The organism is Henriciella mobilis (assembly GCF_003576285.1).
Lineage (GTDB): Bacteria > Pseudomonadota > Alphaproteobacteria > Caulobacterales > Hyphomonadaceae > Henriciella > Henriciella mobilis.
In genome coordinates this window covers 627984-855189 of record NZ_QWFX01000005.1, presented here as the reverse complement: position 1 = coordinate 855189, position 227206 = coordinate 627984, and the positions used below count along the sequence as shown (strand labels likewise).

The window sequence follows — 227206 nt, the reverse complement described above, 5'->3', positions numbered from 1 at the left end:
CCAAGCGGCCAGGGCGATATCGGCCAGAGCGATCACCGCAACCGACACGATGATCATGGCAATCACATAGATGAAAACGTTCACACCGTCCTGAACGCCGCGCGCAAAGGCGTCCATGGTGGAGTGATAAAGGCGGGGCGGCGGCTTTTCATCCTGGATGACACCGGAGGCCCCGGGTGGCTGGATGACGCGGGCAATCGCAATCGCCGCCGGAGCTGCCATAAACGAGGCGACGATGACATGCGACGGCGCCTCAGGGATCGTTGTCTGCAGAAGGGCGATGTAAAGCGCCATGACCGTCCCCGCGACTGTTGCCATGGCGGCAGTCATGATGAGGAAAATGTCGGCCCTCGACATGCGCATCAGGTAAGGTCGAACAATCATTGGTGCCTCGACCATGCCGAGGAAGATGCTAGCCGCGGTTCCCAGTCCAATCGGGCCCGACAGGCCGAGCGTGCGATTCAGGACATAGCCGATGCCCCGGCACAGCCTCTCCAGGATGCCCCATTTCCAGAGCACCGCTGAAAGCGCGGAGACGACGATCATCAGCGGCAGGACCTGCAGAGCCAGGACGAAATTGTTTGCCGGCTCAACGGTGTCGAAGGGCGCCGGACCGCCGGCGAGATAGCCGAAGACGAACTGAGTCCCCTCACGCGTGGCCTGCAGCAACACGCCAAGTCCTGCAGCGATCGATTGCAACGCTGCCCGCAACGGCGGGACATTGAACATCAGCGCCGCGAAGACAACCTGAAGCGCAATCGCAATGCCGACCGTACGAAAAGGCACCTGCTTGCGCCCACTCGAGAAGAGCCAGGCAAGACCGAGGATCAGGCAGAAACCGAAGAGGCTCCGGAGATTATCAAACGAATACGCCACCGGCCCCTCATCAGTCGAAAAATTCGGACGCTTAACTGCTCCCAGTGAACGCCTGGCCGGTCGAGTGTGACTCGACATATGCGACGGTCTATCGCTGTGCCTTGACCAAAGCTTGGGCAATGCACTGCTATCGTGGATACGAATCCGGCATGCCTGAGGACGGACGCTCAGGGCGGTCTGAATACCAATGCATCCGCTTGGGGATACGTTTAAACGGACGAATAAATAGAGCGGCTATTTCGGGATTCCGACCATGAAGACAGGCAGCATCAATACCGATATCGGCGTCTTTCATGCCGATGAGCTGGACGCCCTTGACGCATTTTTCCGAGAGCATGGATTCGCCATTCTGCGCCGCCTCTACCAACCGGCCGATCTCGAACGCCTTACCAATGAATGCGTCGACGCACAGACCGGTGTCATCGAGGGCAAGCTTGATCCCCGCCATGGCAATTCCGTCCTTCTGGACGATGCCGTCAATGGCGAGAAACGCTTCGCCAATTATGTACAGTACATCACTGAAGTCTCGCCCGCGACGCGCGCGGCAATCCTCCACCCGGCAATCACGGCACTGATGGAGAAATGGGTGCCAGGCGGTCACTTGCGCGAGCATTCAAGGTTCGGGGCTGTTTACCAGGACGCACGCGGGGGCAGCAATTCCGGCTATCGCCGGATCGGCTGGCACTCCGACTGGCAGAGCGGCCCGCATATGGATTGCTGGCCATCTGTGGCTTTCACTATCCATATCGACGCGACCAGCCCTGAAAACGGATTTCTCCGAGTGGTGCCCGGGTCGCATAAATGGGCAACCCCTGCCCCGTTCAGGAATGCCAACAATGTGCCGGTTCCGGCGCAATCGAAGCCAGTGGGCGGCTACACCGATGAGCCACCGCCATATGATATGCCGCTCGCCTTCGAAAAGGCGCCGGGCGAGATCGCCGTCTATTGCGAAGCAGGCGATGTGCTGTTCCATGATGCCTATCTCTGGCACTCGGCGGCTGTCGCCACGAATGACCGAGCCGTCCGCCGGCATGTACGTGGTGGCTGGTTCACCGGGGTGCCGGACGGCCGGAATGACGACTTCGTCGAAGATTTTGTGAAAAATGCGGCGCGGTAGATCCCGTTGCGGGTCAACGCTCTTTCGACCATCCCTTGCTGCGCTGGCGTGCACGATGAGCTGCCTGATGTTGACGGCTGCACCGACCGCATCAGCGGAGGATACCGAGCGCGAGGCCGCAGCGCTTTTTGACCGGATTTCCGACGATCCGGTCCTGCTTCGTGTCTTCCTTCGCGACATGCCGAAAGGTGGAGACCTGCACAACCACGCCTCGGGCACACCCTTCGCGGAAGAGTATCTCTCCTGGGCCGAAGACCGGGCCTTCTGTGTCACCGAAGTCCCTGCCGCTATCAGTCCTCCACCCTGCGAGGATGAGGGAGAGATCACTGCCGTCGGCCTGATGCGCACAGACCCGGCCCTCTATGCCGAAATTGTAGATGCCCTGTCAGTCCGCGAAGTGCTTGCGGATGTCGATATCGACCGATCTGGGCACGAACAGTTTTTCGGCAGTTTCGAGAGGTTCTTCCCCATCGTGAGCGAGGAGCCCGATCGGACATTGGCATCCATCAAGCAGCTCGCCGCTGATGACCGGCTGTCCTATGTCGAACTTATGTTCAATCCAGGCACGATTAATCAGTATACTGTCCAGTCTGAAGATGGCGACTGGGATGAGAGCGACCTCGACGCGGCGTTTTCGCGTTTTGCGCCAGAGATCGACGCGCTTGTCGAGGCGGGCATCCAGCAGCGCGACAAGACTGAACGCGAGGCGGCCGAAATCCTGAGCTGCGGCACGGCGGACGCCGAACCCGGCTGCGATGTCACCGTCTATTACAATTTCTACGGCCTTCGCCTGCTGCCCAACGAGCAACTGTTCCGCCAGCTTGCGCTGGGATTCGCCCTGATCGAGGCCGATCCGCGCTTCCTCGGCGTTTCGCTGGTCCAGCCTGAGGACGACCCGCGGGCGATCGAGAATTACCAGTTGCACATGCGCATGATCGCCTTCCTCAACGAAAAATATCCAAGCGCCAAGGTCTCGCTACATGCAGGCGAACTCACCCTTGGACTCGCACCCGCCTACGCTCTGCGCAGCCACATTCGCGACGCGATCGAGATTGCCGGTTCCAGCCGGATCGGACACGGCATCGACATCGCCTGGGAGCTCGACAGCCGCAAGACACTTGACCGAATGGCCGAGGAGCGCATTGCCGTCGAGATCAACCTGTCGAGCAATGACATTATTCTCGGCGTGAGGGGCAAGGAGCATCCGCTGAATCTCTACCGCGCGTCTGGCGTTCCCATTGTCCTTTCGACCGACGACCAGGGTGTCCTGCGCACGGACATGACCGAGCAGTATGTTCGCGCCGCGCTTGAACACGGTCTCGCCTATCGTGACCTCAAACAGGCGGCTCGAAACAGCCTGGAATTCGCATTCCTGCCCGGCACGAGCATCTGGAAACCCGGACAGCCCGGAACGCCTTCACCGACCTGCCAGTCAGTTGCATCCCGCAGCTGCAGGGCGCTCGCCCTGTTCAGCCCGAAAGCTTTGCTTCAATTGAAGCTGGAAGATGATTTCGAGGCCTTTGAAAAGGACATCGCAGGCTGGACCATCGCCCAGCCTGAATGAGCCCAGCGTCCTACTCGCCAGGCACGTTGTCCTTGTAGGTTTCCCAGTTTCCGGTGATTTCGTCGATGACGGTGCCACCCACCAGATAAAGCGACTCCAGCGAACCAAGCATGCCGGCATAGCCTTCATTCTCACCAAGCAGGTTTTCTGCGGCGGTCTTGCCAGGAGGCTGCATTGTGTAATTGCTGCCAGCGCGGAGCACCATGAAGCGGTCCTTGTCCACTTTTCCGATCCGGTCGAGATACTCGATGGAGGTGTAGGTGCCCGTCTCTTCCATGGCCGATGTGACGAACTCCGAATTGCCATCGGTCCAGTAGTCGACCCAGTCATTCGCCCACTCATTCATGAGCTCGCCATGCCAGAAGGTCATGGCGGCCAGGTGACCGCCCTTCAGGACGAAGGGCGGTTTCTGCGCCATTTCGTAGTTGGTATAGAGCGAGCGCTCCTCGGCAAGGCCCTCCAGGTCTGGCAGTTCGAGGTCCTTGGTCAGCTCATAGGCCCAGTCACGTAGCCCTTCATTGATATGGAACATCTCGCCCGTCGGCTCTGGCCGGTCGGGATCGTAAGGCCCGTTCGTGTACCGTGGGAAATAGCCAGTCGGCCAATCTTCCGGCTTTTCGCGGGCGTCGATCTCGTGAGAGAGATCGCCGTCCACGAGATAGGCCGACCAGACAGCAGAGCCGATGGAGGCGTCCTCCGGATCGATGCCTGCGATACCAGCAACCAGCCAATAGGCTTCGGAAAGGTCGAAGCGCGGATCCAGGCCGAGCGCCATGGTGGCCGCAGCTGACCGCGCCGTCCCGATACCCGTGACCATTGCGAGCACCTGATTTTCTTCATCATAAAAAAGGTCATGATAGGAATGCGGAAACGGGATCTGCATGTCGAACGGACGGCGCTCTTTCCAGAGTTGGAATTCGGCCGGCTTGTCGCCTTCATCCTCTCCGATCTCGAACATGGTGACAAGCACGACGCGTACCGGAAGCGACGTGCTGCAGGGCGCTCCAGGCGCGCAATCCAGCACTGAGGTTTGGTCCGCAGACTCCACGCTCTCCTCCGGCTCTGCGGCAGGTGCTTCCGTGCAGGCGCTAATTGCCAGAGAGGCCGCAAGGCCCAAAGCGCTTGCCGGCATAAAATCGAAAAACCTCATATCAAGAATTCCCTGTCAGCTGATAACCCATCATGTTCACGCACTAGGCTGTAGAGCCGCCCCTATCGTCAACGCTCCCGAACGAGCGGATTTTTAGAACGCTTGAGCTGCCTTCATCTATGTCATGCAAACCGGCCCGCTGCTCGAATGTTGTACGGACAAGTATGACATGCGGCCGAACCCCATGAAGCGCACCTGCCCTGCATACCCAGACATTGACAACAAGTACGCTCAACTGCGTAAACACAGACAGGAAGGCCTCGCCGAACTGGCTGGTGAACACCATCAGCGCACGGCTTGGCCGGGTTGCAATGCCGGAGAGGATTGCCCTCCATGAGTGACAAGGTCCTGCGCGCCAGAGTGCTCACCTTTTTCGAGCGCCCGGACTCTCTGGATGATGAGTCCTGCTATGCGTTCTGGGAGGATGGCGCCGTCGTGACCGACGGTGGAAGGATTGCCTGGCGCGGCAATTTCAGCGACCTCCCGGAGGCGTATCGGACCCTCCCTGTGACCGATCACCGGCCCGGTATTCTCATGCCCGGTTTTATCGACACCCATGCCCACTTTGCCCAGATGGGCGTCATTGCCAGCTACGGCGCCCAGCTCCTGGACTGGCTGCATGGCTACACTTTTGTTCAGGAGGCCCTGTTCGAAGACGAGGCTCACGCCCAGTCGATCGCGGCTTGCTATCTCGACGAAATCCTTAGGCATGGGGTGACCACATCCGTCGTATACGGAACATCTCACAAAACCGCGATGGACGCCTTTTTTGCCGAGGCCGAGGCGCGCGGCCTTTGCATGATTGCCGGCAAGGTCCTGATGGATCGCAATGCGCCGGGCAACCTTCTGGATACCTCCCAGTCCGGCTATGATGACAGCAGGCGCCTGATCGACACCTGGCACGGTCGCGGTCGGCTTCATTATGCCGTGACACCACGTTTTGCGATCACGTGCAGCGAAGCCCAGCTCGACCTGGCAGGAACACTGATGCGCGAAACCCCCGATGTCTTCCTCCAGACCCATCTTTGCGAGAACCGCAGCGAGATTGAGGAAACTGCCCGCCTTTTCCCGGGCGCACGTGACTATCTGGATGTGTACGAATCGAATGGCCTGCTGGGTCCACGCTCGCTATTCGGGCACTGCATCCACCTGGAACCCCGTGAGCGAACGGCCCTCAAGGAAAGCAGATCGGTCGCCGTGTTCTGCCCGACCTCCAACCTGTTCCTTGGCAGCGGCCTGTTTGACTACGAGACCCTGACAGAAAGCGGCGTTCGCGTGGCACTGGCAACCGATGTCGGTGCCGGGACCAGCTACTCCATGCTGGCAACCGCCTCTGAAGCCTACAAGGTCAGCCAGCTTTGCGGCTATAGCCTCAATCCACTTGAGAGCTTCTACCTGCTCACGCTCGGCAATGCGCGCGCGCTATCGATGGAAGACCGGATTGGCGCGCTCGAAGCTGGTTCGGATGCCGATCTCATCGTCGTCGACTCGCAAGCCACATCGGCGATGCGCACACGGATGCAGTCCTCGTCCAGCCTGACGGATGAACTCTTCGTCCTGCAGACGCTCGGCGATGATCGCTGCATCGCGGCGACCTATATCGCAGGTGAGCGTCTGAAATGAGCGTGCGTCTGCCTAGCGCTCTTCAGGCTTCAGCCACTTCTTGACGAGCGGCGGCTCATAGCTTGTGAGCTCTTCGAGGAGCTTGGCCGGATCCTTTCCGACCAGCGTCATGCTGCGATGCACATCCTTCACAAAGCCCTCCTCCACCATCACGTCCAGAAAAGACTCCAGGGCGTCGTAAAAGCCGTTGACATTATAGAGCGCGAGCGGCTTGCGGTGCACACCCAGCTGCGTCCAGGTCCAGACTTCGAACATCTCTTCCATCGTGCCGATACCGCCCGGAAGGCTGACAAAGGAGGAGGAAAGATCATGCATGATCTGCTTGCGCTCGTGCATTGAATTCACCACGCGCAAATCGGTCAGGTTCTCATGCGCCTGTTCGAGCTCGAAGAGCTGGCGTGGCAGCACGCCGATCACCTTGCCGCCCGCTTCAAGCGCGCCATTGGCGACGGCGCCCATGAGTCCATTGCGAGCGCCGCCATAGACGACCTCTAGCCCCCGTTCGGCGATCATCGCACCGAACTCGTATCCAGATTCCATGTAGACTTCGCCGCGGCCGGTATTCGACCCGCAGAATACGCAAATTCTCAACTCATTACTCCTGATGAAAAACGTCTAGTCCAACTGGGCTTCAACGAATGATTCCAGCTCGCCAGCAAACGACGCCCGGATTTTGTCCAGTTCCGGCTTCAGCGCCGCGACGACCGGGCTTTTTAGGTATCCGGCCCCATCGGCATCACAGCTCCAGTCATTACCAGAAAAGCTGACCCATACATCCTGTTCGCTCAACGAAAGGGCTGTGCTGAGACCGCTTACCGTCTCAAGGTCGTCGTGCAATTTGGTCATCGCGCCGCGCTCAAAGCTTCCGCCATCGGTCAGCCCGACCGTAGAGAAGCGGTCCTCGTCGGGGTAGTAAGTGAAACCCAGGTCGAAATTGCCCTCCGCTTGGCCCAGCAGCATACCGAATACAGACCGGACCGTCGTCTCGGACAGGATATTGCTCGAACCGGTTTCAACAAGGTTGAGCGCAGGATGGGTCGTTGCCCCGGCCTCATCACCCGAGCACTGCACCAGGACACTCTCCTGCATGAACGTATAGCCAAGCGCCGCGCCAACCGCCTGGGCCAGTGCACGGTCGTCTGTCGCATCTCCCGGCAGGCGCATGGCCAGGGAGGGACTGGTCTTTCCCTTATAGCCCCCCCAGACCTCAAGCAGTGTTGGCGAAATCTCGCTTCCCTGCTGGCTGGCGGCGAGACTGGCGATCCGTTCCGCGCGAGGAAGCTGTGAATGAAGGAAGGCTGCATGCGCCTCATCGTCCCGAAATGCCGCGCGAACCCTTTCGACGAATTCGTCACCGAGCGCCTTGCCGGCATAGGTCGATGCCACTGAGAAATTGATCTCGCAATAAGCGGCCCGCGGCTGGGCAGCGCCGGCATCGCCATAAGCATCCAGAAAGGAAAGGACGACCGCCGCCGAATTCAGCGCCGCCAGGTGCTGGAAGGCCGTGATCTCGTTCTCATTGGCCTCACCCCCGCCGGCAAGATCGGAAAGACTGCGGAATGCGATGAACGGGACATCATGCGCATGCGCCACCATCGCGACAGCCGCCGTTTCCATTTCCACGACTTGCGCCTCGAAAACCGCATAGAGGTAGTCACGAAAACGGGCATTATCCATGAAGATCGAGCCAGTGACGCCCGATCCACCGACGACCACTTCTGGCTGCTCAGGCAGGCATAGCCCTTCGTCGTCACATCGCCGGAGATTTGCCGTTTCTGCAGCCTTTTCAGCAATGGACAGAAGACGTGGCGTTGCCTCGAACCAGATTTGTGGTTGCGGTGACGGGTCATCCGAGCTGGCAATGCGGACACCGCGCGTGCCAATGAAATCAAATACGGGCAGCTCAGGCTCCACACCGGCATGAGGCTTGAACCCGCCGTCATCCGTCTCGCGCATGTAAACGGACTCATTGTATTGCGCCCAACGGGCCGGCACCGTGACATCACCAATTGTAAGGTCCGGGTCGAGCCCCCCGGCAACGCCGCTAACGACAATGTCGGTAATGTTGAAGTTTTCGAGCAGGCGCTCCGTATTCATCGTCGCGTTGACCAGGCTGACGCCGGTTTCGAACAGGACAACGTCCCGCTCCTGCATGCGGCCAGCCCAGTAGGATACGCCATTGATAATGTACTCGGACGGCGCCTCTAGCTCTGGAATGAGCGCGGCGAATTCGGGCGCGTAGGCGGTCGCAATCGCGATTCGCGGCACCCGGTCTTGCGGGACCGTGTCAATCATCCCGGCATCCGATGGCGCCGACGAAACCGGCTGGGCCGGAACGGCCTCGCACGCCGCTGCCAGGAAAAGCGCACCAGCGCCAAAGAAACATGTGATTTTCGTGATTATACGCCGCCCGAGCATGCTCATAATTCCAAATAGTCCGATGCCATAATTAGATCGCTTATCCGTATGAATAACTGAGTCGTTATTCGACCTTGCCATAAACCGGCACGCATTCCCAACAGGGCCCGCCGAAATGCGAACGGGCTGACTGGTATGAATGCATGCCCCCGAGCATGTGATCGAAAAATGCGCACATTAACGCTTTCTCCGGTACTTGTGCAGCGCAACATCTTCGCGAGCTATGCAAGCCTTCATAGCCTGATCCCAATGAGTGGGTCGGCCACCGCTTGTGCACGGTTCAGATGAACCGCCACGACGGTAAGCATGCGCGGCGACCGCCCCAAATATCTTCGGAAGTAGAATTGCCATCCAGCAGCGAGGGGAAAGCGACATGACGTACAAGCAGAGGGGCGCATCGCCCGGTATCGATGCAGCGGCAAATGCCGGGAAAAGTGAATCGGAAGGCCTGTCGGCCGGAGGTTCGGGTGCATCCATGAAAATGAAGATCATGCTCTCTGCAGCAGGCCTGGCGATCCTCGCCGGCATGCCGTCAGCGGCGTTCGCTCAGGAGGAAGAAGAAGAAGCCCGCCAGGAAACGGTTGTCGTCACCGGCAGCCTGCGGGCTCTGCCAGTTGAAGATGTCGGCTCTGTTTTTGGCTTCGACAAGACGCTGACGGAGATCCCGCGTTCGGCCTCGACGATTTCGTCTGAACAGATCGAACGCTTCGGCATCGATGACATCTACGGCTTGGTCGCCCAGTCGCCCGGTACGTTCACCAACTCCTTCTTCGGCGTCGGCGGCGCACTCGATATTCGCGGCCAGGCGGGCGAAACCTATTTCCGCGGCGTCAAACGTCTCGACAACCCCGGCAACTATGCCACCCCGATCGGCGCGTCGGACCGGATCGATATCGTGCGCGGCCCCGCCTCGCCGATCTACGGCCCATCCAAATCCGGCGGTTACATGAACTTCGTGCCGAAATCGGCCCGGATCGCCGGGGGCAAGTATATGGCGGCGCCGGAAGGCGAAGTGCGGTATACAGGTGGTAGCTGGGACAAGAGCGTCCTCAGCGGATCGATCACCGGTCCCGGCAAGCTGTTTGGCAAGGAGTTCGGCTACAACCTTTACGCCGAACTCGAAGACTCCGGCAGCTACTACAACAACATTTCGACCGAGCAGACCATCCTGCAAGCCGCCTTTGATACGCAACTGACCGACAATCTGCGCGCAGAATTCGGTGCGATGTACCACGACTATGGTGGCGCCCAGAACGGTGGCTGGAACAGGCTTACGCAGGACCTCGTCGACAACGGCACCTACATCACCGGCACCGCGCAGCCGCTTGATACAGACTTTGACGGCCAGCTTTCGCAGGAAGAATTCGATGCCGTCGGCGTTTTCAATCCGTTCGGCTCATTCGCCTGTGGCGGCGGGGTGACGGCCGCCGGCTGGACCGATGCCTGCCTTATGGACGCCTATCCTTACCTTGCCCTGGAAAATGTGGGCACGGCAAAACTATCACGCCAAAACGTCCTGACTGGCAAGGAAGACAAGCTCGAGAACGAAGACCTTGTCCTCTATTTCGACATGATCTGGGACAATGATGCTGGGTTCGAAATCAAGAACCAGATGTTCTACGAGACCTATGAGAACCTGAACCTCAATTCCTACGGTTTCTCGCAATTCCACGATTCCTGGGTATTCGAGGACAAAATCGTCGTCTCGAAGGAGTTCGAGTTCGAAGGGTTGACCCTGAACACTCAGTTCTCACCGTCCATCCGCCATACCGACTTCGAGCATGGTGACGACTTCGACTACGAGTTCTTCCACCGTGTCGACCTGACCCAGGGCTATGATGCACGATCGGACCGCCTCCTTGCGCTCGAATGCGACTGCGGCTGGTCTGACTATAATGTCGGCAACTACACCAATTACGGCATTGCTGGCCTCGTCGACGCCGAATTCGACTTTGGTCTCGGCCTGCTGCTCGGCGTTCGTCACGACACGGTTGACGCCGAGTCCACATCGGGCCGGTTTGGCGAAACAGGCAAAGCCAGCAATAGTGACAGTGGCGTCTCGTGGAATGCCAGTGCGAACTACAAGCTGCCCGGCGGCATCATTCCATATGTGACTGTCGCTGAGCAGACCGTCGTGATCGCTGGTCAGGGCGCCGATATCAGCTTCGATCAGGTTGACACAAAGACCTTCCTGACAGCCACCGAGCTACGCGAAGTTGGCGTCAAGGGTGACTTCCTCGATGGCCGGCTCTACGCAGCCGTCTCCTATTACGAGCAGGAGCGTACCGACCGGAACGTCCAGTCCAGCACCGTCAACCAGGACATCAAGACCGAAGGTCTTGAAGCCGAGATGCGCTGGTCAGTGACAGACAAGTTCCTCGTCACGGCGGCCTATACCAATACGAAGGTTATCAACGAGACCTTCCTTGAAGCCGGAACCGCTTTCAGCTTCTTCGGCATTGAGGACATGGTGAATGTCACGGATCCTTCGCTCCACCTCGGCGGCCAGCCAATCGGGCTCGTTATCATCTCCGACGAGGACGACGCCAAACGCGCAGGTATTCCGGAGAACATTTACTCGCTCACCGGCACCTACGAGTTCGACAATGGCCTGTCCTTCTCGGGCAGCCTTGTGAACGTCGAGGAAGTCTACTCAGGCCAGTCGCAGGTGGTGGAACTGCCGGGTTACACACTGGTCGACCTTTCGGCATCCTACGCGCTGGACGACTGGCTCTTCCGGGTGACCGTCAAGAACGCAACGGACGAAGAATACTTCCGTGCGAACTTCACAGAACTGTTCGGCAGTACGATTGTCCTTCCGGAGAAACCGCGGAGCGTTCAGGCGTCGATCATCTACAAGTTCTAGGAAGCGAGTACACTAAACCTTACTCATCACACGAGACGCCCGGAGCTTGCTCCGGGCGTTTTCTGTTGGCTGTAAGAAGAAAAGCAAGAACGCACCCTGACCGTTCAGGCCATGAGGCGCCGCAGGGACCGGTCGGCGCGTGCCCGGATATCGCCTGCGTCTGTCAGCGCAAGCTGGCGGCCGCGAACGATTGCCTGGCCATCGACGAATACATCTCTGGCCGATACCGGCGCGCACAGGATGAGGGCCGCGACCGGGTCCCAGGCCCCCGCAGCGGAGAGACCATCGATATCCCAGATCACGAAATCGGCCCGTCGGCCGGCTTCGAGCACGCCGCAATCTCGGCGTCCGAGCATGTCGGCGCCGCCGCGCGTGGCCAGCCGGAGCACCTGGCGGGGATCAAGCGCATCGGCGCCCATGGCAACACGCTGCAACAGCATGGCCTGGCGTGCCTCAAGCAAGAGATGCCCTGAATCGTTCGAGGCAGAGCCATCAACACCAAGCCCGACGGGCACCCCTGCCGCCAGCATATCCCGAATGGGCGCGATACCCGATCCGAGACGGCAGTTGGAACAGGGGCAATGGGCAACACCCGTTCGGGTTTTGGCGAACAGGCCGATCTCGCCGGCGTCCAGCTTTACACAATGGGCGTGCCAGACATCGTCACCGACCCAGCCCAGTTCCTCGGCATACTGGCCGGGCCGGCAGCCGAACCGCTCGAGCGAATAGGCAGTGTCCTCATCGTTCTCGGCAAGATGGGTGTGCATCATCACGCCCTTGTCGCGCGCCAGCAGGGCTGAATCCCGCATCAGCTCGCGGCTGACCGAAAATGGCGAACAGGGCGCGACGCCGACACGCACCATGGCACCGTCGGAAGGATCATGAAACGCATCGATCACGCGGATACAGTCTTCAAGGATCGCTTTTTCGTCCTCGACGAGACCATCCGGCGGCAAACCGCCCTGCCCTTCACCGATGCTCATTGAGCCGCGCGTGGCGTGAAAGCGGATACCGACGCTGCGCGCTGCCTCAATGGTGTCTTCCAGCCGAACGCCGTCCGGATAGAGATACAGATGATCGCTGCTAAGCGTGCATCCTGACAAGGCGAGTTCGGCAAGCCCCAGCTGGGCGGAGACGAACATGTCCTCGGGCCGGTAGCGCGCCCAAACCGGATAATGCGCCTTCAGCCAGTCGAAAAGCAGCGCGTTCTGGCCGGCTGGCACAGCGCGTGTCAGCGTCTGAAACAGGTGGTGATGGGTATTTACCAGGCCAGGCGTGACGACACATCCACGCGCGTCGATAATGTTTTCGGCCGCCCCAGCCCAGTGCGCCAGTTCCGCGCTTGTCCCGGTCGCGGCGATCTTTCCATCTTCAATCACCAGCGCGCCGTCCGGGATTTCTGTACCGGCATCATCCATCGTAACCAGCATGTCTGCATGCCGGATGAGGGTTGTGCTCATGCCACGTCTTCTTCCAGTTCGGGCAGGACAAGGTTCAGCAATACGGCGAGGAATGTCGCTGGTAGAAGACCCGATGTCAAAAACATGCGGACGTCCTCCGGCACGTGCTGAAGCGCCTGCGGCTCGAGTTGCAACCCGAAACCGAGCGACAGCGAGAGGGCAAAGATCAGCATGTTTCGCTGCGACCACTGAACATTCGACAGGATGGAAATGGCCGCGGATGCCACCATGCCGAACATGATGATCACGCCGCCGCCCAGAACTTCGATCGGAATGGTAATGATGAAGGCGCCGACCTTTGGCAGCAGCCCGCAGATGATCAGGAAGACGGCGCCGAGACTGACAATATGACGGCTCATGATCCCGGTCATGGCAATCAGACCGACATTCTGGCTGAAGGAGGTATTCGGTAGCCCGCCGAATACGGCAGCCAGTGATGTGCCGACCCCGTCAGCGAGCGTAGCCCCGGACAGTTCTTCATCCTTGGCCTCACGCCCGGCCCCACCTTCGGCAATCGCGCTGACATCGCCGACTGTTTCGATGGCCGAGACGATACCCATCAGGCAGAAACCGATGACCGCCGACACCGAAAACGAAAACCCAAAATGGAACGGGAACGGGACCGATACCCAGCCGGCTGCGGACACGTCCTGAAGGTCGACACGCCCCATCGCGAAGGCCACGCCATAGCCGACCAGCAGGCCAAGCAGCACCGACGCCGAAGACCACATGCCCTTCGTGAAGAATTTGAACCCGAAGGTCGCCACAATGACGATGCTCGCGAGCAACCAGCTCTGCCAGCTGCCATAGTCGTCACTGCCACGCAGCGGTACGCCACCCGCCGCATACTGAATCCCTACCTGAAGCAGCGACAGGGCGATCATCGCGACGACAAGCCCGGTCACGAGCGGCGGGAAGGCGCAACGCAGCTGCTTGACGAAGACGCTGAGACCAGCATGGAAAAGGCCGCCGAACAGGGCACCCGTGGTCAGCACGGCCATGGCCTCGACGCCCTGCCCGGCGACCAACGGAATCATGATTGGCAGGAAGGCAAAGCTCGTTCCCTGGACAATGGGCAATCTTGAACCGACTGGACCCATTCCGATAGTCTGCAGCAGCGTCGCCAGCCCGGCGAACAGCATCGACATCTGGATCATGTAAAGCAGCGCCGAGACGTCGGGCGATCCAAAACCGAATCCGGCCGCCCCGGCAACAATGATGGCCGGCGTTACATTGGAGATGAACATGGCCAGTATGTGCTGAATACTCAGCGGGATGGCGGCCGCGAAGCCGGGAAAATAGTCTGGGTCCTGACGCTGCTCCCGGGTCATCAGGATCGAGCCCGAAGGCTTTGCGGCCCGGCCGGCCGAATCGGCGCTCATCACCCGCCATCCAGGAAAATGAATTTGAGCAGGAACAGCACTGCCAGAACCATCACGCCGGGGCTGAGCTTTTTCCAGTGACCCGAACCAAGCTTGATGGCGACATAGGCAATGAAACCGAGACCAAGCCCGGTCGCGATGGAGTATGTCAGCGGCATGGAAACCGCGGTGATGACAGCCGGGACGAAACAGGTCGCATCATCCCAATCGACCTCAGCAAGTCCCCCCACCATCACACATCCGACAAAGATCAGGGCCGGGCCAGTTGCATAGGACTGTATGGCGCCGGCAAGAGGCGCGAAGAACAGCGCAATCAGGAACAGCAGGCCGACCACCACCGCCGTCAGGCCAGTGCGGCCACCCGCCTTCACGCCAGCGATACTCTCGACATAGCTCGTCGCCGACGAGGTCCCGAGCGCCGCGCCGATCATGGTCGACGTACTGTCGGCGAGAAGGGCCTTTCGGAGATTCTTCACATGGCCGTTCTCGTCAAGCAGCCCGGCCTTGTGGGCGACCGAAACCAGCGTGCCGGCCGTGTCGAACATGTCGACGAAGAGGAAGGATATCACCACCGTGATCAGGGCAACTTCCAATGCCTTTGACCAGTCAAGTTGCAGAAAGGTCGGCTCAAGGGATGGCGGCAGCGATGCAATGCCGCTCGGCTCCGCGACGCCAAGCACCATGCCGGCGATGGTGATACCAAGCATGCCGATCAGGATTCCCCCGGGGACCTGACGCGTCTCGAGGATCGCGATGGCAACGAAGCAGAAAATGGCCAGCAATGTCGGCGTGGCGGACAGATCCCCTAGCCCCACCAGCGTTGCAGGGTTGTCGACCACGATTCCGACACTGGTCAGGCCGATTATGATCAGAAAGAAGCCGATACCGGCGGCGATGGAGAGCTTCAGCTCCATCGGTATCGAATTGATGATCCATTCGCGAACCGGCAGGAGGCTGAGGATCACGAACAGTGTGCCGGACATGAACACCGCCATCAGCGCGGTTTGCCAGGCCACGCCCATTCCGATGACCACGCCGTATGTGAAGAACGCATTCAATCCCATGCCGGGTGCAATCGCGATCGGGTAGTTCGCATAAGCCCCCATGATGAAGGAACCGACTGCCGCCGCGAGGCATGTCGCCACGAATACGGCGCCCGGATCCATCCCGGCCTGAGCCAGAATATCCGGATTGACGAAGATGATGTACGACATCGACAGGAACGTCGTGATACCAGCGATAATTTCCGTTCGCACATTCGAACCGCGAGCCTGCAGCTCGAAGACCCTGTTTAGCATATTGCCCGACCTCTGCTCTGCTGCTTCAGGCGTCGAAACAGGTTCCGGCACCCCTTCCCATCATTGGAGCGGAGACTGCCGCTCAAAGAGCAGGAGGCACAACATCCCGGCACAAAATTGAGAGGACTTGGCTGTAACTGTTTGATTTTCCGGCAAACGACCCCTGCGGATTGGTGAAATCCGGGCAAATCTGGTGCAGAAGCGCTCTTCCCGTCCCCCAGTTAGCTAGCAATCGTCCGCAAAAAGGCATCACACCCACAAGGACGATTCGTTCCAGCCTTGCAGAAATCATTGCCCCAAAAGTCAGTCTGCCCGAGAAACACGATGAAGTTCTATCGCCTGCACTGCTGCCAAAATGAGCGCTCTCGAACAACACAGCAGCATTTGACGATAGATGGCGGGCGAGGCGCATCCCGCCCCTGACAAGGCACCGTGAGGCGGTCATAATGACCTTTATCGAATGAAGGCGCAGCGCATGATCAGCTTTGTAATGAACGGACGCATCAGGACGCTTGAACGCGTTGATCCTGCGCAAACGGTTCTTGAATGGCTCCGCGAGGAGGAACGCCTGACCGGCACCAAGGAGGGCTGCGCAGAGGGCGATTGCGGCGCTTGCACGGTCGCGCTGGGTGAACTGGCAGGCGATACGGTCCGCTATCGGGCGATCAATGCCTGCATCTTCTTCCTGCCCATGTTGCATGGTTGTGAGCTGGTGACGGTTGAATCCATTGGCACGTCAAAGGCAATGCACCCCGTCCAGAAGACGCTGGCCGACTGTAACGGATCGCAATGCGGCTTTTGCACGCCCGGGTTCGTGATGTCGCTCTTCGCCCGGTACCAGGAGACCGACCCCGCCCTTCCCCACTCGGTAAATTCGGTTCTTGCCGGCAATCTGTGCCGCTGCACCGGCTATGGACCGATCATCGAGGCGGCGCAGGCGCTAACGCCCGAAACGGAGACCAAGTCTCGTTTCGGAAACTCCGAGACCGTGGCGCTCCTTAAATCCATCCAAGACGCGCCGGTGGGCAAGATCAGCTTTCCAGATCCCGTCCATAAAACTGACCGCGCCGGCTTTGTGCCAACTAGCGAAACCGAGCTTGAAGAGCTTCTGGCAAAACACCCTGATGCCGTCATGGTCGGCGGCGCAACGGATGTCGGCCTCTGGGTGACCAAGGGCATGCAGAACTTGCCGGCCATGATATTCCTCGGAAACATACCGAGCCTTCGCACGATCGAGCAGACAGAGGCGGGCCTCTGCATCGGCGCGGGCGTGAAATACAGCGATGCACTCACGCATCTGACAGCGCTTCATCATGACCTCGGAAACCTGCTTACCCGACTCGGATCGGTGCAGGTGCGCAATAGCGGGACGATCGGCGGCAATATCGCAAACGGCTCCCCGATTGGCGACACGCCGCCTTTCCTGATTGCCCTTGATGCGCAGCTGACCCTGGCATCCACCCATGGGGAGCGAACCATCCCGATTGAGAGTTTTTTCATCGAGTATGGACAGCAGGACCTTCATCCGGGCGAATATGTGAAGTCGGTGACCATCCCACCCATCAGGGACGATCTGGTCTTCCGGACCTACAAGATCTCCAAACGCTTCGACCAGGACATTTCGGCAGTATGCGGCGCGTTTGCCATTGGTCTGGACGGCGGCAAGGTAAAGACTGCGCGTATTGCGTTTGGCGGCATGGCAGGCACGCCCAAACGCGCTACCGCCTGCGAAGCGGCACTTGCCGGTCAGGCATGGACCGAAGAAACCATAAACGCTGCATGCCTCGCCCTGACAGAGGATTATTCTCCGCTGACCGACATGCGTGCCTCTGCGGACTATCGCCTCAAGGTCGCGCAGAACCTTCTGCGTAAGGCTTTTATCGAAACAACGGCCAGCAACCGGACAAGGATCCTGGAGGCACAAGATACAAATGCCTGAAGACGCAGGAACCGGTTTCGAGACGAGCCGCCTCAAGGGTGGCGTTCGTAGCGCGCTGAAACATGATAGCGCCGACCTGCACGTCACCGGTGAAGCCCGCTATGTCGATGACCTTCCCGAGCCGGCTGACTGCCTGCACCTCTACATCGCCACCAGCGAGCAGGCGCACGCGCAAATCAAGGACATGGACCTGTCAGACGTCAGGCACGCGCCCGGCGTTGTCGCGGTGCTGACGGCCAAGGATATTCCGGGCACGAACGATATTGGCCCAGTCATTCCCGATGATCCGCTCTTTGTCGAAGACAAGGTGATGTATCATGGCCAGAGCCTGTTCGCCGTGGCAGCCGAAAGCCGGAAAGCTGCCAGGTATGCGGCGCAGAAAGCCCGGATCAACTATGAAGCTCTTTCACCACTTGTCACGATTGAGGACGCCAGAACGGCTGGGTCGCTAATCGAGGCTGAACAGGTGATGGTGCTCGGCGATGCCGAAGCGGCCATCAACCAAGCGCCTCATTCGCTGAGCGGGCGGCTGACTGAAGGCGGACAGGACCACTTTTACCTCGAAGGCCAGGTAGCGATGGCCATTCCCGGTGAAAATGGCGAGATCCTCGTCCACTCCTCGACGCAGAATCCCACCGAGGCCCAGCACCTGATCGCCAAGGTTCTCGGCGTTCCGGACAATCTGATAACGGTCGTTGTGCGGCGCATGGGCGGCGGATTCGGCGGCAAGGAAACCCAATCTACCCTGCTCGCCGCGGCAGCAGCCCTCTGCGCCTCGAAGACCGGCCGGGCGGTCAAGTTTCGCCTCGACAGGGACGACGACATGATCGTCACCGGCAAGAGGCATGACTTCGAGGTCGGCTGGAAAGCCGGTTTTGACGACAATGGCCGCCTGCACGGCGCGCAATTCGACCTGGCGTCCAGATGCGGTTTCTCCACTGATCTCTCGCTGGCGATCAATGACCGCGCCATGTTCCATGCTGACAATTGCTATTTCCTCGGCGCGGCCCGGATCGTATCGAACCGCATGCGGACGAACACCGTGTCCAATACGGCGTTTCGGGGTTTTGGCGGACCGCAAGGGATGATTGCTGTCGAGCATATGATGGACGCGATTGCCTTCAAGGTCGGCCGCGACCCGCTGGATGTACGCCTCGACAATCTCTACGCGGCACCGGACCGCAATCTCACACCCTACCACCAGACCGTGGAGGACTTCGTTGCGCGCGAACTGATGGAAGACCTCGCTTCGTCGTCTGACTATCGCATGCGGCGCAAGCAGATCGAGGACGCCAACAAGGATACGGGCACCATCAAACGCGGTATCGCGCTGACGCCGGTGAAGTTCGGCATCTCCTTCACCACAACCCACCTCAACCAGGCCGGCGCCCTGATCCACATTTACACCGATGGCAGCATCCAGCTGAACCATGGCGGCACCGAGATGGGCCAGGGACTGATGGTCAAGGTCGCGCAGGTCGTCGCGCATGAATTCCAGGTCGATATCGACCGCGTACGGATCATGGCAACGTCGACGGAGAAGGTCCCCAACACGTCCGCCACCGCGGCCTCGTCCGGCTCTGACCTCAATGGCATGGCCGCGAAAGACGCAGCGGAGAAAATCAAGAAGCGGCTGGTGGATTTCCTGTCAGAACGGGAAGGTGTACCGGCCGATGATATCGTCTTCTCCAACAACAGGATCATTGCGGGGCGGCATGAATTCACCTTCAACGAGGTGATCAAGCAGGCCTATCTCGCGCGAATTTCCCTTTCCGCCACAGGGTATTATCGCACGCCCAAGATCCACTATGACAGGGCGACCCATCGCGGCCGGCCATTCTATTATTTCGCCTACGGCGCCGCCGTGTCCGAGGTCGAGATCGATACGCTCACAGGCGAAAACCGGGTCGTGCGGACAGATATCCTCCACGAAGTTGGCCAGTCGCTGAACCCCGCCGTCGACATGGGGCAGATTGAAGGCGGCTTCGTCCAGGGCATGGGCTGGCTGACAACCGAAGAGCTTGTCTATGACAGCAATGGGCGCCTGCGCACGCACGCGCCGTCCACTTACAAGATCCCGACAGCGTCCGACCGGCCGGCAAGCATGAATATCAAAATCTGGGACAAGGGCCGCAATCAGGAGCGCACGATCCACCGTTCCAAGGCGGTCGGCGAGCCACCTTTCATGCTGGCCATTTCGGTCTTTTCCGCGCTGACCCACGCCGTTTCCGGAGCGACGGGGCACCGGGTCTTTCCCCAACTGGACGCGCCCGCCACCCCCGAACGGATTCTCATGGCCGTCGACGCAGCGCGAGCAGAAGCGGAGAAGCTGGCATGACCGACCGTCTCGACTGGGCAAGCGACGCGATACGATTGATCGAACAGGATGGCGCTGCGGTGCTGGTGACACAGTGCATCGTCGACGGCTCGGCCCCGCGGGAGGCGGGCACGAAAATACTGGTCAGCAAGAGCAAAATCCTCGGCACGATCGGCGGTGGAAACCTGGAACACCAGGCGACAATGCAGGCGCGTCGCATGCTTGAACGCGACGACGTTACCCATCTGCTTCAGGACTATCCGCTTGGCCCCCTGCTGCGTCAGTGCTGCGGCGGTCATGTGCGCCTGTTGCTGGAAAGGCTGGACGCGCGCGATACGGGCTGGCTGGAACACATCGCCTCAATGGCTGAGCAACCCGGCGAGCACGTGCTGGAAACACGCCTCGATGGAACCGGCCAGCGCAAGACACTGTATCGCCGCAAAGATTGGCCGCACGTACTGAAGACCGGCTTTCTCGGCCATGACGCTTCCCTGCTTCCGGACAACCGGCCGGCTCGCGATGTGTGCGCCGTGTTTTTCGAGCAGGTCAGCGCACTGCCGCCAGCCGTCATGCTGTTTGGCGCTGGGCATGTCGGCCAGGCGATTGCGCACGTCCTGTCGATCTCGCCCCTGCCGATTCGCTGGTTCGACAGCCGCCCAGACTACCTCGGAACCCGCAGCGGGATCGAGATCAGCCACCTGACCGATCCGGAAGAAGCAGTCTCCAGTGCGCCGCCCGCGGCCATCCATCTTGTGCTCACGCATGATCATGAGCTCGATTATCGGCTGACCCGCGCCATTCTCCAGCGAGGTGATTTCGCCTTTTGCGGACTGATCGGATCGGCCACCAAGCGCGCCCGCTTCATCCGGCGGCTGCGCGAAGACAGTGTCCCGCAGGCGGCTATTTCGCGGCTCACCAGCCCCATCGGGCTGCCCGAGATTTCGGGCAAGGCACCCGCGACCATTGCCGTTGCGGTTGCCGGACAGATCCTGCAAATCACCGGCGATGCGGTATCGGCCGACACGCCGCGTCAGGCTTCCAACGCTTCGGTTTTGCGCGCATAGCGTTGCGCCATCACCGCGCAGGCCATCAACTGAAGCTGGTGGTAGAGCATCAGCGGCAGCATGATCAGGCCCATATTCGGATTTCCCGCAAACAGGATCTGCGCGATCGGAGCCCCGTTGGCGAGACTTTTGGTCGAGCCGCAGAAAACCGTCGCCGACTCATCATCGAGCGGCAGCGACAGGCGTCTTGAAGCGAAGATTGTGTACGAGAAGGCAAGCCCAAGGAAGACCAGAACCAGCGAGATGGTCACCGCGAACTGCAATACCGAAAACTGCGCCCAGACGCCGCCAGCGGTCGACTCGGCAAATGAACTGAAAACGATCAGCAGGATGACCGTGCGGTCGATCTTCGAGACGAAGGATTTGTACTTCGCCAGCAGGGATTTAAGCAGCGGGCGGGCAAGCTGCCCGAGGATGAAGGGCAGGAGCAGCGTGATCGTAATGTCGATCATCGCGTCCACTACTGAAAACTGGGATTCCCCGGTGGCTGTCACAATCGACATCAGGGCTGGCGTGATCACCATGCCGAGCAACCCGGACAGCGTCGCATTGAAGACAGCGACTGGCACATTGCCGCGCGCCAGCGCCGTCATCGCCACCGAGGAGGACACGGTCGAAGGCAATGCTGCCAGGAAGAAAAATCCCAGCAGCAGGAAGTCAGGCAGGTAAGCCTTCAGTCCGAAATAGAGGACCAGCCCGACGATCGGAAACACAATGAACGTCGTCGTCTGGATGAGAAGGTGAACGCGCCAGTTTTTCAGCCCTGTCACCAGCTTCTGGCGCTCAAGATTCGCGCCATGCAGGAAGAAGACGAGCGCAATACCGAACTCCGTCACGAGGCCGAGCTTCAGCGGTCCATCCGCGGTGCCGAGCTGCGGGAAGATCAGGGCCAGGATGACGGCGAGCACCATTAGCATGACGAAGCGGTCGGGAAGTATACGCATGGCGTTCAATCGTTCGATGAGGGAAAAGAGACCGGATGGCCCCCGCGAAACTGAGCTATACATCCGGGCAGGCCGGCGAATGAAATTGTCACGTAGCGCCCCCTCTTTGCCAGCAAGCCCCTAAGGCTGGACAAGAACAAAATCTAGTGCAAAGCACTCTAATAAAAGCATCATGCGGCAGGCGTTATCCTTGGGACACGGCGCGAATGACGATTATCAAGACCGGACTTCTCTACTTCGACAAGGCCATAAAGGATGGCTCAATCCGTAAGGCGGCCGAGAATCTCAACATTGCTTCCTCGGCCGTAAACCGCCAACTCCTGCAACTCGAGGAAGAGCTCGGTGTCGAATTATTCGAGCGCTTGCCACGGGGCATCCGACCGACGGCGGCGGGCGAGGCGTTGCTCAATTATGTCCGCCAGTGGAACCGCGATGCCTCGCAGCTGCGCCACGAAATCGGCCGGCTCAAGGGCGGGGTACGTGGTACGATCCGCATTGCCGCCGCCGAAAGCATAACGGTCGACATCCTGCCCCGCGCCATGACACGCCTGCAGAGCCGCTTTCCGCTGATCGACTTCACGCTGATCTCTGGCGACAACTACTCGATTAAATCCGCATTGCTGGCCAAGGATGCCGATGTCGTATGCGCTTTCGACGTTTCGGGGGGATCGCGAACAGAGACCATTTTTTCGGGCCAGTCCAAGGTCGGCGTCATCACGCAGCCGGGCCATCCGCTTGCCAAGCTCGACGAAGTCACGCTCAGCGATTGCGTGCCCTATCCGATAATCGCACCGACTGAGGAGTGGCTGAACCACAGCATCATCCGTGAGCTGATCCAGGAAACCGATGCGCCCCTGCAGATCGCCGCGCGGGTCGAAAGGATTGGGATGCTGAAAAACCTGGTCCAGGCGGGCCTTGGCGTTGCCTTCATTTCGCGCACCGGTTTCGAAGACGAGCTGACCCAGGGCAAGCTCGCCTGGACACCTTTTGCCGATGGCGTGATCCGGCCCACCACTATCTCGCTTCTGGCGCCGAAAGGACGGGTCCTGATGCCTTATATCCGCAGCTTCATCGACCTGATGAAGGAGGAGCTTGAGGCTCACGCGGCGTCCGGGCTTTGACAACGACACGCTTTGTGGCTCAGACGGACACACCTGAACTCAAAATTCGCTCACTGAAGCGGCGAACTCGACATGGCCGCGCCTTGATGACATGCGAAAATCGCTACAGGTGCGCAGTTTGCGGTCGCTAGCGGACCAACCGCCCTGTTTCGCCGCACCCGGATTGATCCGGCTTGCGAGCGATGCCAAATATAGAGCAATCGACATAGACATCCTCGACTCGGCCTCGCTGCGCTCCAGAACAGACGATCATGACACCTTCAAAGACGTCAGAACCATCCATCGCCACGAAGGAAACCCTGTTAGGCGGCGCATCCCCGGATGAGAGCGCAGAATCGCTTGGCATTGAACTGACAGATGAAATGCGCGCCGGCGTCGATCAGAATCTGGAGCTGCTCCTGACGCAATATCACACTGTCCTGAAGGTCCTGACACGGAGATGAACCCTTTCGCGTCAGCCCAAAAGATCAGCAGCGCCGTCCGCAGTGGGGCTGTCACTGCGAGCGAAATCATCAAGGCGACACTGGACCGGATCGAGTTGCTGAACCCGAAGCTTGTCTGCTTCACGCGGGTTCTGGACGAGGCCGCCATGCAGGCAGCCACCGAAATCGACCGCCTCATCGCTGAGGGCAAGGATCCTGGACCGCTTGCCGGCGTCCCGTTCGGAGTGAAGGACTTGTTCGACGTCGAGGGGCTGACCACCACAGCTGGCTCGGCGATCCTGCAGGATGCACCGCCCGCAACCAGCGACGCCATTGTTGTCGACCGTCTCAGGAAGGCTGGCGCCATCCCGGTCGGCACGCTCAACATGGATGAGTTCGCTTACGGCTTCGCGACGGTCAACCAGCACACCGGAACCACACATAATCCGCACGACCTCGCCCGGCTGGCCGGTGGCTCGTCTGGCGGATCGGCGGCAGCCGTCGCAGCGGGTCTTGTTCCTCTGGCACTGGGCTCCGACACCAATGGGTCCGTCCGCGTCCCAGCCAGCCTATGCGGCATTTTTGGCCTGCGCCCAACTCATGGCGTGCTGCCTGTCGAAGGCACGTTCGCCTTCGTCGACCGGCTCGATACGGTCGGCCCATTTTCCCGGTCCGTTGCAGACACGCGTCTCGCCTTCGAAGTCATGAGCGGCGCTTCTACCGATCACCCGGCACCCGCTCAGATCAGGGCTGGACTGCTCAGCGGATGGTTCCAGAAGAAGGGGCAAGCGGCAGCATTCGACGCCGCCCGCACAGTGTTCGATACGCTCGATGGAACCGAAGAGGTCGATCTGCCGCTGGCGGAAGCTGGCCGGTCTGCGGCCTTCCTGCTCACCGCGTCAGAAGGCGGGCACCGCCACCTGGAGAACCTGCAGAAACGGCCGATGGATTTCGACGCAGCGACGCGCGACCGGCTGGTCGCTGGTGCGCTGCTGTCTGAGAAGGTGATCGCCGATGCGGAAACCATGGCGGATCGATCGGTCAACGAACTGATCGGCCTGCTCGACACGTTCGACGTGCTCATTGCGCCGTCGACGCCGAGCGTGGCGCCAGAAATCGCGGCAGGCCTGATCGAACTGGATGGAGAGTTCGTTTCCGCACGCGCCAATCTCGGCCTCTACACCCAGCCACTCAGCCTTGCCGGCGTGCCCATTCTGTCAGTACCCGTGAAGCGGCCCGGCCAGTTACCGATAGGCGTCCAGCTCGTCGCGGCGCGCGGCCGGGAAGCGCTTCTCTTTGACGTGGCCGAACGCCTCAGCGAGGCTGGCGTAGTCAGCGCAGACCCGCCAGCACAATTTGCCGAGGTCGCCTGATGCTGCAGACACCGCGCGCATACAGGGGCATGGTCACTAGCCCGCATCATCTGGCCAGCCAGGCCGGACTCAGCGTGTTGCAAGATGGCGGAAATTCGGTCGAGGCCTGTGTCGCCGTCGCGGCGACACTCGCGGTTGTCTACCCCCACATGACCGGGATTGGCGGAGACGGTTTCTGGCTCGTCCGCGAGCCGGATGACTCGGTCTACAGCATAAATGCTTGCGGGGCAGCGGGCGAAAACGTTTCGACAGCGCTCTATCGCGACCAGCAGCTGGAGGCCATTCCCTGGCGTGGACCACTGGCGGCGATTACACCTGCCGGGACGATTTCGGGCTGGCAAGCGGCGCTGGCAAGATCCGGTTCGACGCTACCGCTATCCAGGCTGCTGCGGGACGCGGTTCACTATGCTCGAGCAGGCGTCTCCGTCACAAAAGGCGGGGCGGAGGTCGCGGCCAGCAAGGATGCAGAGCTTCGTGAGGTTCCGGGTTATTCGGACGTGTTCCGTCCGGGCGGCGCGCCCCTGAAGGATGGTCAGCAGCTCATGCAGCCCGCTCTAGCGCGCACGCTCGAACGGCTTTGTGCCGACGGTCTCGAAAGCTTCTATGACGGCCCGCTCGCCGCCGACATCGCCGCAGACCTTTCTGAAGCTGGCAGCCCGATCACCGCGGCAGACTTGAAAAATCACAGCGCTGACCAGCCAGAACCGCTATCGCTACGGATCAAGGGAGCCGAACTCTTCAACACGGCGCCACCCACGCAGGGACTGACCTCGCTGATGATCCTGGCCCTGTTTGACCGGCTTGGAGCAGATGGCGTCGACGAATTCGACCATGTTCACGGCCTTGTCGAAGCGACCAAGCAGGCATTCATCCGCTACCGCGAAATTGGTCTCGGCGACCCGGCCTTCATGTCGCAAGATGCCCAGTCGCAGCTCGATGACAGCGAGCAGCTGGATAAGCTGGCCCAGACTATCGATCGCCAGAACGCTCTGCCCTGGCCTCACAGGACCGCGGCCGGAGACACCACATGGTTCGGCGCCGTCGATCATGAGGGGCGGGTGGTGAGCTCGATCCAGTCGATCTATTTCGAATTCGGCTCCGGTGTCGTTCTGCCAAGGACAGGTATTGTCTGGCAGAACCGGGGCGCGAGCTTCCGCCTGAAGCCCGACGGCTGGAATAGCCTGAAGCCTGGCCGCAAGCCATTCCACACGCTGAACCCGGCGCTCGCCAAATTCGATGATGGCCGCATCATGGCCTACGGCACGATGGGCGGCGAAGGACAGCCGCAGACGCAGGCGGCGATCTTCTCACGCTACGCCCGGTTCGGCGTCCCGCTGCAGCAAGCGATATCAGCGCCGCGCTGGCTGCTCGGCCGAACATGGGGCGAGCAGAGCGTGTCGCTAAAACTGGAGAACCGCTTCCCGGCGCGCCTGATCGAACAACTGAAAGAGGCCGGACATGACGTAGAAGTCCTGGGCAGCTTCGAAACGGTCATGGGCCATGCCGGCGCGGTCTGCCGTCACGCGGACGGATTGATCGAGGGCGCGACAGACCCGCGCAGCGATGGAGCGGTGGCAGCATGGTGAATGCATCCGGCACACGCGCTGTTGCACGATGCGAAGAGCTTGGCGTCGCGCCCTACAGCGTGACCGACGATTTCCTCTATCGCGGCTATCTGAGCGCGGCTCACGCGGCCGCCGTCAACCGCACCGCCGAATGGATGCGCGAGGCGGGAATGTCGGTGCGGATGGATACGGCTGGAAACCTGATCGGCCGGTATGAAGCGTCTCAGGCAGGCCGCAAGGCATTGCTGATCGGCTCACACATCGACACCGTGCGAAATGGCGGACGGTATGATGGCGTGCTCGGCGTCATGCTCGCCATCGAGTGCGTTGCGTATCTCAACGAAACAGGCCGGCGCCTGCCATTTGCCATCGAGGTCATCGCCTTTGGCGACGAGGAAGGGTCACGTTTCCCGGTCGCCATGCTGTGCTCGCGTGCGGTCATCGGGCAGGACGTCACGGGGACGCCGGATCTGGTGGACGGCGATGACATCTCGCTCGCTGAAGCGCTCGACACGTTCGAACATTCGATCACCATACCGATGCCGGAAGGGCGCTTGTCAGCATCAAGACGCCATCCCGGCGACATTCTCGGCTATCTTGAAGCACATATCGAGCAGGGTCCGGTCCTGGAGGCCGAAAACCTCTCGGTCGGTGCGGTGTCCGGGATCGCAGCGCAACTTCGCTTCGAATACACGCTGAAGGGCGAAGCCGGGCACGCGGGCACCAATGCGATGCATCTGAGGCGCGACGCGCTCGCTGGGGCGGCCGAAATCATGGTCGAGATTGAAAAGCTAGCAAGAAGTGGAGCGCCCGACGAAGTCGCCACGGTCGGCAGTATCCAGGCCCTTCCCGGCGCGGCAAACGTCGTTCCGGGCGAGGTAAAATTCATGCTGGATGTGCGCGCGGGCGACGATGAGCGCCGTAACCTGCTGAGTGACCGGATCCGAACTGTCGCGAGGGATATTTGCGAGCAGAGGCGGCTATCGCTCTCGATCAGAAAGCTGCAGGATCTCGCCGCGTCGCCCAGCGACCCCGGTTTCGTCCAGATGATGGAAGATGCCCTTGAAGCGACGGGTCACCCCCGGAAGACCCTGGTCAGCGGGGCTGGCCATGACGCGATGATCCTGTCGGAGCTTTGCCCTTCAGTGATGCTTTTCATCCGGTGCGCAGGCGGCGTCAGCCACAACCCGGCGGAGAAGGTCGACCCAGCCGATGCCGATGAAGCGCTAGAGGTAATGTTGAAATTTCTAGATTTGATGGAGGCCCGAGCGGATGCCCAGTTCGTTCAGACAGATTGATCCACCGCAAAGGCTGCTGATGGGCCCTGGCCCGGTTAACGCCCATCCGAGGGTGCTCCGCGCCATGTCGGCTGACCTGCTCGGCCAGTTCGACCCGGAGTTCACCGCCTACATGAATGAGGTGATGGGCCTCTACCGCCCGATCTTCGGGACTGAGAACAAATGGACCTTCCTCATCGATGGCACCGCGCGTTCGGCGATCGAGGCATCGCTCATTTCGCTCGCCAGTCCGGGCGACCGGGTTCTGGTGGTGAATTTCGGTCGCTTCGGCCTGCTTCTTACGGAAATTCTCGCCCGGATTGGTGCTGAGGTGCGCACCGTCGATGCCGAATGGGGCAAGACGGTTCCCATGGACGAGATCGCCGCAGCGATTGCCGATTTCGAACCCAAGGTCGTAGCCACCGTCCATGGCGACACGTCGACGACCATGGCCCAGCCGCTTGAGGGGCTGGGAGAGCTTTGCCGGCAGGCAGGCGCCTACTCTTATGTGGATGCGACGGCCACGGTTGGCGGCATGGAAATCGCGGCCGACCGATGGGGTGTCGACATCGTCACAGGCGGCCTTCAGAAATGCCTTGGCGGACCATCCGGTTCAGCGCCAATCACGATATCTGACCGCGCGGCCGAGCACATCTTCGCCCGCCGCCACACAGAGCTCGGCATCAAGCGCGATGATCTCGAACAGGGCAGCGGCCAGCGCATCGGATCCAACTATTTCGATCTTGCCATGGTCATGGACTACTGGTCGGAGAAACGCCTCAACCATCATACCGAAGCGACCAGCATGCTGTATGCGGCGCGAGAATGCGCCTGCGTCAGCCTTGAAGAAGGGCTCGCTGAGCGCTTTGAGCGCCACCGTCTCGCAGGCAAGGCCATGACGGCAGGTCTGAGAGCGATGGGACTGACTGTCTTTGGGGACGACGCCCACCGCATGACCAATGTTACCGGCGTCTACATCCCTGAAACTGTCGAAGGTGAGCGCGTCCGCCAGCGTATGCGCGATGATTTCGAGATCGAGATCGGAACGAGCTTCGGCCCGCTCCAAGGCAAGATCTGGCGGATCGGCGCGATGGGCTACAACGCAGCCAAGAACAAGGTGCTGATTACGCTTGGCGCGCTGGAAGCGGTGCTGCGGACGGAGGGGCACAGCGTACCGTCGGGCGCAGCCGTTGATGCCGCACTGGAGGCCTACACCTCATGACGCGGGACCTGGTCGGATATGGTGCAAGCCCGCCGCCCGCCAATTGGCCGGGCGGCGCGAGGACCGCGGTACAGTTCGTCGTGAACTATGAGGAAGGCGCGGAGAATTGCGTTCTCAATGGTGATGCAGGATCCGAGGCCTTCCTGTCGGAAATGGTCGGCGCGCAGCCCCATCAGGGCACACGGTCCATGGCCATGGAAAGCCTGTATGAATACGGCGCCAGGGCCGGCTTCTGGCGGCTCCACAGGCTGTTCACTTCACGCGGCGTGCCGGTCACGGTGTTCGGGGTCGCGAAGGCGATGGAGATGAACCCGGCGGCCGTCGAAGCGATGCTCAAGGCGGACTGGGAAGTCGCGAGCCACGGTCTTAAGTGGATCGATTACCAGTACGTCCCCGAAGACACCGAACGCGCCCATATCGCGGAGGCGATAGAGATCCATACGCGTCTCACTGGGGAGCGTCCCCTCGGATGGTATCAGGGGCGAACCAGCCCAAACACGGCCCGCCTCATCGTCGAGGAAGGCGGCTTTGTCTATGACGCCGATAGCTATGCCGATGACCTGCCCTATTACGATACCCGACATGGCAAGCCGCAACTGATCGTTCCGTACACGCTGGATGTGAACGACATGAAGATCGTCGCCTATAACGGCTTTGCCGAAGGCGAACAGTTCTTCCGCTACCTGCGCGATACGTTCGACATGCTCCACGCGGAAGGCGGACGCATGATGTCCGTCGGCCTGCACGGACGCATTGCCGGGCGGCCGGGACGCACGCTCGCTGTCTCGAAGTTCCTCGACCATCTCCTGGCACAAGACGATGTCTGGGTTGCCCGCAGGATCGATATCGCCCGGCACTGGCTGGAGGCACATCCGGCATGAAGATCAACGCCCCCGGTACCGTCGCAGACGTACGGGCCGCTTTCGACCGCTATGAGGCGGCGCTGATGGCGGACGATGTCACCGCCATGGATGATCTCTTCCGGCAGGCCCCGGAAACGGTGCGTTATGGCGTCGGGGAAGTGCTTTACGGCTATGATGAGATTGCCGCCTTCAGGCGCGCGCGCGGCGGCTCGCCTCAGCGCACGCTCGGCCGGGTCGAAATAACGACCTATGGTGACAGCTTCGCCACGACCAATGCCGAATTCTTCCGCGAAGGCACTGACAAACGCGGCCGGCAAAGCCAGGCCTGGGTGAAGTTCGAGGATGGCTGGAAAGTCGTTTCGGCCCACGTCTCCATCGAGGGAGCCGGCTCATGACAATTGAAGACGTAAACGCCATGGACCGGGCAGCGTTCATCGAGACGTTCGGTGAGCTCTATGAACACAGCCCATGGATCGTCGAGGAAACGGCAGGGCTTGGTCCTTTCCGGGATCGCGAACACCTGCAGACTGTCATGACGGATGTCGTCTCAAATGCCGGCGAGGCGCGGCAGCTTGCCCTGCTTCGTGCTCACCCTGAGCTGGCGGGAAAGGCAGCGATGGACAAGACGCTCACGGATGCGTCCACCGCAGAACAGGCCTCGGCCGGGCTCGACCGGATGACGCCCGAGGAGTACGAGACGTTTCATGCGCTCAACGCGGCCTATCGTGAGCGTTTCGACTTCCCTTTCATTATCTGCGTCCGGCTGACCGACAAGCCGGGCATCCTGAAAGCGATGCGCGAGCGGCTGGAAAATGATCGCGCAACTGAATTCCGAACGGCGCTGGGTGAGGTGTCGAAGATCGTGGGCATCCGACTTGAGGAGATAATGTCATGACCGCACTGGACGCACACAATGAGAGGGTCAGGTATGATCTTGAGGCGCTCGGCCTGAATGAGCCGACCTGGGTCGAACCAACGGAGGGGGTCTATGACGTCGTCATCATCGGCGGCGGCCAAAGCGGTATGGGCGCGGCTTTTGCGCTTCGCAAGGAGCGGGTGACCAACGTCCTGATCATCGACGAGAACCCGGAAGGGCTGGAGGGCCCATGGGTAACTTATGCCCGGATGATCACACTTCGCACGCCAAAGGAGCTCCTCTCCATCGATTGCGGCGTGCCGTCGCTCACCTTCCGGGAATGGTGGGTCGCCCAGCATGGCGAACAAAGCTGGGAGGCGATCGAGAAAATCCCGCGCGAGGACTGGATGGAATACCTGCGATGGTATCGCAGCATCCTTGCGCTGCCCGTCCGCAATAGAACGAAAGTTGAGCGGATCGTCCCTTCCGGCGACGGTATCCATACGATTGACCTGTCCACGCCAGATGGCCAGCAGGCCATCAAGGCGCGAAAGGTCATCCTGGCAACAGGCATCCAGGGCGGCGGTGAATGGCACACGCCGGACTTTATCGAAAAAGCCCTGCCCAAGTCGCGCTATGCCCACACCTCCGAAGACATCGACTATGAAGCGCTAAAGGGTAAGCGAGTCGGGATCCTCGGCGGCGGCGCATCTGCCTTCGATAATGCCCAGTACGCGCTTCACCTGGGCGTCGCCAAGGTTGACGTGTTCATGCGCCGCAAGGAAATGCCCCGGACCAACCCCATCCGGTTCATGGAGAAGACGGGCGTTGTGCCGCGCTTCTCAGCCCTCGACGATGCGACGAAGTACCAGGTCATCTCCCATTTCGTGAGACTCAACCAGCCGCCCACAAACGACACATACCAACGCGCGGCCGCCTGGCCCGGCTTCGAGCTGCACCTCGGTTCACCGTGGCTGTCGGTGAAGGATACGGAAGATGGCGTTGTCGTCGAGACGCCGAAGGGCCGTTTCACCTATGACTTCGTTGTGCTGTCGACCGGCATGCTGAGCGATATCGCCCTGCGTCCCGAACTGGACGAAGTTGCCGATCACATCGCGCTCTGGTCGGACAGGTACACGCCACCTGAAGATCAGCAAATGCCGCTTCTGGATATTCACCCCTACCTCGGCGACAGCTTCGAATACCTGCCGCGCACCGACGAGGGCGCATCCCTGATTCACGGGCTCTTCGCCTTCAACTACTCCGCCCTGATGACCCATGGCCTTTCGGCATCGGCGCTGACCGGCCTGCCCTATGCCCTGCCGAGGCTGGCCAAGGGCGTTGCCGACCAGCTGTTCCTGGACGATCAGGCTCGCTGGCTAAAAGCCTATCTGAATTACGATGAGCCGGAGTTCGTCAGCGAAGTGCCAGCTGAAAGCAAGGTGGACGCGTAATGGGACTATCGACACACATACTGGACCTGGTGACCGGAATGCCCGCGAAGGGGGTGAAGGTCTCGCTGTCCATCGATGGCGAGCCCGCCGGCGAAAGCGTTACCAATGATGACGGACGCTGTACCGATCTGCTGGGCGCCAGGCCGCTCAAGGCCGGTGTCTACCGCCTCGTCTTTCATGCCGGCGACTATCTGGGCAGATCGGATGAGCCCCCCTTCTTCGATGTGATCCCCATCGATTTCACTGTAACCGATACAGAGCGTCATTATCACGTGCCGCTTCTGCTCTCACCCTTTGGGTACTCCACCTATCGCGGTAGCTGACAAGGCAGAGGAAACGCCCCGGGTTTGCCGGGGCGGCTGCCTTTCTAGTCCGCGCAGATGATATTGCCATTTCCATCAACGTCGATGGTCTCGCAATCGCTGAAGTCTCCAGCGTCATCGTCAACTGGGTCGTCATCGACAGGCGGTGACGAAACTGATCCGGCGACCGGGACTAGCTGGTAACGCGCCGGGCCAAGCGTCCCTCTCACGGCAACATCCAGCGCACCATTCTCCATCACGCTCATCGTTGCCGGGCCCATGAGCGGCAGGTCCTGACCGGTATACTGGCCGGACCCGGTCTTCTGGATATCGCGAATGACGACCATGCCGGGCCGGACTTTCAGCGTGAACCCGTGAAGCCACGGATCGACGGCATAGGCGCGACCACCTTCGAACCGGATGCGTTTGCCAATGGTCGAGATCGTATAGTCGCCATCGATTGCCATTGGCTCACCCGCCGCTACGGCCTCGCGGGCCGGCAGGAAAGCGTCCATTTGCGGAATACCCGCGGCGGTCGCGAAAGCGCTGCCCATGTCGCCCGCCGCTGCCGCGCACCCTCCAGCGCTCACCAACCCGAGCAGGGATGCACCGCCGAGGCCCACCTTCAGCATCTGAATCGTCTGGTTCATTGTCTTTTCCCTTCCTTGACGGATCATTGATGATGACCGTCTGGGTACGGAACGGACCGGTGGTGCGGTATGGGTACGATTACCCATTCTGGCTGCGCTGGGAGCCTGCTAGACGATTTGGGCACCGAGACGATTGGAACAGTCACGATGGCGAAGCCCGCCCGACAACATGCGCGACGATCCTGGGCGGCCATCCTGTTGCTGTTGCCGTTCATTGGAGGGTGCGTGACGCAGGCCAGTCTCGACGCCCCAGCCTACTCGCCCTGGGGCATCGCCTTCTACAGCATGTTTGTTGCGACAATCATCGCCTTTGTGGTGATCAACCTGGCGCTCAACAATCTCATCGGCCTTTTCTATTCCGGCCTCTTCGCCGGTTTCCTGGCAACGCTCTGGGCGCTGGAAGGTGGGCTGACGGCCTTCGGCTTCAGCGGCGCCGTCGACACCTCGGCTTCCTATTCGCTTGCGATCGTGTCCATCGCTTTCGGATTCTACACCGCGGAACGTTCGATCGATCCCAGACAGGAAATGAAACGGGCGCGCACGGCGATGACGCTGCTGGCGGGCCTGTCGCTCCTCGTCCTGCTTCCCGTCTGGATGGTGCCGGGCCAATGGCTGAGTTACATCACGCTCGGTCTGGCCCTGCTGATGGCCGCAGCCCACTTCGTCGCGACCCGAACCTGGGCGATGCATGACGACAGCCCCCAACAGGTTCCGAGGGTCGCTGTTATCCTTTTCGGGGTCGCGATGGTCGTTATGGTGGTGCTGGCCGTCTCGCGCGGTGCAGGCGATGCCGCCATTGCGTCGTTGGTCCAGCGGCTTCTCTATGCGGTCGTCACTGCTTCTGCCATGACGGCCGTCCTTATGGCGCTGATCGATGTACGGAAGGCACGGGATGCCGCCATGCAGGAAAGTCTTAGAGCGGCGAGACGCGACGCCGAGACCAATGCCAGCCTGCTTGAGATGGAACGCAACTATGCCCGTGCGCGCGATATCGCCGCCCGGCATTCGCGCGCCCTGTCCGAGGCCTCGCACGACATCCGCCAGCCAATCGCCTCCATGCGCGCCGAACTTGACGCTCTGCGCAAGCAAGCCCCACGCGATGTGCTTACCCGGCTGGGCCAGGTTCTCGATCATATGGACAGCCTCACCGGTGAACTGTCGCGCTCAGCCTCGCGCCCCGGCGAGACCGGTCTGCACGGCGAGATGGAGCAGGAAGTCCTGCCCATATCGCTCCTCTTCGATACACTCGACCGCATGTTTTCAGCCGAAGCCGCCGCGGCCGGGATCAAGCTTCGGTTTGTCCCCAGCAGTGTGTCTGTCGTCGCTCCTCCCTTGGCCCTGATCCGGCTCACCGGCAATCTGATTTCGAACGCCATCACCCATGCTGAACCCTCCGCCGTACTTGTCGGGCTCAGGCGACGCGGGCGGCGCGTCCGGCTCGACATCATCGACAATGGAGGCGGTTTCGAGGATGGAGACGCCGAGCGGGCCTTCCAGTCCGGTGTGAAGCGTGAGGCGTCACCCGGCGCGGGCCTGGGTCTGTCAATCGTCAAGGACTTGTCCGGCACCTATGATATTCCCGTCGATGTGTGGTCAGAGCCCGGCGCTGGCACCTGTTTTTCAATCTGGTTGAGACCCGCCTGAGAAAAACCCGCTCGCGAGGCAATTCGCATTTTCTGAAAACCCCTCTAGACCATTGGGTCGAGGGGAACGCGAATGGCACTGCCGAGCCGGGACAAGTATACAGTCATCATCGCGGACGATCATGAAATCGTCCGCAGTGGCCTGCGTGCGGCGCTTCAGACAACCGGGCTGGTGGAAGAAAACGGCCTCGATATTGTCGCTGAAACGAAGAATGGCTTCGAGACGCTTGCCGCCGTCAAACAACACCGGCCCGATCTGCTCATGCTGGACCTGACCATGCCGCAGTCCGGCGGGGCGGAGGTGCTGACCGATGTGCGCCGGTGGAGCCCGGATACCAAAATTGTTGTCTATTCCTCAGTAGAGACGCCGGGCATTCTCAGCGTGCTGATCGACAGCGGCGTCGATGGCATGTTCGCCAAGGGTGGCGCAACACAGATCCTCTACGACAAGCTGCCGCTCATCCTGCGCGGGGGCCGTTACATCGCTCCTGAATGCCTTGCCCTCATCGAAGGCCAGCCGGGCGTTGTCTCGCTCACCGCAAGGGAGCAGCAGGCCCTGCATATGATACTCTCCGGGCGCACGACGAAGGAAATCGCCGAGCTGCAGGGCATCAGCCCCCGAACAGCCGAGAAACACCGCGCGAGCCTGATGAGCAAGCTGCAAGTCAAATCCGTGGCCGAGCTGATGGCCAAGGCACTGAAGGAAGGCCTGATCGACCGCTAGAGTTCGACAGACAATGCGATTGGGTAGAGCTACCCATACAGCTGATCCTCCCGGTCTGAAATCATGGGCACCGTGGTGGTCTCCTACAGGAGCTGCCCTTTGACCAACCATCGACCCGGGAGGGGACAATGAGCATCCTGCAGACGAAGATCATCTTCCTGCTGAAATTCGCGGCGCTGGCCATCATTGCCAGTGTCATCTTCAGCGGAACCGCCGCAGCGGCCTGCGGCGGCAAGAACCAGGATGCCTGCGCCGGCTGGAAGCCGGGGCCGACCTGCAATGACGGGCTGACGCGCTATCAGGGCAAATGCCGCGACTGGGGACAGCCCAACAGGAAACCCTGGCCCGACAAGCGGATCGGCTTCCAGTGCTCGAAGAATTACGCCCCGCAGGGCAATCGCTGCAAGCCATGCGGCAAGGGCGACGGCCAGCCGGCCTGCGAATTCGGACGCATCCCGTCCGGCTGCGGCAATGGCTACATCAACGATAACGGCACCTGTCGGGCCTGCGGGCGCGATGGACAGAAGGCCTGCCCGAAAATCGAGTTCGGCTATCCCTGCTTCAGCAATACCTCGGCGCCAGACGAGAACGGCATCTGCCGGCCTTGCGGCAAGGAAGGCCAGAAGGCCTGCCGCGCCATGAAGGAAGGCCGTCAATGCGAACTCTGGACCACGAATACAAACGGCTATTGCCGCCCCTGCGGCGGTGAGGGCCAGCAGGCCTGCCGCATCACCGACAGGGGCGATACCTGCAAGGAGGGCCTGAAGCGGACCCTGTCTGGCCAGTGCGTCCTGTCTGTCGAGGAAGCAACGCGCCGCGCCGCGCTCGCCAAGTTCGACGAGCTGGGCACTGACCTCATCATGAGCGTGGTCAACCTGAACAGCGACATCGGCGAGAATGAAAGCCTGCAGGCCGACATCGCCGATGAGGACGGCTCGGCCTCCGGTGTCCCGGACAACCAGGCCTGCGCGGGCGACGAGCATCGCTCCTGGACGATCGGCCTGGCCGCGGGCGCACAGGTCGGCGTTGGCGTCGATGGCGAGGCGGGCATGGCCTTCCGCTGCTCCGAGCATGGTCCGGGCAAGGACTCCAAATGGTATTCCAGCGGCGCCCTGTCCTTCGGGCCGAGCATCGGCGTCGATGGCGGCGTGACGATCGGCATGTGGATGGCGGATTTCAACAACCTTCGCGGCCGTTCGCACGGCTATGTCTTCGACCTGTTCGACCTTGCCAGCAAGATACCGGCCCTGAAGGAGGCGCTCGGCAAGGTGAAGATCAAGGTGAAGGGCGTGCCGGTCCAGCCATCCATCGCGATCGGCTTCTGGTTCGAGAAGAAGGATGACAACCAGAACGGCCTCGATGAGTGGCTCGGCCCCTATCAGGGCTTCACGATCACGGTGGGCGGCTCTGTCTCCGAAGGTATCGGCGCAAAATATGTGAGCGCCAAGACCAACCAGATCTGCGACTATGACATGGACTGCGCCCTGTTCGAATGGCGCCAGGTCGACGATGAAGGCGCCAACAAGGACGAATATGTCTCGGGTGGCCTTCGCATCCTGGTGAAGGAACGCGACGAGGACGGCATCAGGGTGGACATTCGCGAGAATGGCTCATGGCGCCGCAACTTGTATTTCGACCGCGATACATGGAGCGACTGGCGCGACTACAAGCTGCTGGGCGACGATGACGATGTACTCGAGCGGATCTGCTTCCGCCGGAATTTCGACGAGATCAGATACATGGACAGGGACCGCAATTGCGACCGCGGCATCCGGCTGAAGAATTACGGCCCCCTGCCCGCGCAAACCGCCTCAGGCGGCGGCTCGGCCACGCGCTCTGTAGCGGAGACGGCGAAGAGCCAGGCTGTGACCAGCGCCGGCGCTTCCATCGATGGCGAATGGATCATGGAGGCGGGCGGCGCCGAGGTCCGCATGGCGCTGCGCCTGCAGGACGGCTTCCTGGTGACGACAGCCCTGCCGGGCGGGACGCCGCTGGTCTACCGCCCGAAAGGCAATGGCCGGTTCGAGGCCGATGAAGGCAGCCGGATCGAGATCCTCGCCCCCGGTATCGCCGCCTGGCGCAGCCGCGACCTGTCGACGACCTACCGGATGCGCAAGGCCGGTTAGTCCCAGCACCGCAGCCCGCAAACCCGAGCGGGCTGCGGCGGCTTGTCTGTCTTGATCCCGTATCGGCGCTAGCGCGCCTCACATGGATCGGGCTCAGGGAGACTTTGGTTTGATCCCCGCTTCGCGATGGATCGCGCTCAGGGCTGTCTTTGGTTTTGATCCCCGCTTCGCGATGGATCGGGCTCAGGGCTGCTTGTTTCGATCCCCGCTCCACTTCGTTCCGCGATGGATCGGGCTCAGGGCTGTTTGAAACATCAGTCCGCATGGTGAGCGAAGTCGGACCACGCGGACGGGAGGTCAGCTCGAATCCAGAAAGGCCGGTCCAGCGACGGTACAATTCGGGTCCGATTCCGGTACGAGAACAGTCCAATTCCGGTATGATTCCAGTCTGGCGTCCAAAGCTGCCAGAAACCCGCCCGGCGCAAGCCGCACCCACGGCGCACGCGGTGCGAAATTGGTCCAGTCATCGGGGTCCGGCCGGTCGCCGGCCACTTGCAGCGTGATCACCAGCCGCCCGTTTGGCAGCACGGCAACACCCAGCATGCCGACCGGGTTCGCCGCCCGGTAAGCGCGATAGTACCGCTCGAACCGCCAGACTTCGAGGAAGAAAACTGGCCAATAATAGAGCGGCAGCAGGGCCAGCGTTTCAAGAATCCAGGCGCGGGTCAGCATGGCCCGAATTGGAGCATGGGTTTTGTGGGGGTGGGAAACTTTTCTGAGCTTCCCGGGGAAATCCGCCGCCCTCTCATCGCAGCCCAGCAGATGTTTCCGCTTGCGTCGCGCGCCAAAACAGCCGATGGAGGGGGCCTCGACCCTTTCGCCGGACTATCAGGCCTTGTTTGCGGTTGCCCTTTCCAAGGGGTTTGCTGCGCTCTCGACTTAGACGACTCCCAAGAAGTTTCGACCCCCCGACGCGCAATGTCGCGCGTTGTAACGCTTTGCAGGAGTTATTCTATGACCCAAGGCACCGTTAAATTCTTCAACGACCAAAAAGGTTTTGGTTTCATTGCCCCCGACAATGGCGGCGACGACGTGTTCGTGCACGCAAGCGCCCTTGAGCGCTGCGGCATGCGCTCGCTGTCCGATGGCCAGAAGGTGAAATTCACCACCGCCATCGACCCGCGCAAGGGCAAATCGGCTGTCGACCAGATCGAACTGGTCTAGTCTGATACCAGGCCGGGTCCGCCCGGTCCCAACAGATTGAAAGACGCCAGCAGGTGACCTGCTGGCGTTTTTTTGTGGGGATTTGGCGGCAATCTCCGTCTTCTCCCTTCTCCCTGGGGAGAAGGGGCGGGGATGAGGGGGGAACCACATTTCGGCAGGGTGTAGCGTTTCAGCGATACCTGCTCGGCGCATCACGGCAGGCGGCGCATGTGATATCAGGCGCCGCGCCCCCTCACCCCTGCCCCTCTCCCGAGGGAGAGGGGAAAGCGCGCTTAAAGTCCAAGCAGTTCCGTCATCCGACCCCACAAAGTATCCGCACTCATCGCCTCTTCCGAGCTGAACCGGACCACACGCCACCCCATCGCCTCGATCTCACGCTGACGCATGGCATCATGCTGCGCGACCGCTTCACGGTCATGAATCCCCCCATCAACTTCGATGACCAGCTTCGCGCGGAAGATCGCAAAGTCCACGATGTAGGGACCGATGGCGTACTGCCGTTTCACGGGAAAGCCATACGCCCGCAATGCGCGCAAGGTCTGCCACGCCACCTGTTCGGGCGCATTGGCCTGCTGGCGGAGCTTGCGCGCACGATAGGTCTTCGGTTGCCTCGGCATGCAAAACATCATTGGCAGAAGCGCAAGGAAGGCAACTCATTCTTCTCCCTTCTCCCTGGGGAGAAGGGCCGGGGATGAGGGGTAACCATGCTCGTTGTTCGCGGGAAGTTCGCGATAGCACGATGGTCTCGCACACCGAAAACGGCAGACGCTTCCAGCGCCTTGTCGGCAAAACGTCCCCGCCCTCACCCCAACCATAGCCCGACCCCGCCGAGCACCGCAATCAGGGTCCAGGGATAAGGCGCGGGGGTGTGCCAGAGGGCCTTGTTTCCGAAGCTGGCGAGCGTGATGCCGAGCACGGCAAAGCCTGCGCTCGTCAGGGTCGCGATGATGGCGAAGATGTCGCCCGCCGGATGCCAGATGGCGAGCAGGAATTGCGCGGCCATGGCCAGCACGGCCACGGTGCCGACATGCCAGGAGAAATGATGAAGCCAGATCACGTCCTTCGGAAGCCCCGAGCCTTCGAGCGGCTTCAGGACTTTCGGCGCGCCCGCCACTTCATGCGCCAGCGCGCCCAGGACAGAGAGGCCCGCAGCGATCAGGAAGAGGATGTCTGAAAGGCTCATCTGGTGCCCCCTCGCCTTCGTGGTTCGACTTCGCTCACCATGAAGGCGTGAAAGGCTGCGAAGCTAGAGCGGAATATTGTCGTGCTTCTTCCAGGGATTTTCGAGCTTCTTGGTTTTCAGCGTGCGCAGCGCCTTGCAGATGCGCCGGCGGGTTGAGTGGGGCATGATGATGTCATCGATATAGCCCTTTTTCGCCGCCACATAGGGGTTGGCGAAATTGTCCTCATACATCTTGGTGTGCGCGGCAATCTTGTCCGGGTCGCCGATATCCTTGCGGAAGATGATTTCCACCGCGCCCTTCGCGCCCATCACGGCGATCTCGGCAGTCGGCCAGGCATAGTTCATGTCACCGCGCAGGTGCTTGGAGCTCATCACGTCATACGCCCCGCCATAGGCCTTGCGGGTGATCACGGTCACCTTCGGCACGGTCGCCTCGGCATAGGCGAAGAGCAGCTTGGCGCCATGCTTGATGAGGCCGCCATATTCCTGCTTGGTGCCCGGCATGAAGCCCGGCACGTCGACAAAGGTGACGATCGGGATGTTGAAGCAGTCGCAGAAGCGCACGAAACGCGCGGCCTTCCGCGAGCTGTCAATGTCGAGCACGCCCGCCAGCGTCATCGGCTGGTTGGCGACGAAGCCGACCGTGGTGCCTTCCATGCGCCCGAAGCCGCACAGGATGTTGGCGCCGAAATCCGGGCTGATCTCGAAGAAGTCGCCCTCATCGGCGGTCTTCTCGATCAGCTCCTTCATGTCATAGGGCGTGTTCGGATTGGACGGGATGAGCGTGTCGAGGCTCGGTTCCACGCGCTCCGGATCATCGAAGCTCGGCCGCGCGGGCGGCTGCTCGCGGTTCGACAGGGGCAGGAAGTCGACCAGGCGGCGGATCTGGATCAGCGCCTCGATATCGTTCTCGAAGGCGCCGTCGACGACGCCTGACTTCTTGGCATGCACCGACGCGCCGCCGAGGGTCTCGTGGGTGACTTCCTCATTGGTGACCGTCTTCACCACGTCCGGGCCGGTCACATACATGTAGGAGGTGTCCTTCACCATGAAGATGAAGTCGGTCATGGCCGGGGAGTAGACGTCGCCGCCTGCGCACGGGCCCATGATGACGGAAATCTGCGGGATGACGCCGGAGGAGAGCACGTTCTCCATGAAGATGTCGGCATAGCCCGCAAGGCTGTCGACGCCTTCCTGGATGCGCGCGCCGCCCGCATCGAAGATGCCGACCACCGGCGCGCCATTCTTCGCCGCGGCCTTCTGCACCTTCACGATCTTTTCCGACTGCGCCATGGAGAGCGAACCGCCGAAGACGGTGAAGTCCTTGGAGAAGACGTAGACCAGGCGCCCATTAACCGTGCCGTAGCCCGTCACCACACCGTCGCCGGGGATGCGCTGCTCTTCCATGCCGAAATCGTGCGAGCGGTGCTCGACGAACATGTCGGTTTCCTCGAAGCTGCCCTCGTCGAGCAGCATCGTGATGCGTTCGCGCGCGGTCAGCTTGCCCTTGGCATGCTGCTTCTCGATCCGGTCCTTGCCGCCGCCGAGGCGCGCTTCCTCGCGCTTGGCCTCAAGCGCTTCGATGACTTCCTTCATGGCATGGCTCCCATCAGACACGTCTGTACTGGCGAACTTGAAGCGCAGCGGGGCTTCAGACGCAAGAAAAAGGACGGGTTGCCGTTAAGACAACCCGCCCTTCCCTTTCCGTTTTTCCAAAGGCTGTGAAGGCCTAGCTTCCGGCGCGGCGCCCGCCCCTCAACTCGCCGTCATAGTCGCGGACACCGCCGGGGCCGGTGCGCCGGCCGCGATCATCATCGCGGTCGTGGCGGTCCCACCGGTCATGACCACCGCGGTCCCAGTCGCGGCCACGGTTCCAGTCATGATCGTAGCGCCCGCCATGACGGTAGCCGCGATGGCCGGGCTGCGGCAGGCCGCTGATGTCCACGACATTACCGCGGCGGACCGTGCAGCTCACATCGCGCTCGAACTCGCGCCGGCGGCCTTCGAACTCGACATCGTCGAAGCGGATGCGGAAGCCGCGCGGGCCGAGCTGACGGATGCGGAAGTCGTCGTCGATGTCGACGTCGCGAAACCCGGCCCGGTAGCCCTGGCGCTGGATGGCACCAGCGCAACGCTGCAAGGCATCCCGTTTCAGCTGGCGCACTTCCCAGGGCCGCTGGCCCCACTGGTTGGAGCGGTAATAGCGTCCGTTCCGGCCACGCCAGTTGTCATGGCCGACTGATACATAGAAGGACGCGTCACCAACGCTGAGCGACAGGTCGCTCACCGCAGGCCGGTGTCCACGATCCGGGCCATCTGCGAAGGCCGGAGCAGCAAGGAGTGGAGTTGCCGCCAAAGCCAGCGCCGCCACTCGGGGGGTCATGATGCGTTTCATCATGGCTGCAGGAAAACACGGGGCGACGGAACCCGGCATGACCGGCGCGTTCGGCTGGCGTTCACCAAATTTTTCTTTTTGATTCAACGCAGAATGACAAGGATGCCGTTCGAGCACGGATCAATCCGGTGTATGGGACAGCGCCGTCAGCCGATCGAATCATCAAGCCGCGCATAGAACGTCCGCCACGTATAACCGGTCGCGACATGCCGATCGATGCACATCACTTCCCAGGTCTTGTGGGCGACAAAGGAGCAATTGAAGCGAAAGGCGCCGATCGAGACCTCGCGGTACTCGTCGTCCGACAGACAGCAAGCCCCGTCCGTCTGCTCATAAGCCTCATCGAAATAGTCTTCCGACGAGCCGTATTCGACATCGTTCGGCGAGATTGCCGGATCGTCATTCAGGGACAGCCAGACGCGTGACAGGTCTGGCTCATCGTCGAATTCGTCGGCGGATATCTCGAAGCCAAAACTCCGGCTCGAAGGCTGCCAGACCATGGTCATCTCCGATGGCAAACCTTTTGTCTTGGCAAATGGCGCGTCGCCGTCGCGCAGCAGGTTCTCGGCGACCCCCAGGACTGACCAGGTCGAGGAAAAATGGGTCCCGTCTTCCTCTTCATACCAGTCAACGCTGATCAAGGTATCGCGGCGCGTAATCTGAAGCTCATCCATGAAAGCGAGATAGTTGCCGGGCCGGAAATAGGCCTGGAAATCTTCCAGAGACATCACCCCGTATTTGGGCCATTCGCGTTCAGCAGAGACAGTCAGCGGTGTCAGCAGGGCCACAAATACCACAAGGGACAGTCCGCGCCTGATCATTTCCTGTCGCCTCCGCCAGCCAGTTCATCCTTTTCGCAGAGCGTCGAACCAGGCCCCCAGCGCCAGCGCATCGCGCCTGCGCGCGAGCGTAACAGCGGCGGCCTCTTCGTCTTCGCCCCACTGTTCAATCTGCCAGTCTTCATCAATACGCGAAAGGTCAAAAGCAGAGGTTGCATCAATCTCGCCCTGCTCGACCGCCAGCGCGAGGATGGCCGAACCGTAAAGCGCGGTCGACCAGACGAGTGCCGTCAGCCTGAAATCGTCGAGCGACAGCGCATGGTCGCGGGCCGCCTGCATCGACGCCTCGGGCTGCGGCATGGCGATGACGCCTTCGACAGGCAGCAGCATCACCCCAAGCGCACGCCCCGCCCAGTCGCGCAGCGGGCGCCAGTGCTGTTCCTGGCGTTCGCGCAGCTCGCTCGGCCCGTCAGCGAGGTGGCAGACAAGATCGGTGCCGGTGTATTTCGCGACTTCATCGGCGAGTTCGGCCCGCGTGTCCGGCGTGCGGTCGATGGCGACATTGGCAAGCCGGGTCAGCGGCATGGCCGCCGGGTTGATGACCTCGTCCTGTGCGTCCCACTCACTGGCGACGAGCGCTGCAAGCGCTTCGCTCGGCAGGACAAGCGCGGCCTTGGCCGGCGTCTTGACCGGCCGGCCATCAAGCTCAATCCGCCAGCCGCCATCCTGCGCAGACGTGGAGACGGCCTTGTAGAAGCGTTTCGGGAGATCGGGTCTGTTGGGCGGTGTGGCTGGCATGGCCGCTAGTTGCCACGTCATCCGCCCCAAGGAAACGGAAAAGCTGCGTCAGCCTGCGAGGCTGTTCTGCTCGCTGACCGCCTGCACGGTTTCGCCCAAACGGATCATGTCGGTCACCACGCCAGTCTCGCGGTCGACCAGGGCGACCGTCTGGCCGATGCGGATGGTCTTCAGGTGATCGGCCTTCTGGGGCATGGCGAGGGCGGCACGCCATTCCAGGGCCAGGGGATACATGTCATTCGGAAAGGGCTCACCCTTCACGATCCGGCTTTCCAGGGGCGAGGATTCAAAACACAGATCCCTCTGGGAATAACCGACCTCGCACAGCCCGTCTGCGGTGTGGAACCCATGGGTAAAGACGGCCCGGTCCTGCGCGGTGAACTGCTTGGCGAGGGTGGCGCCCGGTGTCGGATTGGAGTGCGCAGCCAGCGCCATCGCGCCCGCGCCAAGGGTTGCCGCGGTCAGCCCCGCGAAGACGTGGTGTATACTCGGTTTCATACATTGCCCCGTTGAGAAAATAGATTGCCGGAACAACGCAGGCGAGTATCTTTCGATCCCTGGAAACTGAAATTTATTTCATAAAAACAACGCAAAAGGCCAGCCCGGTCGGGCTGGCCCATCACACTGCCAGCTGGCAGTGAATCGTGTGTCGCCGTGCTTAGTCGACTTCGTCTTCAACTTCATCAACGGCTTCATCGACTTCTTCGCCGGCCTCTTCGACCGGACCGTCATTGGCGTCACCGCAGGCAGCCAGCGTACCGGTGCCGGCAGCGCCGATGGCGAAAAGAAGGGCGAGCATGGATTTCTTCATGAGGTTTCCCCTTGTTTGAACAAGACTCGCCCAACAAACGTCACGCCGCCGGTTCGGTTCCATGACGGCCGAGGATTTCCTCCGCGAAACGATCCAGGCCCGTATTGAGGCTCGCATAGTCATGGTGGACTTCGTGCGCGCCGGCCGCTTCCAGTTCGTGGGTTTCGCCGAAGCCCCAGCTGACGCCCATGGTGTGAATGCCGGCATTGCGGCCCATGGTGATGTCATGGATCGCATCGCCGATGATCAGCGACTGGTGCGGCTCGCAGCCGAGCACACCCATACACTGTTCGACCATGAAGGGATGCGGCTTGCCGGGGCCGTCATCGGCGCACCAGATGGTATCGAAATACTGTTCCAGCGGATGCATCTCGAAGATGGCGCGGATGCCGCGATGCGACTTGCCGGTCGCCATGGCGATGAGCCAGTTGTCATTGGCAAGGCGTTCGAGCGTCTCCATGGCGCCGTCATAGAGCGGCTCGCGGAAGGTCTCTTCCGCGCGGCGCGCGACAAAGGCCTGCCTGTAGGCTTCGGTGAGCCCCGGCACATCATGATAGTCCGGCGCGAGCGTTCGGACGGCCTCCTCAAGGCCAAGCCCGACAACCTTGCGCGTCGCCTCATAATCCGGCTCGGGCAGGTCACACATGCCGAAGGCCCGGCACATGGCGGTCTGGATCACCTCGCGGCTATCGACGATCGTGCCGTCCATGTCCCAGATGGCGAGTTTGAGAGTCATACCGGTCCCATCCGTCGATTCCCGGCCTAGAGGAACAGCTCCAGCGGGTCCTTGCCTGCCTCTTCCTCGAGGAAGCCGAGCACCTTGAACGTCTCTTTCATGTGGCCCGACAGCGGCGCCTGCAGCAGGAGCGGCTTCTTGTTCGGGCGCGGGATGAGCAGGGCGCGGGCATGCAGGTGCAGGCCAGACGCGACGCCCTGGGGCACTTCGCGGCGGGTGACATACTTGTCGTCGCCGAGGATGGAAGTGCCGAGCTCATGCATGTGGAAGCGCAGCTGGTGCATCCGTCCGGTCTGCGGGCGCAGCGCCACCCAGGCGGCCTTCTGGCCAGCCTGCGAGACGGTGACATAGTCGGTGATGGCGTGGCGGGCGCCCTCGTCATTCTGGGCGGCGTGGACCATGCGTTCGCGCCCTTCCGGCCCCTCGCCCTTGGCCATCCAGCAGCGCACCTGCCCGGCAGGCGGCTTCGGCGCGCCGACCGTGACGGCCCAGTAGACCTTCTCCATGTCGCGGGAGCGGAACAGCTCGCCAAGGCGCGCGGCAGCGGCCGGATGGCGGGCGATGAGCAAGAGGCCCGAGGTCTCCTTGTCCAGCCGGTGGACGAGTTTCGGGCGGTATTCACCGTCCGAGAGGATGTCGAGCATGCCATCGATGTGGCGCCCGCCCTGCTTGGTGCCGCCCTGGACGGCGATACCGGCCGGCTTGTTCAGGGCGAACATGTCGTCATCCTGGTAGATGACCATCTCGCGCATGAACTGCTCGTCCCGGGAGGAGGCCTTGCCGGGCTTGTAGGCTTTCTTCTCTTCGGCGGTCTGCTGATGGATCGGCGGCAGGCGCACCACCATGCCGGCCTCAAGCCGCGTATTCGCCTTGGCGCGCGAGCCGTCGACGCGGATCTGGCCGGAGCGCAGCAGCTTTTCGAGCTGGCCCTGCGTCACCGGCAGGCGGCGCTTGACCCAGCGGTCGAGGCGCACGCCCTCTTCCTTGGGGCTGACGGTTTCGTTGATGACTTGCTGGTTCATGCGAGTACCTTGCGCATGATGATCATGCCTGCAAGGACCAGCGCGAGGCCTAGCAGGACCGACAGACCCGCATAGGCGATGGCGCGTGTCCACTCATCCTTCTGGACGAATTGCGCGATCTCCAGCGAGAAGGCCGAAAAGGTGGTGAAGCCGCCGAGCAGGCCGGTCGCCAGGAAGAGGCGCGTACCCTGCCCGCCGCCAAGCGCCTCACCGCGAAAGGCCAGGAAGCCGATCAGCAGGCCCATCAGCAGGCTGCCGAGCAGGTTGACGAAGAAGGTCGCCCATGGCCAGCCCGACAGGCCAAGGCGCACAGCCGCGAGCCCCGCGCCATGCCGCAGGCTCGCGCCGATCGCGCCGCCAAGGGCCACATAGAGAAAACCGTTCATGGCCGGGCTTTTACGGCGATTGGGCATGAAATGACAGATCGGGCGCACAGCTTTTCAGGCATGAGAGTTTGTTGTGCTTAGAAACTGCGGCCAATCACGGCACATAGACCAACCCCGGCGCGACATAATAGACGGCGGACCGCTCGCGAACCTTGAGATGGAACACTAGGTCGCTCGTCTCGCCTTCGGCTGTCGACAGGTCAACGAGAAGGTCCCAGTGCCCACCTTGCCAAACGTAAACCGACGAAAGCCAAGCCCGTGCGTTTAGCGCGCCAATAGTGTCTGGGTACGCCGCGATGCTTTTGCGATTGAAATCGAGGTCAGCGGTATCAATCGGATCCAGCACCATTTGCTGGCACACGCCTGCGAGCTCAGATTGGAAGACCAAAGCGTCTGCCAACCGCTTCAAGTCCGGGCGCCACGCTTCGGGAACGGGCAATTCGCGGCCCTCGGTCTTCTCGATCGGAAAACGGCTCATGATATCGCTGTAAGTCCTTGAACTGAGTCAGATCAAGCCCAAGCGATTTAAGCGTGCGAAGAAACGCTGACGCGGCGTCGCGTCTTGCCAGATCGGGCGGCGCGGGTAGGCTTTGCGGGTCAGTGCCCATGAAGAGGCATGGCGGGAGGAAAGCATGGCCTATGACCTGATCATTGTGGGCGGCGGCATTGGCGGCTCAGCGTTGGCAGCCACCATGGCGAAGGCGGGACAATCGGTCCTGCTGCTCGAGAAATCCACCGAATATGAAGACCGCGTGCGCGGGGAATGGATCGCGCCCTGGGGCGTCGCAGAGACGAAACGCCTCGGCCTCTATGACCTGCTGAAAGGCGCGGGCGGGCATCACATCACCAGCCATGTCACCTATGATGAGAGCTATGATCCGGATCTCGCCGAACAGACCGCCCTGCCGCTCGGCATCTTCGCAGAGGGCGTGCCGGGGCCGCTGACCATCGGCCATCCGCATCACTGCCAGACCCTGTTCGACGAGGCTGTTCGTGCCGGCGCGACGGCGCTGCGCGGCGTGACCGTCACCGATGTGAACCTCGGCGCGTCGCCGTCAGTGACCTATGAGGTGGATGGCGAGGCTCACACCGCGTCCGCGCCGCTGGTTGTCGGCGCGGAGGGCCGCCAGTCTCTCGTTCGCAAGGAGGCCGGCATCCCGCTGCACCAGGACAAGCCGCATCACTGGTTTGCCGGGCTGCTGGTCGAGGGCGTCGATGGCTGGGAAGATACCCGCCAGGCCATCGGGACCGAGGGCAATTTCGGCTTTCTCGCCTTCCCGCAGGGCGGCGACAGGGTGCGCGTCTATGGCGGCTATGCCCTCGACGAGAAAGGCCGGTTTGCCGGTGAGGATGGCGCGCGCAAATTCCTCGACGCCTTCCGCATGCGCTCGGCCCCCGCCAATGAGGCGCTGGCCGCCGGCAAGCCCGCAGGCCCCCTCTTCTCCTATTTCAACAATGACAGCTGGACAGATGAGCCCTTCGCCGAAGGCTGCGTGCTGATCGGCGATGCGGCAGGCTGGAACGATCCGATCAACGGGCTTGGCCTGTCCATCACCTATCGCGATGTGCGCATCGTCTCCGACATCCTGAAGGCGACAGCTGGGGGCGCCGCGCCGGACTTCTCTTCCTATGCCGAGGAACGCACTGAGCGGATGCGCCGGCTTCGCTTTGCCGGCCAGCTTCAGGCCGCGCTCGACATGGAATTCAGCGAGGACGCCCGCGCGCGCCGGCGCTCCTATCATGAACGCCGGGCCGCCGACCCGGCGCTTGGCCTGCACGGCTTTGCCATCATGGGCGGACCGGAAAGCGTGCCCGCCGAAATCTTCACAGAGGCCCACAGGGAAAAGGTGCTGAACGGATGAGCCCGATGGATATCGAACGCTTCAATGCGGACTGGCTGCAGGCCTGGACGGACAAGGATGTCGACCGCCTCGTCGCCTTCTACAGCCCGAACACGGTCTACAAGGACCCGCAGACTGCGCATGGCCTGACGGGCCGGGAGGCGCTGCGCGGCTATCTGGAGACGCTGTTCGGATCGACACCGCCCATGGTCTACACGCCGGATACGACCTGGCACATCGATGGCGGCTTCTGCGGGCGCTGGACCTGCGATATCGGCGAGGGCGGCAAGGAGGGCCGGATCCGCGGCTTCGACCTTGTCCTGCTGGAGCACGGCCTCATCGCCCACAATGAAGTCTACGTCCACTCGCTGACGGACGCTTCATGATGCCCGACATACGTGACTGGAAGGCGATCGACGCAGACTGGCTGACAGGGGCGCTGGCCGCTGGCGGCATCGATGCGAAAGTGCGCGCTTTCGAGGCCGGCAAGGTCGGTACCGGACAGATTGGCGACTGCGTGCGCTTCAAGCTCGACTATGAGCACGCCGCCCCCGGCGCGCCCAGGACCCTTGTCGGCAAGTTTCCCGCCGAAGGACAGGAGAGCCGCGCCGCCGGTATCCAGCTCGGCAACTACCACCGCGAGGTGAAATTCTACCAGCTGCTCCAGCCGGATGCCCGCATCACCACACCGCCCTGCTACTTCACCGATGTGAATGAGGAGACCCACGACTTCGTGCTGCTGATGGGGGACCTCGCCCCAGCTGAACAGGGCGACCAGCTGGCTGGTGTCACGCTGGACCAGGCAAGGCTGGTCGTGAAGGAAGCGGCAAAGCTCCACTCGGCCTTCTGGAATGATGACAGGCTGGACGACTATGCCTGGGTGATGAACACGAAGAACGCGCCCAATCCGCTCGATCCCGACATGATCGCCGCGCTCTGGCAGGGCTTCAAGGCACGCTATGGCGACCGTGTCAGCCCGGAAGCGGCAAGGATCGGCGATGCGATGAGCCGCAACCTCGATGCGCAGACCACCTTCCGCGATGGCTCACGCAGCCTGATCCATTCAGATTTCCGACCGGACAACATGCTGTTCAACCCGGCAAGCGAAGACCGGCCCGTGACGGTGGTGGACTGGCAGAGCTTCGGCTACGGGCCGGCGGGTGCCGATGTCGGCTACTTCATTTCCGGCGCAATCGACCCCGAGACGCGGCGAAGGAATGAGGCCGCCCTGATCGACCTCTACCTGGCGGAAATGGACCGGCTCGGCGCATCGGATTATGCCCGCGAAGAATTCACCCGCCACTACATCGCGGGCGCCTTCCAGCACTTCTTCACCGCCTTCTTCGCGGCCATGCTGGTCACCCAGACAGCGCGCGGCGACGACATGTTCTTCCGCATGCTCAACGGGGCGGTCGATCTGATCTCCGATCACGACGCGCTCGACTGGTACGATTAGGTTTTCGGGAAACCAGGCTTTCCATCTGGCGTTGGTGACATAGCTGCAAGGCTAGCCCCAACCCATGCCAGAAAGGTAAAGCCCATGACGGACCACCTCTTCCGCTCCGCCCTCCTCTCAACCTCCATTGTCGCCATGACGGCCTGCGCCACTGCGCAGCAACAGGACCCGGCCAATGAGACCATGCCGGTCACCGGAACCGAAGGCACGGCGCTGACCGCCGAGGTGCTTGAAACCTTCGACGGCGCCTGGGCCATGGCCTTCCTGCCGGATGGCCGCGCGCTGGTGACGGAGCAGGATGGCGATCTCTGGCTGCTCGGCACCGACGGCGCGAAACTTGGCGAGATTTCCAATGTCCCCGCGGTCGAGATGCGCGGACAGGGCGGCCTTGGCGACATTATCGTCCACCCGGACTTTGCCACCAACAGCACCGTCTTCATTTCCTATGTCGAGCGCGACGCGCAGGACGACACGCTGAGCGGCGCTGTCGTCGACAAGGCCACCCTCTCGCTCACAGCCGATGGCGGAAGCCTGTCGGACATCACCCGTATCTGGGAACAGTCCAACAAGGTGACCGGCAATGGCCATTACAGCCACCGCCTCGCCATCGCGCCGGATGGCAATCTCATCATCACCTCGGGCGAGCGCCAGCACTTCAGCCCGGCGCAGAACATGGACATGAACCTCGGCAAGATCATCCGCGTCACAACCGATGGCGCACCGCTGGAGGACAACCCGTTCTATGGCAATGGCGGCGTCGCCGACACGATCTGGTCGCTTGGCCACCGCAACATGCTGGGCGTCGCCTTCGATGCTGATGGCCAGCTCTGGGCGCATGAGATGGGCCCGAAGAATGGCGACGAGCTCAATCGCATCGTCCGGGGCGAGAATTACGGCTACCCCATCGTCTCGGAAGGTGAGCACTATAATGGCAAGCAGTTCTTCGGCAGCCATGAAGACTATCCGATCTATGAGAACCCGGCCCTGTCCTGGACGCCGGTGATCAGCCCGGCGGGCCTGATCATCTATGATGGCGAGATGTTTGCCGACTGGCAGGGCGACGCCTTCATCGGCGGGCTGTCCTCAAGAGCGCTGGTGCGGGTCGAGTTCCAGCAGACCCCGCTCGACAATATGGGCTCCGGCGGCACCTCTTCCACCATGGAGACCACCGCGACCGAGGCCGAGCGCTATGAATGGGGCAAGCGGATCCGCGAGGTCGAGCAGGGCCCGGACGGCGCGATCTATGTACTTGAGGATGATCCGGGCGGCCGGCTCATCAAGCTGACGCCCGCCGCGGCAAGCGACAGCTAGAAAGCGAGCCCGAGTGCCGCCGCCTGCTGGAGAAAATCCTCAGGCGGCGGCGCTTCCAGCACCATCGGCTCGCCATCCGGATGGGTGATTTCCAGCCGGTTGGCGTGCAGCATCAGGCGCGGGGCGGAGAGCTTGCCGCTGCCGTAGATGCGGTCGCCGAGGATCGGGCAGCCAAGCGCGGCAAGATGCGCGCGGATCTGGTGCATGCGGCCCGTGACGGGACTTGCCTCGATGAGCGCATGCACACCCGCCCGCGCGCGAATGCGCCAGCCGGTCTCAGCCTCGAGCGCGCCTTTCTGGCCAGCCTCAGCCGGGACCATCTTCTCGCGCCCGCCTCGGTCGGAGGGGACCTTGCGCAGCGGGGTATCGATGGTTCCCTCATCAGCGTCCGGCAGCTGGCCGGAGACCAGCGCCAGATAGGTCTTCTTCGCGCGGCGTTTCGCAAACTGCTCTGACAGGTGTGCGGCGGCCGGCTGGGTCCGCGCGACGACCAGCACGCCCGAGGTGCCGCTATCGATGCGGTGAACCAGGCGCGGGCGCTTGCCATTGGACTTGGCGAATGCCCAGAGCAGGAAGTCGACCGACTGGCCGCGCCCGCCCGCCGTCTGCACCGCAAGGCCCGGCGGCTTGTTGAAGACGAGCACCTTGTCATCCTCGTGCATCAGCAGCGAGCGGATGAAGGCAGCGTCTTCGGGCTTGATGTTGGGGACAGGCCGGTTGCGGGTCATCGCCCGCGCTCTTAGCGGCTCGGCCTGCGCTCGGCAATGCGCCCGTCGCGGCACAGAAAAAGGGCGGCCCGAAAGCCGCCCTTCCCCGATTTGCTTTTCAAGGCGGGTTGCAGACTAGAAGTCCACCGTCGCGCCGAGGAAGATGTAACGGCCCATCGCGTCATAGACTTGCGGATAGGTGTTGCCGTTGCCCGGCGCCGTACCGACGACGGAGGACAGCGGCGGATCTTCGTCGGTGACGTTGTTCACACCAGCGCGCAGCGAGACGTTTTCAAGCGCCTGATAACGACCTGCGAGGTCGAAATAGTTCTGCGCATCCAGCGTGCCGTTGATGCCGCCACCATTGGTGCCGTCCAGCGTCACCTCGTCATAGTAGCGCCACGTGCCGGTCAGCGACCAGACTTGCTGACCCCAGGTCACGCTCGCCTTGTGACGCCATTCCGGGTTGGCACCCGAACCGAAGTTGGACTGGCAGCGGCCGCCATAGAAGCCGGCACAGTCGAACACACCGCCGACGCTCGCATCCGGAAGCGGCTGCACTTCCAGGCTTTCGAGCCATGTCCCGACAAAGTCGAAGTCGAAGACGCCGATTTCGCCAGCGTCATAGACATAGTTGGCGAGGACATCGACACCGCTGGTCGAGATCTGACCGGTGTTGATGTTCGTGGCCGTGATGAAGCCGGTGGGGTTCGCCCAGAGCGTGCCGCCATTGCCGCGATTGACCAGCGAGCAGAAGAAGGCATCACCCGACAGGGCACACGTATCGAGCGCGAGCTCCTGCGGCACCGTGTTGATGTAGTCCTCGACCGTGATGTCGAAATAGTCGACTGAAACGGTCAGCCCGTCGATCATCGTCGGCGTGGCGACGAAGCCGAACGTGTAGGTGTCCGAGGATTCCGGCTCGAGATCCGGATTACCGCCCGTCAGCGTGTTGAACTGGCCAGCCGGGTTGTCGGCAATGCTGCCATACTGGTCAGCCGTCACACCCGTATTGGCACATTGCGCCTGGGTGTATTCCGGGCTGGTGCCAGCACAGGGATCGTAGATGCCGGCATCATTGGCCGTCAGGTCGAACAGGCCGATGCCCTGCGGGTCGAACAGCTCGAAGACGTTCGCGGCGCGAACGGCCCGCTGATAGGAGGCGCGGAACCGGATGTCCGAAGTCGGCGCATAGTCGAGGCCAACCTTGTAGGAATCGCTGTCCACCTCGTCATAGAACGACTTGCGGTAGGCCAGGTCGAAACCGAGCGTCTCGATGCCCGGACGGTCCTGGATGAGCGGCACGTTGAGCTCGCCGAACACGTCGACGACATTCTGGGCGCCGCTGATCGGATTGGTCGGGCCGCCCTGGCCGGCACCGTCGCCGGACTGGAAGGCCACGTCCGGATTGGAGTCCAGCGTATCGCGGCGATACTCGGCACCAAGCGCGAAGCCAGGCGCGTCCATGGCCATCGGGCTCTGGATACCCCAGTCACCCATGGAGCCGAACAGACGGGCATTGATGATCGTCTGCGTCGTCTCGCCATCGCGGTTCAGCGGGCTGACAATGTAGTTCACAGCCGCCGGATCCGGAGCGTTGCCGGAGAAGATGTCGTACGGCACGCATGCAGCGTCATCGTTCGTCGGATCGTCGTCGGCATTGACCGAGCAGACGATGTCGCCGGCATCGTTCTCGACCGCGAACAGGGCCTTCTGGATGCGCGAGATGGAGAGGTCGTTATTGTAGACCTCGGACCGGTGGACGTTGGCGAAGCTCGCGGAGACGTCGTAGCCGATGCTCGTGCCTTCCAGGTCACCCCGGATGCCCATGACGCCGCGCCACGTGGTGTGACGGATGTCATTGTTACGCGGACCGCCTTCGACATTGCGGCGCAGGTTTAGGATCGGCGCGATGCCGTCCGGCCCGAGCGCCATCTGGTCCGGCAGGTTGTCCTGGTCCGGATAGAAGGTGTCGTCATCCTCGGCGAGGACATTGCCGCTCATGTCGATCAGCTCGCCATCGGCATTGCGGCGGCGATTGATGGTGTCATCCGCGATCTCGCCGCACAGATACTGGACCTGCTGGGCCGACAGAAACGGATTGTTGCAGTTCACACCGCCACTGGAGCCATTCACACCAAGGCCGAACACACCGGATGGGGCGATCTGCGAATTGGTGCGGTTATCCATGAACATCAGCTCGGTATAGGCCTCGATGTTCTCGGTGATGTCATACCGGCCGAACGCGCCGAAATTGTAACGCTCGTTCGGACGCTGATAGTGGTTGAACGGGTTGAAGTTGAACGTGTCGCTCGTGAAGTTCCGCGGGATGAACTGGCCCGAACCGTCCGGATCGACACGGCCCCAGATCGCCGGGGCGGTATATTCCTCGCCCAGCGTGTTGGCCGCTACCGCGCCCGGAATGGCGTAGGAGCCATCGGTGTCCAGCAGGTTCGTGAACTGGTTGGTGGACGAACCGGAACAGGTGAACTCGGTGCCCTCATTGCGGGTGCCGAGCGCGCATTGTGCGTAGTCGCGGTCGCCCTGCAGGACTTCATTGGTATTCTGATAGCCGGCGAAGGCCATGAGGTGGCCACGGCCATTGTCGAACTCGCCGCCCATCATGGCGGTGATGTCAACGGCTTCGCCGTCAATCGTGCTGCCCGACGGAACCCGGTATTGCGACGGGTTGATGGCCGCGAATTCCTTCAGCAGGCCCTGCAGCTCGCCATCATTATTGTGCTGGTAGAACGAGTAATTGGAATCGATCCGCACGCCCTCGAATTCGTCGTTGAGGACGAAGTTCACAACGCCCGATACGGCGTCAGACCCGTATGTAGCCGACGCGCCGCCGGTGAGAATGTCGACGCGCTTGACCAGCTGCGAGGGAATGAAATTGATATCGGCGGCCGGCGTGTTCAGCGAGCCATATGGCAGGCGGCGGCCATTCATCAGGACCAGCGTCCGCTCAGAGCCGAGCCCGCGCAGGTTCACCGATGCGGTGCCGGTCGCGCCATTGGCCAGGTTCGACCCCTGAGCGCCGAATGCCTGCGGCAATGTGTTGATGATGTCCTCGGCGCGAAGGGCGCCGCGAATGTCGAAATCCTCGGCGCCGATTTCCGTCACCGGGCTGGTTTCAACGAGGTTCCCCGTCTGGGGAATGAGCGAGCCGGTAACGACAATCGTTTCCTGGCGGGAGACGGCTTCTTCGGCTTGGCCCGCACCGTCATCAACCCGCTCGACATCGTCCTGCGCCACGGCCGTGGCGGGAAGAAGAAAGCCTGCTGCGCCGGCAATAATTGCCGTCGAAAGCAGTCTATTTCTGAATTTTCCTGTCTGCAATTTTTTGCTCCAAATGTAAGATTGTCCGATCCCCCCTTTCGGCGCCCGCAATCTTAGCGAGTGTTCACGAAGCTATGGAAAGGGCCATCTGGCGGTCAATGAAGATTGTTGCCAGGCGAACAATCGGAATAGTGGTGTTGCACGATAGTCGCACAATCGGATGTGACTTCCGTAATAACTATTGGAGATCTGAAGGCTTTAGCATCCTCATTGAGGGCCAGTTGGGGCAGAATTTCTTGAGGGATTCCATCATTCTATGCGGCAGCATCGCTTTTGCGCCACAAATGTAGAATTCGCAAAAAATCTACCTTAACGCGGGTTAATCTTTGCGAAGAGGGCGCAGGAGAAAGTATCCCCGATTTCCAGGAAATCGGGGAATTATATTCCTCATGCTTTTTCTGAATTAGACAGACAGCGCGCTCGCGATGACGACGCCGACGCTGAGAATGGACACGGCAAACAGCCAGAAGATGCTGAGGACAAGCATCCGCAGGAAACTCGTGACGATGCCCGTCCGGTAGGCCCCACGCAGGCTGAGCGTCACATAGACCGGCACGGCGATCGTGAACAGGACACCGGCCAGCCCGGGATTGGCGAGCCAGCCGATGAGGATGGCGAAGGTCGCGGCAAGATACATCCAGGAATGCAGGTTCAGGGCGTGAATGGCGTGGTCGTAGACGAACACCTTCCGCCGCCAGAAATACATCAGGGACATGGCCAGCATGGTGAACGGGACCAGCAGCAGGCTGAGCCGCGGCAGCCAGGTCTCGATGGCCGAGACGAACAGGCGCGGATTGTCGATGATCCGCTGGACGCGTTCCTCGATTTCGGGATTTTCACCGACCGTGTCAGGCATCTCGGGCGGCGTTGCCGCCTCATCCGGCGACGGGGTATCGGGGCCGGGCGCGGTATCCTCAACGGCGGGGTCAGCATCAACGATCTCGTCTTCCGCGCCGACCCTCTCAAGGAATTCGCGCATGCGCGCTTCGTCGAATTCCCCATCGGGCCCGACGAAGGCTTCCCGCAACTCCTGCATCTCTTCGGCGTTGAGCTGCTGGCCGTCGACATTCACATCGGAGAAATTCAGCCAGTTGGCACTTCCGACAAAGGCAAAGACAACGAAGTAGAAGATCAGGCTGGACAGGAGGAACAGCCTGAAGGGCGGCATGTACCGGGCGCGCTTGCCCTCGGTGTAGCGGCGCGTCAGCACGCCGGGCCGGAAGAGCAGCAAGGGCAAGGTCCGCGCGATCCGCCCGTCGAGGGCGAAACTGTCGGAAATGCTCTCGGTCACGAGCGAGAAGAAGGGGCGGTGATAACTGGCCGCGAGCTGGCCGCAGCGCGAGCAATACCGCTCCTCGACCATCTCGCCGCAATTGCGACAGGGCTGACCGGACAGGTCGGCCTTGCCGCCTGTCCTGACCGCCCCCAGCGATGCGGCGCCTGCCGCCTCCAGTTCTGTACTCATCGCCCTCTCCCCTCGATGAGCCAGCGAGCGCCCTAGCCGGCGTCGCTGTCTTCTTCTGTCGTGCTCACTTCCTCGTTCGCGCCGCGGCAAAGATATTGCGACAGGTGATCATCCTGCGCATTCTCCGCCCAGCCCGTCAGGCTCGGGTCGACCAGGTTCTTGGTAACCTGCACCCACATCGGCGTGATCGGATAGTCTTCCAGCATCAGCTTTTCGGCTTCCGCGAAGATTTCCGCGCGTTCCTTGAGGTCGCGGGTCCGGCTGGCTTCCTCGAGCAGCGCGTCGTATTCCGGATTGTCGTAGCGGCCGTAATTCTGCTGGCCGGTCGTGGAATCGAGCAGGTAGAGGAAATTGATCGGATCGTCGAAATCGGCGACCCAGGCGCCGTCCGCCACTTCGAAGTCGCTCTGGCGCAGGCGGGCATAGAGCACCTTGGTATCCTGGCGCAGGATCTGGGCGTTTACCCACGGAGCAATCTCGTTCCAGTTCGCCTGCGCGACCGGTGCCACTTTCGGATTGTCGTCCGTCGAGCGGTGGATGAATTCGAAGGTGAGCGGATTGTCAGGCCCGTAGCCGGCATCCTCGAGCAGGCTGCGCGCCTCGGCGAGACGGTCCTCGCGGCTCATATCCTTGAAGCTCACTTCCGGGCGCTCGACGTCATAATTGCTCATCTTCGGTGGCACGAAGCTGTAGGCCGGCACATAGCCGGGCGTGAGCACCTTGTTGACGATGAACTCGCGGTCGAGCGCCAGGGCCAGCGCCTTGCGCACGCGCACATCGTCGAAGGGCGGCTGGCTGGAGTTGAACGACCAGTAGGTCGTGATCAGGCCCGGCGTCGTGCGCACCCAGCCGGGGAATTTCTTTTCCAGCTCTTCGGTCCGCCCGCCATCGAAGGCGTTGTTGATATCGAGGTCGCCAGCTTCGATCTTGCGCTCGACAGCAGCGGCGTCTTCAAGCTCGAAATAGGCCACACGGTCAAAGCAGAGATCCTCAGCGCCTTCCCAGAGCGGGTTCTTCTCCGAGACGAGTTGGTCGCCCGTACGCCAGTAAGCGAGCTTGTAGGGCCCGTTGACGACGATGTTTTCCGGCTGGATCCAGGCTTCGCCATACTGCTCCACCGCGTGCTTGGGCACCGGATAGGTCGTGTAGTGCGTCAGCAGGCCGAGCAGGTAAGGCGCCGGCTCTTCCAGCGTGATCTCGAAGGTGTAGTCGTCGATGGCGCGCACGCCGAGCTCTTCAGGCGGCAATTCGCCGGCATTCACCTCGGCGGCGTTCTTCACGATGTAGAGCAGCGAGGAATATTGCGACGCGATCACAGGGTCCTGGATGCGGCGGAAGGCGTAGACGAAGTCCTCGGCGGTGAGCGGTTCGCCATCCGACCAGACCGTCTCCTTCAGCTTGAACGTCCAGGTAAGGCCGTCCTCGCTCGTCTCCCAGCTTTCAGCGACGCCGGGGATAACGGTGCGGTCCGGCGTGATGGTCATAAGACCGGTGATCATGTCGGAGATGACGATATTCTCCCACTTCGCCGAAGAGCGGTGCGGGTCGAGCGTGTCGACCTTGGCCGAGATGCCGCGGCGCAGGACCGTCGCTTCATCCTCGCCGCCACCGCCGCCACCACAGGCTGCGAGCGACACCACCATGGCCGCAGCAGCAGCCCCCATAAACGCCATCTTCCTGAATTTCATCATGTGTTCCCGTGATTTCCTGACCGTCATAGTGTTTCATGCAAGTGCGCGCTTGGGAAGATAGCGCGGCACACTTGAGCAGTAGATGAATGCGAATGCGACATAAAATACCCCTCACCCTCCTTCTGGCGAGCACGGTCTTGCCCGCCACCGCGCAGGATCGCCCCGCCTCGACAGACAGCGTCTATGCTTGCGCCGCCATCGAGGCCGATGATGCGCGCCTTGACTGCTATGACGAGGCTGTCGGTGCGCTGAAACAGGCAGAGGATGCCGGCGAGGTGGTCGCCGTCACGCGTGAGGATGTGGAGAAGGTGAGGAAGGAATCCTTCGGCTTCTCCATCCCCAGCCTGCCGGGACTGGCGGCCTCTGCCTTTGGCGATGCAGGCGAGACTGAAAGCCTCACCGTGCCTGTGGCCGAGGTCGACCAGGTGCGCGGCCAGTTCGTCGTGACGCTGGAGAACGGCCAGGTCTGGCGCCAGACCGACAGCAAGGATGTTTTCTATTCCGCCAAGCGCGGCGTCAATGAAGCCACCATCAAGTCCGCCGCCCTTGGCAGCTATATGATGAAGTTCGACCGCGGCGTGCTGTTCCGCGTCGAACGGGTAAAGTAGCAACAAAAAAGCCGCCGGCGGGCGCCAGCGGCTTTCATGGTTCCAGGCGGGAAATCCTAGTATTTCACAGAGCAGCCATAGGGCGTCGAGGTGGCCACTTCGACTGGCTCGCCGGCTGCAACGGAATCGAGCGCCGCGCGGACATAATTGTCTGCCGTTGCGATGTCTTCCACGCGCGCCGAGCGGATCGAGTCGATCGCGCCGGCATAGGCGACCTGCTGGTCGGCCTTGATGACGAACATGTGCGGCGTGGTCTTGGCGTCATAGAGCCGGCCGATATCGCCCGACGGGTCCAGGATGACGTGATCGGGCGCGGCCCCGCGGCCCTCATTGATCGCATCGGCCTCTGCGCCCGACACATGGCCCTGCTTGCCAGGGGCAGACGAGATGATCTGCAGCCAGACAATGTCGTCCGGCGCGGCATCCTCGGTCTGCAGGGTCTGCATGTTCTCCGGCGGTTCGGCATAGTGCTTCTTCACGAAGGGGCAGCCATCATTGGTCCATTCCAGGATGACGGTCTTGCCCTCGAAATCGGAGAGGGACACCGTCTCGCCCTTGCTGGTCGTGCCGGTAAAGCCCGGCGCCGTCGTGCCCGGCTCGATGGCCGGTGAGGCGTCAGCGGAAAAGGCGATCAGCGCCGCAGCGCTCAGCGCGACCGCAGCGGCCATTCCGGAAGCCAGGCCAAGATTTCTACGCGTGAAGGTTGGCATGGTCATAAGCTCCTGAAAGGTTGGCTCTATGGCGTTTCGTTGACATCCGCGGATGCGGTTTCAAAGGCACCGAGCTTCCGCTTCATCATGGCAGGGCTGAGCAGGGTCGGCAGAACTTCCGGCTCGCGCTCGCCCGGCGCGTATAGAAGATACATCGGAACGCCCGGACTTCCATGTTTTTTCAGTTCTGCCGAAATCGCCTCGTCCGGGCGAGTGAAATCGGCGACAAGGAAGCTCACATTTGCTTGAGCCATCGCGTCCAGCACATCCGGCTTGGTCAGCGTGGTGCGCTTGTTGACCTGACAGGTCGCACACCAGCTTGCCGTGAAATCGACGAAGACGCCCTTGCCCTCGGCCAGCAGCTCATCGACCCGCTCGGGCGACCATGGCTCGGTCGTCACGCTGGCATAGGTTGTCACACTGCCCTCTTTCGGCCCTTCCTGCAGCCCGGTCACCACCGGCCAGCCAATGGCGAAAACGGTGAGCGCCGCACCCGCGGCCAGCACCGGCACGCGCAGCTTCCCGCCCGAGACACTCATCAGCCACACACCGAAGGCGAGGATGACCGCGCCGAAGGCCGTTGCGCCCGCCGCGGGATGGTTGCCGAGCACAGTGATCAGCCAGGCCGCCGTCAGGAACATCGGGAAGGCAAAAGCCTGCTTGAGCCGCTCCATCCACGCGCCGGGCTTCGGCAGCGAGCGGTGGAGGCCCGGTACGAAGCTTAGCACCAGGAATGGCAGGGCAAGACCGAAGCCGAGCGTCAGGAAGACGGCCATCACCGTGACCGCGGACTTGTCGAGGACAGCACCGAGCGCGCCGACAACGAATGGGCCGACACAGGGCGCACCGACAACAGCGGCGAGCACGCCCGTGAAGAACGCCCCCGCATTGCCCTGCTTCGCCGCAAGGCCAGAGCCGACATTCTGCATCGAGGTGCCAAGGTTGAAGACACCGAGCAGCCACAGGCCGATCAGCACCATGATCAGCGCCAGCGCGGCGACAACGGCAGGATATTGCAGCTGGAAGCCGAGACTGACGAACTGGCCGGCCGCGCGCAGGGACAGGAAGACAATGCCTGTCGCCGCAAAGGACAGGACCACGCCGATCGTGTACCAGATGCCGTGCTCGCGCAGGTGCGCCTTCTCACCCTTCGAGGCAGCCTGCACCATGCCGATCGCCTTGATCGACAGGACCGGCAGGACACAGGGCATGAGGTTTAGGATCAGCCCGCCAAGCAGCGCGGCCGAGAGCAGCAGGACAAGGCCCGCGCCACCGCCAGCGCCTTCGCCTGATCGTGAGGCCGGTCCGGCAATGCCGGTCGTGCCTTCCAGCGCCTCGCCCGGTTCGGCCGAAACCCGCGCGGCGACGCGCTCGCCGTCGCCGACAGAGATCGCGACCACGCCCGTCAGCACGTCTGGCATCTCTTCGGCCAGCGGCGTCAGCGTCAGGCGCAGCCCCTCTTCGCCGAACTCGGATGGCTGGGGCGAGGCATGGCGGATATCATGGGTGTCGGGAAAGAACCGTGTTTCCCCGACCTGGCCGGCCAGCTGTCCACCGCTAAGCGACAGGATCCACTTTTCGCCATCGGGCGTCAGCCGTGCTGTGCCCTCGAATTGCGGGGGGACCTTTGCGAGGCCGGATGCGACCAGCTCGGCGCCGCGCATGTCCGGCACCTGGCGATCACCGACGTCCATGAACAGCTCAAGCTCGACCGATTCCGGGATGCAGATATCCTCGCAGATCAGGTAGTCGAGCGTGCCGCCGAAGCGGATCGCATCGTCCTGGTCTTCAGGGATGGTCACGGGAAAGGCGAGGACGATGCGGTCGTCATAGCCATAGTCCATGATCTCGTCTTCGACGACTTCTATCTCGTGCGGGACAGGCCACTCGATCTCACCGATCCGGTCGGTGGCGATGGTGGTGTCATCGTCCCAGTACATCTGCGGCGGGATGCCGGCGTCCCCGGCATTCTTCCAGTAGATGTGCCAGTTCTCGTCCATCTCGAAGCTGAAGCCCAGCCAGACGGTTTCGCCGGGCGTTGCGACCTCGCGCTCGCTGACCAGTTCGACCCGCGCATGCCCGCCATCAACCGGCTGGGCCTGGCCCGCAAGGCCCCCGGCCAGTGCGGCAAGCGCGAGCACAAAAGTTCTCAGAAGTGCTGTCATCAATGTGTTCTTCGATTTCGCCCGGAAACAATGTCCTAGCCATATGGCGGTTTTCGTAGCGTTGTGAACCACCTCGCCAAAACGTGAGCGCCAGATATGGCAGCCCCCCTTGCCGGCGAAGAAAAACGGCCAGGCTTGGAGCCCGGCCGTCTGTGATTTTCCGAATGGGCCGTATGCCTAGATCTGCAGGTTCGGGCCTTCCGAGCCACCCTGCGGCTGCGGCGGGGTCTGCGGCGACTGCTGGCGCATGGCGCGGTTGACGACGCGCGACCAGTTGAGAAGCGAGATGACGTGGGCATAGCAGGCGCCGAGAATGCCTTCGCGGTGCAGCTGGCCGAGCTGGTCGTCCGGCAGGGCGTTCAGCTTTTCCTCGTCGATGGCCCAGTACTCGGCTACGCGCTGCTGTTCGCCGGACGGATTGCCCTGCGCATCGCGCGGCTGGAAGTTCGCCGACTTCTGCGTGAACAGGCCGAGCTGGTCGAGGCGCTTTACGAATTCCGTCGTGGCGCGGCGCTGGCGCTCGAATTCCTGGCAGAACTGCATGGCGTTGTTGGTGTACTCGGTCGGCTGGCCGTTCTCGAAGAAGGGCACGTCCGGCTGGTTGGACACCATCGGCGCGTCACGGTCGACGCAGAGCAGCAGGCGCTCCTGCGACTGGTCGTTCGCGAAAACGAACGGATAGCGGCGCGCGAATGCCGGGATGTAGAAGTCGCTGTCGACATTGCCGTCGGCGGTGACGAAAAGGTTTTCGTCCTGGCGGATACCCATGGCGCCGATCGGCGTCTTTTCGTTACCGACAAAGATGATCGGGTAAGAGGTCGAGGCGAGACCGAACTCGTTGACCGTCAGAGGCACCGCATGTGCCTTGCCAAGAAATGCGAATGGCTTTTCGATCTGCTTCAGGCCGAGTCCACCGTGCTGTTCGGAGGAAAGCGGCTGAGGATTGGAATAGAAAAGAACTTGTCCGGTGAGCGCCGACCCTTGCGCAGGCTGCGTATTTTCCACGGGGAACTCCTGTAGTTGACCGGCGGGGTTTACCGGATAAGCCATGGAGCGACAACCGGCCAACAGCCCATAAACTGCGACTGTGAAGAAGGTGTCATGAAAGAAGACACGCCCGCATGAGAGAATTCATGAAGTCGATCGCGCAATCACTTGTAACAACTGGTCTTTTTTCGCTCGCCCTCCTGACGGCGTGCGCACCGGCCGTAAACGAGGATGGCATCGCCCGCCGCACGGTCCAGGAGATCAACCGCGCCTTCCGCGACACGGCCAATACCGAATTCGCCCTCTCGCCGGAAACCGCGACCCGCCTCGGCATGGAAGAGGCGCGGCTGGGGTTCAGTTTCCAGGACCGGCTCGACGACCGCTCGCAGGCGCGCTTCGAGCGCACAAGGCTTTTGCGGCTCGAACTCCTCTCGCGGCTCGGCACCCTGCCCGCCATTCCCGGCGACAGCACGCTTGCCCGCCACCTGGAAATCGTCAGGGACGAATATGAGGAACTCACCGCGCTCGAATCCTATGGCTATGGGCGCTACGAGCCGGGCATGGCGCGCCCCTATGCTGTCGATCAGCTGACGGGCGCCTGGGTGGATGTGCCTGACCTGCTTTTGTCCAGTCAGCCGCTCGCCACGCATGCCGACGCCGAAGCCTATCTCGACCGGCTGGCTGCCCTGCCCGGCGCGCTGGACGATGAGCGCCGGCGGCTGCTGTCGGACGCGGCCAATGGCGTCGTCCCGCCCGGCTTCGTGCTCGACCTGCTGGAATCGCGCCTGCGCCAGTTTGCCTCCCAACCCGTGGACGCCCACCCGCTGCTGCAGACGTTCGGCAATGTCGTGGCCACCCTACCCCCGCGTGACGAGCGGTCCGCCAATGACTACCGGGCTGCAGCGGCGCGTATCCTGATCCAGGACGTGATCCCGGCCTATGAGGCGTTCGCTGGCGATGTCGCCGCCCTCAAGGCCGAAGCGTCCCAGTCGCCGGGGGTCTGGCGGCTGCCGGGCGGTGAAGCCTATTACCGCGACGTCCTCGCCTATTATACCGAACCGGATCCGGATCCCGACTTCCTGTACCGGGAGGGGCTGTCGGCCGTCGAGGCGGTCACCGCTGAACTGGATATCGCCCTCGCCGCCATCGGCCTCGAAGACGGAAGCGTTGCCGAGCGGCTGCAGCTGCTGGCCGCGTCGCCGGGCCAGGTCCACCCCGCCACACCCGAAGGCCGCGCCGCCGTGCTCGCAAGGCTCGAGGCCAGCCTTTCCGATGCCCGGGTCCTGCTGCCCGACATGGTGAAACTTCCGCCGGACGCGCCCTTGGTCATCACGCGCATGCCCGCCTTCCGCGAGGCGGCCTTTTCCGGCGCGAGCTATGTACCGGCCACCGCCAATGGCTCGAGCCCGGGTCTTGTGCAGGTCAATCTGGAGGACATGGATGCCTGGCCGGACTTTTCCCTGCCGACGCTGATCGTGCATGAAGGCGTGCCGGGCCACCATATCGAAAGCGCGCTCGTCGCGACAGCCGGGCGCATTCCACTCCTACGGCAGATGATCTGGGACAGCGCATTCGGCGAAGGCTGGGCCGTCTATGCCGAGGACCTGGCCGACACGCATGGCATGTACGCGACTGACCCGCTCGGCCGGATCGGCTATCTCCAGTCGATCCTGTTCCGGGCCGCACGTCTTGTCGTCGATACCGGTATCCATTCGCGCAAGTGGAGCAAGGACCAGGCGGTCGACTACCTTGTCAGCACAACCGGCCTGCCGCGGGCGGCGATGGAGCAAGAAGTCGCCCGCTATGCCGTCTGGCCAGGCCAGGCTGCGTCCTACTTCTACGGCCGCCAGAGGCTGCTCGACATGCGTGAGCGGGCCGAAGCGGTGCTGGGCGGACGGTTCGACCCGGCCGCTTTCAATGCGGTGGTCCTCGATGGTGGCCCACGCCCGCTCGACATGGTCGAGGCGGACGTGGAAGCCTGGTATGGCGGGCTGCTTAAGCGCTAGGCCGCCATCTGGATGGGTGCGGGCTGAGCGCCGGGAAAAACTGGCAAAACCGGACTCAGACCCGCTTCGAGATCGGCCAAAACAGCACGGCGCGTCTCGAAATCCTTTTCATCGTGCACGAAGATCGCGCTCGCTCCGTAGCGGGTAGCATCGAGCTGCGCCCAGACCGGCTGGACATCGTGCAGGCGCCCCGTCATCTCGACCATGCGGATGATCCGCCAGCCATAGGTGTCCGGGGCGGCGAACAGGGCAACACCCGACCGGCGTGCCCAGTCGCTGTCTACGTCCATCTGCGTGAAGACGCGCGTGCGGCCAGAGCGACCGCGAAAACTGACCTTCGTCATGATGTTCTCCTTCCGTTCCTTGGCGCCTTCATATTCCCCCTTTGTTCTCATGGCGAGTCATTTTTGGTAAACGAAATCTTAATTTCGAAACAAGGCTCTGACTCTATTTGGAATCTTTTTTGATGCGCTCGGAACAGAGCCGCGCAAGGCCCTGCCGATGACGTGGTTTGTCACAATTCCGACACCGGCCTTGCCAAACCCTGTGCGCAGGTATACATGGCTTTTGCTCACCCGGCCTATAAGGGTGAGGTGTCGCGTCGGATTCTCCTTTTCCAGCCGGGAAAGACTTGAATTCGGAGCTTTGCACACCCAAGTAATGCTCATATTGAGCAAAAGTGTGGAGGTACACTATGGCCAGACTGATTGATTCCGGACCGGGTTGCCCGACGCCGACCCCGTTGCGCGCCAAGAGCGCCGCCGAGGCCCGCGGGCTGGCCTATGATGATGCCGTGAAGGCTGAAACCGATGACCTCTACCCGCTGGTCTCCGATTTCGTGACCCCGATGGAGTGGCCGTCAATCGCGCCGCTCGTGGCCGAGATCAACCGCCTGAAGAAGGCGAAGAATGCGGTCATCCTGGCCCACAATTACATGACGCCGGACATCTTCCGGCTGGTTGGCGACTTTCGCGGCGACAGCCTGCAGCTTGCCCGCGAGGCCGCTGAGGTCGATGCTGACATCATCGTCCAGGCTGGCGTGCACTTCATGGCCGAGACGTCCAAGATCCTCGCGCCGGAGAAGACCGTACTGATCCCGAGCCTCGAAGCCGGCTGCTCGCTGGCCGCCTCGATCACGGGCGCCGATGTACGCCTGATCAAGCAGCGCTATCCGGACTATCCGGTCGTCACCTATGTGAACACGACCGCAGACGTGAAGGCCGAGTGCCACATCACCTGCACCAGCTCGAATGCCGCACAGGTCGTCGAGGCGATCGCGAAGGAATGGAACACCGACACGGTTATCCTCGTGCCGGACCAGTACCTTGCCAAGAACGTTGCCGCCCAGACCGACATCCGTATCATCACCTGGCCGGGCGCCTGCGAGGTGCACGAGCTGTTCAATGCCGACGACGTGCACCAGCTGCGCGAAGCGCATCCGGGCGTCGTCATCCTCGCCCACCCGGAATGCCCGCCAGACGTGCTCGAAGCGGCTGACTTTGCCGGCTCGACCTCGGCGCTCGCCAATTACGTGAAGGAAGAAAGCCCGAACAAGGTCGTCCTGCTGACCGAATGCTCGATGAGCGACAATGTCGCTGCCGAGAACCCCGGCGTGAACTTCGTGCGCCCGTGCAATCTCTGCCCGCACATGAAGCGCATCACGCTCGAGAACATTCTCGACTGCCTCACGGAGATGAAGCATGAGGTGGCGATCGAGGAAGATGTCCGCGTGCGGGCCAAGGCTGCGATCGATGCGATGCTGGCCCTGCCCAAGACGGACAAGCCCCTCGCTTTCCAGACCGGGCTGAAGCCGATGGAAATCGAAGTCTTTTCGGCGGCAGAATAACGCCTTGATCTTGCCGTGATGAAGCGGTCTTCTGGACTTTCAGGACAGAAGACCGTTTGTCCGCCAGCCCGTTTGCCGGAGGCCACAGGATGCGCCCAGCCCTTCTCGCCAGCCTAGCCCTGCTTCTGACCGCACTTGCGCCGGGGGCCCTGGCGACCGAGGGCAAGGACTCGGCTGACATTCTCGGCAACTGGACCTTCCAGACCAAGCCCTACCGGGACGGACAATGCGTCATGACCGGCACCATGCGGCTGACCCCATCGCCGGAATCCGGCCTCTATGAGTGCGAATTGACGGCCGTCGAGGTCTGCTCGATGTGGGGCCGCTCGGTCGTGCTGCAGCAATGCCAGGCCCGGCGCATCGACAACCAGCTGACGATCCGCTCTGAAATCGACCAGTTCCTGGAATCGAAGCTGGAGGGCCTCGTCTATGTGCCGGACAATTTCGCCCTCACAATCCAGAGCGCCAAGCGGATGTACGGGTCGCTGATTTCGGCGGCAACCGCCCCGGCCATCTTCGTGCGGGCCGAGGAAGGCATTTCGTGATTGCCCGCCCAGCCCTTGCCGCTTCGCTCCTTATGCTGACCGGGCTGGCATCGCCAGCCACGGCGCAATCCTCCGTTCCCCTTCCGCCCAATCTCGCCGGCCTGTGGTCGTTCGAGGCCGACCTGGAGGCGATCTGCAAGTTCAACGGGCATGCCCGGCTCATGCCAACCAGCGACCCGGCACGGTTCGACTGCGAGCTGACGGCCGAACAGGACTGCCCGGCCGCCGATGTCCATTATATCGTCCAGCAAAGCTGCTCGGTCGATATCGTGGACGGTGTCGCGACGGTCCGCTCGACCATCGAGACCTTTCTCGTCGGGGAACCGACCAACGGATACCTGCCGGACAATTTCCAGCTCGTGATCCACGACGAATCCCACCTTGAAGGTGTCCTGCTTGGCAGCGGCGCCTATCCGGCGGAGTGGCGCCGGGCGGAGGGGGCAATCTCCTGATGCTGGCGCGGGGCTGACACCATGGCTGACATGACCCGGATCAAATCTGCGCCGCCCGCAGATGATGAAGACATACTGATTGTCGGCGCGGGCCTGGCTGGCCTGTTCCTCGCGCTGAAACTGGCGCCGCGCCCGGTCACCGTGATCGCACCGGCTCCGCTGGGCGAGGCAGCATCCTCAGCCTGGGCGCAGGGCGGGCTCGCCGCCGCACTCGATCCGCTGGACAGCCCGGAAACCCATGCCGCGGACACCGTCTCCGCAGGGGCCGGCCTGGTCGACCCGGTCATTGCCCGCCTCATCGCCGAGGAAGGCCCGGCCCGCGTGCTGGACCTGATTTCGCTCGGCGTGCCCTTCGACCGCACGCCCGAAGGCGCGCTTGCCCTGTCACTGGAGGCCGCACACTCGCATCCCCGCGTCGCCCGTGTCGCCGGGGACCTGGCCGGCAAGGCGATCATGGGCGCGCTGACCGCCGCCGTGCAGGACGCCGGGCACATTAAGCTGAAATGGCCTTACCGCGCGGTCAGCCTGCTGCAGGACGCCAATGGCCGGGTTGCCGGCATCGTGACGCGCGACCCGAAGGGCAGGCTCGCGCCTCTGACTGCCCGCCAGACCATACTGTGCACGGGCGGGTCCGGCGGCCTGTTCCGGGTCACGACCAATCCGCCACAGTCGCGCGGCGAAGCGCTGGCCATGGCCTACCAGGCCGGCGCGCTGATCGCCGATCCCGAATTTGTCCAGTTCCACCCGACCGCCATGGATGTGGGCCTCGACCCGGCTCCGCTTGCCACCGAAGCCCTGCGCGGCGAGGGCGCAATCCTGCGCAACGGCTCGGGCGAGCCTTTCATGGGCCGCTATCATGAGAAGGCCGAACTGGCTCCGCGGGACGAAGTGGCGCGCGCCATCCATTCGGAAATCAGCGCTGGCAATGGCGCCTTCCTCGACGCTACGGTCGCCGTCGGCAAGGACTTCCCGGCCCATTTCCCGACGGTCTTTGCGGCCTGCATGGCAGCCGGTATCGACCCGCGCCTGAAAGCCATACCGGTCGCCCCGGCCGCGCACTATCACATGGGTGGCGTGGTCGCCGATTTCTGGGGACGCTCGACCCTGGACGGGCTGTCGGTCTGCGGCGAGTGCGCGTCGACAGGCGCACACGGCGCCAACAGGCTGGCCTCCAATTCGCTGCTCGAAGCCGTCGTCTTTGCCGCGCGCATCGGGGAGAGGCTGCAAGGCTCCGGGCTCACCCAGCCCGGCCCCTCCGAGGGCAGCGTTGCCGCTGACCTGCCCGCCGACGAGCTGATGTCGCTGCGCGTGTCCATGGCGGAAAATTGCGGCGTCGTGCGCAATGCCGAGGGCCTGAAACGGCTGGCCGGAGAGATCGAGGACCTTGAAGCTGCCAACGGGCCGGCGCGCGCCCTGCTCACGGCCCGGCTGATGACCGAGGCAGCCCTGGCCCGCGAGGAAAGCCGCGGCGGACACTTCCGGTCCGATTTCCCCGAAAGCGCCGCAACGCCCCGGCGCACCTTTGTCAGCAAGCCCGTCAGCCGGGCCTACAGCGAGGCCGCCGAATGATTGCCCCACCGCCCCTGCCCGACCTTGTCCTCGAACCGATTGTGCGCCTCGCGCTGACCGAAGACCTAGGCCGCGCCGGCGACCTGACCACCGACGCGACCATCCTGCCGGGCACGAAGATCGAAGCCCAGATCCGCGCCCGCAAGCCCGGCCGGCTGGCCGGCATGGACGCAGCGGCCCTGGCCCTGAAGCTGGTCGACCCGTCGGTGAAGCTGAACCAGTCCCTGACCGATGGCAGCACGCTCGCGCCCGGCGAGGTGATCGCGACCCTGTCTGGCGAGGCGCGCTCCATCCTGATTGCCGAACGCACCATGCTGAACTTTCTCGGCCGGCTCTCGGGCATCGCGACGCTGACGGCGACCTTTGTCGAGGCGGTGAAAGGCAGCGGGGCTGAGATCGTCTGCACCCGCAAGACCACGCCCGGCCACCGGGCCGTCGAAAAGCGCGCGGTGCGCTGCGGCGGCGGCACGTCCCATCGCTACGGCCTGGATGATGCGGTGCTGATCAAGGACAATCATATCGCCGCCTGCGGCTCGGTCGCCGAAGCCCTCAAGCGGGCGCACGCCTATGCCGGCCATCTGCGCATGATCGAGATCGAGGTCGACACGCTGGAACAGCTTGAAGAGGCCCTGCCGCACAAGCCGCATGCGGTCCTGCTCGACAATATGGACACAACGACGCTGCGCAAGGCGGTGGCCAGGATTGGCGGGGCCTGCAAGGCCGAGGCGTCGGGCGGTGTGACCCTAGACACCGTGGCCGCCATCGCCGAAACCGGGGTCGACTATATCTCCGTCGGCGCGCTCACTCATTCAGCGACCAACCTTGACGTCGGTCTCGACCTGCCCTGAACCTGTTTGCCGAAAGTGATGCTGCATGGCAAAAGGCGGCAAACGGGAGGAGCAGGAATCGACATGGGAAAGTGTAGCGGACGGAAGAGCATATTCATCACGGGTGCCGCGTCGGGCATCGGCAAGGCGACCGCGAAGCTCTTCGCCGACCGCAGCTGGTTCGTCGGCCTCTACGATGTGAACGAGGCGGGCCTCGCCGAGGTCGAACAGGAAATCGGCGCGGAAAACTGCGTCAAGGCAAAGCTGGACGTGCGCTCGCGCGAGGACTGGAAAGCGGCAGTCGATGCTTTCGGCCAGGAAACCGATGGGCGCATGACAGTGCTGTTCAACAATGCCGGTGTCGGACGCCATGGCTGGTTCGAGGACATCTCCGGCGAGGACAATGACTGGGTCGTCGACGTCAATGTGAAGGGCGTCATCAATGGCGTCGAAGCCGCCTTGCCCCTGCTGAAGCAGACGCCGGGCGCGCGCATCGTCAATACGGCCTCGACCGCCGGGGTTGTCGGATCCCCGAAGCTGGCCGTCTATTCGGCGACAAAGTTCGCGGTGCGCGGCCTGACCGAGGCCCTCGACGTCGAATTCTCAAATCTCGGCATTCGCGTCACCTCGCTGATGCCCTGGTTCATCGACACGCCCATCCTCGACATGGGCAAGGCCGACGGTGCGAACGAGAAGATGTCCGACATGATTCGGGAGTCCGGCCAGGACGTCTATCCGGTCGAACTTGCCGCCGAGAAGGCCTGGGATGCGGCCCACGGCAACGAAACCCATTACATGGCTGGCAAGATGGCCGAGCGGACACGCTTCATCCAGCGCTTCATGCCGGGCATGCTGAAGAAGCAGCTGGTGAAAAATCTCGGGCCGCGGGAGTAAGGCGGAACCGGAGGGGGACACATGACGGATAAAGGCAGGATCGCCAGGCTGGCGGACGAATATACGGCAGCCTGGAATTCAGGGTCGGCCGAAGCGGTCGCCTCATTCTATGCCGAGGACGGCGAAATCATCATCAATCGCGGCGAGCCGTGGCAAGGGCGGGCCGGCGTCGCAGAAATGGCCGCTGGCTTCTTTGCCGATGTCCCCGACCTGAAGCTCACCTGCGACGAGGTCCGCACGGCTGGCGACCATGTCGTCTATATGTGGACCTTCACCGGACATGATGCGGCAAGCGGAAACCCGCTGACCGTCCAGGGCTGGGAAGAATGGGACCTTGATGGCGCGCTCAAGGTCAAAGCCTCGCGCGGCTGGTTCGATTCTGAGGATTATGCCCGCCAGGCTGCTGGCAAATAAGGCTCAGTCCTTCACGCGCGCAATGGCGAGGCCGTCATGGCCCTTGATGCCGACCTGCTGCAAAACAATGGCCTCGAGTTGAGGGTGGCTGGCCAGTGCCTGATTGAAGGCGGCCGCGCCGATGGCGTTCGGATCAACCTTGGACGGCTCGAGCACGGCACCCTCGCGCACGACATTGTCCGCCACAATCAGCCCGCCCGGGCGGACCAGCCGGATCGCCTGCTTGAGATAAGCCGGATAGCCATCCTTGTTGGCATCGAGGAAAACCATGTCGAAGTCGCCTGTCAGCGTGCTCATCACGTCGAGGCCCTTGCCCTCAATCACCTGACAGGTCCCTTCAAGCCCGGCATCGGCCAGGGTTTCGCGGGCGACGGCAACGTGGTCGGGATCGAGCTCAACACTGATCAGCTCACCGCCCTCGGGCAGCGCGCGACCGAGCCAGACCGTGGAATAGCCGCCGAGCGTGCCGACTTCGAGGATACGTTTCGCGCCGATCAGCTTGGCCAGCAGGTAGACCAGCTTGCCCTGGCCCGGCGAAAGCTGGATCTCCGGCAGGCCTGCGGCCTTCGTGCGTTCGATCGCACGGCTCAGCACACCGTCTTCGACGGCGAACAGGCTGTTGATATAGGTATCGACGTCTTCGAATAGCCGTCCGTCGTCCGCCATGAAGACCCCTTACGGTGCCGGGCTCAGCACGCTCAGCGAGCGGGCATTGAGATCGTCCGTGGTTTCAGGCGTGTCGATCGTCACGATGGTCGATTTCGAATTGCTGCCGCCACCGGATGCATCGCGCTGGATACGGGCGCGCTGGGCCGCCTTGGCGCTCGCCCATTCGGCGCCGCGCGGGAAGCGGTAGAAGATGTGCGTGCCAATCCGCGAGGTCTGAATCAGGCCGGCATTCCAGACCGGGTTCACATAGGTCGCGTGATAGTGCGTCGCACCGCCCGTGCGCGGCTCTTCAAGATCGAGCATGACATGCGCGGCAATCGACTGCGCCTTGTCCCAGCGCCAGCCGCGCGGGGCCCGGTCGAGCGCTCCGTCGCAGGTGAAGGTAAACTGGCAGCCCGTGGTGCGGGTCGCACCCTGGTAGACGACCTCGCAGGCCGTGTTCGGATAACGGTGGTCGCGCACACGGTTCATGATGACTTCGGCGACGGCCAGCTGGCCGGAGGTCGATTCGCTGCGTGCTTCGTAATAGACCGCCTCAGCAAGGCAACGCGTCTGACGGCTGAGATCCTCGGCGCGGGCCAGGTGGACCGGATCGAAGCTCTTCATGCCGGCCAGCACGGCGGCATCGCGCTCAAGCCCGGCATAGCGGCTCAGCGCCCCGTCGGGGTCGCGCTCGAGCGAGTATTCGACATTGCGCAGCCACTCATGCTGCATCAGGCTTGGTGCCTTGGGATCTGCCCGGACAGCCTCGCCGGCATCCTGGATTTCGGCGAAACGCTGCGTCTGCGCGCGCGCTTCGGCCTCGGCCTGCTTCTGGATGTTGAAGGACGAAATGGTCGGCAGGGCAACGACGAGGCCTGCCGCGCACACGGATGCAAGCCCGGCGCGAGCAACATAAGCACCTTGCTCCTTGCCCGGTTTTGCTAGCCACCAACGCGCAATTCTGCCGCGAAGGGACCTGTCCGCGAAAATTCGCGACCCCTGTGTGGTCTTCTTCAGTGACATCACCTGCCCCTTAATTTCCACCAGTGTTGCTTCACAGCAAGCATGAACCGGGCCATGTGACCCCGTTCACCTGCCGTTCAAGCCCTGGCGTTGATCAGACTGGATAGTGAACAAGACCGCCACATAGCAACGAAAAGCGGTCTTTGAAGACTTACATTTCTGTGAGCACCCAATCTGTTAACCTGAACGCTTTTGCAGCGCAGCATTTTCTCTTTCCAAAAAATACAGCAGATTCAGGCTTAGATTGGGTTAAGATGGCGCCGGATTTGTTTCGGCAACAAAATACACTGTTGCCGGAAAGCAACGCCCAAAAAGCACGTTCGAGCGGGGTGACTTGCCCACCCCGCTCTATTTTAGCGTGATCATTTCTCGTCTTCTGCCAGCGCTGCGTGCGCCGCAGCAAGCCGTGCAATCGGCACCCGATAGGGCGAGCATGAGACATAATCGAGTCCCAGCCTGTGACAGAAAGCCACCGAGGCCGGGTCACCGCCATGCTCGCCGCAGATGCCGAGCTTGATGCCCGGCTTCGTCTTGCGGCCGCGCTCGGCGGCGATCTTCACCAGCTCGCCGACGCCGACCTGGTCGAGCGTGACAAACGGGTCCTTCTCGTAGATGCCCTGCTCCTCATAGGCCTTGAGGAAGCGCGCGGCGTCATCGCGCGAGATGCCGAGCGTGGTCTGCGTCAGGTCGTTGGTCCCGAAGGAGAAGAAGGCGGCCGTTTCGGCAATGACACCGGCCTGCAGCGCGGCGCGCGGCAGCTCGATCATCGTGCCGACCATGTATTCCAGCGTCGTGCCGGTCTCCTGGAAGACGGCCTTGGCGGTCGCATCGACCTTCTCTTTCAGGATGTCGAGCTCCTTGCGGGTCGCCACCAGCGGGATCATCACTTCCGGGATCGGGCTGTAGCCGGTCTCCTTGGCGACCTGTACGGCCGCCTCGAAGATGGCGCGCGCCTGCATCTCGTAGATTTCCGGATAGGTGATGCCGAGCCGGCAGCCGCGGTGGCCAAGCATCGGGTTGCTTTCGTGCAGCTCGTCAGCCTGGCGCTTCAGCGCCTCGACACTGACGCCGGCCGATTGGGCAACCTCAGCCATTTCCTCTTCGGAATGCGGCAGGAACTCGTGCAGCGGCGGGTCGAGCAGGCGGATCGTGCAGGGCCGGTCTTCCATGATGCGGAAGATCTCGGCGAAGTCGCCGCGCTGCATCGGCAGCAGCTTGGCGAGCGCCGCCTCACGGCCCTTCTTGTCCCCGGCGAGGATCATCGAGCGTACGACCGGGATGCGGTCGGACTCGAAGAACATGTGCTCGGTGCGGCAGAGGCCGATGCCTTCGGCGCCGAAATTCTTGGCGGTATCGACGTCATGCGGCGTCTCGGCATTGGTGCGGACCTTGAGCTTGCGGACCTTGTCGGCCCAGGCCATCAGCTTGCCGAAGTCACCCGAGAGGTCCGGCTTGACCATCTCCACGGCGCCAGCGAGCACTTCGCCCTCGGCCCCGTCGATCGTGACGACATCGCCCTTCTTGAACTCGCGTCCACCCGCGCGGAACGTCCCGGCTGCCGGATCGATCATCAGGCCGCCAGCGCCGCAGACACAGGGCCGGCCCATGCCGCGCGCAACAACAGCGGCGTGCGAGGTCATGCCGCCGCGAGCGGTCACGATGGCGCGGGCCGCGTGCATGCCGTGAATGTCCTCAGGCGAAGTCTCGACGCGCATCAGGATGACGTCCTCGCCCTTTTCAGCAAGCGATGCGGCTTCGTCGGAATCGAAGACCACCTTGCCAACCGCGGCGCCGGGACTGGCCGGCAGGCCCTTGACGATGAGGTCACGCGTTGCATCCGGCGCAATGGTCGGGTGGAGCAGCTGGTCGAGCTGGCCCGGCATCAGGCGCAGGACGGCTTCTTCCTCGCTGATGAGGCCCTCTTCGGCCATGTCGACAGCGATCTTCAGCGCAGCCGCGGCGGTGCGTTTGCCGTTGCGGGTCTGCAGCATGTAGAGCTTGTTGTCCTCGACCGTGAACTCGATGTCCTGCATGTCGCGATAGTGGCTCTCGAGCTTGTTCGCGACGGCCACCAGCTCCTCATAGACTTTCGGCATCGCGTCTTCGAGCGGGGCTTCATCGGAGCCGATCGCCTCAGCGCGTGAATGCGAGATCGGCGCTGGCGTACGGATACCGGCCACGACATCCTCGCCCTGCGCATTGATCAGGAACTCGCCGTAGAAGACCTTCTCGCCGGTCGACGGGTCGCGCGTGAAGGCAACGCCCGTGGCCGAGGTGTCGCCCATATTGCCGAACACCATGGACTGGACGTTCACCGCCGTGCCCCATTCGGCCGGGATGTCGTTCAGCTTGCGGTACAGGATGGCGCGGTCGTTCATCCAAGAACCGAACACCGCACCGATGGCGCCCCAGAGCTGCTCGCGCGGATCGTCCGGGAACGGCCGGCCGAGCTGTTTCTCGACAGCGGCCTTGTACTGGACGATGATTTCCTTCCAGTCCTCAGCCGTCATCTCGGTATCGAGCTGGTAGTCCTGGCGCTCCTTGTAGTCGTCCAGGATGTGCTCGAACGTGTCATGCTTCAGGCCGAGCACGACATTGCAGTACATCTGGATGAAGCGGCGATAGGAATCATAGGCGAAGCGCTCACCGGCCTTGGCAGCGAGGCCCTTCACGGTGACCTCCGACAGGCCGAGGTTGAGGACGGTGTCCATCATGCCCGGCATGGAGGCCCGCGCGCCCGAACGCACCGACACCAGCAGCGGGTTGTCGGCATCGCCGAAGACCTTGCCGGTTTCCTTTTCGACGGCGGCCAGCGCATCGTTCACCTGCTCGGTGAGATCGCTCGGATAGGTCTCGCCATTCTCGTAATACGCCGTGCAGACGGCGGTGGTGATGGTGAAGCCCGGAGGAACCGGCAGGCCCAGCCGGGCCATCTCGGCGAGGTTCGCGCCCTTGCCGCCGAGCAGGTTCTTCATGGTGGTGTTGCCATCAGCCGTACCGCCACCGAAGGAATAGACCCACTGTTCCTTGGTGAGTGTCTCCGCCGTGTCAGCCATTTATGCGTTCTCCAAACTCTTATGTGTCCGTTCCAGGCGTTCCGCCAGTTCGGCACCCTTCTGCGTGAGGCGATAGCGCCCCGGCTCGAAGGACACCAGCAAATTCAGTTTTGGCAACCGCACGCCCAGCGCCTCCAGGTCGTCCAGGCTTGCAGGATTTACGCCAAATTGCCCGGCGATTTCCCGGTCGAGGTGACGGTCCCGGACGGCCTTCAGCGTGAAGGGGCTTGTCCCGAAGCGGCGGTACAGATCTGTCACGAAAGCGCAGTCACGGTCAGAGGCCGCCGAGGGCGTCTCGCCATGCGCTTCAAAGATTTCCAGTGCCCGCTTCGAAGGCATGTTCAACAAGCTCCAGATCCAAAGCCCCAAAAGGCCGGCCAGGAGCAGAATGATCAGCATTCGAAGCGCTCCCGGTAAATTATGCCGCCAGCTTCGAGAAGTCGGCGACGCGGTGCAAAGCGTCACGAATACTCGTGAGAATCAAGAGGCGGTTTTGCCTCAACTCGGCGCTTTCCGCGTTGACCGTTACAGCATCAAAGAAAGCATCAACAGGGGCCCGGAGTGATGATAACGCTCCCATGGCTTTTTCGAAGTCTTCGCCGGCCAATGCTGCCTCCGCGCTGGTCACTGATTCGGTAATGGCTGCGGCGAGGGATCGTTCCTCGTCCTGCTCGAAAAGGGCCGGATCGGGGGTGCCTTCATAGGCTTTTCCGTCCTTCTTTTCCTCGGCCTTGAGGATGTTTGCCGCGCGCTTGTAACCGGCCAGCAGGTTCGCCCCGTCATCGGTCTCGAGGAACGCCCCGAGCGCCTCGACGCGCTTGACGATGAGGACGAGATCATCCTCGCCGAGCGCGAAGACGGCATCGATCAGGTCGTAGCGGGCGCCGGCATCGCGCAGGTATTGCTTCAGGCGGTCGGCAAAAAATTCCAACAAATCAACATGACGGAATACTGGAGCAAAATTCATCGCGTGCTTGGCAAAAAGGCCTAGTAGCCCCAGCCGAACCTCATTCTCCAGAATGATCCGCACGACGCCCAGCGCGGCGCGGCGGAGCGCGAACGGGTCCTTCGAGCCGGTGGGTTTCTCGTCGATGGCCCAGAAGCCGACCAGCGTGTCGAGCTTGTCAGCGAGGGCAACCGCGATGCTCACCGGCTCTGACGGGACCTGGTCTGACGGGCCGACAGGCTTGTAATGTTCGGCAATGGCGGTGGCGACAGCCTCATCCTCGCCCTGCTCGCGGGCATAATAGCCGCCCATCACGCCCTGCAGCTCGGGGAATTCGCCGACCATTCCGGAGACGAGATCGGCCTTGGCGAGGCGGGCGGCGCGTTCGGCAACATCCGGATCGGCGCCGACCTTGGGCGCCAGCTCGCGCGCCAGCGCAGCGACCCGCTCAACCTTGTCGGCCACCGTGCCGAGTTCCTTCTTGAAGTCGATGGTCTTCAGCTTCTCGGCCATGGTCGCGAGCGGCGTCTTGCGGTCATTGTCCCAGAAGAAGCGTGCATCATCGAGCCGGGCTGACAGGACGCGGCTATTGCCCTCGGCAATCGCCTTGCCGCCATCGGTGGCGTCAATATTCGCCACCACGACGAAGTGCGGCGCGAGATCGCCGGTCTTCGGGTCGCGTACGGCGAAGTATTTCTGGTGGGTGCGCATGGAGAGCTGGATGACCTCGCCCGGCAGGGAGAGGAAATCAGGGTCCATGTCGCCGAGGATGACGACCGGCCATTCGGCGAGGCCGGTCACCTCTTCCAGCAGGCCCTTGTCCTCGACCAGCTCGAGCCCGCGTTCATGACAGATCACGTGCGCCTGCTCATCGATGAGAAGGCGCCGGTCCTCCCGCGAGAGAATGACCGAGCCCTTGCTTTCGAGCAGCGTCTTGTACTCGTCGAAGGAGGAAACCTTGAAGGGTCCCCGCCCATGCACGCGGTGGCCTTCGGTCTCATTGCCCGATTTGAGGCCGTCAATCTCGAAGTCGACCACCTTGCCGTCAAAGATGCAGAGCACGCGCTGCAGCGGGCGCACCCAGCGCAGCTCGCCGCGGCCCCAGCGCATCGACTTCGGCCAGTGGAAGCTGCGCACGATGTCCGGCACCATTTCGGCGATGATGTCCGGCAGCGGACGCCCCGGCACCTCGCGGACAGCGACGTAGAAATCGCCCTTCTTCGGGTCGCTGCGCACCTCGGCCTCATCGATGGAATTGAGCCCCGCCCCGCGCAGGAAACCCTCGACCGCCTTCTCCGGCGCGCCGACCTTCGGGCCCTTACGCTCTTCCTTCACATCAGCCGATTTGGCCGGCAGCCCCTCGACACAGACCGTCAGGCGGCGCGGGCCGGAGAGGGCCGTGATCCGCTCGAAGGCCACGCCAGCCTCGGACAGGCCGCTTTCGACGGCAGCCTTCAGGTCAGCCTCGGCCTTCGCCTGCATGCGGGCGGGTATCTCTTCGGAAAAGAGTTCGAGTAGCAGTTCAGCCATGAAGTCGTTTCAAGTCCCGTGCTTGGTGTCTGGATGGCGGCGCGACGCGTTCAGACGCCGCAATCACCCTTCACCGCAATTTGTTCTGTCTGGACAGGCTCGACGATCGCCATCGTGCCTTCATAGTCGGTATATTCCTGGCCGGACCCGGTTTCGCGAAGCTGCAGCTCGACGGCGATATCGCCATCCTCGGAGCGGTAGCGCCAGGTTTCCAGGCCGCTTTCGTCGGCGGTGCGGCTTTCCTCATTGAAGCGCATGTCCTCGCCATTGATGCGGATCGTGGCCGGCTGCGGATCGCCCATCACATCGGTGATGAAGACGAACTTCCAAGTCTCCTGATCATCATAGACGAATTCGTGATCGGCTTTCATGAGATTGCAGTAGGTGTTCGAGTGCGGCACATGCATCTCTTCGATGACCAGCGCCGCGGTCTCTGGCGCTTCGTCCGCCGCCTGACCGCCAGAACAGGCCACCAGACTGATGGCGCACAGTGCGCCCGCGACTTGCTTGAACATGGTTCAGTCCTCCGCCTGGCACTCGCCATAGAATTTCACGGCCTCGCCCTCAACCGGGTAAATCACGCGCACGGAGCCGGTATATTCGGTGGCCGTCGGCCGCTCCTGCTCGGTCAGCAGGATGACTTCCAGCTCAATACTGTCGTCGTCGGTGACATAGCGGCGGGTTTCCAGACCCGCGCCGAAGCCGGCCTCTATCTCGGTCAGCTCGCGTACCGTGCCGTCCAGCTTGGCATAGCCATGATAGACACTGTCGCCGATGCTGGTGACGAAGACGTAGGGGATCTCCTCGCCGCTCGTCTCGGCGTTTTCGGCGGTGAAGGTGCAGAACGGGTCCTCGACCGGGTTCACCATGTCGGTCGCGATGACCGGGGCGGCCGGCGCGGTCTCGGGCGGCGTCGCCGGCCCCTCACCGCAGGCGGCGAGCATCAGTGCAACCGGGAGGAACGCCGCCAGCCTCATGCCGCGCGCTCCTCTTCCTGTTTCGCCCACAGCTCGGCCGCGCCGCGGGCCAGGTCGCGCACCCGGCCGATAAAGGCCTGGCGCTCGGTCGGGGAGATCGCCCCGCGCGCATCAATCAGGTTGAAGACGTGGGAGGCCTTCAGCGCGAAGTCATAGGCGGGAAGCGGCTTGCCCGCCTCGCGCAGCGCCGTGGACTGCTTCTCGCAGCCGGTAAACCAGCTCTGCAGCATCTCGACATCGGCCAGCTCGAAATTGAAGGCCGACTGCTCACGCTCATTCTGCAGGAAGACGTCGCCATAGGAGAGCGGGGTCTCCGAGGCCGGGTCGTTGAAAGGCAGGTTGTAGACATTGTCGACGCCGAACACATACATGGCGAGGCGTTCGAGGCCGTAGGTCAGTTCGCCCGAGACCGGGAAGACGTCGAGCCCGCCAACCTGCTGGAAATAGGTGTACTGACTGACTTCCATGCCGTCGCACCAGACTTCCCAGCCAAGCCCCCAGGCGCCGACGGTCGGGTTCTCCCAGTCATCCTCGACAAAGCGGATATCGTGGACGGACGGGTCGATGCCGATCTCGTAGAGCGAGTTGAGATAGAGGTCCTGGAGATTGGCCGGGTTCGGCTTCAGGATGACCTGGTACTGGTAGTAATGGCCGAGCCGGTTGGGGTTTTCGCCATAGCGCGCATCGGCGGGGCGGCGCGAGGGCTGGACATAGGCGGCGCGCCAATCCTTCGGCCCGAGGGCCCGCAGCACGGTCGCCGGATGCAGCGTCCCGGCGCCGACTTCCATGTCATAGGGCTGCAGGATGGCGCAGCCCTGCGCGGCCCAATAGGCCTGGAGCCGCAGGATAAGGTCCTGGAAGGAAGCGGGTTTTTCGCGGGCAGTCGGTGCAGTCATGGGGCGCCTGAGTCGGTGGCCAGATAGAAAGGTTTCCGGCCTACTCCCAGACGGCAGGTTGCGCAACTGCAGGGTGCCGAGAGCCCGCCGCGCGATCAGTCGCAGGCGTGATCGTGATCGGCGCTGTCGAAGCGGCTCTTGTTGAACACCACGGCGTAGAATTTCGGATGCGCCAGCACACCGGCAGCCAGTCCGGCAATCCCGCCGGAGATCATCAGCATGGTGAAATAGACCTGCATAAATTCACTTTAACACGGAAAGCGGCAATTGTTGGACAAGGCACCGACCTCAAAGAGATGGGCCATATCCCAATCAACTGGATTCTCACCAATCCAGCGCGCCGCCGGAACGTGAAATCTCTTCCATAAGCGCCGTGCGCGGACCGCCTTTTGACTCATAGATGTCGATCCCGGCGAGCAGCCGCATCGGGCCGGACCGCAGACCCTTGCGCGCCTTCACGATGACCCGCTTGGCATCGGCCCCCGGCCAGGAGCGCACCGGCATCACGGTGATCTCGCCGGTGCGCCGCTCGATCGCCGCGAGGATGCGGGCCAGTTCCGAGGCGCGGTGGATCATCACGAAGCGGCCCTTCGGCTTCAGCGTGAACAGCATCGCGCCAATCCAGTCCTTGAGCGGGACCGACTCCAGGTAGGCGCGCTCGCGGCCTTCGCCGGGCGCTGTGATCTTGCCCGCCTCGAAGAAGGGCGGGTTGGAAAAAGCGATATCGAAGCGGTTCTCCCAGTCGCGCGGGATTTGGGCGATGTCCTGCTGGAGCAGCTGCACCCGCTCTCCAAAGCCGTTTTCCGCCAGCCCCCTGCGCGCCAGATCGAGCATCAGGGGATCGGCCTCAAGCCCTGTAAAATTAGCCTTTTTCAACCGCCACGCCGCGGGGAACAGCGCGCCCCCTGCCCCGCAGCCGAACTCGCAGGCCTCGCCGGTCTGCTCAGCATCCAGCGCAGCGGCGAGCAGGACGCTGTCAGTCCCTGCGCGAAACCCCTTCTTCGTCTGGAACACGGTGACATGGCCGCCAAGGAAGGCATCGGCCGTCACATCCGGTTCAGCCATCCTGGTCAAGCTCGCTCAGTTCGCTGCGGGCCCGCTCGGCATCATCGGGGTGAACGACCACACGGATCGGCACCATCGGCCCTCGCCCGTCGATATAGGCGGTGTGCTCATCGAGGACGTAGCAGGCGATCCCCGCCTCCGCCATCAAGTGGCGGATATAGCTGAGCTTGACGGGATCATTTGTGCGAAACACTTCTTCCATAACTCTTATTCCGCTATATGCGGCCCTTGATCGCAGCCATGTTATTGCAACTTCATGCTAATCATAGCTACTGCCCTGAGCCTTAGAGTACAGGACCCCTCGTGACCATTACTGCCACAGCGCGCAATTCCGGCAATATCAAGTCTGTCATCGACAGGCTCCAGTCGCTCCTTGAATCCGATCTTGAAGGCGTCGAGACGCTGCTGCGCCAGCGCGCCAAGAGCCCGGTCGACATCATTCCGGACCTGTCGGGTTATATTGTGTCAGCGGGCGGCAAGCGCTTGCGGCCAATGCTGACCCTGGCAGCCGCCCAGGCTGTCGGCGGCGCCAACCCTTCGACCCACGCCCTCGCAGCGGCGGTCGAGTTCATCCACACCGCCACCCTCCTGCATGATGACGTCGTCGATGAGAGCGACCTCAGGCGCGGCAAGCCTGCCGCAAAGTCTGTCTGGGGCAATTCAGCCTCCATCCTGGTCGGCGACTTCCTGTTCGCGCGGGCCTTTACGCTTATGGTCGAAACCGGTTCGCTGGAAATCCTCGACATCCTGTCGAATGCATCCTCGGTGATTGCCGAGGGCGAAGTTCGCCAGCTCGCCGCCCAGGGCAAGCTGGACCTGCCGACAGAAGATTATCTCGCCATCATTGAAGCCAAGACCGCTGCACTGTTCGAAGCGGCCGCGCGGGCCGGCGCCCTGTCTGGCGGCAGCGAGGACCATGCCCCGGCGCTGGCGACCTATGGCAAGAATCTCGGCCTGGCTTTCCAGATTGTCGACGATGTCCTCGATTATGGCGGCGCAACCTCCATTATCGGCAAGGCGGTCGGCGACGACTTCCGGGAAGGCAAGGTCACACTGCCCGTGATCATTGCGCGGCGCCGCGGCCAGACCGAGGACCATGCTTTCTGGGAGCGGGCCCTGAATGTCGAGACACAGACCGACAATGACCTTGCCCGGGCCATCCATCTCATTCGCACGACCGGCGCCGCCGAAGCAACGATCGCCGAAGCCGAAGCCTATGCGGGCCTCGCGAAATCGGCGCTCAAGACCCTTCCTGAAAGCCAGTGGCGGGACGTGCTGAGCGACCTCGCCGACTTCTGCGTCAAGCGGGCCTACTGAGCCTGCTGCTTCGCCATATGCCAATCACAGTTCCGGTCAGACTCATGCCACATCTCTGGTATCAGCTGGCCGGGACTGGACAGGCCCGCCCTGCCCCGGCACAGTTTTTTGACCGGCCACGAGGACACTCATGAGACAGCTTCTGACGTCTGCGATCGCGCTTACTTCTCTTTGCATTGCGGGCTGTGCGAACCCGGCTGGCGGCAGCAGTCTTTCAGCATCCGAACAGCAGGCGCTGGATGCGCGCAAGCAGGAAGTCCTCGGTGCCCTGTCAGCCTATAGCGGCGTCTACGACGTGTCGGACGCGGCCATGAAGACGGCGGTGCTCGACGAGGATGGCCGGCCGGTCGGCCTGCTGGCCTACGACTCGCCGGTCGATGCCGTGAAGGCGGGCGACATGGCGGCTTTCATCGCCTCGATCAGGACGAATAACCAACGCGAGGGCGAGCCGACCCCGTTTGCCTCGATCGTGTTGTCGATCGACAAGGCTGCCGGCCACGATCCCGCCGCCGCGCTCGAAACCCTGCAGCCGGCGCTCGAAAGCGAAGAGATGGCGGCCATGGCCGGCTTCCTGGAGGCTTGGTACCTCGCCCAGAGCGGTGACTTCGACGCTGCCGTCGATGCCCACAGGACAGTCGGCTCGCGCCTGCCCGGCCTGACCGGCGACCTGTCCCTCGCTGCCCTGCTCGATGTTGCCGGACGCGAGGAAGAAGCCCTCGCCGTCTATTCCGCGATCACGCCGACGAAGATCCAGGCACCGGAACATGAGTTCGATCCACAGAACCTGCTCTACAGCCATGTGAAACTGGTCATCGCCCGCCAGGCGCTGCTGCTGCGCCGGCTTGGCCGGCTCGACGAGGCCAAGGCGCTGTATGAACGGCTGGCCGAGGCCGAGCCGGAAGAGACCGCTTCCTATGCCGCGGCGATCAACCAGCTCGAAACCGGCCGCGGCCTTGAGACCGAAGCGCTTGACGTGGACGGTGCGTTTGCGCGCTCAATGAGCGACTACTCCCTGTCGCTCGCCTATCAGCGGCTGATCCGCTCGGCGCTGGCCGGGGAGCGGATTCGCGGCTTTGACGATACGAAATCGGCATTTGACCAGCTCGCCCTCCTCATCGATCCGGGCAATGACGGGCTGCGGCTCGGCGTGGTCGGCGACCTTTACGATGAAACCCTTTTCGAAGCGGCCGCCCATGTCGCGCGCGCAGCCCCTGAAATGACGGCCGGGCTGCAGCTTGCCGTCGCCCAGTCGCAGGTCCGTCTCGGCCATGACGACAAGGCCCGCGCCGCGCTCGACAAAGCGATTGACCTTGCCGAAGAGGATGAGGCGCTGGGGACCTATTCCACAGCGATGATGATCTACGCGCTACTGGACGATGAGCCAAAAGCCACCGAGATCGCCGAACTCATGCCTGACCTCGCCGAAACCGATGCCGAGAAGGCGAATGCGCATGGCTCAAGCTCAGCCATCTATTCGCAGTTCGGCCAGTTCGACCAGGCGCTCTACCATGCCCGCGAAGCCCGCCAGCTGGACGATACACATGACCGCCGCATGGCGCTTGCGAATGCCTTGGCAGAAGCCGACGAGATTGACGAGGCGCTGCGCCTGATCCGCACCGAGGCGCTGGCCCGGCCGAACGATCCCTACATGCTCAACACGCTCGGCTATTTCCTCGTCGAGCATACCGACAAGTTCGAAGAGGCCTATCGCGTTCTGGCGCGCGCCAACTCGCTCGCCCCTTCGGATCCCTATATCGCCGACAGTTTCGGCTGGGCCCGCTACAAGCTCGGCGACCTTGAAGGGGCCAAGCGCTACATCGAACAGAGCCGCCGGGAACTCGCACCGAATACACATTGGGAAATCGAGGACCACCTCGGCGATATCTACTGGCACCTTGGCGACAAGGAAGCGGCCAAGGAAGCCTGGCGCCGGGCGCTGGGCGACTATCCGAGCGAGGACAAGCGCGCCAAGATCAAGGACAAGCTGGAAAATGGCATCGACGGTCCGCCACCTGAGAAGAAGCCACTTCCGGACGTTTCTCTCGGCGACCAGGGCGAAGTCAGCCGCCAGGATATCTGAGGCGGAACTGGCCTGAAGATTGCGTTTTCTCAATCTTCAGGCACCACAATGCTTAAAGGGTCAGGGCGTTAGCCGGTGCCGAACCTGAACGGCAGATTTGCACTCGGCGGGAGTTTCGATCATCTAATGACTATGTTGCGTCTCGGGTCCGTCGCCTCCATTGCCCTGCTTTGTCTTGCCGGCTGTGCCACAGTCGCAGACAGCCGCGAGGAAACGCTGGCTGCGCGGCTGGCCGCCGCGCGTGCCGAAGCGGCCACAGCTGCAGCAGCTGACAATTACAGCCAGTTCCTGATTGCCCGCTACGCTTCCCTGATCAACGATCCGGTCGAGGCGGCCGAGAAGTACGCGCTTGTCGCGCGCGACCGGCCAGGCGACCTGTCGATCATCGACCGCGCGGTCTTTTCTGCCCTGCTCGCCGACGAGTTTGGCCTTGCCCGCTCCATCTCGGCGAAGGCCGGCGCGGGAACGCTGTCCAGCTCGGACCTGGCGCGCATGACGCTGGCTGCCGATGCGCTGGCCCGCAAGGACTATGGCTCCGTCCCGGTACAGCTCGTGGGCGACGAGCCGGCCGTCTTTAATGCACTGATCTTCACTTCGCTGCGCGCCTGGGCGCTGTTCGGCGAAGGCAAGCCGGGCGAAGCACAGATGGCGCTGCTCGATGCGTCCAGCGGCGACCCTTATCTCGACAGCCTGGTCCTCAACCTGCTCGCGCTGATGGAAGTAGCGAGCGGCGACGATGAATCCGCGCTCGACACGTTCTCGCGGATCGATGCCAATGGCACGCTGATCGCCGTGGCTGCCGACAGCTATGCCCGGCTGCTGTCGGCCAATGGCGAGAGCGAGAAGGCGCTGGGCGTGCTTGAAAATTTCCTGACGCATGCCGGCCCCAATCCGGTGGTCTCGAACCTCGCAGAGCGCATCCGGGCCGGTGAGACACTCAGCGTACAGCGCCTGGATGCGCGCCAGGGGGCCGCGCTGTCGGTCTATGTGCCTGCTGCAGCCCTGGCAGCGCAGTCGCAGACGGACCTGCCAGGTGTCTACTACGCCGTCGCCTTGCGCCTCGACCCCGACCTGCATGCGGCCCGCTCGCTCTGGGCCGACGCGCTGGATACGGCCGGGCGCAGCGGCGAGTCGATCCAGATGCTGGAGTCGATCCCGGTCAGCTCACCCTATTACACCAGCGCGCGCGGCCAGCTTGCCTGGGCCCTGCGGCGCGATGAGCAGAACGAGAAGGCCCTCGACCTGGTCTACCGCACCCTCGCCAACAACCCGGATCGCGACCTCAAGATCCAGATGGGCGACCTGCTGCGCTCGCTCGACCGCGACGGCGAGGCCGCGCAGGTCTTTACCGAGATCATCGAGCAGGACACCCGGGAGAACCGCTCGGACTGGCGGCTTTACTATGCACGTGGCGCGCTGCGCGAAACGCTCGGTCTCTGGCCGCTGGCGGAAGCGGATCTGGAAAAGGCACTCGCGCTCAATCCGAATTCGGCTGAGGTGCTGAACTATCTTGGCTATAGCTGGGTCGACCGGGGCACCAATCTTGAAGCCGGTCTGGACATGATCCGCCGGGCCCTGACGCTTCGCCCCGACAGCGGCGCGATCACGGACAGTCTCGGCTGGGCACATTACAAGCTGGGCGATATTGAAACCGCCATTGGATACCTCGAACGCGCAGTCGAACTCTCCCCCGGAGTAGCCGAAATCAACGACCATCTCGGCGACGCCTACTGGGCTGCAGGCCGCACGACCGAAGCGCGCTATCAGTGGCAGCGGGCAATCACCCTTGTCGAAAACCAGGACGAGATCGAGGACCTGCGGCGCAAGCTGCTCACCGGGCCGAAGCCTTATCCAGCGCAGGCTCAGCGTCCCTGATGCTGGCCCCGGCGAAGGTCAATCTGTTCCTGCATGTTGGCCCGGCAAAGGAGAACGGGCGCCACGACCTCGATTCGCTGGTGATGTTTGCCGGCCCTGAAGCCTCCGACCGTCTGGAAGCCCGCAAGGCCACCCAGCCAAGCCTCGACCTGCACGGCCAGTTCGCGACCTATGATCTGGCGACACCGGACAATCTCGTCGTACAGGCGCTTGCCGCCTGCCAGGCGCGCGGACTGCGCGTGCCGCCCATGGCGATGAGCCTGCACAAGGAGCTGCCAGTGGCCGCCGGTCTGGGCGGCGGCTCGGCCGATGCCGGAGCAATGCTGCGCATCCTGGTGAAACTCGGCACACTGACCCCGCCGGTCGCGATGACCATCGCCGCGAGCCTCGGCGGCGATGTCCCGGCCGCTTTCCTCAGTCGCCCCTGCCTGATGCGTGGCGAGGGCGAGCAGGTCACGCCGGTGCCGAACCTGCCGGACCTGCCAATCCTGTTGGTCAATCCGGGACTCGCCTGTCCGACCGGACCGGTCTTCCGCGCCTTCGATGCGGCGGGGCAGGCTGCTCCGCTCGAACTGGCCGAGTTGCCGGATTTCGAGGGCGTTGAGACGCTTGCCGCCTGGCTTGAAGCCGAGACCCGCAACGACCTTCAGGCACCCGCGATCTCGATCGTGCCGGAAATCGCCAATGTCCTCGGTGAGCTGGCCGGGCTGAAGGGCAGCTTGCTGGCCCGGCTGTCGGGCTCCGGTGCTACCTGTTTCGCGCTTTTTTCATCGCGGACGGATCTGCGGCACGCCAGCGAAACGCTACGTATGCGCCATCCGCGCTGGTGGATCGCACCGACGCTGCTTGGCGGGAGCCAGGCACACTGATGCCGTTCATCCTGTCCCTCTCCGGCGCGTTGATCGCCTCTCCTCTGGCTTATGCGGCCTGCGCGCTGACCAAGCGGTCCGGCGTTGTGGACGCACCGGACGGCCAGCGCAAACAGCAGGCCGCACCGGTGCCACGCCTCGGCGGCATGGGAATCGTATTCGCTATCGCGATTGTCTTTGCCCTCGCAGCCGTCGGCTATGAATGGGTGCCCGGCATGGCTGAGAGCGACTGGCTGCCAGGCGACTTCGACTTCATCCTCGTCGCACTCGCCATCGCATCAATGCTCTGTCTGATCGGTGCCTGGGATGATGTTTTCGGCATGACCGCAAAGGTCAAGCTGGCCTTGGTCGGCTTGATCTGTATCGCAGCACCATTTCTGGGAAACGCCGTCCCGGCGCTCGACACGCCCTTCGGTTCTATCAGCCTGCCGGTCGTGACGCTGGCTGGCTCGGCGCTGTGGCTGATCGTCTTTACCAATGCGGCGAACTTCATGGATGGCAGCAACGGCCTGTCCATCGGCTCGCTGGGCATCATGTTTGCCGGGCTGGGCAGTGCGCAGGCGGTTGTCTTCGCTGAAGCCTTCCCGCCGGGCCTGGCCGTCATCATTGCGGCGATAGCCGGTTTCCTCGTGCACAATATGAAAGGCACGCTCTATGCGGGCGATTGCGGAGCGTTCGGCCTTGGCGGGCTGTTTGCGACGCTGGCACTGATCTCGGGCCTCTCCGTATGGACAGTCGCCACGCTCGCCCTGCCCTTCCTCGTGGATGTCCTGCTGACCCTGATCATGCGCGCCAAGCATGGCGATGCGTGGTTCGAGGCCCACACCGACCATGCCTACCAGGCCTTGCGGAAAGCCGGTTGGGGCCACTGGGACGTCGCCGTCGCGTGGTGGGGGCTGTCAGCGGCCTGCGCGGTCGGCGCCGTGATCGCCGCATCCGGCGGCGGCGCGCTACCCTTCGCGGTCTTCTGGAGCTTCGCCGTCGTCCTGGCCCTGCTCTGGCTGATCGTCCAGCGCCAGACCCGCGACAAGTAACCGGGCCGTCTCGACCGGTACCATGGCAGCCGGCGCCCATGGCCGGTAGGACCAGGCCAGGCCACCGCCGAAGAGAACAAAGCCGCCCGCGAAAAGGAAGGCCATCAGCGCCCTGCTCTCGCGGACCCCGCCATTGGCGAGGATGATCCACACGATCAGACCGAAAACCAGTGCAAGGAGGCCAATCGCAAACATCGCGATGCGCACCGCGCCGCCGGCCCCGAACGCCACCTTCAGGCCGGGCTTTCGCGTTTCAAGGTCGGCCAGGATCGCTGCGGCGAGCGCAAGGAACTGGCTGTTGCTTTCATCGCCCGGCGGGAGGTTGCAGGAAATGCGCTCCTTGCGGTCTTCAAGCTTGAGGTCGAGCCACGAACTGTGCGTATGGCGGGCTGACAGCTGCGCGAACCGAACACCGGCGACATTGTCGAGGCTGCAGAAGAGCTCGCCATTCCGGGTCAGGAAGCCGGCGTCCAGGGTCCAGTTGTCCCGGCCCCGCATAAGGGCCGGCTTGAACTCGAAACTCTCGACATCGTCAGCCAAAATGGCCCCCTGGCACCCTACATGTTCGGATAGGCCGGTCCGCCGCCGCCTTCCGGCGTGGTCCAGTTGATGTTCTGGTTCGGGTCCTTGATATCGCAGGTCTTGCAGTGGATGCAGTTCTGCGAATTGATCTGGAAACGCGGCTCCTTGCCTTCTTCCTCGACCCACTCATACACACCTGCCGGGCAATAACGCGCAGACGGACCGGCATAGACGTCGTGCTCGGACTTCTTCTGCAGCTCCATATCCTTGACGATCAGGTGGACCGGCTGGTCCTCGGCATGGTTGGTGTTGGTGAAGGAGACATTGGTCAGCTTGTCGAAGCTGATCTTGCCATCAGGCTTGGGATAATCGATCGGCTTGTGCTTGGAAGCGGGCTCAAGCGCCTGCGCATCGGACTTGCCGTGCTTCAGCGTGCCGAAGAAGGAGAAGCCACCGAGGATTTTCGTGGTCCACATCTCGACACCACCCATCAGCGTGCCGATGGTCGTGCCCAGTTTCGACAGGAGCGGCTTCACGTTACGCACGGCGAAGAGTTCCTTGCGGACCGAAGAGCCTTCATAGGCTTCGGCATAGGCGTGCAGCTCGTCGCCCTGGCGGCCTTCCTTGATCGCGGCGACGGCGGCTTCGGCGCCCATCATGCCGGTCAGGATGGCATTGTGGCTGCCCTTGATGCGCGGCACATTCACGAAGCCGGCCGAACAGCCGATCAGTGCGCCGCCCGGGAAGGTCAGCTTCGGCAGCGACTGGTGGCCGCCCTCGACGATGGCCCGCGCGCCATAGGCCACGCGCTTGCCGCCCTCGATGTATTTCAGGATGTCGGGATGGTGCTTCCAGCGCTGAAGCTCCTGATAGGGCGACAGGTAGGGGTTCTTGTAGTTGAGGTGCACGACGAAGCCGAGCGAGACGAAGGGCTCTCCGCCATCGCGGAAATGATAGAGGAAGCTGCCGCCGCCTGTCTTGTCGTCAAGCGGCCAGCCGAGCGTATGCTGGACGTAACCTTCCTTGAAATTCTCCTCCGGCACAGACCAGAGTTCCTTCAGGCCGATGCCGTACTTCTGCGGCTCCTTGCCTTCATCGAGGGCGTATTTCGCGATCAGCTGCTTGGAGAGCGAGCCCCGCGCACCTTCAGCGAACAGGACATATTTCCCAAGCAGCTCCATGCCCGGCTCATAGTCCGGCTTGTGGCTGCCATCGGCGGCGATGCCCATGACGCCGGCCACGACGCCCTTCACTTCGCCATTGTCGCCATAGACAACTTCGGATGCGGCAAAGCCGGGGAAGACCTGAACGCCGAGATTTTCCGCTTCCTGGCCGAGCCAGCGCGTCACATTGGCGAGCGAGCCGGTGAAATTGCCGTGGTTCTTCATATAGCCCGGCATGGGCAGCCAGGAGATGTCCATCGAGCCCTTCGGGCCAAGCCAGATGAATTTGTCGCCCGTCACTTCCGTCTTCAGCGGACGGTCGTCGCGCGAGCGCCAGTCGGGGATGAGGGCGTCCAGGCCGACCGGATCGACCACCACGCCCGACAGGATGTGGGCGCCGATCTCGCCGCCTTTTTCGAGCACGACGACTTCCAGCTCGTCGCCGGCTTCATTTGCCAGTTGCTTCGCCCGGATCGCTGCCGCAAGGCCTGCAGGCCCGCCGCCAACGATCACAAGATCGAATTCCATGGATTCGCGTTCCACTGCTTCGCTCATCAATTCACTCCCGACTGTGGCGGCGCCTGCCCGCCTGCCCTATACATGTGCTGGTGACGGTCTACCGTCGAATCCGCCGATTGCCAAAGGGTCTGTATGTCCCAGCCTGATCCTTCCCTAGCGTTAAAGGCCCTCACCGATTGGTGGGGCGAAATGGGCGTGGAGGCTGACGAGGTGCAGATGCGGGCGCTGCGCAAGGCCGCTGAAGCCCGCGCCGCCGCTGCACCTGCGGCCAAGGCAGAGCCTCAGCGCCTGCCGCGCCACCTGATGAAGAAAACCCATGCGGACTGGGTAAACGAGGCGCGCGAACTGGCCGCGGGTGCCGATACGCTGGACGCGCTGAAGACCGCGATTGAAGGCTTCGACGGCTGCATCCTGAAGGAATCAGCGCGCAACACCGCCTGTTTCGACGGCGTGCAGGGCGCCCCTGTCATGGTGATCGGCGAAGGCCCGGGCGCCGAGGAGGACGCAAAAGGCCTGCCCTTTGTCGGGAGGGCCGGTCAGCTGCTCGACAGGATGCTGGCCGCAATCGGCCTGTCGCGCACCGAAAATACCTTCATCACCAATGTGAATTACTGGCGCCCGCCGGGTAACCGCAATCCGAGCGATGACGAGCTGGAACTCTGCCGGCCTTTCGTCGACCGGATGATCGAGCTGGGCCAGCCGAAACTGATCATCGCGGCAGGCGGGGTTTCAGCGAAGTCGCTGCTGCAGTCGCGCGTCGGCATCATGAAGCTGCGCGGGTCGGAACATGCGCTGAAGACGCCGGGCGGCTATGAGGCCCCGATGTTCCCGATCTTCCACCCGGCCTTCCTGCTGCGTCGCCCGGAAGAAAAGAGTCGCGCCTGGAGAGACCTGCTGAACATTCAGGCAAGGTTGGAAGCGTTGAGCTGATCGTTTCAACCGTCCTCCCGGCCGACCGCAGGAAGAGCCGGGACGCAGTCCTTCAGGACCACTGACCTTAACGGCATTGCGTCCCGGGCATTCGCTAAACCGAATTCCGGGATGACGACCGGAAAGCCGTGCATCTGTTCAAACCGGTGACTTAAGATACTTTAGCGCGTGGGCCACATAGTCCGCCTTGCCGAGCGGGACACCGAGGTGGCGCATAATTGCGTAAGCCGTCATGCGATGGAAATGAAACTGCGGCTGCGCCCAATCGCGGACATATTCGAAGCCCGTCATTTCGAAGACCATTTCATTTGGCAGATCGAGCCTGACCTGCCGCCCCTCCGCGCCATCAAAAGCATCGGCCGGAACCGCAGCCAGTTCGCCGACTGTGCGATCAATCAGAGCATTTAGAGCGTCAAGCCCGGATACCTGCGGAATTTCGGGGACAGGTTTGTCCGTCAGTCGGGCCACTACTTCGCGCGCCTGATGGCAGGTGAATCGAATCTGCGTTTCAAGCGGGAACATATCTGGCGCCAACTTGGCTTTGAGCAGCGCATCTACCGAGATGTCGGAGTCTCCGGCCCAGCCGACTGCCTTCGCGACCTCCCCGGACAGGTTTCCCAGCGCATTCATATAAGCGGGAATGATCATTGAATGCAGGTTCATGGACTCGCTCCGGACAGATGATCCCTGAACATGGGGCCGTCCAGCGCGTGTGCACGAGCTATCCACAAACAAAAAGCCTGGAGTGTGAGGGGTACACTCCAGGCCGATGGGCCACAGGCGTAAGAGGAGGGGTTGCTCTACACCCGGGCTTTATCTGGCGGATGTCCACCGGATGTGAAGTCCGGCGCCTGATCCTGCCACCTCTACTGTTCGAGCCTTTCTTCGGCCTTCTCTTCGACGAGCTCCAGCTCGGCGTCTTTCCGTTTCTCAAACGCCGATCCGAACTTTTCGTTCCCATCTTCACCTAGAACGTTTTCCGCGACCGGAAAGATGTCCTGTTCCTCTTCCTCGATATGGTGCTCGTAGCGGTGGCGCATTTCCTTGAATTTCGGCAGCCAGGCCGGCGATGAGAAGTCGATTTCGTTCAGCTCTTCCAGCATGTCGTCGATCTCTTTGTGCTCAGCCACCGAATGGCGCGCCTCGGGCTGGCCATCCTCGTCCGCAATGAGCTTCGAATAGAAGGTCTCTTCCTCGGCGGCGGCGTGGGCGCTGACATCGTGGTAGAAGGAATCCCAGGCCTTGCGCCGGGTCTCGCTATCGCCCTGCGTATCGGCAATGGTGGCGAGCAGCTCGCGGTGGCGGTCATGGTCTTTCTTCAGCGTCTCGTAGATCGTCGACATGAATGTCTTCCTTCCGTCTTTAATATCTGACCCACCAAACGCGCGGCCGCGCCAGCCCGTTCCCGGCAAACCGCCGCACTCGACGCCGCGATAATTCGGGCTAAGAGAAACGCGATGCCCGCACCGATCTCGATCATCATTCCGACCCTGAATGCCGGCGGCGACCTGCCGGCCTGCATCGACAGCCTGATACCCGGCATCGAGGCGGGCCTGATCCGCGAACTGGTGATCAGCGATGGCGGGTCGAACGATGCGACGCGCCTGATCGCCGAAGGCGCGGGCGCAGACTTGGTCACGGGCGAACCTGGGCGGGCGGCGCAGCTGATCCGCGGGGCGGAGGCGGCACGCGGCGAATGGCTGCTTTTCCTGCATGCCGACACGGCCCTGTCGCGCGACTGGACCGAGCGGGTGGCCGATCACCTCGAAAGCCGCCCGGACAAGGCCGCCGTCTTTTCGCTCGTCTACCGCTCCGACGCGCGCATGGCGAAACGCATCGCCTCACGCGCCAATCGCCGGACGCGCTGGCTCGGCCTGCCTTATGGCGACCAGGGACTGCTCATCCCTCGAAAGCTCTATGACGAGATTGGCGGCTATGACGACATTCCGCTGATGGAAGATGTCCGTATCGTGCAAGCCATCGGCCGCAAACGGCTCGCCATCCTTTCGGCAGAAGCGCGCACGTCCGCCGCCAAGTATGAGCGCGACGGCTGGCGCAGGCGCAGCTGGAAGAATGCCTGGCTGATCACCCGCTATCTGATGGGCGCTTCGCCGGAGAAGCTTGCCCGCGAATACCGCTAGAAATCCTCGGAGTGAAATTGCCACCACTCGTCGCTGGCAAGCCCGGCCTCATGCGCGGCGAGCAGCGTCTGCTTCAGCTGGTCCAGCGAGGCCGGCTGGCATTCGCGAATCTTGCCATCGTCGATCATCCCGCCGCTCGCCTCAAAAGCGTCCAGCGCTGCTTCGTCCAGTTCCTCGCAGTCCAGCGCGGCAATCTGCATGGTGGCGCCGCGCGCATCCGGTTCGGCCAGCCGGCGGGCGAGGCCGTACATGTAGGCTATACCATCCTCTTCCCTGATGCCTGCTTCGGCGATGAAGACCTGCCGGTCAGCGGCCTGGACAAACGGGGCAAAGCGGATCGCGACCTCGTCTTCCGCTTCGTCCGGCGACTCTGCGAAATAGCCATAGCCGCGCCGCTCAAGCGTGAGGCATGGATCGTCATCATCGAGGCAGACGGTAATCGGGCCGTCGACAGGCAGAACTGCCGCCTTGTCATCAATCAGCGGCTCAAGCGAAATATAGCAACCTGCCAGGGCCATCATGATGGCCAGGGCGCCCAGCTTTTTAAGGCCTTTCATATGATCCATTCCCCTCGTCATACGTTCGGTTGTTCTGGAGCTTAGCAGACTTGATGGCATTTGCATGACCAAACCGACCCTGATGATCTTCACCAAGCCGCCGCGCGCGGGCGTCTCGAAGACCCGTCTTGCAGAAGATCTGGGCCGGGCCGAGGCGCGTCGCATCGCACATTTTACGACCGCCCGGACCGTCCGCGCGGCGAGCGGCCTTGGCTGGCGGGTGCAGCTGCACATAGAACCGCCGTCAGCCGTGGGCGACACGCTGGGCGGATTGTGGCCGCTGGCGTTCGAACATGTCCCGCAGGTGCGCGGCGATCTGGGCGACCGGCTTGCTGCGGCCATGACGCGCGCACCGTATGGACCGGTCATCTTCGTTGGCACGGACACGCCGGGCCTTTCGCGCCGGCATCTGAGGCAGGCCGAACGCCACCTTCGCCGCACGGGCGCCGTGTTCGGTCCCGCCGCCGATGGTGGCTTCTGGCTGTTCGGCCTCAGCCAAAGCCTGCGCGCCCCGGACGTCTTTGCAGGTGTTCGCTGGTCCGGTCCGCACGCCATGGAGGATGTCTGGTCGAACCTGCCGGATCACGCGCATGTCTCGCTCTTGCCGCAGCTGATCGATATCGACACCGGCAAGGACTGGAAAATGTTTAACTATCAGTCATGAAGGTGGCAGAGTGCAGTCATCTTGATTGAGGTTATAGACGCCGGGCGCTGCATTGAACCAAGTCAGCAAACGTAACAACAAGGGCCTTTAATGTACCGCCTTGCCTATGTGAGCACCTCTCACACCCACTTGTCCGCCGAAGACATGCAGGACGTGCTCGAATCCGCCATCCGGAACAACAAGAAAGCCGGCGTGTCAGGCACGCTGCTGTTCAATGGCATGAATTTCCTGCAGATTCTCGAAGGCCCGGAAGAAGAGGTCGAGCGGATCTACACCCGCATCTGCGAGGACAGTCGCCACAATCATGTCGTGACGATTTTCCGCGAGTCTGGCGCCCGCCGCTGCTTTGAGAAATCGCCGATGACGCTGAACACGGTATCCAGCAAGGTGGGCGCGCTGCCGGACGGCCTGACCCTGTCTTCCGACATCGACCTGTTCATCCCGGCCTCCCTGCCATCCCACCTGCGCGGGATGATCTACAGCTTCAACACAATGCGCGGCTGATACGCCGGAAGAGCGCCGGCCGGCCTGCTTCCATCCACAGGCTTTGCGCCGATTGTTCTTGTTTTGTTCCGCTCCTTGTGCTGAATTTGCCAGGAATGAGACAGACGCAGAAACTCAAACCGACAGGACGTGTATCGCGCGACGATTGTGCCGGCGTTGCCGAGCGTTTCGAGCATCGCGGGCGCGGCGCAATCTCGAACCAGACCGGCCGCTTCGAACGCGAGGCGCGCGAGGCCTTCGATGATGGCTGGGGCACGGTGGAAGAAGCCGCCGGGCGCCTCGAGACGACGCTGACACCGGAAGCGGCGAAGACGATCATCACCTTCAACCGCTCGCCGGACATTTCCTTCGACCGGACGATCAACCCCTATCGCGGCTGCGAGCATGGCTGCGTCTACTGTTTCGCGCGCCCGACACACGCCTTTCACGGCCTGTCTGCGGGCCTCGATTTCGAGAGCAAGCTGTTCTTCAAGCCGGACGGGCCAGAGCTCCTGAAGCGCGAGCTGTCGCGCCCGTCCTATGTCGTAAAGCCGATCGCGCTTGGCATGAACACCGATGCCTATCAGCCCGTCGAGCGGCGCCTCCGGCTTACGCGGACCTTCCTGGAGATCCTGTCGGCGCATAATCACCCGGTCACGCTGCTGACCAAGTCGGCGCTGATCCAGCGGGATATCGATATCCTCGCCCCGATGGCTGCCAGGGGCCTCGCCCGGGTCGGGGTGTCGATCACGACGCTCGACCCGCGCCTTTCACGCTTGATGGAGCCGCGGGCTGCCGCTCCCTACCGGCGGCTGGAGACGATCCGGGCGCTTGCCGATGCCGGTATCCCCGTCATCGCCATGACGGCGCCGATCATCCCGGCGCTGAACGAGCCGGAGCTGGAAGCCCTGCTCGAAGCGGCCGCCGACAATGGTGCCTCAAGCGCGGGCTATGTCATGCTGCGCCTGCCCTATGAGCTGAAGGATATCGTGCATGAGTGGCTGGCCGAGCATTATCCCGGACGCGCGGCCCGCATCATCAACCTGCTGCGCGAGATGCGCGGCGGCCAGGATTACGATTCCAACTGGTTCGAGCGCGGACGCGGCCGGGGCCCGCATGCCCGACTGATCGCCCAGCGCTTCCAGAAAACCGCCCGGCGCCTTCGCCTCGATGCCCCTCGCCCGCGCCTGCGTACAGACCTCTTCCGCCCGCCCGAAACCCCGGATGGCCAGATGCGGCTGGATATCTGAGTGACGGTGCCCACAGCCAGTCCAGATCTTTCACAGAATGTATCCACAGACTTGTCCACAGGGCGCGAATATCGTTACGATTGCGAAACAATGTGCCCGGAGCGTCCGTCTGCAGCTGAAGGATTCACTGCGTAACGAAGCGGAAACCAAATCAGGGCGGGAATGGCGATTCTTGTTGATTCGTGTAGAGGGGCTGACACGCCATGGAGCTGATCCGCAATACGATCATTGAAGGTGAATGTGTCGACGTGCTGTCGCGCCTGCCGGACAAATCGGTCGATCTCGTTTTCGCCGACCCGCCCTATAACCTGCAGCTTGGCGGCGGCCTGACACGGCCCGACCAGTCGGCCGTCGATGGTGTCGACGATGCCTGGGACCGGTTCGACAGCTTCGATGCGTATGACCTGTTCACTCACCAGTGGCTGACCGAATGCCGCCGTGTCCTCAAGGACGATGGCGCGATCTGGGTCATCGGCTCGTACCACAATATCTTCCGCGTCGGCGCGATCCTGCAGGATTCCGGCTTCTGGATCCAGAACGACGTCATCTGGCTGAAGTCGAATCCGATGCCGAACTTCAAGGGCACACGGTTCCAGAACGCGCACGAGACGCTGATCTGGGCGGCAAAGACCGAGAAATCCCGCGTCACCTTCAATTACGACGCGCTGAAAGCCTTCAATGAAGACAAGCAGATGCGCTCCGACTGGACGATCCCGCTCTGCACGGGCGGCGAGCGGCTGAAGGACGGCCAGGGCAAGAAGGCCCATCCGACGCAGAAGCCCGAAGCGCTGCTGAAACGCGTCCTGCTGGCGACAACCAATCCCGGCGATGTCGTGCTCGACCCCTTCTCCGGCACCGGTACAACGGCGGCTGCCGCCAAGATGCTCGGCCGGGACTATGTCGGCATCGAGCAGGACCCGGCCTATATCCGCCTCTCGCGCGAGCGCCTCGCCGCAATCACGCCGCTTGGCGACGATGCCCTGGAAACCCAGAAAAGCGCGAAAGCCCTGCCCCGTGTGCCGTTCGGCGCGCTGGTGGAGAATGGCTGGCTCAAACCGGGCGACCGGCTGTGGTCTCCCAAGAAGCGGCACTATGCCCGCATTCGCATCGATGGCAGCCTGTCGACGGGCGATGCCTCCGGCTCGATCCACCGGCTCGGCGCGCATGTCATGAAAGCCCCGGCCTGCAATGGCTGGACCTTCTGGCACTATGAGTCGCCGAAGGGCGACCTTGCTCCGATCGACCTGCTGCGCCGCCGCTACCGGCAGGAAATGGGCCTCAACTGACCGCCTTTGAGGCACGCAGGCACAAAGGCAGGTTCCCGCTGACGACGGGCTGACGCTCGCGGCCGAACCGCCTATGGTGACCGGGGACAAATCCCGGGTTGCCGGGTATTCGCGCGTGGAGCTGTCATGGGGCATGAAGGCCAGGAAATCTTTCTGAAGGACATGCTCGTCTTCCTGTTTGCGGCGGGCGTCATCGTCCCGGCATTCCGGATCCTCAAGCTGCCCGCCGTTGCCGGCTTTCTCATCGCGGGCGTGGCACTTGGCCCGCATGGCCTTGGCGCCTTCGAACATCTCTGGGAGCCACTTCAGTTCCTGACCGTCTCCGAGCCTGAAGCCGCTGCGCCCTTCGCCGAACTCGGCGTCCTGTTCCTGCTCTTCCTGCTGGGTCTTGAGCTTTCATTTGAAAAGCTCTGGGACATGAAGAGGATCGTGTTCGGCGCGGGCGGACTGCAGGCGATCCTCAGCGCCACGCTGATCGGCACCACCCTCTGGCTGTTCGGCGTCAACGGGCAGGCCGCGGCCGTGATCGGCCTTGCGCTTGCTCTGTCATCGACCGCCATCGTCATGCAGGTGCTGACCAGCGAACACCGCGCCGCAACCCCGGCCGGACGAACGGCGCTTGGCGTACTCCTCTTCCAGGACATACTTGTCGCGCCGATCCTGATCTTTGTGAGCTTCCTGTCGCCCGAAACCGGCGTGAACATCGTGCAGACCGTGCTGCGCGCCCTGTTTGAGGGGCTGATCGCCATCGTGATCATCGTGATTACCGGCCGCTTCGTCCTGCAGCACGTGTTCCGGCTGGCAGCCCGTACGGGCGGGCGCGATTTCCTGATGGCGCTGACCCTGTTCGTCGTGATCGGCGCTGCTGTCATGACGGGTATGGCAGGCCTGTCGGTTGCCCTCGGCGCCTTCCTTGCCGGCCTGTTGCTTGGCGAGACCGAATTCCGTCATCAGACCGAGGTCGATCTCGACCCGTTCAAGGGCCTGCTGCTCGGCATCTTCTTCATGACGGTCGGCATGAGCATCGACCTGGCGGTGATCGCCGAGATTGCGCCCATCGTGCTTGGCGGCCTTGCCGGTCTGATCATCCTCAAGGCCATCGTCGCCTGGGGGGCTGCGCGCCTCTTCGCCGGACCCGCCAATGTCGCGACCGAAAGTGCCTTCCTTCTGGCGCCGGCCGGCGAGTTTGCCTTTGTGGTCATGGCTGCCGCTGCTGGGGCCGGCATTCTCGGACCGGAACTGACCACGCCCGTCACAGCCGTTGCGGGCCTCTCCATGCTGCTCATCCCGCTTGGTTCCCGGCTCGGCCAGTCGCTCGCCAAACGGATAAAGGTGCCAGACGCGCCGCAGATGCCGAATGACGACTTTTCCGAACGCGAAGGCCATGTGATCATCGCAGGGTTCGGCCGGGTCGGACGCACGATTGCCCGTATCCTCGATGAAGAGCAGGCCGACATCGTGATCATGGAGCGCAGCTTCCACTCGGTCCAGATGGGCCGGAATGAAGGCTGGCAGGTTCAACTCGGTGATGCGGCGCGCAAGGAAATGCTGGAAGTGGCCGGCGCACAAGGCGCGTCGCTCTTCGTCGTGACGGTAGATGACCCCGTAAGCGCGGAGAACATGGTCCGCGCGATCCGGACCTTGCGGCCGACCGTACCGGTCTTTGCCCGTGCCCGCGACGCCGAGCACGGCAAGACCCTGCGCAAGGCCGGGGCGACGTTTGTCATCCCGGATGCTATCGAGGCCGGCCTGCAGCTTGCCGGCCGCGTCTTGCAGGAATTTGGCTATGCCAAAGAGACCGTGCGCGACCTGATCGGATCCGAACGCGATGAGGAGTACCGCAAGGCCGATCAGGCCTGAAGCCAGTTCGGAGGAAACAGAGTCGTTTGCGAACGGATACTTGCGCAAACACAATGGCATGAAGCAGCGGTCTGGCGCGCAACGGAAGACCGATGCTTTACCGCGCGAGCTTCAGCGCTTTCCTGAAGACGCTGGGAAAGGCTTCGCCCGCCTCATCCGCCGACATCCACTCGAAACCGGACGGGGCATCTGCCAGCGTCAGCCGCTTCACGGTCAGGCGCAGTTCGAAATGCGTGAAGACGTGACGAACCTCCCCGATCGCGTCGCCACCATCGGCCCAGCCCGGCCGCTCTGCCATACCGCTTTCCAGCCATTCCGTTGTCGGCAGCGCCAGCATCCCGCCCAGCAGGCCGCGATCGGGCCGGCGCTCGACCAGGACGTCGCCACCCCGGAACACGGCATAAACCTCTCCGCGGCGCTGCGGCCGGGCCTTTTTCTCAGGCTTGACCGGATAGCGTTCGACCTCGCCTTCGCCGTGGGCGGCGCACCAGTCCCGGACAGGGCAAAGCAGGCAGTTTGGGCGCTTCGGCGTGCAGATGGTCGCGCCAAGGTCCATCAGCGCTTCGGCAAATTCGCCCGGCCTGTCAGCGGGAACAAGCGCCCGGACGAGCGCGGCGATACGCGCCTTTTCCTCTTTCCAGGGTCCCTTCGCGGCCAGCAGGCGCGCAAACACACGGTCGACATTGCCATCGACCGCCGGCGCCCGTTCGCCAAAAGCCAGCGCTGCAACGGCCCCGGCCGTATAGGCGCCGATGCCGGGAAGGCTGCGCAGCGCGTCCTCGGTCTTCGGCCAGGCGCCTGCCTCGGCAACCGCGCGGGCACATTTCAGCAGATTGCGGGCGCGCGCGTAATATCCAAGCCCTGCCCAGGCGGCCATGACGTCGCCATCGTCGGCGCCGGCAAGATCCTCCACGGTTGGCCAGGTTTCGGTGAAGGCGTGAAAGTAGCGCGCGGCATGCGGAACGGTCGTCTGCTGCAGCATGATCTCGGCCAGCCACACCCGATAGGGATCCGGGGTGACGCCTCGCGCACGCTCACCCGGCCCGATCCGCCATGGCAGATCGCGGGCATGGCGCGCATACCAGTCGAGCAGCGCCGCCGGCAGACCGTCAAATCTTGTTGAAACCGCATGCGCGGTCTTTTCACCTGATCGCATGCGCGGCACAATCGCCCTCATGGTTGCAAGGTCAAGCCTCGATCCGCTGGAAGAAGCGCGCGCGCGTATCGCCTTGCGATACCAGCGGGGCAAGCGCGCCGATGCCCTGCCCGACTCCTTCGGCAAGCTCGCCTTGCAGATTGCGCGCAAGAAAGTGCCGGACAAGGGCCCGGCCATTGGCCGTCTGAAACTGCTCTGGCCGGAGATCGTGGGCGAACAGCTCGCCAAGGTATGCGAGCCCGAAAAGATCGGCGCGAGCGGCAAGGGCAAGGGCCGCGTCCTCAGTGTGAAATGCATCCCGGCCGCCTCGACCATGGTGCAGCACCAGAGCGAAACGATCCGCCAGCGCGTTGCCGCCTCGCTGGGCGGCGACATCCGGGAGGTCCGGATCACGCAGGGGCCGCTGACGCGCGGCGGAATGCCGGCTGCCCGCAAACGCAAGCGCCCGCTCAGCGCAGACGAGCGAAAATTTCTCGACGAATCCGTCGCCTCGATCGAAGACCCGGCACTGCGCAAGGCCATTTTGGCGCTGGGAGAGGCTGTGCTAACGACCGATGAGTCCTGATGCTACAGGCGTGCCGGGCGCGCCGTTAACCTATTGGAAACCACTCCAACCCAATTCTTAAGCAAAGGTTATGATCATGAAGTTCATGTCCCGCCGCGCCGTACTGATCGCTGGAACGCTGATGGCCGCAGCCGCCTGTGGCGCCGCAGACGACTCATCGTCCAGCGGCAACGCATCGGTCGACAATGCCGCGGTCGAGGAAATGGTCCTCGGCGCAGACGATGCGCCGGTAACGATCATCGAATATGCATCCTGGACCTGCCCGGCCTGTCTTCAATACCAGAACGACGTCGTCGGCCAGCTGAAGGAAGAATATGTCGAAACCGGCAAGGTGAAGTTCATCTTCCGCGAATACCCGACCGCGCCTGCAAACATCGCCGTCGCTGGCTTTGCCGTCGCCCGCTGTGCCGGCGAAGACCAGTATTTCGACGTGCTGGGAGAACTGTTCGAGCGCCAGCGCGGCATCCTCAGCCTCGCGCGCGAAGGCGGACAGGTGAAGGCTGCCCTCAAGCAGGTCGCGGCCAATCACGGCATCACGGACGACGCCAGCTTCGAAGCCTGCCTGCAGAACTCCGATATCCGCCGCGCCATCGCAAGCTCGGTGTCGAAAGGCGAGAATGACGGCGTGACCGGAACGCCCACCGTCCTGCTCAACGGCCAGGTTCTGCCCGGCTATGAATGGCGCCGCTGGGACGGCATGAAAGCGGTTCTCGACGAAGCCCTCGGCGAGGACGCACCGGCCGCCACGAATACGGCTGAAGAGCCAGAGGCTGCACCGGAAGCAGACTCCACGAGCGAATCCGGCGATATGGAAATCGTCGAACCGACCTCCGGCGAGGCTGATCCGGAGTAACTTCAACAGGGGGAGCCTGTCTTTGCACATTACAGAACTGCGCATTGCAGGCTTCAAATCCTTCGTCGACCCGCAGGAGGTCCCGGTTCTCCCGGGGCTGACCGGCATCGTCGGCCCGAATGGCTGTGGCAAGTCGAACCTCCTCGAAGCGCTCCGCTGGGCAATGGGCGCAAGCTCTGCCAAGGCGATGCGCGGCGGGGAAATGGATGACCTGATCTTTTCAGGCTCGCAGCAGCGCCCGGCGCGCGAGCTGGCAGAGGTCACCCTTGTTCTCGACAATTCGAAACGCACCGCCCCGCCGGAATTCAATGCTTCCGACGTGCTGGAAATCCAGCGCCGGCTGAAGCGTGGCGCTGGCTCGACCTACAAGCTGAATGGCCGGACCGTTCGCGGCAAGGATATCCAGCTGATCTTCGCCGACGCCTCGACCGGCGCGAATTCGCCGTCTCTCGTCCGTCAGGGCCAGATCTCGGAACTCATCGGCTCCAAGCCGCAGAACCGGCGCCGCATCCTCGAAGAAGCTGCCGGTATCTCCGGCCTCAATACGCGCCGTCACGAGGCCGAGCTTAAGCTGCGCGCCGCCGAGACCAATCTCGAGCGCCTGTCGGAAGTGTCGGCCGAAGTCGAGCGCCAGCTGGAAAGCCTGAAGCGCCAGGCGCGCAAGGCCCGCAAGTACAAGGAACTGTCGGAGCGGATTTCCGCGCTCGAAGCCTTCCTCGCGCACCTTAAATGGGAGGCGGCCCGAGAGGCCAAGGCGCAGGCCGAGGCTGAACTGGCCCGCTGCCGTGAGGCTGTCGAGCAGTCTTCGCGCGCGGCCGCCGTCGCCGAGACCCGCCGCATCGAAGCCGGCGAAGGCCTGCAGCCGCTTCGCGATGCGGAAGCCGTTGTCTCCGGCAAACTCGGACAGGCGCGGATCGACCTTGCCCGGCTCGAAACCGAACGCAAGAATGCCGCTGACCTGCTTGCCCGCCATGAGAGCGAAGCGCGTCGGCTGATGGACGATATCGAGCGCGAACAGGCCCAGAAGGACGAAGCCGCCCAGGCCCTCGAAGAGGCCAAGGACAATCTCGCCGCCCTGCCGACGGAAGACCCGAAGGCGAATGAAGAGCTGGAAGCCAAGGCCAAGGTCGACCTTGAAGCCGCCCGCGAACAGCTGAACGACGCCCAGGCCGCTGCCGATGATGTGGCGGCCAAGCTAGCCTCGATGAAGGCAGAGCGTCAGGCAGCCGAAGCCAGCGCGGAAGCCCAGCGCCGGCGCAAGGCGAGCCTTGAAGCCGATGCCAACCGGCTGAAGCAGCAGCTGGCCGACATGCCGGACACCGCTGCACTCCAGGCGAAGCTGGCTGAAGCCGAGAAGGCCGAAGAAACCGCCGAGATGGCGCTGCATGACGCCGAACGCGCCGTCGATGCGGCAGAAGCCACCCTGGCTGAAGCCCGCGAGGCCGAGGCTGAAGCCCAGGGTCCGAAGGATGAAGCCGACCAGGTGGTGCGCACGCTCGAGTCGGAGATCGCAGCGCTTGAGCGCCTCCTGAAGCAGGCCTCGGGCCCGAAGGCCCCACCCGTCATCGACCGGGTGCGCACACGCGATGGATATGAGAAGGCGGTCGCCGCCGCCCTCGGCGATGACCTGCAGGCCTCGACCCAGCGCGATTCATCGCTCTACTGGGCGGGCAGCGAGATCAAGACCGACGCCCTGCCCGCCGGGGCTGAGCCACTCCATAATTTCGTCGAGGCCCCCGGCGAACTCGCCGCGCGCCTTTCGCAATGCGGTGTGGTCAGCGTCGAGGACGGTGCCCGCCTCGCCACAGGGCTGAAGCCCGGCCAGCGGCTGGTCACCACAGAAGGCCATCTGTGGCGCTGGGACGGGTTCACCCGCACACCCGATGCCCCTGTTTCGGCTGCCGAGCGTCTGGCCCAGCAGGCACGGCTGGAAGCCGCCCAGGCAGAAATCGGTCCGGCGCGCGAAACACTCGACGAAGCCGCCGAGGCCCTGTCTGCGGCAAAAGCCCAGCGGGCAGAAGCGGAAGACGACCTGAAAGAGGCGCGCAAGCTGGTCTCGCCCAAGGCAAGCGAGCTGAACCGCGCCCGATCCGCCACCGCTGAAACGCGGCAGGCCTTCGAGCGCGCGGACGTCAAGCGCGAATCGGCCAGTGAGGCGCTCGCGCGTGTCGAGTCGGACCTGCGCGGCGTCGAGGAATCGCTGGCGCTGGTTTCCATCGGCGGTGACGATACAGAGCTGGAGCGGCTGGAGACCATTGCGATCGGTGCCCGCGAGGCGCTGACCAGGGCACGCGAACACGAAACCGAATGCCGCGGCCGGCTGGCTGATATTACCCGCAACCGTGAGCAGGCCATTGCCCGTCGCGAGGGCTTCCAGAAGGATGTCGAGCGCTGGACAGGCCGCCTCGCCAATAGCGAGCAGCGGCTGCAGGATCTCCTGAAACGCCGTTCGGAAGCGGCCGCCGACGCCGAACGGGCGCGCTCCAAACCGGAAGAGATGCAGGGCCAGATCGACACGCTGGCCGAGCGGGTTGCCCAGTTCGAGGAAGAACGCAAGCGGGCCGCAGACCGCCTCGCCGAGAAGGAAAGCACCACGCGCGAGAGCGAGCAGCACGCCCGCGAAACGGCGAACGCCGCCATGGAAGCGCGCGAATCACTTGCGGGTGCGAAAGTCCGCCTGGAGAATGCCGAAAGCCGCCTGGAAGACGCGGTCGAGACCGCGCGCACCCAGTTCCAGCGCATGCCGGAAGGCCTGATGACGCTGGCCCGCGCCGGGATCGACGAGGAAGAGCTGGAAACGCTGGAAGTTTCCGAAGCTGACCGGCAGCTCGATTTCCTGCGCCGTGACCGCGACCAGCTTGGCGGCGTCAACATGGAAGCCGAAGCCGAGGCCGAGGAGCTGGCCGAACGGCTTGGCACGCAGGCGAGCGAGAAGGAAGACCTGATTGCCGCCATCGCCAAGCTGCGCGACGGGGTCGCTGCCCTCAACGATGAAGGCCGGGCCCGCCTGCTCGAAGCGTTTGAACGCGTGAACGAGCACTTCAAGGCGCTCTTCACCACGCTGTTCCGCGGCGGCGAGGCAGAACTGCGCCTGGTCGATAGCGACGATCCGCTTGATTCGGGCCTTGAGATCATGGCGCAGCCGCCCGGCAAGCGCCTTGGCACGCTGAGCCTGATGTCCGGCGGCGAGCAGGCATTGACGGCGACGGCGCTGATCTTCGCTGTCTTCCTGTCGCGCCCCTCGCCGATCTGTGTGCTCGACGAGGTCGATGCCCCGCTGGATGATGCAAATGTCGACCGCTATTGCCGCCTGCTCGATGAAATGCGCCGGCGCACCGATACGCGTTTCATCGTCATTACCCACAATCCGGTGACGATGAGCCGGATGGACCGGCTGTTCGGCGTCACCATGCGGGAAAAAGGCGTTTCGAAACTGGTTTCGGTGGATCTGGATGCTGCCGAAGAACTGGTCGCAGCGGAATAGGCCCTGCGGCAAAAGTACATTTGCTAAATTTTCGTTCTTTTTCAAAGCATTACGCCGCAATACATTGGCTTGACTTGCAAACACCTCTCAAATAGCTTCCGGCGCAAATGGCAGGGGGTCCTCCCCATGTCTGTATCGAGCGGCATTCAGGTGTTTTCCATGGCCGGTCCAGAGCGGAATGATCTTAGCGAGCGCATCGCAAAAGCTCAGGCCGACCGGGCGGCAAGGGAAGCCAAGAAGGCGCGCCGCGATGCGGAGATGGAAGGCAACGTCTCGGCTGGCGGTCTTGCGCTTCGCTATGGTGCGGAATTCGGGGCGTCGGTCTTTGTCGGGATCCTGATCGGACTGGTGATCGACCACTTCTTCGGCACCAAGCCGTGGGGATTGCTTGTTATGCTGGGATTCGGCCTTGCAGCCGGTATCCTCAATGTTATACGCGCCTATCGCCAGTTGACGGCGAACGCGCAAAGTCAGGGATCGGACCAGTCAGACGGTCCGGAAAACGGGAACCAGGGCTGATGAATCTTTCGTTCCGGCAAATCGCCGACCCGATGCACCAGTTCGAGGTGAAGAAGCTGATCGAGATCGGTCCGATTGGCGGACTCGACCTCTCTTTCACCAATGCCTCTTTCTACATGCTGCTTGGCTGCGTGCTGATCGTCGCCTTCTTCGGCATGGCTGCCTCGCGCGGCAAGCTCGTGCCATCGCGCATGCAGTCCATTGCCGAGATCGGCTATGGCTTTGTCGCCGACATGGTCCGCGGCGCGGCCGGTGAGGAAGGCCTGAAATTCTTCCCGTTCGTCTTCACCCTCTTCTTCTTCGTGTTCTTCGCGAACATGATCGGCATGGTGCCGTATGCCTTCACCACGACGAGCCACCTTATCGTGACGGCGGCCCTCGCCCTGCTCGTTATCTCGATCGTGATCTTCTATGGCTTCTACAAGAACGGCCTGAAGTTCCTGAAACTGTTCGCGCCCGCTGGCGCGCCGTGGCCGATCTACCTGCTGCTGGTGCCGATTGAGGTCATCTCGTTCATCGCCCGCCCGGTCACCCTCGCGCTGCGTCTGTTCGCCAACATGCTGGCCGGGCACATCATGCTGAAACTGTTTGCCGGTTTCGCGGTGACACTGGCAACGCTGGGCGGCGCCTATATCGTCATTGCACCGCTGGCTTTCGCCATGGGCGTGGCACTCAACGCACTCGAATTCCTGGTCGCCGGCCTGCAGGCTTATGTGTTTGCGATCCTGACCTGCGTCTACCTGAACGACGCGCTTCACCCGGCTCACTAAGGACGTCTCTTCGCCGGTGCGGCCAATCGCGCCGTGCCACAACACTTGACGCGCCCGCACGAACAGGCTTCACGGGCACCAAACCTAAATCAGTCTTTCCCAAAGGAGATCACGAAATGGAAGGCGATATCACTCTCGGCCTCAAATATGTCGGCGCAGGCCTGGCCACGCTCGGCATGATCGGTGCGGCAATCGGTGTGGGCAACATCTTCGGCTCGTTCCTCGACGCCGCCATGCGCAACCCGTCGGCTGCCCCGCAGCAGACCGGTAACCTCTTCATCGGTATGGCCCTCTCGGAAGCGCTCGGCATTCTGGCCTTCCTGGTCTCCATCCTGATTCTGTTCGTCGTCTGACGACACCCCAATCAGATCCGGCTGGCCCGCCTGGCGGGCCGGCCGATTTCCCTTTTCGACCTGTTCATCAAGGTTAGGCCATGATGCTCTTGTCCTTTGCTGCTGAAGCCGCCCATGGCGCAACCGGCGGAAGCGCTGCCTTCCCGCCTTTTGATCCGTGGCACTTCCCGTCCCAGCTCTTCTGGCTGGTGATCATGTTCGGCGGTCTTTACATCGTCCTGTCCCGCTTCGTGCTGCCGAAACTCGGCGGTGTGATCGAGAAACGCGGCGACACCATCGCCGACTCGCTGGACGAAGCGGCCCGCCTCGACGAACAGGCCAAGGAAGCCAAGCGCCAGCAGGAGCTCCACCTCGCCGAAGCCCGTTCCAAGGCCCGCGAGACGGCCGACAAGGCCCGTGACAAGGTCGAAGCCGAGATTGCTGCCGAGACGCAGAAAGTCGATGCCGATCTCGCGACGCGTCTCGAGGAAGCCGAGGCCCGTATCCGCAAGGTCCGGTCCGAAGCGCTTTCGAATGTCGATTCCATCGCGACCGAAACCACCCAGGCCATGCTGGCCCGCTTCGGCGTCTCGGTCAGTGAGACCGATGCCAAGGCCGCCGTCCAGCGCGCGACCAAGGACTAGGAGCAAATGATGATGAAACGTCTGGTTCCCGTTCTCCTCGCCGCGACAAGCGCACCGCTCGCCTTCGCCGCTGAAACGAGCGGCAGTGCCCATGAGTCCGGCGCGACCTTCATGAACATCGTTGCCCCGTTCCTCGATCCGGTGACCCATGTTGCCACGGCGGCGCTTATCGTCTTCCTGATCATCGCTGCCGCTCTCGGCGCCTTCAAGGCTGTCGGCAAGGCGCTCGACGACCGCGCTGGCGACATCCAGAAGCAGCTCGACGAATCCCGCGCCCTGCGTGAGGAAGCAGCCGCCATGCTGGCTGAGGCCGAGCGCAAGCAGAAAGAGGCCGACCAGACGGCCGAGGCCATGATCCAGCAGGCCAAGGCTGACGCCAAGTTGATGGTCGAGCAGGCCCGCAAGGACCTCGCCGAGAAGGTGGCCCGCCGCGAAGCCCAGGCCGAAGCCCGTATCGCGCGCGCCGAAGCCGAAGCCGCACAGGATGTCCGCCGGGCCGCCGCTGACGCAGCCACACGCGCCTCCAAGGAGATCATTTCGAGCTCCAGCAAGCGTGGTGACCTGTTCACCGAAGCGCTGGAAGAAATCGACAAGGCGCTCAACTAGGCGCCCTGCTCCGGACCCGAATTCAAAAAAGCCCCGCCGAAACGATCCGGCGGGGCTTTTTCTTGTCCTGTTGTCGGGCGTGTCTGCCTACCGAAGCGCAGGCGCGGTGACCCGCCTAACCGGTCTTACTCTTTTCGCGGCCGAAGACGGCGCGCATGAGCCAGTTCGGCGCGAAGCGTTCGAGGCGGGGGTTGCGCGCCAGCATATTCTCCATCCAGCGCTTGCCCCAGATCGCGTTACGTCCCAGCAGGACGACGCCGAGGATCGCAAGCGGCAGACCAATCGGCAGGATCGGCGTCAGGAAGGCGATCGGAATGGCAATAATGATGAAGAACAGGCCGAGCAGCGCCAGGAACTGGCGCACCACAGTGCGGAGTCCTGTTGTCACGGTCTGCAGCGGCACGCGGCGTTTCCTCTTGCTATCTGCCTCGGAGTCTGTGTCCGGCTCTGGCTCTGAATTCAACATTCGGGCCTATATGGATATCGTTTCTAGTTCTGCCTAGAAGATGGTTTGAATGTGATGAATTTCAGGCGCAAATCCCGAATAACACACTTCACCATTCTGTAAGCACAGCGTGCCGGAGCCAGCCAGCAAATGCAATTGGCCGGAGACTCAAAAGCCCGTGAATTACCCGTTTTTAAGCCGACTGGGCTATTCTGCCGCAAGCGACTCCGGCTCTGGCGGGACCCAGCGCAACACCGGCTTGCGAGCAGCCTGCGTCTCGTCGAGACGGCGCATCGGAGCAAGATAAGGCGCCCCCTTCAGGCTCTCATCACCGCTGGCGGCCCGCTCGGCAATCGCGGCAAGCGCGTCGCAGAACCGGTCGAGTTCGGCCTTGCTCTCGGTCTCCGTCGGCTCGATCAGCATGGCGCCATGCACAACCAGCGGGAAGTACATGGTCATCGGGTGATAGCCCTCGTCGATCAGCGCCTTGGCGATGTCCAGCGTTTCGATACCCTCGGCGGTGAAGGCATCGGAGAATAGCGCTTCGTGCATGCAGTAGCCGTCAAAGGCTGGCGTCATGACCTTCTTCAGCCGTGCCTGGATATAATTGGCGTTGAGAACGGCATCTTCGGCCGCCTGTTTGAGGCCATCGGCGCCGTGGCTCAGCATATAGGTCAGCGCCCGCGTGAACATGCCCATCTGGCCGTGGAAGGCGCAAAGGCGGCCAAAAGCGTCCTCGCCCTCCCCTTTCGTTTCCTCCACCAGGTGGAAGCCATCTTCATCCTTCACGACGAACGGCACGGGCGCATAGTCGGCCAGCGCTTCGGATAACACGGTCGGGCCTGCACCCGGTCCACCACCGCCATGCGGCGTCGAGAAGGTCTTGTGCAAGTTGATGTGCATCGCATCGACGCCGAGATCGCCGGGACGCACGCGCCCGACAATCGCGTTGAAGTTCGCGCCGTCGCAGTAGAAATAGCCGCCGGCCGCGTGGATGAGGTCGGCGATCTCGCGGATATCGGTCTCGAACAGGCCGCACGTATTCGGATTGGTCAGCATGATGCCGGCAATATCCGAGCTGTCTTCCAGCTTGGCCTTGAGGTCTTCCATGTCGACGCGACCGCGCTTGTCGGCCTTGATCTCATCGACCTTGAAGCCGCACTGCACCGCCGTTGCGGGGTTCGTGCCATGGGCCGAAGCGGGGACAAGCACGCGCGTGCGCGTCTCGATTTCGCCGCGCGCCATCAGGGCCCGGCGGATCGCCATCATGCCGCAGAATTCGCCATGCGCGCCGGCCTTCGGGCTCATCGCCACGGCGGGCATGCCGGTCAGCGTCTTCAGCCATGTCGCCAGCTGGTCGATCATTTCCAGTGCCCCTTGAACCGTCGATTGTGGCTGCAGCGGGTGGATGTCGGCGAAGCCCGGCATGCGCGCGACTTTCTCATTCAGCCGCGGATTATGCTTCATCGTGCAGGAGCCGAGCGGGAAGAGGCCGAGATCGATGGCGTAATTTTTCTGGCTGAGCCGCACATAGTGGCGAACGGCTTCTGGTTCCGACAGGCCCGGCAGGTCGGTCGGACGCTTGCGGGCAACACCGCCAAGGCGGGGCTTCACGCCCTTCGGCTTGGGCAGGTCGACACCGGTCTTGTTGACGCAGCCCGTCTCGAAGATTAGGTCTTCGCGCTGCTGCAGACCGCGCGAGCCGGAAACGGTATGGATATCGGACATTGAGCTTGCCTCGGTTGGCGTTGTGGAACGGCCTTGGGAATTCATGGTCATGCGTGGGTCTCCACAAAATGCGGGGAATTGGCGCCAAACTTCTCGCGGATGCGCTTGTTCGCAACGCTGACATTGACCGCGCCCATGGCGATGATCTCGCGGCGCAGGTTCGAATAGAGCGTTTTGAAACTGTCCGGTTCGCGCCAGACCTCGGGATTGTCGATGATCGCCTGGAATTGCTGCTTGCGCTTGTTGAGGCGTGCCGGGCTGATGCCGATGGCGCGGAAGCGTTCCTGCAGGAAAGCTTCATACTCCATGATGGCACGCTTGTGGTCCCAGGCGTCCTGGTGTTGGGGGGTGTCTGTCACTATAGCACCTCCCTCAACGCTTCAGCGTAGACAGCGATGTCTTCTTCCGTCGTGCACTCGGTCGCGCAGGCGATGATGACATCATCCAGCTTCTTGCCCGGGAAGAGCCGGGAGGCGCGCACGCCGCCGATGACGCCAAGCTCGTCCAGTTCGGCGAGCACGGCTTCGGCATTGCCCGGCACCCGGAAGGCAAACTCGTTGAAGAAGCGCGGTGTCAGGATCTCAACGCCCTTCACTTCTTCCAGAGCATCCGCCAGCAGGCAGGCGGCTTCGTGGTTGAGCGTGGCGAGTTGGGTGAGGCCCTTGTCGCCCAGCAGCGTCATGTGCGCGGTGAAGGCGAGCGTGCAGAGGCCCGCATTGGTGCAGATATTCGACGTCGCCTTGTCCCGGCGAATATGCTGCTCGCGCGTCGACAGGGTCAGCACGAAACCGCGCTGGCCATCGGCGTCCTGCGTCTCGCCGCAGAGCCGTCCCGGCATCTGGCGGACATGTTTCTGGTTGGTCGCGAACAGGCCGACATAAGGCCCGCCGAAGTTCAGCGCATTGCCGATCGACTGACCTTCGCCAACCGCGATATCGGCGCCCATCTCGCCCGGCGGCGTGACCATGCCGAGCGCGACCGTTTCAGTGAAGACCGAGACGAGCAGCGCCCCGTCAGCATGCGCGGCTTCGGAGACCGGCGTCAGGTCCGTGACCGTGCCGAAGACATTCGGGCTTTGCCCGATGACGCAGGCTGTCTTGTCGTTGACCGCGTCGCTGAGCGCCAGCTCGCCATCGACAGCCGGCGGCAGCTGAACGACCTCGATGCCCTGCGCTTCGCAGACGGTTCGGGTCGCCGAGGCATAGTGCGGGTGCAGGCCGCCAGACAGGACCACGCGGCGCCGGCGGGTCACCCGGCAGGCCATCAGCGCCGCCTCGGCGCAGGCCGTCGAGCCGTCATACATGGAGGCATTGGCGACATCCATCGCTGTCAGGGCCGCGACCTGGGACTGGAATTCAAACAGGGTCTGAAGAGTGCCCTGCGCGATTTCCGGCTGGTAAGGCGTGTAGGTCGTCAAAAATTCCGAGCGCTGGATAATGTGGTCGACCGTGGCTGGCACATGGTGCTTGTAAGCCCCGCAGCCCACGAAGAAGCGGCCTTCGGACGCGGTCCGGTTCTTCCCCGCGAGCGCCGCCATGTGGCGCTCGACCGCCAGCTCGCCCTGATGGTCAGGCAGGCCGTCGATCTTGCCGCCAAGGCGGGCGGCTTCGGGAACGTCGGCATAGAAATCGTCAATCGACGCCGCGCCGGTGACGGCGAGCATCGCCTTGCGGTCTTCGGGTGTGAGGGGCAGGTAGCGCATCAGGCAAGTCCCTTGCAGTATTCATAATAGGCATCTTTATCCATGAGGCCCTCGGTTTCGGCGCCATCGGAAAACTTGATGACGCAGAACCAGCCTTCGGTCTCGGGATGCTCGTTGACCTTTTCCGGTGCGTCGGCGAGCGCGCCATTGGCGTCGATCACCTCGCCGGACATGGGCGCGTAGACGTCGGAGGCGGCCTTCACACTCTCGACGACGGCCATCTCGTCACCCTTCTTGACGGTCTTGCCAACCTCGGGCGTCTCGACGAAGACCACATCGCCAAGCTGGTCGGCGGCGTAGCGGGTGATGCCCACCGTGGCGAGGTCGCCGTGCACGGTGACCCATTCATGGTCTTCGGTGTAGAAGGTGACTTGCTGGGTAAATTTCTGCGTCATCTGGCTGGTCCTCAACGTTTGTAATTGTGCTCGACGAAAGGCAGTGCGGCGACTTCCGCCATGCGCGCCTTGCCCCTCACCATGAGTTCGATCTGCGTGCCCGGTTCGGCGAGGTCGGCGCGGATATAGCCCATGGCGACGGGCGCATCGACCGTCGGGCCGAACCCACCGGATGTAACGATGCCGACGGTTTCTCCGTTCACCTGAATCTCGGTCCCTTCACGCGCCGGGGCGCGCTCAAGCGGCCGGATCCCGACGCGCTTTTCGGCCGGGCCATTGGCAAGCTGGTCGAGTATTTTTGCTGCGCCGGGGAAATCAGCGCGCTCGCGGCGTGACTTCTGGATCACCCATTGCAGGTCTGCCTCGACCGGCGTGCGCGTCGCGTCCATGTCATGCCCATACAGGCAGAGGCCTGCCTCAAGGCGCAGCGAGTCGCGCGCGCCCAGGCCGATCGGCTTTACCCGGTCATCTTTCAGCAGCTTTGCAGCAAGCGTCTGGCCCGCATCAGCCGGTATGAGGATTTCAAACCCGTCTTCACCGGTGTAGCCACAGCGCGACACCATGCACTCTGCCCCCTCCCAGGCGGCCAGCATGGCCTTCATGAAACCAAGATCCTCACAGCCCGGAAACTCATCCTTCAGGACCTCGACGGCTTCAGGCCCTTGGAGGGCCATCAGGACCCGGTGATCGGCGGGCTGGAGCACTGCCCGGCCCTTGAACTGTTTCTCGAACAGCGCCCAGTCCTGAGCTTTCACGGCGCCGTTGACGACGATGTAGAGCCGCCCGTTCTGTTTCTCATCCGGCAGACGGGTGATAATCAGGTCGTCGAGGATCCCGCCATCATCATTGAGCAGCGTGGTCAGCCGCGCCTGCCCCGGCTTGAGACCGGCAATGTTGCTCGGAACGACTTCCTCAATCAGCGCGGCAATTGCCTTGTGGGCGTCTTCGCTGCCTGACGGGCCGTCTTTCAGGGTCAGGAAGCACGGCCCCATATGAGAGACATCGAACAGGCCGGCATGCTCGCGGGTCCAGAGGTGCTCTGGCTTCACGCCTTCAAACTGGACCGGCATATCATAGCCGGCAAACGGGACCATCCGCGCGCCGAGCGAAACGTGCAGCCCATGAAGGGGTGTCTGCCTGAGATCGTGTGTAGCCTGGTCTGCCATGGCGCCCTTTGCGGTCAAACGGCCACGCGCCCTCGCCTTTCGAGGATCATGGCCGCCCCCGCTGTCTCGGCGCCTGAGAGATTCCGCCTGACGCCCATGAACCGGGCCGGCTTGCTCCTTCGGCGAGGCCATCAGCACGAAAATGACCGTGCCTGCCTCTTTCCAGCGTGTGGTCTCTCTCCCGGTCCTTTTGCCTGAGCGTTTCCGGGGCGGTTGCGCCTTCGGCGGCAGGCTGACGTTTGCCTGCTCTCTCCCGGGGAGGAGATATTGCTAACAACACACCTATTTCAGAGTCGCCCGCCCGGCAAGGCGATGACGCAATTGCGATGGAAATTCCCGGTCAGCGTGCCTGAGTCTTACTCAGTCATTGCAGGGTTTGAGAGCTGGCTGGCAGCAACCGGGCAAGCGCGCCTCAGCTCACGGGCATTCTCCGCCAGAAAGTAACGCGAGGCACCTCCCGCGCATTTCTCCAGTTTTTTTCCGGGCGCTCCGGGCCGAATCAAGGGCAACGGCACAGACGCTGATGCCCATGCCACGCATCCGATCGCGCCGCTGACGGGCCTGCGGTACGGTTTTCGACCGCAAGACCCGCAATCACTACCGCACGGCGAAGTCGAACGGTTCGTTGCGGTTGGCGCCCTTGTTGGGGCCCATGAAGCCGAACAGGTGGCCGGCCACTTTCCGCATCTGGATCTCCTCGGAGCCCTCGGTAATCCGGTAGCGGCGGTGGTGACGGTAGATATGCTCGAACGGCTTGTGGCGCGAATAGCCCATACCGCCATGCACCTGCATCGCCCGGTCGGCCGCATCGCAGCAGAGCCGGTTGGCGTAGTAGTTACACATCGACACCTTGTCGGAGAGATAGATCGCAACGTCCGGTTTCGACATCTGGTCGATCTGCCAGGCCGTCTTGAAAATGAAGAGCCGCAGCATCTCTGCCTGAGTGGCAAGCTCCACCAGCGGGAACTGGATCGCCTGGTTGTACGACAGCGCCTTGCCGAAGGGGCGGCGTTCATTGGCGTAGTTGATGGCTTCGGTGATGCAGTACATCGCCGCGCCGACCGAACTTGCCGCCTGACGGATGCGGTTTTCGTGCACGAAATGCTGGGCAAGCGCGAGACCGCCTTCCGGCGGACCGAATACCGCATCTTCCGGCACCCAGAGGTCCTTGATGTAGAACCGGCAGTGGTCGGTCGGCATGTTGAACGTCCACATGTACTCATCAATCTCGATGGCCGGGTCATCGGCCGGGACGATCAGGCAGGTAATGCCTTTCGCGTCGCCATCGTTTCCGCTGGTCCGGCAGAACAGCATGATGTGGCTGGCGACATGCATCCCGGTGATCCACATCTTGGAGCCGTTGATCAGCCAGCCATCCTTGCCGTCCTTCTTGTGGCGCACAGCGCGGGTTTCCATGTGAGTCGCATCCGAGCCATGGTCGGGCTCAGTCAGGCCGAAGCAGGCCTTGAACTCGCCTTTCAGCGCGGCTTCCGCGAGGTGTTTCTGGTCCGGCCGCGCAAAGTCGCGCAGCATCAGGATCTGCGGGAAGTTGCCGACAATGGAATGCTCGTTCTGAAGGTCGTTGTGCAGGCCAAGTCCCTTCCGCGCGAAGTGTTCGCGAATGATGGCCATGCCGAGATTGGTCCCGTCCTGGCCGCCAAACTCCTTCGGCAGCGCATAGCGCAGGTGCCCGGCTTCATCGGCAAGCTTCTTCGCCTTGGTGAGAAGCTCTTCCCATTCCGGCCGCGGAAGGCCGCCATTGTCAAAATCGGTCCGCGCCCATTCGCGGCGGTGGTCGAAGAAGCGGATATTGTCATCCTGCTCTTCCAGCGGCTTGATCTTGTCTTCGATGAATTTGTCCAGCACGACGAGATAGTCGGCGATTTCCTTGGGTATATTGAAGTCCATCTGCGGTCTCCCTGCCCTTCTTTTCTATATCTACCGCCCAGAATACCGGGCCCCGGTGAGGCTGCAATCAGCGCCGTCGCGTCAACTCGGGAACATTTTTTCCGGGCGCCTTGCGTAACGATCATTGCACGAGCGTGCCGCCGCCCGAAAATAACCGCCCTGAACGATTGACAATTTATTCAGCCGTCATAAACTGAGACTGCGGATTACAAGCAAACAACCGCCGACAGAAATAACCCCGAGCACTGCACCAGGAGTTTCCTCCCAATGAATCGTTTCATCCCTCTCGCCGCTGCGGCTGCAGCGATCGTGTTGCCGGCTGCCGCTGGCACAAGCTTCACGGCGAAGGTCGCCACGCCGTTCGAGACTCAGGAAAACGTTGTCGCTGCCAAAGCCCTTTGGAGCTGCAGCGGCGATACATGCGTCGCCGAACTCAACCGCCGCACCGTCACCGTGCGCACCTGCAAGAAAGTCGCCTCGGAAGTTGGCGTACTGGCCGGTTTCAGCAACGACAAGGAAAGCCTCTCAGAGGAAGACCTCGCCAAGTGCAACGAAGCCGCCAAGGACTAAGTAAGCTTTCATCTCACTCTCTGAATACTTTGGCCGCCCTTCACTGTTAAGGGCGGCCTTTTTTTCGTTCCGGCGGACGCCTGCCTAGCCACGTTCCTTCGGCTGCCAGAGTTCGATCTTGCGCCCGTCGGGATCCATGAGCCAGGCAAAGCGGCCATAATCGAAGTCCTCCGGCGGCTGAACGAGCTCGACACCGGCCGTCTCGATCCGTTTCAGGACAGCGTCCATGTCGTCAACCATCAGGTTGAACATGACAGTTTCAGAAGACGGCTTGAAATAATCGCTGCCGGACTTGAAGGGGGCGAAAATCGACCGCGCCCCCTCGGGAAAGGCCTTCGCCGAAGCTGCGTGCAGGAAATCAAACCCGCCATAGTCATTCGGCGCCATGCCCAGCACCTCTTCATACCACTTTGCCGTCGCCGCCGGATCGTCGCAGAGAAAGAATATGCCGCCCAGGCCGATGACATTGCTCATAAGTTTTCCCTTCCATCAGCGGGTTGGCAAATCAGTCGGGGACGAAGACCGCTACCACCTTCCGCCCGGAAGCGATCATACCGAACGCCGGGCCGGGCACCATCCACGCGGTCAAAAAAAGACCGTCCGGCCTGTCGGGGATGTCCATCGAAACCTTTCCGCTGCGGCATACCGGCGCCGCCGTTGAAAAGTCTGGCCTATTAGGTCCGCCGACATTAGGGTTCGCGGCAACAAGAACCTAGCCTACCGGAGGACATTATCCCTATGAGAGAAGCAGTTATCGTATCGACCGCCCGCACCGCGCTGACCAAGGCTGGCCGCGGCGCCCTCAATGACACGCATGGCATCAAGATGGCAGGCCATGCCATCAAGGGCGCGATCGAGCGCGCTGGCATCGACCCGAAGGAAGTCGAGGATGTCTTCCTGGGTTCGGCCCAGCCCGAAGGCGCCACCGGCCATAATGTTGCACGCAATGCGGCGCTCTGGGCCGGCTGCCCGTCAAGCACGTCCGGCGCGACCATCAACCGGTTCTGCTCTTCCGGCCTGCAGGCTATCGCCAATGCGGCTCACACGGTGATGAATGAAGGCGCACCGGTTGCGATCGGCGGCGGCGTGGAGAGTCTCTCGCTCGTTTCCCGGTCCGGTCACATGAACACCTATCGCTACACCGAAGAAGAGCTGATGCAGAAATGGCCGGCGATCTGGATGACGATGATCGAAACCGCAGAGATCGTCGCCGACCGCTACAATGTCTCCCGCGAAGCGCAGGACATGTATTCGGCCGAAAGCCAGCGCCGCACGGCCAATTTCCAGGAAAAGGGCTGGATGGCCGAAGAGATCGTCCCGATGAAGACCAAGATGAAGCTGGTCAACAAGGAAACGGGCGAAGAAACCTATCAGGAGGTCGTCGCAGACCGCGATGACTGTAACCGCCCTGGCACGACCTATGAAACGCTGGCAGGCCTGAAGCCGGTCTTCTCCGGCGGCATGGTCGTCAAGGAAGGCAAGTACGTCACCGCCGGTAACGCCTCGCAACTGTCCGACGGCGCCGCTGCCGTGGTCGTGATGGAAGCGGCCGAAGCCAAGAAGCGCAATATCGAGCCACTCGGCCGGTTTGTCGGTTTCAATGTCGCCGGTTGCGATCCGGACGAGATGGGCATCGGCCCGGTCTTCGCCGTCCCGCGCCTGCTCGAGCGTCATGGCCTGAAGGTCGACGACATCGACCTGTGGGAGCTGAACGAGGCCTTCGCTTCGCAGTGCCTCTACAGCCGCGACCGGCTCGGCATCGATCCGGAGAAGTATAACGTCAATGGCGGCTCGATCTCGATCGGTCACCCCTTCGGCATGACCGGCGCACGCTGCACCGGCTCCCTGCTGCTGGAAGGCAAGCGCCGCGGGGCCAAGTGGGGCGTCGTGACCATGTGCATCGGCGGCGGCATGGGCGCAGCGGGTCTGTTTGAAATTTACAGCTAAACCTGTAATTGTTCTGTCAGACGAAAAGCCTGACTGAACAAGGAGACTTCATGAAGTTGACTGCGATTGCACTCGCCGGGCTGTGCCTGGCCGCCACCGCCTGCACATCCGGCCCCCAAAGAGCCAATACGGGCGGCGCAGCCAACTTCAAAGTCACCCCGCAACTACGCGCCGAACTGGAACAGCAGGGCCTGGACCCGGATGAGCGTGTCTGCCGGACGGAAGACCAGATCGGTTCGATCATTCCGAAACGCATCTGCGCAACCCGGGCGGCCTGGTACGCCAAGACCAAGGCAAGCCAGGAAGGGACGGCCGAAATCCAGCGCGATGCGCTGCAGACAAGGGCACCCGGCTCAGGCGGCTAACAACGCCTTTGGCCAGCCCTTTCAAGACAGACAAGGCCCCGGCGCAAGCCGGGGTCTTTTTTTGCGCATTTTCCCCTCAAATCTTCGCGAGACGGGCTTCAGGGGTTTCCAATTCGCCCGAGGTCCCTACATCTGTCGCCACCCAATATGAGAGGACCTGCCCCATGCTGCGCACCGTGATCGCCTCCTGCGCCCTTGCATTGCTCGCCGCATGCGGAGGCAGTGGCGGCGCTGACGATACCGATGCGACAGGCTTCATCACACCGGGCACGCCGGTCCCTGAGTCCGCCAGGACCGAACAGGGCGATGTGCCGCGGGACGATTATGGCCGACCCTTCGAATACGCCTTTCTCGGCAAGGCGCTGCCGGACATTGCCGGAAAGCGGATCAACGGGACCAACTTCGAAACGGAAGATCTCGCCGGCCAGTGGACCGTCATCGATGTCTGGGGTCTATGGTGCAGCGACTGCATGGCCGATGCGAAATATGTCGCCGCGCTCGCCAGCGCCATTGCGCAGGACCCGGACCTGCACTTCCTGTCGATCCACACACCGCCAAGCGCTGCCCGCGCCGATGAAGCCTATGGCCGCTACGGTTCGGTGGAAGCCTATTTCGAGGAGAAAGGCTATTCCTACCCGACCGTCATCGACACCAACGCCTCGATCCGCGACGCGCTGGAAATCGCCTGGACGCCAAGCTACCTGCTCGTCGCGCCCGATCTCACCGTACAGGGCTTTCGCTCCGAACTGTCAGCTGCCGATGGCGAGCCGGTGAAAGATTTCATCCGCGACATTGCGAGCGTGAAAGCCGCTTATGCGTCTGATTGAGGTGGGCGCTCAAGCGGCTGCCTGAGCAGCGCAAAGGGCGCCTGGTCCTTTGCCTCGCGCCAGCTTGTCTGGCCGATCGTCATGCCTTCATGGCCCGCATCGGGTTGCGCTTTGTAGAGCCTGAACAGCCGGTCCCAGACAGACAGGCAAAACCCGAAATTGCGATTGGATTCGGTGTAGTCGGTCGAGTGATGAACCCGGTGCATGTCCGGCGTCACGACCAGTTGCCGGAGCACCGCATCCACCGGCTTCGGCAAGGCCCAGTTGGCATGGTTGAATTGTGCAAAGGCGTTGAGGGCCACCTCGAAAAAGAAAGCTGCCCAGGCCGGAATGCCGAAGGCGATCACGATGGCGGCTTTCCATCCCAGTGACACCAGGATTTCCGCCGGATGGAAACGCAGCGCCGTGACCACATCGAGGTGCGGGTCGGCATGATGGACCCGGTGCATGCGCCAGAGCAGCGGAACGCGGTGCATGGCCACATGCTGCGCCCAGACGCTGAGGTCCATGATCAGGAAGGATAGCACCCCAACGACCCAGACCGGTCCTTCGAAGAGGTTGAAAACCCCGATGCCCTGCCCGTCCGCCCAGATCGCGAGTCCAGCAAGGCCCGCCGGTGCAATCAGCCGTGAAATGGCCGCGCCGGCAATGAATAGCACACCCGCTCCTGGCCATCTCTGAAGACGGCTCAGGCTGGCGCGGCGGCGCGGCTGGAGACTCTCCAGACAGGCGAGCGCCAGGAAGACGCCGAGAAAGACTCCCATCCGGATCCAGGCTTCGTTTTCCATGACCGCTTTCGTAATCGAATTCCCGTGACAGTCGATTACATAATTGGAACGATACGTACCCGAAACGATCGGCCTGTAGAAATCCCGGGGTAGCTTGTCCCGTATTGCCACAGCTTTGCCGGGTTTTTGGGATGTAACTACATTTTCACACTGCAGACCGCCCGAACGCTTTGATCATTCGCGTGTTAGGGGTTAGACGAACAGAACGGACCTGCAACCAGAAACAGATGTTGGACCCGCCTCATGCTTCATCCTTCGACGAAAAAGCTGATTGACCGCCTCGCCACCATGACGGCCCAGAAGAAGATTGACTGGATCGAAAAGGACAATGGCGACGTCCTGTACGCGACGGAGGGCTATGTCGTCCGGCTGACCCCGGAACCGCCCCGCGTGCTTCTCAGCACCGAGAGCGGCAAGTCGCTTGAAGATGCGACTTCGACGGTCCTGAACGCGACCATGCATGGCGATGGCGGCACCTATGGCGATCTGGTTGCGCGGCTTGCGCGCGATGCCTGCCGCGACGCGCGCGGAACTGAAGATGCGATCAACACCCTGCTGGCGGGCCTCTCCGACGCCCCGGCAGACGCGGTACCCGCTGACAGCGATGAAGCAGCAGGGGCCACTGCAGAAGCCAGCGAAGAGGCCGTTCCCGTTGGGCCCGATGCGGTCGAGGATCCGGTCGATGACACTACCGCGCTCAGCCCGGTGGGCCCGGACGCGGTCGATGCGCCGGATGCCGGTGAGACCGAGCCCGAGAGCGTGGAGGCCACAGACGCTGAACCGGCTCCCGCTGAGGCAGCAGAGACAGACGAAACACCGGCGCCGGACCTCGCCCTTGACGCCAGCGTCCCCGATGCGGTGATCGACGAGACCAACGATTTCTCCGAGACATCCGAAGACCAAGCAGCGCCGGATGAGGCGCTTGCCTCCGAAGCGGCAGAAAGCGACGAGGATGAGAGCGCCGCAGACGACTCCGAAGACAGCGAAGCCTATGTCGGCGGCGCCGTTGCCCGTCTGGCCGATGAGGTGAATGCCCGGTCCGTCGAGCCCGCGGACGAAAGCGAAGAAGACACAGTCACCGAGCAGAACGCGCCACTATCGCCATCCTTCTCCATCACACCGGACGATGCACCCGCTTTCGAAGAGGCACCGGACGAAATGGCCCCTGAAGCTGCGGCCCCCGTGTCCGACGAAGTGCCAGCCGTGGACGCCGATGAAACTGCCCAGGCTGATGCGGTCACCGACAGCGAAACGCCGGAACCCGCCGCCTCCGCTTCCCCGAATTACATCTGGGACGATGCGCCCGCCGCCGACGCGCTGGTCGCCGAAGCCCAGCCTGAAATGCCTGCTGACGACGGTGCGGAACAGCCTGCAGTCGAGCCAGCGGCAACATTCGCCACCGAACCGGTAAAACCTGCCGAAGCCGTTGCCGAAGCAGACGCGGCCACGGACGCTGTTCCAGCACCCCAGCCGGAGAGCAATGTTCGTTACGTCCCGTTCGGGGCCGCCGGTCTTGAGGCCGTCGGCGCAGACGCCTCCAGCGAAACAGCCGACGAAGGCCCACAGGAGGACACAGTCGACGCAAGCCTGGCCGGCGCTTCGGACATGGCGATGCCGGAGGAGGCAGACCCTGCAGAAACAGTCTCGGAAGACCCTGCGCCTATGGCGGACACGTCCGAGCCCGCGGAGACGTCACCGCAGACGTTTGAACCGGCCGATCCAGAGCCATCGACCAATGTCTCCATGGAACCGCCAGAAACAAAGTCGGACGCATCCGCAGAGCCAATGAGCGTGTCGAGCGAGCAGCCCGCCGCTGAACCGGCACCGGCCCAACCATCTGAGCCGGCCGGGTCTTTCTCTCTCAGCAGCCTTGGTGCTGGTATCGGTTTCGGGGCACGCGCCAACGGCTTCCAGCCGACACCGCCCAGCCCGGCCGGTACGCCGAGGCCGGACATTGAGTCCGTCGGCAAGGCGCCCGTCTTCATCGATGCAACGAACGACTATCCCGGCGACGCCGAGGCAGCCCAGGCTACGGATATTCCAGATGTCAGCGACCTCAACACGAGCGAAGACGCGGTAGAAGCCTCCGTATCCGAGGCCGATCTTGATGCTGTGGCTCCGGCGCAACCCGAAACCTCGACCGGACCGGCTGAGCCTGATCGCGCACTGTCGCTGGTCGACAACGAGACCGAGACCGAGACCAGCGAGGAGCCGGATAATACCGCCGAAGAGGCAAGGCCCGTGCGGCCCAAGACGCGGTTCAATCCGTGGACCTGAGCCAGCTCCACCTCAACCTCGCCTGAATACAGCGTTTGCATGGAGAGCCGCCCTTATCCGGGGCGGCTTTTTTCTGGCGCACTATCCGGCCGTCGACGCGCCCAGTACACGCACCCTGACAGTGGCTTCACGCCCGGCCTCATCGACCGCGCTCACCTTGTAGAAGCCGGATTGTTCAGGCTTCCAGACCGGCAGGCCCGCATCATCGGTCTCGCACGGCACGCCGTTGATGTACCAGCGCAGCTTGCCTTCGCCCCGGCCGGCCAGCACGAACGGCCGCGCGGGCTTGCCATTCACATCGCCTGACCAAAGCTCCGCATCGCGTGGCGGGAACAGGATTTCCGGCGCCTCGCCACCACGGTCGAACCGGGCAAGCGCGCCCTTGGCCTCGGCGGCCCGCTGGCTCATCAGCCGCGACTTGGCCCCGCCATTGCCGCCGAGGTGATAGGCTGCCCGGTCTGCCGCTTCGAACAGGATTGGCAGCGCCGTGTCACGGCCCGTCGCGCCCGGGCGCGGGGCCCCGTCGGCCCGGCCAACCCAGACGACGATGGCATGATCGCCGGATACGCCCGCCGCCCAGGCGTCGCGGAAACCGTAGGATGTGCCGGTCTTGAAGGCGATCTGGGGGGCATTCGCCGTCAGCCGCCCCGGCATACGGCCCTCCGGCGTCGGTGCGTTTTTCAGGATGCGCAGGATCTTTTCGGCGCTGTCCGGGCTCATCAACCTGTAACCGCGCGCCTTGGCCATCTTCTCTTCGTCCTCGACCCGCCAGACCAGCGGCTTGGCATGGCCATTATCGCCAAGCGCGGCGTAGAGCACGGCCAGTTCGCGCGCCGTCAGCCCTGCCCCGCCGAGCGCCAGCGCCAGGCCGGGCTCCTTGTCAGCGCCCTTTGAAATGCGTGGCGGCGCGCCTGCCAGTGCCAGCGTGGCTGCGAACCGTTCAGGCCCGACGCGGTCGAGCGCCAGGACAGCGGGCACATTGAGCGAATGCTGCAGCGCTTCGGAAATACGGACATCGCCGCGGAACATGCGGTCGAAATTGTCAGGCTGATAGGACTTGAAGCGCTTCGGCAGGTCGGAGATGCGCGTATCGGGCGCTGCGGAGCCATCGTCGAACGCCATGGCATAGATGAAGGGTTTCAGCGTCGATCCCGGGGAGCGGGCCTGCGCCGTCAGGTCGAGCCAGCCGCCTGGCAAGTCGCGCGAGGCCGATCCGACCGCCGCCCGGACCGCCCGTGTCGGGATGTCGACCACCAGCATGGCGACCTGCGTTTCATTGCCGAATTCGCGGGCATGCTCATCGGCAAGCGCTTCAAGCTCCTGCTGCAGCTTCGCATCCAGGGTCGAGCGCACATCACCATCTGCGTCCTTCGCAGCGCGCCCGGTGGCATGCCAGGCACGCGCCGGAAAGGCGTACTCGCCCGTCGGTAGATGCGACGTGCGCGCCTCTTCAGCGCGCGCAGCGTCGAGATAGCCGAGACGCTCAAGCTTGGAGACAATCGCCTTGCGGCCTGCAACGGCGCCTTCGGGGCGAAGGTCCGGGCGGCGCACTTCGGGACTTTGCGGCAGGGCGATGAGCAACGCAATCTGGTCATCCGACAGCCGGTCCGGCTCACGCCCGAAATAGTGCCAGCTCGCTGCTCTCAACCCTTCGATATTGCCGCCATAGGGCGTCAGGGTGAGATAGAGTTCGAGGATTTCCCGTTTCGACAGGCGCGCCTCGATCTGGTGGGCGCGAAACATCTCGATCAGCTTGGACGGGATCGTGCGCGGGCGCGGTTCAAGCAGGCGGGCCGTCTGCATGGTGATGGTCGAACCGCCAGACACCACCCGGCCTGCCAGCGCGGAACTCCAGACCGCACGGACCATGCCTGTCCAGTCGACACCGCCATGGCTCCAGAAGCGCTGGTCCTCGACTTCCAGAAGCGCCTCGACGAAAACCGGGTCGATCTCGTCGAGATCGGCACGGAAGCGCCAATGGTGCTCAGGCGTCGGGATGGCGCGTAGCGGGCGGCCATCCCTGTCGGTGACCATGACCGAGACCACATCGCCGCGCTCAAGCGGCGGGGGGAAGATACGGTCGAGCGCGAAGGCGGCGGCCAGCAATGCCGCGAAGGCAATGGCCAGCCGCTTCAGCCAGATCATCTCTGGCCGCCTGTTCCCGCGCTTTGCGTATCGATGGTCACGCGTCCTGGGGCTGAGCGGGCGAAGACGTCGGGACGATACATGTCCTCAGCCGTCACGCCCGGCATCGCGAAGGCACCTGGCGTCACCGCGCGGACCACATAAGCCAGGCGAACCGGCTCGCTGCGAACGTCGATAGCCGCAACGAAGCGGTCATCGCGCGCTTCGGCGGTGTTGGCATCGTCGATCTCGCCCAGCCAGGAGAAGGCGCCGTCGGCGCCGCCATTCGGCCGGTCGCCGTCTGCAGACCGCAGCACCGTCTCGATCTCGAAACCGGCAGGCAGAAGGTCTGCGATGATGACCGGATTGGTCCGGCGCTGCTCCGGCGTGATCACGACGGATACGACCATCTGGTCACCCTGACGGACCTTGCCGAGATCGACCCGGCCACCCGTCATGGTGCGGACGGCCTTTGCCACCTGCAGCTTTGAGGACGTCGCCGGCGGCGGGCTGGACGGCTCACCGCGGACCATCACCGTGCGGAAGACGGGCGTCGAGCGATCGCCAAGCGTGAAGCTGACATCGCTGGTCGCCTGGCTAGCCGTGAGCGAGTAGCGGCGGTCATTGTCATTGCCGCGGCCGAGCCCTTCCACCTCCATGCGAAGGCCCTCGGCCTCCTCATCGCCGCGCATGCCGTTGACGGCCAGGAGGGCAAAGGCTTTTTCCTGTGTCGTCAGCTCGCTCGGGTCCGGTGCGTCCTCACCAAGCCGCTCCGCAAGGCGGGCAACATGGTCATTGAAGCCCGTCTCGGCGGCCAGCGCGAGAATGCCGGCAAGGTCACGCAGCGGCGTCTGGTAATAGTCACCGTCATTATTGTAGCCGAGGGCCTCTTCGGCCGCATCGAAGGCACTCTTGGCCCGCGAGCGATCCCCCATGTAGGAGAGCGCTGCCGCGAGATGGGCCCGCGCGAGCGGGCTTTCTATGTCGCGCAGCTCGCGGTCATGCAGGTAGCGCAGGCGGCTCATATCCGCCTTGCCAGCCTTGGCGAGCACGTAGAGCGCATAGGCCGAGGACCGGCGCATCAGCTTCTTCTCCGTGTCATCGTGCCAGCGGCTCTCCCACACATCCGTGTCGTAGCCATAGACCCGCCAGGCATCGCCCTGGGCGATCTGGCGCATCGACTGGTAAGCGCGGTCGAGCGCTTCAGCCGGGACCTCGTAGCCTTCCGCATTGGCGCGGTAGAGGAAGTCCGCCGTATAGGCCCCGAGCCATGGCGACGCATTGCGGTCCCCCTCGCGCCAGAGACCGAAGGCGCCGTCGGAGGACTGGCGGTTCAGGATGCGGGTGACCGCTTCCTGAACCTGCGTGCGGGCTGGCTCCCGGGCGGTTTCGTCAGCCCCCATGGCGACCAGCTGTTCCTCATAGAGGAGCGGCATGGCGCGGCTGATCGTCTGCTCGGTGCAGCCATAGGGATAGCGAGCCAGCGAGGTGTAAAGCGCGTTCGCATCAAGCGGCAGCGAGGAGAAGGTGATCGTCACCTCGGCCGTGTCGGGCTTGTAATCCGCCAGCAGCGTTTCGGGGATGGACCAGCTGTCGCCAGCTTCCATCATCGCCGTGGAAATGCTCGTTGCCGGCAGCCAGGGCGAGCGCGTCTTGATCTGGTAGTTCCGGTCGACCGAATAGTTGCCGGGACCATCCACACTGAGTTTGACGTCGGCGATGCCGGTCGCGTCGGACCGGATCATGACGCCCTCATCGACCCGCTTGCCATTGGGGATGGTCAGCGAGAGCTGCGTGGCCGGTACTTCCAGCGGGCTGGTCACATCCAGCGACGCAGAGAACGCACCGTCCTCAAGCTCGATATTGTCGATCGAGACCGTGGCCAGGGCTTCGTCGCCCGGCGCGAGGAAGCGCGGCAGGATCAGCTCGCTCGGCGCCGGATCGCGCACGGTCATGGCCTGGCTCGCCGCGCCGAGGCCGGACTCCGACCAGGCAACCGCCATCAGGCGAAGCTCACCATTGAACTCGGGCACATCGAAGGTGACCTTCGCCTTGCCCGTCCGGCCGACATCAACGAGGCCGGAGAACAGTGCAACCGACTTGGTCGGCACGACGCTGAGGCCTTCGCCACCAAGCTGGTCACCGCCCGTGCGGACTTCCGCAGGCAGGCCCATGTTCGGATCAAGCAGGCGGCCATAATCGTCATAGATTTCAACGCCGAGCGCTTTCTTGCCGAAGTAGTACTGAACCGGATCCGGGCTCTGATATTTGGTCAGGCGCAGGATGCCCTCATCGACAGCCGCCAGCGTCAGCCAGACATGTTCGCGCGGGCCGCCGGAGATATCGACCTCGACGGTCTGCTGGCGGCGCGGCCGCACCACCTCCGGCGCATCGATCTCGAGTTCGAAGGTCCGGCTTTCCATGTCGAGCGGCACATAACCGACACCGACAGCGCGGCGCGGCTTGGATTGCACGACAGGGTCACGCGGGGTGTAGACGTTGACGAGGATGTAGGCGCCCTCGCCCCATTCCTCGGTCACCGGCAGGGTAAACTGCGTACCGCCTGCCTGGACATCGCGTGTCTCCACTGAGATGACCTTGTCGGTCGCCACGACGATCTGCGCCTCACCATCATAGGGCGGGTTCACCGTGATCGCGACCGGGCGTCCGGCAACGATCTTCTGGTCCTGGACGACGACCTGCACACGATCGGGCGCTTCGACGCCATCGTCGGAGACGTAGCCGCCCCAGCCGACATAGAAGCCGGTACTGGCCTCGGCGGTCGATCCTTCGGCCGTCACGATCAGCTCATGCTGGCCCCAGTCGAGACCATCCACGCTGACGGTCTGGGTCGTGCCGTCTGTATCGACAACGCCTTCATTGACTGTCGCCACGGTGCGCGAGCGGCGCCAGCGCCAGCGGCCATCCTCACGGTACCAGTCATAGTGGTAGTCGATCTCGATGACTTTCCAGTTCAGTTGCGTATCGACAATCGCACCCTGCGGATCGACGGCGGCCAGTTCGAAGCTCGCCGGCTCGCCGCGCGCGGCCCGCCGGTCGAACCCCTCCTTGATACCGATATAGACATCGCGCGGACGATACGGCACGCGCACGCTTTCGGTGACGGCCCGGCCGCCCGGTTCAAGCACGCTGACCGTTGTGTTCAGGCGCAGCGGCCGGTCGGCGTCTCGGGCCCGGTTTCCCGGCGACAGCCGGATCACCGACTTGCCGGCACCGTCCGTCGTCTGGTCCGACAGCTCGATGATCTGCTCGCTGAAGTTCTGGTCATGGCGCCCGAAGGTGAAGCCCTTGAAGGCATCGAACGGGCTCGGATCGACCTCGACCCGCGCCTGCGACTGGACTGTCAGGCCGGCGCCAGGGGCGCCGTAGAGGAAGCGCGAATCCACTTCGATCTCGCGCGTGCCACCAGCGTCGATCGGGGTATCTTCATCTGTCTCAAGCTCGACAGCAATGCGCTGCGGTACGAAATCCTCGACCGAGAAGCGCAGCGACCCGGCCTCTCCGGCACCGTCAACATCCAGCACGACCCGCCACATGCCGCGCGAGGCGCTGTCGGACAGGGCGTAGTTCCATTGCAGGCCGCCACCCTCCGCACTCGGGAAGCGGTAGCGGTCAGCTTCGAGCCCGTTCGGGCGGTAGACGATCAGATTGCCGGCGCGGTTCTCGATGGCTTCACCGGTGCGGTCGCGCATCAAGGCTGTCAGGTGCACGGTCTCGCCCGGCCGGTAAATGCCACGTTCGGCATAGATATAACCGTCAACCAGGCCCGGCGTCCGGCGTCCGCCCGTACTCTGCTCGGACAGGTCAATCGGGGCGCGGGTCAGGTCCAGCACCGCCAGGTCGCCCTTCGCTCCGAAAGCCATGACCATGCGCGGGGCGAGGTTGCCTTTCCCGTCCAGCAGCGGCGCATCGAAGCGCACGCGGCCAACCTCGCTCGTGTCGGCCTCACCGAGGACTTCATTGTTGAAGGCCACCAGCTGCACGCGGGTGTTCGGCAGGACTTCGCCGTCCTGAAGCGAGCGCAGCGTGACATCGAGACCGTTCTCGCCGCGATAGGCTGTCAGGGCGAGGTCGGTCAGCATGATCCAGCGACGCGCAGAGGCTGGTGGTCCTTCATACCGGTCCAGCTCCCTGGCGTCCTGGATCTCGACGAAATAGGACCCAGGCTTCAGCTCGCCAATGACATCAGGAAGCGGGAAGACCGTGGTCACGGGCGCATTGGTGATGTTGTCGATGGACATCTCGCCGGACCAGACCTCGGATGAGACATCGCGCGGATCGTCCTCGCCATAGAGGTAGGAATAGCGGCCCTGCGGGGCGTCTTCGCCCTGGGTGATCTTCTTGAAGGCCAGCGCACGGTCATTGACGCGGTAGACGGTGACATCGACCGCCTCGACATTGACCGTCTCGATGGCCAGGCCGTCGGCGTTCTCACGCGGCAGGATCACACCCGAGCCGGCGAAGCCAACATAAGGCGGGCGGTCCTCAAAGCTGATCTGGACATCTTCCTCGCGCGCGATCTCCTCGCCCTCAGCAGAAGGGAGGCCTTCGAGAATGGTCGCGGTGTAGGAACGCGCAAAGTCGAGGCCTTCGAGGCAAAGCTCCCGGCCATCAACGTCATAAGCCGGCCGGACGGCCGGGCGCATTTCGATGTAGGTGGAATAGTCGGTATCAGGATCGAGCGGCTTGGAGAAGACAAGGCAGGCGCGCGGCTGATCCCCGGTCGTGTCGGGGGCGTAGCGGAAATAGACGAAGTCGTTTTCTTCCTGGGCGGCGAGGCGCTGGCGTTCGCGTTCGCGCCGTTCGGCAGCGACCTGGTCGGCCCTCGAGCGTTCGACAACCTGTCCACCCGCCTCTTCCGGGACGACGTGGGGCGGCTCGTCACCACCACCGCACGCTGCAAGGGCAGTGAGCAGACCTGCGAGAAAAATGCCCCTTGCCCGGTTTGTGCGGCCAGTCATGTTACGAGTCCTCCCTGTCTGAGCAGATACCTTTACAGGAAGTTGCTGTGCCTCCAACAGGGCCAGAATTGGACTTTTTAAGGAATTTTCATTCTGACCGACTTCTTCGACACCGTGGTTCTGGGCGCTGGCGCTGCCGGTCTCTTCTGTGGCGCTCGCGCGGGCGCGCGCGGGAGGCGAATCCTCGTGATCGACCATGCCAAACGCCCTGCCGAAAAGGTCCGGATTTCAGGCGGCGGGCGCTGCAACTTCACCAATATCGACACCGCAGCCAGCAATTTCCTGTCGGCCAATCCGCACTTCGCCAAGTCCGCCCTGGCCCGCTACACGCCATGGGACTTCTGCGGCCTGGTCGCCAGCCACGGTTTGACCTGGACGGAGAAGACGCTCGGCCAGCTTTTCTGCGACCAGAAAAGCGGTGCGATTATCCAGATGTTGCTCGACGAACTGGCCGCAGTCGGCGGCGAATTGCGGCTGGAGACCGAAATCAGGGCTGTGCGCCACGCTGATTCGCAGTTCCATGTGACGACCAGCGGCGGCGAGGTGTCGGCAAAAAACCTCGTCGTGGCGACCGGTGGGCTGTCCATCCCGAAGATGGGCGCGAGCGGGCTTGCCTATGAGATTGCCCGCCAGTTCGGCCATGAAGTGATCGCGCCCAGGCCGGCCCTGGTGCCTTTCACCTTCAGCGGCGCCCTCAAGGAAACCTTTTCCAGCCTTTCAGGCGTCTCGGCCCCGGTCGATGCCCACGCTGAGCAGGGACCCGCTTTCCACGAGGCAATGCTGTTTACGCATCGCGGCCTCTCCGGCCCGGCCATGCTGCAGGTCTCCTCCTACTGGCGCGAGAGCGAGCCGGTCAGCATCGACCTCGCCCCCGGACAGCCCCTTGCCGAAACGTTACGCGCCGCAAAAGAGGCCTCCCCCCGCACCAGTCTCAAGTCCTGGCTGACCGGATGGCTGCCTGCCCGCTTTGCCGATTACATCGCCACCTGGCCGGACATCCCCGGCGACAAGCAGCTCGCCAATCTTTCCAACCGCGAGATCGAGGCGATCAGTCTCGCCCTGACGAAATGGCAAATCGTACCGACCGGAACCGAAGGCTGGCGCACAGCCGAGGTCACCGCGGGGGGTGTCGATACAGACGGGCTGTCATCGCGCAGCATGGAAAGCAAGCTGGTGCCGGGCCTCTACTTTATCGGCGAATGCGTGGACGTGACCGGCTGGCTGGGCGGCTACAATTTCCAGTGGGCCTGGGCGAGCGCGGCCGCTGCCGCTGAAGCGCTCGGCGGCACGCCTGCAGACGGCTAAACCCCTCCGGCATTTACCGGATGGCAGGCCCGCCGCATTTATGCGAGAACCATTCTCAAACAGAGCCGCAGTCGAAGGAACCCGAGCCAGATGATCGCACGCATGCTTGGCTTTCTGTTCCTGGCGCTTGGCGGGATCGGCATTTTCCTGCCGGTCTGGCCGACGACGATCTTCTGGATCGTGGCCGCGCTCTGCTTTGCCCGGTCCAGCCCGGCCATGCGCGACTGGATCTATGCGCGTCCGAAATTCGGGCCATCGGTCCAGAAATTCATCGAACACGGCACGCTGTCGCGCGCCTCGAAGGGCGGAGCACTCTTCGGCATGACGCTCTCTGCTGGGATCAGCACAATCGTGCTGTGGGAGCGCTGGGCGTGGCTGGCGCTAGCCATAGGCCTCATCCTGTGCGGTGCGGTCTATGTCGTCTCCCGCCCGTCCGGTCAGGCCTGAGCGCGGCCTTTGCGTCTGTTGCAGCGGGCATGGGCAAGCTGAAGATTATCCTCGCGGTCCGGCCCGCCCGCCGCGCGCGGGACGATATGGTCGAACGTCGGCCGCTCGCGCTTCCAGATCGTGGCATGGGCCACCTCGAAGCGGGACCGCGGCATCGGCTTGCCGCACAGCGCGCAGCACCCGGACTGCACCTGCCAAAGGCGCTCGAAGAGGGGACTGTCCGGCGGGCGGATCGGCTGGCTCATGCACGCTGCTTGCCCGCCTGGCCTCAAACTGTCCAGATGGTCGCCCTGCCGCATCCTGTCGCTTTGACGGGCATGCGCGGGCGTTAAGCCTTTTCAAAAGCGTAGTTCATCCAGCTGACACCGGCCTTGCGGTTGGCTTCGCCAGCGGCATCGCGGCGTTCGCTGAGCAGGCAGGCCAGCCCTGCGGCTTGCGCCAAGGCAAGCGTCTCCTCCTCGGGCACCTCGAACATGCAGCGCCCCGGCGGTACCGGGCCATGCCGGACCAGCATGATCAGCCGGCCGCCGGGCTTCAGCAGCGCGGCGAGCTTTGGCATAGCGATGGCCCGCTCATCGGCATCAAGGTGCATCCAGACGGCTGAAAGCTGGATCAGGTCAAACGCGCGCGCCCTGTCGGCAAGGCTGGTGAGCTCCGGCAGGCTGTCGTCAATCCATTCGATAACCGGTGACGGGTGCAGGGCCATGGCCCGCTCGCGCATGACGCTCGACGGTTCAATGGCAACCACAGCATAACCGGCATCGGCAAACCAGGCTGCGTCGCGCCCGGTGCCGGCACCGACATCCAGCACACGACCCGGCGGTGGCGGAATGAAAGCCTGCAGGGCGGCATGGGTCCGCTCAAAAGTGTAGGACTCGTAGCGCACGAAGAGCTCGTCGGCTTCGTCCGCATAGCCTTGCGTGCCGCGAACCTTGTCCGCCATGACCGCTACACGCCGTCCGGCAGCGTCCATCCGCGCCGGTAGCAGGCGGCTTTCACCGTGTTTTGCAGCAGGCAGGCCCTCGTCATCGGCCCGACCCCACCAGGCACCGGCGTGATGTGTCCGGCGACCGGCTCGCAATCGGCGAAGTCCGCATCGCCGACCAGCCGCGTCTTGCCTTCGCCGCGTTCCGGCGCATCGATCCGGTTGATACCGACATCGATGACGACCGCTCCCGGCTTCAGCCAGTCACCCTTCACCATTTGCGGACGCCCCACGGCTGGCACGAGAATGTCCGCCGTCCGGCAGAGACCCGGCAGGTCCTTGGTCTTCGAGTGCGCAATGGTGACAGTGCAGTTCTCCGCAAGGAACAGGAGCGCCGTCGGCTTGCCGACCAGGATGGAGCGGCCGATCACCACGACGTTCTTGCCGGAGAGATTGTCGCCCAGCGCGCGTTTGGCGAGAATGACGCTGCCCGTCGGCGTGCAGGGGCGCAGCCCTGTCTTGCCGAGGACCAGTCGCCCGGCGCTGGCCTCGGTCAGCCCGTCCACATCCTTGTCCGGATCGATGCATTCGATCGCCTGATTGGCATCGAGACCATTGGGCAGCGGCAGCTGCAGCAGGATGCCGTCAACCTCGTCATCCTGGTTCAGATCGGAAATCAGCGCCTCGACTTCTGCCTGCGTGGCGGTGGCCGGCAGCGTCTTCTTGATGGAACGCATGCCGACTTCCTCGGTATCGGTGACCTTGTGTCGGACATAGACCTCGCTGGCGGGGTCGTCGCCGACAAGCACCACGGCCAGCGTCGGCTGGCCCGGCAATGTCCTCACCGCCGCCGCAACGCTCGCTTTTACGTCTGCTGCGACATCTTTCCCGCTAATCCGTTTGGCCATGCCCCATCCACTCCTCGATCTGGCGCGCCGCGGCGCTACCGTCTTCCGTGTCGATGTCCACGCCCTTAATGCGGCTCGTCTCGCCGGTCACCACCCTGACGGCAGATTTCGGGAGCTTCAGCGCCTTGGCGAGCAGCTTTTCCACAGCGCGGTTGGCCTTGCCGCCTTCGGGCACGGCGCGGACCTTGAGTTTGAGGAATTCGCGTCCGGCATCATCGACCGCGCGGCCCTGTATATCGTCATTCGAGGCGTTCGGCGTGACGCGGACGGTCAGGCGCATAATCCCTGCCGTGTCAGATGACGGCCGGGTAGACGTAGTAGATGATGACCCGCTCGAGGAAGATGATGATCAGGATGAGGATCAGCGGCGAGAGGTCGAGCCCGCTCATGCGCGGCAGCAGGTTGCGGATCGGCCGGCAGAAAGGCTCGGTGACCTGATGCAGGACGTTCCAGAGCCCGGAAACGAACTGGTTTCGCATGTTCACGACATTGAACGCGATCAGCCAGGACAGGATGGCCTGCGCGATCAGCACCCAGATGCCCAGCTGAAGGACCAACAACACAATGTCTAGAAGCGCGCGCAATGTTCTTCTCCAGTATTCCCGGGGCCTGACTAATCTACTTTTGTATTGTTTCGCAATATGGGGACGGTAATCTGCTTCGCTACGCCATCGCGGCAGTCCGCCGCAAGTCCCGCTTGACGAAACTGCCCGCACTTCTCAGATAGGCGCTCCGGTCACGGGGCCATAGCTCAGTTGGGAGAGCGCGTCGTTCGCAATGACGAGGTCGGCGGTTCGATTCCGCCTGGCTCCACCATTCATTTGCGGTTCGCCTTCGGCGAAAAAATTGGTCCGGTGGACCAAATTTTTGCAAATGAATGCCTCGGCAGGGGCTTCCTTGCTTTGATCCCCGCTTCGCGATGGATCGCGCTCAGGGCTGCTGGATCAAGTCAATGATCGAAACTGATCAGTCCTGTTCCTCGACCCCCAGCCCGTCGAGCAGGCCGGACGTGAGCACCGGCCGGTAGAAATTGTAGGCATCATCGCCGAGCTTTCGGTAATCATAATAGGCGCGAAGGCCGGTCAGGCCGTCTTCGGTCCAGTCGGTGCTTGCCGGCCCGGACTGGAATTTCATGTCGATCAGTTCTTCCTGAAGGTGTTTCACCTGCTGCGGCGTCAGCGGGCGTTCGGCGATGAGATAACTTGCCCCGTTATCCCAAGGGATCGCAATCGCCCGGCGGTCGGCCATGTAGACCGGGACTGACGACCCGTCTGAACACGTCACGGTGTAAACCCGGCCAGGCTGGGGCTCGGCCTCATCAAGGCCCGGCAAGCGCAAATCCGCCAGCATCGGGTCGGTATCGATGACATCCGGCCCCTCCGACCCGATCAGCCCATCGGGCACACACTCACCGCCAGGACTTTTGATCCCGGCTGAATCCAGCGTCACGACCTCGCCAAGCAAGTCGCTATTGTCGCTATCCGGATCAAGCGGGGCGGCCGTCAGGCTCGCACGGCGTACCGCGACAACCTCGTAAGTCCCGCTGATCGCCGCCCATTCAGCTGATACGGCAGCAACTGGCGCTTCGGTGGCGGCAGACACGGGAGACGCAGGCTGTCCGGTGCATCCACAAAGTCCACCCGCGGCGATCATCGCCAAGACCCGTTCAGCGCGCATGACACTCTCTCCCCTGCTCGCTCCAGCCCCCCACAGCGAGGTAGCAGCTTGCCGAAAAGCAGCGCAAATGCCAAGCGGCGCACCGGCCGCCTGACCTGAAGCGTCAAAGACCGCTCAGCCGCGCCATGGTGTTGCGGTGAATTTCGCTGGTACCGGAATAGATGGTCGCAGCCCGGTTGGCGAAGTAGCGGGCCAGCACCATCGCCTCATTCGGCGCGCCTGATACGGCAGCTTCGTTGATTGCCTGCTGCAGCTCGGTCGCGACCACTTTTAGCATGGACGATGTCATCCGGTCCGTCCCGCCAACCGCCTGGCTCATCTTCCGGGAGGCCAGCGCTTCGAAGGTATCAAGACGCATTTCAAGGCCTGCCAGCCTGGACTTGAGCGCCGGGTCGCGGCCTGTCTCACCCGAGGCCCGCCGTGCGGCCCGCAAGGCCCGGCGCAACAGGCCGGGCGTCGTATTGTTCGACCGGGCGATGGTCATCAGCGTGCGCGCCGCAGCCCAGCCGCCACCGATCTCGCCGAGACGGTCGGCCACGGGCGTGCGGACATTCGTGAAAAAGACCTGGCTTGTCTCGCAATTGCCGTCGATGAACTTGATGGGCTGGACCTCAATGCCCGGCCGGTCCATCTCGACTAGAAGCATGACGACGCCATCGCGCTCATCGCTTTTGGTGCCGCACCGCGCCAGCAGAAACATGTGTGTCGCGTCGCCAGCAAAACTGGTCCAGATCTTCGAACCGTTCAGGATGAAATCATCGCCATCGCGCTCGGCGTGCAGCTGCAGCGCCGTGAGGTCCGACCCGGCCTGCGGCTCGGAGAAACCCTGGCACCATTCGTGTTCGCCTTTCAGGATTCCGGGCAGGTAGGCCTGCTTTTGCGCAGGCGTTCCGATCGCCATGATCAACGGTCCGATCGTTCGGATGCCCGACGAGTGGACAAGCGGGGCATCCTGTTCGGCGCAGGCTGTCTCGAAATAGAGCTGCTCGGCCTTTGTCCAGCCTGTGCCACCATGTTCGACCGGCCATGCAGGCGCTACCCAGCCCTGCTGGTACAGCTTGCGATGCCAGGCCTTGCAGGCGGCCCGGGTCGATTTCAGCCCAACGGTGTCGCGTCCGGCCGCGCGTAGCTCATTCGTCAGCGCCCCGGCGAGGAACGTATCGACACGGTCGCGGAACGCCTGGCTCACGCCATTCGCCCCGACAGCGTCAAACATGTCTCTTGCTGAGGGAAAACTGCCGTCCATTCCGGCCTCTCATTGCTTCGAAGGGCCAGTGTGCCATGCGCCGTGGGCTGACAAATAAGGGGAGTTACGGATACTCACGCGACGTCAGCGCCGCGAAAAGCCACGATACTGCGACGTTTTCCTTGCCGACCCCGGCAGAGCGCACCACTCTTTGCAGCGGAGGAGATGCCGGGATGAGCGCAACACCTGCCGATATCGAGGTGCCGCTGCGGCCCCTCTCGGCGCTTCAGAAACTGACCATTGCGTTCGGCAGCGTTGCCATGGGTGCCGGCATGACGATCAACTTCGTCGTGGTTGCGCCGTTGGCGCGCAGGGCCGGCCTGACGGAAATCGAGGTCGCCGGAATCCTAACCCTCTCGGCAGCGATCTACGCCCTGATGATTCCGCAATGGGGCCGTTGGGCCGACCGATTCGGGCGAAAGCGGGTCATGGTGTTCTCACTGTTCGCGATGGGCAGCACCAACATGCTTTTCCTGTTCGCGCTGCAGGCCGCCCTGGCCGGGCTGATCACAGGCCTGTCGACCTTCTTCCTGCTCGTCTTCACCCGTCTGTTCTTCGGACTGCTTTCACCCGGATTGCAGCCGGCCTCCATGGCGGCCATGACGGACGCGACCACGCCGGATACGCGGGCGGGAGGCCTCGGCATGCTGGGCGCGGCGATGGCACTTGGCTCTATCCTTGGCCCCGCAGGGGCGAGTGTGCTGGCCGAGTTCGGAGAATTGGCGCCAATCTGGGGGTCCATCATCTTCTGCGCCTTCGCAGGTCTGGTCATTGGCTTTACCCTTCCGAAGTCCCGCGGCAACCGCTCAAGCTCGCGACCGCAGCCGCTTCGCATGCGCGACCCGCGCGTGTTTCCGCATCTGGCCTTCCTGTTCTGCTACTTCGTCGCTGTCGGCGCCATCCAGCAGACCCTGTCCTGGCTGATCGAAGACCGCTACGGGCTTGCAGGGGAAGAAGGCATCCAGGCCACCGGCATCGCCTTTTCGTGCCTGGCCGTGGCGATGATCGTGATCCAGTTCGGCTACGTCCAGCCTTACCGGCCCGACCCGAAACGCATCCTGCCCATCGGCCTTGGCCTGATTGTCATCGGCTACCTGGCCGCCGCGGAAATTACGCCTTATCCGGCCGTCTGTGCCGCCTTCGCCCTTGTCGGCGCAGGTTCGGCGCTGGCCGTGCCGGCAGCCAATGCGCTCGGCAGCCTTGCCGTGGAGCGCCACGAGCAGGGCAGCGCCGCAGCATTGCTGTCGGCCGCCCCGCCATCCGGCTTCATCTTCGGCCCGCTGATCGGGGCGATCCTCTACTCCTTCGAGCACCGCCTGCCGCTTTTCGTCAGCGCCGCCATGATGGGCACCCTGCTCGCCTACAGGCTATACAGGAACAGCAAGGCGCCCGCCTAAGCGGCTTCAGGCCGTCATCGTGAAGGCGTTGAGCTTGTTGCCGTCAGGGTCACGGAAATAGGCTGCGTAAAAGCCTTCATCGCCGCGCGGGCCGGGCGGGCCTTCGTCCGTGCCGCCATTGGCCAGCGCGATCTTGTAGAGCCTGTCGACCTGCGCCTTGTCTTTCGCCTGCAGCGCAACCATGGTCCCGTTGCCGGCGGTGGCCGTCTTGCCGTCATAGGGTTTTGTCGCGGCCACACCGGCTGGCCCGTCGGGCTTGCCCCAGGCGATGAAGGTGTCGAACTCCATCATGCGCGGCGTCTCGAGTTCTTCAGCAAGCGCATCATAGAATTTTGCCGCCCGCTCGAGGTCGTTCGTCCCTAAAGTCACATATCCAATCATGTCCCGGTCTCCTTTCAGACAACCGGAACATTACATGAACATAAGAGGCTGGCAAGCCGGAAACCGGCCGGTTGGACCCTATCTGACGAAATTCGCGGAACACGGCTCCGAGGCCTGCCGGGGTGTTCCGAAAAAGACCTGATCAAAGTCGAGCTCGTCACCCTCGATCAGCACGGTCCCCTGCTCATAGATATCCTCAGGGACCTGATTTCCGCCCTCGACGGCAATCCGGAAGGCGTTCGATTCCGCGTCATATTCATAGACGCCCCAATAGTCCTTGTAGACCTCAAAGGGCGTCCAGGTGACCGAGAACTCGCCGCTCCCGGTGAAGACAAGCTCCTGTATGGCCTCGCTGCCATTGGGACAGTCTTCAGCCTTCTGGCGCCATGTGCCGACGAGCGGATTGTCCGCCCTACGGTAGACGTCGACGAGCCCGCCGAGACTGTGGCCATCCGGATAGGTCGCGTCCAGCCTGATCCGCGTGCCTGGTTCTGCGTCCGGGCTGATCGTTGCTATTGCCAGCCCATCTTCCTGCCGGCTGAACGTGACAGCGCCCTCCGGGTATACGCCGAGATCGTCGACGCAGCCCGGCGGCAGGTCGTTGTAGCCGCCAGGCATGTCCGTCCAGTAAGGAAAAAGCGCGAGACTGTCGCCGGGCTCTGCCGAACGCGGCTCCATCCAGAAGAAATAGGCCCGGTTGCCAATGTCAGGGCAGGCCTCACCAGACAGCGTGGCCTTGAGCGGGTCCGCCGTTTTCGGACCGTCCGCATCATCGCCTGTGGCACTCTGGCACCCGGCTGCGCCAAACAGCAATGCGGCGGCAAGTCCATGTAACTTCATCGATCTGTCCCCTGTTTCCATATGGCCGGTCTACATCGCCGAAATGCCGCCATCGACCTTGAGTTCGATGCCAGTCACAAGCTTGCTCTCGTCGGAGGCGAGATAGAGCACGGCGTAGGCGATATCATCCGGCTCGCCGACCTTGCCGAGCGGGATCTGACGTCCGAGCTTGGCGAGCGCTTCCTCCTCGCCGAACATTTCCTTGGTGCGGTCGAGGATCGGCGTGTTGATGAAGACCGGGTGGACCGAGTTGCAGCGGATCTGCCCGCCCGTCTTGGCACAATGCAACGCGATCGATTTCGACATGTGCCGCACAGCAGCCTTTGCGGTGTTGTAGGCGACATAATTACCGCTCGCGACGATACCGGCGATCGAGGAAATATTGATGATCGAGCCGAGGCCGTGCGCCCGCATCAGCGGGATGGCGTACTTGCAGCCATGGAAGATGGAATCGACGTCGACATTCTGCACATGCCGGAACGTCTCATACTCTTCGTCCTCAACAGAGCCGAGCGATCCGATCCCGGCATTGTTGACCAGCACGTTGAGCCCGCCCATCGCATCATGGGCCGCCTTCAGGACGGTCTGCCACTGCTCCGCATCGGTCACATCATGCTGCCAGGCAAAGGCGGTTCCCTCGCCATGCGCGGCATTGATATCGGCGGCGACCTTGCTGGCCCCCTCGCCATTGATATCAGTCACCGTGACTTTCGCGCCCTCGCGCGCCAGCATCTTTGCCGTCGCCTCGCCGAGGCCCTGGGCCCCACCGGTCACCAGCGCCATCTTTCCTGAAACGCGACCCATGTTCGCTCCCTTTCATTATTTTGTCTGTGCTGTTTCAGTTCCAGCTGGCGCAGGAAAGGTCAAGCGTACCGCGGCGCCATGACAGCATGAAGGAATTCTAAACCAGTCTGATGCAATTTCCGGCGAATAAGAATCTCGAGGAGAGGAACCAATGGCGACGAACAAGAAGGAAATCAGTCTGACGCTGGACCAGATGCTCGACGCGGTGTCGCACATCGACAATGGCTTCGCACTTCATGCTCCCGATTTCAGCCTGCTCTATGTCAATGACACCGCCCGCAGGCACTTTCCTGTTTTCTACCGGATGCTGGAGGAAGGCCAGTCCCTCGAGGATGCGATGTACAACAGCGCGCGCACCACCCTGGAAGAAACGCCAGGTTTCGATATCGAAAAATTCGATATTGGCGCATTTTCAAGCCGGCTTGTGGAGCAGGTCCGCAACTTTGGCACGATTGATGTGGATACAGTTGAGGGCCACTCGATCAAGGCCACATTCTCGAAGATGCCCGACGGCAGCGTGCTTTGTATCAGTTCAGACATTACCGACGTTCGCGACCACGAGCGCGAGCTTCGCCATGCCAAGCGCACGGCCCTTGCAGCCAGCCAGGCGAAGTCCGAATTCCTTGCCTCGATGAGCCACGAGATCCGCACGCCTCTCAACGGAATTCTCGGTATGGCCCAGGCGCTCTCACATCGCGAGCTCAGATCCGATGAACGCGAAATGGTGAATGCCATTCTCGACTGTTCGAAATCCCTGATGACCTTGCTGAACGACATCCTCGACCTGTCGAAGATCGAGGCTGGCAAGCTTGAAATCTCACCCATTGCTGGCGACTTCCGTCACAAGCTGCAGCGAACCGAAAGTTTCTACCGGCCCAAGGCTGAGGAAAAAGGCCTTTCGTTGAGGGTCATCGTCGACAAGTCGGTACCCTCGAAACTCTCCTTCGACCCTGTGCGCCTTCGTCAATGTGTCGACAATCTTGTATCGAACGCGCTGAAATTCACCCATGAGGGCGGGGTCATCGTGGCTGCGACCTGTGAGGAATCCGATTCTCCGGACATGACGCGGCTGAAGATTCATGTCTCCGACACCGGCATAGGCATGACTGAGGAGCAGATCGAAAACCTGTTCCAGAACTTCCATCAGGCCGACCGTTCGACAACCCGGAACTATGGCGGCACAGGGCTTGGCCTGGCCATCTCCCGCAAACTCGCACGGGCCATGGGCGGCGATATCTGCGTCGTGTCAAAACCGGGCAAGGGCTCAGTCTTCACACTGACCGTGGATGCAGGCCTTGTTCAGACCCGCCCGGTATCCCTGGTGGCTGCAGGCGGGGATGATGGCGCGCCGTCATCATCTGCACAGTCGAATGGCTACATGAACGGCAAGACAGCCCTCATCGTCGACGACAATCACATCAACCGCCGCGTCGCACGCCTGTTCGTGGAGCCCATGGGCCTGAACGTGCTGGAAGCCGACGGCGGCATGGAAGCCTTGCACCAGCTGGCCAGCAAGCATGTCGATATTGTTTTGCTCGACATTCACATGCCGCATATGGACGGACCGACCACGCTGAACCACATCCGCTCAAGCGGCAAACCGTGGGCCGGAGTGCCAGTCGTCGCCCTGACGGCGGACGCGATGGCCGGCGACCGGGAACGCTACATCTCGCTCGGCATGTGCGACTATGTCTCCAAGCCGATTGACGAGCGTCAGCTCATGACAGTCCTGCGCAACTGCCTGTCTGTGGATCACTGTGCCGCCCCAAGCATTGATGACGGCAAGGCCGATCCTGAGTTCTACGCGTCGAAGCAGCAGAAAATGGCCTAGGCGAGCTTGGATGCGAGCGCGTCCATCTTCTTTGCCAGGTCGATATCTTTTTGCGTGACGCCGCCGGCATCATGCGTTGTCAGCGTGACCTCGACGGTGTTGTAGACATTGAACCATTCAGGGTGATGGTCGGCCTTCTCAGCCTGCGTGGCGATGGCGCTCATGAAGCCGAAGGCCGTCGAGAAATCGGCAAATTTGAACGTCTTGGTGATCGCTTCCTTGGAGCCTGACTTGTGCCAGCCTTCAAGCTGTCCGATTGCGGTTGCGGGATCCATCTTGTCTGCCATGCGGCTCACTCCTCGCTTTGCGTTTCATGGACGTAGTAGAGCCAGCGCCCATCACTGGCGATTGCCATGCGTACGCCTGGATAGCCACTTCCGTTCCGAATTTTCTCCACACCGGCATCGCCAACGAGATCCTCAAGCCGGGCGCGCTGGCGGAAATTCAGGCGTTCGGGTTGCAGCTCACTGGAGTCCAGCGCAGCCAGGTCCGGCCAGACATACCAAGTCTCCTCCCCGACCGAGCGTGTGCCATACGGCTTTTCCAGCAAGTCCTCCAGCCGCAGGATCGGGTCGAAACCGGTCCGGCGCAACAGGTCCCAATGCTCGCGATGCGAGGCGCCGGCGAAATTCGAAATGAAGCCGGGCTGACTGTCGGCAAACCGCGCCAGCCTGTAGATCGAATTGGACTCGATAATGGTTTGCAGCGTCCCCACCGTAGCCGCGGCCTCTTCCGACAGGCTGGGCGCACCGGCATCGCGTTCAGCATCCGGGTTCATGTAGTCCGGCGCTTCCTCGACCTGCAGGCGAACGGTGTCACGCGGTGCTTCACGCTCGCAGGCAACGAGCAGGGCCAGCTCAAGCACCAGGACGGTGCTGGCGAGGATCACTCGTGAAGCGGCCATCCCGTCGCCTCCGCCAGGTCGCTGAGCAGCTGGTCTTCGTTCAGTACCTTGATGGTCGTCATGCCCATGGCGCGCGCCGGCTTCAGGTTTATGCCGAGATCATCGAGATAGACGCAATGGTTCGGATCGACATCGAGCGCCTCGCACATCAGCGCGTATATCCGCGGATCGGGCTTTCGGATGCCCAGCTTGGAGCTTTCGATCACCTCATCGAACAGCTCGAAGACTTTCGCGATTTCGGCAGCCCGGCCCTCATCGCTGGTCATGCCCGCGCCCTTGCCAACCGGTGCATTATTCGTGATGCAACCGACCTTCACCTTCGACTTGGCATGTCTCAATGCCTCAACCACACGGGGGCGAAGGTTACCCGACAGCAGCGCCAGTATGTCCTTGCCCGGCACTTCGTGGCCGAGCGCACGGCTCTCTTCACGGAACAGGCCATCGAACTCTTCGGCCGACACTTTCGACTGCTCCAGCTTCGCCCAGGCATTCGTGTCACCGTTGCGCGCATTGACCGAACGAATGAAATCCTCCGGCAAGCCGTTCTCGGCCTCATAGCGGTTGAACGCCTCAAAGGGTGAGGAGGTCAGCACACCGCCGAAATCCCAGATCACGGCTTGGATAGTGTCACTCATCCGGCATCTCCTTCCGGAAAAAATTTAAGCGAGCTGTCAGGATTGCAACCCGGTTCAGGCGCCGATCAGCGTATGTTTGCGCGCAGGCGTCGCGGTTTCCTCACGCGAGGCATGCTCGAAACCCATCGCCGACAGCAGCGCTTCGTCGCGCGTTTCGCCCGGATTGTCCGTCGTCAGCAGGCGGTCACCCACGAAAATGGAGTTCGCCCCGGCCAACATGCAGAGCGCCTGGCCTTCCTCGGTCATGCCCTCACGGCCTGCCGACAGGCGCACCCAGCTTTTCGGGAAGACGATGCGGCAGACGGCAATCGCCCGCGCCATCTCGATCACGCTGATCGCAGGGCTGTCGCCAAGCGGCGTTCCCTCGATCGGGACCAGCATGTTGATCGGCACACTTTCCGGATGGGGATTGAGTTTCGACAGCTCATGGATGAGCCCGATCCGGTCCTCGCGGCCCTCGCCCATGCCGAGGATACCGCCGACACAGAGATTGATGCCCGCCTCGCGGCAATGCGCGATGGTTTCGAGCCGGTCCTCATAGGTCCTGGTCGAGACGACGGTGCTGTAATACTCGCGCGAGGTATCGAGGTTGTGATTGTAATAGTCGAGGCCCGCCTCGCGCAGCGCATGGGCCTGGTGCGGCTCAAGCATGCCGGCCGTGACGCAGGTCTCCAGCCCCTCGGCTTTGACCGCGCTGACCATGGCCGCGATCTTCGGCAGGTCGCGGTCCTTCAGCTCCCGCCAGGCTGCGCCCATGCAGAAACGGTCCGCACCGCCATCCCTGGCTTGCCTTGCGGCGGCGACGACGTCCTCCAGCGCCATCAGCTTCTCGGCCTTCAGCCCGGTATCAAAATGCGCCGACTGGGAACAGTATCCGCAATTCTCCGCACAGCCGCCTGTCTTGATGGAGAGCAGCTGGCTCTTCTGCACCTTGCCATCCGCCCAGTTGGCCGACTTCACTTCCAGCGCCTTTGAGAACAACGTGTCGAGGGGCGCTTCATAGAGCGCGGCGATAGCTTCGCGGGTCCAGTCGTGGCGCGGTTGCATGTCGGTCATGGGCATTCCTTCCCTTTGGCCTGAATAGATCGGCGCCGCTCCATTCAGGATACGGCAAACTCCTAGGTGCCTTGAAGCGACAAAGGCCGGCGCATTCAAGCCCCGGCCTCCTGTATCCTGTTCCTGCCGTTACGTCAGCAGTCTTTAAGACCAGCACTGCTCAAGCGTTGGCCTCGAGCGGCGCGTTCTCCAGCGGCGTGCGCTTGGTGGTCACGGCCGTGACCGGCAGCCAGACGACAACCTCCGTGCCGCCGCCCTCGACCGACTTCATGCCGACATTGCCGCCATGCAGGTCGACAAAGTTCTTCACCAGGGCGAGGCCAAGTCCGGCGCCGCGCTGGTCCGACGAGGTGAAGCTGTCAAAGCTGGAGGCCTGGCGCTCGGCCTCGATTCCCCGGCCAGTATCCTTGACCGACAGGATCGCCATGTTTTCCACGCGGCTCGCCGAGACGGTGATCTCACCGCCCGGCTCGGTAAAGCGCATGGCATTGGAGAGCAGGTTGAACAGCACCTGGCGGATGCGGCGCTTGTCGGCATGGATGGTACCGAGACCCTTCTCGATCTCGGCATGCACGGTGACCTGCGTATCGCTCGCTTTTCCGACCGTCAGGTCGACGCTTTCCTGCACGACCTCGGCGAGCTTGAAGTCTTCAAGGTCGAGATCCATCCGGCCCGCCTCGATCAGGGCAAGGTCGAGAATGTTCTCGATCAGCTTGTTGAGGTGATCCGAAGCCGACAGGATTGAATTCACATTGTCGAGCTGACGCTCATTAAGTTCGCCATTGGCACCCGACTGGAGGAATTCGGCATAGCCGAGAATGGTCGTCAGCGGTGAGCGCAGCTGATAGCTGACATTGCGCACGAATTCGGTCTTCAGCCGATCGGCCGCCTCAAAGGCTTCTGCCCGCCCGCGCAGCGCGCCCTCGACGGCCCGCTGGGCGGTGACGTCGGCAAAGGCGATCAGCGTGTTCCCGTCCGGCAAGGGCTGGGTGACATAGGTCAGCGTCGAGCCGTCCGAGCGTTTCATCTCGCCGGTCGTCATCTGGCGCGCATTCGCCGACGGATCGGTGATGTGCCCCTTGATCTGTGACCAGGTCTCGCGGTCGTGGAAGAGTGGGACGCACTGTTCGATGATCACATCATAGTCCGGCGTGTCCTTGATCAGCTGCGGATCGAGCGACCAGAGCGAGGTAAAGGCCTTGTTCGACAGCTTCAGCCGGCCATCGGAGCCGAACACGGCGACGGCCTCATGCAGGCTGTCGAGCGTGGAGGTCTGCGTCTTGATCAATGCGTTGAAGCGCGTCTGCAGGTCCTGCTCGCCGGTAATATCCTTGAACAGAAGCAGCAGGCCGCCCATCGGGTGGCGCTGGCGGGTAACCTTCAGCGTGCGTCCATCCGGCAGCGACCACTTGTCTTCCTCGGTGCCGGAGATGTCGAGATAGTGCGACAGCTCATTGGCGCGCCACTCGGCATAGTCGGCCCGGGCGGGAAGGCGGCGGCGTTCGCGCAGCTTGTCGAGCAGTTCGCCATGGCTCGGACTGTCCAGCAGGAAGCCTTCTTCAAGGTCCCACATCGCCGCGAAGGCGCGGTTGTAGAAGGTAAGCTTGCGATCCGGTCCGAAGATGGCGACGCCATCGGCGACATGGTTCAGCGTCTCGTCATGCGCCTTCACATGGCGATTGAGGTCCTCGCGTGCGGCTTCTTCCTCGGTGACGTCGAAGGCCATCGCACCGGCGCCGCCCGATAGCGGGAAGGTCAGCACCCGCATGGCCCGGCGCTCCTCGCCGATCACGATATGGCGGGTGGCGTCGATATCCTTGCCCTCAGCGATGGTGCGGCGCATCTGCTCGACGGCCTTGTCATCCAGCATGATCTGGCGGTCGAGCGTGCGGTCGAGCGAGCTGCCCTCGACCGCCTCGATATAAGACGGGTTCGCCCATTGCAGCCGGCCCACACCGGAGACACGCCAGGCTGGAAACGGCGCCTTGCCGAGCATGTCGAGAAAGGCGGTCGGGTCACGCGCAATGACCTGGCGGGCCTCTTCGAGCTTGCCGCGCGCGGAGCTTTCTTCCAGTCCCTTGATGGTCGAGTCGGTGATCCAGACCACTGCCCGCGCACCGGCTGTGCGGCCATCGGCCTCGAGGAAACGCCCGGACGGGCCGATCAGCGTCAACGAGAAGGGCTGGCCATTCTCACGCAGCTCCCGAAGCCGGATCCGCAGCGTCGTGTCCTGGCCGGCACCATCACGCGCTTCAAGGTCGGCGAGCCCTTCAATGATGCGGATCGCCGGATCGGGGGAGACAGCATCATCTGTAAACCGCAGAAGCCCTGCCAACGCGATGGGCGAGCCGTGGATTTCCGGCGGCGCGATGGTATCGCCCTCATCTTCCAGCGTATCGCCCTGCCAGACCAGGATCACACCGGGGTGTGCGCCGAGAACCGATTTCAGCTCGGCGAGCGACGTCTCTGCATCGCCGGCCCGTTCGCGGAACTTTCTCGCCGCGCCGCGCGCGCCTTCGGAGGTTCGCAAGGCCCAGAGGATAAAGGCCAGACCGAGTGCGAGCGCACCGGCGGCAATGATGATAGGGACCTGTTCAGCATTCATGATATCCCTCCGGCGCGAATCAGTTGCACGCTGGGCTACGCTACTAGTTAACGGAATGGGGCGTTCTCGTTAAGGCCGTCTTAACGACGCGGTAACCCTTACCCAACCCCGTGCGCACCGCTCTCAGGGAATTGTGGACAGGATATGCAGCGCACCGGGCCTCAGGCGTTTGAGGTTTTCATCCTCGTTTTCGGTCGCCGACACCAGGATTGTATAGGCAAAAGCTCGCAGATTATGCCGGCGCGCCAGCGCGCTTTCCGAAGAGAAGGCATCATCCCAGCTTGCGAGCGGCGCCGGCTCGGCCATCCACTCGAACCATGCGTCCAGCTGCTCCTGGCTGAGCAGGCCGCGTTGCGTCAGGAACAGGATCGGCCGCGCCAGACGCCGGGGCTCGTCGAAAATGAAGGCAGGCGCCTCGTTTGAGGCGATCTGACTGCCAACGGCCCGCATGATGCGTTCGGCCTCCTCCTCGCCAATCGCCGGATTGAGGCTGAGCTGCATCAGGAGGTCGGCCCCATGCGCCACGCCATGGCGCCAGCCCTCGCCTTCAATGAAACCCCGATAGTCGCGCACGCTCTCGACATAGGACGCCCCCGTCTCGACAAGGGCCGCACGTTGTTCGTCGCTCATCCAAGGTTCAACGCGGTCCGTACGAGCCACTTCAGACAGGACCAGCGCGGCGAACGGGGCAAGGAAGCCATTACCCCCTGCCTCCGTATCAATGCGATGCGCGTTCACGCTCGCGGACAGGCGGGCCAGAAGCTGCTCGCGCTCCTCCAGCGGCACAAGACCCGCCCGAAGCAGGCGCGCGAGAGATTCATAGGCAAAACCGTCTCGGATGGCCGGATCGGCCCGCCCGAGGCAGTCGGCAACGTCGAGCGCCAGCCCCTCGACCGGCTCACCGGCCTCGACGATGACAGTAATATCCGTTTCCGCAGCCAACGTCGTGCAGGCCGCATCCATCGCCGATGGAGCAGGTCCTGCGGCCTCTCCAGACGCTCCCGGACCGGTCGCCGTACAGGACGACAGACCGATCATGGCGAGGACCGCCAGGGACGAAAACCTTATCGCTGCGCGCAACGCCATGATCTGATCCTCCAACGCCCGAAGGCACAATACGTGCTTGCTCCACAATTTGTTAGGCATCAAGCTTGACGATAGACGATTCCCGGCGCGGTCAGGGTCCCGCGTCCTTACCGGAGACCGACGCCATGCCGTCATCGCCCCGCCAGCGCCTTTACATGTCGCGCCTCCTGCTCGGCGCCTCGCTCGCCGTGCCGCTGCTTATGGGAACGGCAGCCTGTGCAAGTGGCGGAGGCGGAGGTGGCGGCGGCGCAACCACGCCGCCTGTTTCACCGCCGCCCCCGCCTCCCCCTCCGCCACCACCACCTCCGCCTCCACCGGTGGGTGATCCGGGCGACTTCGAAACAAGCGAGTACAATTTCACCGAGGGGCTGCCCTTTCTTGGCGCTTCTTCGGCCTATGCCGCCGGTGCGACTGGCCAGGGCATCACCATTGCGGTCATCGATACCTCCTTCGATCCGGACCATCCGGACCTGGTCGGGCGCATTCTCTCGACCAGCTTCGACATCAATGCCGATACGCGAGCGGCCGACGACATCGACAATGAAGGCCATGGCACACTGGTCGCTGGCGTCATCGCTGCGAACAAAAATGACCTTGCCGGACATGGCATTGCCTTTGAATCCGACATCCTTGCCATCCGGGCCGACCGGCCAGGCAGTTGCCAGGAAACGGGTGAGGATGCTGGCTGCCGCTTTCCCGACCAGGACCTTGCCGATGCGATAGACGCAGCGATCGACAGGGGCGTGCGCATCATCAACCTGTCCTTGGGCGGCACGCCCGACACTAATCCCATTCTCGAAGACGCCGTGCGCCGCGCGGCGGCCGCTGGCATCCTCGTCGTGATTTCGGCTGGCAACGATGCGGAGCCGGCCGGGTCCGATCCCGACACAGGCGACCCTATCGCCGCGACGGGCACCTCGCTCAACGAACCCGCCAATGTCGCTGGCACGTCCGGTACTTTTGGCCGGGTAGTGGCCGTCGGCTCGGTGGATCTCAACGGCATAATCTCGGATTTTTCCAACCGCGCCGGCGATGGCAGCGAGCCGGGCTCAGACCCGAACAACAAGAACTTCTACATTCTCGCGCCTGGCGAAGGCGTCGTGACGACCGGACCGGATGACGACATATTCTTCCCGGACCTTCCGACGTGTGGGCCGGGCGAGGTCAATGGCTGTAACGATACCGACGACGAGGGCGACTATTACATCGTCAGCGGCACATCCTTCGCCGCGCCCTATGTCTCCGGCGCGCTGGCGCTGATGCTCGACCTATTTCCCAACATGACACCGGAGGATGCCCTCTCCGCCCTACTCGAAAGCGCAGACGATTATGTCAGCACCAGCCCGGATCTCATCCGCGAGGAGACGGCCGGGGTTGGCGTCGATGCAGTATCCGGGGTCGGCACCATGAACCTTGCGGCCGCCTTCGCACCGCAGGGCACGACCAGCTTCACCATCAACGGCAAGGCCATCCCGACGGGCTATTCCTATGCGCCCGCCGCGGGCGCCTTCGGCGACTGGGCAAGCCAGCCCGGCGCCTTGGGCGAGCTGGTCTTTACCGACAAGTTCAACCGCGCCTACCGTTTCGATGCCGCCAGTAACATGCCCGCCGGCAAGGCACGCGTGGCCGATTTTGATTATCGCGCCGATGCCGCTGCCGGCCAGTCGCATGCCGTGCGCCAGGGTCCGGTGACCTTTGCCTGGCACCAGCCTGCCTTCCGCGACGATCCGGCCATTCCCTATGACGAAGCGCCAATGGGCCAGTTCACGGCGCAATACGATTTCTCCGGCGGCTCGATCGAATTCGGGCGTGGTTTCGGGGCGAAATCGCTCGCTCCCGAGGTCAGCCTCATCAACGAGGCCGGCGCCCGCACCGGCTTCTCGGATGGCGGCTGGGCCCGCTTCAGCCACGATGTCGGCGAGATGTCCTTCGAGATATTCTCCTCCGACGATGAGGATCTTTCAGTCTCCGGCGTCGGCCTGTCGCGCATCGAGGAGCGCTGGGGCGTTCGCGGCCAGATCTCGACCATACGCGATGAGCGCACGGCGCTGGGCGGCGTTATCCAGGGCCGGTTTGGCGGGGAGGACCGCTCGCAGCTCTCAGCCTATGCGCTCGAAGGGGCGTACCGCCCGATGAGGAGCCTGCGCCTGTCGGCCGGCGTCGAGGCCGCAACCGTCGACCTGCCGGGCGTCGAAACCAGCAATGTCTGGACGAGCCGCTGGTCGGTCGGCGCCGACACGGTGACCGCGTTCGGACAGTTTGGCCTGACCGTCGCGCAGCCGCGCCGAGCCGAGGGCGGCACATTCGACTTTGTCGGCGTCACCGGCCTCGACGAGGACTTCAACTTCGTCTCCGAGACGATCCGCGCGCCCCTGTCGCCGAGCGGACGGGAAATAAATTATGAGGCCAGCTGGGGCTTCGGCCTGCCGGGTGGTGTCGATGCAGGCCTGACGGCCACGCTGTCGACCCAGCCGAACCATGTGGCCAACGCCGACCCAGCCAGCGTCTACTGGTTCTCGCTGTCGAAGTCATGGTAGGCCGGAGACATGAAGACGCCTGCTCTCCTGTCCTCGGCACTTTTTCTCGGCGCCTGCTGCATGACCGGCATGCCAATGGCTGAAGACGGCGACCCGGACGCGGCTGGCGACCTCTGCGGCTTTGCGATCAAGGACGTTTCGGCCTGGCGCAACCAGATGCCTGGCCCTGATGGGCCGAGTGGAAACCTTGTCATCGTGATCGAGATCGAAGCCGACGAGATTTCGCGCCGCTTCCAGTCTGGCGGCATCAGCGAAAACGGGACACTGCTGCTCGATATCGTCGAATGGGACCACCCCTCCGGCATCGGCAAGATCGTCTACCGCAAGAAGAGCGTACCAGCCGAACGCGTCGAAATCCGCTGCGGCGGCGAGATCGTCACGACCATCGACAAGATCGACACGGTCTACTGACGCGGCGCTGACTGCTGCTCCTGCCCGTCCGAGGGCTTTCGGGCATAATGGTCGTAAGGGTTGCGGTAATAGTCCGTCTTCAGCCCGCCGACATCTTCTGCTGAGGCATTGCTCAGGTCACAGGTCTTGCGGATCGAGGAGAAGTCGAAGGACTTGCAGTAGAACTCCGTCTCCTCAAGGCAGGCCGTCATGCACCCCTTCAGAGAAAGGAAAGTCAGGGGGCGAGTATTGTGACCGCTGATGGCAGCATTGTAGGTGACCTCGAATTGCGAACGCAGCGCGTGCGGTGGTTGGAGCCACAGATAGATGCCTGTGCCCATCGCCAGTAGCGCCGCCGCCAGACCGGCCAGCAGCCGCGGCCGCCGGCTCGCCCAGCGCATCGGCCAACTGAGCCAGTCGGCGCCCGGAGACGATGGCGCGCCGGTGGACACAGTCTCGACATTCCCGACGAAGCGCAGGCCGATATTCGGAATGGTCCGGATCAGGCGCTGGCTTGAACCATCGTCGTCGATCGCGGCGCGAGCGGCCCGCAAGCGGCTGGTCAATGCGGACGCCGAGACGATGCGCCCATCCCAGACGGCGTCGTTGATCTCGGCCTTTGTGACGGTCTCACCGTGTTTCCTGACAAGCAGCAGAAGCAGCATGATGACCTGCGGTTCGGCTGCGACCGGCTCACCCGACCTGAAGAGCCGCATCGATCCGGAATCGATCTCGAAGTCCTCGAAACGGTAGAGCATTCTCCTTGTCATGCTGGTACAGATTTCCCCCCTCACCAGGCTCATGGTTAACCGAACAGGCCTCGGCAGGGAACGGATAGCGGCCGGAAACCGGGATTCTGGTCAGATTCCGGGCAGTACCTATTCGCTTGTTTCAATGGCGTTTCCCGGCCCTCTTCATATTTCTTCATGCCATGAAGACGCTTCTTCAGTGGTCCTTTGCTCCAGCCAGCGGCTAGCCTCGTGCCCGGGAGCCGAGCGTGCACCTGCCGTGCACGGGATTTAACCAGACCGGAGAACAGATCGTCTCATGAGGAAAACAGAACTGACTAATCGGCGGGCACGCCTGGCGGCCCTGCTGATGCTTGCCGGCGCTGGCGCGGGCGGAATCGCGCATGCCCAGCTGGAGAACTTTGAGCGGACCCCGAATGCCGCGATTGCGGGCCACAACAATCTGCGCCTCGACAATGTCACAAAACAGCAATGCGCCTCGGCCTGCATGACCGTCCGGGAGTTCTCCTGCAAGTCGTTCGACTATCACAAGAATGACAATGCCTGCGATCTCAGCGACGCGACGGCGGCCGATGTCGGCGGCCTGAAAACCGACTATGCCGATAATCCTTACGATCACTATGCCATGAACGACCTCGTCGAGATCCTGGCCCAGAGGCCTGAAGACGCTGTCACGAAAAGTCCGGTCGTCGAGGATGTCGAATACGCCATCCGGCAGATGACGGGCCGCAAGGCATCCATCTTCGAAGCCGACCTCGACGGTTTCGTCGATAAGTACGGCGCCGGCATGCACATCGGCGATCACGTCCAGGGTATCACCATGACCGCTGGCGGCCGGCTCGTCGTCTCAATCTCGCGCCAGGAGCACGATGAAGCCCCCAGATGCGGCGGCGTGCTGGCCTTTTCCTCGCCCTTCGATCCCGACAATCCTGACCGCACGCTCGACTGGACCTATTATTGCCACAGCGATGACGGCCTCGAGGGCCACCCAAGCGCCATTCAGGCTGCGGGCGACATCGTCGCGGTCGGCACATCCTGGAAGGATTTCGGCGTCAGGAAGAGTGGGTCACGCTACTACCACATCTCGCCAGAAGGTGAGGTCGAACACCTTTGGCACCTGAAGACAGAGGGAGGACGGGACGCGACCGGCCTCGTCTACAACCGCGCTGAAGGCCGCTACTACACGCTCAACGCCGACGGGCTGATCAAATCCGGATATGTCGATGCGGAAATCTGCCGGACCGAGCGCAACGCCTCGCTGATGAGCCGGTCCACCAAGTTCGACGACTGCCGGACGATTTCGGTCCCGGCATCCGGGCAAGGCTCGAATCTTATCGCACAGGCAGACGGCAAGCTGTTTCTCGCCTCGGCCTTCTCCAGCGATGTCGGCCACCTTGAGAACACCGACTACCCCCAATGGGTCCGTGAGGGCGACTATGGCGTTCGCTGCGTCGCCGAGGGCGCTGGCGCCATCGCAGCCGGGTATGACGTGCGCACGAAATATGAAGACGTCGTGGTTCTGGCAGAGATCGACTTCGTCCGCGGCAAGGCAAAGACGGTGTACGAAGCCAATATCGAACGTACCCAGCGCGCGCAGACATGCGTCCAGCAGCGCCCGGCCTTCCGCTTTGCCGGAGGGTTTTCGCCTTATGGCAAGGAAGGTCGCATCCTTGGCCTCTGGTCGGGCCGACAGAATCCGGTCGGCCAGGTTCACACGGACGAGCTCGAAATTGCCTACCAGCCACTTTCCCAGCGCGGCACGCAGAGCCTCGACTATTCGGTCTCGATCGATTGCGAGGTTGACGATATCGGCAATGAAAGCACCGGAAACACGATCACAGCCACCTTCTACAGCTCCAGCCGGCGAAAGCTGGGCAGCGCCTCGACCGATGGCGTCACCGCCGCGGCCTGCACCTTCACCTGGGTCGACCTGGAAGCGACGCTTGATGAATCGGCCGAGTACGTGACCATCAGCACCAATGGGGACGATGGCTTCATGGTCGACCGGATCGTGCTCGAAAAGGATGGCGACGAGGTTCGCACCTATGGGCTCAATAATGACAAGGGCTGGTGCTTTTCGACTGATCGCGGCGATGCCGATGGTAGCTGGAACTATGCCTCCGACGGCGTCTGCGTAACGGAGCATACCTGGAGCTATTCCGGCCAGCCTGTTACCTTCAATCAGTGGGACACGCTGGCGGCGGCCGCCAGCAGCAACAAGCCGAAGGTCCGCTACAGTCTCGATATCGACTGTGACGTTGACGGGATCGACAATGAGGGCACCGACGACCGTATCACGGCAGTCTTCATGGATGCCAACAAGAAGGAAATCGGCCGCGGCTCCATCAAGGAGAACACCGAGCGGGGCATCCTCGGTTGCTACGACATCGAGTTCGACGTGATCACCGATGGTCCGGCGAGCTGGTACCGCATCGAGACCGACGGTACCGATGGCGCAATGCTCGACCAGATCTTCGTCTACAAGAATGGCGAGGAAGTCGACGTCGAGGGCGTCTCCAACGACCGCGCCTGGTGCCTGTCAAACGATCCTGACGACGCCTCACGCAGCTGGAAGGGGCATGCCGCCTATAATACCTGCCGGGCCTCCTGGGAATTCGAACTTTAACTTTAGCCCGCGGCCCCGCCGCATCCTCCCACGGCAAGCGGCGTCGGATTGATCCGGCGCCGTTTCGCTGTCCGACCGGGGCGCGGGGAAAGCGCCTACCGCGCCTCCATGCCGGCAATCCACTCTCGCACCAGCGCAACGCCATCCTCGTCGATGACTGAGCGGCCAAGCTCGGGCATCGCGATTCCTGCCTCGGAGGACGCCATCCGGTAGCTGAGGATCGACCTGTCCGGCTGCCCCGGTGCGATCACAAAGACCGCATCGCCTGAGCCACGCCCGGCGGCCGTCGGATGCTTGCCGATGCCGATGGCCGTCGGGGTATCGACTTCGTAGCCCAGGAAAAGGCCGGAATTGGAGGCCGAGCCCTCCAGCCGGTGACAGTGCGCGCAATTGATATCGAGATAGGCGCGCGCGCGTTGCTCCAGCGGCGCGGTCGCGTCGGATACCTCGGGCACCGTGGGCGGCGCCTCGGGAAGGCCGGCCAGGATACCGCGCGCGGCCCAGTCTGCCAGCTGCGCATGGCCATAGGGGCCCTGATGATTGAGATTGCGCGCCTTCGGCCCGATCGGCGCAATCGCATCGCCGAGTTGGTGGCACGTCTTGCACTGGTTCTGGTTGGGCACGCGATACTCGATGTCCAGCGCGGTGCCGTGCTCGTCCGTGAAGGCGAGGTCCAGCCAGGCCCCGGCGGGCGCATAGACCGCCTCGGTCTCCTCCTCGTTCCAGACATAGGGATAGGCCGCCCAGCCTTCGGCCTTGCGGATCAGCAGGCGCGTCTCGCGATAGCGCTCATCGACCGTGGGCTGGCGCATGTCCGGGGCGAAGGCGAAGGTCTTGACCAGCACCGTTCCGACCGGAAAGTCGAACACCTCATCGGGCCGGTAGGCGGCCGCCTTGTTCTTCGGCACGTAGACGAAACGGTGCTTGGCCGCGTGATCGGAGAAAAGCGGATTGACGAGATTGTAGGAAACGACGCCCTCGGCCGGCTCTCGCGCGCTAGCGTCCGCGAACAGGCCGTACTCGGAAAGCGTCCGTGCCGGCTTTTCAGCGAGGATCGTGTTCAGGTCCGGCCCGGCCGCTGTCTGCCCGCACGCCGCGAGCAGACCGGCCAGCAACGCGGCCGCAAGGTGCCGCATCATTCGGCGTGTTCGAGCGTGATCGCAGGTAGCGGATCAAACCGGTCCGCGTCCGGCCTGTCCATCGTCGGCGCGGCATTCTCCACGCTGATGGGGTATGTCCCGAGGCCGAGATTGATGAAGCCAACCGTGTCCGGCTCGTCGATGAAGATGTTCACATCAGTGTCCGTCTCATCGCCCCAGCGCGTGACGCCATCCCAGACGATTGGCGGCAGGCTGCCGCCGACCAGCGGCGCGAAGCTGCCGAGAATTCCCTTAGGATTGTAGCCGCTGCGGCCATAGGTGTTGCCAAAGATGGCGACGTTGCGCGGCAGCGGGTTGTAGGCCTCGTCGGTGAACGGCTCGGTATAGGCGGTGATCAGGATCTGGACGGTCTGGTTGTCGCCAAACCGGTTGTTCGACACCTCGACCTTGTCATTCGCCATGATGATGACGCCCGTCCCGGACGGCACGCCAGCCACGATATTGCCGGGCGGAGCGAAGTTGCGGGTATTATTGTCGAGGATGTCATTGTCATAGACTGCGGTGGAATTGCCGCCCATGACCGGCAGGTCCGGCAGGTCGAAGACGAGGATGCCGCCCGCATTGTGGCGGGCCGTATTGCCATAGACCGCAGCGTTGGTGGAGTTCTCGATCTCGATCCCGGCGACATTGTATTCAGCCAGGCTGTCGCGAACGATGATCCTGTCGGACTGGCCGACATAGATGCCGGCATCCGAGGCGCCGCGCACCGTCACACGCTCGACCAGCACATCCGTACTCTCGACCGGATAGACGCCGTAGGCGCCATTCTCCTCGTCCGGCTCACCCAGCCATTCGACCGTCAGGTCGCGGTAGATGATGCGGTCGGCATCCTTGGACTTGATACCGTCGCCCTTCGTCTCCTGGATGGTGAAATTCTCCAGCGTTACATCATCGGCCGTGACCAGAAGCCCTTCGCCGGAGCCGCGCTGGCCGGAAAAGTCGAGGATGGTCTCACCCTGACCTGCACCGCTGATCGTGACCCCATCAACATCAAGCGAGAGTCCATCGGTCATCATGAACGTGCCGCGCGGCAGCGTGATCGTGCTGCCCGGCTCGGCTTCGATGAGGAGGGTCTGCAGGCGCGCGGCGAAATCATCGCCAGGCTCCAGGCTCGCATTGGTGTCGGCGGCGTCCGTGCTGGCCGGCGCGTCCGTATCCTCCGTTCCGCCCGGTCCACCACAGCCCGTAAGCAGGGCCGCCGCGGCGGCCGCCATGATCATTGTGCGCATTCCGAAAGGCCTCCCGTCCTTTTTTATCTGACGGAAGTGTCACTTTTTTCGCGGGCAGCTGCAAGGGTCAGAAAAATGAAAGAAGCGCCAGACTTGCCGCTGGCGCTTCTCATCGTCTTGGCGTGTATCCATACGCCCCGGGGCGTCAGCCCAAAGGCGAGCGCGCAAGGCGCGCCGGACACCTAGTAGCGGTAATGTTCCGGCTTGTAGGGGCCTTCAGTCGTCACGCCGATATAGTCAGCCTGTTCGGTCGACAGCTCGGTCAGGCCGACGCCCAGCTTGGCGAGGTGCAGCCGCGCCACCTTCTCGTCGAGGTGCTTGGGTAGCGTGTAGACCTCGTTCTTGTACTCGCCCTTGTTCTTGTGCAGGGCGATCTGAGCCAGCGTCTGGTTGGTAAAGGAGGCCGACATCACGAAGGACGGGTGGCCGGTCGCATTACCAAGGTTCACCAGGCGCCCTTCGGACAGGAGGATGATGCGCTTGCCATCCGGGAAGGTGATCATGTCGACCTGCGGCTTGATGTTCGTCCACTGGAAATTGCGCAGCCCCTCGACCTGAATCTCATTATCGAAGTGGCCGATGTTGCAGACGATCGCCATGTCCTTCATCGCCCGCATATGATCGACGGTGATGATGTCCTTGTTGCCGGTTGCGGTGACGAAGATGTCGGCCTTCCCGACACTGTCATCGAGGGTCTGCACGTCGAAGCCGTCCATTGCGGCCTGCAAGGCACAGATCGGGTCGACTTCGGAGACCGTGACGCGCGCACCGGCGCCAGCGAGCGAGGCTGCCGAGCCCTTGCCGACATCGCCGTAGCCGGCGACGAAAGCGGTCTTGCCGGCCATCATGACGTCGGTGCCACGGCGGATCGCATCGACGAGGCTCTCGCGGCAGCCATATTTGTTGTCAAACTTCGACTTCGTCACCGAGTCGTTGACGTTGATCGCCGGGAAAGGCAGCTCGCCCTTCTTCGAGAGCTGGTAAAGACGGTTCACGCCGGTCGTCGTCTCTTCAGAGACGCCGCGGATTTCCTTCTTCACCTTGGCAAACCAGCCTGGCGTTTCGCTGATGCGCTTCTTGATCTGCTTGAACAGCGCGATCTCTTCTTCCGATTTCGGCTTGTCGAGGACGGACGGGTCCTTCTCTGCCTTCTCACCGAGCAGGATATACATGGTCGCGTCGCCGCCATCATCGAGGATGAGGTTGATCAGCTTGCCATCCGGCCATTCAAAGATCTTGTCACAGAACTGCCAGTACTCATCGAGCGTCTCGCCCTTGTGGGCGAAGACCGGCGTGCCATTGTCGGCAATCGCGGCGGCGGCGTGGTCCTGGGTGGAGTAGATGTTGCAGCTGGCCCAGCGCACTTCGGCGCCGAGGGCTTCCAGCGTCTGGATGAGAACAGCGGTCTGGATGGTCATGTGGAGCGAGCCGGCAATGCGGGCGCCCTTCAGGGGCTGGTCGGCGCCATACTCTTCGCGCGCCGCCATCAGGCCCGGCATTTCGGTCTCGGCAATGGCGATTTCCTTACGGCCGAAGTCGGCGAGGGAGATGTCCGCTACAGCGAAGTCATTCGACATATCAATGTTCCTTTATACGTTTATATGGGCCGTTTAGCGGAGGCGCAGGGCGAAAGCAAGGGAGCGAGCAGCATTGGCCGACAAGAGATCTCATCCCACTGTCCATGCTCTTGCTCCATCGCGCCGACTACATCCGGACAGGGACCCATCTCACTTCTGACGCATTCCTAATGTGGTAATTCTGCAACGGCGCGTTAAGCTACGTTTCGTGGAGTGATGTTGAGGAGGTCTCATGACCCGGCTTTTGCCTGCATCTGCACTTGTTTCGGTCCTGCTGCTGTCATTCGGCGCGCAGCCGGCTTTTGCCGAGGATGACACGCTGGTGCGCCTGCCCGGCTCCGGCGAGGTGAAGTCCGATCGCGACAAGACGATCCTCAAAACCGACAAGCTGAAACCCGGCGGCGGCCTGCTGGCCTCGTTCGACCGGGACGGCGACGGGCGTATTTCGGATGCTGAACTGGATGCCGGGATCGCGATTGCTTTTGCGGCCGCCGATGGCAATGGCGATGGCGTCGTGACCGCCATCGAACAGCAGAAATGGGCCGCCAGTCTGCCGACACGCGATGATTCGCTGGCCAATCCGGTGCGCTTCGACCCTAATCTCGACCGGCGCGTGAGCTTCACGGAGTTCAGCTCCGTCATCACCGATCTCAGCCAGGATTATCGCAGCGACGGCCATGCCGAGCTGCGCGTCGCATCGCTGCGGGCCCCGAAGACGGAAAACCGTCCGGGCGACCGGCCGACGCTGGAGGAGCTGCGCGAGCAGCAGCGCGGCGAGATCCCCGGCAGGCCGACAGGCGGCAGCGACTTCTAACTACCCACTGAAGACTTCATGCAGGGCCTACCCCTCGCCTTTGTCAGCCGCTACACCAGCGGTCTGAAGAGGAATCGCCCATGCCATCTGCGCCCGTCACCGAAGACAGCCATCTCTACCTGATCGATGCGAGCGCCTACATCTTCCGCGCCTATCATGCCCTGCCGCCGCTGACCCGTGCCTCGGACGGCCTGCCGGTCGGCGCGGTATCGGGCTTCTGCAACATGCTCTGGAAGCTGCTGGAAGAGCTGAAAGGCGGCGAACGGCCGACGCATTTCGCCTGCGTCTTCGACAAGTCGTCCTACTCCTTCCGCAACGACCTCTATCCGGAATACAAGGCCAATCGCGACGAGCCGCCGGAGGACCTGCGCCCGCAATTCCCGCTGGTGCGCGAGGCCGCCGTCGCCTTCCACACCCACGCGCTGGAGCAGGAAGGCTATGAGGCCGACGACCTGATCGCGACCTATGCCCGCCAGGCCGAGGCGAAGGGCGCGCGCGTCACCATCGTCTCGTCCGACAAGGACCTGATGCAGCTGGTCACTGACAAGATCCACATGCTCGACACGATGAAGAACAAGCAGATCGATGCTGACGCCGTGTTCGAAAAATTCGGCGTAACGCCTGACAAGGTGATCGACGTCCAGGCGCTCGCTGGCGACAGCGTCGACAATATCCCCGGCGCGCCCGGTATCGGCGTGAAGACAGCGGCAACGCTGCTGGAGGAATACGGCACTGTCGAGGAACTGCTCGAACGCGCCGAGGAGATCAAGCAACCCAAGCGCCGCCAGACCCTGATCGAGCATGCCGAGCAGGTCCGCACCTCCAAGTTGCTCGTCACACTGAAGGATGACGTGCCGGTCGAGGTCGCGCTGGAAGACCTTGCCGTCGCCGATCCGGACCCGAAGACGCTGATCGACTTCCTCGAGAAGATGGAATTCCGCACCATTACCCGCCGCGTGCGCGAGACGTTCGAGGCCGAGGGCGTGATCGACGAAACCACCGCTGGCGATATCGGGTTCGACGCGGAAAACTATGTCTGCATCCGCGATTTCAAGACGCTGGAAGACTGGATCGCGCGCGCCCATGAGGCAGGCGTCATCGGGCTCGACACCGAGACCAACAGCCTCGACTGCCAGACCTGCGACCTGGTCGGTATTTCAATCGCCCTCTCGCCCAACGAAGCCTGCTACATCCCGCTCGGCCATATCGATCCGGACCATTCGGGCGGCAGCGACATGTTCGACGCAGACCCGCCGCGCCAGATCCGCAAGGAAGATGCGCTGAAGGCGCTGAAGCCGCTTCTTGAGGATCCGTCCGTCCTGAAAGTCGGCCAGAACTTCAAGTATGACTACACGGTCTTCGCCCGCAACGGCATCCACGTCACGCCCATCGACGACACGATGCTGATCTCCTTCGCCCTGCACGCCGGCATGCACGGCCATGGCATGGACGAGCTGTCGGAGCGCTACTTCCACCACTCGCCGATCCCGTTCAAGGAGGTCGCCGGCACCGGCAAGTCGCAGATCACCTTCGACCGCGTGCCGCTCGACAAGGCCACCGAATACGCCGCCGAGGACGCCGATGTCACACTGCGCCTGTGGCAGCATTTCAAGCCGTGGCTGCACCGGGAGAAAGTCACAACCGTCTACGAGACGCTGGACCGTCCGCTCATCCCCGTGCTGGCCGGCATGGAGCGCGCGGGCATCAAGGTCGACCGCGATCACCTGTCGCGCATGTCGTCGGACTTTGCCCAGCGCATGGCGGGCCTTGAAGACGCCGCCTACAAGGCGGCCGGCGGCGAGTTCAACATGGGGTCGCCCAAGCAGATCGGCGATATCCTGTTCGGCGAGATGGGCCTGCCAGGTGGCAAGAAGACCAAGTCCGGCCAGTGGTCGACCGATGCGAGCCAGCTCGAATACCTCGCCGCGCAAGGCCATGAGCTGCCGCAGATCATTCTCGACTGGCGCATGCTGTCGAAGCTGCGCTCGACCTACACAGAGGCGTTGCAGGACGCGATCAACCCCGAGACGGGGCGGGTTCACACCTCCTACTCCATGGCGGGCGCGCAGACCGGCCGGCTGTCATCGACCGATCCGAATCTCCAGAACATCCCCGTGCGCACCGAGGAAGGCCGCAAGATCCGCGAAGCCTTCATCGCAGAGGACGGCAATGTCCTGATCAGCGCGGACTACAGCCAGATCGAGCTGCGCCTGCTCGCCCATATCGCCGACATCGACGCGCTGAAGAATGCCTTCAAGGAGGGCCTCGACATTCACGCCATGACGGCGAGCGAGATGTTCGACACACCCATCGAAGGCATGGACCCGATGGTCCGGCGCAAGGCGAAGGCAATCAATTTCGGCATCATCTACGGCATCTCGGCCTTCGGGCTCGCCAACCAGCTCGGCATCGAGCGCAGCGAGGCGTCGGATTACATCAAGGCGTATTTCGAGAAATTCCCCGGCATCCGGAAATACATGGACGAGACAAAGGACTTCGCGAAGGACAATCTCTTCGTGAAGACCGCGTTCGGACGCAAGCTGCACCTGAAGGAAATGAACTCCAAGAACGGCGCCCAGCGGGCCTTCGCCGAACGCCAGGCCATCAACGCCCCGATCCAGGGCTCCGCCGCCGACATCATCAAACGCGCCATGATCGCCATGCCGGAAGCGCTCGCGAAGAAGAAGCTCGACGCGAAAATGCTGTTGCAGGTGCATGACGAACTCATCTTCGAAGTCCCGGAAGCCCAGGCCGAGGACACGATCGAGACCGTCCGCAAAGTGATGGAAAAGGCGCCGCTGCCCGCGCTACAGCTCAGCGTCCCGCTGGACGTCGACGCGCGGGCCGCGAAGACATGGGCGGAGGCGCATTAGAACAACGCTCTTTCCAAGCCCTCCATCACCGCTCTCACCGGCGTATAGAAACTCATACACCCATTGCATTCCCCCACCGGGCGCACGATATCTCACCCACGCCTTTTGCGGCTCACGTCACACCACAATCCGCAAAGCCAATCCGGCGCTGTCCCTGCCCTCGGCGAGCATTCCGCTTGCCCGGCTTTCAGGGGCAAACCGCATCGCTGGCTGCGATGCATGAGAAGTGACCATCCCCATGTCCAAACAACAGAAATCGAACCGCGAAATCCGCAAACCGAAAAAAGAAAAGCCGAAGACGAACGCCTCCAACCCGTCACTGAAGACCGGCGTCCACAACGTCTTCGACCAGCGCAAGAAGTAGGCGCCCTGCCCCTCTCGCGGTCCGGCTGATCGCCCGTGCGTGAGGGGCGCCATTGCCTTCTGCGCCCGGATGGCCGATAGAGACGGGCGCCTTCATGGCCTGCCACCCACAATCTGGCTCACGCCTGGCCCGCGCTGTTCCGGCCTGACGGATGCGACGTCCGACAGATATCCTGAACATCCCGCATCGCACGCCGCGACGCAAACAGAAGGGATGACCATCCCATGACACGTCACCAGAGACCGACACGCTTCCTGCGGAAACGAAAGGCTGAAGCTGCGATGCCCAAGCCCAAGAAGCCGCAGAAAATGAAGAGCATTTTCAACGTCTTCAACCAACGTCACCAGTAGCATTGTGCCGTTTGGCACCTGATGCAGGCCCTCCCCAGAGGCGTGCGCGGTGGGGCCTGCGGCACGCCCATGGAAACCTGTCCAGATTCCTCTTGGCAAAAGCCCTGTCTGGCGTGCTAATCCTAGGTTCATGACACGATTACGCCTGCGCCAGCTCGTCATCGCCGCCGAGACCTCGGAAGTCGCTGATCAGTTACAATCCGTGCTCGATCTCGGCGAGCCCTTTGCCGACCCGGGCGTGGCGGAGTTCGGGCTCGAGAACGCCGTCTTTGCGATTGGCGACCAGTTCCTCGAAGTCATCTGGCCGGTGAAGGACGATGCACCCGTCCAGCGCTTCCTGAAGCGCAATGGCGAGGGCGGCTATATGGCCATCTTCCAGACCGACGACATCAAGGCCGCGCGCGCTCGCCTCGACGGGGCGGGCATCCGCCGGGTCTGGAACATCGACCTTGATGACATCGCCGCCAGCCATATCCACCCGGCCGATGTCGGCGCCGCCATCGTCTCGCTTGATGAGGCCCATCCGTGGGAAAGCTGGCGCTGGGCCGGCCCGCACTGGGAGAGCAATTCCATCGAAGGCGAGCTTAGCGGCGCCATCCTTGAGAGCCCTGACCCGAACGCCCTCGCCTCGCGCTGGGCTGCAGCCCTCGGCGTGCCTGCCTCAACCCATCCGGACGTCACCCGCATCCAGCTGGAGGACGACCAGACACTGGTGTTCCAGCCCGGCGAAGAGACAAAGCTGGAAGGCTTCTGCATCACATTGAACAGCGCCATGAAAGCGCTTGAACGCGCGGACAAGCTGGACCTGCACAGCAATGGCGACGGCGTGCACATTGGCGGCGTGCGGCTTGTGCTCAACAACGAGGCCTGACCTTCACACCATCTGGCGCAGGCGCCGCTCTGACGGCATAGTCACCCTTCAGAAAGGCGTCCGCTCGGATGCCTGCAGACAAAGGAGATGGTGATGGACTGGTTCAATGAAGTGTTCGATCTCGCCGCCGTGGCATCCGGCGCCGGCCTGGCGGGCGGTGGCGGCGCAGCTGTGCTCGCCTGGACGATCAAAGGCGCCATCGTCCGGTTCATCGTGCGTACGCTGGCCACCGCCGTTATCACAGGGATCGGCTTCTACTTCCTGCTTGGCGCACTCGGCTTCCAGATCGTGCCGGAAGACCAGGTCGCCGCGACACCGCCAGCCGGCCGGATGGCGATGGATGAGACCAGCGACAGCTTCTCGCCGCAGGCCGTGCGCCCGGAGGACGCAAGAGAAGACGATGGCAAGACCACCATCGTTGTGAAGTCCCCCTTCAGGCGGGGTGGCTGAGCGCCCAGTCTAGCGCGTCCTCAAGGCGGTCATCGCCCCAAAAGAGTTCGCCGCCAACCGTGAAGCTCGGCGCGCCGAACACGCCGGCAGCAATGGCCGCGTCGGTATTCTCCTTCAGGCGCTGCTTCTGGGTATTGGAATGCCCCATATGCAGGTAGATCCGGTCAACGCCGCCCGCCGCCTCGATGCAGTCGCCGATCACATTCGGGTTCGAGATGTCGAGCCCCTCGGCAAACTGGGCGGTATAGACGCGGCGCACGAAGTCCCGGCCCCACGGCTCATGTAAGGCAGCGATGGCGGTGCGCGCCGCAAGCAGACCGTTCTGCGGAAAAATGCGGCCGTCTTCGCCGGTCCACGGCTTGAACGGAATTGCGAACTTCGCCGCCCGCCGCTCCATGTCGCGCCACATGTTGCGGCCCTTGGCGGGATAGAGGTTGAAGGGCGAGGTATCCCAGCCCTGGGCCTTGAAGATCGGCCCGAGCAGGAAGGGCGTCCATTTGACTTCGACCTTCCGGCGCGCCGCTTCCGCCTCGATCCGCATGACCGAGAGGTAGGAATAGGTCGACGCGAACTCAAACCAGAAGGTCACCGGCGCCGGCATGACGGATCGCCTAGTTTCGCGCGAACTTCTTGAATTTCACGCGCTTCGGCTCGACAGCGTCGGGGCCGAGGCGGCGCTTCTTGTCTTCCAGATAGGACGAGAAGTCGCCCTCGAACCATTCGACGTGGCTGTCGCCCTCAAAGGCGAGAATGTGCGTTGCCATGCGGTCGAGGAACCAGCGGTCGTGCGAGATGACGACAGCGCAGCCGGGGAAGCCGTCGAGGCCTTCTTCCAGCGCCTGCAGCGTCTCCACGTCGAGGTCGTTGGTCGGTTCGTCGAGCAGCAGGCAGTTGGCGCCCTGGCGCAGCATCTTGGCGAGATGCACACGGTTGCGCTCACCGCCGGACAGCAGACCAACCTTCTTCTGCTGGTCTGAGCCCTTGAAGTTGAAGGCGCCGGTATAGGCCCGCGAATTTACCTCAACGCCGCCAAGGTCGATGACATCGAGACCGTCGGAAATCTCTTCCCAGACATTCTTCTTGTCGTCCAGCTTGTCGCGGGACTGGTCCACATAGCCGAGCTTCACCGTATCGCCGACGCGGATCGAACCGGAATCGGGCTCTTCCTGACCGAGGATCATCTTGAACAGCGTCGATTTACCAGCGCCGTTCGGACCGATCACACCAACGATGCCACCCGGCGGCAGTGAGAAGCTGAGATCGTCGATCAGCAGATTGTTGCCAAACGCCTTGCGAATGTTCTCGGCCTCAATGACCAGATTGCCAAGGCGCGGGCCCGGCGGGATGCGTATCTGTGCGTGGGAGACCTTCTCGCGCTCCGCCTCGGCAGCGCGCTGTTCATAGGCCTGGATACGTGCTTTCGACTTTGTCTGGCGGGCTTTCGCACCAGCCCGGACCCATTCGAGTTCCTTGGCCAGCGTGCGCTTCTTGCCAGCGTCCTCGCGGGCTTCCTGCTCCATCCGCTTGGCTTTCTGCTCGATCCAGTCGGAATAGTTGCCCTTGTAGGGAATGCCGCGGCCGCGATCGAGCTCCAGGATCCAGTCGGTAATCTTGTCGAGGAAATACCGGTCGTGGGTGATCAGGATCACGCAGCCCGGGAAGTTCATAAGATAGTTCTGCAGCCAGTTCACCGTCTCGGCATCGAGGTGGTTGGTCGGCTCGTCCATCAGGATCATGTCGGGCTTGGACAGCAGCAGCTTGCAGATCGCAACCCGGCGGATCTCACCGCCCGAGAGCTTTGTGACATCGGCATCGTCCGGCGGGCAACGCAGCGCTTCGAGCGCCATCTCGATCTTGGAGTCGATGTCCCACGCATCGGCGCCGTCGATCTGCTCCTGCAGCGCGGTCATCTCTTCCATGAGCTCGTCGGAATATTCCTCGCCGAGCTTCATCGAGATCTCGTTGAACTTGTCGACCATCTGCTTTTCCGGGCAGGCGGAAGCGACGTTCTCGAAGACGGTTTTTTCGGGATCGAGCTTCGGCTCCTGCGGCAGATAGCCGACCTTGATGCCGTCAGCGGCCCAGGCCTCACCGTTAAAATCCTTGTCCTCGCCCGCCATGATCCGCATCAGCGTGGACTTGCCCGAGCCGTTGACGCCGACAACGCCAATCTTGGCATCCGGGAGGAAGGAGAGGTGGATGTTCTCGAAGACCTTCTTGCCGCCCGGATAGGCTTTGGTAAGGCCTTGCATATGGTAAACGTATTGGGGTCCGGCCATGGGATGACGCTCGATCAAATTGGAGTGGGAACAGTTGCCTCGCGGTGTAGACGCTGAGCGGGGCGGTAATCAAGCCGGAAGGTGTGCTGCCTCAGCGCTCCGGCAGGAGTCGCGAGCCCATCGGAAAGGCCGGCAAGTCAGGGCTCAGAGCGGCACTGCTCTTGAATTCTGTCATTCGGCGGCCAGTTCAAGGCTCCTTTGCTTCAGCCCTTCCAATGCCTCGGCGACGTCGCTTGCAAGCTCGGCCACGGCGCGTTCCTCGGCCGTATCGACAAAGTCGCGCGCCGTGGAAATGCTGGAGACCGCCCGGCTGATACCCGACTTTTCCGAATGCCCGGTCAGCGTTGCATAGGGATAGCCATTGCGCACATCGACGAGCAGGCCGCTGGCAGACGCCTCGACATCGATACTGCGGGTCGGGATTACGAACATGCCGACAATAGTCAGGTCCGCCAGAGAGACGGCGTTCGATTTCTCGCGCGATGACGAGCCGACTTCATAGATCAGCACATAGTCGAGATGCTGGCGGGCCGCGCCCCGGCGGATATCGGCAATGATGGCACCTGCCCGGTCCGTGCCTTCAGGCGCCGGCGAAGACACCATGGAAGCGATCAGCGGGCTAACGGGCACAAACTCGCCAAAGCTATCGCCAATATCTTCAAGCGCCGCCTGCCAGATCAGGGCTTCATCGCCGGGAATCGCGGTGAGCCCGAAACGCCCGACCCGGGCAAGGCCGATCCGTGCGGGAAACTCCAGGCGCGGCTCAACGCTGGCAATCCGCCGGACATCGGCATCGACATCCGCAGCATCCTGACCGCCAGCCGCAGGGGCGGCGTCATAGCCCAGTCGGTCATAACGGGCGAGGTAATCGGTCCCGGAGCTGGACTGGAGATAGGCGCTGCATCCCCCCAGCGTGATGAGCACGGCGACCGCAGCGGCGGATTTCATATAGTTGAGCATGGCTATTCCCGATTCTTTGTGAGTGATTGATCACTTGCCTTTTTATCGAAGGCGGCAGGCAAGTCAACCTGCCCTTTATTCCAGAGCAGGCAGCCAAGGCCATTGAATGACCGGAATGGGGCGCTTGATTGGCCGGCGCTCGGCCTCTACGGGTTTCCAGATGAAACGGCGCATTTCGACTCTGCTGGTTCTCACTGCCCTGGTTGCGGGAAGCGCCGGCTGTGTGTCTGCTCAGGCGCGCGACAGGGAGACTGCCCAAGTGACCAATCGAGCCGAACTCACCATCGAGCGGCTTTACGCTTCTCCTTCCCTTTCCGGCCCATCGGCGACGGGCGTAAAGTACTCCCCGGACGGCAGGCGCGTGACCTTTCTCAAGGCGCGTGAGGACGATGGCAGCCGCTACGATCTCTGGCAGTTCGACGTCGAGACTGGCGAACAGTCCATGCTGGTAGACTCCTCCGTACTCGTGCCGGACGAGGGCGAATTATCGGAAGAAGAGAAGGCCTTGCGCGAACGCAAGCGGATCGCTGGCCGCAAGGGCATTGTCGATTATGCGTGGGGAACAGCAGACACGATCCTGGTGCCGCTTGGCGGCGATCTCTATCTCGTCTCACTGGGCGAGGATGGCCATTCGGTCCGCCAGCTGATCGACACCGACGCCTTTGAATATGATGCCCGGGTTTCACCGAAGGGAAATTTCGTCTCCTTCATCCGCGATGGCGCTCTGTTCGTCATCGATCTGGCGACCGGCGAAGAGCGCCAGATCAGCCCCGACGCCGAGCCGGACAAGGCCATCGCCTATGGCGTCTCCGAATTCGTCGCCCAGGAAGAGATGAGCCGATACACCGGCTATTGGTGGAGCCCGGACGAGCGCCACATCGCGTATACCCGCGTCGATGAAAGCAAGGTCGACATTGTCGAGCGTTTCGACATCGCTGCCGAGCAGACCACAGTCATCGACCAGCGCTATCCACGCGCCGGCCGGCCGAACGCGCTTGTCAATCTCATGGTCCGGAACATGAAAACTGGCGAGGTGAGCAACATCTATGGCGTCGGTCCGGACACTTACCTGGCGCGTGTCAACTGGGCGGGCCGCAGCCTGTGGTTCCAGACAGTGAACCGCGACCAGACGGAGATCACCTATCACCGCACCGACGGCAAGCCATGGCGCGTCTGGTCACCGCTCAGGGAAAGACAGGAAAAATGGGTCAACCTCTCGAAGGATTTCTGCACCGTTGATGAAGGCATCGTCCTTTCAACCGAACAGAGTGGCTACCGTCATCTCGCCCTGTCGCGCTTTGGCAGCGAGTCCGATGACCTTGTTCCCATTACGGGCGGAAACTGGGCCATCGACAGCCTGAAAGCCATCGATCGCGAAACCCGCATGGTCTATTTCACCGGTTATGCCGACACGCCGCTGGAGCAGCACCTCTATCGTATTCGCCTTCCGTGGACGGATGAGGAGCTGGAGAACAGCCGCGACACTGGCCGCCTCCCCGACAGCAATTGCACCGATCTGACGCCTATGTCTGCCCGCGCGCAGGTCGACTGTCCGCCGCCGGTGCGCATCACCGAAGCTGGCAAGTCCTGGTCCGTCACCATGGCGCCGGACGGCAAATCCTTTGTCGGGACGTCCTCCTCTCCCACTCAGCCGCCACAGACGGGACTTTACAGCGCTGACGGCGCGCTGATCGGCTGGATCGAGGAGAATGCGCTCGATGAGAGCCATCCTTATGCGCCCTATCTGGATACCCATGCCGTGCCGGAATTCGGTACGCTGGAGGCCGAAGATGGCCAGACTTTGCATTACTCCATCCTGAAACCGGCGGACTTTGATCCGTCAAAAACCTATCCGGTCATCATCGATGTCTATGGCGGGCCGCACGTGCAGACGGTCGACCGGGACTGGGAAAGTCTCTCCGATCAGTACCTTGCACGTCAGGGTTACATCGTCTTCCGGCTCGACAATCGCGGCATGGCGAACCGCGGCAAGCGCTTTGAGGATGTCATCTACCGCCAGACCGGCGGGCCGGAAGTGCGCGACCAGCTCGCTGGCGTCGACTGGCTGAAAGCACAGCCCTTCGTCGATGCCGACAGGATCGCCATTCAGGGCTGGTCCTATGGCGGCTACATGACGCTCATGACCATCCTGCAGTCGCCGGAAGGCACCTTCGCGGCCGCCGCCGCTGGCGCACCCGTGACCGACTGGTCGCTCTATGACACCTTCTACACTGAGCGCTATATGGACACGCCCCAGGACAATCCCGAGGGCTATGAAAAATCATCGGTTTTCTACCACCTCGACCAGCTTGAGGGCGCGCTGCCGCCAACGCTACTGATGCACGGCATGGCCGATGACAATGTCACCTTCGACAACATGACCCGGCTGATGGCGGCGATGCAGGAAAAGGGGCTGATGTTCGACCTGATGACCTATCCCGGCCAGCGCCACGGCATTCGCGGTCAGGCCCTGCAGACCCATCTGATGAAGACCCGCATGGCCTTCCTGAACCGGCACCTGAAACCTTGATCGCGGCGACCGGAGCGAGTGACGGCTTTTTGGGCCAATGCTTGTTTTTTCGGCGCCTAGCAGCACACTAAGCTTGCAGCTGAGGAATCGACGTAGATGGTTCAGCGAAGCAAGGAGCCGTCATGGGAAGACTGATCGCAATATCGAACCGGACCGCCGCCGATGCCAGTGCGCGCGCTGGCGGGCTGGCCGTCGCCGTGTGGGAATCGCTGAGAAGCACGGGCGGAATCTGGTTCGGCTGGTCCGGCAACATTGTCGAGGACGAGGTTGGCGAGCCGCAGGTCTTCTCCGATGAAGGCGTGGAATTCGTCACCACCGACTTCACCGAAGCCGAGCATGATGGGTTTTACCTACAATATGCCAACCGCGTGATCTGGCCGGTCTTCCACTACCGGGTGGACCTGGCGCACTTCTCGTCCAAGGATTTCGATGTCTATGCCGATGTGAACGAACGCATCGCCGAACTCGTCGCCCCACGCCTCAAGGAGGGCGACTCGGTCTGGGTGCACGACTACCATTTCCTGCTGATGGGCGATTTCCTGCGCCGCAGCGGCTGGACCGGCCCGATCGGCTTTTTCCTGCACATTCCCTTCCCCTCGCCGGAAGTCTTCCGCGCCCTGCCCGAACATGAGCGCATTGCCCGCGCCATGTGCGAATTCAGCGTCCTTGGGTTCCAGTCGAAGACCGACCGATCGAATTTCGTGCGCTATCTTCTCGAAAATTACGATGCGGTCGACGAAGGCGAAGGCTGGATCGGCGTGTTCGGACGCCGCATCCGTGCCAATGCCTATCCAATCGGGATAGACGCCAAAGGCTTTGCCGAAGCGGCCACCAGCCCGCGCGCCGGGACCGCCGCGACCCGCATTGGCCGGTTCCTGGGTGGCCGCAATCTCGTGCTCGGTGTTGACCGGATGGACTATTCGAAGGGCCTGCCGCAGCGCTTCGAGGCGGTCGGCAAGCTGTTCGACCATTTCCCCTCCACGCGCGGACGGGTCTCGGTGACGCAAATCGCCCCGCCCTCGCGCTCCAAGGTCGAAGAATATCGGGACCTGCGCACACAGCTCGACGGGCTGGCCGGGCGCATCAATGGCGACTACGGCGACCTCGACTGGATCCCGTTGCGCTACCTCGCGCGGTCCTATGACCGACGCGAACTGGCCGGCCTTTATCGCATCGCCCGCGTCTGCCTGGTCACCCCGCTTCGCGACGGCATGAACCTGGTCGCCAAGGAATTCGTCATGGCGCAGGACCCCGATGACCCGGGCGTGCTGGTCCTGTCGGAATTTGCCGGCGCCGCCGAACAGCTGACGGACGCCCTGATCGTAAACCCGCACGACACATACAAGGTGGCGGAGACCATCTATCACGCCCTCGAAATGACGCTGGAGGAACGCCAGGCCAGATGGGAAAAACTGCGCGACATTGTGATGGCGCAGGATATCGAATGGTGGCGACACAAATTCCTGGATGACCTCTCGACAGACCTGACTTGATGACAACTGACCTATCCGCCCTGCCGCGCCTGGATGAGCGCCACGCGCTCTTCCTCGATTTCGATGGCACGCTTGCGCCCATCCAGGACGATCCGGACACGGTGATCCTGCCGGCGAAAACGCGCCAAGCGCTCGCTGCGCTTGAACCGCTGCTTGGCGACGCCATCGCGATTATCAGCGGCCGGGACATTCGTGACCTCTCGGCCCGCGTACCGCTGGCTTACTGGCGGGCCGGCGGCCACGGCCTCGATATCTGCGGCCCCGACGAGGCGCCACCGGCCATGCCAACCGTAGCGCCGCGGGCCATCATCAATGCTGTCGAAATGATCGTTCATGGCCTCGATGGTGTGCGGATCGAACACAAGGGTCCGGTCCTTGCGGTCCACTACCGTCAGGCGCCGGACCTCGGCCCGATGCTGATTGCCCGGCTTGAAGACACGCTGGCAGACAATCCGGATTACAAGGTCCAGGCCGGGAAGATGGTGATCGAGGCAAAGCCCGCCAATGCCAATAAGGGCAAGGCTGTGGAGGTGATGCTTTCGCACGCGCCCTTCCTTGACCGCACCGCCATCATGGTCGGCGACGACACGACCGATGAGGACGCTTTCAAGGTCGTCAACAGGCTGGGCGGCCAGTCGATAAAGGTCGGCAGCGGTGAGACCGCGGCCGGCTATCGGGTCGATGACCCGCAGGATGTAACGAACTGGCTGATCGAACAGGGGAAGCGATGAGCAATCTCGAACTCGGCATCATCGGAAACGGCACCGTCGCAGGACTCGTCGACGAGGATGCGAACATTGTCTGGCTCTGCCTTCCGCGGATCGACGGCGAACCGGTGTTCAACAAGCTGCTTGGCGGGCGTGGTCAGTTCGCCGTCTCCCTGCAGGGTCACGTCAAAAGTACCCAGACCTATCAACGCAATACAGCGGTGATCGAAACTGTACTTGAAGCCGATGATGGCTCCTCGGTTCGCGTCACGGACTATTGCCCGCGCTTCATGGACAAGGGCCGCATGTTCCGTCCGGCCTCCATGGTGCGCCGGATCACCCCGCTGAAAGGCATGCCACGGATCCGGGTTGAACTCTTCGCACAGAGCCAGCGCGGCGAGTACAACATGGTCACCCGGCGCGGCGTCAATCACATCGCCTTTCTCGATGAGACTGCCGGCTTCCGCGTTACCACGGATGCGCCCGTCTCCTATGTCATGGACGGGCGAGATTTCGTGCTGGACCGGGAAGTGAGCTTCGTGCTGGGCCCGGATGAAAGCCTGTCAGACCGGGTCGGCGTCATTGCGCTGGAATGGCTGGAGCGCACAGCCGATCACTGGATGAGCTGGTCTCGGCGCCTCGCCACCCCGCCGGACTGGCAGGATGCGGTCATCCGGGCCGCGATCACGCTGAAGCTGTGCGTCTATGAGGAGACCGGCGGCATTGTCGCAGCCCTGACAACCAGCATCCCCGAGCATGCCGATTCGGAGCGCAACTGGGACTACCGCTTCTGCTGGCTACGCGACGCCTATTTTACCGTGACCGCCCTCAACCGGCTCTCGGCCGTCGGCACGCTGGAACATTATCTCGCCTATCTGAGGAACACCGTCGCCCATACGCGCGGCGGGCACATACAGCCCGTCTACGGCATCGCGCTCGAGCACGACCTGACCGAGAACATTGCCGGCGCCCTGCCCGGCTATCGTGGCATGGGGCCTGTCCGATTTGGCAACCAGGCCGCCGAGCACATCCAGCATGACGTTTACGGGCACGTCATCCTCGGCGCGAGCCAGGCTTTCTTCGACGACCGCCTCTACGCCAAGGCCGGCGCGCTGGAATTTGCGCACTTCGAAGGCGTCGGCGAGCGCGCCTATGCTGTCTGGAACACGCCGGATGCCGGCATCTGGGAGTTTCGCGGCTTTGCGCATGTCCACACCTCATCGGCTATCATGTGCTGGGCAGCCTGCGACCGGCTTGCCCGGATCGCCACGCATCTCGGCCTCGACAAGCGCGCGGCCTACTGGACCGATTGCGCCAACGAGATCCGCGAAGGCGTGCTCAAGCTGGCCTGGAGCGAAAAGCGGCAGGCCTTTACCGGCGCTTTCGGCGAGGACGCGCTCGATGCGTCCGTGCTCCTGATGGCCGAGATTGGATTCATCGACGCGAAGGACCCGCGTTTCGTGAAAACGGTCGAGCGGATCGATGAAGAACTGCGCGACGGGTATCACGTCTACCGCTACCGGGTCGAAGACGATTTCGGCCTTCCGAAAACCGCCTTTACTGCCTGCACCTTCTGGCACATCGACGCGCTGGCGCGGATCGGCAAGATCGATGAGGCGCGCGCCATGTTCGAGGATGTGCTCGCCCACCGCACGCGGCTGGGCCTCTTGTCGGAGGATATCGACACATCGAATGGTGAGCTGTGGGGGAATTTCCCGCAGACCTATTCCATGGTCGGCATTATCAACGCCGCCAACCGGCTCAGCCGCGACTGGGACGAGGTTGTGTGACAGGCCGGCCTGGTTAAATCTCTGGGGAACACCCGGAGGAAACACATATGCCAGCCCTGCAGCCCACCACAGACCAGATGAGCGCCTTCGCCAAAGCCGAGGATGACGGCCAGCCGATCTTCATGATCAACCTGCTGAAATTCCACGACAAGGCGCAATACAAGGAAAGCGACCCGGAACATGGTGAGGCCATCTCCGGCGAAGAGGCCTACAATCGCTACGGAAAAGGCCTCGAAGCGCTGACCAGCGACCCGAAGATCGGGCTGTCGATTGTCTATGCCGGGTCGGTTCAGCGCTTCCTGATTGGCGGTGACGAGGACTGGGACCGGGTGCTGGTGGTGCGCTATCCCTCTCGCCAGCACATGCTGACCATGATGCGCGATCCGCGCTACCAGGAGGCACACCGCCATCGCGAGGCCGGCCTCAAGCATCAGGACCTGATCGAGACGAAAGCCTTGACCAGTTGAAGGCTTGCGGTCCGCGCGGCCGCGTAGCAGCATATCCGTCTCATGAGGATTTGCATGAAGACACGCCTTATCGCGCTGGCGGCGCTGGCCCTCACGGCCCCTGTGACCAGCCTGCCTGCCACTGCCCAGTTCGCAGCCATGCCTGAGGCGGGCGAGGAAAGCGCACCGCAGGTCGTCGATGCAACGGACCCCGAGCTGATCGCCCGCATCCTGCGCAATGAAGGCTTCAAGGCCGAGCTGAAGACGCTGGCCAGTGGCGCGATCGAGATCGAGTCCGAATATGATGGCACCAGCTTCTGGCTGTATTTCCAGGCCTGCACCGCCGACTTTACCGGCTGTGAGGTCATCAGCTTCTCGTCTGGCTTCGACTTCGAGACCGCCCAGCTGCCCGACATTATCGGCGACTGGAACCATGACCGCTATTCGAAAGCCTATCTCGACGAGGACGGCGACCCCTTCGTCGAGTTCAGCGTCAACATGAAGGGCGGCGTCACCCGCGAGAACTTCGTCGACACGCTGCACTGGTTCACGACCGAAATGTCGGCATTCATCGAACAGATCGGCTGGAACCGCGACCTGTCCGGCCAGGCCCAGCCCATCTAGATTTCTCGCCCACCCCATTGAGGATTTAGGCCATGCGAATTGCTCTTTCCTGCCTTGCCTTCGCCGCGGCGCTCACCGCCTGCACGACCACACCGCCCACGCCAGCGCTTAGCCCCGGCGTTGACTGGGTCGCCAATTCGCCAGGCTGGGCAGAGGAGGCCGAAGCGGTCTATGCCGAAGCGGGAGCCTATGTCGAAGCCGTCGCCGCCGCGCGTGAGCCAAAAAGCTGGGCGGTCATTCTCGATGTCGATGAGACGGTTCTGAACAATGTCGAATACCAGGTGCGCCTCGAAACGACGGGTGACACATATACACCCGAAAGCTGGCACGCCTGGACGGCGGAGAAGTCAGCCCCGCCTGTGCCCGGCGTGATCGACTTCATCGAGAAAGTGAATGCGCTTGACGGCCATGTCGCGCTGGTCACCAACCGCGCCGACAGCGAACAGCTCTGGACCGAGGAGAACCTCTCCGATGTCGGCCTCACCCGACATGACGATTTCCGTGTCCTGCTGACCCGCGCCCGCCCGGACGGCCCGTCCGACAAGACCGCCCGGTTTGCGCTGGTGCCGTCCATGCTGGCCGTTCAGGGCTATCCGGGCGTCGAGGTAGTGGCCTTCGTCGGCGACAATGAGGGCGACAAGCCCGAGGACCTGTCGGGCGCTGAATTCTTCTGCATTGACCAGGGCGCCATGTATGGCGAGCCGTGCGCCGCTGTACCAGGGCCCGGACGTTAGACCGTCAGAAGGATCTTGCAGATCGCCTCAAGGCCAGCCTGGTCGACTGCATCGAACGCATCATGCTCGGTCGAGTCGACATCGAGCACCGCCGCCAGCTTTCCTTCGGCGTCGAAGACTGGGACGACAATCTCGGAGTTCGAGCGCGAGTCGCAGGCGATGTGGCCCGGAAAGGCGTGAACATCCGGGACAAGCTGTGTTTCGCCCGTCGCCGCGCAGGCCCCGCAGACCCCCTTGCCGAAAGGAATACGCAGGCAGCCAAGCGTTCCCTGATACGGGCCAACGACCAGCTCTTCGGGCTTCTCCGGATCAACCACATAGAAGCCGGTCCAGAAGAAGCGCGGCCGGAAGGCTTCCGCCAGCAGGCAGGCCGCGGAAGCGTAGCGCGCGGGCGTGTAGGTTTCGCCCGCCACCAGGCTTTCAATTTCCAGTTTCAGCTCTGCATAGCGGGCTTGGCGATCCATCTCTTGGTCCTTCAACGGCATGGGCGCCATATCGCGTTTCGCGCACAGTTTCTCAAGAGCCCCATGGACGCCGCGCTGCTGCTCTGAAATAGTCGTAATCTGTGGGTGGAGTGGCAGGATGAACTGCCACAGGAGAGGAGGCGACTGCGTGCGAGAAGCTGTCCGGACGATGCTGGTCGCCTGCGTCATGCTTCTTGGGCCAATGCTTGTGCCGGCCGCCAGCGCGCAGGACACCCAGGCCCCGCCAGACCGCGAGCAGGTTGAGCGCCTCGTCGATGCTCACACCGCCAATGATCGCCTGCAGACAGAGCGGCCCGAATGGACGCCCGAACCGGTCGAGACCCGTCCACGCCAGCGAAACCCCTTCATCGAGTGGATTGGCGATTTCTTTGCCATGATCTTCCGGAATTTCGGCTGGCTGTTCCAGTGGATTCTCTTCGCGGCGATTACCGGCGCGATCCTCTATGCGCTGTGGTACATGTTCGGCGATGTGGCCCGCCTGCGCTTCCGGCGCGAAAAGACTGATGACGGACCTGAAGTATCCGACATCGAGGACCAGCGCCCCGACCCGAAACGGGCAGCAACCCTGCTGGAAGAGGCCGATGCGCTCGCCGCCGAGGGGCGTTTTGCCGAAGCGGTTCACCTTCTGCTGTTCCGCTCTATCGAGGATTTGCGCGAGCGCCGCTCCGGCGGGGTGCCGCAATCGCTGACCGCGCGGGAGATCAGCTCCCTGTCGGATCTCACCCAACGCACGCGCGAGGCGCTGTCGCCGATCATCCGCATTGTCGAGAACAGCTTCTTTGGTGGCCGCCCGGTCGACCAGACAGGCTGGCAGAGCGCGCGCTCATCCTATGAATCCTTCGCGTTCGGAGGGGCTGCCGCATGACCCCCGCCAGCGAACGCCTGCCTGAGGCCACCAACCCCTTCTCCGCCCGCCTCGTGATCATCCTGATCGCGATTGCCATCGTGTCCTTTGCGGCGGTAATGGCGCTGATGGCCTGGTCGCCGGACCTTGCCCGCAAGGACCGGCCCGGCGCGACGCCCTATTCGCGTTCAGCATCGGGCTATGCTGGCCTGATCGACATGCTGGAGAGCGACAGGCGCGCCGTCACCGTCTCGCGGCGCAGCGACCTGCTGCATTACAGCGATGGTCGGCTGATGGTGCTGACCCTGCCGCTCTACGGGCGCGGCTTCGAGATCGATGAACTTGCCGGACCGGCGCTGATCGTCCTGCCGAAATGGAGCTTCCTCGCCAATCCGGCCCGGCGGGCCTTCGAACTCGACACGCGCCTTGCCAGCAAGGACGCCGTGGATGCGATGCTCGGCCTGGTCGAGGAGGATGCCAGCCTTCACCGTCTGCGCAATCCGGGCTCGGTCAACACGCCCTTCGGGACATTCACGCCGGATTTCGACCACGAGATGCAGGTCATCAAGTCGGACACGCTGGAAGAGATCATCGGCGTGCCGGGCGGCCAGCTCCTTTCAAAGCTGCCGGACAGGGACATCTACGTCCTGTCGGACCCCGACCTCTTGAACAATTTCGGCCTGGCGCGGGTCGGCAACGCCCTGATGGGGCTCAGCCTGTTTGCGTATCTCGATAACGGGCGTCAGGACGTCGTCTTCGACGCGACCATTCATGGATTCGAAAGCTCCGGCAGCCTGCTGAAGACGCTGCTCGACATCCCGTTCCTCGGGGCGACTTTGGTCGCGCTGGCGACCATGCTGCTCATCGGCTGGGCCGCCGCAATCCGCTTCGGGGCACCGGAGCGCGAAGCGCCGGCCTTCCCGCCGGGCAAGCTGGCGCTCGCCGACAATTCGGCAGACCTCATCGCTTCAGCCCGCCGCGAAGCGCGCATGGCGCCCGGCTACCTGTCGCTGACCCGGCGCGCGCTCGCCCGCGATCTCGGCCTGCCGAAAACGCTGAGCGAGGCGGAAATCGCCGCCCTTCTCGACCGGATGGGTGAGCAGACCGGCCTCGACGATAATTGGAGCCGTATCGGCGGCGCGCTGTCCGAACCGGCTCACAATCGCGATGATCTGAGACACAAGGCCCGCGCGCTCTGGCGCTGGCGAATGGAGATGACACATGGAAACAAGTGAGATTCAGGACCTGGCGGGCCGGATCCGCACCGAGGTCGCCAAGGCGGTGATCGGCCAGCGCGACACGGTCGACCTGATGCTGACAGCGCTGTTCTCGGCCGGCCACATCCTGCTGGAAGGCCCGCCCGGCACGGCCAAGACGCTGCTGACCCAATGCTTTGCGGCTGCCATTGATCTCGATTTCGGGCGCATCCAGTTCACGCCAGACCTCATGCCAGGCGATGTCATCGGCACCAACCTCTTCAACTTCCAGACAAACGAGTTCTCGCTCACCAAGGGGCCGATCTTCACCGACATCCTGCTTGCCGACGAGATCAACCGCACGCCGCCGAAGACGCAGGCCGCCCTGCTCGAGGCGATGCAGGAGCGCAAGGTCACCATCGACGGCAAGCCACACAGCCTGAACGACCGCTTTACCGTCATCGCCACCCAGAACCCGATCGAGCAGCAGGGCACCTATCCGCTGCCCGAAGCCCAGCTTGACCGCTTCCTGTTCAAGCACGTCCTCGACTATCCGAGCCGCGAGGAAGAAGTCGCCATCGTCACCGGCCACGGCAACCGCACCGGCATGAAGACGCCCGCCGCGTTTGGCGTCACCGCCGCGGTGAAGGCCGACGAGCTGGCGCGCGCCATCGATGCCGTGTCAGGCATCCGGATCAATGAGGATGTCGTCGGCTATATCGTCGACCTCGTCCGTGCGACCCGTGAGACACCGGCACTGGAAACCGGCGCCAGTCCGCGGGCCGCCTCCGCGCTGGCCGCAGCGTCCCGGGCGCACGCCGCACTCGACGGGCGGGATTATGTCATTCCCGACGATGTGAAGCTGCTGGCCACACCGGCATTGCGCCACCGCGTCATCCTCTCCCCCGCCGCAGAGATAGAGGGGCGCACCACCGACGAAACCCTCGAAATCCTGATCGACCAGACGCCCGCCCCGAGATGATCGCCCCGACCCTCCGTTCCATCTGGCTGATGCTAGCAGGCGTTCCCGTGCTGCTTTACATCGCCATCTGGGCGCCCGCGCTTTGGGCGGTGTCTGGCGGCTGGGTGATCGGGGTGATGGCGCTGATGTTCACCGACCTCATCCTCGCCGGGCGCGCACCGGAAGCTGAGATCAGCGTCGATGCACCGGCTCTGCTTTACATGTCCGGCGAGGACCCGGCAGACATTACCCTCGCCTTCCGGCGCGGGCCGCTGCCCCGCTCGGTCGAGGTACAGCTTGAGACGAATGCGCTGATCGCCTCGCCCCGCCGCAAGATCCTGAAAGGCTGGCAGAATGGCGCGCACACAAGCGCCTTCATGCTGAAACCGATCCGGCGCGGGACCGGGCGTCTGGAACGCCTCTGGGCGCGCTGGACCGGCCCTTTCGGCCTCGTCGCCATCCGAAAGATCGAGACGCTGGAGATCGAGATCCCGATCACGCCCAACACGCGCTGGGTCAAGGAAGAGGCCGTGCGTCTTTACCAGCGCGACGCAGATTTCGGCATCAAGATGCAGATCGAGCGTGGCGACGGATCTGAATTCGACAGCCTGCGCGAATTCACCGCCGGCATGGACCGCCGGTCTATCGATTGGAAGCATTCGGCCCGCCACCGCATGCTGCTCGCCAAGGAATTCCGCACCGAACGCAACCACAATATCGTCTTCGCCTTCGATACCGGCCGGCTGATGAGCGAGCCGCTGGGCGGGGTGCCGAAGCTCGACAGGGCGATCAATTCCGCCCTCCTGCTGGCCTATGTCTCGCTGCGCTCAGGTGACCGCACCGCCATATTCGGCTTCGATGCCCGGCCTGGCGTCGCCAGCAATGTGCTCACCGGCACGGGCGCCTTCCCGCATGTCCAGCGGCTGGCCTCGCAGCTCGACTATTCCGTCGAGGACGCAAACTATACCCTCGCCCTCACCTCGCTCGCCTCGCGGCTGGAGCGGCGCTCTCTGGTCATCCTGTTCACCGATTTCGTCGACACCATCTCGGCCGAGCTGATGCTCGAGAATGTCCGCCGCCTGACCGACAAGCATATCGTCCTCTTTGCCACCTTCGAGGATGAGGCCCTGGCGCGGATGATCCGCGCCAAGCCGCATTCGGCCGAGGATGTCAGCCGCGCGGTAATCGCAGACACGCTCCTGCAGGAGCGCGAGGTCGTCTTCCGCAAGCTGCAGCGCATGGGCGTCCAGATCATCGAGACGAGCCCGGAGCACTTCGGTGCCGATCTCGTCTCGCGCTATCTCGATATCAAGCGGAGGGAATTGCTGTGAACGATCGCGTCATCAAGTCCTACCGCTTCCGCGAGGAACGGGAATCCGACTGGGCGAAGCTCGACCTGATCGTCACACGGGCAGAGAAACGCGGCGTGAAGGCGCTCTCCGACGAGGAGCTGACGGCCCTGCCCCGGCTCTACCGCCAGGCGGTTTCTTCCCTCTCGGTCGCCCGCTCCATCTCGCTCGACCAGAACGTGCTCGCCTATCTCGAGACGCTGTGCGCGCGCGCCTACTTCTTCGTCTACGGAACACGCGCCAGCATCGGCGCCCGCATGGCGCAATATTTCAGGCGGGACTGGCCAACCTCCGTCTCAGCCGCGATCAAGCCGACGCTGCTGGCCGCGCTCTGCCTGTTCGGCGGGGCCCTTGTCGCCTTCTTCCTCTGCCTGCAGGACATGGAATGGTACTGGACGATCCATCAGGGCTGGGACTCGCGCAACCCGGATGCGAGCTATGACTCGCTGCGCGACACGCTGTATACGGAAGACACCAACATCGCCGACATGCTCGGCGCATTCGCCGCCCAGCTTTTCTCGCACAATAGCGGGATCGCGATCTTCGCTTTCGCGCTCGGCTTCTGCTTCGGCATCCCGACCGCCATCCTGCTGATTTATAATGGCGTCTATCTCGGCAGCTTCTTTGCCGTCTTCTGGCAGAAGGGGCTCGCGGCCGAGCTCACCGGCTGGCTGTTCATCCATGGCGTGACAGAGCTGTTCGCCATTGTGCTGGCAGGCGCGGCGGGTTTCATGATTGGCGGCGCAGTCGCCTTTCCGGGAACGAAAAGCCGCATGCAGTCTATGCGGGATGCAGGCAATTCCGCCGCGCTGGTGATCATCGGGGCGGTGCTGATGCTGTTCATCGCCGCGCTGCTCGAAGGCTTCGGACGGCAACTGATCAATTCAGACATGACGCGCTATGTCATCGCCGTCACCAGCCTGATTTTCTGGCTCACCTATTTCTACTGGCCACGCGCCAGCGAGGAGGATCGCTGATGGCGAAGGCTGCCGCTGCCCCTGCTGTCGACAGCCGCCGCGAAGCCCTGCGCCGGCGTGAACTGCGGCTGAAGGAGAATGCGCGCCAGGCCAAGCGCGTACGGGCGCTTGTCACGCCGGAAGGTGCGGCCCTGAACCTCAAGATCGCAACAGCGTCCGAGCGGGCTGGCGCCTTCCTGCTCGACTTCACGCTGCAGATCATCCTGATCATCGTGTCGGTCTTCGTGATCGCGTGGATGTTCTCGTCAATGGGCTTTCGCGGCTGGAGTGTCGCTGGATCGCTCTCGGCCGTGGTCGTCTTTTTCCTGCGCAATTTCTACTTCATCTTCTTCGAGATCGGCCGGAAGGCAGCAACGCCGGGCAAGCGCGCACTTGGCTTGCGCGTCGCCGCGCGCAATGGCGGCCGGCTGACCGCCAATGCCGTGCTCGCGCGCAACTTCATGCGGGAGCTGGAAGTCTTTCTGCCGCTGTCGCTGCTGCTGATGACGGTGGAGGATGAGGTCAGCGCCTGGATCCGGCTGCTGGGCATTGCCTGGACGGCGGTGTTCGTTCTTTTCCCGCTTTTCAACCGCGACAAGCTGCGTGTCGGCGACCTGATTGCCGGGACGATCGTCATCCATGCCCCGCGCACCAAGCTCAAGAAGGACATCACCTCGGCCGCTCCGCTCTCCACGGCGGCGTCGTTCGCCTTCACCCCGGCCGAGCTCGACGCCTATGGCATCCATGAGCTGCATGTTCTGGAAGATGTGCTGCGTCAGTCCACGCGCGAGATAAAGGCGCGGGTGGCCGAACGCATCCGCGAGAAGATCGGCCGGGAAAAGCAGACCGGCGAAGATGACCTCGCCTTCCTCGAAGCTTATTACGGCGCCTTGCGCAGCCGGCTGGAGCAGCAGATGCTTTTCGGCGAACGCAAGGAAGACAAGTTCGATACTGGGCGATAGGCGCCAGCGGAGATCCGACATGACAAGACTCACTGCCCTGCTCGCTGCCTCGCTGACCCTTGGCATCGCTGGCGCCCACGCACAGGAAACCGGTCTGGACCTGCAGACCAATGCCAGCCCGCTCGACTGGATGACCGGCTGCTGGACGCATGAGCGCTATGACCAGCGCGAAGTCTGGTCGGAGGATCTGGGCGGGCTGAAATTCGGCTATGCCGTCAATCGCGACGAAAATGGCAAGGTGACCTTCTTCGAGGATCTGCGCATCGAGAACCGCTCCGGCAGCGCAGTCTATATCGCCTCGCCACGCGGCGCTGCCCCGACCGAGTTTGTCGAGACGGAACGCACCGGCCTGTCGATTACATTCGAAAATCCGGACCACGACTATCCCCAGAAGATCACCTACGGCGCCAACCGTGTGGCGCTGGTCGCGACGATCTCGACGATCGATGACGACCGGGTGCAGAGCTGGGCCATGTATGATTGCAAGGAAATGGGGCGCGAGTAGCAGGGCGGCCGATGCAGCCCTGAGCCCGATCCATGTGACGAGCGAAGCGAGGGTCGACTGAAGACGCTGCCGCGCCATTCGCGTGCCTAGAATCGATCCACCGGATCGATTCCTCGAGTTGAAGCTCGACCGGCAGCGAATGGTGGGCCCGGAGGGACTTGAACCCCCGACCAGACCGTTATGAGCGGTCCGCTCTAACCAACTGAGCTACAGGCCCCAATCGAAATATCGTACAGGTATCATGTCCTTGTCACGTTCGTGCCGCAATGGCGCAATTGAATCGAGACTGCAAGTCCCCAGAAGAGAGGAAACAGCATATATGAAACAGATCATCACCGCCCGCCCGATCCTTGCGCTGGCCGCAGCCGGCGCGCTCGTCGCATGCGGCACGAGCCTCGCGCAGACGGCGCCTGCCGGACCGGCCGTGCCGGGTGAGGCCCCGATCCCGTCCAGTCACGCCAATTCCATCCAGCCGGAAACCACGCTCTCCCTCTCGGCCAGCGGCGAGGTCACCCGCGCGCCGGACATGGCGACGATCACCCTTGGCGTGCAGACTGAAGCCGATACCGCCTCCGCCGCCATGTCGCAGAATGCCGAACGCATGAACCGCGTCTATGCCGCACTCAGTGAAGCCGGCATTGCCGAACGCGACATGCAGACCTCCAACCTCTCGCTGCAGCCGCGCTATGATTATTCCAACCGCGACGGCAGCCCGCCCAAGGTGACCGGCTATACCGCCAGCAACCAGGTCACGGTCAAGGTGCGTGACCTTGATACGCTTGGCACCACCATGGACACGATCGTCGCCGAAGGCGGCAATACGATCTCCGGCCTCAATTTTGGTCTGGAAGACCCGTCCGAAGCCCGCGACGAGGCGCGCCGTGAAGCGGTGAAGAAGGCCCTGCAACGCGCCCAGCTCTATGCCGATGCGACCGGCTACCGGGTCGCGCGCATCGTCACCATCTCCGAAAGCGGCGGTGACTATGGCGGCCCCGTGCCGATGATGTCGATGCGTGCCGAGGCCGACAGCTCGACCAAGATATCCGGGGGCGAAGTGGGCTACACCGTTGATGTCAATGTGACTTTCGAACTGCGCAAGTAGGGCCGACACCTGCGGTCGAAATGTTGCTGGCGACCTTTTGAGGGGTCGCCAGCGGCGCATCCTTTCACTAATGTCACATTCCGGGGAGTGGAGAACCGGAAGGGGACATTGGGATGAAATATGCATTGACCGCATCGCTGCTGGTACTCGCAGCCTGCGCCACACAGACCGAACCAGCCACGCCGACAAGCGGAGAGACCAAGGCCGAGCCCGAACCATATTACAGCGAGTACCCGTATCCCGGTGCGCCGCCCTCGCCCGTCCCCTCGCGCCCGCGATCCACACCAGACGATTTCGACCCGTCCGACCTGCCCGCGCCGGCCGCAGGCTATGGTGCGTCTGGCTCCAAGGTCACCAAGGACTTCCTGCCTTACATCGACATCGCGATCGATGAGGACGCCGCAAATTCCAATTGGGGCATCCCGCTGGAAGATCTCTATACGCGCATCCGGATCGTCACGCTCGATCCGCAAGCCCGCGACATCGAGGGCACCGCGTCCGGCAAATATACCGAGGCACCTGCGCAGCGGAACTACAAGGAAGAAAGCCGCGGCTGGCTGTCGCGCATGATGGGCTCAAAGGAAGTCTCTCGCGCCCTGCTGGCCGAGTTCGAGATCAAGAAGCCTGATGTGAAGGCCACCGAAGCGCTGTTCTCAGCCTCGTTTTCCTCCAATCGCGAACAGGGCGAAAGCTGGTCGACAGACCAGAGCCTGGCGCTCTATGCCACGCCCTACTTCAAGATTTCCTCGAACACGACGCTGACCGCCAAGCTGCGCATGCAACTGTCGGACGAGCGTGAAAGCTCCGGCGCGTCGGCCAATGTCATGGCTTCGCTGACCAATGCGGCGAGCCTGCTGGCGCCGGCCTCATCGCTGGTCACCTATTTCTCGGCGCCGTCGATGATGGAAGCCTCGAATTTCCTCGACAATTCGGTCTCAACCCTGTTCGGCCGATCGATCACCGAGCAGACGGTGAGCACGATGGCGATAAAATCCTGGTCCGATCGGCCGATCCTGGTGGTCTATGCCGCCATGCCGGACCCGAAAGACATTCGCGACACATCCAACCGGGAAATGCTGGGCGGCTGGGCGATCTATCTCGACGCGCCGATCGTCTCGGTCTTTACCAGCGCCACCCAGCCCGACCCGGAAGGCTATGAAGAATGGCCTGATTATCGCGGCGTTGTTGGTGCGGACATCCTCGCCTTCAAGATCGGCGAGGAGCTGACGGTCTATGATTATATCTTCTCCCGCCTGGACCTGTTCGACCGGATTTCCAGCCTGAACGACTTTCCCGAGCCGGACCTTGCCCGCCTGCTTTGTACGCGGATCGAGCGCGGCCTGTCGGAACTCGGCTTCAACGCCGCCGACAGCTCCGCTGGTGTCTGGGCCGCGGCCACGAGCGACCAGTTCAGCGCCGCAGCCAGCGAGCTGCTCCTGAAACCGTCGACCTGCGTCGCCATGCAGCGCTGGGCCGAGCTGAACGGGATCGACACCTCGGCAGAGACGACAGAGACGATCTACGAATATGAATATGAAGGCGATGGCGCCGGTGAGTTCGACGAGCCGGGCGAGTATTAGAGACTCGCTGAAGGACGGATCCAAAACGGCCTAGTAGGCCGCGCTTGGCGCTTTCATCTCGTTTTCGTCGTCGAGCAGCACGACTGTTGGCGCATGCTGGCGGGCCTTGTCGGCTTCGATCGAAGCGAACGCAGCGATGATCACCTTGTCACCGACCGAGAAGTGGCGGGCGGCTGCGCCATTCACGCCAATCGTGCGCGAGCCGCGCGGCGCTTCAATCGCATAGGTCTGGATGCGGGCACCATTGGTGACGTTCCAGATATCGACACGCTCATTGGGAAGGATGCCCGAAGCATCAAGCAAGGCCTGGTCGATGGACACAGAGCCTTCATAGTGAAGGTCGCACTGCGTCACCGTTCCAGAGTGCAGCTTGGCTTTCAACATATTGAGCAGCATCGGCAACGCCTCCATTCCAGCGGGGTTAGGTGCTTGTTCCGTCGTATATATGGCTAGTCACTGACACGACGTAAAGGCCAATGACGCACTGCAACACCCGGGCCATAAAGCACAGGCAGCCTGTAGCGAAAAGGGCAGTTTCGCGAAGACGGGCAACGGGAGCGCTACCATCATTCCCCCGTCAGGGTGCGACATCGACCAGCCCCGCCGCTTCGGCTTGCTCCCGGGTCATTTCATAGAAGTCCCAGGGCGCCCAGCTATCCGGGTTGGACGGCGTCGTCAGCTCGCCCTGCAGCATGGGCAGCTTCGTGTCAGCATTGACGATATGGACCGCCCGGAAATCGCCGCCCCGCTTGCCGGACTGGTCGAACCACTCGCCCTCGCAAAGCTTGCCGGGCTGCTCTCGCACGGTGCCAAAGCCATCGCAGGACAATTTCACCGCCAGCTTGTCGTCGCGATAGAAATCCTGGCCGCGGCCCTCATAAATCCGGCCGCTGGCCTCGTGCTTCCAGAAGTTCGTGAACACGATGGGGATCGGTCCGGCGGCCGGATTGTTTCCGGCAGGCGCTGCTGCCGCTGTCACTGCGGCGGGGGAAGCCGGCGCGACCTCCGCTTCGGCGCATTGGTCCTGCAGAATGCCGAGCGCCGCCTCCATGGCCGGTTTCTGGACGGCCAGCGTGTCGAGATGGACGTTGACGCCTTCGATGGCCGCAATCAGCGCTGCCGCGGACTCTCGCATGGCGGCGTCGTCCAGCCGGCCATCTTCTGCCCCGAGAATGTCCGACGGGCTGCCTTCCAGCGTTCCGGCGGCAATGGCCTCGTAAAGTTCAATCCGCGTCGACTGGCCATCATAAACGCCGGCAAGCGCTTGGGATGCGGCGTCATAAGCCTCCAGTCTTGAGGCCAGACCCGCCGCCGTGGCGGCATAGCTTTGAACCAGCGTATCGGTCTGCGTACGCAGGGCCGTGCAATTGTCGGTCTGCGCGAGCGCCCCCGGAAGAATGACAGAACCTGCCAGCAGGGCCATTGCCCCACACCTGATCGATTTCATCGTGTTCGCTTATCCCCCGCCAAGCATTCTTTCGGAATTTCGCCCTCTCGGCGAAATCCTGCGTACCATGGAGACATCTGTCACGCCAAGCTGGCCGCCAGCAGGAAGAGGAAAAACCACGCCGCGTTCGGCAAAGGCGCAAGACCTGCCGGTACGCTGTTCATCCGTCGATGCGCCAGGGCGGGAAGCGGCGGATCTCTCCGGCATGGTAGAGGCAGATCAGGTTGCCGGCCGGATCACGCAGATACGCTTCGCGCCACTGCCAGGATTGGTCCCGAGGCGGGGATGTGCAATCGATCCCCTGCCTTGCCAGGTTTTGGACGGTGGCATCGACATCCGCACACTCGAAATAGACGACCGGGTGATCGCACCCCGTCCAGCCTTCAACGTGATGCAGGGAGAAAGTTGCCGGCTCGCCGCCGCCATCGCTTTCGGGACATTCGAAACGGGCATAGCGCGGCGGGCTGTCGACGATCTGCTTCAGGCCGAGTGTCTTGTAGAACGCCACGCTCGCCTCATAATCGACGCACGGCACGGTTACCTGGTTCAGTCTCATCCAAAAACTCCGTGGAGGGCGCGATGGCGCATCACAAACGCAAGGGACCGAAATCGACCCGCGCCGGCTGCCTGTTTTGCAAGCCGCACAAGCGCCAGGGTGCACCGGCCGCGGCGCGCGAACGATTCCGTCAGCATGCCCAACGCCATGCGGGCGATGCTGACATTGTGGCGGCCGGTCATCAGCCGCCCAGGTGAAGCACGACCTGGCGCTGATGCGGCCGGTCTCGATGCTCGAACAGGTAAAGCCCCTGCCATGTCCCCAGCAGCATCTCGCCGCCACTGACCGGGATACCGATCGAGGTCTGGGTCAGCGCGGCCTTGATGTGGGCCGGCATGTCGTCGGGCCCTTCCGTATCGTGCCGGATCCACGACATGGACGGATCACTGGCGGGCGGAACCAGGCGGCTGAAGAAGGCCTGCAGGTCAGCCTGGACATCGGGGTCGGCATTCTCCTGGACGATCAGCGAACAGGATGTGTGACGAACGAAAACCGTAAGCAGCCCTTCCGACACACCGGCTTCGGAGACGAAGCGGCGGGCCTGGCGGGTGAACTCATAGAGGCCGGGCCCCTGCGTTGAAACGGTCAGACGATCGATCATGCGCGACCATTGATAGGCCGGTTGGGGCGGCATGTCAGCCCGCCCCGCGGCATGGCCGGACACCGCCTCAGTCATAGCGGTTCTTCTCTGCCGGGTTGTCCGAATAGTATTCGACGAACTCGAACTCGATGTTGTTGCCGTCGATATAGTACACATTCGAGCGATGCTCGGTCGGGCTTCCGGGATTGGTGATTTCGAAGCCTGCCGCGGCGAGGCGCTCTTTCAGCGGGCCAAGGCTTGGCACTTCGAAAGCGAGGTGGGCAAGACCGGGCTGGTGTCCTTTCAGGTCGCGCGGCTCGCCCTCACCATTGTCGGACAGGGCGATGTAGGTCTCGTCGTCACCGAAGTGCAGCCACTCGCGCGGCTTGCCTGACCAGGTCCCCTTGCCGCCACCCCGGACGCGCCAGTGCGGGAAAGCAGCTTTCAGGAATTCCAGTGTGGGCTTCATGTCGGTGACGACGAGATTGGCATGCTCAAGACGGATCATTTATCCCTCCATTAAATAAAGACTTTCCTTTAATTAATGTGACTTGTTTTTGAAAGCAATCACTTTTAAAAAAGAATCATGACCCAGACGTCTTCCCAGCCCGCGCTGACCGCAACCCGCAATACGGTCCTGGACCTGCTGAAACGTGGCGGTCCTCAATCGGCTGCTGACCTCGCCGATACGCTCGGCCTGACGCCAATGGCGGTGCGCCTTCATCTCTATGAGCTGGCCGAGGAGGGCCTGGTCGAAGAGACGGCCAAGCCGACGGGCCGCGGCCGGCCAACCAAGATCTGGTCCCTCACGTCAGCCGCCGCGCGTATATTTCCTGATGCCCACCAGGGCCTTGCGCTGGAAATGATCGGTTCGATCCGCGAGATGTTCGGTGAGGAGGGCCTTGCCCGAGTCATAGACCGCCACAGCGACACCCAGCTGACAGCCTACAAGGAGGCGCTTGGCCCGCTGGCGGATACGGCAGCGCGCGTCAAACGGCTTGCCGAACTGCGAAGCGCCGAGGGCTACATGGCCGCCGCCGCCGAGGATGGCGAGGACTGGCTGCTGATCGAGAACCACTGCCCGATCTGCTCGGCCGCGACCGCCTGTCAGCGGCTTTGCGCGAACGAGCTCGACGTCTTCCAGCAAGCACTCGGCCCGGACACGGAGGTGACGCGCGAAGATCACTTACTCGCTGGAGCGCGGCGCTGCGTCTACAGGATCCGCCAACGCGCCTAGGCATTGCAGCGGGCCGACCCTGGATAGCGCGTCAGGCTGACGGACCGAGCATGGAAGAATCATACTAGGCAGAGCCGATCGAAGACCGGTTAGAGGGGACACGAGGACATGTTTGCCAGGTTTGTATTCAGGATCGTGGGCGTGGTGCTGGTCGGTGCGGGGCTCTTCATCACGACGGTGGCCATGAAGGAGCGATCGCGCTTCCTGTCTATCGAACGATCATCGGAGCGCGTGATCGGCATCGTCGTCGGCCACGAACGCCCGGAATACTACTTCTACGAGGACCGCAACAAGTTTGCCCCGGTCATCCAGTACGAGACGCTTGAGGGCGATGTACGGCGGTTCACGGCAAAGACAAGAGCCTCGAGATCGGCGTTCGAACGGGGCAAGACCGTGGACGTTCTCGTGCGACCCTGTCCGACAGGCGAGGACTGCGAGGCCGAGCTGACCGGGGGCTTTACGGAATTCGCAAGAAAATATCTCGGCCTGATCATGGGCGGTATTTTCCTTCTGGTCGGGGGCGCGCTCGTCTGGAAACCACCCAGCGAATTTGGCGACGGACATATTGGCGGCGGCAGCAGCTTCTAGGGTTTAACCATCTTCAGAACGATTGGGTCAGCGCGACCTCACGCTGGTTCGTTGCCCAAAAAACATTGTACTTTCGGCCCTGCCCGGCTCACAAAGCGCCGACAGACGATCAAGCGCCAGCCCCTGATACCGCTGGCGCCATACAGGAAGGGAGCTTCATCATGTCCGATACGCCAGAGCAGGAATTCGAGACCATCCAGGTCCACGCCGGCGCCGAGCCCGATCCGGCCACCGGCGCGCGTCAGGTGCCGATCTACCAGACCACAGCCTATGTCTTTAAGGATGCCGACCATGCCGCCCGGCTCTTCGGACTGCAGGAGGTTGGCTACATCTATTCCCGGCTGACCAATCCCACAGTCGGCGCGCTGCAGAACCGTATGGCCGCCCTTGAAGGCGGGGCGGGCGCTGTCTGCTGCTCATCGGGACATGCCGCCCAGATCATGGCGCTCTTCCCGCTGATGGCGCCGGGCCGGAACATCGTCGCATCGACCCGGCTCTATGGCGGCACGATCACCCAGTTCAGCCAGACCTTCAAACGCTTTGGATGGTCCGCGAAGTTCGTCGATTTCGATGATCTCGACGCGGTGAAGGCGGCGATTGATGACGATACGCGCGCCATCTTCTGCGAGACGATTGCCAATCCCGGCGGCTATGTCACCGACCTCGACGCCATCGCGCCCATCGCTGACGCAGCCGGTATCCCGCTCATCGTCGACAATACGACGGCGACGCCCTATCTCTGCCGCCCGATCGAGCATGGCGCGACGCTGGTCGTCCACTCGATGACGAAATACCTGACCGGAAACGGGACGGTCACCGGCGGGGCGATCGTGGATTCCGGCAAGTTCGACTGGTCGGCGTCTGACAAGTTCCCGTCCCTGTCGCAACCCGAGCCGGCCTATCATGGCCTGAAATTCCACGAGACCTTTGGCCCCGCCGCCTTCATGTTCCACGGCATCGCGGTCGGCCTGCGTGATCTCGGCATGACGCTCAATCCGCAGGCGGCCCACTATACGCTGATGAGCATCGAGACCCTGTCGCTGCGGATGCAGAAGCACGTCGCCAATGCCGAGAAGATCGCCGCCTGGCTGGAAGGCCACGACGCCGTTGCCAGCGTGACCTATCCCGGCCTCGACTCCTCGCCTTACAAGGCCCGGGCGAAGCGGATCTGCCCGAAGGGCGCCGGCGCCCTGTTCACCGTGCAGCTGAAGGGCGGCTATGAGTCCTGCGTGAAGTTTGTCGACAGCCTGAAACTGTTCAGCCATGTGGCCAATCTCGGCGACGCGCGTTCGCTGGTCATCCACTCGGCCTCGACCACCCACCGCCAGCTCACCGAGGAGCAGCAGATCGCCGCCGGCGCCGCGCCGGACGTGGTACGCCTGTCCATCGGCATCGAGGGCGCCGATGACCTGATCGCCGACCTCGACCAGGCCCTGAAGGCTTCGAGCTAGGCGCACTCGCCCACACTGGATACAAAGACGCCCGCAAGACATTGGTCCTGCGGGCGTTTCTTCATTCGAGGGACGCCACTACTCCTCGTCGAGCAGCGCTTCCATCCGGTCCATGATGTCGTTCATGCGCCGCACGACGGCCTCGTAGGCGTCGGGCTGGGTCATGTCGAGGCCGGCTTCATTCAGCAGGATGTCATGTGGATGGGCCGAGCCGCCCGCCTTCAGGACATTGATGAAGTTCTCGCGCACCTCATCGTCACCGGCCAGAAACTGCTCTGAGAACCAGGCCGCGCCGGAGACGGATGTCGCATACTGGTAGACATAGAATTCATAGTAGAAGTGCGGGATGTAGGCCCACTCGATCGTGTACGGATCATCGATCGTCATCACGCCCTGCTCTTCGCCATGATATTTGCGCAGCAGGCCGGCATAGATCTCGGTCAGCTTCGCACCGGTCAGCGGCTCGCCGCGCTCGGCCGCTTCATGGATGGCAAGTTCAAACTCGCCGAACATGGTCTGGCGGTAGAAAGTACCGCGCAGGCTCTCCAGCGCATAGCCGAGATAGTAGAGCTTCTCTTCCTTCGTCTTCGCGTTGGCGATCATGTACTCTTCGAGCAGGATCTCATTGATGGTCGATGCCATCTCGGCGATGAAGGTCGAATAGCCCGCCGTGTCGAAGGGCTGCTCGGACTTTGCGAGCATTGTGTGGACCGCATGGCCCCATTCGTGAGCGAAGGTCGACAGGGAGTTATAGTCGTCATTGTGGTTCAGCAGCAGGTAAGGGTGCACGTCATAGGCAGAGCCGGACATGTATGCCCCGGACTCCTTGCCCTCCTGCGGGTGGGAGTGCATCCAGTCCTCGCCCAGCCCCTCTTCCAGCAGCTCGATATACTCATCGCCAAACGGCTTCAGCGCCTCAAGCGTGATCGCCTTGGAACGCTCGATATCGAAGACGCCCGTGTCTGCCTCGATGATCGGCGGATAGATGTCGTAATAGCGAAGATCATCGATGCCGAGCATCCGGCCGCGCAGTTCCAGATAACGATGGAACACCGGAAGCGCGTCATTCACCTGCGTCACCAGCTGGGTGTAGATTTCCGGCGGCAGCGCATCATCGAACATGTTGCGCTGGAGGACGCTGTCGAAATTGCGCGCCCGCGCCCGGAAGATGGCAGACTGGACCTGCGCGTTCAGCGTTGCGCCCATGCCATTCTCATACTGGCCCCAGGCGCCCCAGAACGTATCGAAGACCGTCTTGCGGTCCTCGCGATTAGCCGTACCGCGCCAGCGCGAATAGCCGGCCTGGTTGAGCCGCGCTTCGGTTCCGTCGGACAGGGTCACGCTCGGCCACGGGATCGAGGCATTGGCAAACAGCGAATAGATCTGGTTCGGTTGCGACAATGCAAGGCCGGCCTGCGCCATCAGGGCTTCGCCCTGCGCATCCAGTGTATGCGGCGCCTGGCGCAGCGTGTCCTCGATACCGAAGCGGAAATCGGCAAGCGCCGGCTCAGCGTCGAGGAAGGCCATCACCTTCTCCTCGCCGATACTGAGGACTTCCGGGCTCATCCAGCTCGTTGCCTCGCCCAGCGCCTGATAGAGCTGTCGCGCCTTGCCGAAGCGCTCCTGCGCGCCGGCATCGCGCTGGTCCTCATCATGGCTGAGCGATGCATAGGTATAAAGGCGGACAACCTCCTTCGCGGTATCGGAGGTCTGACGGTAGACGGCTGCCATCTGCTCGGCGCTTTGCCCAAGCGTGCCCTTGTTTTCGTCCAGCGCCGCGATGGCGGTTTGCGCGTTGGCATAGGCCGCTTCCCAGGCGGCTGGCGTCTCATATAGGTCTGTCAGGTCCCAGACGACGGCGCCGGCGGGCGCCTGACTTTCCGCTTCTGGCGCAGCCGTCGCCCCCGTCGCCGGCTCGGCGACGGACACCGCGGCACAGCTGGACATGGCGAGAATGGCCGCAGCGCAGGCGCCGCCGCGAAGGATGGTGGAAAGCGTGTTTTTCATGGATCAGCCCCGGACTCGTTTTTATCGGAAAACGATACGGACCATAAATCGACTCGCCTGACAAGCGACATTTGTGGCGCGGGCGCCGAACGTCCACGCGGCCTAGCTGTAGGAACCAGGTGCCAGGACGGACACGGCGACGCTCTGGCTAAGCATGTCGGCCATGCCGAAAATGGTCATGAAGCTGATATCGGTCGCGTCGCGGCCCGAACAGATGCGCACCAGTTCGTTTTCATTCGACATCCGGGCCGGATCGACCAGCCGCCACGCCCCGTCGAGCCAGACTTCGGCAACGGCATGGAAATCCGGCGGCTGGAGCCCAGGCGCATAGGCCGAGACCATGCGGGCCGGAATGCCGGCGGCACGCGCGAAGCTGATCAGCACATGCGCATAATCACGGCAGACACCCTGCCGCTTCAGGAAGCTGTCCGTTGCCGTCGTCTCCGGCGTGCTGGCGCCCGGCACATAGGCGAAATTGGCAAGGATCCAGTCGACCATGGCGAGCACCTGGTCCCCGCCTGTGAGTTGGCCGAACCGTGTCATGACAAAGGTTTCAAGCCGGTCGGACTCGCAAAAGCGGCTAGGAAACAGGAACGGGATGACCTCTGCCGGCAGCCGCCGGCGCGGCGGCACCTGCATGCCCGTCAGCTGGACCGAAGGGCGCGACACATCCACCGTTGCCTCATACTCGACACGGATCTGCCCGCCGGCATTCATCCAGCGCCGTCGGCCGAGTTCGTCCCAGCCTTCCACGGGGCTGAGGGTAGCTGGGCCAAAAACGTCGAGCCGTTCGGCGACAATCGTCTGGTCATCACCGGCCAGCGCCTCGATGGCGAGCAATACATCGGCTGCCCCCGGGAGGGCGTAGTCCAGGCTGGCATCGATCTTCACACGCATGGGCACAAGCCTTTCGGTTCGAGGCACAAGGCGCGGCTGATACCGCCCATGGAGACGCGATTCAACCGCCGGCGCTTCTAGAGTGCTATCAGTATCAATCCGGATGGCGCGCCGCGACGGGGCTGGTCGATTCAAGAAAAAGGCGGCCCGGAGGCCGCCTTTTAGAACTTACGTATCCAGGAAACTCCTGAGCTTCCGCGACCGGCTCGGGTGCTTGAGCTTGCGCAGGGCCTTGGCTTCGATCTGGCGGATGCGTTCGCGGGTCACCGAGAATTGCTGGCCGACTTCTTCCAGCGTGTGGTCGGTGTTCATGCCGATGCCGAAGCGCATGCGCAGGACACGTTCCTCACGCGGGGTGAGCGAGGCGAGCACGCGGGTCGTCGTTTCGCGCAGGTTGGACTGGATCGCGCTGTCGACAGGCAGCAGCGCCATCTTGTCCTCGATGAAGTCGCCGAGGTTTGAATCCTCGTCGTCGCCAATCGGCGTTTCGAGCGAGATCGGCTCCTTGGCGATCTTCAGCACCTTGCGGATCTTCTCCAGCGGCAGGCCAAGCTTCTCGGCCAGCTCCTCCGGGGTCGGCTCGCGGCCGATCTCGTGCAGCATCTGGCGCTGGGAGCGGACGATCTTGTTGATCGTCTCGATCATGTGCACCGGAATCCGGATCGTGCGGGCCTGGTCGGCAATCGACCGGGTGATGGCCTGGCGGATCCACCAGGTTGCATAGGTCGAGAACTTGTAGCCGCGGCGGTACTCGAATTTGTCGACCGCCTTCATCAGGCCGATATTGCCCTCCTGGATGAGATCCAGGAATTGCAGGCCGCGATTGGTGTATTTCTTTGCGATCGAGATGACGAGGCGCAGGTTCGCCTCGACCATTTCCTTCTTGGCGACACGTGCCTCGCGTTCGCCTTTCTGGACGCGCTGGACGATCAGGCGGTAGTCGTCGATCGGCACGCCGATTTCCTGCGCGACGGCGGAAATTTCTTCGCGGATTTCGGCGACCTGCTCATCCTCGGCATCGAAGAACTTTTCCCACTTCTTGGTGGACTTTGCCGTCTCCAGCGCCGTTTCGCGCCAGTTCGGGTTGAGCTCGTTGCCGAAATAGAGGTCGAGGAATTCCTTGCGCGGCACGCCATGCGCATCGGCCAGCCGCATCAGCTTGCCCTCAAGGCCCATAAGCTTCTTGTTGATGGCGTAGAGCTGCTCGACAAGCGCCTCGATCCGGGCATTGTTGATGTGCATCGTCTTGAGATTGTCGACGATGGATTGCGAGAGCGCTTCGTATTCCTGTTGCTGCTTGTCGGTCAGCGCCTTGCCTTCAAGGCGGCGTTCGACCAGCTTTTCCTGCAGCTTGCGATACTGGCTGAAGGCGATGGCGATTTCGTCCAGCTTGCCGAGCACGCCGTCACGGAGCTCTGCTTCCATGGCCGACATGGACATGGCGGCGCCTTCTTCCTCGTCCTCGCGTTCCTCGCGGGCCAGACGCTCTTCGGTCGTCTCGTTCTCGCGTTCGCGGGCCTCGGCTTCCTTCTGCTCTTCGGTCTTCTCTTCGGGTTCCGGCGTCGGGTTTTCCGCACCGTAAGTCGTCTCAAGATCGATCAGGTCGCGCAGCAGGATTCGCTCATTCATGAGCTCGTCGCGCCAGACCATCATGGCCTCGAAGGTCAGCGGGCTCTCGCAGAGACCGCGGATCATCGCGTCCCGGCCAGCCTCGATCCGCTTGGCGATGGCGATCTCGCCCTCACGCGACAGCAGTTCGACGGCGCCCATCTCGCGCAGGTACATCCGCACCGGATCATCGGTCCGGTCGGTGCCGCGCGCATTGCCCTTCTTGGCGACCGCGCCGGAGCCGGTCTTGGTCACGGCCGTCGACTTGGACCCGGACGCATTGTCGACCTCGTCCTCGTTCTCGACGACCTGGATACCCATCTCGGACAGGGCCGACATGGTATCTTCGATCTGGTCGGACGTCAGTTCATCAGACGGCAGGACGTTGTTGAGCTCGTCATGGGTGACATAGCCCTTCGCCTTTGCCTGCTTGATGAATTTCTTGACCTTGGAATCGTTCAGATCGAGAACCGGACGGTCTTCTGTTTCCAGTTCGCCGTCTTCGTGTTCACTCTTCTGGGCTTTCGCCATGTAGTTCTCCCGCCTGTCGCCGCAGCCCGCTCTCTGCAACAACTCGTTCTGAAATACCAGTGGATCAGTCGCGATCCACCTGTTCTGCTGCCTCGTTGAGACGCGCCGCACGGGCTTTTCGTTCCGACACCTCATGATGCAGCCGGCGCCAGCTTTCAGGCGACGACGTCACCTCATCACCAGCACCCGCCAGACCATAGGGTCCGGACTCTTCCCTTGCCACATATTGCTCCAGGGCGATCAGCCATTCCCGTTCCTCTGGGCCATCCGGGGCAATTTCAGGAATTTCGGGATAAGTTTCGAGCAAGTCTGCAGCGCGCGTGTTACCTCGCGATACTAAATGGTCACGGATTGTGCCGCGGTCAACACCCTTGTCAGCTTCAGGCAAGGAAATAAGCACATCGCGGATCGCCGCCACATCCGGGTCCGGGAAAGTTGCCATGCTGAGTGTCTCTAAAGCGATGTCGATCAGATGGGGGCTTTCAACCGCCCGCACAAGCAGGCCGAGACCGCGCGTCATCGGTGGCGTGCTGGTCTGCGGCGCGCCCTTTTGCGCCGCCTCGCCGCGCTGACCGGACCCGCTGGCCGCGCGTTTCGCCTGCCGCCGCTGCCAGAGATAGTCGCGCATCCGGGATTTGAGATCGCGCTCATAGGCGGCCCGGACCGAGCCGTTCTGAATCATCGCAGCTGCGGACATCAGCCGTGTTTCAAGCCCGGCCTGGCGTTCCGGCGTGTCGATCGCCTCAGCGTCGCGCTCACGCCGCCACAGCACTTCGACCAGCGGCAGGGAGTGCTCCAGCGCCGTGCGCATTGCTTCAGGGCCCGACTGACGGATGAGGTCGTCCGGGTCCATGCCGCCCGACAGGAGGCAGAAGAAAAGCGACCGGCCCGGCTGCAGGTGCGGCAGCGCCCGTTCGATGCTGCGATAGGCGGCGCGCAGGCCCGCCGCATCGCCGTCGAAGCAGAGCACCGGTTCCGGTCCCGCGCGCCAGAGCAGGCTAAGCTGCTCCTCGGTCAGCGCCGTGCCGAGCGGGGCAACGGCATGTCCGAAGCCCGCCTCGGCCAGCGCAATGGCATCCATATAGCCTTCGCAGACGATCAGGCCGCCTTCATCGGTGTCGCCAAACGCCTCGCGAGCGGCCTTGTAGCGGTACAGGACGCGGCCCTTGTGGAAGAGGTCGGTATCGTTGGAGTTGAGGTATTTCGGCTTGGCATCGGGCTGCAGCCCCCGGCCGCCGAAAGCGATGACCTGGCCGCGCGCATCCGTGATCGGGAAGATGACCCGGCCGCGGAACCGGTCATATGGCTCGCCGCCGCCTTCCTTCTGGACCGCGAGCCCCGCATCCAGGATCTCCTGCATGCCGAAGCTTCTGGACTTCAGATGCTCGATCGTGGTGCGCCAGTCATCGGGCGCATAGCCAAGCCGGTGGCGCGCCCAGGCGGCTGCGCCCAGGCCCCGGCCTTCAAGATAGGTACGGGCCTCTGAGCCTTCAGCCGCGCGCAACCGGTCTTCAAAGAAGGTGCACGCGGCCTCGCAGCATTCACGCAGGCGCTGCATCCGGTCATACGCCGCCTCGTCCTGCGCGGTCGCTTTGGGAAGCTGCATGCCCGCCTCCTCGGCGAGCTTCTCGACAGCTTCCATGAAGGAGAGGCGCTCGGTCTCCATGACGAAGGAGATGACATCGCCGCCAATGCCGGAGGAGAAGTCCTTGAAGATACGCTTCTGGTCATTGACGTAGAAGCTCGGGCTTTTCTCATTGGTGAAGGGCGAAAGCCCCACCCATTCCTTGCCCTGCTTCTTCAGCTTTACCTTGCGCCCGATCACGTCCGAAGGCCGGATACGGGCCTTCAGCTCCTCAACAAAACCGTCAGGGATGCGAATCGTGGACGACATGATCGGTCAGTGTAACGCGGGCCCGCGAATCATCACAGGGCCGATTACGGTGATGCACAGCCAAGTGCGGGCCTGTGGACAGATGACCGGACCGCAGGCTAGCCAAGCCGCCTTGCGTACTCATCTTCCAGCGCGGTGTGGAGCGGCCAGAAATCGGTGACCTTGCGGCCATAAAGGTTGTCTTCCAGCAGGTCGAGATGGGCATGCCAACCAGCGGACGCGCCATTGATGAACTCGGCGCTTTCAAGCCGGGTGTGGCGCAGCAACAGGTGAACCTGGCCATCGCGCTCACTGAGCTGGACCGACACCTCGGTTGGTGGATTGCCCTGCTCCGAGGGCCAGCTGAAGTCGAGCCGGTGCGGCGGCTCATAGACGAGGATCTCGCAATCGAAGTCACCGCCCTGATCGTCGGCATACTTCTTCGGCGGCGGCGCGCTGGAAATGCGCGTATGATCAAATGAAAGCGTCAGTGTGCCGCCGGCGTGATCATCCGTCTTGCCTGCGCAGAACCATTTTTGACGCAGATCCGGATTGACGAAGTATTCCCAGACCCGCTCGATCGGCCCTGGTAGCAGCCGCTCGAATTCCAGCACCGTACCGTCAATCAGGCGTCCATATTCAGCCATCACCCATCTCCTTTGGTTTCTTCCTGTTTCAAGGCCATCTCGAGCACATCCAGCCGCTCGCTCCAGAAGCGGGCATAGGTCGCAACCCACTGCTCCAGTTCGGCGAGGCGCTCGCGCTGCAGGGTGCAGACCTGCTCGCGGCCGACCTTCTGGCGATGCACAAGGCCGGCCCCGACCAGGACACCGACATGCTTGGACACCGCCGCCAGCGACATCTCATAGGGCTCCGCCAGCCGGCTCACCGTGCGCTCGCCCCTGGCAAGCTCGGCGATGATGCCGCGCCGCGTCGCATCGGCCAGCGCGTGAAACGCCTGATCAAGATGGGCAGATTGCTCAACCATTTGGTTTAGCGTTAACCGGAAGCGGTGAATAAGTCAACCAACTGGTTGAGCGTCTGGTGCACGATCCGGCAATTCGATCATCCCGGCGCGCGGCAGCACCAGCCAGACCATCACGCCGCTCAGCACGTCGACCGCCACGTGCAGGACGATCACCGGCCAGAGCGATCCGGAGAGGACGTAGCAAAGCGTCAGGACGACGCTTACCGGCAGGATCCGGACGATGCCGCTCACACCCTGGTAGGCATGGGCGGTGAGAAACAGCACGAGCGCGAGCCCGGCCGCAGGCCAGACCGGCATCCACAGCGCAAACACGCTGATCAGGAAGGCACGGAAGACGATCTCTTCGGTAATACCGGCCGTGACAGCGACAATCTGGTAGCCCCAGACATCTGCGCGCCGCCGCGGCATGACGGTGTCATAGTCCCGGCTTTCGAAGACGAGGGCCCGCACCTGCGCCTTCATGTCGTCGCTTCGGTTGATCGCGACCAGCTGCAGGATTTGCGGTGCGAGGAAACCGATGGCGAGCGCCCAGGCGACCCAGTTTTGCCAGCCCTGTCCGAGCTCGAAGCCAAGCGTGATGACCGGACGGCCTGAGGCAGACCACGCCCACACCGATATCGCCGCCAACGACCAGAGCATCACCACTGTCACGACCCAGTGCCACCAGGGGCTGCGCGTCTGAGGCTTGCGCCCCCGGGTGCGGCGCCAGACATCGCTGCCGACGCCGATCAGCCAGATCACCAGAACGCTGGCCAGGCCAAGCGCGAGGGCCGGTTCCGTTTCAAGAAAATCGTGCATGAGCTTTCCTCACTTGCCATTTGCGGCGCCCTTGCCTGCGCCCGTTTCATCTCATGGCGACCGGCCCAGGCCCTTCGCCCCGCGTCACCACACCCGGCTTGACGCGATCACCGCATCACCCTATTGTGAATGTGAATTCACTTTCACATAATACGGAACAGTCCTTTTGTCAAAGCAGACCCGAAGACCATCCCCTCACCCGGTATCGCAACCGCGCTCACGCAAGACGCGTGACAAGCTCATGGCCGCGCTCGAAAGGTTGCTGCGCAAGAAGGATTTCGACGATATCGGCATCGCTGAGCTTGCCGCTGAGGCTGGCGTCGCGGTCGGCACGGTCTACCGGCGCTTCGAGAACAAGGAGGCGCTCGTCCCGCTCCTCTTCGACCTCTGGCAGGCGCGCAGCCAAACGCAGAGTGCGCATGCCACCATTGAGGCCGACACCCTGGCCAAGATGGATCTGAGGTTGCTTCTGAGACAACAGATGCGCGCGGCCCACCGCTTCATCCTGGAACAGGCGCATATCCTGAGAGCAGTCTATCTCCAGGGGCGGCTGAAACCGCACCTTATCGGCGATGACTGGAAAGCGCTATGGCACGAGGCCCGCAAAGGCAATCTGGCCTTCCTGCAGCTCGTCTCGGACCATATTGCGAAGCGTGACCTCGAACGTGCGGCCGACACGATGATCTATCTCGCGAACACCGCGCTCGTCGAAAAGGCACTGTTTGGGGATGACGGGGCTGGCTACGTGATGGCTCTGGATGGCGACGCCTTCGCCGACGAAATCGCCGACGTCATTTACGGCTACCTGGTCTTGCCGGAGCTTGAAACCTGAATTGACGGTATGGGGACGGGCGCCCTAGCCAAGGGCGCGGCGGACGGCCTTACCGGCTGATCCGGTATCGATACGGCCCGGATAGCGGCTCTGAAGCTCCGCCATGCAACGGCCCATATCCTTCAATTTGCGGGCTTCCAGGTCCTCGACGACCTGTTCGACAGCATCTTCCAGCGCATCGCCATCAAGCGGACGCGGCAGGAAGGCCTCAAGCACGGCAATCTCTTCGCGCTCGCGTTCAGCGTCGCTGATCCGGCCGGACTCGTCGTACTCGCGGGCCGAGACCTCGCGCTGGGCGACCATTGTCTCCAGCAGCTTGCGGACCTCTGTATCCTCGCAGCCCTCGCACTGGCCCTGGGTACGCGCGGTGACATCGCGGTCGCGCATGGCGCACTTCACAAGGCGAAGCGTTCGCGCGCGTACGCCCTGGGGGTCATCGCTTTCAGCAGAGTTGAGCGCGGCCACGAGGCGGTCGCGAATGGAGTTGGTTGGAGAAACGTCTGTCTGTCCCATACCTGGCACTTTTTCACATGGACCTGAGCGCTTGACGCAAAGGTCACTGCACGCCTATCTCGCGCCCGAGGATGAGGTCGATTGGTGACCGAAATCCTAATGACGTCCGACAGGACGCGAGGAGATACGCCCATGGCCGCCGAAAATCAACAGGACTCTCCAGCGACGGGTGCGATCGCTCTGGCAGATGGAACGGTTTTCCTCGGGACCGGTTCCGGCGCGCCGGGCATCGCCGTCGGTGAACTCTGCTTCAACACATCCATCACCGGCTACCAGGAAATTCTGACCGATCCGTCATATGCCGGGCAGGTGGTCCTCTTCACCTTCCCGCATGTCGGCAATGTCGGCGCGAACCCGGAAGACCACGAAGAATCCTCCGCGCCTGCAGCAAGGGCAGCGACCGGCGCCGTTTTCCGTGAGCCGATCACGCCGCCATCCAACTGGCGCGCCCAGGACCATTTCGATGCCTGGCTGGTGAAGAAGAACATCACGGCCGTCTCAGGCGTCGATACACGCGCCCTCACTCGGATCATCCGCGAGAAAGGCATGCCGAAATGCGCCGTCGCCCACTCGCCCGAGGGGAGAATTGATATCGAGGCCCTGATCGAGGCCGCCCGCGCCTGGGAAGGCCTAGAGCAGGCCGACCTCGCCCTCGATGTTGTCGGGGATGCTGCCTATGAGAATGCCGAACGCCTCTGGGACGTTACCGCCGGCTTCACCGACAATGACCAGACGCCTTTCCATGTCGTCGTCCTCGATTTCGGCGTGAAGAAGAACATCCTGCGCAATCTCGCCAATGTCGGCGCCCGCGCCACGATTGTTCGCGGCGATACGCCGTTCGAAGAGATCATGAAGCTCAATCCCGACGGTGTCGTCCTGTCGAATGGTCCGGGCGATCCGGCTGCGACGATCAAGCGGTGCGGCGACACGATCCGCAAGCTCATCGACAGTGGCAAGCCGCTGCTCGGCATCTGCCTCGGTCACCAGCTGCTGGCGCTGGCGCTTGGCGCAAAGACCATGAAGATGCCGCAGGGCCATCATGGCGCCAACCACCCGGTGAAGGACTTCGAGACTGGAAAAGTCGAGATTGTCTCTATGAATCATGGCTTTACGGTCGACACCGAGACCCTGCCCGAAGGCGTGGAGGAAAGCCACCGGTCACTTTTCGATGGCACCAATTCCGGGCTTCGTGTAAAGGACCGGCCGATCATTTCTGTCCAGCACCACCCGGAGGCGAGCCCCGGCCCGCAGGACAGCTTCTACCTGTTCGAGCGGTTCGCCCGCTTCATGAAGGACCAACAGAGCTGAACGCCATCTGTGCCCTGCCGGGCGACAACCGCCTCGGCGCCATCGCTGACGACCTTGCAAGCAAAGGCTGGACCTGGCAGCCCGGGCTCCTCCCCGAGGGGCTGACGGCTGCGCTGCGCGAGGAGCTGATCGCGCGCGACGCGGCAGCAGACCTCGCGCTGGCAGGCATCGGCCGGGAAGACGAATTCCAGGTCGACCGGGACATTCGCCTGACCCGCATCACCTGGTTCGATGGCTCGACCCAAGCCCAGCGCGCCTTCCAGGCGTGGACTGAAGCGCTGCGCAAGAGCCTCAATCGCGAGCTGATGCTCGGCCTGTTCGAGATGGAAGTCTGTTTCGCAGTCTATCCGCCCGGCGGCTTTTATGACCGCCACCTCGACAGCTTCGCCGGGGCACGCAACCGGGTGGTTTCGCTCGTTGCCTATCTCAACGAAGACTGGGAGGAGGCGCGCGGCGGCGCCCTTGCGATCTGGCCCGAAGGTGCCGGGGAGTCGGACGCCCCGGCCGCGCGAATCTTTCCGGAGCCGGGCGGCGTGGTCCTGATGCTGTCAGAGGCCATCCCCCATGCCGTCGAGGTCACAAACGAAAAACGCCTTGGCCTTGCAGGCTGGTGGCGGGTCAACCAGTCCGGCATGGACCGCATCGACCCGCTCAGCTAGGCGCCTACTCGACGCCCAGAACCTTTTTCAGGAACAGCGTCTCCGCCTCGCTCTGGAAGTCGCGATTGGACTTCTTCCTGAAGCCGTGGCCTTCATCCATGGCAAGCAGGAACCAGGCCTCCCCGCCATTTTCGCGCACCGCGGCCAGGATCTGCTCGGCTTCGGAGGCCGGGACACGCGGATCATTGGCGCCCTGGATGATAAAGAGCGGCTTGGTGATCGCGTCTGCATTCCTCAGGGGTGAGATCTCTTCGAAGAAAGCCGCGATTTCCGGATCGCGCTCATCGCCATACTCTGCGCGGCGAAGGTCGCGGCGGTAGCCCTTGGTATTTTCGAGGAAGGTCCGGAAATCGGAAATCCCGACAATGTCGATCCCGCCCGCAATGCGGTCATTGTAATCGACCATGGACGCCAGAACCATGTAGCCGCCATAGGACCCGCCATAGACAAGGACCCGGTCGCTATCGAGGTCAGGCTGTGTCCCGATCCAGTCGAGCAGCGCACCGATATCCTCGACCGACTTCTTGCGGTTAAGGCCGTTGTCGAGGCTGACATAGGTTTTTCCGTAACCCGCCGAGCCGCGCACGTTCGGGACGACGATGGACGCGCCGAGTTCGTTTGCCCAGTATTGGTAGGTCGAGGAGAAGTAAGGCCGCGACTGCGATTCCGGCCCGCCATGGATGGAAACTATGACCGGGTGCGGGCCCTCGCCGTGCGGCCGGTAGATGAAGGCCGGAATGTCCATGCCATCGGCATTGGGGTAGTCGAAGAATTCCGGCTCGACAAATTCGCTTGTATCGAGCCCGCCAATCTCTGCTTCCGTCCAGCGCGTCACCTCAAGCGTTTCGACATCGAACGAATAGGCGTCCGCCGGGCTCGTTGCGCCGACAAAGCTGAACCCGACCCGGTCGCCTGCGGCGTTGAAATTGACGCCGGTCGCGATCCCTGCCGGCATCTGCGGTCCCTTCGAGATAGCGCCCGTCTCAAGGTCGAGAAGCTTGATCGTTCCCGGACCACCCTCATTGACAGTGAAGACGACTGTCTCACCATCTGGCGAAAGGTCGAACCCTTCCACGTCCCAGGAGATACTGTCGGTGTAGGAGGACATGGCCCCCGTTTCCGGGTCGAGCCGGACGAGGTTCTTGAACTCCGAATCCTTGTCCGTCGAGGTCAGCAGCGCCCCGTCATTCAGGAAGAGCGCGCCATTATAGGCGAGATCCTGGTCCGGATTGATTTCGGTGAACGCCCCGGTCTCCAGGTCCAGCACGAAGATCCTGCTCTTCTGGATCGAGATATACTGTTGCACGACAACCTTCGTGCCATCGGCCGAGATATCGACAGGAAAGAGCGCGCCCTCGCCTTCGTGAATAACCCGCACGCTTGAGGGCTCGGCCGGGTTGCCCGCCATGATGTCGTAATCGGGGTCACCGTCCTTGGCCTGGTACCAGACCGCCATGTCTCCGCTATCAGCCCACACGAAAGAGCCATTGCGCGTACCCGGCTCGGTGAACTGCGTGACGTCTCCGGTCGCGAGGTCGAAAAGATAGCCCTGATAGAACTCGTCGCCGCCCGTATCCTTGGTGAAGGCGAAGCTGCCGCCGAGCGGGTTCATCGCCGCCCCGCCGATGGGTTCGCTGTAGAAGGTGACCTGCCGGCGTGCCATCATCGGGCCGGTGACACTGTGGATCTGGCTCACCTCGCCGAAGCGCGTGGCCACAAGGATCCCGTCATCCGACCAATCGGCGAAGCCATGCGTGCGCACATTCTGATACTGGCGCAGCCGCTCCTTCACCGCTTCTGGAATGGGCGGGATGTTCTCCATGACGAGATTGCCCTCGGTCACCCTTTCCACGCTCTCCTGCTCGGCAGTCACTTCGGCCTGGTGCGGCGCATTGAAGGCTGTCGGTGACCCGGTCGCATCGATCGTAGGCGCGCCCGCCGGCAAGGCAGAGGCGCATGCGCCTGCGAGCAGAATGGTGGTCAGCGCAGTTGCGCTGGCGAAGGTGGTACGGATGGACATGGACGGCTCTCCCCAGGGACGAATTCGATGGAACCCGTTATAGGGCGCCGGCCCTAATCGTGAAGCCCGCAAGCTGAGGGCGGCAGGGGATTGAGGACGAGTTCGCGGGCTGTCGGGACAGAGACGGCGCGCACATAATAGCAGCCGGTCAACCGCATCCGCGCCCAATCCTGAGGGGCTTCGCCGCCCACGATGGGGGCATACTCGCAGGACAGCCCATTGGCCGGGTGCTGCTCGCGATTGCCGAGCCAGACCGTCATCAGCTGGTGGTTGGACCCGGTCGGCACGGAAACGGTCTCGACACCTTCCACCATGCCGAACTCGCAGGTCTGCGGCGTTGTGTAGGTGCCGTCCTCTTGGGCAACGGACGGCCATGCGAGCGGGAGCATGTCGAGGTCGAGCCATGCGATGTCGCCATCTTCAAGGCTCTCGATCACCTGCAGCGCCTCGAATTCGGCTTCACCGGGCAGATCGCCTTCGACAATCTTCACATTGGCGGTCTGCGCAGACACCATCGAGGCGGGTATCGCAATCAGGCAGGCAGCGATGGCGATTCTCAACAACATGGCATCCCTCATCCGTTGTAGCGCTCAGGAATAAATAGCAATACTGCGCCAATTGATGGTCTCAAATGATGACGGGAGCAAGGCGCGATGGAAGACCCGAAACTGCCAATCGAAGGCGCCTGCCGGTGCGGCGCGGTCCGCTTCCGGATTTCCGCTCCGCCAATTTTCACATCAGCGTGCCACTGCAAGGGGTGTCAGAGAACGTCGTCCAGCGCGTTCTCGACGAGCGTAGCTGTTCCGGCGGATGGCTTCGAAGTCTTGCAGGGAGAGACCGTGCTCGGTGGCCTGAAACAGGATCTCCCACACCATTTCTGCCCCGAATGCCTGACCTGGATGTTCACGCGTCCGCCGCAACTGGATTTCCTCGTCAATGTCCGCGCCACTTTGTGTGACGATACGAGCTGGTACGCCCCCTTCCTGGAGACATTTGCCAGCGCCAAACTGCCCTGGGCAGAAACGTCAGCGCCACACAGCTTCCCGGAATTTCCCGGAATGGATGACATGGGCCCGCTGATCGAAGCCTATGCATCGGCAGTGGGGCGGGACCCAGCTTCCTGACAGACAGCTGACAGGTGACCATCCGGGTCAGCGCAGCGGCCCGCAATTCTGCTCATACTGCGCGATCGCCTCAGACATCCATTCGCGGAAGTTCTGCGCGCGGGTCTCCGAGGCCGGGTGGGTCGACATCCATTCCGGCGGGCGCTGGCCGCCAGCCTTGCCCATCCGTTCCCAGAGTTCCGGCGCCTCGCGCGGGTCGTAGCAGGCGCGCACGAGGAGCTCGAGACCGATCTTGTCGGCTTCGGTCTCATGCTGGCGCGAGAAGGCCATCATCCCGCCCTGCGCGGCAACGCCCATGGCCTGCATCACCATCTGGCGCTGGCCGGGATCCATGTCGCCGACACCCACCGCCACCGCCGCCATGCCGAGCTGGGCGAGCTGGCCCTGGCTCATGCGCTTGGCGCCGTGATGGGCCATGGCGTGGCCGATTTCATGGCCCATGACGACGGCGAGCTTGTCGGGGTCCTCCAGGTCAGCCAGCGTGACACGGCCATCATTATTGCCGGTAATGTCCATGATGCCAGTATAGACGGCCACATAGCCGCCCGGCAGGCAGAAGGCATTGGGCTGCTCGGACTGAATGACGTTGTAGGTCCAGTCGAAGTCGCGGGCGACCGGTGTGAACGACCAGCCCGCGTCAAGCAGGTCCTGCTCATATTCGATGGCCGCCTTCTGGAGCCGCGCGCCGATGTCTCGAACCGTGGTGACGACTTCCAGCGCTTCATCATTGCAGGCGCCCGCCGACAGGGTCGGGCACAGCACGTCTCCGCGCTGCTGCTGCAGGATCTGCTGGTAGGACTGCGCGCCGAGCTGGCTCGCCTGCGCGATGGAGATCGTATTGAACTCGGACTTGCCGGAATACGGATTGGTCTCCTGGTTGGAGAAGTAATAGACCGCCAGCATCACAAGGCCGGCGAGAACGATAATGCCGCGATTCATGGGTCGGATGTCTCCCGGTGAGGACTGCGATAATACTGTCTGACGCCAGAATGTGACACTAGTTCCGATTGCACGGGGTTGGAAGCGTTGACAGCGCCTGCTTCAGCCGCTGAAGGTCGGAACCATAATGAGCGACACGCCCCCTCCTCCCGCGATCCCCGATACCGCAGATGGCAAGCTGCCCAGCAAGCTGATCGACGTGGCGGCCGAATGGACGCTCTACGTCTCGGCTGCGCTGATCATCATGGGCATCTCCCAGCCCTCCATCATGAAGCCGAACACGATCGGCCTTCAGATCGAATACAATCTCTGGGGCGTTGTGCGGACCCTGTTCGAGTTCGACCTCGTCTTCATGGGGCTAGTCGTGATCTTTTTCTCCGGCGTCTTCCCGCTGTCGAAGTCGCTGCTCGCCGCCGTGATCTTCCGGCGCGGCGCCCCGCCCAGCCCGAAACTCGCCTGGTGGCTGAACGTGCTCGGCAAGTGGTCGATGCTGGACGTCTTCCTCGCCGCGCTGCTGATCGGCCTGTCGCAGACCATGGCCTATGTCGGCTTCTACCCGCGCATCGGGCTCTACTATTTTACCGTCGGCGTGGTCTTGAACAATATCGCGACGCTCAGGCTGTCCTTTTCGAGATGGAAACCCGAGACATGAAGTTGAAGTTCAAGCTAATTGCGCTGATAGCAGTGTTACACACGACCAATGCTGGCGCAGAATCTATTCAGTTTCAGTGCGGCGGCATGTCAGGCTACAGTTATTATGCAGCGGAGGGAATGGTCCCCGATAAACAAGCTGGCTGGTCAAACGATGCTATTTCGAATGGAGAGATGGTGATCGATCTAGATGGCGATACGGGGGAAGTGGAGTATCGCTACAAAGATGCGACAGGAAAGTGGTACTCTCCATCCAACGAAGGAGGAGACGTCGTGCTTCTCACCATGGATGATACAGACTTGTCGTTTCAGATACTCGCTATGTTTCCCGCTGGGAACACCGTCGAAATTCTCACTATCACCGAATTCGACGGTGAAACCGCAAAACTGATTTATGCCAATTCTAGAAATACATCGATGTCTGCGAACTCTAAACTCATGGTCGGAGATTGCACGGTCCATTGATGTTGCTATCTGTAAGCCATGACAGACCAACAGCCGAACAAGCCGAAGCTCGAAATCCGCGTCATCCCGACGACGCCGTTGCAGCAGAACACGTCCATGATCTGGTCGATCGAGTCCATGGAAGGCGTCTTCGTCGATCCGGGCGGCGACATCGACAAGCTGATGGGCGCGGCCGAGCAGTTCGGCGTGAAGATTGTCGGGGTCTGGCTGACCCACGGTCATATGGACCATGCCGGCGCTGCCAAGGCGGTGAAGGACCGCACCGGCTGCGAGATCATCGGCCCGCACAAGGATGACCAGTGGCTGCTCGACATGATCGAGGAGTCCGGCAAGCGCTATGGCATCGCCGATGGCCAGAATGTGACGCCCGACCGCTATCTAGAGGATGGCGACGAGCTGGAGCTGGATGGCGTGAAATTCGGTGTTGCGCACACCCCCGGCCACACGCCGGGCCATGTCGTGATCTACAACAAGGACGGCGCGCTCGCCTTTGTGGGCGATGTCCTTTTCCGCGGCTCGATCGGGCGCACAGACTTTCCGCGCGGCAACCACACGCAGTTGATCGACTCGATTACTTCCAAGCTCTGGCCGCTCGGCCCGGAGATCCGCTTCATTCCGGGTCATGGGCCCATGAGCACCTTCGGTCAGGAACGCCAGGACAACCCCTTCGTGGCGGACTCCCTGACGGGCTATGCCGGCGCGGAAAAAGAGGACGCCAACGCGATCGACCAGAAGCTGGCCAAGCGCTGGAGCTGACCTCGGGTCATGACTGACGGGGCATTTGCGGTGGTGTAATGTCCTTTCATGGACCTGAGCATTGACCCGAAACTCGAAGATTTCCGTGCAGATGTGCGCGCTTTCTTCGCGAATGATTTCCCGAAAGACATTCTTGCAAAGACGCGCAAGGGCGCCTCGCTGACGACCGACGAGGTTCGCAAGTCTGAAAGCGCGCTCGGCAAGAAGGGCTGGCTCGCCGCCGCCTGGCCAAAGGAGCATGGCGGCCCTGGCTGGTCGCTCGAGGAACAGTACATTTTCGACGAGGAGCTGGAACGGGCCGGCGTGCCGACCGTGACCCCGATGGGCGTCATCTATGTCGGCCCGATCATCTACACCTTCGGCACGGACAAGCAGAAAGAGCGCTGGCTGCCCGGTATCCGCGAGGGGCGCGAAGGCTGGTGCCAGGGCTATTCGGAACCGGATTCCGGCTCAGACCTTGCCTCGCTGCAATTCTCCGCCGTGCGCGAGCGCGACGAATACATCCTCAATGGCACCAAGATATGGACCTCGGCGGCCCAGCATGCCGACTGGATTTTCTGCCTCGCCCGGACCGACAATTCCGGAAAAAAGCAGGAAGGCATCAGCTTCATCATTGCGGAGATGAACCGGCCCGGCATCACCGTGACGCCGATCATCACCATCGACGGAAAGCACGCCCTCAACCAGGTCCATTTCGACAATGTCCGCGTGCCGGCCGACTATCTCATCGGCGAGGAAGGCAAGGGCTGGACCTACAGCCAGTACCTGCTCGGCCATGAGCGCACCTCCTATGCCCGCATTGGCGGCAAGCGCAAGCAGCTGCGCCACCTGCGCGAGATTGCGAGCCACGTCCCGACCGGTGGCAATCGCCGGCTGATCGACGAACCGGACTTTGCCCGCAAGCTCAGCGATGCGGACCTCGCGGTTGATGCACTTGAAATGACGGTGCTTCGGGTCCTGTCCGCCGTGAAGGATGGCGGTGCACCGGGAAAGGAAGCCTCAATCGTTAAAGTATTGGCGACCTCGGCCGCCCAGCAGATCACGACTCTGTACCTCGATGCCGCTGGCCTCAATGGCAACCGGCAATTTGACGATTCCGTGACACCTGACTGGCTTTCGAAGGATGCCTCTGCAAACTTCGCCGCGCCTGGCTTGTCCCTGTATTACGGGACACGAGCACAGTCTATTTACGGCGGAACCAATGAAATTCAGAGAAACATCATCGCGAAGAGAGTGCTCGGACTGTGAATTCCTGAGCGCACAATAGAACAGCTGCTTTTTCTACTGATAGCGCATAAGGAAATTAAACTTTTCGCAATCAACGGACTGTATCCCTAGTGTCGATAGGGACTCCGTGATGTGGCGATGGTCTAAACACACTCGTATTCGGCTCCGAAAGAATGAAGCGGGCAGCGCTGCGCCGATATTTGGCCTGTGCCTGATGTCGATAATGGCGGTTGTGGGCGCGACGATTGCGTTGGGCATGGACACGCGCGCTGGACAGCAGCTTCAGGTCACTGCAGATGCCTCTGCGCTGGGCGGGGCGACCGTCTTCCTGAACCACACCTCGCCCAAAGCCCAGGACCGCTTGATGGCCGCGCGGGAAGAAGCTGAGCGCCTGGCCACGAACAATTCCAATTACGAGCTGCGCGATCTTAACGTCGACGCCGTGACGGAAGACGCATACGGGCAGCATACGCGCCTCGCCGTCGAGCTCGAATTCAAACCGGTGAACTATTTCGCGAATTTCGCCGGCAGCAATGCCTCCGCACCGATGCGCCGCCTGGCCGTTGCCGAAGCCACCTGGGGCTTTCCGCTCTGCGTTCTGACGCTCGAGCAGGAAAAAACTGGGCTTGTTATCAAGGACCAGGGAGAGCTTATTTCTGATGGCTGCGTAATCTGGAGCAACTCCAAGGGAAGCGAATCCATGGCATTTGAAGCCGGGAGAGCTGAAGCAAAAGCCTTTTGCGCTGCCGGCGACATTCAAAAGGACATTAAAGCGCAAGTCTCACCTGCTCCCGAATCCGGTTGTCAGAGCCTGCCCGATCCTTTGAAAGGATTTGACGTGCCGCTTGCCGGTGTGTGTGACAAGATGGAAACGCGTGTCATCAAGATCGGCTCGACCCGCCTTACCCCAGGCATTTATTGTGGCGGGCTTGAGGTCAAGGCGCGAAACGTCAAATTCGAACCCGGCATCTACCATGTCCGGGCGGGCGGCCTGAAAATCGACGCGCACGGCGTAATCGACGCTGCGGGCGTGACGTTTATTTTCGACGGCGAAATCGACAAAGTGGAAATCAAAGGCAATTCCGGACTCAATGTAATCGCGCCGACAGAGGGGCCGACCGCCGGAATTGCCTTCGCGGAGCTCAAGGGGCTTCTGAATAAGAAGAAAGATATGAAGGTTGAGGGCATGCTCAACGTGGAAGGCGTGATCTATATGCCCAGCTACGACATTGTCGTTAAGAAGACTGGAGGCGGCCGCACGCGATCGCCCTATTTGCAGGTCGTCGCAAATTCGCTGGAGGTTTCCGATCATGGCAGCCTCGCCATCGATTTCGACATGAGCAAAACAGACCTGCCCCTTGTGATCGAGCCGCGCCGGGAAGCCCGCCTGGTTCAATAGCCGCCAGGCTCAGCCGGCCATACCCTGCCGCTAAATCGTCTCACAATCTGCACAGGACAATCCGGAACCCCCTTCGATACGTGGCGTTGGTCTGCCGCAATAACGAAAGGGAGTTGTCCCATGAATATCTGGATCAAGACCACAGCCGTGACCGCCACAGCCCTTGCCATGGCGGCCTGTACCCAATCCGGCTATACCGAGCGCAACGCCGCTGCGGGCGCTGCTGCTGGCGCCGTGGCCGGTGCCGTGATTGGCAACAATACTGGCGATGGCGATGCCGCTGAAGGCGCGGCTATCGGTGCTGCGGTCGGCGGTGCGGCCGGCGCGGCCAAAGGCTGTACGGAAGCCGCCGATTGCGACACGCCCGGCGTGAAGGACCAGCCCGACGAAAAGGACAGTGACGGCGACGGTTATGTCGACGCCTATGACGACTATCCGTACGACCCGAACCGCTGGTAGCCGAAGCCGCAGGAATGCCTGCCCCGTCCCCCCATCCGAAGGGCAGGTCCAGCCCCCGCATCCACGTCCCCGGATGTGGGGGCACTGCGTTCTGAGGGCCCGGCAAGCGCAATTGGCACGCAGCCTGCTTGACCGGACACATTAACTCTTGGTTAGCTATCAAAATGGAAGCTCCCGTCAGGGTCTGTTTCCCTTCAGATCAGAAAAGGTCCTGGCCCATGTCTCGCATCTTCCTTGCCGGCATCGTCTTGTCTCCGCTCATCCTCGGCGCTTGCGGCGCCAAGATTTCCGCCAAGCGCGCAGCGCTGACGGCCTGTGAAGCGGCCGTGGAAAAAGCCGCCGACGTGCTGCCGGACGGGCTTGTCGCGAATGTGATGGGCATAGAGGCCGGGCAGAGCGGAACCGCTGTTTCCTGCGCCGTGAAAGCCGAGCGCGCGCACCTGATGGTCGATGCCACCGTGACCTGCTCGGGCGATACCAGTGACCTCCTGCAGTGTACCGCCATCGATGCAGTACAGACCATGGACGGCCAGCTACTCTATCCCTGAGACCGTCTCCGGGACGGCGCCACATCTCACTTCGGTGAAATGAATCCGCAGTCCGGTGCAGTTTTGCCGTCGACTGACCTTGCCCACCCTATCGACTCCCCGCTATAGCGCACCCGTTTGACCGGCGGTCTGCGATAGCGAGGAGAAACGATGCCCAAACGCACCGATTTGAAATCAATCCTCGTCATTGGAGCCGGCCCCATCATTATCGGCCAGGCCTGCGAGTTCGACTATTCCGGTGTCCAGGCGATCAAGGCGCTGAAATCGGAAGGTTACCGGGTCATCCTGGTGAACTCGAACCCGGCGACCATCATGACCGACCCGGACCTGGCGGACGCGACCTATGTCGAGCCGATCACGCCCTTCTATGTCGAGAAGATCATCGCCGCCGAGAAGCCGGACGCAATCCTGCCGACCATGGGCGGACAGACCGCGCTCAACTGCGCGCTCGACCTCTACAAGGACGGCACGCTGGACAAGTACGGCGTCGAACTGATCGGCGCGCGCGCCGATGCCATCGAGAAGGCAGAAGACCGCCGCCTCTTCCGCGAGGCCATGGACCGGATCGGCCTTGAAAATCCGCGCGCGGCGATTGTTGCCGCCCCCGAGATCCGCAACGATGCGGGCAAGATCATCGGCTATGACCGGATCGGCGGCCTGAAGGCTGCGATGGACGTCCTTGAGGAAGTCGGCCTGCCCGCCATTATCCGCCCGGCCTACACGCTCGGCGGCACAGGCGGCGGCGTGGCCTATAATGTCGAGGAATATGAAGAGATCGTGCGCTCCGGCCTTGCCGCCTCGCCGGTCGGACAGGTCCTCGTCGATGAGAGCCTGCTTGGCTGGAAGGAATTCGAGATGGAGGTCGTCCGCGACAAGGCGGACAACGCGATCATCATCTGCGCGATCGAGAATATCGACCCGATGGGCGTGCACACCGGCGACTCGATCACCGTCGCCCCGGCGCTGACGCTGACCGACAAGGAATACCAGATCATGCGCAACGCCTCGATTGCGGTGCTGCGCGAGATCGGGGTGGAGACGGGTGGATCGAATGTGCAGTTCGCCGTCAATCCGGACAATGGCCGCCTCGTCGTCATCGAGATGAACCCGCGCGTATCGCGCTCCTCGGCGCTGGCCTCGAAAGCCACCGGCTTCCCGATTGCCAAGGTCGCCGCCAAGCTCGCCGTCGGCTATACGCTGGACGAGCTGGACAATGACATTACCGGCGTGACGCCCGCCAGCTTCGAGCCGACCATTGACTATGTCGTCACCAAGATCCCGCGCTTTGCCTTCGAGAAGTATCGCGGCGCCGAGCCGCTGCTGACCACGGCGATGAAATCGGTCGGCGAGGCCATGGCCATCGGCCGGAACTTCCAGGAGAGCCTGCAGAAGGCGCTCTGTTCGCTCGAAACGGGCCTGACCGGCCTCAACGAGACCGAAGCCGATACAGAAGAAGCGCTGCGCTCAGAGCTCGCCCGCCCGACGCCCGATCGCCTGCGCCATGTCGCCCAGGCCTTCCGCAAGGGCTTCAGCGTCGAGGACATCTACCGCATCACCGGGATCGATCGCTGGTTCCTGCGCCAGATTGCAGCCATCGTCGAGACGGAAGAAGGCCTGCGCCGCGACGGCTTGCCGGACAACGCACACGACATGACCTCGATAAAGGGCATGGGTTTCTCGGATGCACGCCTCGGCGAGCTGACCAGCCAGAGCGAGAAATCCGCCCGCATGCACCGCCACAAGCTCGGCGTGCGGCCGGTCTACAAGCGTATCGACACCTGCGCCGCCGAATTCGCGGCGAAGACCCCCTATCTCTATTCGACCTATGAACACCCGCCCTATGGCCAGACTCAGGCCGATGACGAGGCTGGCGTGTCTGACCGCAAGAAGGCGATCATCCTTGGCGGCGGGCCGAACCGCATCGGCCAGGGCATCGAGTTCGACTATTGCTGCTGCCATGCCGCCTTCGCCATGGAAGAGGTCGGCATCGAGTCGATCATGGTGAACTGCAACCCGGAAACCGTCTCGACCGACTATGACACATCTGACCGGCTCTATTTCGAGCCGCTGACCGAAGAGCATGTCTCCGAGATCATCGCCAAGGAGCAGAGCGCGGGCGAATTGGCCGGCGTCATCGTCCAGTTCGGCGGCCAGACGCCGCTGAAGCTGGCCACGCCGCTGCATGAGGCAGGCGTCCCGATCCTCGGCACCAGCCCGACCAGCATCGACCTCGCCGAAGACCGTGAGCGCTTCGCCGCTGTGCTCGACCGTCTCGGCATCCAGCAGGCCCCGTCGGCCACGGCCCGCTCGGAGGAGGAAGCCCTCGAAAAGGCGCGCCAGCTCGGCTATCCGATCATGCTGCGCCCGAGCTTCGTCCTCGGCGGCCGCGCCATGGAAATCTGCCGCGACGACGCCGATGTGAAAGCCTTCGCCAAGGAGGCCATGAAGGTCTCAGGCGACCAGTCGCTCTTCCTCGACCGTTACCTGTCAGACGCGATCGAAGTCGATATCGACGCGCTGTGCGATGAGACGAATGTCCATGTTGCCGGCATCATGGAGCATATCGAGGAGGCCGGCGTGCATTCGGGCGACTCCGCCTGCGCCCTGCCGCCCTACACGCTGTCGGAAAGCATCAAGACGCGGCTTCGCGAGTCCGCCTCCGCGCTGGCGAAAGAGCTGAAGGTGCGCGGCCTGATCAACATCCAGTTTGCAGTGAAGGGCGAGGAGATCTTCGTCCTTGAAGCCAATCCGCGCGCCTCGCGCACAGTGCCATTCGTCGCCAAGGCCGTCGGCGCACCAATTGCCAAGATTGCAGCCAAGGTCATGGCAGGCGCGAGCCTTACGGATTTCGACCTGTCGAAAGCCAAGCCGCGCCGCGTCGCCGTCAAGGAAGCGGTCTTCCCGTTCGCCCGCTTCCCCGGCGTCGACCCTGTACTCGGCCCGGAAATGCGCTCAACCGGCGAGGTCATGGGCTGGGACGATGATTTCGGCGCCGCCTTCCTGAAGTCGCAGACAGCGGTCGACGTGCACCTGCCGGACACCGGCACGGTCTTCATCTCGGTCAAGGATAATGACAAGGCGCTGGTCACCGAAGCGGCCCGCGATCTCATTGATCTCGGCTTCAACATTGTCGCGACGAGCGGCACCGCAGCCTACCTTGAAAGTAAGGGGATCGCCGTCGAACGGGTCAACAAGGTCAATGAAGGCCAGCCGCACATTGTCGACCGGATGATCAATGGCGGTGTGCATCTCGTCTTCAATACGACCGAGGGTGTCCAGTCGCTCAAGGACTCCGCCTCGATCCGGCGAACCGCGCTTGTCCACAAGATCCCGTACTTCACGACCCTTGCGGCATCGCGGGCCTCGGTGCAGGCCATAAGGGCCCAACGGGACCGCGACCTCAGCGTCCGCCCCTTGCAGTCGGCCTGAACAGTCCCTACTTGACGCCTCTCCCGTTTGGTCAGAACCTACAAGTTTACAACGACGGTTATCCAGAACATGCAAAGAACACCCATGACCGCCGAAGGGCATGCGGCCCTCGACGCAGAATTGAAGCATTTGAAGTCAGTTGAGCGCCCGGCTGTGATCGCCGCAATCGCGGAAGCGCGCGAGCATGGCGACCTGTCCGAAAATGCCGAATACCATGCTGCCAAGGAAAAGCAGAGCTTCATCGAGGGCCGCGTGGCCGAACTCGAGGACAAGCTTGCGCGCGCAGAAGTCATCGACGTGACCAAGCTGAAGGGCGAGAAGATCGTCTTCGGCGCGACCGTCACGTTGATCGACGTCGATACCGAGAAGGAATCGACCTATCGCATCGTTGGCGAGGATGAGGCCGATATCGCCAAGGGCAAGGTCTCGATCACGTCCCCGATTGCACGCGCCCTGATTGGCAAGACAGTCGGTGATGAAGCCGAAGTGGCCGCCCCCGGCGGCGCCCGCGTCTACGAGATTTCTGCCGTCGAATTCAAGTAGCCCGGGATCTTCCGGACAACGTCATGACGCTGCCGGCCAACCGGCCGGACGGCGCGGCTGCGCGTCACTTACGGCTGTGACGTGCAAGTTTCGAGAAAAGCTGGCAGACTCTCGTAGAACACGAATCGCGGGGTATGTCCGTGAACGAAAAGTCGAAGCAGAAAGCCAAGGCACCGATCGCGCCGCAGGTCGGCCCGTCGGTCTGGGCCGTGTCTGATGGCCGGGCTGGCAATGCCGCCCAGGTCCGCTCCATCGTTCAGGCGCTGGCTGCGACCGGCCGATGGATGCGGATTGCCCACATCCAGGGCCAAGGCCATCGCGATACGCCGATCACACTGACACCGCGCGCCCCTTGGACATGGCTGCGCGGCCCGCGCTGGCCGCTGGAAAAGTTTGCCCTGCCCCCTGAGCAGCGCTCGGTGCTCTCGCCGCCCTGGCCAGACGTCTGGATCGCCGCCGGCCGGCGCAGCGCGCCCTTCACCGCGGCCGTCCGGGAGCTGTCGGGCGGCAAGACACTGACCGTCCAGGTGCTCGACCCGAAAAGTTCCCATGACGCCTTCGACCTGATCGTCGTGCCAGAGCATGACGAGCTGGACGGCCCGAATGTCATCCGCACCGTCGGAGCCCCCTCCTATTTCTCGCCCGACAATATCGAGGATGCCGGTCAGGCCTTTGCCGACCTCGCCGATGAGAATGGCCGCTCCTGCATTGTCATTCTCGGCGGCGACTCCAAGGCGCACACCTTTACAGACGCCATTGCCGACAAGCTTGGCGAGGACCTGACGCGCCTGTCGGGGCTCGGCTGGCGGCTGCGTATCACGACGTCGCGGCGCACGCCGGTGCCGATTGTCGCCAAGATGCGGGCGCTGGCCGACCGCATCGGCGCACGGTTCTGGTCCGGCCCCGAAGATGGCCCGAACCCCTATCTCGCCTGGCTGCTATACTCCGATGCCGCGATCGTCACCGAAGACAGCGCCAATATGCTGTCTGACGCGGCCTGGCACGGCCTGCCGATCCATATTGCCAGGCTGGAAGGCTCCAGCCCGAAATTCGACCGTTTTCACGAAAGCCTCATCCGGCGCGGCTGCGCCCGCTGGTTCGAGGGTTTCCTGGAGGGCTGGTCCTATGAGCCACTGCGCGAAGCCGACCGGGTTGCCGAGGAGATCGTCAAGCAGCTGCTGGCGCGCCATCCCCAGCCAAAGCTCAAGACGCTGGACGATTCCGGCGACAAGGTCGTCCTGCCAGACTGGATGCAATGAAACGGAATAACATATCTAAACTGTTGTTTTTTCTGTATTTTTATTGACTTTTAGCGTCTGGCGCGGCATCTGGGGCAGCATGGCACACGACCATTCTCATGCGCATGGGCACGACGGGCACGGTCACGCCCACCATCATCATGCCCCGTCCGTCGATACGGCCGACGCCCGCAAGCGGGTAGCGTTCGCCGCGCTGCTGACCTTCCTGTTCATGATCGCCGAAGTGGTCGGCGGCGTCATTTCCGGCTCGCTCGCGCTCCTGGCAGATGCCGCGCACATGCTGACCGACGCCGGCTCGCTGGCGCTTGCCTGGCTCGGCTTCAAGCTGGCCGAGCGCCCGGCGGACGACCAGCGCAGCTTCGGCTGGGCGCGCTTCAAGATACTCGCCGCTTTCGTCAACGGCATCGCGCTGCTCGTGCTGGCCGCGTGGATCGTGGTCGAGGCCATCCAGCGCCTGATCACGCCGGAGCCCGTCATGGGCAATGTCCTGATGGGCGTCGCAGTGGCTGGCCTGCTGGTCAACATCATCGCCTTCTTCCTGCTGCATGGTGGCGACCAGGAAGACCTCAACCTGCAGGGCGCGCTGTGGCATGTCGCCGGTGACCTGCTTGGCTCTGTGGCAGCGATTGCGGCAGCGGTTGTGATCATGACCACCGGCTGGATGCCCATCGACCCGCTGCTCTCCATCCTCGTGGCGGCGCTCATCGTGATAGGCGGCGTGCGGATCACCCTGCAGTCGGCCCATATCCTGATTGAAGGCGTGCCGTCGGGGCTGGAACCGGCCGATATCAAGGCCGACCTCGAAGCCCATCTCGACGGGGCGCTCAGCGTCGACCATATCCACGCCTGGGCACTGACCGAACAGAAGCCGCTTGTGACGCTGGATGTCACCGCCCGCGACGGCGCCTGCCTCGATGCGCTTCGCCAGGCGGTGAAGGACAGGCTGGCTGAGAAGTTCAATGTCACGCACTCCACCGTGGAAGTGCGCAAGCCTGTGCAATAGCCCGGTTTCACGGCCAGTTGAGCAGGTATGGGGTTTAATCTTTGCGCCAGAATCCCCATACCATCAGGCCGACAAGACAAGCATACCGGAGCGGGCGATGAGCGAGACGATCCATTCTGAAATCCTGATTATCGGGTCCGGCCCGGCCGGCTGGACGGCGGCGATCTATGCCGCGCGCGCCCTGCGCGACACCCGCGTCGTCTGTGGCCTGCAACCCGGCGGCCAGCTCACCATCACGACCGAGGTCGAGAACTATCCCGGCTTTGCCGAGATTCAGGGGCCGGAGCTGATGGAGAAGATGCGCGACCATGCCGAGAAGATGGGCGCGAAAGTCACCGAGGATCATATCGCTGAAGTCAATTTCGAGAGCCGCCCCTTCAAGGCGATCGGCGAAAGCGGCACGGTCTACACGGCAGATGCGGTGGTCATCGCGACCGGCGCGCAGGCCAAATGGCTCGGCCTGCCGAGCGAGGAGAAGTTCCAGGGCTTCGGCGTCTCGGCCTGCGCGACCTGCGACGGCTTCTTCTATCGCGGCAAGGAAGTGCTCGTCGTCGGCGGCGGCAATACGGCCGTGGAAGAAGCGCTGTTCCTCACCAATTTCGCCTCCAAGGTCACCGTCGTGCACCGGCGTGACAGCTTCCGGGCGGAGAAGATCCTGCAGGACCGCCTGTTCAAGCATCCAAAGGTCGAGATTCTCTGGGACACGGTGCTTGAGGAAGTCATCGGCGATGAGAATCCGCTCGGCGTGACAGCGGCGAAACTCAAGAACGTCAAGACCGGCGAAGAAGTCACCCGCGACGTCCACGGCGTCTTCATCGCCATCGGCCACGCGCCGCAGACGGAGCTCTTCAAGGGCAAGGTCGACATGAAGGCCAACGGCTACATCATCACCGAAGCCGGCACGACCAAGACCAATATTCCCGGCGTCTACGCGGCGGGTGACGTGACCGACGAAACCTACCGCCAGGCCGTGACGGCCGCCGGCATGGGCTGCATGGCCGCGCTGGAAGCTGAACACTGGCTGGAAGAGCAGAAGGCCATCGAGGGCGCCGTCGCCGCCGAATAGGCATAACGCCCTCGCCAGTCAGCTGGACAGGCCTCCCTGCGGCGGTAAGGATGGTGTCCATGGGGACGAACCGATCCATCTGGCGAGCCGCCGCGATGCTCGCCCTTTTCCCGGCTGTTCCAGCCCTCGCGGAGCCGCCGGAACTCGACGCTGCCATCGATGCCTATATCGAGGACGATTATAGCCAGATGGCCGTGATCGAGCGCTATGGCGTACAAGGCAATGCCGCGGCGCTCAGCGTGCTGGGACAGGCGGCCTTCTATGGCCTTGGCCGCCCGAAGGATACTGGCGAAGGACTTGCCCTGCTTCAGCAGGCTGCAGAGGCGGGTGACCGGTCAGCCGCAGTCCAGCTCGGCCGTATTTATGAGAATGGCACCGCGGGCACCGTCGACACGACCGAAGCGGCCCGGTGGTACGTGAAGGCTGCCAATGCAGGCGAATCGTTTTCGTCGCTCGCAGCCCTGAAGCGCCTGCCCCGCGCGGATGTGATCGCCGCTGGCGGCGGCGCTTACATCGATACAACGCCAACACCCCCGGTCTCCCAATCAGCCGCCAATGCGCCCGTCACCAGCAATGCAGGCGGCGGCCTCTATTCGATGAGCGAGGACGAGGTCGATGCGCTCTCCGATACACTGTTCGGCACGGGATCGACGAGCCCTCCTGCACCGGACACGCCTGCGCCTGCAGCCTCAGCACCACCGGCACCGCAGGCCCGAGCCGACACAGATCCTGACCCTTCCGAACTGGCAAATGCCTTGGCCGACATGATCTTCGGCACCGGCCCTGCATCCATGCCTGAACCGCTGACGATGAATGACGGGACCCAGTTCCCGCTGCTGGCGGATACGTCGCTCAATGCGAGCGGAGATGCTGCGGCAAGCTGCGCGGTCGTCCTGACGCCCGTAATCGACGACCGAAGCGACGAGCTGCGCACCCTGATCGACCAGGCGAAATCGCAGACGGGCGTGGACCGACAGGTCACGCTGAACCGGATGACCCTCGTGAAGTCGAATGTCGAACGCTTCCTGTCCACGAAGACCTTCGCGGTGGAACTGCTGGGCAATCCGGAGCGCAACGGCGGTGTCTCCGGCGATGCGGTCGATCAGGCGGTCGCCCGGCACCAGATCGCTTATGAAGGCGACACGCTGTCCGGCCCCTCAGCGGGGCTTTGCCGCGACCGGCTTGTCTTGCTGACGGCCCAGTTGTCGGTCCGGGGCGACTGAAAACATATCACTGCATCGCCATCCGGGCCGGCGCTGACACTTGCCGCTGGACGAGCCCCGCCTCCTCCTTAAAGTGCCCGTCATGATCCGGCTTTTCCTGGTAGCATTTCTGACCGGCACCATGACACTGGCGAGCGCCGCTGCGCAGTCGGAGGAATTGAATGCGGCGGTCGATGCCTATCTGAAGGAAGACTACAGCCATATCGATGTGATCGCCCGTTACGCCGAAGATGGTGAGCCGGAAGCCATTGCGATCCTCGGTCAGGCTTATCTCTACGGTTTCGGAATCGAAGCCGACCAGCTTCTTGGCATTGCCCTGCTCGAACAGGCCGCCAGCCTCGGCGAACGCTCCTCGACCGTGCACCTTGGGCGCGTCTTCGAATTCGGCCTGGAAGGCATTCCCGCCAATCCGGAAACCGCGGCGAAATGGTATGTCGAGGCTGCGCGTGGCGGCGATACCCGCTCAGCCCCGGCCGCCCTGAAGCGCCTGCCACGCGACATCGTGATCGCCGCAGGCGGCGCCGCCTGGGCCCGGGAGGCAGGTGCTGCGCGCCCGGTCTCCATCGAACCGCTTGAGGAAAAGGTTGTCATCGTCCCGTCTCCGGCCAGCGCCCTGCTCGGCACATCCAGTCCGCCGCCGCCCTTGCGAATGAATGACGGCACGCCCTTTCCCATCTTTGCCGACACGAAGCTCAGCGCCGCTGGCGATGCGGCGGCCAGCTGTTTCGTTGTGCTGAAACCGGAAATCGAGCGCCAGAAGCTCGCGCTTGAAGACCTCATGAAGCTGGATGGCTTCGGCGCCAGCGAGGCGGGCGGCAGCCGTCACAGCGAGCTTGCCGAAACCGATCGCAAGCTCGCGGCGATGCGGGACGCCCTGAAGGCCAGCGAAGCGGTGCTGGGTGATCCGAAGCGAAATGGCAATCTGACGGCGGAAGATGTCCGCCTCGCCCTCATCGTTCATTCCGAAGCGTTAGGCAGCCGCCCGCAGACTGGCCCGGCAGCATCCCTGTGCGCCGCGCGGTTGGTGCCCTTGATCGGCGAAAGCGCTGGCTGGACCGATGGCCGCTAAGGTCAGCCACTAGAGCAGCGCCGCTGCGGCCCGTTCAATATCCTTGCGCGAATGGTCTTTGACATAGAGCTGGAAGGATTGCGCGCGGGCCTGCATGATCCGCGTCAACGTATCGTCAGCCTCTCCGGAAACCGCGCGGTCGAGGCAGGTTGCGATCTCGTCTTCATACTTGCGGGCATTCAGCGCGGCGAGGGCTCGGGCATACTGCCAGTGGAGCGCCGGGTCGGCCTCGCCGGTCTCGACGGCGCGGGTGTAGTGCTCACGCGCGCTCTGGACGCTGGCGCCCATGAAGGCCGCCCCAAGGCCGCCGCCGCGCCGGACGACCTCAATGTTCCAGACCGCCATGAAGCCCTGCGCATAGACATTGTCCGGATGGGCTTCGAGGACATCCTTCACCAGATCCCGTGAGGTGCCGCCATAACCGGAATCGAGCGCTTCGCGCGTCGACATCTTCCGTGCTTTCAGCGACAGCGTGATCGCCAGCTGCAGCCGGCCTTCGACATGCTCCGGGTCGAGGCTGAGGGCCTTGCGTGCAAGCGCTTCTGCTTCGTCGAGTCTGCTATCGGTCGGTTTACCTTCGATAATGGCGTCGGCGAGAATGGCGCGGGCTGCGCGGGCGTAATTGTCGGCGCCGCCCTCAAGCTGGGCCATTTCGGCCGATTGCAGGAACTGTCCCGAGGCGAAGGCCCGTTCGATCGGATCTGCCGATGCAGGCGCGCCGGACAGCAGGAGAAGACTGATAAAGGCACCCAGCCATTTCATGGTAATCGAGTATAGCGCGAAATCGCGGCTCGCCCAATTGGGGAAACTTGCCTAGTTGAAGAGTATGGAGCGACTCGAAGCAGACCTTGTGATCATCGGCGCCGGCGTCATCGGCCTTGCGGCCGGGCGGGCGGCCGCCATGAAAGGCCGGGATGTGATCATCCTGGAAGCCGAGGATGCGATTGCCACCCATACCTCCTCGCGCAATTCCGAAGTCATCCATGCCGGGCTCTACTATGCGACCGGCTCCCACAAGGCAGATTTCTGCGTGCGCGGACGGCGCGCCCTCTACGCCTATCTCGACGCGCATGGTGTCACCTACAAGAATTGCGGAAAGCTGGTCGTCGCCCATGCCGAGGAAGCCGGCGGCCTCGGCGCCATCATGGCGCGGGCCGAGGCGAACGGGGTTGAGAAGCTGGAGCTCATTTCCGGCGATGCCGCACGTGAGATCGAACCGGCGCTCAGTCCGGACATCACAGCCGCGATCCGGTCGCCCGTCTCCGGCATCTTCGACAGCCATGGCTATTTCCTCGCCCTGCAGGGCGAGCTGGAGGATCATGGCGGCATGATCGCCTTCGGCACGCCGGTGCGCTCGGGCACCCTGCTCGAAGACGGGGTCGAGCTTGTCACTGGCGGCGAGACACCAACCGTTATCCGTGCCCGCACCGTGATCAACGCGGCCGGGCACAATGCCATTGCCATCGCCAAGTCAATTGAAGGGCCGCACACCGGCGCCCTGCCCGTGCCGCGTTTCGTCAAGGGCAGCTATTTCAGCGTGCTCGGCAAGACGCCCTTCTCGCGGCTCATCTATCCGATGCCCGACAGCGCCAGCCTCGGCCTGCACCTGACGGTCGACCTGTCTGGGCGCGGCCGGCTCGGCCCCGACGCCGAATGGCTGCCCGAAGGCGCTGGCCCGCCTTTCGATTACCAGGTGGACCCTGCCCGCGCCGCCCGCTTCTATGCCTCTGTCAGACGCTACTGGCCCGGCTTGCCGGACGGGGCCCTCGCCCCCGACTATGCCGGTGTACGCCCCAAAATCGTCGGCGAGGGTGAGCCGTCCGGCGACTTCACTTTCATCACTGTGGATACACGCCTCATCAATCTCATCGGCATGGAGAGCCCGGGCCTGACCTCCTCCCTGGCGATTGCAGACCATGTGGCAGGCCTGCTGGAATAGGCGGTTGCCGAGGCGGGCGCGAATGTGTATTGAGCCCGCTTGCTGTACCGCGTGCAGGCATTGCGGGCAGGTACGGCCCACCACCGGTCCGGTTCGGTAGCTCAGCTGGTTAGAGCGCATGACTCATAATCATGAGGTCGGGAGTTCAAGTCTCCCCCGAACCACCATCCTTGCTTCAACCAGCACCCGGCAGACCTCCCAGGACATCACCTCAGAGAGCTGCGGCATTTAGGCCAGACCTGTTGCCGGCACGACGGATTTGGCCAATAGCGCCGTTCAAGCCGTGTCGGGGCATTGCGGCCCCGGCATTCGCTGTTCTTTCGAGGGGCCTACCAATGAATACGCTGAAACTCCGCCGCCTTCTGATCACGCTCCACCTCTGGATCGCGGGCCTGCTCGCGCCGGCTTTCCTCATCGTGGCCATTTCCGGCGGACTCGACATGGCTGGCGTCGAACCGTCGGTCAGGCAGACGCCGCTTGCGCTTCCCGCAGACACACGGCTGGACTTCGGGTCCGATGAGATCGAACAACAAGTGCGCGACCTGCTCGACGCGCAGGATGTCGATATCGACTTCGAATACATCCGCGGCAGCAATAGCTGGGCGATGACCCGTCCGACCACGCGGACTTTTGTCCGTTTCGAACGGGGCCATCAGGGCAATATCGAAGCGACCATCAATCGCCCGAACCTGCAATACGCCCTCATGGAGCTGCACAAGGGTCATGGGCCGCGCATCTACCGGCTGTACCAGGTCGCCGTCGCTCTGGCGCTGTTCCTTGCCGTCATTGGCGGCGTCGCAGTCGGCCTGCTGGCCCGGAACTATCGCAAGCAGACCCTGATCGCGACCGTCTTCGGCACGCTGCTCGCTGCAGGCCTGGCGATTCTGTAGGGGCCCGCGCCCCTTATCGCAGCGCGCGCCGCCGCCAGCGAACGATAACGCCTCTCCCCCGGCGCGGGAGGGGAATTCTGCAGCAACCATTATGGTCCTGACATTACAGCTGCAAATTTCTGCAAGACGGCTATGCCGCGCAACCAATTCTTAAGGACGCCGCCATATCTGTCCCTGATGAATTAGTATCCACAGCGCGAAACCGGAATAGTCATCAGGCGACCCGGGGGGCATAAGGGAGCGGGGCAATCGAGCCTCGTGCGTTCGGCGATGATTGGTCACCAGCAATTCGCAGCCTGTGCGGAGGCGCAAAGATGAGCGCCCTGGACGGAGCTAACAGCATTACACTTCCGGACGATCTGTCAGGCGCCTTCTGTGAAGCCCTGAAAGCGGACCTGCTTGCCCGGCGCGGACAGCCGCTCGAGCTCGACGCGTCGAACGTCGTGCGCTGCGGCGGCCAGGCCGTACAGCTTCTAGTGTCTGCGAAACGCAGCTGGGCCAGTGACGGCCAGCCCTTCGCCATCGTCAACCCGGAGGCGGACTTCATTCGAATCGTCCAGCTCACCGGGCTGCAGGATGAGCTTTTTCCAGAGTCAGGAGCCGATACATGACATTGCGGATTCTCGCGGTCGACGATTCAAGAACGATGCGGGACATGGTGAAGGCCGCCCTGGCCAGCGCCGGTTTCGAAGTACACACCGCCGATGACGGCGTGCACGGTCTGGAAGTGCTCAATGAGTGCACGCCCGACGTCATTATCACCGATATCAACATGCCGCGCATGGATGGTTTCGGCTTCATCGAATCAGTGCGCTCGATCGACCAGTACAAGCAGGTCCCGATCCTCACGCTGACCACTGAAAGCGCCCCGGAACTCAAGCAGCGCGCCCGCGATGCCGGCGCAACCGGCTGGATCGTGAAACCGTTCGACCGCGACAAGCTCGTCAACGTCATCCGGCGCGTCGCCGCCTGACCCCGAAAGGACGCAGAACCGCATGGATCCGATGGACGAAATCAGGCAGACCTTCTTCCTTGAATGCGAAGACCTGCTCCAGGCCCTCATGGAAGGCCTCGCGGCCATCGAAGGCGGCGATGAAGACCCCGAAACCGTCAACGCCATTTTCCGCGCGGTTCACTCCATCAAGGGCGGCGCCGGTGCGTTCTCGCTGGATGAGCTCGTAAAATTCGCCCACACATTCGAGACGGTGCTC

The 227206-nt window shown here is 62.7% G+C and carries 211 protein-coding genes, 3 tRNA genes, 1 pseudogene and 1 riboswitch (2 of these 216 only partly in view); of the genes and pseudogenes, 115 read left to right on the top strand and 100 right to left on the bottom strand.

The window, feature by feature from the left end; all coding sequences use genetic code 11:
• On the bottom strand, window positions 1-876 hold the 5' portion of the coding sequence (locus D1223_RS04000; RefSeq protein WP_158588395.1) for a NupC/NupG family nucleoside CNT transporter. It extends 393 nt beyond the left edge of the window; the window shows 876 of its 1269 coding nt (coding positions 1-876); it begins with the start codon at window positions 874-876; the stop codon falls past the left edge of the window.
• A gap of 253 nt (window positions 877-1129) precedes the next feature.
• Here D1223_RS04000 and D1223_RS03995 point away from each other — a divergent pair, with 253 nt between their 5' ends.
• Both D1223_RS03995 and D1223_RS03990 read left to right on the top strand, forming a co-directional pair.
• On the top strand, window positions 1130-1993 hold the full coding sequence (locus tag D1223_RS03995; RefSeq protein ID WP_119375093.1) for a phytanoyl-CoA dioxygenase family protein: 864 nt from the start codon (window positions 1130-1132) through the stop codon (window positions 1991-1993).
• Between the two features lie 67 nt (window positions 1994-2060).
• Window positions 2061-3557 carry an amidohydrolase family protein gene (locus D1223_RS03990; protein WP_158588394.1) on the top strand — a complete coding sequence of 499 codons (1497 nt, stop codon included), beginning with the start codon at window positions 2061-2063 and terminating at the stop codon, window positions 3555-3557.
• A gap of 10 nt (window positions 3558-3567) precedes the next feature.
• Here D1223_RS03990 and D1223_RS03985 read toward each other — a convergent pair whose 3' ends face one another.
• On the bottom strand, window positions 3568-4689 hold the full coding sequence (locus D1223_RS03985; protein WP_119375272.1) for a purine nucleoside permease: 1122 nt from the start codon (window positions 4687-4689) through the stop codon (window positions 3568-3570).
• Window positions 4690-5040: 351 nt separating this feature from the next.
• Between D1223_RS03985 and guaD the strand changes: the two genes are divergently transcribed.
• A complete protein-coding gene (gene guaD / locus D1223_RS03980; RefSeq protein WP_119375091.1) occupies window positions 5041-6330 on the top strand; it encodes a guanine deaminase in 1290 nt (429 codons plus the stop codon).
• A 12-nt stretch (window positions 6331-6342) separates the two neighbouring features.
• Here the strand turns inward: guaD and D1223_RS03975 are convergent, their stop codons facing one another.
• Both D1223_RS03975 and D1223_RS03970 read right to left on the bottom strand, forming a co-directional pair.
• Window positions 6343-6921, bottom strand: a complete 579-nt coding sequence (locus D1223_RS03975) for an LOG family protein (protein WP_119375090.1) — start codon at window positions 6919-6921, stop codon at window positions 6343-6345.
• A gap of 24 nt (window positions 6922-6945) precedes the next feature.
• Window positions 6946-8625: a 5'-methylthioadenosine/S-adenosylhomocysteine nucleosidase gene (locus tag D1223_RS03970; RefSeq protein WP_158588393.1), complete on the bottom strand. Its 1680-nt coding sequence runs from the start codon at window positions 8623-8625 to the stop codon at window positions 6946-6948.
• A 604-nt stretch (window positions 8626-9229) separates the two neighbouring features.
• Between D1223_RS03970 and D1223_RS03965 the strand changes: the two genes are divergently transcribed.
• Window positions 9230-11614, top strand: a complete 2385-nt coding sequence (locus D1223_RS03965) for a TonB-dependent siderophore receptor (protein WP_407646932.1) — start codon at window positions 9230-9232, stop codon at window positions 11612-11614.
• A gap of 104 nt (window positions 11615-11718) precedes the next feature.
• On the opposite strand, the gene D1223_RS03960 is transcribed toward D1223_RS03965, so the two are convergent.
• The 3 genes from D1223_RS03960 to D1223_RS03950 are packed head-to-tail and all read right to left on the bottom strand — an operon-like array spanning window position 11719 to window position 15754.
• Entirely contained in the window at window positions 11719-13074 is a 1356-nt protein-coding gene (locus D1223_RS03960; RefSeq protein ID WP_119375088.1) for an 8-oxoguanine deaminase, read from the bottom strand.
• Complete coding sequence (locus tag D1223_RS03955; protein WP_119375087.1) at window positions 13071-14456, bottom strand: uracil-xanthine permease family protein; 1386 nt, start codon at window positions 14454-14456, stop codon at window positions 13071-13073. The genes D1223_RS03960 and D1223_RS03955 overlap by 4 nt, the downstream gene beginning before the upstream one ends.
• Entirely contained in the window at window positions 14456-15754 is a 1299-nt protein-coding gene (locus tag D1223_RS03950) for an NCS2 family permease (RefSeq protein WP_119375086.1), read from the bottom strand. Before D1223_RS03950 ends, D1223_RS03955 begins: the two co-directional genes overlap by 1 nt.
• A gap of 475 nt (window positions 15755-16229) precedes the next feature.
• Between D1223_RS03950 and xdhA the strand changes: the two genes are divergently transcribed.
• Genes xdhA through xdhC form a run of 3 tightly spaced genes read left to right on the top strand, consistent with a single transcriptional unit; the run spans window position 16230 to window position 21074 of the window.
• Complete coding sequence (xdhA, locus tag D1223_RS03945; RefSeq protein ID WP_119375270.1) at window positions 16230-17693, top strand: xanthine dehydrogenase small subunit; 1464 nt, start codon at window positions 16230-16232, stop codon at window positions 17691-17693.
• Window positions 17686-20031, top strand: a complete 2346-nt coding sequence (gene xdhB, locus D1223_RS03940) for a xanthine dehydrogenase molybdopterin binding subunit (protein WP_119375085.1) — start codon at window positions 17686-17688, stop codon at window positions 20029-20031. The genes xdhA and xdhB overlap by 8 nt, the downstream gene beginning before the upstream one ends.
• A complete protein-coding gene (gene xdhC, locus D1223_RS03935; protein WP_119375084.1) occupies window positions 20028-21074 on the top strand; it encodes a xanthine dehydrogenase accessory protein XdhC in 1047 nt (348 codons plus the stop codon). Before xdhB ends, xdhC begins: the two co-directional genes overlap by 4 nt.
• Here the strand turns inward: xdhC and D1223_RS03930 are convergent.
• Window positions 21041-22018, bottom strand: coding sequence for a bile acid:sodium symporter family protein (locus D1223_RS03930; RefSeq protein ID WP_119375083.1), 978 nt, complete (start codon window positions 22016-22018; stop codon window positions 21041-21043). The two genes, xdhC and D1223_RS03930, sit on opposite strands and share 34 nt — an antisense overlap.
• Window positions 22019-22224: 206 nt before the next feature.
• Between D1223_RS03930 and D1223_RS03925 the strand changes: the two genes are divergently transcribed.
• From D1223_RS03925 to uraH, 10 genes and pseudogenes are all read left to right on the top strand, one after another.
• Window positions 22225-23139, top strand: coding sequence for a LysR family transcriptional regulator (locus D1223_RS03925; protein ID WP_119375082.1), 915 nt, complete (start codon window positions 22225-22227; stop codon window positions 23137-23139).
• A 344-nt stretch (window positions 23140-23483) separates the two neighbouring features.
• Window positions 23484-24934: pseudogene (locus tag D1223_RS03920) on the top strand (AtzE family amidohydrolase).
• On the top strand, window positions 24934-26520 hold the full coding sequence (locus D1223_RS03915) for a gamma-glutamyltransferase family protein (RefSeq protein WP_119375081.1): 1587 nt from the start codon (window positions 24934-24936) through the stop codon (window positions 26518-26520). Before D1223_RS03920 ends, D1223_RS03915 begins: the two are co-directional and overlap by 1 nt.
• Window positions 26514-27797 carry an allantoate amidohydrolase gene (locus D1223_RS03910; protein ID WP_119375080.1) on the top strand — a complete coding sequence of 428 codons (1284 nt, stop codon included), beginning with the start codon at window positions 26514-26516 and terminating at the stop codon, window positions 27795-27797. The genes D1223_RS03915 and D1223_RS03910 overlap by 7 nt, the downstream gene beginning before the upstream one ends.
• Window positions 27772-28998, top strand: a complete 1227-nt coding sequence (locus D1223_RS03905) for a pyridoxal-phosphate-dependent aminotransferase family protein (RefSeq protein WP_119375079.1) — start codon at window positions 27772-27774, stop codon at window positions 28996-28998. Before D1223_RS03910 ends, D1223_RS03905 begins: the two co-directional genes overlap by 26 nt.
• Window positions 28995-29879, top strand: coding sequence for an allantoinase PuuE (gene puuE / locus D1223_RS03900; protein ID WP_119375078.1), 885 nt, complete (start codon window positions 28995-28997; stop codon window positions 29877-29879). Before D1223_RS03905 ends, puuE begins: the two co-directional genes overlap by 4 nt.
• Window positions 29876-30256 carry an oxalurate catabolism protein HpxZ gene (gene hpxZ / locus D1223_RS03895; RefSeq protein ID WP_119375077.1) on the top strand — a complete coding sequence of 127 codons (381 nt, stop codon included), beginning with the start codon at window positions 29876-29878 and terminating at the stop codon, window positions 30254-30256. Before puuE ends, hpxZ begins: the two co-directional genes overlap by 4 nt.
• A complete protein-coding gene (gene uraD / locus D1223_RS03890; RefSeq protein WP_119375076.1) occupies window positions 30253-30756 on the top strand; it encodes a 2-oxo-4-hydroxy-4-carboxy-5-ureidoimidazoline decarboxylase in 504 nt (167 codons plus the stop codon). The genes hpxZ and uraD overlap by 4 nt, the downstream gene beginning before the upstream one ends.
• Window positions 30753-32171 (top strand): NAD(P)-binding domain-containing protein, encoded by a 1419-nt coding sequence (locus D1223_RS03885; RefSeq protein WP_119375075.1) that lies wholly within the window; start codon window positions 30753-30755, stop codon window positions 32169-32171. The genes uraD and D1223_RS03885 overlap by 4 nt, the downstream gene beginning before the upstream one ends.
• Window positions 32171-32494 carry a hydroxyisourate hydrolase gene (uraH, locus tag D1223_RS03880; protein WP_119375074.1) on the top strand — a complete coding sequence of 108 codons (324 nt, stop codon included), beginning with the start codon at window positions 32171-32173 and terminating at the stop codon, window positions 32492-32494. Before D1223_RS03885 ends, uraH begins: the two co-directional genes overlap by 1 nt.
• A gap of 44 nt (window positions 32495-32538) precedes the next feature.
• Here the strand turns inward: uraH and D1223_RS03875 are convergent, their stop codons facing one another.
• Window positions 32539-33123, bottom strand: a complete 585-nt coding sequence (locus tag D1223_RS03875; protein WP_119375073.1) for a hypothetical protein — start codon at window positions 33121-33123, stop codon at window positions 32539-32541.
• Window positions 33124-33270: 147 nt separating this feature from the next.
• Between D1223_RS03875 and D1223_RS03870 the strand changes: the two genes are divergently transcribed.
• The 3 genes from D1223_RS03870 to D1223_RS03860 all read left to right on the top strand — a co-directional run bounded on the left by D1223_RS03870 (window position 33271) and on the right by D1223_RS03860 (window position 37616).
• Window positions 33271-34767: a sensor histidine kinase gene (locus D1223_RS03870; protein WP_158588392.1), complete on the top strand. Its 1497-nt coding sequence runs from the start codon at window positions 33271-33273 to the stop codon at window positions 34765-34767.
• 72 nt (window positions 34768-34839) lie between these two features.
• The gene (locus D1223_RS03865; protein ID WP_119375071.1) at window positions 34840-35490 is read left to right on the top strand and encodes a response regulator; all 651 of its coding nucleotides are present in this window, start codon (window positions 34840-34842) and stop codon (window positions 35488-35490) included.
• A gap of 128 nt (window positions 35491-35618) precedes the next feature.
• Entirely contained in the window at window positions 35619-37616 is a 1998-nt protein-coding gene (locus D1223_RS03860) for a hypothetical protein (RefSeq protein WP_119375070.1), read from the top strand.
• Between the two features lie 297 nt (window positions 37617-37913).
• Here the strand turns inward: D1223_RS03860 and D1223_RS03855 are convergent, their stop codons facing one another.
• Window positions 37914-38288, bottom strand: coding sequence for a hypothetical protein (locus D1223_RS03855; RefSeq protein ID WP_119375069.1), 375 nt, complete (start codon window positions 38286-38288; stop codon window positions 37914-37916).
• 282 nt (window positions 38289-38570) lie between these two features.
• On the opposite strand from D1223_RS03855, the gene D1223_RS03850 reads away from it, so the two are divergent.
• Window positions 38571-38780, top strand: a complete 210-nt coding sequence (locus D1223_RS03850; protein ID WP_119375068.1) for a cold-shock protein — start codon at window positions 38571-38573, stop codon at window positions 38778-38780.
• A 272-nt stretch (window positions 38781-39052) separates the two neighbouring features.
• Here the strand turns inward: D1223_RS03850 and D1223_RS03845 are convergent, their stop codons facing one another.
• The 12 genes from D1223_RS03845 to D1223_RS03795 form a co-directional block, all read right to left on the bottom strand.
• Window positions 39053-39397: an endonuclease domain-containing protein gene (locus D1223_RS03845; RefSeq protein ID WP_158588391.1), complete on the bottom strand. Its 345-nt coding sequence runs from the start codon at window positions 39395-39397 to the stop codon at window positions 39053-39055.
• A gap of 185 nt (window positions 39398-39582) precedes the next feature.
• Entirely contained in the window at window positions 39583-39963 is a 381-nt protein-coding gene (locus D1223_RS03840; RefSeq protein WP_119375066.1) for a hypothetical protein, read from the bottom strand.
• A gap of 63 nt (window positions 39964-40026) precedes the next feature.
• Window positions 40027-41559, bottom strand: a complete 1533-nt coding sequence (locus D1223_RS03835) for an acyl-CoA carboxylase subunit beta (protein WP_119375065.1) — start codon at window positions 41557-41559, stop codon at window positions 40027-40029.
• A 133-nt stretch (window positions 41560-41692) separates the two neighbouring features.
• Window positions 41693-42346, bottom strand: a complete 654-nt coding sequence (locus D1223_RS03830; protein WP_147372663.1) for a hypothetical protein — start codon at window positions 42344-42346, stop codon at window positions 41693-41695.
• A 158-nt stretch (window positions 42347-42504) separates the two neighbouring features.
• Complete coding sequence (locus D1223_RS03825; protein WP_119375063.1) at window positions 42505-43179, bottom strand: hypothetical protein; 675 nt, start codon at window positions 43177-43179, stop codon at window positions 42505-42507.
• Between the two features lie 24 nt (window positions 43180-43203).
• The gene (locus tag D1223_RS03820) at window positions 43204-43956 is read right to left on the bottom strand and encodes an ATP12 family chaperone protein (protein WP_233353023.1); all 753 of its coding nucleotides are present in this window, start codon (window positions 43954-43956) and stop codon (window positions 43204-43206) included.
• Between the two features lie 27 nt (window positions 43957-43983).
• Complete coding sequence (locus D1223_RS03815) at window positions 43984-44433, bottom strand: hypothetical protein (protein WP_119375061.1); 450 nt, start codon at window positions 44431-44433, stop codon at window positions 43984-43986.
• A gap of 160 nt (window positions 44434-44593) precedes the next feature.
• Window positions 44594-44746, bottom strand: coding sequence for a hypothetical protein (locus D1223_RS18910; RefSeq protein ID WP_199288186.1), 153 nt, complete (start codon window positions 44744-44746; stop codon window positions 44594-44596).
• 40 nt (window positions 44747-44786) lie between these two features.
• A complete protein-coding gene (locus tag D1223_RS03810) occupies window positions 44787-45482 on the bottom strand; it encodes an HAD-IA family hydrolase (RefSeq protein WP_119375060.1) in 696 nt (231 codons plus the stop codon).
• A gap of 26 nt (window positions 45483-45508) precedes the next feature.
• Window positions 45509-46504 (bottom strand): RluA family pseudouridine synthase, encoded by a 996-nt coding sequence (locus tag D1223_RS03805; RefSeq protein WP_119375059.1) that lies wholly within the window; start codon window positions 46502-46504, stop codon window positions 45509-45511.
• Window positions 46501-46890, bottom strand: coding sequence for a fluoride efflux transporter FluC (locus D1223_RS03800; RefSeq protein WP_119375269.1), 390 nt, complete (start codon window positions 46888-46890; stop codon window positions 46501-46503). Before D1223_RS03800 ends, D1223_RS03805 begins: the two co-directional genes overlap by 4 nt.
• Before the next feature lie 94 nt (window positions 46891-46984).
• On the bottom strand, window positions 46985-47368 hold the full coding sequence (locus tag D1223_RS03795; protein ID WP_119375058.1) for a DUF7668 domain-containing protein: 384 nt from the start codon (window positions 47366-47368) through the stop codon (window positions 46985-46987).
• A 154-nt stretch (window positions 47369-47522) separates the two neighbouring features.
• On the opposite strand from D1223_RS03795, the gene D1223_RS03790 reads away from it, so the two are divergent.
• From D1223_RS03790 to D1223_RS03775, 4 genes are all read left to right on the top strand, one after another.
• The gene (locus tag D1223_RS03790) at window positions 47523-48752 is read left to right on the top strand and encodes an FAD-dependent oxidoreductase (protein ID WP_119375057.1); all 1230 of its coding nucleotides are present in this window, start codon (window positions 47523-47525) and stop codon (window positions 48750-48752) included.
• The gene (locus tag D1223_RS03785; protein WP_233353022.1) at window positions 48749-49117 is read left to right on the top strand and encodes a nuclear transport factor 2 family protein; all 369 of its coding nucleotides are present in this window, start codon (window positions 48749-48751) and stop codon (window positions 49115-49117) included. The genes D1223_RS03790 and D1223_RS03785 overlap by 4 nt, the downstream gene beginning before the upstream one ends.
• Window positions 49114-50187: a phosphotransferase family protein gene (locus D1223_RS03780; RefSeq protein ID WP_119375056.1), complete on the top strand. Its 1074-nt coding sequence runs from the start codon at window positions 49114-49116 to the stop codon at window positions 50185-50187. Before D1223_RS03785 ends, D1223_RS03780 begins: the two co-directional genes overlap by 4 nt.
• A gap of 84 nt (window positions 50188-50271) precedes the next feature.
• On the top strand, window positions 50272-51498 hold the full coding sequence (locus D1223_RS03775; RefSeq protein WP_119375055.1) for a PQQ-dependent sugar dehydrogenase: 1227 nt from the start codon (window positions 50272-50274) through the stop codon (window positions 51496-51498).
• Here D1223_RS03775 and D1223_RS03770 read toward each other — a convergent pair.
• The 4 genes from D1223_RS03770 to D1223_RS03750 all read right to left on the bottom strand — a co-directional run bounded on the left by D1223_RS03770 (window position 51495) and on the right by D1223_RS03750 (window position 58700).
• Window positions 51495-52226, bottom strand: a complete 732-nt coding sequence (locus tag D1223_RS03770) for an RluA family pseudouridine synthase (protein ID WP_119375054.1) — start codon at window positions 52224-52226, stop codon at window positions 51495-51497. The genes D1223_RS03775 and D1223_RS03770 overlap by 4 nt on opposite strands.
• 114 nt (window positions 52227-52340) lie before the next feature.
• A complete protein-coding gene (locus D1223_RS03765; protein ID WP_158588390.1) occupies window positions 52341-55547 on the bottom strand; it encodes a TonB-dependent receptor domain-containing protein in 3207 nt (1068 codons plus the stop codon).
• Window positions 55548-55950: 403 nt separating this feature from the next.
• The gene (locus D1223_RS03755) at window positions 55951-57012 is read right to left on the bottom strand and encodes a DUF3667 domain-containing protein (RefSeq protein ID WP_119375051.1); all 1062 of its coding nucleotides are present in this window, start codon (window positions 57010-57012) and stop codon (window positions 55951-55953) included.
• A 32-nt stretch (window positions 57013-57044) separates the two neighbouring features.
• On the bottom strand, window positions 57045-58700 hold the full coding sequence (locus D1223_RS03750) for a peptide ABC transporter substrate-binding protein (protein WP_233353021.1): 1656 nt from the start codon (window positions 58698-58700) through the stop codon (window positions 57045-57047).
• Between the two features lie 95 nt (window positions 58701-58795).
• Between D1223_RS03750 and D1223_RS03745 the strand changes: the two genes are divergently transcribed.
• Entirely contained in the window at window positions 58796-59311 is a 516-nt protein-coding gene (locus D1223_RS03745; RefSeq protein ID WP_119375049.1) for a hypothetical protein, read from the top strand.
• 56 nt (window positions 59312-59367) lie between these two features.
• Here D1223_RS03745 and D1223_RS03740 read toward each other — a convergent pair whose 3' ends face one another.
• From D1223_RS03740 to D1223_RS03730, 3 genes are all read right to left on the bottom strand, one after another.
• Window positions 59368-60021, bottom strand: coding sequence for a redoxin family protein (locus D1223_RS03740; protein ID WP_119375267.1), 654 nt, complete (start codon window positions 60019-60021; stop codon window positions 59368-59370).
• 26 nt (window positions 60022-60047) lie between these two features.
• A complete protein-coding gene (locus tag D1223_RS03735) occupies window positions 60048-62186 on the bottom strand; it encodes a protein-disulfide reductase DsbD family protein (protein WP_119375048.1) in 2139 nt (712 codons plus the stop codon).
• 177 nt (window positions 62187-62363) lie between these two features.
• Window positions 62364-63191 carry a SapC family protein gene (locus D1223_RS03730; RefSeq protein WP_233350176.1) on the bottom strand — a complete coding sequence of 276 codons (828 nt, stop codon included), beginning with the start codon at window positions 63189-63191 and terminating at the stop codon, window positions 62364-62366.
• Window positions 63192-63307: 116 nt separating this feature from the next.
• Here D1223_RS03730 and D1223_RS03725 point away from each other — a divergent pair, with 116 nt between their 5' ends.
• On the top strand, window positions 63308-65179 hold the full coding sequence (locus D1223_RS03725) for a DUF885 domain-containing protein (RefSeq protein ID WP_119375046.1): 1872 nt from the start codon (window positions 63308-63310) through the stop codon (window positions 65177-65179).
• On the opposite strand, the gene D1223_RS03720 is transcribed toward D1223_RS03725, so the two are convergent.
• Window positions 65176-65523: a hypothetical protein gene (locus D1223_RS03720; RefSeq protein ID WP_147372661.1), complete on the bottom strand. Its 348-nt coding sequence runs from the start codon at window positions 65521-65523 to the stop codon at window positions 65176-65178. The genes D1223_RS03725 and D1223_RS03720 overlap by 4 nt on opposite strands.
• A 350-nt stretch (window positions 65524-65873) precedes the next feature.
• Between D1223_RS03720 and nadA the strand changes: the two genes are divergently transcribed.
• The 7 genes from nadA to D1223_RS03685 all read left to right on the top strand — a co-directional run bounded on the left by nadA (window position 65874) and on the right by D1223_RS03685 (window position 71726).
• A complete protein-coding gene (gene nadA, locus D1223_RS03715) occupies window positions 65874-67025 on the top strand; it encodes a quinolinate synthase NadA (RefSeq protein ID WP_119375044.1) in 1152 nt (383 codons plus the stop codon).
• An 89-nt stretch (window positions 67026-67114) separates the two neighbouring features.
• On the top strand, window positions 67115-67570 hold the full coding sequence (locus tag D1223_RS03710) for a hypothetical protein (protein ID WP_119375043.1): 456 nt from the start codon (window positions 67115-67117) through the stop codon (window positions 67568-67570).
• Entirely contained in the window at window positions 67567-68022 is a 456-nt protein-coding gene (locus D1223_RS03705) for a hypothetical protein (RefSeq protein ID WP_119375042.1), read from the top strand. The genes D1223_RS03710 and D1223_RS03705 overlap by 4 nt, the downstream gene beginning before the upstream one ends.
• A gap of 21 nt (window positions 68023-68043) precedes the next feature.
• Window positions 68044-69591 carry an L-aspartate oxidase gene (locus D1223_RS03700; RefSeq protein WP_119375041.1) on the top strand — a complete coding sequence of 516 codons (1548 nt, stop codon included), beginning with the start codon at window positions 68044-68046 and terminating at the stop codon, window positions 69589-69591.
• A complete protein-coding gene (gene nadC, locus D1223_RS03695; RefSeq protein ID WP_119375040.1) occupies window positions 69588-70439 on the top strand; it encodes a carboxylating nicotinate-nucleotide diphosphorylase in 852 nt (283 codons plus the stop codon). Before D1223_RS03700 ends, nadC begins: the two co-directional genes overlap by 4 nt.
• A 63-nt stretch (window positions 70440-70502) precedes the next feature.
• Window positions 70503-71312: an SDR family oxidoreductase gene (locus tag D1223_RS03690; RefSeq protein WP_119375039.1), complete on the top strand. Its 810-nt coding sequence runs from the start codon at window positions 70503-70505 to the stop codon at window positions 71310-71312.
• A gap of 21 nt (window positions 71313-71333) precedes the next feature.
• Window positions 71334-71726: a nuclear transport factor 2 family protein gene (locus D1223_RS03685; protein ID WP_119375038.1), complete on the top strand. Its 393-nt coding sequence runs from the start codon at window positions 71334-71336 to the stop codon at window positions 71724-71726.
• Window positions 71727-71729: 3 nt separating this feature from the next.
• Here the strand turns inward: D1223_RS03685 and D1223_RS03680 are convergent, their stop codons facing one another.
• The 11 genes from D1223_RS03680 to D1223_RS03635 form a co-directional block, all read right to left on the bottom strand.
• Window positions 71730-72392 carry an O-methyltransferase gene (locus D1223_RS03680; protein WP_119375037.1) on the bottom strand — a complete coding sequence of 221 codons (663 nt, stop codon included), beginning with the start codon at window positions 72390-72392 and terminating at the stop codon, window positions 71730-71732.
• Window positions 72393-72401: 9 nt separating this feature from the next.
• A complete protein-coding gene (locus tag D1223_RS03675; RefSeq protein WP_119375036.1) occupies window positions 72402-73400 on the bottom strand; it encodes a cell wall hydrolase in 999 nt (332 codons plus the stop codon).
• A 362-nt stretch (window positions 73401-73762) separates the two neighbouring features.
• Window positions 73763-76456 (bottom strand): pyruvate, phosphate dikinase, encoded by a 2694-nt coding sequence (gene ppdK / locus D1223_RS03670; protein WP_119375035.1) that lies wholly within the window; start codon window positions 76454-76456, stop codon window positions 73763-73765.
• Window positions 76457-76855 carry a helix-turn-helix domain-containing protein gene (locus D1223_RS03665; protein WP_119375034.1) on the bottom strand — a complete coding sequence of 133 codons (399 nt, stop codon included), beginning with the start codon at window positions 76853-76855 and terminating at the stop codon, window positions 76457-76459.
• A gap of 19 nt (window positions 76856-76874) precedes the next feature.
• A complete protein-coding gene (gene glyS, locus D1223_RS03660) occupies window positions 76875-78932 on the bottom strand; it encodes a glycine--tRNA ligase subunit beta (RefSeq protein ID WP_119375033.1) in 2058 nt (685 codons plus the stop codon).
• Between the two features lie 50 nt (window positions 78933-78982).
• Window positions 78983-79447 (bottom strand): hypothetical protein, encoded by a 465-nt coding sequence (locus D1223_RS03655; protein WP_119375032.1) that lies wholly within the window; start codon window positions 79445-79447, stop codon window positions 78983-78985.
• Between the two features lie 3 nt (window positions 79448-79450).
• Entirely contained in the window at window positions 79451-79909 is a 459-nt protein-coding gene (locus tag D1223_RS03650; RefSeq protein ID WP_119375031.1) for a hypothetical protein, read from the bottom strand.
• Complete coding sequence (locus tag D1223_RS03645; protein ID WP_119375030.1) at window positions 79906-80805, bottom strand: glycine--tRNA ligase subunit alpha; 900 nt, start codon at window positions 80803-80805, stop codon at window positions 79906-79908. The genes D1223_RS03650 and D1223_RS03645 overlap by 4 nt, the downstream gene beginning before the upstream one ends.
• A 95-nt stretch (window positions 80806-80900) precedes the next feature.
• Window positions 80901-81044, bottom strand: a complete 144-nt coding sequence (locus D1223_RS18790) for a hypothetical protein (RefSeq protein ID WP_158586629.1) — start codon at window positions 81042-81044, stop codon at window positions 80901-80903.
• An 85-nt stretch (window positions 81045-81129) separates the two neighbouring features.
• A complete protein-coding gene (locus D1223_RS03640) occupies window positions 81130-81870 on the bottom strand; it encodes a tRNA1(Val) (adenine(37)-N6)-methyltransferase (RefSeq protein WP_119375029.1) in 741 nt (246 codons plus the stop codon).
• The gene (locus tag D1223_RS03635) at window positions 81863-82072 is read right to left on the bottom strand and encodes a putative signal transducing protein (RefSeq protein ID WP_119375028.1); all 210 of its coding nucleotides are present in this window, start codon (window positions 82070-82072) and stop codon (window positions 81863-81865) included. The genes D1223_RS03640 and D1223_RS03635 overlap by 8 nt, the downstream gene beginning before the upstream one ends.
• 101 nt (window positions 82073-82173) lie before the next feature.
• Between D1223_RS03635 and D1223_RS03630 the strand changes: the two genes are divergently transcribed.
• From D1223_RS03630 to D1223_RS03610, 5 genes are all read left to right on the top strand, one after another.
• Complete coding sequence (locus D1223_RS03630) at window positions 82174-83187, top strand: polyprenyl synthetase family protein (protein WP_119375027.1); 1014 nt, start codon at window positions 82174-82176, stop codon at window positions 83185-83187.
• Between the two features lie 130 nt (window positions 83188-83317).
• Window positions 83318-85267 carry a tetratricopeptide repeat protein gene (locus D1223_RS03625; RefSeq protein WP_119375026.1) on the top strand — a complete coding sequence of 650 codons (1950 nt, stop codon included), beginning with the start codon at window positions 83318-83320 and terminating at the stop codon, window positions 85265-85267.
• Window positions 85268-85393: 126 nt separating this feature from the next.
• The gene (locus D1223_RS03620; RefSeq protein WP_119375025.1) at window positions 85394-87142 is read left to right on the top strand and encodes a tetratricopeptide repeat protein; all 1749 of its coding nucleotides are present in this window, start codon (window positions 85394-85396) and stop codon (window positions 87140-87142) included.
• Window positions 87142-88011 (top strand): 4-(cytidine 5'-diphospho)-2-C-methyl-D-erythritol kinase, encoded by an 870-nt coding sequence (locus tag D1223_RS03615; RefSeq protein ID WP_119375024.1) that lies wholly within the window; start codon window positions 87142-87144, stop codon window positions 88009-88011. The genes D1223_RS03620 and D1223_RS03615 overlap by 1 nt, the downstream gene beginning before the upstream one ends.
• Window positions 88011-89045, top strand: a complete 1035-nt coding sequence (locus D1223_RS03610; protein ID WP_119375023.1) for a glycosyltransferase family 4 protein — start codon at window positions 88011-88013, stop codon at window positions 89043-89045. The genes D1223_RS03615 and D1223_RS03610 overlap by 1 nt, the downstream gene beginning before the upstream one ends.
• On the opposite strand, the gene D1223_RS03605 is transcribed toward D1223_RS03610, so the two are convergent.
• Window positions 88962-89585 (bottom strand): hypothetical protein, encoded by a 624-nt coding sequence (locus tag D1223_RS03605; RefSeq protein ID WP_119375022.1) that lies wholly within the window; start codon window positions 89583-89585, stop codon window positions 88962-88964. The two genes, D1223_RS03610 and D1223_RS03605, sit on opposite strands and share 84 nt — an antisense overlap.
• Window positions 89586-89602: 17 nt before the next feature.
• Window positions 89603-91285, bottom strand: coding sequence for an electron transfer flavoprotein-ubiquinone oxidoreductase (locus D1223_RS03600; protein ID WP_119375021.1), 1683 nt, complete (start codon window positions 91283-91285; stop codon window positions 89603-89605).
• 96 nt (window positions 91286-91381) lie between these two features.
• Here D1223_RS03600 and D1223_RS03595 point away from each other — a divergent pair, with 96 nt between their 5' ends.
• On the top strand, window positions 91382-92179 hold the full coding sequence (locus D1223_RS03595; protein WP_119375020.1) for a uracil-DNA glycosylase: 798 nt from the start codon (window positions 91382-91384) through the stop codon (window positions 92177-92179).
• A gap of 138 nt (window positions 92180-92317) precedes the next feature.
• On the opposite strand, the gene D1223_RS03590 is transcribed toward D1223_RS03595, so the two are convergent.
• Together D1223_RS03590 and D1223_RS03585 are read right to left on the bottom strand one after the other, a co-directional pair.
• Window positions 92318-92842: a DUF1993 domain-containing protein gene (locus D1223_RS03590; protein ID WP_119375019.1), complete on the bottom strand. Its 525-nt coding sequence runs from the start codon at window positions 92840-92842 to the stop codon at window positions 92318-92320.
• 203 nt (window positions 92843-93045) lie between these two features.
• Entirely contained in the window at window positions 93046-93522 is a 477-nt protein-coding gene (locus tag D1223_RS03585) for a hemerythrin domain-containing protein (protein ID WP_119375018.1), read from the bottom strand.
• 114 nt (window positions 93523-93636) lie between these two features.
• On the opposite strand from D1223_RS03585, the gene D1223_RS03580 reads away from it, so the two are divergent.
• Window positions 93637-94320, top strand: coding sequence for a TIGR04283 family arsenosugar biosynthesis glycosyltransferase (locus tag D1223_RS03580; protein ID WP_119375017.1), 684 nt, complete (start codon window positions 93637-93639; stop codon window positions 94318-94320).
• Here D1223_RS03580 and D1223_RS03575 read toward each other — a convergent pair.
• Window positions 94317-94877 (bottom strand): hypothetical protein, encoded by a 561-nt coding sequence (locus D1223_RS03575; RefSeq protein ID WP_147372659.1) that lies wholly within the window; start codon window positions 94875-94877, stop codon window positions 94317-94319. The genes D1223_RS03580 and D1223_RS03575 overlap by 4 nt on opposite strands.
• 64 nt (window positions 94878-94941) lie before the next feature.
• On the opposite strand from D1223_RS03575, the gene D1223_RS03570 reads away from it, so the two are divergent.
• The 5 genes from D1223_RS03570 (at window position 94942) to D1223_RS03550 (ending at window position 100420) form a co-directional block, all read left to right on the top strand.
• On the top strand, window positions 94942-95541 hold the full coding sequence (locus D1223_RS03570) for a TIGR04282 family arsenosugar biosynthesis glycosyltransferase (RefSeq protein WP_119375015.1): 600 nt from the start codon (window positions 94942-94944) through the stop codon (window positions 95539-95541).
• Window positions 95542-95631: 90 nt separating this feature from the next.
• A complete protein-coding gene (locus tag D1223_RS03565; RefSeq protein ID WP_119375014.1) occupies window positions 95632-96045 on the top strand; it encodes a BLUF domain-containing protein in 414 nt (137 codons plus the stop codon).
• Window positions 96046-96140: 95 nt separating this feature from the next.
• On the top strand, window positions 96141-97274 hold the full coding sequence (locus D1223_RS03560) for a PA0069 family radical SAM protein (RefSeq protein ID WP_119375013.1): 1134 nt from the start codon (window positions 96141-96143) through the stop codon (window positions 97272-97274).
• A 203-nt stretch (window positions 97275-97477) separates the two neighbouring features.
• Window positions 97478-98560 carry a site-specific DNA-methyltransferase gene (locus D1223_RS03555; protein WP_119375012.1) on the top strand — a complete coding sequence of 361 codons (1083 nt, stop codon included), beginning with the start codon at window positions 97478-97480 and terminating at the stop codon, window positions 98558-98560.
• Window positions 98561-98686: 126 nt separating this feature from the next.
• The gene (locus D1223_RS03550) at window positions 98687-100420 is read left to right on the top strand and encodes a cation:proton antiporter domain-containing protein (RefSeq protein ID WP_119375011.1); all 1734 of its coding nucleotides are present in this window, start codon (window positions 98687-98689) and stop codon (window positions 100418-100420) included.
• A 97-nt stretch (window positions 100421-100517) separates the two neighbouring features.
• On the opposite strand, the gene D1223_RS03545 is transcribed toward D1223_RS03550, so the two are convergent.
• The gene (locus D1223_RS03545) at window positions 100518-101576 is read right to left on the bottom strand and encodes an A/G-specific adenine glycosylase (protein ID WP_119375010.1); all 1059 of its coding nucleotides are present in this window, start codon (window positions 101574-101576) and stop codon (window positions 100518-100520) included.
• Between the two features lie 19 nt (window positions 101577-101595).
• On the opposite strand from D1223_RS03545, the gene D1223_RS03540 reads away from it, so the two are divergent.
• The 8 genes from D1223_RS03540 to D1223_RS03505 all read left to right on the top strand — a co-directional run bounded on the left by D1223_RS03540 (window position 101596) and on the right by D1223_RS03505 (window position 109349).
• Entirely contained in the window at window positions 101596-102141 is a 546-nt protein-coding gene (locus D1223_RS03540; RefSeq protein ID WP_158588389.1) for a DUF721 domain-containing protein, read from the top strand.
• A 76-nt stretch (window positions 102142-102217) separates the two neighbouring features.
• Window positions 102218-102994 (top strand): DsbA family protein, encoded by a 777-nt coding sequence (locus D1223_RS03535; protein WP_158586631.1) that lies wholly within the window; start codon window positions 102218-102220, stop codon window positions 102992-102994.
• Between the two features lie 22 nt (window positions 102995-103016).
• On the top strand, window positions 103017-106478 hold the full coding sequence (smc, locus tag D1223_RS03530) for a chromosome segregation protein SMC (protein ID WP_119375007.1): 3462 nt from the start codon (window positions 103017-103019) through the stop codon (window positions 106476-106478).
• Between the two features lie 126 nt (window positions 106479-106604).
• Complete coding sequence (locus D1223_RS03525; protein ID WP_119375006.1) at window positions 106605-106997, top strand: AtpZ/AtpI family protein; 393 nt, start codon at window positions 106605-106607, stop codon at window positions 106995-106997.
• On the top strand, window positions 106997-107767 hold the full coding sequence (locus D1223_RS03520; protein WP_119375005.1) for a F0F1 ATP synthase subunit A: 771 nt from the start codon (window positions 106997-106999) through the stop codon (window positions 107765-107767). Before D1223_RS03525 ends, D1223_RS03520 begins: the two co-directional genes overlap by 1 nt.
• Window positions 107768-107883: 116 nt before the next feature.
• Window positions 107884-108120 carry a F0F1 ATP synthase subunit C gene (locus D1223_RS03515; RefSeq protein ID WP_084417925.1) on the top strand — a complete coding sequence of 79 codons (237 nt, stop codon included), beginning with the start codon at window positions 107884-107886 and terminating at the stop codon, window positions 108118-108120.
• An 80-nt stretch (window positions 108121-108200) separates the two neighbouring features.
• Window positions 108201-108743 carry a F0F1 ATP synthase subunit B family protein gene (locus tag D1223_RS03510; protein WP_119375004.1) on the top strand — a complete coding sequence of 181 codons (543 nt, stop codon included), beginning with the start codon at window positions 108201-108203 and terminating at the stop codon, window positions 108741-108743.
• Between the two features lie 12 nt (window positions 108744-108755).
• The gene (locus tag D1223_RS03505) at window positions 108756-109349 is read left to right on the top strand and encodes a F0F1 ATP synthase subunit B family protein (RefSeq protein ID WP_158588388.1); all 594 of its coding nucleotides are present in this window, start codon (window positions 108756-108758) and stop codon (window positions 109347-109349) included.
• A 115-nt stretch (window positions 109350-109464) separates the two neighbouring features.
• Here D1223_RS03505 and D1223_RS03500 read toward each other — a convergent pair whose 3' ends face one another.
• The 7 genes from D1223_RS03500 to D1223_RS03470 form a co-directional block, all read right to left on the bottom strand.
• Complete coding sequence (locus tag D1223_RS03500) at window positions 109465-109752, bottom strand: hypothetical protein (protein WP_199288185.1); 288 nt, start codon at window positions 109750-109752, stop codon at window positions 109465-109467.
• Window positions 109753-110001: 249 nt separating this feature from the next.
• Window positions 110002-111573, bottom strand: a complete 1572-nt coding sequence (gene gcvPB / locus D1223_RS03495; protein ID WP_119375002.1) for an aminomethyl-transferring glycine dehydrogenase subunit GcvPB — start codon at window positions 111571-111573, stop codon at window positions 110002-110004.
• Window positions 111570-111881 carry a hypothetical protein gene (locus tag D1223_RS03490; RefSeq protein WP_119375001.1) on the bottom strand — a complete coding sequence of 104 codons (312 nt, stop codon included), beginning with the start codon at window positions 111879-111881 and terminating at the stop codon, window positions 111570-111572. The genes gcvPB and D1223_RS03490 overlap by 4 nt, the downstream gene beginning before the upstream one ends.
• Window positions 111881-113224 (bottom strand): aminomethyl-transferring glycine dehydrogenase subunit GcvPA, encoded by a 1344-nt coding sequence (gene gcvPA, locus D1223_RS03485; RefSeq protein WP_119375000.1) that lies wholly within the window; start codon window positions 113222-113224, stop codon window positions 111881-111883. The genes D1223_RS03490 and gcvPA overlap by 1 nt, the downstream gene beginning before the upstream one ends.
• Complete coding sequence (gcvH, locus tag D1223_RS03480) at window positions 113224-113619, bottom strand: glycine cleavage system protein GcvH (RefSeq protein WP_119374999.1); 396 nt, start codon at window positions 113617-113619, stop codon at window positions 113224-113226. Before gcvH ends, gcvPA begins: the two co-directional genes overlap by 1 nt.
• A gap of 11 nt (window positions 113620-113630) precedes the next feature.
• The gene (gcvT, locus tag D1223_RS03475; RefSeq protein WP_119374998.1) at window positions 113631-114785 is read right to left on the bottom strand and encodes a glycine cleavage system aminomethyltransferase GcvT; all 1155 of its coding nucleotides are present in this window, start codon (window positions 114783-114785) and stop codon (window positions 113631-113633) included.
• A 173-nt stretch (window positions 114786-114958) separates the two neighbouring features.
• A riboswitch (glycine riboswitch) is annotated at window positions 114959-115051 on the bottom strand.
• A 331-nt stretch (window positions 115052-115382) separates the two neighbouring features.
• Complete coding sequence (locus D1223_RS03470; protein WP_119374997.1) at window positions 115383-116693, bottom strand: acyl-CoA dehydrogenase family protein; 1311 nt, start codon at window positions 116691-116693, stop codon at window positions 115383-115385.
• Window positions 116694-116960: 267 nt separating this feature from the next.
• Here D1223_RS03470 and D1223_RS03465 point away from each other — a divergent pair, with 267 nt between their 5' ends.
• Complete coding sequence (locus D1223_RS03465) at window positions 116961-117263, top strand: CC_3452 family protein (protein ID WP_119374996.1); 303 nt, start codon at window positions 116961-116963, stop codon at window positions 117261-117263.
• Between the two features lie 84 nt (window positions 117264-117347).
• On the opposite strand, the gene D1223_RS03460 is transcribed toward D1223_RS03465, so the two are convergent.
• A complete protein-coding gene (locus tag D1223_RS03460) occupies window positions 117348-117737 on the bottom strand; it encodes a VOC family protein (RefSeq protein WP_119374995.1) in 390 nt (129 codons plus the stop codon).
• 264 nt (window positions 117738-118001) lie between these two features.
• Here D1223_RS03460 and D1223_RS03455 point away from each other — a divergent pair, with 264 nt between their 5' ends.
• The 3 genes from D1223_RS03455 to D1223_RS03445 all read left to right on the top strand — a co-directional run bounded on the left by D1223_RS03455 (window position 118002) and on the right by D1223_RS03445 (window position 120402).
• Window positions 118002-119210: an acetyl-CoA C-acyltransferase gene (locus D1223_RS03455; protein ID WP_119374994.1), complete on the top strand. Its 1209-nt coding sequence runs from the start codon at window positions 118002-118004 to the stop codon at window positions 119208-119210.
• Window positions 119211-119260: 50 nt separating this feature from the next.
• A complete protein-coding gene (locus D1223_RS18985) occupies window positions 119261-119575 on the top strand; it encodes a hypothetical protein (RefSeq protein ID WP_233350175.1) in 315 nt (104 codons plus the stop codon).
• Window positions 119576-119739: 164 nt separating this feature from the next.
• Entirely contained in the window at window positions 119740-120402 is a 663-nt protein-coding gene (locus D1223_RS03445; RefSeq protein ID WP_119374993.1) for a TlpA family protein disulfide reductase, read from the top strand.
• Here D1223_RS03445 and D1223_RS03440 read toward each other — a convergent pair.
• Window positions 120387-121190, bottom strand: a complete 804-nt coding sequence (locus D1223_RS03440; protein ID WP_119374992.1) for a sterol desaturase family protein — start codon at window positions 121188-121190, stop codon at window positions 120387-120389. The two genes, D1223_RS03445 and D1223_RS03440, sit on opposite strands and share 16 nt — an antisense overlap.
• Window positions 121191-121433: 243 nt before the next feature.
• Between D1223_RS03440 and D1223_RS03435 the strand changes: the two genes are divergently transcribed.
• Complete coding sequence (locus tag D1223_RS03435) at window positions 121434-123467, top strand: hypothetical protein (RefSeq protein ID WP_119374991.1); 2034 nt, start codon at window positions 121434-121436, stop codon at window positions 123465-123467.
• A gap of 81 nt (window positions 123468-123548) precedes the next feature.
• On the opposite strand, the gene pbpC is transcribed toward D1223_RS03435, so the two are convergent.
• Window positions 123549-125612: a penicillin-binding protein 1C gene (pbpC, locus tag D1223_RS03430; protein WP_119374990.1), complete on the bottom strand. Its 2064-nt coding sequence runs from the start codon at window positions 125610-125612 to the stop codon at window positions 123549-123551.
• A complete protein-coding gene (locus D1223_RS03425; protein WP_119374989.1) occupies window positions 125609-130573 on the bottom strand; it encodes an alpha-2-macroglobulin family protein in 4965 nt (1654 codons plus the stop codon). Before D1223_RS03425 ends, pbpC begins: the two co-directional genes overlap by 4 nt.
• 90 nt (window positions 130574-130663) lie before the next feature.
• On the opposite strand from D1223_RS03425, the gene D1223_RS03420 reads away from it, so the two are divergent.
• Both D1223_RS03420 and D1223_RS03415 read left to right on the top strand, forming a co-directional pair.
• A complete protein-coding gene (locus D1223_RS03420) occupies window positions 130664-131878 on the top strand; it encodes a BaiN/RdsA family NAD(P)/FAD-dependent oxidoreductase (RefSeq protein ID WP_119374988.1) in 1215 nt (404 codons plus the stop codon).
• A gap of 90 nt (window positions 131879-131968) precedes the next feature.
• A complete protein-coding gene (locus D1223_RS03415; protein ID WP_233353019.1) occupies window positions 131969-132325 on the top strand; it encodes a YbaN family protein in 357 nt (118 codons plus the stop codon).
• Here D1223_RS03415 and D1223_RS03410 read toward each other — a convergent pair.
• The 5 genes from D1223_RS03410 to D1223_RS03390 all read right to left on the bottom strand — a co-directional run bounded on the left by D1223_RS03410 (window position 132316) and on the right by D1223_RS03390 (window position 134742).
• A complete protein-coding gene (locus D1223_RS03410) occupies window positions 132316-132570 on the bottom strand; it encodes an HNH endonuclease (RefSeq protein ID WP_119374987.1) in 255 nt (84 codons plus the stop codon). The two genes, D1223_RS03415 and D1223_RS03410, sit on opposite strands and share 10 nt — an antisense overlap.
• A gap of 83 nt (window positions 132571-132653) precedes the next feature.
• Window positions 132654-133268 (bottom strand): class I SAM-dependent methyltransferase, encoded by a 615-nt coding sequence (locus D1223_RS03405; protein WP_119375264.1) that lies wholly within the window; start codon window positions 133266-133268, stop codon window positions 132654-132656.
• Between the two features lie 5 nt (window positions 133269-133273).
• Window positions 133274-134158, bottom strand: a complete 885-nt coding sequence (gene folD / locus D1223_RS03400) for a bifunctional methylenetetrahydrofolate dehydrogenase/methenyltetrahydrofolate cyclohydrolase FolD (RefSeq protein ID WP_119374986.1) — start codon at window positions 134156-134158, stop codon at window positions 133274-133276.
• A complete protein-coding gene (locus D1223_RS03395) occupies window positions 134142-134438 on the bottom strand; it encodes a DUF167 family protein (protein ID WP_119374985.1) in 297 nt (98 codons plus the stop codon). The genes folD and D1223_RS03395 overlap by 17 nt, the downstream gene beginning before the upstream one ends.
• Before the next feature lie 13 nt (window positions 134439-134451).
• Complete coding sequence (locus D1223_RS03390; protein ID WP_119374984.1) at window positions 134452-134742, bottom strand: YggT family protein; 291 nt, start codon at window positions 134740-134742, stop codon at window positions 134452-134454.
• Window positions 134743-134898: 156 nt separating this feature from the next.
• Between D1223_RS03390 and D1223_RS03385 the strand changes: the two genes are divergently transcribed.
• Window positions 134899-134974 (top strand) — tRNA-Ala (locus D1223_RS03385).
• Between the two features lie 150 nt (window positions 134975-135124).
• Here the strand turns inward: D1223_RS03385 and D1223_RS03380 are convergent.
• Window positions 135125-135835, bottom strand: a complete 711-nt coding sequence (locus tag D1223_RS03380; protein WP_119374983.1) for a hypothetical protein — start codon at window positions 135833-135835, stop codon at window positions 135125-135127.
• A 103-nt stretch (window positions 135836-135938) separates the two neighbouring features.
• Entirely contained in the window at window positions 135939-137051 is a 1113-nt protein-coding gene (locus D1223_RS03375) for an acyl-CoA dehydrogenase family protein (RefSeq protein ID WP_119374982.1), read from the bottom strand.
• Window positions 137052-137254: 203 nt separating this feature from the next.
• Here D1223_RS03375 and D1223_RS03370 point away from each other — a divergent pair, with 203 nt between their 5' ends.
• Window positions 137255-138478 carry an MFS transporter gene (locus tag D1223_RS03370; RefSeq protein WP_119374981.1) on the top strand — a complete coding sequence of 408 codons (1224 nt, stop codon included), beginning with the start codon at window positions 137255-137257 and terminating at the stop codon, window positions 138476-138478.
• Window positions 138479-138484: 6 nt separating this feature from the next.
• Here D1223_RS03370 and D1223_RS03365 read toward each other — a convergent pair whose 3' ends face one another.
• From D1223_RS03365 to D1223_RS03355, 3 genes are all read right to left on the bottom strand, one after another.
• On the bottom strand, window positions 138485-138859 hold the full coding sequence (locus D1223_RS03365) for a VOC family protein (protein ID WP_119374980.1): 375 nt from the start codon (window positions 138857-138859) through the stop codon (window positions 138485-138487).
• Between the two features lie 78 nt (window positions 138860-138937).
• Complete coding sequence (locus D1223_RS03360; protein ID WP_119374979.1) at window positions 138938-139699, bottom strand: hypothetical protein; 762 nt, start codon at window positions 139697-139699, stop codon at window positions 138938-138940.
• A gap of 30 nt (window positions 139700-139729) precedes the next feature.
• Window positions 139730-140503: an SDR family oxidoreductase gene (locus D1223_RS03355; protein ID WP_119374978.1), complete on the bottom strand. Its 774-nt coding sequence runs from the start codon at window positions 140501-140503 to the stop codon at window positions 139730-139732.
• Between the two features lie 151 nt (window positions 140504-140654).
• Between D1223_RS03355 and D1223_RS03350 the strand changes: the two genes are divergently transcribed.
• Complete coding sequence (locus D1223_RS03350) at window positions 140655-142334, top strand: ATP-binding protein (protein ID WP_119374977.1); 1680 nt, start codon at window positions 140655-140657, stop codon at window positions 142332-142334.
• On the opposite strand, the gene D1223_RS03345 is transcribed toward D1223_RS03350, so the two are convergent.
• The 6 genes from D1223_RS03345 to D1223_RS03320 all read right to left on the bottom strand — a co-directional run bounded on the left by D1223_RS03345 (window position 142331) and on the right by D1223_RS03320 (window position 148620).
• A complete protein-coding gene (locus D1223_RS03345) occupies window positions 142331-142621 on the bottom strand; it encodes a 4a-hydroxytetrahydrobiopterin dehydratase (RefSeq protein ID WP_119374976.1) in 291 nt (96 codons plus the stop codon). The genes D1223_RS03350 and D1223_RS03345 overlap by 4 nt on opposite strands.
• Before the next feature lie 5 nt (window positions 142622-142626).
• Window positions 142627-143238, bottom strand: coding sequence for a hypothetical protein (locus tag D1223_RS03340; RefSeq protein WP_119455298.1), 612 nt, complete (start codon window positions 143236-143238; stop codon window positions 142627-142629).
• Entirely contained in the window at window positions 143220-143873 is a 654-nt protein-coding gene (locus D1223_RS03335; RefSeq protein ID WP_119374974.1) for an HAD-IA family hydrolase, read from the bottom strand. The genes D1223_RS03340 and D1223_RS03335 overlap by 19 nt, the downstream gene beginning before the upstream one ends.
• A 54-nt stretch (window positions 143874-143927) precedes the next feature.
• Window positions 143928-144935, bottom strand: a complete 1008-nt coding sequence (gene bioB, locus D1223_RS03330; protein ID WP_119374973.1) for a biotin synthase BioB — start codon at window positions 144933-144935, stop codon at window positions 143928-143930.
• A gap of 154 nt (window positions 144936-145089) precedes the next feature.
• Window positions 145090-147534 (bottom strand): PAS domain-containing sensor histidine kinase, encoded by a 2445-nt coding sequence (locus tag D1223_RS03325; protein WP_119374972.1) that lies wholly within the window; start codon window positions 147532-147534, stop codon window positions 145090-145092.
• A 123-nt stretch (window positions 147535-147657) separates the two neighbouring features.
• On the bottom strand, window positions 147658-148620 hold the full coding sequence (locus D1223_RS03320; protein WP_158588387.1) for a DUF2785 domain-containing protein: 963 nt from the start codon (window positions 148618-148620) through the stop codon (window positions 147658-147660).
• 125 nt (window positions 148621-148745) lie between these two features.
• Between D1223_RS03320 and D1223_RS03315 the strand changes: the two genes are divergently transcribed.
• On the top strand, window positions 148746-151157 hold the full coding sequence (locus tag D1223_RS03315; RefSeq protein ID WP_158588386.1) for a S8 family peptidase: 2412 nt from the start codon (window positions 148746-148748) through the stop codon (window positions 151155-151157).
• A 9-nt stretch (window positions 151158-151166) separates the two neighbouring features.
• Window positions 151167-151568, top strand: a complete 402-nt coding sequence (locus D1223_RS03310; protein WP_119374969.1) for a hypothetical protein — start codon at window positions 151167-151169, stop codon at window positions 151566-151568.
• Here D1223_RS03310 and D1223_RS03305 read toward each other — a convergent pair.
• Complete coding sequence (locus D1223_RS03305; RefSeq protein WP_158588385.1) at window positions 151562-152317, bottom strand: winged helix-turn-helix domain-containing protein; 756 nt, start codon at window positions 152315-152317, stop codon at window positions 151562-151564. The two genes, D1223_RS03310 and D1223_RS03305, sit on opposite strands and share 7 nt — an antisense overlap.
• 277 nt (window positions 152318-152594) lie before the next feature.
• Here D1223_RS03305 and D1223_RS03300 point away from each other — a divergent pair, with 277 nt between their 5' ends.
• Window positions 152595-154922 (top strand): PAN/Apple domain-containing protein, encoded by a 2328-nt coding sequence (locus tag D1223_RS03300; RefSeq protein WP_119374967.1) that lies wholly within the window; start codon window positions 152595-152597, stop codon window positions 154920-154922.
• 95 nt (window positions 154923-155017) lie between these two features.
• Here D1223_RS03300 and D1223_RS03295 read toward each other — a convergent pair whose 3' ends face one another.
• The 3 genes from D1223_RS03295 to ahcY all read right to left on the bottom strand — a co-directional run bounded on the left by D1223_RS03295 (window position 155018) and on the right by ahcY (window position 158894).
• Window positions 155018-156061, bottom strand: coding sequence for an SO2930 family diheme c-type cytochrome (locus tag D1223_RS03295; protein WP_233353018.1), 1044 nt, complete (start codon window positions 156059-156061; stop codon window positions 155018-155020).
• Window positions 156058-157311 (bottom strand): parallel beta-helix domain-containing protein, encoded by a 1254-nt coding sequence (locus D1223_RS03290; RefSeq protein WP_119374965.1) that lies wholly within the window; start codon window positions 157309-157311, stop codon window positions 156058-156060. Before D1223_RS03290 ends, D1223_RS03295 begins: the two co-directional genes overlap by 4 nt.
• A 182-nt stretch (window positions 157312-157493) precedes the next feature.
• Window positions 157494-158894, bottom strand: a complete 1401-nt coding sequence (ahcY, locus tag D1223_RS03285) for an adenosylhomocysteinase (protein ID WP_119374964.1) — start codon at window positions 158892-158894, stop codon at window positions 157494-157496.
• Window positions 158895-159120: 226 nt separating this feature from the next.
• On the opposite strand from ahcY, the gene D1223_RS03280 reads away from it, so the two are divergent.
• From D1223_RS03280 to D1223_RS03265, 5 genes are all read left to right on the top strand, one after another.
• Window positions 159121-159702 carry a hypothetical protein gene (locus D1223_RS03280; protein WP_119374963.1) on the top strand — a complete coding sequence of 194 codons (582 nt, stop codon included), beginning with the start codon at window positions 159121-159123 and terminating at the stop codon, window positions 159700-159702.
• A gap of 80 nt (window positions 159703-159782) precedes the next feature.
• Entirely contained in the window at window positions 159783-162575 is a 2793-nt protein-coding gene (gene polA, locus D1223_RS03275) for a DNA polymerase I (protein ID WP_119374962.1), read from the top strand.
• 238 nt (window positions 162576-162813) lie between these two features.
• Window positions 162814-162939: a hypothetical protein gene (locus D1223_RS19135; protein ID WP_267896301.1), complete on the top strand. Its 126-nt coding sequence runs from the start codon at window positions 162814-162816 to the stop codon at window positions 162937-162939.
• A gap of 480 nt (window positions 162940-163419) precedes the next feature.
• A complete protein-coding gene (locus tag D1223_RS03270; RefSeq protein ID WP_119374961.1) occupies window positions 163420-164160 on the top strand; it encodes a VOC family protein in 741 nt (246 codons plus the stop codon).
• Window positions 164161-164253: 93 nt separating this feature from the next.
• Window positions 164254-164610 (top strand): hypothetical protein, encoded by a 357-nt coding sequence (locus tag D1223_RS03265; protein ID WP_147372655.1) that lies wholly within the window; start codon window positions 164254-164256, stop codon window positions 164608-164610.
• On the opposite strand, the gene D1223_RS03260 is transcribed toward D1223_RS03265, so the two are convergent.
• From D1223_RS03260 to D1223_RS03250, 3 genes are all read right to left on the bottom strand, one after another.
• Window positions 164594-165211 (bottom strand): 2-hydroxychromene-2-carboxylate isomerase, encoded by a 618-nt coding sequence (locus tag D1223_RS03260; protein ID WP_119374959.1) that lies wholly within the window; start codon window positions 165209-165211, stop codon window positions 164594-164596. The two genes, D1223_RS03265 and D1223_RS03260, sit on opposite strands and share 17 nt — an antisense overlap.
• Window positions 165212-165221: 10 nt before the next feature.
• A complete protein-coding gene (gene ettA, locus D1223_RS03255) occupies window positions 165222-166889 on the bottom strand; it encodes an energy-dependent translational throttle protein EttA (RefSeq protein ID WP_119374958.1) in 1668 nt (555 codons plus the stop codon).
• Between the two features lie 171 nt (window positions 166890-167060).
• Window positions 167061-167849: a hypothetical protein gene (locus D1223_RS03250; RefSeq protein WP_119374957.1), complete on the bottom strand. Its 789-nt coding sequence runs from the start codon at window positions 167847-167849 to the stop codon at window positions 167061-167063.
• Window positions 167850-168108: 259 nt separating this feature from the next.
• Between D1223_RS03250 and D1223_RS03245 the strand changes: the two genes are divergently transcribed.
• From D1223_RS03245 to D1223_RS03215, 7 genes are all read left to right on the top strand, one after another.
• Window positions 168109-170379, top strand: coding sequence for a S9 family peptidase (locus D1223_RS03245; protein WP_233353017.1), 2271 nt, complete (start codon window positions 168109-168111; stop codon window positions 170377-170379).
• Window positions 170380-170501: 122 nt separating this feature from the next.
• Entirely contained in the window at window positions 170502-171872 is a 1371-nt protein-coding gene (locus D1223_RS03240; RefSeq protein ID WP_119374956.1) for an alpha,alpha-trehalose-phosphate synthase (UDP-forming), read from the top strand.
• Window positions 171872-172603, top strand: a complete 732-nt coding sequence (gene otsB, locus D1223_RS03235) for a trehalose-phosphatase (protein ID WP_119374955.1) — start codon at window positions 171872-171874, stop codon at window positions 172601-172603. The genes D1223_RS03240 and otsB overlap by 1 nt, the downstream gene beginning before the upstream one ends.
• Window positions 172600-174369, top strand: coding sequence for a glycoside hydrolase family 15 protein (locus D1223_RS03230; protein ID WP_119374954.1), 1770 nt, complete (start codon window positions 172600-172602; stop codon window positions 174367-174369). Before otsB ends, D1223_RS03230 begins: the two co-directional genes overlap by 4 nt.
• Before the next feature lie 47 nt (window positions 174370-174416).
• Complete coding sequence (locus D1223_RS03225) at window positions 174417-174836, top strand: DUF1330 domain-containing protein (RefSeq protein WP_119374953.1); 420 nt, start codon at window positions 174417-174419, stop codon at window positions 174834-174836.
• Window positions 174837-174890: 54 nt separating this feature from the next.
• Entirely contained in the window at window positions 174891-175439 is a 549-nt protein-coding gene (locus D1223_RS03220; RefSeq protein ID WP_158586636.1) for a YbjN domain-containing protein, read from the top strand.
• A gap of 32 nt (window positions 175440-175471) precedes the next feature.
• Window positions 175472-176173: an HAD family acid phosphatase gene (locus D1223_RS03215; RefSeq protein ID WP_119374951.1), complete on the top strand. Its 702-nt coding sequence runs from the start codon at window positions 175472-175474 to the stop codon at window positions 176171-176173.
• Here D1223_RS03215 and D1223_RS03210 read toward each other — a convergent pair.
• Window positions 176170-176637 (bottom strand): GAF domain-containing protein, encoded by a 468-nt coding sequence (locus D1223_RS03210; RefSeq protein WP_119375262.1) that lies wholly within the window; start codon window positions 176635-176637, stop codon window positions 176170-176172. The genes D1223_RS03215 and D1223_RS03210 overlap by 4 nt on opposite strands.
• Before the next feature lie 148 nt (window positions 176638-176785).
• On the opposite strand from D1223_RS03210, the gene D1223_RS03205 reads away from it, so the two are divergent.
• From D1223_RS03205 to D1223_RS03175, 7 genes are read left to right on the top strand one after another with little or no spacing between them, the layout of a single operon-like run.
• Window positions 176786-177523, top strand: a complete 738-nt coding sequence (locus tag D1223_RS03205; RefSeq protein WP_147372653.1) for a hypothetical protein — start codon at window positions 176786-176788, stop codon at window positions 177521-177523.
• Complete coding sequence (locus D1223_RS03200; protein WP_119374949.1) at window positions 177520-178737, top strand: DUF4350 domain-containing protein; 1218 nt, start codon at window positions 177520-177522, stop codon at window positions 178735-178737. Before D1223_RS03205 ends, D1223_RS03200 begins: the two co-directional genes overlap by 4 nt.
• Window positions 178724-179680 carry an AAA family ATPase gene (locus D1223_RS03195; protein WP_119374948.1) on the top strand — a complete coding sequence of 319 codons (957 nt, stop codon included), beginning with the start codon at window positions 178724-178726 and terminating at the stop codon, window positions 179678-179680. Before D1223_RS03200 ends, D1223_RS03195 begins: the two co-directional genes overlap by 14 nt.
• 47 nt (window positions 179681-179727) lie before the next feature.
• Window positions 179728-180990, top strand: coding sequence for a DUF58 domain-containing protein (locus D1223_RS03190; protein WP_233353016.1), 1263 nt, complete (start codon window positions 179728-179730; stop codon window positions 180988-180990).
• Window positions 180987-181985: a stage II sporulation protein M gene (locus tag D1223_RS03185; protein ID WP_119374946.1), complete on the top strand. Its 999-nt coding sequence runs from the start codon at window positions 180987-180989 to the stop codon at window positions 181983-181985. The genes D1223_RS03190 and D1223_RS03185 overlap by 4 nt, the downstream gene beginning before the upstream one ends.
• The gene (locus D1223_RS03180) at window positions 181985-182926 is read left to right on the top strand and encodes an RDD family protein (protein WP_119374945.1); all 942 of its coding nucleotides are present in this window, start codon (window positions 181985-181987) and stop codon (window positions 182924-182926) included. Before D1223_RS03185 ends, D1223_RS03180 begins: the two co-directional genes overlap by 1 nt.
• A gap of 19 nt (window positions 182927-182945) precedes the next feature.
• Entirely contained in the window at window positions 182946-183431 is a 486-nt protein-coding gene (locus D1223_RS03175; RefSeq protein ID WP_119374944.1) for a DUF6265 family protein, read from the top strand.
• A 140-nt stretch (window positions 183432-183571) separates the two neighbouring features.
• On the opposite strand, the gene D1223_RS03170 is transcribed toward D1223_RS03175, so the two are convergent.
• A tRNA-Ile gene (locus D1223_RS03170) sits at window positions 183572-183648 on the bottom strand.
• A gap of 102 nt (window positions 183649-183750) precedes the next feature.
• On the opposite strand from D1223_RS03170, the gene D1223_RS03165 reads away from it, so the two are divergent.
• Window positions 183751-184533, top strand: coding sequence for an SIMPL domain-containing protein (locus D1223_RS03165; protein ID WP_119374943.1), 783 nt, complete (start codon window positions 183751-183753; stop codon window positions 184531-184533).
• Between the two features lie 113 nt (window positions 184534-184646).
• On the top strand, window positions 184647-186113 hold the full coding sequence (locus tag D1223_RS03160; RefSeq protein ID WP_119374942.1) for a hypothetical protein: 1467 nt from the start codon (window positions 184647-184649) through the stop codon (window positions 186111-186113).
• Window positions 186114-186143: 30 nt separating this feature from the next.
• Here the strand turns inward: D1223_RS03160 and panD are convergent, their stop codons facing one another.
• From panD to D1223_RS03135, 5 genes are all read right to left on the bottom strand, one after another.
• A complete protein-coding gene (panD, locus tag D1223_RS03155; protein WP_119375261.1) occupies window positions 186144-186509 on the bottom strand; it encodes an aspartate 1-decarboxylase in 366 nt (121 codons plus the stop codon).
• 181 nt (window positions 186510-186690) lie between these two features.
• Window positions 186691-187536 carry a hypothetical protein gene (locus tag D1223_RS03150; RefSeq protein ID WP_119374941.1) on the bottom strand — a complete coding sequence of 282 codons (846 nt, stop codon included), beginning with the start codon at window positions 187534-187536 and terminating at the stop codon, window positions 186691-186693.
• 184 nt (window positions 187537-187720) lie between these two features.
• Window positions 187721-188116 carry a VOC family protein gene (locus D1223_RS03145; protein ID WP_119374940.1) on the bottom strand — a complete coding sequence of 132 codons (396 nt, stop codon included), beginning with the start codon at window positions 188114-188116 and terminating at the stop codon, window positions 187721-187723.
• A 181-nt stretch (window positions 188117-188297) separates the two neighbouring features.
• Window positions 188298-188717 (bottom strand): secondary thiamine-phosphate synthase enzyme YjbQ, encoded by a 420-nt coding sequence (locus tag D1223_RS03140; protein WP_119375260.1) that lies wholly within the window; start codon window positions 188715-188717, stop codon window positions 188298-188300.
• A 67-nt stretch (window positions 188718-188784) separates the two neighbouring features.
• Window positions 188785-189204, bottom strand: a complete 420-nt coding sequence (locus D1223_RS03135; RefSeq protein WP_119374939.1) for a VOC family protein — start codon at window positions 189202-189204, stop codon at window positions 188785-188787.
• A 78-nt stretch (window positions 189205-189282) separates the two neighbouring features.
• Between D1223_RS03135 and D1223_RS03130 the strand changes: the two genes are divergently transcribed.
• From D1223_RS03130 to D1223_RS03120, 3 genes are all read left to right on the top strand, one after another.
• The gene (locus D1223_RS03130; RefSeq protein WP_119374938.1) at window positions 189283-189933 is read left to right on the top strand and encodes a helix-turn-helix transcriptional regulator; all 651 of its coding nucleotides are present in this window, start codon (window positions 189283-189285) and stop codon (window positions 189931-189933) included.
• Between the two features lie 108 nt (window positions 189934-190041).
• Window positions 190042-190521 carry a DUF3592 domain-containing protein gene (locus D1223_RS03125; RefSeq protein WP_119374937.1) on the top strand — a complete coding sequence of 160 codons (480 nt, stop codon included), beginning with the start codon at window positions 190042-190044 and terminating at the stop codon, window positions 190519-190521.
• Window positions 190522-190682: 161 nt separating this feature from the next.
• On the top strand, window positions 190683-191972 hold the full coding sequence (locus tag D1223_RS03120; protein ID WP_119374936.1) for an O-acetylhomoserine aminocarboxypropyltransferase/cysteine synthase family protein: 1290 nt from the start codon (window positions 190683-190685) through the stop codon (window positions 191970-191972).
• A gap of 78 nt (window positions 191973-192050) precedes the next feature.
• On the opposite strand, the gene pepF is transcribed toward D1223_RS03120, so the two are convergent.
• The 7 genes from pepF to D1223_RS03085 form a co-directional block, all read right to left on the bottom strand.
• Entirely contained in the window at window positions 192051-193979 is a 1929-nt protein-coding gene (pepF, locus tag D1223_RS03115; protein ID WP_119374935.1) for an oligoendopeptidase F, read from the bottom strand.
• A 102-nt stretch (window positions 193980-194081) separates the two neighbouring features.
• Complete coding sequence (locus D1223_RS03110) at window positions 194082-194876, bottom strand: transglutaminase-like domain-containing protein (protein ID WP_119374934.1); 795 nt, start codon at window positions 194874-194876, stop codon at window positions 194082-194084.
• Window positions 194877-195044: 168 nt separating this feature from the next.
• Complete coding sequence (gene rpoD / locus D1223_RS03105) at window positions 195045-197015, bottom strand: RNA polymerase sigma factor RpoD (protein ID WP_119374933.1); 1971 nt, start codon at window positions 197013-197015, stop codon at window positions 195045-195047.
• 64 nt (window positions 197016-197079) lie between these two features.
• On the bottom strand, window positions 197080-198909 hold the full coding sequence (dnaG, locus tag D1223_RS03100) for a DNA primase (protein WP_119374932.1): 1830 nt from the start codon (window positions 198907-198909) through the stop codon (window positions 197080-197082).
• Window positions 198910-199007: 98 nt separating this feature from the next.
• On the bottom strand, window positions 199008-199535 hold the full coding sequence (locus tag D1223_RS03095) for an SRPBCC family protein (RefSeq protein WP_119374931.1): 528 nt from the start codon (window positions 199533-199535) through the stop codon (window positions 199008-199010).
• A complete protein-coding gene (locus tag D1223_RS03090) occupies window positions 199535-199876 on the bottom strand; it encodes an ArsR/SmtB family transcription factor (RefSeq protein WP_119374930.1) in 342 nt (113 codons plus the stop codon). Before D1223_RS03090 ends, D1223_RS03095 begins: the two co-directional genes overlap by 1 nt.
• 33 nt (window positions 199877-199909) lie before the next feature.
• Complete coding sequence (locus tag D1223_RS03085; protein ID WP_119374929.1) at window positions 199910-200674, bottom strand: CPBP family intramembrane glutamic endopeptidase; 765 nt, start codon at window positions 200672-200674, stop codon at window positions 199910-199912.
• A 241-nt stretch (window positions 200675-200915) separates the two neighbouring features.
• Between D1223_RS03085 and D1223_RS03080 the strand changes: the two genes are divergently transcribed.
• On the top strand, window positions 200916-201506 hold the full coding sequence (locus tag D1223_RS03080; RefSeq protein ID WP_119374928.1) for a TetR/AcrR family transcriptional regulator: 591 nt from the start codon (window positions 200916-200918) through the stop codon (window positions 201504-201506).
• Window positions 201507-201530: 24 nt separating this feature from the next.
• On the opposite strand, the gene D1223_RS03075 is transcribed toward D1223_RS03080, so the two are convergent.
• Window positions 201531-202019, bottom strand: coding sequence for a GatB/YqeY domain-containing protein (locus D1223_RS03075; protein WP_119374927.1), 489 nt, complete (start codon window positions 202017-202019; stop codon window positions 201531-201533).
• 132 nt (window positions 202020-202151) lie between these two features.
• On the opposite strand from D1223_RS03075, the gene carA reads away from it, so the two are divergent.
• Both carA and D1223_RS03060 read left to right on the top strand, forming a co-directional pair.
• Entirely contained in the window at window positions 202152-203327 is a 1176-nt protein-coding gene (carA, locus tag D1223_RS03070) for a glutamine-hydrolyzing carbamoyl-phosphate synthase small subunit (protein WP_119374926.1), read from the top strand.
• 305 nt (window positions 203328-203632) lie between these two features.
• Window positions 203633-203986 carry a 2OG-Fe(II) oxygenase gene (locus tag D1223_RS03060; protein ID WP_119374924.1) on the top strand — a complete coding sequence of 118 codons (354 nt, stop codon included), beginning with the start codon at window positions 203633-203635 and terminating at the stop codon, window positions 203984-203986.
• A gap of 4 nt (window positions 203987-203990) precedes the next feature.
• On the opposite strand, the gene D1223_RS03055 is transcribed toward D1223_RS03060, so the two are convergent.
• Both D1223_RS03055 and D1223_RS03050 read right to left on the bottom strand, forming a co-directional pair.
• Complete coding sequence (locus D1223_RS03055) at window positions 203991-206006, bottom strand: S9 family peptidase (protein ID WP_119374923.1); 2016 nt, start codon at window positions 206004-206006, stop codon at window positions 203991-203993.
• A gap of 53 nt (window positions 206007-206059) precedes the next feature.
• The gene (locus D1223_RS03050; protein WP_119374922.1) at window positions 206060-206572 is read right to left on the bottom strand and encodes a hypothetical protein; all 513 of its coding nucleotides are present in this window, start codon (window positions 206570-206572) and stop codon (window positions 206060-206062) included.
• Between the two features lie 87 nt (window positions 206573-206659).
• Here D1223_RS03050 and D1223_RS03045 point away from each other — a divergent pair, with 87 nt between their 5' ends.
• Window positions 206660-207130, top strand: a complete 471-nt coding sequence (locus D1223_RS03045; RefSeq protein ID WP_119374921.1) for a GFA family protein — start codon at window positions 206660-206662, stop codon at window positions 207128-207130.
• 27 nt (window positions 207131-207157) lie between these two features.
• Here D1223_RS03045 and D1223_RS03040 read toward each other — a convergent pair whose 3' ends face one another.
• The gene (locus tag D1223_RS03040) at window positions 207158-208069 is read right to left on the bottom strand and encodes a M48 family metallopeptidase (RefSeq protein ID WP_119374920.1); all 912 of its coding nucleotides are present in this window, start codon (window positions 208067-208069) and stop codon (window positions 207158-207160) included.
• A 127-nt stretch (window positions 208070-208196) separates the two neighbouring features.
• Between D1223_RS03040 and D1223_RS03035 the strand changes: the two genes are divergently transcribed.
• From D1223_RS03035 to D1223_RS02970, 14 genes are all read left to right on the top strand, one after another.
• Window positions 208197-208721 (top strand): paraquat-inducible protein A, encoded by a 525-nt coding sequence (locus D1223_RS03035; RefSeq protein WP_119374919.1) that lies wholly within the window; start codon window positions 208197-208199, stop codon window positions 208719-208721.
• Complete coding sequence (locus tag D1223_RS03030; RefSeq protein WP_119374918.1) at window positions 208718-209185, top strand: hypothetical protein; 468 nt, start codon at window positions 208718-208720, stop codon at window positions 209183-209185. The genes D1223_RS03035 and D1223_RS03030 overlap by 4 nt, the downstream gene beginning before the upstream one ends.
• 18 nt (window positions 209186-209203) lie before the next feature.
• Window positions 209204-209941, top strand: a complete 738-nt coding sequence (locus D1223_RS03025; RefSeq protein ID WP_119374917.1) for an MBL fold metallo-hydrolase — start codon at window positions 209204-209206, stop codon at window positions 209939-209941.
• A 48-nt stretch (window positions 209942-209989) separates the two neighbouring features.
• Entirely contained in the window at window positions 209990-211189 is a 1200-nt protein-coding gene (locus tag D1223_RS03020; protein WP_119374916.1) for an acyl-CoA dehydrogenase family protein, read from the top strand.
• Window positions 211190-211298: 109 nt separating this feature from the next.
• Window positions 211299-212567 carry a TadE/TadG family type IV pilus assembly protein gene (locus D1223_RS03015; protein WP_119374915.1) on the top strand — a complete coding sequence of 423 codons (1269 nt, stop codon included), beginning with the start codon at window positions 211299-211301 and terminating at the stop codon, window positions 212565-212567.
• A gap of 120 nt (window positions 212568-212687) precedes the next feature.
• Window positions 212688-213026, top strand: a complete 339-nt coding sequence (locus tag D1223_RS03010; protein WP_119374914.1) for a YMGG-like glycine zipper-containing protein — start codon at window positions 212688-212690, stop codon at window positions 213024-213026.
• Window positions 213027-213244: 218 nt separating this feature from the next.
• Window positions 213245-213574, top strand: coding sequence for a hypothetical protein (locus tag D1223_RS03005; protein ID WP_119374913.1), 330 nt, complete (start codon window positions 213245-213247; stop codon window positions 213572-213574).
• Window positions 213575-213724: 150 nt separating this feature from the next.
• Entirely contained in the window at window positions 213725-217003 is a 3279-nt protein-coding gene (carB, locus tag D1223_RS03000; protein ID WP_119374912.1) for a carbamoyl-phosphate synthase large subunit, read from the top strand.
• Window positions 217004-217072: 69 nt separating this feature from the next.
• Entirely contained in the window at window positions 217073-217546 is a 474-nt protein-coding gene (gene greA / locus D1223_RS02995) for a transcription elongation factor GreA (protein ID WP_119374911.1), read from the top strand.
• 134 nt (window positions 217547-217680) lie between these two features.
• Window positions 217681-218805, top strand: a complete 1125-nt coding sequence (locus D1223_RS02990; protein ID WP_119374910.1) for a mitochondrial fission ELM1 family protein — start codon at window positions 217681-217683, stop codon at window positions 218803-218805.
• 79 nt (window positions 218806-218884) lie between these two features.
• Window positions 218885-219808, top strand: a complete 924-nt coding sequence (locus D1223_RS02985) for a cation diffusion facilitator family transporter (protein WP_119374909.1) — start codon at window positions 218885-218887, stop codon at window positions 219806-219808.
• Window positions 219809-219905: 97 nt separating this feature from the next.
• Window positions 219906-220874 (top strand): thioredoxin-disulfide reductase, encoded by a 969-nt coding sequence (gene trxB, locus D1223_RS02980; protein WP_119374908.1) that lies wholly within the window; start codon window positions 219906-219908, stop codon window positions 220872-220874.
• Between the two features lie 59 nt (window positions 220875-220933).
• Window positions 220934-222097, top strand: coding sequence for a tetratricopeptide repeat protein (locus D1223_RS02975; RefSeq protein WP_158588384.1), 1164 nt, complete (start codon window positions 220934-220936; stop codon window positions 222095-222097).
• Window positions 222098-222179: 82 nt separating this feature from the next.
• Entirely contained in the window at window positions 222180-223166 is a 987-nt protein-coding gene (locus D1223_RS02970; RefSeq protein WP_119374906.1) for a tetratricopeptide repeat protein, read from the top strand.
• A 9-nt stretch (window positions 223167-223175) separates the two neighbouring features.
• Here D1223_RS02970 and D1223_RS02965 read toward each other — a convergent pair whose 3' ends face one another.
• Entirely contained in the window at window positions 223176-223928 is a 753-nt protein-coding gene (locus D1223_RS02965) for a hypothetical protein (RefSeq protein WP_119374905.1), read from the bottom strand.
• Window positions 223929-223992: 64 nt separating this feature from the next.
• Here D1223_RS02965 and D1223_RS02960 point away from each other — a divergent pair, with 64 nt between their 5' ends.
• The 6 genes from D1223_RS02960 to D1223_RS02935 form a co-directional block, all read left to right on the top strand.
• Entirely contained in the window at window positions 223993-225105 is a 1113-nt protein-coding gene (locus tag D1223_RS02960; RefSeq protein WP_119374904.1) for an NAD(P)/FAD-dependent oxidoreductase, read from the top strand.
• Between the two features lie 90 nt (window positions 225106-225195).
• Window positions 225196-225272, top strand: a tRNA-Met gene (locus tag D1223_RS02955).
• Between the two features lie 168 nt (window positions 225273-225440).
• Complete coding sequence (locus tag D1223_RS02950) at window positions 225441-225995, top strand: hypothetical protein (protein WP_119374903.1); 555 nt, start codon at window positions 225441-225443, stop codon at window positions 225993-225995.
• Window positions 225996-226309: 314 nt separating this feature from the next.
• Window positions 226310-226606 (top strand): STAS domain-containing protein, encoded by a 297-nt coding sequence (locus D1223_RS02945; RefSeq protein ID WP_119374902.1) that lies wholly within the window; start codon window positions 226310-226312, stop codon window positions 226604-226606.
• A complete protein-coding gene (locus D1223_RS02940) occupies window positions 226603-226968 on the top strand; it encodes a response regulator (RefSeq protein ID WP_119374901.1) in 366 nt (121 codons plus the stop codon). The genes D1223_RS02945 and D1223_RS02940 overlap by 4 nt, the downstream gene beginning before the upstream one ends.
• A 22-nt stretch (window positions 226969-226990) precedes the next feature.
• Window positions 226991-227206: the 5' portion of a chemotaxis protein CheA gene (locus D1223_RS02935; RefSeq protein ID WP_119374900.1), read on the top strand. The gene runs 1956 nt beyond the window's last position; only the first 216 of its 2172 coding nucleotides appear in the window; it begins with the start codon at window positions 226991-226993; the stop codon falls past the right edge of the window.

Excerpts from the sequence above, each read along its gene's own strand:
- D1223_RS03995 (WP_119375093.1), top strand. The coding sequence starts at position 1,130 with ATGAAGACAGGCAGCATCAATACCGATATCGGCGTCTTTCATGCCGAT.
- D1223_RS03990 (WP_158588394.1), top strand. The coding sequence starts at position 2,061 with ATGTTGACGGCTGCACCGACCGCATCAGCGGAGGATACCGAGCGCGAG.
- D1223_RS03985 (WP_119375272.1), bottom strand. The coding sequence starts at position 4,689 with ATGCCGGCAAGCGCTTTGGGCCTTGCGGCCTCTCTGGCAATTAGCGCC.
- guaD (WP_119375091.1), top strand. The coding sequence starts at position 5,041 with ATGAGTGACAAGGTCCTGCGCGCCAGAGTGCTCACCTTTTTCGAGCGC.
- D1223_RS03970 (WP_158588393.1), bottom strand. The coding sequence starts at position 8,625 with ATGATTGACACGGTCCCGCAAGACCGGGTGCCGCGAATCGCGATTGCG.
- D1223_RS03965 (WP_407646932.1), top strand. The coding sequence starts at position 9,230 with ATGAAGATCATGCTCTCTGCAGCAGGCCTGGCGATCCTCGCCGGCATG.
- D1223_RS03960 (WP_119375088.1), bottom strand. The coding sequence starts at position 13,074 with ATGAGCACAACCCTCATCCGGCATGCAGACATGCTGGTTACGATGGAT.
- D1223_RS03955 (WP_119375087.1), bottom strand. The coding sequence starts at position 14,456 with ATGAGCGCCGATTCGGCCGGCCGGGCCGCAAAGCCTTCGGGCTCGATC.
- D1223_RS03950 (WP_119375086.1), bottom strand. The coding sequence starts at position 15,754 with ATGCTAAACAGGGTCTTCGAGCTGCAGGCTCGCGGTTCGAATGTGCGA.
- xdhA (WP_119375270.1), top strand. The coding sequence starts at position 16,230 with ATGATCAGCTTTGTAATGAACGGACGCATCAGGACGCTTGAACGCGTT.
- xdhB (WP_119375085.1), top strand. The coding sequence starts at position 17,686 with ATGCCTGAAGACGCAGGAACCGGTTTCGAGACGAGCCGCCTCAAGGGT.
- xdhC (WP_119375084.1), top strand. The coding sequence starts at position 20,028 with ATGACCGACCGTCTCGACTGGGCAAGCGACGCGATACGATTGATCGAA.
- D1223_RS03930 (WP_119375083.1), bottom strand. The coding sequence starts at position 22,018 with ATGCGTATACTTCCCGACCGCTTCGTCATGCTAATGGTGCTCGCCGTC.
- D1223_RS03925 (WP_119375082.1), top strand. The coding sequence starts at position 22,225 with ATGACGATTATCAAGACCGGACTTCTCTACTTCGACAAGGCCATAAAG.
- D1223_RS03915 (WP_119375081.1), top strand. The coding sequence starts at position 24,934 with ATGCTGCAGACACCGCGCGCATACAGGGGCATGGTCACTAGCCCGCAT.
- D1223_RS03910 (WP_119375080.1), top strand. The coding sequence starts at position 26,514 with ATGGTGAATGCATCCGGCACACGCGCTGTTGCACGATGCGAAGAGCTT.
- D1223_RS03905 (WP_119375079.1), top strand. The coding sequence starts at position 27,772 with ATGCCCAGTTCGTTCAGACAGATTGATCCACCGCAAAGGCTGCTGATG.
- puuE (WP_119375078.1), top strand. The coding sequence starts at position 28,995 with ATGACGCGGGACCTGGTCGGATATGGTGCAAGCCCGCCGCCCGCCAAT.
- hpxZ (WP_119375077.1), top strand. The coding sequence starts at position 29,876 with ATGAAGATCAACGCCCCCGGTACCGTCGCAGACGTACGGGCCGCTTTC.
- uraD (WP_119375076.1), top strand. The coding sequence starts at position 30,253 with ATGACAATTGAAGACGTAAACGCCATGGACCGGGCAGCGTTCATCGAG.
- D1223_RS03885 (WP_119375075.1), top strand. The coding sequence starts at position 30,753 with ATGACCGCACTGGACGCACACAATGAGAGGGTCAGGTATGATCTTGAG.
- uraH (WP_119375074.1), top strand. The coding sequence starts at position 32,171 with ATGGGACTATCGACACACATACTGGACCTGGTGACCGGAATGCCCGCG.
- D1223_RS03875 (WP_119375073.1), bottom strand. The coding sequence starts at position 33,123 with ATGAACCAGACGATTCAGATGCTGAAGGTGGGCCTCGGCGGTGCATCC.
- D1223_RS03870 (WP_158588392.1), top strand. The coding sequence starts at position 33,271 with ATGGCGAAGCCCGCCCGACAACATGCGCGACGATCCTGGGCGGCCATC.
- D1223_RS03865 (WP_119375071.1), top strand. The coding sequence starts at position 34,840 with ATGGCACTGCCGAGCCGGGACAAGTATACAGTCATCATCGCGGACGAT.
- D1223_RS03860 (WP_119375070.1), top strand. The coding sequence starts at position 35,619 with ATGAGCATCCTGCAGACGAAGATCATCTTCCTGCTGAAATTCGCGGCG.
- D1223_RS03855 (WP_119375069.1), bottom strand. The coding sequence starts at position 38,288 with ATGCTGACCCGCGCCTGGATTCTTGAAACGCTGGCCCTGCTGCCGCTC.
- D1223_RS03850 (WP_119375068.1), top strand. The coding sequence starts at position 38,571 with ATGACCCAAGGCACCGTTAAATTCTTCAACGACCAAAAAGGTTTTGGT.
- D1223_RS03845 (WP_158588391.1), bottom strand. The coding sequence starts at position 39,397 with ATGCCGAGGCAACCGAAGACCTATCGTGCGCGCAAGCTCCGCCAGCAG.
- D1223_RS03840 (WP_119375066.1), bottom strand. The coding sequence starts at position 39,963 with ATGAGCCTTTCAGACATCCTCTTCCTGATCGCTGCGGGCCTCTCTGTC.
- D1223_RS03835 (WP_119375065.1), bottom strand. The coding sequence starts at position 41,559 with ATGAAGGAAGTCATCGAAGCGCTTGAGGCCAAGCGCGAGGAAGCGCGC.
- D1223_RS03830 (WP_147372663.1), bottom strand. The coding sequence starts at position 42,346 with ATGACCCCCCGAGTGGCGGCGCTGGCTTTGGCGGCAACTCCACTCCTT.
- D1223_RS03825 (WP_119375063.1), bottom strand. The coding sequence starts at position 43,179 with ATGATCAGGCGCGGACTGTCCCTTGTGGTATTTGTGGCCCTGCTGACA.
- D1223_RS03820 (WP_233353023.1), bottom strand. The coding sequence starts at position 43,956 with ATGACGTGGCAACTAGCGGCCATGCCAGCCACACCGCCCAACAGACCC.
- D1223_RS03815 (WP_119375061.1), bottom strand. The coding sequence starts at position 44,433 with ATGAAACCGAGTATACACCACGTCTTCGCGGGGCTGACCGCGGCAACC.
- D1223_RS18910 (WP_199288186.1), bottom strand. The coding sequence starts at position 44,746 with ATGAAGAAATCCATGCTCGCCCTTCTTTTCGCCATCGGCGCTGCCGGC.
- D1223_RS03810 (WP_119375060.1), bottom strand. The coding sequence starts at position 45,482 with ATGACTCTCAAACTCGCCATCTGGGACATGGACGGCACGATCGTCGAT.
- D1223_RS03805 (WP_119375059.1), bottom strand. The coding sequence starts at position 46,504 with ATGAACCAGCAAGTCATCAACGAAACCGTCAGCCCCAAGGAAGAGGGC.
- D1223_RS03800 (WP_119375269.1), bottom strand. The coding sequence starts at position 46,890 with ATGAACGGTTTTCTCTATGTGGCCCTTGGCGGCGCGATCGGCGCGAGC.
- D1223_RS03795 (WP_119375058.1), bottom strand. The coding sequence starts at position 47,368 with ATGAGCCGTTTTCCGATCGAGAAGACCGAGGGCCGCGAATTGCCCGTT.
- D1223_RS03790 (WP_119375057.1), top strand. The coding sequence starts at position 47,523 with ATGGCCTATGACCTGATCATTGTGGGCGGCGGCATTGGCGGCTCAGCG.
- D1223_RS03785 (WP_233353022.1), top strand. The coding sequence starts at position 48,749 with ATGAGCCCGATGGATATCGAACGCTTCAATGCGGACTGGCTGCAGGCC.
- D1223_RS03780 (WP_119375056.1), top strand. The coding sequence starts at position 49,114 with ATGATGCCCGACATACGTGACTGGAAGGCGATCGACGCAGACTGGCTG.
- D1223_RS03775 (WP_119375055.1), top strand. The coding sequence starts at position 50,272 with ATGACGGACCACCTCTTCCGCTCCGCCCTCCTCTCAACCTCCATTGTC.
- D1223_RS03770 (WP_119375054.1), bottom strand. The coding sequence starts at position 52,226 with ATGACCCGCAACCGGCCTGTCCCCAACATCAAGCCCGAAGACGCTGCC.
- D1223_RS03755 (WP_119375051.1), bottom strand. The coding sequence starts at position 57,012 with ATGAGTACAGAACTGGAGGCGGCAGGCGCCGCATCGCTGGGGGCGGTC.
- D1223_RS03750 (WP_233353021.1), bottom strand. The coding sequence starts at position 58,700 with ATGAAATTCAGGAAGATGGCGTTTATGGGGGCTGCTGCTGCGGCCATG.
- D1223_RS03745 (WP_119375049.1), top strand. The coding sequence starts at position 58,796 with ATGCGACATAAAATACCCCTCACCCTCCTTCTGGCGAGCACGGTCTTG.
- D1223_RS03740 (WP_119375267.1), bottom strand. The coding sequence starts at position 60,021 with ATGCCAACCTTCACGCGTAGAAATCTTGGCCTGGCTTCCGGAATGGCC.
- D1223_RS03735 (WP_119375048.1), bottom strand. The coding sequence starts at position 62,186 with ATGACAGCACTTCTGAGAACTTTTGTGCTCGCGCTTGCCGCACTGGCC.
- D1223_RS03725 (WP_119375046.1), top strand. The coding sequence starts at position 63,308 with ATGAGAGAATTCATGAAGTCGATCGCGCAATCACTTGTAACAACTGGT.
- D1223_RS03720 (WP_147372661.1), bottom strand. The coding sequence starts at position 65,523 with ATGACGAAGGTCAGTTTTCGCGGTCGCTCTGGCCGCACGCGCGTCTTC.
- nadA (WP_119375044.1), top strand. The coding sequence starts at position 65,874 with ATGGCCAGACTGATTGATTCCGGACCGGGTTGCCCGACGCCGACCCCG.
- D1223_RS03710 (WP_119375043.1), top strand. The coding sequence starts at position 67,115 with ATGCGCCCAGCCCTTCTCGCCAGCCTAGCCCTGCTTCTGACCGCACTT.
- D1223_RS03700 (WP_119375041.1), top strand. The coding sequence starts at position 68,044 with ATGGCTGACATGACCCGGATCAAATCTGCGCCGCCCGCAGATGATGAA.
- nadC (WP_119375040.1), top strand. The coding sequence starts at position 69,588 with ATGATTGCCCCACCGCCCCTGCCCGACCTTGTCCTCGAACCGATTGTG.
- D1223_RS03690 (WP_119375039.1), top strand. The coding sequence starts at position 70,503 with ATGGGAAAGTGTAGCGGACGGAAGAGCATATTCATCACGGGTGCCGCG.
- D1223_RS03685 (WP_119375038.1), top strand. The coding sequence starts at position 71,334 with ATGACGGATAAAGGCAGGATCGCCAGGCTGGCGGACGAATATACGGCA.
- D1223_RS03680 (WP_119375037.1), bottom strand. The coding sequence starts at position 72,392 with ATGGCGGACGACGGACGGCTATTCGAAGACGTCGATACCTATATCAAC.
- D1223_RS03675 (WP_119375036.1), bottom strand. The coding sequence starts at position 73,400 with ATGTCACTGAAGAAGACCACACAGGGGTCGCGAATTTTCGCGGACAGG.
- ppdK (WP_119375035.1), bottom strand. The coding sequence starts at position 76,456 with ATGGCTGACACGGCGGAGACACTCACCAAGGAACAGTGGGTCTATTCC.
- D1223_RS03665 (WP_119375034.1), bottom strand. The coding sequence starts at position 76,855 with ATGCTGATCATTCTGCTCCTGGCCGGCCTTTTGGGGCTTTGGATCTGG.
- glyS (WP_119375033.1), bottom strand. The coding sequence starts at position 78,932 with ATGGCTGAACTGCTACTCGAACTCTTTTCCGAAGAGATACCCGCCCGC.
- D1223_RS03655 (WP_119375032.1), bottom strand. The coding sequence starts at position 79,447 with ATGTTCAAGCAAGTCGCGGGCGCACTGTGCGCCATCAGTCTGGTGGCC.
- D1223_RS03650 (WP_119375031.1), bottom strand. The coding sequence starts at position 79,909 with ATGAGGCTGGCGGCGTTCCTCCCGGTTGCACTGATGCTCGCCGCCTGC.
- D1223_RS03645 (WP_119375030.1), bottom strand. The coding sequence starts at position 80,805 with ATGACTGCACCGACTGCCCGCGAAAAACCCGCTTCCTTCCAGGACCTT.
- D1223_RS18790 (WP_158586629.1), bottom strand. The coding sequence starts at position 81,044 with ATGCAGGTCTATTTCACCATGCTGATGATCTCCGGCGGGATTGCCGGA.
- D1223_RS03640 (WP_119375029.1), bottom strand. The coding sequence starts at position 81,870 with ATGGCTGAACCGGATGTGACGGCCGATGCCTTCCTTGGCGGCCATGTC.
- D1223_RS03635 (WP_119375028.1), bottom strand. The coding sequence starts at position 82,072 with ATGGAAGAAGTGTTTCGCACAAATGATCCCGTCAAGCTCAGCTATATC.
- D1223_RS03625 (WP_119375026.1), top strand. The coding sequence starts at position 83,318 with ATGAGACAGCTTCTGACGTCTGCGATCGCGCTTACTTCTCTTTGCATT.
- D1223_RS03620 (WP_119375025.1), top strand. The coding sequence starts at position 85,394 with ATGACTATGTTGCGTCTCGGGTCCGTCGCCTCCATTGCCCTGCTTTGT.
- D1223_RS03615 (WP_119375024.1), top strand. The coding sequence starts at position 87,142 with ATGCTGGCCCCGGCGAAGGTCAATCTGTTCCTGCATGTTGGCCCGGCA.
- D1223_RS03610 (WP_119375023.1), top strand. The coding sequence starts at position 88,011 with ATGCCGTTCATCCTGTCCCTCTCCGGCGCGTTGATCGCCTCTCCTCTG.
- D1223_RS03600 (WP_119375021.1), bottom strand. The coding sequence starts at position 91,285 with ATGAGCGAAGCAGTGGAACGCGAATCCATGGAATTCGATCTTGTGATC.
- D1223_RS03595 (WP_119375020.1), top strand. The coding sequence starts at position 91,382 with ATGTCCCAGCCTGATCCTTCCCTAGCGTTAAAGGCCCTCACCGATTGG.
- D1223_RS03590 (WP_119375019.1), bottom strand. The coding sequence starts at position 92,842 with ATGAACCTGCATTCAATGATCATTCCCGCTTATATGAATGCGCTGGGA.
- D1223_RS03585 (WP_119375018.1), bottom strand. The coding sequence starts at position 93,522 with ATGTCGACGATCTACGAGACGCTGAAGAAAGACCATGACCGCCACCGC.
- D1223_RS03580 (WP_119375017.1), top strand. The coding sequence starts at position 93,637 with ATGCCCGCACCGATCTCGATCATCATTCCGACCCTGAATGCCGGCGGC.
- D1223_RS03575 (WP_147372659.1), bottom strand. The coding sequence starts at position 94,877 with ATGAAAGGCCTTAAAAAGCTGGGCGCCCTGGCCATCATGATGGCCCTG.
- D1223_RS03570 (WP_119375015.1), top strand. The coding sequence starts at position 94,942 with ATGACCAAACCGACCCTGATGATCTTCACCAAGCCGCCGCGCGCGGGC.
- D1223_RS03565 (WP_119375014.1), top strand. The coding sequence starts at position 95,632 with ATGTACCGCCTTGCCTATGTGAGCACCTCTCACACCCACTTGTCCGCC.
- D1223_RS03560 (WP_119375013.1), top strand. The coding sequence starts at position 96,141 with ATGAGACAGACGCAGAAACTCAAACCGACAGGACGTGTATCGCGCGAC.
- D1223_RS03555 (WP_119375012.1), top strand. The coding sequence starts at position 97,478 with ATGGAGCTGATCCGCAATACGATCATTGAAGGTGAATGTGTCGACGTG.
- D1223_RS03550 (WP_119375011.1), top strand. The coding sequence starts at position 98,687 with ATGGGGCATGAAGGCCAGGAAATCTTTCTGAAGGACATGCTCGTCTTC.
- D1223_RS03545 (WP_119375010.1), bottom strand. The coding sequence starts at position 101,576 with ATGCGATCAGGTGAAAAGACCGCGCATGCGGTTTCAACAAGATTTGAC.
- D1223_RS03540 (WP_158588389.1), top strand. The coding sequence starts at position 101,596 with ATGGTTGCAAGGTCAAGCCTCGATCCGCTGGAAGAAGCGCGCGCGCGT.
- D1223_RS03535 (WP_158586631.1), top strand. The coding sequence starts at position 102,218 with ATGAAGTTCATGTCCCGCCGCGCCGTACTGATCGCTGGAACGCTGATG.
- D1223_RS03525 (WP_119375006.1), top strand. The coding sequence starts at position 106,605 with ATGTCTGTATCGAGCGGCATTCAGGTGTTTTCCATGGCCGGTCCAGAG.
- D1223_RS03520 (WP_119375005.1), top strand. The coding sequence starts at position 106,997 with ATGAATCTTTCGTTCCGGCAAATCGCCGACCCGATGCACCAGTTCGAG.
- D1223_RS03515 (WP_084417925.1), top strand. The coding sequence starts at position 107,884 with ATGGAAGGCGATATCACTCTCGGCCTCAAATATGTCGGCGCAGGCCTG.
- D1223_RS03510 (WP_119375004.1), top strand. The coding sequence starts at position 108,201 with ATGATGCTCTTGTCCTTTGCTGCTGAAGCCGCCCATGGCGCAACCGGC.
- D1223_RS03505 (WP_158588388.1), top strand. The coding sequence starts at position 108,756 with ATGAAACGTCTGGTTCCCGTTCTCCTCGCCGCGACAAGCGCACCGCTC.
- gcvPB (WP_119375002.1), bottom strand. The coding sequence starts at position 111,573 with ATGACCATGAATTCCCAAGGCCGTTCCACAACGCCAACCGAGGCAAGC.
- gcvPA (WP_119375000.1), bottom strand. The coding sequence starts at position 113,224 with ATGCGCTACCTGCCCCTCACACCCGAAGACCGCAAGGCGATGCTCGCC.
- gcvH (WP_119374999.1), bottom strand. The coding sequence starts at position 113,619 with ATGACGCAGAAATTTACCCAGCAAGTCACCTTCTACACCGAAGACCAT.
- gcvT (WP_119374998.1), bottom strand. The coding sequence starts at position 114,785 with ATGGCAGACCAGGCTACACACGATCTCAGGCAGACACCCCTTCATGGG.
- D1223_RS03470 (WP_119374997.1), bottom strand. The coding sequence starts at position 116,693 with ATGGACTTCAATATACCCAAGGAAATCGCCGACTATCTCGTCGTGCTG.
- D1223_RS03465 (WP_119374996.1), top strand. The coding sequence starts at position 116,961 with ATGAATCGTTTCATCCCTCTCGCCGCTGCGGCTGCAGCGATCGTGTTG.
- D1223_RS03460 (WP_119374995.1), bottom strand. The coding sequence starts at position 117,737 with ATGAGCAATGTCATCGGCCTGGGCGGCATATTCTTTCTCTGCGACGAT.
- D1223_RS03455 (WP_119374994.1), top strand. The coding sequence starts at position 118,002 with ATGAGAGAAGCAGTTATCGTATCGACCGCCCGCACCGCGCTGACCAAG.
- D1223_RS18985 (WP_233350175.1), top strand. The coding sequence starts at position 119,261 with ATGAAGTTGACTGCGATTGCACTCGCCGGGCTGTGCCTGGCCGCCACC.
- D1223_RS03445 (WP_119374993.1), top strand. The coding sequence starts at position 119,740 with ATGCTGCGCACCGTGATCGCCTCCTGCGCCCTTGCATTGCTCGCCGCA.
- D1223_RS03440 (WP_119374992.1), bottom strand. The coding sequence starts at position 121,190 with ATGGAAAACGAAGCCTGGATCCGGATGGGAGTCTTTCTCGGCGTCTTC.
- D1223_RS03435 (WP_119374991.1), top strand. The coding sequence starts at position 121,434 with ATGCTTCATCCTTCGACGAAAAAGCTGATTGACCGCCTCGCCACCATG.
- pbpC (WP_119374990.1), bottom strand. The coding sequence starts at position 125,612 with ATGATCTGGCTGAAGCGGCTGGCCATTGCCTTCGCGGCATTGCTGGCC.
- D1223_RS03425 (WP_119374989.1), bottom strand. The coding sequence starts at position 130,573 with ATGACTGGCCGCACAAACCGGGCAAGGGGCATTTTTCTCGCAGGTCTG.
- D1223_RS03415 (WP_233353019.1), top strand. The coding sequence starts at position 131,969 with ATGATCGCACGCATGCTTGGCTTTCTGTTCCTGGCGCTTGGCGGGATC.
- D1223_RS03410 (WP_119374987.1), bottom strand. The coding sequence starts at position 132,570 with ATGAGCCAGCCGATCCGCCCGCCGGACAGTCCCCTCTTCGAGCGCCTT.
- D1223_RS03405 (WP_119375264.1), bottom strand. The coding sequence starts at position 133,268 with ATGGCGGACAAGGTTCGCGGCACGCAAGGCTATGCGGACGAAGCCGAC.
- folD (WP_119374986.1), bottom strand. The coding sequence starts at position 134,158 with ATGGCCAAACGGATTAGCGGGAAAGATGTCGCAGCAGACGTAAAAGCG.
- D1223_RS03395 (WP_119374985.1), bottom strand. The coding sequence starts at position 134,438 with ATGCGCCTGACCGTCCGCGTCACGCCGAACGCCTCGAATGACGATATA.
- D1223_RS03380 (WP_119374983.1), bottom strand. The coding sequence starts at position 135,835 with ATGCGCGCTGAACGGGTCTTGGCGATGATCGCCGCGGGTGGACTTTGT.
- D1223_RS03375 (WP_119374982.1), bottom strand. The coding sequence starts at position 137,051 with ATGTTTGACGCTGTCGGGGCGAATGGCGTGAGCCAGGCGTTCCGCGAC.
- D1223_RS03370 (WP_119374981.1), top strand. The coding sequence starts at position 137,255 with ATGAGCGCAACACCTGCCGATATCGAGGTGCCGCTGCGGCCCCTCTCG.
- D1223_RS03365 (WP_119374980.1), bottom strand. The coding sequence starts at position 138,859 with ATGATTGGATATGTGACTTTAGGGACGAACGACCTCGAGCGGGCGGCA.
- D1223_RS03360 (WP_119374979.1), bottom strand. The coding sequence starts at position 139,699 with ATGAAGTTACATGGACTTGCCGCCGCATTGCTGTTTGGCGCAGCCGGG.
- D1223_RS03355 (WP_119374978.1), bottom strand. The coding sequence starts at position 140,503 with ATGGGTCGCGTTTCAGGAAAGATGGCGCTGGTGACCGGTGGGGCCCAG.
- D1223_RS03350 (WP_119374977.1), top strand. The coding sequence starts at position 140,655 with ATGGCGACGAACAAGAAGGAAATCAGTCTGACGCTGGACCAGATGCTC.
- D1223_RS03345 (WP_119374976.1), bottom strand. The coding sequence starts at position 142,621 with ATGGCAGACAAGATGGATCCCGCAACCGCAATCGGACAGCTTGAAGGC.
- D1223_RS03340 (WP_119455298.1), bottom strand. The coding sequence starts at position 143,238 with ATGGCCGCTTCACGAGTGATCCTCGCCAGCACCGTCCTGGTGCTTGAG.
- D1223_RS03335 (WP_119374974.1), bottom strand. The coding sequence starts at position 143,873 with ATGAGTGACACTATCCAAGCCGTGATCTGGGATTTCGGCGGTGTGCTG.
- bioB (WP_119374973.1), bottom strand. The coding sequence starts at position 144,935 with ATGCCCATGACCGACATGCAACCGCGCCACGACTGGACCCGCGAAGCT.
- D1223_RS03325 (WP_119374972.1), bottom strand. The coding sequence starts at position 147,534 with ATGAATGCTGAACAGGTCCCTATCATCATTGCCGCCGGTGCGCTCGCA.
- D1223_RS03320 (WP_158588387.1), bottom strand. The coding sequence starts at position 148,620 with ATGGCGTTGCGCGCAGCGATAAGGTTTTCGTCCCTGGCGGTCCTCGCC.
- D1223_RS03315 (WP_158588386.1), top strand. The coding sequence starts at position 148,746 with ATGCCGTCATCGCCCCGCCAGCGCCTTTACATGTCGCGCCTCCTGCTC.
- D1223_RS03310 (WP_119374969.1), top strand. The coding sequence starts at position 151,167 with ATGAAGACGCCTGCTCTCCTGTCCTCGGCACTTTTTCTCGGCGCCTGC.
- D1223_RS03305 (WP_158588385.1), bottom strand. The coding sequence starts at position 152,317 with ATGACAAGGAGAATGCTCTACCGTTTCGAGGACTTCGAGATCGATTCC.
- D1223_RS03300 (WP_119374967.1), top strand. The coding sequence starts at position 152,595 with ATGAGGAAAACAGAACTGACTAATCGGCGGGCACGCCTGGCGGCCCTG.
- D1223_RS03295 (WP_233353018.1), bottom strand. The coding sequence starts at position 156,061 with ATGATGCGGCACCTTGCGGCCGCGTTGCTGGCCGGTCTGCTCGCGGCG.
- D1223_RS03290 (WP_119374965.1), bottom strand. The coding sequence starts at position 157,311 with ATGCGCACAATGATCATGGCGGCCGCCGCGGCGGCCCTGCTTACGGGC.
- D1223_RS03280 (WP_119374963.1), top strand. The coding sequence starts at position 159,121 with ATGACCCGGCTTTTGCCTGCATCTGCACTTGTTTCGGTCCTGCTGCTG.
- polA (WP_119374962.1), top strand. The coding sequence starts at position 159,783 with ATGCCATCTGCGCCCGTCACCGAAGACAGCCATCTCTACCTGATCGAT.
- D1223_RS19135 (WP_267896301.1), top strand. The coding sequence starts at position 162,814 with ATGTCCAAACAACAGAAATCGAACCGCGAAATCCGCAAACCGAAAAAA.
- D1223_RS03270 (WP_119374961.1), top strand. The coding sequence starts at position 163,420 with ATGACACGATTACGCCTGCGCCAGCTCGTCATCGCCGCCGAGACCTCG.
- D1223_RS03265 (WP_147372655.1), top strand. The coding sequence starts at position 164,254 with ATGGACTGGTTCAATGAAGTGTTCGATCTCGCCGCCGTGGCATCCGGC.
- D1223_RS03260 (WP_119374959.1), bottom strand. The coding sequence starts at position 165,211 with ATGCCGGCGCCGGTGACCTTCTGGTTTGAGTTCGCGTCGACCTATTCC.
- ettA (WP_119374958.1), bottom strand. The coding sequence starts at position 166,889 with ATGGCCGGACCCCAATACGTTTACCATATGCAAGGCCTTACCAAAGCC.
- D1223_RS03250 (WP_119374957.1), bottom strand. The coding sequence starts at position 167,849 with ATGCTCAACTATATGAAATCCGCCGCTGCGGTCGCCGTGCTCATCACG.
- D1223_RS03240 (WP_119374956.1), top strand. The coding sequence starts at position 170,502 with ATGGGAAGACTGATCGCAATATCGAACCGGACCGCCGCCGATGCCAGT.
- otsB (WP_119374955.1), top strand. The coding sequence starts at position 171,872 with ATGACAACTGACCTATCCGCCCTGCCGCGCCTGGATGAGCGCCACGCG.
- D1223_RS03230 (WP_119374954.1), top strand. The coding sequence starts at position 172,600 with ATGAGCAATCTCGAACTCGGCATCATCGGAAACGGCACCGTCGCAGGA.
- D1223_RS03225 (WP_119374953.1), top strand. The coding sequence starts at position 174,417 with ATGCCAGCCCTGCAGCCCACCACAGACCAGATGAGCGCCTTCGCCAAA.
- D1223_RS03220 (WP_158586636.1), top strand. The coding sequence starts at position 174,891 with ATGAAGACACGCCTTATCGCGCTGGCGGCGCTGGCCCTCACGGCCCCT.
- D1223_RS03215 (WP_119374951.1), top strand. The coding sequence starts at position 175,472 with ATGCGAATTGCTCTTTCCTGCCTTGCCTTCGCCGCGGCGCTCACCGCC.
- D1223_RS03210 (WP_119375262.1), bottom strand. The coding sequence starts at position 176,637 with ATGGATCGCCAAGCCCGCTATGCAGAGCTGAAACTGGAAATTGAAAGC.
- D1223_RS03200 (WP_119374949.1), top strand. The coding sequence starts at position 177,520 with ATGACCCCCGCCAGCGAACGCCTGCCTGAGGCCACCAACCCCTTCTCC.
- D1223_RS03195 (WP_119374948.1), top strand. The coding sequence starts at position 178,724 with ATGGAAACAAGTGAGATTCAGGACCTGGCGGGCCGGATCCGCACCGAG.
- D1223_RS03180 (WP_119374945.1), top strand. The coding sequence starts at position 181,985 with ATGGCGAAGGCTGCCGCTGCCCCTGCTGTCGACAGCCGCCGCGAAGCC.
- D1223_RS03175 (WP_119374944.1), top strand. The coding sequence starts at position 182,946 with ATGACAAGACTCACTGCCCTGCTCGCTGCCTCGCTGACCCTTGGCATC.
- D1223_RS03165 (WP_119374943.1), top strand. The coding sequence starts at position 183,751 with ATGAAACAGATCATCACCGCCCGCCCGATCCTTGCGCTGGCCGCAGCC.
- D1223_RS03160 (WP_119374942.1), top strand. The coding sequence starts at position 184,647 with ATGAAATATGCATTGACCGCATCGCTGCTGGTACTCGCAGCCTGCGCC.
- panD (WP_119375261.1), bottom strand. The coding sequence starts at position 186,509 with ATGCTGCTCAATATGTTGAAAGCCAAGCTGCACTCTGGAACGGTGACG.
- D1223_RS03150 (WP_119374941.1), bottom strand. The coding sequence starts at position 187,536 with ATGGCCCTGCTGGCAGGTTCTGTCATTCTTCCGGGGGCGCTCGCGCAG.
- D1223_RS03145 (WP_119374940.1), bottom strand. The coding sequence starts at position 188,116 with ATGAGACTGAACCAGGTAACCGTGCCGTGCGTCGATTATGAGGCGAGC.
- D1223_RS03140 (WP_119375260.1), bottom strand. The coding sequence starts at position 188,717 with ATGATCGATCGTCTGACCGTTTCAACGCAGGGGCCCGGCCTCTATGAG.
- D1223_RS03135 (WP_119374939.1), bottom strand. The coding sequence starts at position 189,204 with ATGATCCGTCTTGAGCATGCCAATCTCGTCGTCACCGACATGAAGCCC.
- D1223_RS03130 (WP_119374938.1), top strand. The coding sequence starts at position 189,283 with ATGACCCAGACGTCTTCCCAGCCCGCGCTGACCGCAACCCGCAATACG.
- D1223_RS03125 (WP_119374937.1), top strand. The coding sequence starts at position 190,042 with ATGTTTGCCAGGTTTGTATTCAGGATCGTGGGCGTGGTGCTGGTCGGT.
- D1223_RS03120 (WP_119374936.1), top strand. The coding sequence starts at position 190,683 with ATGTCCGATACGCCAGAGCAGGAATTCGAGACCATCCAGGTCCACGCC.
- pepF (WP_119374935.1), bottom strand. The coding sequence starts at position 193,979 with ATGAAAAACACGCTTTCCACCATCCTTCGCGGCGGCGCCTGCGCTGCG.
- D1223_RS03110 (WP_119374934.1), bottom strand. The coding sequence starts at position 194,876 with ATGCGTGTGAAGATCGATGCCAGCCTGGACTACGCCCTCCCGGGGGCA.
- rpoD (WP_119374933.1), bottom strand. The coding sequence starts at position 197,015 with ATGGCGAAAGCCCAGAAGAGTGAACACGAAGACGGCGAACTGGAAACA.
- dnaG (WP_119374932.1), bottom strand. The coding sequence starts at position 198,909 with ATGTCGTCCACGATTCGCATCCCTGACGGTTTTGTTGAGGAGCTGAAG.
- D1223_RS03095 (WP_119374931.1), bottom strand. The coding sequence starts at position 199,535 with ATGGCTGAATATGGACGCCTGATTGACGGTACGGTGCTGGAATTCGAG.
- D1223_RS03090 (WP_119374930.1), bottom strand. The coding sequence starts at position 199,876 with ATGGTTGAGCAATCTGCCCATCTTGATCAGGCGTTTCACGCGCTGGCC.
- D1223_RS03085 (WP_119374929.1), bottom strand. The coding sequence starts at position 200,674 with ATGCACGATTTTCTTGAAACGGAACCGGCCCTCGCGCTTGGCCTGGCC.
- D1223_RS03080 (WP_119374928.1), top strand. The coding sequence starts at position 200,916 with ATGGCCGCGCTCGAAAGGTTGCTGCGCAAGAAGGATTTCGACGATATC.
- D1223_RS03075 (WP_119374927.1), bottom strand. The coding sequence starts at position 202,019 with ATGGGACAGACAGACGTTTCTCCAACCAACTCCATTCGCGACCGCCTC.
- carA (WP_119374926.1), top strand. The coding sequence starts at position 202,152 with ATGGCCGCCGAAAATCAACAGGACTCTCCAGCGACGGGTGCGATCGCT.
- D1223_RS03060 (WP_119374924.1), top strand. The coding sequence starts at position 203,633 with ATGCTCGGCCTGTTCGAGATGGAAGTCTGTTTCGCAGTCTATCCGCCC.
- D1223_RS03055 (WP_119374923.1), bottom strand. The coding sequence starts at position 206,006 with ATGTCCATCCGTACCACCTTCGCCAGCGCAACTGCGCTGACCACCATT.
- D1223_RS03050 (WP_119374922.1), bottom strand. The coding sequence starts at position 206,572 with ATGTTGTTGAGAATCGCCATCGCTGCCTGCCTGATTGCGATACCCGCC.
- D1223_RS03045 (WP_119374921.1), top strand. The coding sequence starts at position 206,660 with ATGGAAGACCCGAAACTGCCAATCGAAGGCGCCTGCCGGTGCGGCGCG.
- D1223_RS03040 (WP_119374920.1), bottom strand. The coding sequence starts at position 208,069 with ATGAATCGCGGCATTATCGTTCTCGCCGGCCTTGTGATGCTGGCGGTC.
- D1223_RS03035 (WP_119374919.1), top strand. The coding sequence starts at position 208,197 with ATGAGCGACACGCCCCCTCCTCCCGCGATCCCCGATACCGCAGATGGC.
- D1223_RS03030 (WP_119374918.1), top strand. The coding sequence starts at position 208,718 with ATGAAGTTGAAGTTCAAGCTAATTGCGCTGATAGCAGTGTTACACACG.
- D1223_RS03025 (WP_119374917.1), top strand. The coding sequence starts at position 209,204 with ATGACAGACCAACAGCCGAACAAGCCGAAGCTCGAAATCCGCGTCATC.
- D1223_RS03020 (WP_119374916.1), top strand. The coding sequence starts at position 209,990 with ATGGACCTGAGCATTGACCCGAAACTCGAAGATTTCCGTGCAGATGTG.
- D1223_RS03015 (WP_119374915.1), top strand. The coding sequence starts at position 211,299 with ATGTGGCGATGGTCTAAACACACTCGTATTCGGCTCCGAAAGAATGAA.
- D1223_RS03010 (WP_119374914.1), top strand. The coding sequence starts at position 212,688 with ATGAATATCTGGATCAAGACCACAGCCGTGACCGCCACAGCCCTTGCC.
- D1223_RS03005 (WP_119374913.1), top strand. The coding sequence starts at position 213,245 with ATGTCTCGCATCTTCCTTGCCGGCATCGTCTTGTCTCCGCTCATCCTC.
- carB (WP_119374912.1), top strand. The coding sequence starts at position 213,725 with ATGCCCAAACGCACCGATTTGAAATCAATCCTCGTCATTGGAGCCGGC.
- greA (WP_119374911.1), top strand. The coding sequence starts at position 217,073 with ATGCAAAGAACACCCATGACCGCCGAAGGGCATGCGGCCCTCGACGCA.
- D1223_RS02990 (WP_119374910.1), top strand. The coding sequence starts at position 217,681 with ATGTCCGTGAACGAAAAGTCGAAGCAGAAAGCCAAGGCACCGATCGCG.
- D1223_RS02985 (WP_119374909.1), top strand. The coding sequence starts at position 218,885 with ATGGCACACGACCATTCTCATGCGCATGGGCACGACGGGCACGGTCAC.
- trxB (WP_119374908.1), top strand. The coding sequence starts at position 219,906 with ATGAGCGAGACGATCCATTCTGAAATCCTGATTATCGGGTCCGGCCCG.
- D1223_RS02975 (WP_158588384.1), top strand. The coding sequence starts at position 220,934 with ATGGGGACGAACCGATCCATCTGGCGAGCCGCCGCGATGCTCGCCCTT.
- D1223_RS02970 (WP_119374906.1), top strand. The coding sequence starts at position 222,180 with ATGATCCGGCTTTTCCTGGTAGCATTTCTGACCGGCACCATGACACTG.
- D1223_RS02965 (WP_119374905.1), bottom strand. The coding sequence starts at position 223,928 with ATGAAATGGCTGGGTGCCTTTATCAGTCTTCTCCTGCTGTCCGGCGCG.
- D1223_RS02960 (WP_119374904.1), top strand. The coding sequence starts at position 223,993 with ATGGAGCGACTCGAAGCAGACCTTGTGATCATCGGCGCCGGCGTCATC.
- D1223_RS02950 (WP_119374903.1), top strand. The coding sequence starts at position 225,441 with ATGAATACGCTGAAACTCCGCCGCCTTCTGATCACGCTCCACCTCTGG.
- D1223_RS02945 (WP_119374902.1), top strand. The coding sequence starts at position 226,310 with ATGAGCGCCCTGGACGGAGCTAACAGCATTACACTTCCGGACGATCTG.
- D1223_RS02940 (WP_119374901.1), top strand. The coding sequence starts at position 226,603 with ATGACATTGCGGATTCTCGCGGTCGACGATTCAAGAACGATGCGGGAC.